This window comes from Actinosynnema sp. NPDC050436, assembly GCF_040655415.1.
Lineage (GTDB): Bacteria > Actinomycetota > Actinomycetes > Mycobacteriales > Pseudonocardiaceae > Actinosynnema.
This window is the reverse complement of record NZ_JBFAJV010000015.1, coordinates 1-183,204: the sequence shown is the minus strand read 5'-3', so window position 1 is coordinate 183,204 and position 183,204 is coordinate 1. Positions and strand designations below refer to the sequence as shown.

The following is a 183,204-nucleotide window of genomic DNA, read 5'->3' as shown; positions in this document are numbered from 1 at the left end:
AGGGTGGTTGTCTCCCGACCGGGCCACACGGGGATGACACGACGACCCACGCACTTCCGTCATCCTTGGCGGCTCGCCCGTCCGGCGAGGACTCTTTTGCTTTTTCGCTCAAGAGGCCCAGGGAATGGACCGCCCAGGAGGCGCCGACTCCAGCCACGACAGGAACCCGGTCAACGCGTCCGGCCCCATGGCGATCTCCACGACCTCGCCCTTGGCCCCCCGGCAGCGCAGCACCACGGCTCCGGTCGGCATCGCGTACGTCTCCGAGGCCGTCGGCTCGCGCCGGTCGTCGATCTCGAAGCCGTCGCGGTCGATCACGCGGTCCGGGCCCGTGCTCAGGCTCAGGACCCGCGTCCACACGAACGTGTCCCCCCGGTAGTACCCGACGCCGAGGTGCCATCCCCGACCACTCACGTCGAGCCTCGACCGAAGGGCCACGTGCACCCCTCCAGCGCGCAGCAGGCGGATCCTGCGCCACGCGAAGTACGCGAGGAGCACCACCGCCACGAACAGGACCACCCCGACCACTTCGGCGATCCCCACGGCGTTTGTCCGCTCGTCCGCGTCAGGCCGAATGCCCTGCGGCACGGAGCCGCGCGATGGCCCTGGCGCGCTCCACGTCGTCCGCGTTGTTCAGCGCCGACCGCGCCTCGTCCACGTCGATCTCGTTGGCCAGCTCGGCGGCCTCGGCGAGGATGCTCACGCCGTCGCCCGTCACCGACAGGAACCCGCCGTGCACGGCGGCGGTCACCAACTCGTTGTCCACCGTGCGGATCCGGACCACGCCGCCCTCGACCAACTGGCCCAGCACGGGCTCGTGGCCGGGCAGGATGCCGATCTCACCCTCGGTCGTCTGCGCGACCACCGAGGTGGCGGTGCCGGACCACAGGCGGCGTTCCACCGCGACGAGCTGGACGGTCATCTCGGCCACGCGCATCTCCCTTGTCTCACGGTGGAGTCCTGTGCAGTCTAAACGGTCGCCCTCGGGCAGCGCCGCCCCAGCCACCCTCAGCCGCAACCGGGCCGGGGTACCACCCGCCTGGCGGTCGCTCCAACGGTCGTCGCCACCCCCGCGCCGGTCGCGGCGACCACGACGAACCCAAACAAACCCAAGGATAGGCGACACCACCGGTGACACCGCCCCCACCCGGAAGTGGACACCTCTACTCCCGCTCACACCAGCCGGATCACGCACCTCCCACCACCCCGCACCAGCCCCGATCCCCCACAACCGTCCAGAGAGGACAACCCACCCGAGCCAGGTGGTCCGAGCCGCCCCGCAGGGACCAGACTGGTCGGGTGCCACCGCCCAAGTCCCTCCTCGGCCGGGCTTTCACGCTGCTCGCCGTGTTCACCGCCGACCGCCCGTCGGCCACGCTCTCCGAGCTGAGCCGCCACTCCGGCCTGCCGCTGAGCACCACGCACCGACTGGTCCGGGAGCTGGTCGCGTGGCGGGCGCTCGAACGGGACCAGGACGGCCGCTTCACCATCGGCCTGCGGCTGTGGGAGCTGGGCGTGCTCTCCCCCGGCGCGCTGGACCTGCGGGACCGCGCGCTGCCCTACCTCGAAGACCTCTTCGAGGTCACCCACCACAACGTGCAGCTCGCCATCCGCGACGACCTGGAGGTCGTCTACGTCGAGCGCCTGGCCGCCAAGGACGCGGTGAGCGTGCTGACCAGGATGGGTTCCCGGATGCCCCTGCACGCGACCGGCGTCGGCCTGGTGCTGCTCGCGCACGCGCCGCACGACGTCCAGGAGCGCGCGGTCGACGCGCCGCTCAAGCGGTACACCAAGCACACCATCGGCACGTCCAAGGCGCTGCGCGAGACCCTGGCCGCCGTCCGCCGCGACGGCTACGCGATCGCCGACCGCCAGATCGAGCCGATCACCTACTCCGTGGCGGCCCCGGTGCGCGGTCCGGACGGCGACGTCGTGGCGGCGGTCTCCGTGGTCGTCCCGGTGGAGACCCGGACCGACACCGTGCTACCCGCTGTACGGGCCTGTGGCCGCGCCATCTCCCGCTCCCTCGGCTGGCACCCCTGACCCCCCACCCCACCCCCACAACCCCCACACCCACAGCAAAAAGCCCGCTCGACCACAGAGGCCGAACGGGCTTATCGCAAACCGCAAACCAACCGGGAACTTACTTGCCGGCCAGCTTCTTGGCGTTGGCCTCGACGTCGTCGAGCCCGCCGCAGGAGAAGAACGCCTGCTCGGGGAAGTGGTCGAACTCGCCCTTGCACACGCGGTCGAACGCCTCGATCGTGTCCTTGATCGGCACGAACGAGCCCTTCTGGCCGGTGAACTTCTCCGCGACCAGGAAGTTCTGGCCGAGGAAGCGCTCCAGGCGACGGGCGCGGCCGACGAGGACCTTGTCCTCCTCGGACAGCTCGTCCATGCCGAGGATGGCGATGATGTCCTGCAGTTCCTTGTACTTCTGCAGGATCCGCTTGACCTCCTGCGCGACCCGGTAGTGCTCCTCGCCCACGATGGAGGGCTCCAGGATCCGGGACGACGAGGACAGCGGGTCCACCGCCGGGTAGATGCCCTTCTGGGAGATCGGACGGGAGAGTTCCGTCGTCGCGTCCAGGTGGGCGAACGTGGTCGCCGGGGCGGGGTCGGTGTAGTCGTCCGCCGGCACGTAGATGGCCTGCAGCGAGGTGATCGACTTGCCCCGGGTCGAGGTGATGCGCTCCTGGAGCTCACCCATCTCGTCGGCCAGCGTCGGCTGGTAGCCCACGGCCGACGGCATCCGGCCCAGCAGGGTGGACACCTCGGAGCCGGCCTGGGTGAACCGGAAGATGTTGTCGATGAACAGCAGCACGTCCTGGTTCTGGACGTCGCGGAAGTACTCCGCCATGGTCAGCGCCGACAGCGCGACGCGCATCCGCGTGCCGGGCGGCTCGTCCATCTGGCCGAAGACGAGCGCGGTGTCGCCGAGCACGCCCATCTCCTCCATCTCCAGGAGGAGGTCGGTGCCCTCACGGGTGCGCTCGCCGACGCCGGCGAACACCGACGTGCCGGAGAACTCGCGGGCGATACGGGTGATCATCTCCTGGATGAGCACCGTCTTGCCCACGCCCGCGCCGCCGAACAGGCCGATCTTGCCGCCCTTGACGTACGGGGTCAGCAGGTCGATGACCTTGATGCCCGTTTCCAGGATCTCGGTCTTGCCCTCCAGCTGGTCGAACGCGGGGGCCTTGCGGTGGATGCCCCACTGCTCGCCGTCGCGGCCGAGGCCGGGGACGTCCAGGCACTCGCCCAGCGCGTTGAACACGTGGCCCTTGACGACGTCGCCGACCGGCACGCTGATGGCGCGGCCCGTGTCGTTCACGGTCGCACCGCGCACGAGGCCGTCGGTCGGCTGCATCGAGATGGTGCGGACCAGGTTGTCGCCCAGGTGCTGGGCGACCTCCAGGGTCAGCGTCTTGGCCACCGCTTCGAAGGTGATCTCGACGTGCAGGGCGTTGAACAGCTCGGGCACCGCGTCGCGCGGGAACTCCACGTCGACGACGGCACCGATCACCCGGACCACACGGCCGGTGCGGGTGGTGGTGGCAGTAGCACTCATGTCACTCATCACTTCCTGCGCCCCCGGTAAGCGCGGAGGCGCCACCGACGATCTCGCTGATCTCCTGGGTGATCTGGGCCTGGCGGGCCGAGTTCGCCGCACGGCTGAGGTTGCGGACCAGCTCGGTCGCGTTGTCCGTCGCCGCCTTCATCGCGGTCCGCCGGGCCGCCGACTCCGAAGCCGCCGCGTCCAGCAGAGCCGAGAACAGCCGGGTCTTGACGTACTTGGGCAGCAGCGCGCCCAGCAGCGTCTCGGCGTTCGGCTCGAAGGAGTACACCGACTGGAGCTTCGGCTTGGACTCCTCGTACTCGATCTCCATCGGCGCGATGCGCTTCGCGGTCGGCTGCTGGCTCAGCATCGACTTGAACTCGGTGTAGACGACGTGGAGCTCGTCGACACCCTGGCCGCCGTTCTCGGTGCCCTCGAGGAAGGCCGGGACCAGCGTGTCACCCGCTTCCGCCGCGTTGACGTAGTGCGGGAGCTGCGAGAAGCCGCTCCACTCGCCGGCGATGTCCCGGCGGCGGAACCGGTAGTAGCTCGCGCCCTTGCGGCCGATGACGTAGAGCACCGGCTCCTTGCCCTCGGACCGCAGCAGCGCCAGCAGCTCCTCGGCCGCCTTGAGCACGTTGGCGTTGTAGCCGCCGCACATGCCCTTGTCGCTGGTGACGACCAGGACGCCGGCCCGCTTCGGGGTCTTGCGCTCGGTCAGCAGCGGGTGGTCGAGGTTGGCCGACGCGCTCGCCAGGGCGGAGAGCACACCGGTGATCTCCTCGGCGTACGGCTTCGACGCCGCGACGCGGGTCTGCGCCTTGGCGAGCCGCGAGGTGGCGATGAGCTCGTACGCCTTGGTGATCTTCTTGGTCGAGTTGACCGTGCGGATCCGTTGGCGCAGCTCTCGAATCTGTGCCGCCATGCCTACGTCACTTCTCGGTCGGAGCGGGTCGGTTGACCTTGACCGACTCGTGTCCGACCTTGTCGGCGTCCATCGCGTCCGCCGGTGCCTCGTTCACAACCGTGGCGCCGGTCGAAGCGGTGAACTGCTGCTTGAACGCGTTGACAGCGTCCACGATGCCCTTTTCGGTGTCTTCCGACAACTTCTTGGACTCGCGGATGCTGGACAGGATCACGTCGTGGCTGCGGCGCACGTGGTCGAGGAAGTCGGCCTCGAACCGGCGCACGTCACCGACCGGCACGGAGTCGTAGTGCCCGTTGGTGCCGAGGTAGATGGAGACGACCTGCTCCTCCATCGGGACCGGCGAGTACTGGGCCTGCTTGAGCAGCTCGACCAGCCGCGCGCCCCGGTCGAGCTGGGCCCGCGAGGCGGCGTCCAGGTCCGAGGCGAAGGCGGAGAACGCCTCCAGCTCGCGGAACTGGGACAGGTCGAGGCGCAGCGAGCCGGCGACCGTCTTCATCGCCTTGGTCTGCGCGGCACCACCGACGCGGGACACCGAGATGCCCACGTTGACGGCCGGGCGCACGCCGGCGTTGAACAGGTCCGACTCCAGGAAGCACTGGCCGTCGGTGATGGAGATGACGTTGGTCGGGATGTAGGCCGACACGTCGTTGGCCTTGGTCTCGATGATCGGCAGGCCGGTCATCGAGCCCGCGCCCATCTCGTCGGAGAGCTTGGCGCAGCGCTCCAGCAGGCGCGAGTGCAAGTAGAAGACGTCGCCCGGGTACGCCTCGCGGCCCGGCGGGCGGCGCAGCAGCAGCGAGATGGCGCGGTACGCCTCGGCCTGCTTGGTCAGGTCGTCGAAGATGATCAGGACGTGCTTGCCCTGGTACATCCAGTGCTGGCCGATGGCCGAGCCGGTGTACGGGGCGAGCCACTTGAAGCCGGCCGAGTCGGACGCGGGGGCGGCGACGATGGTGGTGTACTCCAGCGCGCCCGCCTCCTCCAGCGCGGTCTTGACGCCCGCGATGGTGGAGCCCTTCTGGCCGACGGCGACGTACACGCAGCGCACCTGCTGCTGCGGGTCGCCCGACTCCCACGCCTTCTTCTGGTTGATGATCGTGTCGATGCAGACCGCGGTCTTGCCGGTCTTGCGGTCGCCGATGATGAGCTGGCGCTGGCCGCGACCGATCGGGGTCATCGAGTCGATGGCCTTGATGCCGGTCTGCATCGGCTCGCCCACCGGCTGGCGCTGGAGCACGGACGCCGCCTGGAGCTCCAGGGCGCGGTTGTCGTCGGCCACGATGTCACCGAGGCCGTCGATCGGCTGGCCGAGCGGGTTCACCACGCGGCCGAGGAAGCCGTCGCCGACCGGCACGGAGAGCACCTGGCCGGTCCGCTTGACCTCCTGGCCCTCTTCGATCTTGTCGAAGTCACCGAGGATGACCGCGCCGATCTCGCGCACTTCCAGGTTCAGGGCCACGCCGAGCACGCCGCCGGGGAACTCCAGCAGCTCGTTGGTCATGGTGCCGGGCAGACCCTCGACGATGGCGATGCCGTCGTAGGTCTCCGCGACGACGCCGACCTCTTCCCGGCTGACTTCCGGGGAGTAGGTCGAGACGTACTTCTCGATCGCACTGCGGATCTCGTCCGACGAGATCGTCAGCTCCGCCATGTCGTTCCTGCTCTCACTTCGTTTATGAGGAAAGGGGCTTGTGGGCCGCGGTTCCGGGTGGTCAGCCGGCGAGGTCGCGGCGCAGTGCCGCCAGCCGACCGGCAACGCTTCCGTCGATGACCTCGTCACCGATCTTGATCAGCAGGCCGCCGCGCAGCGTGGGGTCGACCTCCACGTGCAGGGCGACCGGCCTGGAGTAGATCCGGGTCAGCGTCGCCTCGAGGCGGTCGAGCTGCGCCGCGTCCAGCTCCACGGCGGAGCGGATGTAGGCCACCGAGCGCTCCCGGCGCTTGGCCGCCAGCGACGCCAGGTCGGCCAGGCCGCCCACGACGCCCTGGCCCCGGGGCTCCCGGACGAGCTGCTCGACCAGGACCTTGGTCGTGTCGTCCACCTTGCCCGCGACGAGGCCGTCGACCAGCGCGACCTTGCCGTCGGCGTCGGCCGCCGGGTCGGTCAGCGCCAGCTCCAGCTCGTAGTTGCCGGCGATGATCCGCCCGAGGCGGAACAGCTCGTCCTCGACCGCGTCGAGCTTGCCGTCCCGCTCGGCCCGCACCAGCAGCGTGGTGCGGGCCAGTGACTCGACGCCGTCGACCAGCTCGCGCGGGCTGGACCAGCGGGCGGTGACGACCGTGGCCAGGACCTGGAGCGCGTCGCCGGAGACCTTGTCGCCGAGCAGGCCCCGCAGGAGCTGCTCGCGGCTCGCGGGCTCGGCCGACGACTCGGCCAGGGCCCGGCGCAGCGAGGGCTGCGCGGACAGCAGGCCGACGACCGCGAACAGCTCCGCACCCACCTTGCCCAGGGCGGCGCTGTCTGCGGCACCGTCGACGATCTCCAGCAGCCGCAGCTCGGCGGCGGCCAGCGCGTCACGGCTGGCGGCGTGCAGCGTCATCGGCGTTCCCTCACTTGGCGGCCGGAGCCGACGTGTTGTCCAGCTCGGAGAGGAACCGGTCGACGGTGCCCCGGCGGCGCACCTCGTCCTCCAGCGACTCGCCGACCACCCGGTCGGCCAGGTCGATGGCGAGCTTGCCGAGTTCGCCGCGCAGCTCCGCGACGATCTGGGCGCGCTGGGTCTCCAGCTGGGTCTGGCCCTGCGCGACGATCCGCGAGGACTCCTCCTGCGCCTTGGCCCGCAGCTCGCTGATGATCTGCTCGCCCTCGATGCGGGCGTCGTCACGGATGCGAGCGGCTTCGGCCCGCGCGTCGGCGAGCTGGGCCTTGTACTCCTCGAGCTTCTGCTGGGCTTCCGCCTGCGCCTGCTCGGCCTTCTCGATGCCGCCCTCGATCTTGGCGGCACGTTCCGCGTACAACGTCTCGAAGCGCGGCGACACGAACTTCTTGATGACGAAGAAGAGCAGCAGGAACGCGATCAGGCCGATGATGATCTCGGACGTGTGCGGGACGACGGGGTTGATGTCCTCGCCCCCCGCCGCCAGGATGAGGGTCTTCATCACAACTCCTAATGCGCGGTGAGGACGATCAGGCGTTGCTGGCGAGGAAGTACACGACGAAGCCGAGCAGCGCGAGGACCTCGACGATGGCGAAGGTCGTCCAGGCGAGGCTCAGCAGCACGCCGCGGGCCTCGGGCTGGCGGGCGGTGCCGTTGATGACCGAGGAGAAGATCAGACCAACGCCGATGCCGGGGCCGATGGCCGCGAGGCCGTAGCCGATCGCGGCGAGACCCGCGTTGTTGACGGTCTTGACGGCATCCTGAGCAAGAACGATAGCGCTCACTTGTGCTGTTCCCTTTCACTTCGGTCCGCGAAGGCTCGCGGATCGGAGGCTTGTTTTCTCAGTGCTCTTCCGCCAGCGCCGCGCCGATGTAGTTGGCGGACAACAGGGCGAAGATGTAGGCCTGGAGGACCATGATCAGCGCTTCGAGGAACGTCAGCGCGATGGCGAAGAGGAAGGCGATCGGCGCGACCACGACCGTGACCCCGCCGTTCAGCAGCAGGAACTCACCGGCGAGGGTGAACACCAGCAGCAGGAGGTGACCCGCGAACATCGCCGCGAAGACTCGGATGGCGAGCGTCAGCGGGTTCAGCAGGAACTTCTGGAAGAACTCGATCGGGATCAGCAGGATGAGCACGAACCACGGCGCACCGGGCGGCATGGTCGAGTGCTTCAGGTAACCGACGAAACCGTGGCGCTTGAAACCGACGTAGTGGTACACCGGGTAGATGACCAGGACCGAGACGGCGAGCGGGAAGCCGATGTGCGACATCGTCGGGAACTGGATGAACGGGATGAGCCCGTACAGGTTGTTCACCAGGACGAAGGTGAAGACCGTGAGGATCAGCGGGACGAACGGCTTGAAGTCCTTGCCGCCGATCTGCTCACGGGCGATGGAGTTGCGACCGATGTCGTAGACCGACTCGGCGGCGAACTGGAACTTGCCGGGAACGAGCTTCAGGTTGCGGGTCGCGACGATGAAGAACGTCCCGATGATGATGACCGACAGCACCAGCAGGACCATGGGCTTGTCGACCGACCCGAAGATCGCCGGGGGGAAGAAGTCCTTCACACCGGGCGCGACGAACTCGCCACCCGAGGCCAGCACCAACGAGGTCACTGTGTTCCTTCCGGTTCTCCCGGCCGGCGTTCACTCCGCCGGGGGAATCGTCACGATCGGGACAAACGTACCTTACGCACCGCACGCGCCCGCGAGAGGCACCCCTACCGACCTGGGGCGTCCCGTCCTCGCGCACCGTACCAGCCGGTAGATCAGGTGGTGCCGGGGGTGGGGATGATCACCTGACTGCGACTGCGCTTGGAAGCGCGGACCTCCATGAAGGTCGCCACGACGATGGTCGCGGCCATGGTCAGCGCGAGCGCGTTCACGTGCAGCACCGGGAACTTCTGGAGCAGCACCATCACCACCACGAGCAGGACCAGCTTGCCCAGGAAGCCGCCGAACGCGGCGATCATGATGAACTGCACGGGCAGCGCCGCGGTCTTGTGCATCAACCCGAGCGTGATCAGCGAGCACGCGATGGCCAGCGCGCCGCCGATGAGCGCCGCGACCAGGCCGGGGACGCCGGCCAGCACGGTCCAGACCACCGCCCCGACGGCGACGGTCGCCAGGGCCGCCCAGATGAGGCCCCGGAACATCTCGCCCGCGAGCCGCTGGACGACTTTCTCGTGAGTCCACTCCTGGCTCATGTCACCCCTCCCCACTGGTCGCAACCGAGTGTAAGTGGGGCTCGGGTGACACCTCTCGCTCGGGGTGCGGAAAGCGTTACTACGCCGTGGCCAGGACCGCCACCCGGCGGCGCGACGGCCGCCGTTCAGATCACCGAGCGTGACCGCCCGGTGGCCGCCGGCGCACCCCGCGCTCCGGCGTCCGGCGGTGCCGGAGGGGCGTCCGGCGGCAGCGGCGGCACCCGGCCGGAGTCATTTCCGCTCCACGCCGGAGCCGGCGCGACCACCCCGGGCGCCACCGGCCGGTCCCGGACCACCGCCCGGCGGCGGTCGGGTGCGGCGGTCAGGTGCGGCGCATCTCGCGCAGCCTCGGCACGGCCGAGACCAGCAGCGCGAGCAGCAGGCCGGCCGCCAGGCACCACATCACGACGGTCGCGTCGAACAGGGTCAGCGACACCGTGCCGAACGCCAGCACGCCGGCCCACAGGTAGATCAGCAGCACCGCGCGGCGCTGGGAGTGGCCGATCTCCAGCAGCCGGTGGTGCAGGTGCATCTTGTCGGCGGAGAACGGGCTCTCGCCGCGCCGGGTGCGGCGCACCACCGCCATCAGCAGGTCCAGCACCGGCACGAACAGCACCGCCGCGACCACCAGCAGCGGGGACAGCAGGCCGAGCAGGTCGATGGTCTCGATGGACTGGAACGAGCCGTAGTTGAGCTTGCCGGACGCGGAGGTGACGGCGGCGGCGAGCATCAGGCCGATCAGCATCGACCCGGAGTCGCCCATGAAGATCCGGGCCGGGTTGAAGTTGTGCGGCAGGAAGCCCAGGCACGCGCCGGCCAGCGTGGCGGCGATCAGCGCGGGCGGGTAGGAACCGACGTCGCCGCCGTTCTTGGCCAGCACGCCGATGCAGAACGCGCAGGTGGCCGCGGCGGCGATCAGGCCGATGCCGGCGGCCAGCCCGTCCAGGCCGTCCACGAAGTTCATCGCGTTGACCATCGTCACGGCGAGCAGCACGGTGAGCAGCGCGCCCTGGTTCTGGTCGAGCACGAGCAGCGAACCGCGCCCGTCCCCGTCGCCCCAGGGCACCCAGAACACCAGCCACTGCAAGCCGAACAGCACGAGGATGCCCGCCGAGGTCACCTGGCCGGCGAGTTTCGTCAGCGAGTCCAGCTCGAACCGGTCGTCCAGCACGCCGACCAGGACGATCACGCCGCCGCCGGCGATGACGGCCCACGGGTCGTAGGAGAAGTCGAACGCCGCGCGCAGCACGGGGAGCTGGTGCGCGAGCCCCATGCCGCCCAGGACGCCGCCGTACATGGCGAGGCCGCCCATCCTCGGCATGGGCTTGACGTGCACGTCGCGCTGGCGCGGGTAGGCGACCGCGCCGATCCGGAACGCGAGCGCCCGGACCAGGCCGACGAGCAGGAAGGTGACCACGGCGGCGGTCAGCGCGACGAGCAGGTACTCCCGGACCGGGAGGACGGAAGAGGTGTCGGGCAACGGGCCCACTGGTGCTAGCCCCTCGGGGATGGGGTTTCGGACACTGCGGGTGCCACGCTACTCCGATCGGCAAGATCCACTAGCCGGCGACCTCGACTTCGATGCCGAGCACCTCGCGCACGTCGGCCAGCGGCACCGCGCCCTCGCGCAGCACGAGCGGGTCGGGTCCGGTCAGGTCGACGATGGTGGACGCCACGTTCTCCGTGCACGGCCCGCCGTCGAGGTAGACGCCGACGTCCTCGCCGAGCTGGTCCCACGCCTCCTGCGCGGTGCCGGCGGGCGGGAACCCGGACTTGTTGGCGCTGGAGACGGCCATCGGGCCGACGTCGCGCAGCAGTTCGAGGGCGACCGGGTGCAGCGGCATCCGCAGCATCACCGTGCCCCGGGTGTGCCCGAGGTCCCAGGCCAGCGACGGCGCGTGCTGGAGGACCAGGGACAGGCCGCCGGGCCAGAACGCCTCGATCAGCGCGCGGGCCTGGCGCGGCACGGACAGCACGAGGCCGTCGATCGTGGTCCACGAGCCGACCAGCACGGGCACCGGCATGTCGGGGCCGCGCCCCTTGGCCTCGAGCAGGTAGCGGACGGCCTTCGCGTCGAACGCGTCGCAGCCGATCCCGTAGACGGTGTCGGTGGGCAGGACCACCAGGCGCCCGGACCGCACCGCGCCGGCGGCGGCGGCGAGACCGGCGGTCCGGTCGGCGGGGACGGCGCAGTCGTAGAGCGTGCTCACGCAGTGATCCTGGCACAACCGGTCGGACCGGAGCGGCGGAGGTCACAGCCGATCACCCGTCCCCGACTCCTTGTCCGGCGAACCGACCTGTAACTAAGGTTAGCCTCACCTAACTCAGGAGGTTCGGGAATGACAAGACCCAGGGTTTTCGGCGCCTGCCTCGCGGCGGGCGTCGCGGCGGCGCTGTGCGCGCTGCCCGCCCAGGCCCAGGCCGCCGGGCAGACCGTCGAGGACGCCACCTTCGTGTGGGGCCTCAACGGCTACGCGCAGGTCGGCATCTTCGGTCCGTGGAGTTACAAGGACCTCACCGGCAACGTCACCCAGCTCGTCGGCTCGGTCTCCGGCGGCTCCCAGGCCGAGTACGCCGTCACGCCCAAGCCGGGTACGTCCATGCCGGTGTCCTCGCCGCAGAAGACCCCGAACGCGGTGAAGTTCACCGCCGGCACCGGCACCGTCGACCCGGCCACCGGCGCGGGCAGCCTGTCGTGGACCGGCAGCTACACGGTCAACGCCTACCCCCCGCAGTTCAACGCGCCCAACGAGATCTACGAGGACCCGCAGCTCACCGTGCACGCCGACGGCTCGGGCTCGCTCTCCGTCGAGTTCCGCCTCGGCGCGGGCGTCGACATGGGCGGCAACCCCACCGCGCCGCAGGACTTCGGCCGGCTCACCCTGCTCACCTTCGACGCGGGCTCGGTCGCGGGGCTCTCCGCCTCCGGTTACCGGGTCACCCCGGACTACCAGGGCGTCGAGGTCGACTTCGCGGACGGCGGCGCGCAGACCCGCGCGTGCGGCACGGACGGCGGCGCGACCGGCTGGTGGGGCTCCTGGCCCGCCGAGTTCGTCAAGGCGGTCCCCGCGTCGGTCCGGCCGCACTTCTACTCCACCGGCTGCGGGGGCAACCAGGACTACAAGCCGCCGCTGCCGTTCGACGTCGGCTACACGGCGTCCACCGCGCCGTCCGGGACCTCCCAGGAGGTCGAGGTGACCGTGCCGGAGGCCCCGCAGCAGCCCGGCGAGTTCGTGTGGACCGTCGACGGCGGCAACACCCTGGTCGACCTGGGCACCGCGACCAAGGCCGGCGACCACTACCGGGCCACCGGCTCGATCAACCCGGTGCGGGTGACCGACACCCGGCTGGGCGCACCGGCCTGGTCGGTCTCCGCGCAGGTGAGCGACTTCACCGCCGGGGCCACGTCGTTCGCGGGCAAGAACCTGGGCTGGACGCCGGCGGTCACCGAGAACACCGGTGGCGCGGTCGCGGGCGCGGCCGTGGCGTCCGGGTTCGACCGGGGCCCCGGCCTGTCCGCGCCGGCCACGCTCGGCAGCGCCGCCTCGGGCCACGCGTCCGGCTCGGCGAAGCTGGGCGCGGAGCTGGAGCTGAAGGTGCCGTCGAGCGTCGGGGCGGGCAGGTACTCCGCCACCCTCACCCTGACCGCGCTGAGCTGACCTGACCACCGAGGGGCGCCGTCCACCGGGCGGCGCCCCCTTCCCAGGTCGGAGGCGACCATGCTCCGGGTACTGACCGCGCTCGTGACCGGTGCGCTGGTGGTGCTGCTCTTGGCGGCACCCCCGGCGTCCGGGCAGGACGACATCACGTGGGGGGTGCGGCCCGCCGACAACGCCCTCGGCGCGGGGCGCGCGAACTTCGGGTACACCGCCGTGCCGGGCGCGGCGATCTCCGACGAGCTGCTGGTGACCAACCACGAGACCCGGTCGCTGACGTTCCGGGTGTACGCGGCGGACGCGTTCACCACCTCGTCCGGGCAGCTCGACCTGCTGCCCGCCGGGAAGCCGTCGGCCCACGTGGGGACGTGGGTGCGGTTCGCCGCCGAGGAGGTGACCGTCCCGGCCGGCCAGGCGCTGGCCGTGCCGTTCACGCTGTCCGTCCCGGCCGGCACCACGCCCGGCGACCACAGCGGCGGCGTGGTGACGTCGTTGGCGGTCGCGGACAACGGCGTCGGCATCACCGTGGACCGGCGGCTGGGCGCGCGGATGCACGTCCGGGTCGGCGGCGACCTCGTGCCCCGCTTGGAGGTCCGGGACCTGCGGGTGTCGTTCGACGGGTCGGCGAACCCCTTCGCGCGCGGGGTAGCGAAGGTCTCGTACACCGTGGCGAACGTCGGCAACACCCGGCTGACCGCCGGGCAGCGCGTGCGGGTGGAGGGCCTGTTCGGCTGGTTCGGGCAGGACGCCGAGGTGGCCGCGCTGCCCGAGCTGCTGCCCGGGGAGGGCGCGACGCGCGAGGTCTCGGTGCCGTCCTGGCCCGCCGGGCGCGTGTCGGCGACGGTCGAGGTGACCGGTGCCGTGCCCGGCGGTGCCGGGGTGGACCCGGTGGCGGACTCGGACTGGGACCTGGCCGTGCCGTGGGCGGCGGTGATCGCCGCACTGGTGGTGCTGTGCCTGGCGCTGGCCCTGCGCGCCCGGACGAGGTCCCGCAAGGCGGCCGAGGAGGAGCGCATCGCCGCCGCCGTCGCCGAGGCCCTCAAGCGCTCCGAGTAGCGGGCACCGGTCCCCCGGTCCGGGGCGCTCCCGTGCGGGGCGCTCCGGACCGGGGTGTTTGCGGTTCGGGTGCTCCGGGCTGAGGCGTTTCGGGTTCGGGTGCTCCGGGCTGGGGTGCCTGGGGGAGAGGGGGTGCCGCACTCGCCGGGAGTGGTCACCGGCAAGCGCGGCCGGAGTGCGTGGCACGGGTCAGGTGCGGCGGGGGCGGTGGACCGCGAGGAGCACGGCCGTTCCCGCCAGCAGCACCGAGATCCCGAGCCACAGCACGTGTTCGACGTCGGCCCCGGTGTTCGCCAGGGGCCGGTACTGGAGCGGGGGCACCAGCGCGTTCGCCCGGACCGCCGGCGGCGGGGTGCCGGCGGGCGCGGGCGGCGGGGGTTCGGGCAGGTCCGCGCAGTCGGCCGCAGCCGTGAGCGCGACCTGGTCGAGCTCGGCACCGGCCTGGTAGAAGCCGGCGAACGCCTCCGCGCTGGTCAACGACGCGGGCACGGCCGACCAGGTGAGGCTGCCCGGCGCGGGCGTCGTGGTGCCGGCGGTCGGGCGCAGCGTGGCCAGGTCGACGTCCGGGAGGTTCTTCGACCCGGTCGGCGCACCCGGCTGGGCCTTCAGCTCGACGTCGGCGCGCAGCGTCGCCGTGTCGCCGTCGCGGCGCACCTCCGGGTCGCCGAGCACCAGCGTGAAGAAGTGCGCGGGGTAGGAGAACGCGACCTTCCCCCGGTAGTGCAGGGTGAAGTCGGTCGGGCTCCGGTACTCGGCGCGACCGAGCGCGAACCGGTAGGCACCGGTGGGGATGCCCGCCGGGTTCGGCACGCCGTCGCGCACCACCTCGTCCACGGCGGTGACCACCGCGCCGTCGGACGCGGTGATGGCGTTGCCGGCGGTGGTGCCCACGTACTGGCGGAAGCTCTTCTTGAAGCCCCACAGCAGATCGCCCCGGGTCGCGGTCTCCGAGGTGAGTTCGCACGACGCAGACCCGGTCGTGGTCGGCTGGGCGGCTTGCTCCTGCGCCGTGGTCGCCTGCGCCGCGCTCTGTCGCGCGGTGCCGGGTCGTGCGGTCGTCGTTTGTGCGGTGGTTGTTTGTGCGGTGGTTGTTTGTGCGGTGGTTGTTTGTGCGGTGGTTGTTTGTGCGGTGGTTGTTTGTGCGGTGGTTGTTTGTGCGGTGGTCGTCTGCTGCGCCCATGCGGGCGGGGTGACCGCCGCCAGGAGCGCGCCTGCCGCTGCCACACCTGCGAGCCTCATGCCGTCCTCCTCCGCTTCAGCAGCACCACGACCGCACCCACGACGACCAGCCCGGCCGCGATCCCGCCCACCAGGGTCCAGTCCGGCCCACCCGGTTCGGGTTGCGCGCCCGCCGCCACCGCCGTCGTCGCCACGACGGGCGGGTCGACGGTCAGGTCCACGCCGCCGCCGGCACCGGAGGTCGTCCCGGTGAACGCCAACCGGTGCACCCCGGCGAGCACCGACGACGGGATCGAGGCGGTGTAGGCGACGGCCCCGGCCTGGTCGGCGGTCACCGGCGGCAGGAAGACCGACCCCAGGGCCACCTGCACCTGCTCGCCGGCCGCGAACCCGGAGCCGGTCACCGCCGTGCTCTCCCCCGCCGGCAGCGCCGTGCGCGCCGCGTTCACCACGGCCGGCGCGGCGGCCGGCCGCACCGGGGCGTCCACGGTGGTCCCGGCGGTCGGCGGGGCCTGGGTCGGCTGCTGTGGCTGCCCCTGCTGCTGTCCCTGCGGCACGGCGAAGCGGACGGGGGTGAACGTCTCGTTGTTCGGGTTCACCACGCCGTGCGCGCCGATGGTGATCACGCCGCACTGCGCGGTGGTGCAGTCGACCTGGGTGGTGTTCCCGGAGCGGTCCACCGCCGCGAACCTCGCGCCGGGGATGACCAGCCGGGCGCTCCACGAGCCGTCCGGGGCGATGGTGCCGCCGTTGGCGCTGCTCGCGGTGTCGCTGCCGGGGAACGCCACGAAGCGCTGGAAACCGTTGTTGTCCTTGGCTTCGCTGTCCTGCACGTAGCGGTAGTCCGCGCCGACCTGTCCGCCCCGGCTCGGCTGCCAGGTGCCCCCGACCCAGCCGAAGAGGACGTAGATCCCGCCGTGCGCGTTGGGCACCGACTGGAACCCGGTGCCGCGCAGGTCGACGGCCGTGGCGTACTCGGGGTCGGCGGTGGCGACGGACAGCTCCACCCGGCCCGCCGCCGACGCCGGCGCGGGCAGCGCCACCAAGGCCGCCACCGCCAACCCGACCGCGCCCACCCCGCCGACCGCCCTGCGGGCCGCCACTCGGGACCCCGGTGCGGGTCCGTCGGGCGATTCCGCTCCGGACATCTCTCCGGACATCTCTCCGGCCACAGCGGGCATCACAGACCTCCTTGTCGGACCGGCAGCACGACCGGCCGTCCGGTGCGGGGATGGGGGAACACCTCGACCTCGTGCCGGTAGACCCGGGTCAGCAGCTCGGCCGTGCACACGTCGTCGGGCGGCCCGGCGGCGACCAGCCGCCCGTCCGCCAGCACCGCGACCCGGTCGGCGTGCGCGGCGGCCAGGCCCAGGTCGTGCAGCACGACCAGGACCGCCACGCCCGCCCCGGCGCGGTCCCGGGCCAGGGCCATGATCTGTTCCTGGTGGCGCACGTCCAACGCGGCCGTGGGCTCGTCGAGCATCAGCACGGGCGTGCGCTGCGCCAGCACGCGGGCGAGCGCGGTCCGCGCCTGCTCACCGCCGGACAGCTCGGAGTACGGCCGGTCCGCCAGCGCGGTCACCTCGGCGCGGTCCAACGCCTCGGCGACGGCCTCGTCGTCCTCGTCCTCGGCGGGCGTGCCGGTCCACGGCGCGCGGCCCATGGTGACGATCTCCCGCACGGTGAACGGGAAAGCGACCGGGTTGCGCTGCGGCAGCACGGCCCGCAGGCGGGCGAGCGCGAGCGGGCGCACGTCGCCGACCGGGCGCCCGTCCACCCGCACCACGCCCGCCGCGACGGCCCGGTCCCCCGCCAGCGCGGCGAGCAGCGTCGACTTGCCGGCCCCGTTCGGGCCGACCAGCGCGAGCACCTCGCCCGCCCGGACGTCCAGGCTCACGCCGTCGAGCAGCCGCCGGCCGCGCACCGCGACGACGACGTCGGCGGCCTCCACGGGGGTCAGGCCCATCCGCCCTCCCGGCTCCGGGTCCGGCGCAGCAGCCAGAAGAAGAACGGGCCGCCGACCAGCGCGGTCACCATGCCGATCGGCAGGTCGGCCTGCGGCACGAGGGTGCGGGCGACCAGGTCGGCGAGCGAGAGCAGGACCGCGCCGCCCAGCGCCGAAGCCGGGATCAGCACCCGGTGCGCGGGGCCGACCAGCATCCTCACCAGGTGCGGCACGACCAGCCCGACGAACCCGATGATCCCGGTGTAGGAGACGGCGGCCGAGACGCCGACCGCGACCAGGCACACCACGCCCATCCGCAGCCGCTCCACGTCCACGCCGAGGTGCCGGGCCTGCCGGTCGCCCAGCGCCAGCAGGTCCAGCCGCCGCGCCAGCAGCACCGCCGCGACCACCGCCGCACCCGCGAGCGGCGCGACCAGCCCCACGTACGGCCAGCGGCTGCCGGCGAGCGAACCCAACTGCCAGAACACGATCTGCTCGCGCGCGGCCTGGTCGCCCAGGAACATCAGCAGGGCGATGGCCGCGCCCGCGACGGCGTTGACGGCGACGCCGGTCAGGATCATCGACACCACGCCGGCCCGGCCGTTCGCACGGGCCAGGGCGTAGACGGAGAACGTGGTGAGCAGCCCGGTCAGGAAGGCCGCGCCGGGCGTGGTGAACGCGCCCAGGAACGTCCACCCGAACACGATGGACGCGCACGCGCCGACCGCCGCACCGGCCGAGACGCCGACCACGCCGGGTTCGGCGAGCGGGTTGCCGAACGAACCCTGCATGAGCGCGCCGCACACCCCGAGCACGCCGCCGACCAGCACGGTCATCACCACGCGCGGGAAGCGGATCGCCCACAGCGCGCCCTCGGCGTACCGGTCGGCGGGCGGCACGCCCACGTCGAGGCCGACGCGGTGCGCGATGGACCCGACGACCTCGCCGATCGGCACGCCGTACTGGCCGGCTGCTGCGGATACCAGCGCCACCACGACGAACCCCACCACGAGGACGACGAACAGCACCACGACCCGCGTGCGCCCGGTCGACCGGGTTGGCTGTCCTGAACAGACCGACTTGGCCGGTCGAATCGGTTGAGTGGTGGGTGTTGTGGGAGGTGAGTCTGGTGTGGACGGTGGTGTGGCGGGCGCCGCTGCGGGCGACGGGTCCGTCATGGCGCGTAGAGCGCGCGGGCCAGGCCGTCGAGGACGGCCGAGGTCAGCGGGCCGAAGCCGAGGATCTGGTAGTCGCTCATGTCGACGAACCGCCGGCGCTGGCCGGCCGGGGTCTGGGCGATGCCGGGCACGGTCAGCGCGCCCTCCACGCCGCCGACCGACTCCAGGCCCTTGGTCATCAGCAGGATCACGTCGGGTTTGGCGCGGGCCAGCGCCTCGGGGTTGATCGGGCGCATCCCCTCCAGCCCGACCTCCGTCGCCACGTCCACCGCGCCGAGGGCGGTGATCAGCGAGTCGGCGCCGGACCCCCGGCCGAACAGGTAGTAGACGCCCGCTGTGCCGCGCAGGTAGAGGAACACCACGCGCAGCTTGCGCTCCGGCTCGGCCGGGGCCAGGCGGGCGATCGCGGCCGTGGTGCGCTCGACCTCGGCGGCCATCCTGGCCGCCAGCTCGTCACCGGCTCCGGGCACGCCCAGCGCCCGCGCCACGGAGCGGACGATCGTCGCGTTGGTGTCCATGCCCCGCTTGTGGGTGACCACGACGACCGGGACACCCATGTCGCGCAACTGGAGGATCACGTCCCAAGGCCCGAGCGTGGTGTCGGTGAGCACGACGGTGGGCCGCAGCCCGACGATCCCCTCCGCGTTGAGCTGGTGCCCGTTCACGGTGACCAGCGGCAGCCGGCGCGCGGCCGGGAACCCGGTCGAGGTGTCCCGGCCGACGACCCGGTCGCCCAGGCCCAGGCCGAACACGGTCGCGGCGAGCGTGCCGGACACGTCCAGGGCGAGGATGCGGGACGCGTCGGTGACGGTGACCGAGGTGCCCTGGTCGTCGGTCACGGTGGCCGGCAGCTCGGGCTCGGTGCCCCGCCGGACCGGCTCGACGTCGGCCTGCTCCACCAGGGCGGTCGACGGCCCGGTGTGCGACCGGGGGTCGGCGAGCGGGGTGAGCTCGCCCAGCGGCACGCGGTCGCCCGCCGAGTCCTGCACCGCACCGGGCGGCGGCACGGTGCCGCACCCGGTCAGCGATCCCACCAGCGCCCCGGTCAGCGCCACGGCCAGTGCCGCGACCCGCAGCGCCGGTACGCGACGCCGACGCCCAGCCACCTTCGCCACCGCGTCCTCCCACCCTCGACTTAGGTGAGGCTAACCTACTTTCAGGCGGTGGACGCAAGCCTCGATCTTCAGATCACACCCGGGCTGCCGGGTGGAGCGAGGCGAGGCGGGGCGGGGAGGGCGGGGCGGACGAGCCGGGCGCGGGAGGGTCAGGTGCGGCGGGCCGTGGCGAAGCGGGGGCGGCCGGCCAGGTCGGCGTGGTCCCGGACGTCGGTCAGCACGCGGCGGGCGGACAGCAGCGCGGGCACGGCCTCGCCGTGCGTGTCGTCGTGCTCGATCGCCACGTGCCCACCCGGCTTGAGCAGGCGGGCCGACAGCGCGACGACGTGCCGGATCACGTCCAGGCCGTCCGCGCCGGAGAACACGGCGTCGTGCGGGTCGTGGTCGGCCACCTCGGGCGGCACGGCGGTCCCCTCGGGGACGTAGGGCGGGTTGCACACCACCAGGTCGACCGCCCCCTCCAGGTCGGTCAGCACGCCCGGTGCGGTGACGTCGCCGGAGTGCAGGCGGATCGGCGTGTCGCCCGCCTCGACCCGGAGGTCGGCGTTGCGCCGCGCCCAGGCCAGGGCGACCGGGTCGCGCTCCACGGCGTGCACGGTCGCGCCCGGCAGGCGGTGCGCCACGGCGAGCGCGAGCGCGCCCGACCCCGTGCACAGATCGACCACCAGGGGGGCACCGGCCACTGTGGACAGCGCCCATTCGAGCAGCAGCTCGGTCTCCGGGCGCGGGATGAACACGCCGGGGCCGACGTCCAGGTCGAGCCCGCCCAGGTGCGCCCAGCCGGTGATGTGCTGCAACGGGGTGCGCGTGACGCGCTCGCGCACCAGCCGGTGCAGCGCGTCGACCACGGGCGGGTCGACCAGCGGGATGAGCGGCAGCCGCGAGCGCTCGACGCCCAGCACGTGCGCGGCCAGCAGCTCCGCGTCCGCGCGCGGGCTGCCGACGCCCGCTGCGGCCAACATGCGTTCGGCGTCGAGCACGGCCAGCCGCAGCGGGTGTCGGGTCATGGGCAGAGCGTAGAGCGCTAGAAGTTGATCATGTGCCCGGCCAGGCCGTGCACGGCCTCCTTGACGGCCTCGCCGAGGGTCGGGTGCGCGTGCACGTTGCGCGCCACCTCGTGCACGGTGAGGTCCCACTGCTGCGCCAGGGTCAGCTCGGGCAGCAGCTCGGTCACGTCCGGCCCGATCAGGTGACCGCCGAGCAGCTCGCCGTACTTGGCGTCGCTGATCAGCTTCACGAAACCGGCCGAGTCGCCGATGCCGTGCGCCTTGCCGTTGGCGGTGAACGGGAACTTGGCGACCTTGACGTCGAAGCCCTTCTCCCGGGCCTGCGCCTCGGTGTAGCCGAAGCTGGCGATCTGCGGCTGGCAGTAGGTGGCGCGCGGGATCATGACGAAGTCCAGCTCCTGGGTCTCCGCGCCGGCGATGGTCTCCGCCGCGATGATGCCCATGGACTCGGCGGCGTGCGCGAGCATCAGCTTCGCGGTGACGTCACCGATCGCGTAGATGTTCGGCACGTTCGTGCGACCGCGCCCGTCCACGGCGATCGCTCCGCGCTCGGTGAGCTGCACACCGGTGTTCTCCAGGCCGTAGCCCTCGGTGCGCGGCTGGAAACCGATGGCCTGCATGACCTTGTCGGCTTCCAGGACCTCTTCCTCGCCGTCCTTGGACACCGTGACGCGGACCTTCGAGCCCGTGTCGTCGATGGACTCGACGCGGGTGCCGGTGCGGACGTCGATGCCGAGCCGCTTGTACCGCTTGGCCAGCTCGGTGGACACCTCCACGTCCTCCAGCGGCACGACCCGGTCGAGGAACTCCACGATCGTGACCTTGACGCCGTAGTTGTGCAGCACGTAAGCGAACTCGACGCCGATCGCGCCCGCACCGGCGATGACGATGCTCTCCGGCAGGTCGGAGGTGAGGATCTGCTCCTCGTAGGTGACCACGCGCTCGGAGAGGGACGTGTTCGGCAGCAGCCGGGTGGTCGCGCCGGCGGCGATGACGGCGTGCTCGAAGGTGATCGTCTCATCACCCACCCGGATGGTGTTGGCGTCGACGAACGTGCCCCGGCCGTCGTACTCGGTGATGCCGTTCTTCTTCATCAGGAAGTGCACGCCCTTGACGCGCCCGTCCGCGACCTTCCGGCTGCGGTCGAAGGCGGCGGTGTAGTCGAACTCCACCGTGCCGTCGACCCGGATGCCGTAGGTCTTCTGCTCGTGCTTGAACAGGTGCGCCAGCTCGGCGTTGCGCAGCAGCGCCTTCGACGGGATGCAGCCCACGTTCAGGCAGACCCCGCCCCAGTAACGCTCCTCGACGACCGCGGTCTTGAGCCCGAGCTGGGCCGCGCGGATCGCGGCGACGTACCCGCCTGGCCCCGCACCGAGGACCACGACGTCAAAGTGTGCGCTCATGCACGACACATTAGGTGCCCAGTTGGTCCGACAAGAACTCGATGGTCCGACTCCACGCGTCGGTGCGCGCGGCGGCGGTGGCGGCCGGGGTGCCGCCGTGGTCGAACCGGACGCCCGGACCGGGCAGCACGGTGTGCGCGGCGGGCCGGTGCGGCGGGCCGGCGATCAGGTGCCCTGCCTCCGGGTACACGACGTGCTCGTGCCGGAACGGGTGGCGGTGGGCGGTCAGCCGGCGCTCCGCGACCTCGCTCAGCGCGGCGCTCGGCCAGCTCCCGTCACGACCGGATGAGAGGAGCAACACACCGCCGGCGATCCGCTCCACCGGGATCTCGGCGGTCTCCGGGATGCCGTCGGACAGGTCGAACGCGGCGGCGAGCGTGACCGGCTCGCCCTCGACCACCTGGCGGCGCAGCTCCTCGGGGACGTAGTAGGGCAGGTAGGGCAGCGGGCGGCCCTTCCACGTCCAGGAGGCGGCCTCGTGGTCGAGCTTCTGCAGCAGCCGGCCGCCCGGACCGATGCACTGGGTCATCACGCCCGATCCCACGACGCTGACCACGGCGGCGACCTCGGGGTAGGTGGCGGCGGCGAGCAGCGCCAGCTCACCGCCCCGCGAGCCGCCCACGATCCCGACCTTGCCGGATCCGGCCCTGGCCGTGAGGAAGGCGAGCGCGTCGCCGACGTGCTCGACGGGGAGGTGGACGAGGTCGTCGGGGACGTTGCGCGCGCCGAAGTAGGCCAGGGCGAGGGTGGTGAAGCCGTGGCCCGCGAGCAGGGCCGCGTCCACCTCGTGCCGGCCGCCCTCGGAGCCGCCGAGGACGATGACTGCGGGGCGCGGGGTGGTGGTGGTGGTGGGAGCTGGTTCGAAGAGGACGGCGGAGAGGGTGTCCAGTTCGGTGCGGGTGACGTGGTCGGGGACGCGCAGCCGTTCGACCTCGACGGGCGTTGCGTCGCCGGCCTCGATGCGGGTCGGGTGCGGTTCACCCGGGCAGGGGGTCATCGACCAGAACAGGCCCATCGGGTCGACGGTGCGGTAGCCGCCCTTGAGCGGGGCGTGCCGGGTGAGGTCGACCACGCCGCGCTCGTCGGAGCGGAAGACCGCCTCGGACTCGTGGTCACCGGTGGACACCCGGACGGTGACCTCGGTGTCCGGGGCGAGACCCGTGACGCGGATGTCGAGCGGGTGGTCCAGGGGGGCACGCCGGGGACTCGCCAGGATCTCCGCCATCGTGCCCTCCCGTCACCCGCCGGCGAGCCGTTCCGCGCGGTCGGCCGACGCCAGCGCGTCCAGCACCGCGTCCAGGTCGCCGTCCAGCACCTGGTCCAGGTTATGCGCTTTGTAGCCGACGCGGTGGTCGGAGATTCGGGATTCCGGGAAGTTGTAGGTGCGCACCCGCTCCGAGCGGTCCACCGTGCGGATCTGGGTGCGGCGGGCGTCGGACGCCTCCTGCTGCGCCTTCTCCTCGGCCAGCACCTGGAGCCTGGCTTGCAGGACCTGCATCGCGCGGGCCTTGTTCTGCAGCTGGCTGCGCTCGTTCTGGCAGGACACGACGATGCCGGTCGGCAGGTGCGTGATGCGGACGGCGGAGTCGGTGGTGTTGACGCTCTGGCCGCCCTTGCCCGACGAGCGGAACACGTCCACCCGGAGGTCGTTCTCGTCGATCTCGATCTCGACGTCCTCGGTCTCGGGGAAGACCAGGACGCCGGCCGCGCTGGTGTGGATGCGGCCCTGGCTCTCGGTCACCGGGACGCGCTGCACCCGGTGCACGCCGCCCTCGTACTTCAGCCGCGACCACACGCCGTCCGGGGTGTCGGCCCTGGCCTTGATCGCCACCGTGACGTCCTTGAAACCGCCCAGGTCGGAGTCGGTGCCGTCGAGCACCTCGGCCTTCCAGCCCTGGCGCTCGGCGTAGCGGAGGTACATGCGCAGCAGGTCGCCCGCGAACAGCGCGGACTCCTCGCCGCCCTCGCCGGACTTGATCTCCAGGACGACGTCCGCGCCGTCGTGCGGGTCGCGCGGCAGGAGCAGCTCGGTGAGCTTCTCCTCGATCTTGGGGATGCGCCGGGTCAGCTCGTCCACCTCGTCGGCGAACCCGGGGTCCTCGGCGGCCAGCTCCCGGGCGGCCTCCAGGTCGTTGCGGGCCTGGTCCAGCTCGTGGGCCGCGCGGACGATGGGGGTCAGCTCGGCGTAGCGCTTGCCGAGTTTGCGCGCGCCTGCCTGGTCGGCGTGGACCGAGGGGTCGGCGAGCTTGGCTTCCAGCTCGGCGTGCTCGGCCAGCAGGGCTTCCAGGGTCACGGTTCGGCGCTCCGGTCTCGGGGTGGTGCTCCGCGAGTGTTCTGTGTGTGAGTGGGTTGCAGAGGGGGTGGAGAGACGGCAACGGCGTCCACCCGGAGGACCGGGTGGACGCCGTTGGTGCGGCTACTTGCCCTTGCGCTTGCCGTAGCGGGCCTCGAAGCGCGCGACCCGGCCACCGGTGTCGAGGATCTTCTGCTTGCCGGTGTAGAACGGGTGGCAGTTCGAGCAGACCTCGACGTGGATGGAACCGGAGGACTTGGTGCTGCGGGTGGTGAAGGTGTTCCCACAACCGCAGGTGACCTCGGTCGTCACGTACTCGGGGTGAATGCCGGTCTTCAACGTCTTGTCCCTCTCTTCGGTGGCCGCCGGGTCCTCGGTGGTCATGAGCACCACGAGAGGTGAACCGGAGCCGGACTCGACCTGACAGTCTGCCAGATGCGGTCGACAGCTCTGTCAACGCCCGCTGCTTCGGGGATGTTCCCGTGCCTGGTGGGACGGGGTGGGCCGGGGGGCTGGAAGACCGTTGGCCGTGCGGGGTTGACCATTGGGCGCTGTAGGTAACCGCTGGGCTACTCAAGGCATCACGAAAGTGGTGGCGGGCGTGAAACTTGGCGGGTGCTGTGCGCTTCCGGACGTCCGCTGCGGGTGGGCACGTGGCTGGCGGTGCCGTTCCTGTTCGGCAGTGCTGTGCTGGGCCTCACGGGGTTCGCCGGGTTGTTCGTCGCTGCGCCTCGGGAGATCGCGCTGACCAGCCCGTTGTTCGGCGCCTCGGTCGCGGTGGGGGTGGCGGTCAGCGGGACGGTGACGTGGCGGACCCGCCGGCAGAAGCGCTGGCTGAGGTGGGGCTACCCGGCCGGGCTGCTCGCGGCGGGGGTCGCGGTCGACGGCGTTCACCTGCCGGTGGCGGGGGTGGTGGCGGTGGGAGTGCCGGTGGTGGCGCTGCTGGTCGCTCTGTGCGTGGTGGAGCGGCGGAGGACTGCGGCGGAGTCCGCTGGGGAGCGATTCCTGAAGGAAAGAGTCCTCGCCGGACGGGCGAGCCGCCAAGGATGACACGACTTGGTGGGTGGAGTGTGCGCGAAAGGCCCGCCGGACTAGTCCGGCGGGCCTTTCTTGGACTGGCTCAGTCGTTGTCTGCGCCTGGCGTCGTCTTGGCCACCTGCATCAGGAACTCGATGTTGGTGCGGCTCTTCCTGAGGCGGTCCAGCAGGAGGTCGATGGCCTGCTGGCTGTCCAAGGCGTGCAGGACTCGGCGGAGCTTGTGCATGACCGCCAGCTCGTCCGGCGACAGGAGCAGGTCTTCCTTGCGCGTGCCGGACGAGTCCACGTCCACGGCGGGGAAGGTGCGCTTGTCGGCGATCTTGCGGTCCAGCTTCAGTTCCGCGTTGCCGGTGCCCTTGAACTCCTCGAAGATCACGCTGTCGCCCGCCGAGCCCGTTTCGACCAGGGCCGTGGCGATCACCGTGAGGCTGCCGCCGCCCTCGATGTTGCGGGCCGCGCCGAGGAAGCGCTTCGGCGGGTACAGGGCCGTCGAGTCGACACCACCGGACAGGATCCGGCCGCTGGCGGGGGCCGCCAGGTTGTAGGCGCGGCCCAGGCGGGTGATCGAGTCGAGCAGCACGACCACGTCGTGACCCATCTCGACCAGGCGCTTCGCCCGCTCGATGGCCAGTTCGGAGATCGTCGTGTGGTCCGACGGCGGCCGGTCGAAGGTCGAGGCGATGACCTCGCCCTTCACCGAGCGCTGCATGTCGGTGACCTCTTCGGGGCGCTCGTCCACCAGGACCACCATCAGGTGGCACTCCGGGTTGTTCTTCGTGATCGCGTTGGCGATCGACTGGAGGACGGACGTCTTGCCGGCCTTCGGCGGGGACACGACGAGCGCGCGCTGGCCCTTGCCGATCGGCATCACCAGGTCGATGACGCGGGTCGTCAGGATGTGCGGCTCGGTCTCCAGGCGGAGGCGCTCGTTCGGGTAGAGCGGCGTCAGCTTGGTGAAGTCGGGGCGGTTCTTCGACTCCTCCGGGTCCAACCCGTTGATCTTGTCCACGCGGACGAGCGGGTTGAACTTCTGGCGCTGCTGCTCGCCCTCGCGCGGCTGGCGGACGGCGCCGATCAGGGCGTCGCCCCTGCGCAGGCCGTACTTGCGGACCAGCGACAACGACACGTAGACGTCGTTCGGGCCGGCCAGGTAGCCGGACGTGCGGACGAACGCGTAGTTCTCCAGCACGTCGAGGATGCCCGCCACGGGCAGCAGGACGTCGTCCTCGCGCACCTCGGTGTCGGTGCCCGGACCCGCGCCGTCGCCACGGCCGCCGCGCCGGCGGCGGTCGCGGAAGCGGCGGCCCCGGCGACCGCCTTCCTCGTCGTCGCCGTCGTCCGGCACGTTCTGGACGTTCTGGCGGTCGCCCCGGTCGCGGTCCCGGTCGCGGTTGCGGCCGTCGCGGTCGCCACGGCCGTCGCGGCCGTCACGGTCGCGGTTGCGGCGGTCGCCGCGCTCGCTGCGGTCGCCCCGGTCGTTGCGCTCACTGCGGTCGCCCCGCTCACTGCGGTCGTTGCGGTCCTGGCGCTGTTCGCGCTGGTCACCGCCACGGTCCTGCTGGGCGCGCTCGGGCTGCTGGGACGGGGTGTCGGTGGTCGGCGCGGCACCGGACGCGTCCGGGCTGCCCGACGGGCGGTTCGCGGAGCGGCGGCGGCGGTTGCCCCGGCGGCTGCCCTCGTCGTCGGACTGCGCGGGGCGCTCCGCCACGTCGAGCTGCTGCTGCGTCGGCTTCTCCACCGGCTTGTCGGCCACGGCCACGGGCGCGGGCTGGTCGGCAGCGGGCTTCTCGGCGGCTGCGGGTGCCGCCTTCTTCTCGGCCTTCGGCGGCGTCGCGGCACTGCCCCGACCGGAGGTGCCGCCCTGACGCTCCTTGATGGCCGCGATGAGGTCGCCCTTGCGGAGACCGGCGGTGCCGGTGATGCCGAGCTGACCTGCGAGTTCACGAAGTTCGGCGAGCACCATGCCGGAGAGGCCCGCGCGCTTGCGCGGCGGGGCGCTGCCGTTCGAAGGGGTTGACAGAGCGTTCTCCTCGGCTCCGGAACTGGCAGCGGCGTTGGGAGCAGCAGGAGCTTCGCTGCTCAGCACATCAGTGTTGCTCACACATGTCCTTCCTGACCGGACCGCGCCTCCTACGCGGCCCAGCGGACCTGCCGTCCGACGGAATGCGGACAGGCAGTTCGCCTGCGTCTCGGAGGGCTCCGCCCGCGCGAAAACGCGCACAGTTGCGGAGTCCACCGGCACGAGACGTTCTCGGTCACACGGCGAGCGGGTGCCTTCCAGCGCCAACCCCGTCCATACGGCACAGGGCCAAGTCACTGGAGGAATGCGATCCGGAGCGAGTGTCCGGGCACCACACCGGCGCCCGTGCGCGCGGTGACTGATGGCCCCGAGGGTAGACGCCGGTTCGGCCAGGTGCAACAACCGGCCCCCGGCGCGTCGCATCACTCAACCGAGTGGCGCAACGCGCACTCCCGCGACGTCGACCGGGACGTGGTGCGGTGTGAAACCGCTCACGTCGACCGCGTCGGGGAGCTTGCCGTCCTCGGGCAGCGCCAGCACGGTCGGCCCGGCACCTGAGACCGCCGCCGCGACTCCGGCTTCCCGAAGCGCCCTGACCAGCGCGTACGTCGCCGGCCAGGCGGACTCCCGGTACGGCTCGTGCAGCCGGTCGTCCAGCGCGGTCAGCAGCAGAGAGGGGTCCGAGGTGAGCGCGTGCACGGCCAGCGCGGACCGGCCGGCGGCGAACGCGGCGTCGGCGTGCGGCACCGTCGCCGGCAGCAGGCCCCGGGTGGTGTGCGTGGCCGACTCCTGCTCGGGCACCAGCACCACGGGCGCGAGCGCGGGGTGCGGGTCCAGGCGCACCGCCCGGTAGCGGTCGCCCTCGGACCAGGCGACGGCCACGCCGCCGAACATCGCGGCGGCGGCGTTGTCGGCGTGGCCCTCGAACTCGGCGGCGAGTTGCAACGCGGTCGTGTCCACCTCGTGCCCGGCCAGCGCGTACCCGGCGGCGACGCCCGCGACCACGGCGGCCGAGGACGAGCCGAGGCCGCGCGCGTGCGGGACGGCGTTGCGGCAGCGCAGCACCAGGCCCGCCGGAGCCAGGCCGAGGTGCTCGCAGGCCCGCCGGAAGGCGCGGACCACCAGGTGGGTCTCGTCACCGGGCACGGTGGCGGCACCCTGGCCGGTCGCCTCGACCACCAGGCCCGACCCGGTGACCTCGAACTCGACCTCGTCGTGCAGGCCCAGGGCCAGGCCGAGGGCGTCGAAGCCGGAGCCGAGGTTCGCGGTGGACGCCGGGACGGTGACCCGGACGCCGGTCATGCCAGTTCCAGCGCGCTGGCGACCGCGCCGGGGTCGACCGGGACCGGCTCGACCTCGCCGACGCCGAGCAGCGCCGTGCCGGGGTCCTTCAGGCCGTGACCGGTGACCGTGCAGACGACCAGGGAGCCCCGGGGCAGGCGGCCGTCGGCGGCGGTGGCCAGCAGGCCCGCGACGCTGGTGGCGGAGGCGGGCTCGACGAAGATGCCGTCCCGGCTCGCCAGCGCGCGGTACGCCTCCAGGATCTTCTCGTCGGTGACCGCCTCGAACAGGCCGCCGGACTGCTCCTTCGCGGTGACCGCGCCGGTCCAGGACGCCGGGCTGCCCACCCGGATCGCGGTGGCGATGGTCTCCGGGTTCGCCACCGGCTCGCCGAGCACGAGCGGCGCGGCCCCGGCCGCCTGGAAGCCGAACATGCGCGGCGTCGAGCCGACCACGCCGTCCGCCGCGTAGTCGGAGTAGCCGCGCCAGTACGCGGTGATGTTGCCGGCGTTGCCGACCGGCAGGCAGTGCACGTCCGGCGCGCGGCCGAGCACGTCGCAGATCTCCCACGCGGCGGTCTTCTGGCCGACCAGCCGGACCGGGTTGACCGAGTTCACCAGGGTGATCGGGTACTCGGCGGAGGTCTTGGCGGCCAGTTCCAGGCAGTCGTCGAAGTTGCCGTCGATCTGGAGGATGCGCGCGCCGTGCGAGACGGCCTGGGCGAGCTTGCCCAGGGCGATCTTGCCGCGCGGCACCAGCACGGCGGCGGTGAGCCCGGCCTTGGCCGCGTAGGCGGCGGCGGAGGCCGAGGTGTTGCCGGTCGACGCGCAGATGACGGCCTTGATGCCGCTGGCCAGGGCGTGGGTCATCGCCACGGTCATGCCCCGGTCCTTGAACGAGCCGGTCGGGTTCGCGCCCTCGACCTTCACGTAGACCTGGCAGCCGGTCACGTCCGACAGGTGGTCCGAGGCCACCAGGGGCGTGCCGCCCTCGTGCAGGGTGACGACCTTCGCCCCGTCGGGGAGCTGGATCCGGTCCGCGTAGGCGTGGATGATGCCGGGCCACCCCGGTCGCACGCCTGCCTGGATCGTCATGACTCCTCGCCTTCCACCCGCATCACGCTGACCACGTCCCGAACCACGGGCAGCCCGCCGATCTTGTCCACGGTCGACCGCAGTGCCGCGTCCGTCGCGGCGTGGGTGACGATCACCAGGCTGGCGTCGTCGACCCGTCCCTCCTGCCGGACCGCCGCGATGCTCACGTCGTGTTCCGCGAACACCGCCGCGACCTGCGACAGCACACCCGGCTTGTCGGCCACGTCGAGGCTGATGTGGTACTTCGTGGACGCCTGGCCCATCGGCCGCACGGGCAGGCCCGCGTACGCCGACTCGCGCGGCCCGCGCCCGCTGACCACCTTGTTCCGGGCCACGGCGACGAGGTCGCCGAGCACGGCGCTGGCCGTGGGCGCACCGCCCGCGCCCTTGCCGTAGAACATCATCTCCCCCGCCGCGTCGGCTTCCACGAACACCGCGTTGAAGGCGCCGTTCACCCCCGCGAGCGGGTGCGACCTGGGGATCATCGCCGGGTGCACGCGGACCGAGATGCTGTCCGCACCGTCCTCGGTGACCCGCTCGCAGATGGCGAGCAGCTTCACGGTCCGGCCGAGGCCCTTGGCGGCGGCGATGTCGGCGGCGCTGACCCCGGCGATGCCCTCGCGGTGCACGTCGGCGGCCGTGACCCGGCTGTGGAAGGCCAGCGACGCGAGGATGGCGGCCTTCGACGCGGCGTCGAACCCGTCCACGTCGGCGGTCGGGTCGGCCTCCGCGTACCCCAGTCGGGTGGCCTCCTCCAGCGTCTCGGCGTAACCCGCGCCGGTGGAGTCCATCCCCGAGAGGATGAAGTTGGTGGTGCCGTTGACGATGCCCATCACGCGCGTGATGCGGTCGCCGGCCAGGGATTCGCGCAGCGGGCGCAGCAGCGGGATCGCGCCCGCCACCGCCGCCTCGAAGTACAGGTCCGCGCCGGAGGCGTCGGCGGCCTCGAACAGCTCGCCGGAGTGCTCGGCCAGCAGCGCCTTGTTGGCGGTCACCACGGACTTGCCCGCCTTGAGCGCCTTGAGCAGCCACGTCCGCGCGGGCTCGATCCCGCCCACGACCTCGACCACCACGTCGACGTCGGACCCGACGAGCGCGTCGACGTCGGTGGTGAGCAGTTCGGCGGGCACCTCGCGGTGCTTGTTCGGCTTGCGCACCGCGATGCCGGCCAGCTCCACGGGGGCACCGACGCGCGCGGTCAGGTCCGCCGCCTGGTCGGTCAGCAGCCGGACCACCTCGGTGCCGACCGTGCCGCAGCCGAGCAGCGCGACTTTGATCGGTTTACGGCCAGGCACGTCATACCTCCAGGCGGAACAGGTCTTCCTCGGTCTCCCGGCGCAGCAGCAGCCGGGACTGGCCCTCCGCGACCGCGGCGAGCGCGGGGCGGGGCAGCCGGTTGTAGCCGCTGGCCATGGAGTAGCAGTAGGCACCGGTCGCGGCGACCGCGATCAGGTCGCCGGGCGCGAGGTCGTCGGGCAGCCAGCAGTCGCGCACGACCACGTCGCCGGACTCGCAGTGCTTGCCGACGACCCGGCACAGCACGGCCTTCGCGCCGTCCTCGGCCTTGCGGGACACCAGCTTGCAGTCGTACACGGCGTCGTACAGGGCGGTGCGGATGTTGTCGCTCATGCCGCCGTCGACGCTGACGTACCGGCGGGTCGCGCCGGCGTCGAGCTGGACGTCCTTGATGGTGCCGACCTCGTAGACGGTGACCGTGCCGGGGCCGACGATCGCCCGGCCGGGCTCGACCGCGACGGCGGGCGCGGCCAGGCCGGCGTGCTCGGACTCCTTGGACACGATGTTGTGCAGCTGCCGGGCCAGCTCGGCGGGCGGCGGCGGGTCGTCGTCCGGGGTGTAGGCGATGCCGAGGCCGCCGCCGAGGTCGACGGTGGTGACGTGCTCCAGCACCTGGTCGCCGTGCTCGTCGCGCAGCTCGGCGAGCAGGCCGATCACCCGGCGGGCGGCCACCTCGAAGCCGCTGGCGTCGAAGATCTGCGAGCCGATGTGGCTGTGCAGGCCGATCAGGTGCAGGCCCTCGGCCTTGAGCACCCGGCGGGCGGCCTCGGCGGCGTCGCCGGAGGACAGCGAGAAGCCGAACTTCTGGTCCTCGTGGGCGGTGGCGATGAACTCGTGGGTGTGCGCCTCGACGCCGACCGTGACCCGGATCATCACCGGCTGCACGACCCCGCGCTCGCGGGCGACCTGGTCCAGCCGGGCGATCTCGTGGAACGAGTCGAGCACCACCGCGCCGACGCCCGCCTCGACCGCCGTGACCAGCTCGGTGATCGACTTGTTGTTGCCGTGCAGGGCGATCCGCTCCGGCGGGAACTCGGCGCGCAGCGCGATGGCCAGCTCGCCGCCGCTGGCCACGTCGATGCTCAGCCCCTCCTCGGCGACCCACCGGGCCACCGCGACGGACAGGAACGCCTTGGACGCGTAGTGCACGCGCGTCGGGTCGCCGAACGCCTCGGCGTGGTCGCGGCAGCGGGACCGGAAGTCGGCCTCGTCCATCACGAACAGCGGGGTGCCGTACTGCTCGGCCAGCGCCCGCACGTCCACGCCGCCCAGCTCGACCGCGCCGGCGTCGGTGCGGGCGGCGTTGCGCGGCCACACGGCCGGGTGCAGCCGGTCGAGCTCGTCCGGCGTGGCCGGGCGGTTGCCGGCGGTGGTGGACGGGGCCAGGACGTCGGCGTGCCGGGGACCGGCCGGGTGCGCGCGCATCACATCCGCTCCGGGGCGGTCACGCCCAGCAGCTGGAGGCCGTTGCCGAACACCTGGCGGGTGGCGGCGCACAACTGGACGCGGGCGCGGTGCAACTCGGTCGTCTCCTCATCGCCCCGGGGCAGCACCCGGCAGGCCTCGTAGAACCGGTGGTAGGTGCCGGCCAGGTCCTCCAGGTACCGGGCGACGCGGTGCGGCTCGCGCAGCTCGGCGGACGTGGCCACGACCCGGGGGAACTCGCCCACGGTGCGGATGAGGTCGCCCTCGCGCTCGTGGTCGAGCAGCTCGAACGCGTCGCCGGGCGTGACGCCCAGGTCGGCGGCGTTGCGCAGCACGGAGGACAGCCGGGCGTGCGCGTACTGGACGTAGAAGACCGGGTTGTCGTTGCTGCGCTTGCGCAGCAGGTCGAGGTCGATGTCCAGGGACGAGTCGGCCGACGAGCGGGTCATCGCGTACCGGGCGGCGTCCACGCCGACCGCGTCCACCAGGTCCTGCATGGTGATCACGGTGCCGGCGCGCTTGCTCATCCGGACCGGTTTGCCGTCGCTGACCAGGTTGACGAGCTGGCCGATCAGCACCTCGACGGTCCCCGGGTCGTCGCCGACGGCCGCCGCGGCGGCCTTGAGCCGGCCGACGTAGCCGTGGTGGTCCGCGCCCAGCATGTAGATGCACAGGTCGAACCCGCGCGAGCGCTTGTCCAGGAAGTACGCGATGTCGCCCGCGATGTAGGCCGGGTCGCCGTCGCTCTTGATGACCACCCGGTCCTTGTCGTCGCCGTACTCGGTGGACCGCAGCCACCAGGCGCCGTCCTCGAAGAACAGCCCGCCGGACGCCTTGAGCTGCTCGATGGCCTTGGCGACCGCGCCCGACTCGTGCAGCAAGTTCTCGTGGAAGTACACGTCGAAGTCGGTGCCGAAGTCGTGCAGGTCGCGCTTGATCTCCTCGAACATGAGGTTGACGCCGATGCGGCGGAACACCTCGTGGCTGTCGTCGGCGGACAGCGCGCCGGGCTCCTGCTTGAGCACCTCGGCCGCGATGTCGGTGATGTAGCCGCCCGCGTAGCCGTCCTCGGGCGCGGGCTCGCCCTTCGCGGCGGCGATCAGGGACCGGACGAACCGGTCGATCTGCGCGCCCGCGTCGTTGAAGTAGTACTCGCGGGTCACGTCGCCGCCACCGGCCGCGAGCACCCGGCCGAGCGCGTCGCCGACCGCCGCCCAGCGGGTGCCGCCGAGGTGGATCGGGCCGGTCGGGTTCGCCGAGACGAACTCCAGGTTGATCTTGACGCCCGCCAGCCGGTCGCCGTGGCCGTAGGCCGCGCCCCGGGCCAGCACCTCGCGGACGATGTCGCCCTGCGCGTCGGCGGCGAGCCGCAGGTTGAGGAAGCCGGGGCCGGCCACGTCGACCGAGGCGATGGCGTCGGTGCCGGTCAGCGCGTCGGCCAGCCAGCCGGCCAGGTCGCGCGGGACGACGCCGAGCTTCTTGGCGACCTGGAGCGCGAGGTTGGTGGCGTAGTCGCCGTGCTCGGGGTTGCGGGGTCGCTCGATGGTCACCGTCGCGGGCAGGGCGGCGGGGTCGAGGCCGCGGGTGGACAGCACGTCCACGGCCGTCGCACGGACCAGGTCAGCGAGCACAGCGGGAGTCACCCGTTAAGTCTAGGGAAGCGTTCCCCCTGGTCTCGCGCGGGATGGGCGTCCCGAGGCGTGGGAGGCCCGCCACCTGCAACTGTTAACGACCACCCGGGGTGACCGGCAGTTGACGGCGACCAGACACCCGTTCCCTACACTGGCCCGCGGCATGGGCGTATGACGACTGACCTGAGGCGGACATGACCAGCGGCAAGAAGACTAAGGCCACGCGGTCCAGCGTGGCGGCGGCGCGGTCCTCGGTGGTGGCGAAGAAGCCGAAGCCGTGGGGCACCATCATCGCGGTGATCGCCGTATTGGCGCTGGCGGGAACGGTGTTCGGGTACGCGTACTCCCAGATCTCGGCCAAGAACGAGCAGGAGGCCGCGCTCGCCAAGTGGAACCCGTCCGAGGAGAACAAGGACCCCTCGGACCAGATCCAGGGCGTGATCAAGAAGGACTACAAGGCCGGCAAGCACGTCCAGCCGACCCAGCGGGTGGCCTACGACCAGTCCCCGCCCTTCGGCGGTCCGCACGACGGCGCGTGGGCGAACTGCACCGGCATCGTCTACGCCAAGCCCGTGCGCACCGAGAACATGGTGCACTCGTTGGAGCACGGCGCGGTCTGGATCGCCTACAACCCGGACCAGGTCAGCGGTGACGCGCTGGCCAAGCTGCAGAAGAAGGCCGAGGGCCAGCAGTACACGATGATCTCGCCGTACCCGGGCCTCGACAAGCCGGTGTCGCTCCAGGCGTGGGGCCACCAGCTCAAGGTGGAGAGCGCGGACGACGAGCGCGTCGACCAGTTCATCCAGTCGCTGCGGCGCAACCAGTACACCTACCCGGAGATCGGCGCGGCCTGCGACTCGACCACGTTCGACGTCGACAACCCGCCGCCGTTCGTCGCCGAGAAGCCGGGCGCGGACGCGGTCCCGATGGACGGCGGCACCGAGGACCAGGCCGAGACCGGCGGCACGTCGGGCGCGGCCACCCCGCCGACCACCCAGCCGAGCAGCTGACCTTGACCTCCGAGGAGACCGGGCAGCAGGAGCGCGGCAGCACCACCGCCACCAGGGCCGTCGTGGTCGCGGTGGCCGTGGTGGCGGTCCTGCTGCTCGGTGCGGCGGTCGGGCTGCTGATCCAGCTGCCCGGCTCCGACTCGGCGAGCACGCCGGGCAGGGACTCGGTGGACGTCGGCTTCACCCAGGACATGGCGGTGCACCACCTCCAGGGCATCACCATGGCCAACACCGCGCGCGACAAGACGACGGACCCGGCAATCCGGCAGCTCGCGTTCGACATCGAGTCGACGCAGCTCGAACAGGTCGGCCGGATGAAGGGCTGGCTCTCCCTGTGGGGGGCGCCGGAGCAGTCGGCCGACGACACCCACATGGAGTGGATGGAGTCGTCCTCGCACGACCACTCGTCGTCCTCGGGAACGGGCCGGACCGGCCTGATGCCGGGGATGGCCACCTCGGAGGAGCTGGCGAGGCTGCGCTCGCTGTCGGGCACCGACTTCGACGTGTACTTCCTCCAGCTCATGCTCCGGCACCACCAGGGCGGTGCGCCGATGGCCCAGTACGCGGCCACGCACGCCGGCGTCCCGGTGGTCCGCACGCTCGCCGACAACATGCTCAAGTCGCAGTCGAGCGAGGGCGAGTACATGAAGCAGCTGATCACCGAGCGCGGCGCGGCCCCGCTGCCGTAGACCGGCTCGCGGGGCGCGGTCCGCTCAGCGGCGCGGCACCGGGGTCATGTGCAGGCCGACCGGGTACGCGGCGGTGGTGAACTTGGTCCGGGCCCGCGTCCCGGGCACCTGGACCAGCCGCCAGCGAGCCGCCACGGTGGCCAGCGCGATGACGATCTCGGTCTGCGCGAACACGTTGCCGATGCACTGGCGGGCGCCGCCGCCGAACGGGACGAACGCGCCCCGGGGCAGGGTGGCGACCCGGTTGCCGGCCCACCGGTCGGGGTCGAAGCGCTCCGGGTCCGGGTAGACGGCCGGGTCGTGGTGCACGACGTGCGGGCTGAGGATGACCTCCGCGCCGGTCGGCAGCAGGGTGCCGCCGAGGTCGACCGGCTCGACCGCCTTGCGCATCAAGATCCAGATCGGGTACTTCCGCAGCACCTCGTTGACCACCTGGTACAGGTAGCCGAGCCGGGGCAGGTCGGAGAACGCGACGGGCCGGCCGGCGAGCACCTCGTCCACCTGCGCGTGCACCCGGCGCTCGACCTCGGGGTTGCGGGCGAGTTCGTGGAACAGCCAGCCGAGCGCGACGGCCGAGGTCTCGATGCCCGCCGTGAGCAGGGTGATCACCTCGTCGAAGACCTGCTGGTCGCTCATCTCCTCGCCGGTGTCCTCGTCGTGCGCGAGCAGCAGCGTGGACAGCAGGTCGCCGTGGTCGACGCCCTCGGCCCGCCAGCTCGCGATGACCTCCAGGACGATGGCCCGCATCCGCTCGGTGGCCTGGTCGAACTTCCGGTTGACCGGGATGGGCAGCTTGGACACGAACGCCGGGGACAGGGCGCGCACGGCGCCGTTCTGGATCACGTCGAACACCGAGCGGCGGATCTCGGCGATGGCCCGCTGCCCGATCTCGGTGGAGAACAGCGTCTCGCCGACGACCGTGACCGCGAGCGCCTGCATGTCGTCCTCGACGACGCGGGGTTCACCGGGCCGCCAGCGGTCGACCAGGTCGGTCGCGGCGCGCACCATCGCCTCGGCGTAGTGGGCGATGCGCTCGCGGCTGAACGCGGGCTGCATCATCCGCCGCTGCCTGCGGTGGAAGCCGCCGTCGGAGAGCGCCAGGCCGTTGCCCATGTACGGGCGGAACCTCTCGAAGAGCAGGCCCTTGCGGAAGCGCGCGCCGTCGGTGACCAGGACCTGGTGGGTGAAGCGGGGGCTGGTCACGAAATAGGTGGGAATCGGGCCGAGGTCGACCTCGACTATCTCACCCCGGTCGCGCAGCGCGGCGGTGAATTCGGCACGCCCGCGAAGCAGTGACACAGTGTGACCAAGTAGGGGCAGCCGACCGGGTGCAACCGGGACAGACATTGTCACCCCTCGGTGGAAGGCGGGTAATGGCCGCTCACTTTAAGAGGCATTTGGCCCAGTTGGGGAGTACCCATTCGGGTGACGAGGGGTCACGCTGATGACGCAACGACCAGCGCGGAGAACATGGCTAAAATCGGGTGCTCACGAATGGCGAAGAAGGTGTTCGCGGTGGTCCGATCGGACTGGGTTCCGCACAGCGTCGACGTTTCCGTGCCGAGCATCGCGCGTGCTTACGACTTCATGCTGGGCGGTGCGCACAACTTCGCCGTCGACCGCGAGATCGCCCTGAAGATCGACCGGATGATGCCCGGCCTCCGGGCGGGCGCGCGGGTCAACCGGGCGTTCCTCGGCCGCGCCGTGCGGTTCATGGCGGCCCGGGGCATCCGGCAGTTCCTGGACATCGGGTCCGGCATCCCCACCGTGTCGAACGTGCACGAGGTCGCCCAGGCGGTGGACCCGGCGTGCCGGGTGGTCTACGTCGACCGCGACCCGATCGCGGTGGCGCACAGCGAGCTGATGCTGACCGGCAACGACCGGGCGGCGATCGTCCGGGCGGACATGCGCGACGTGGAGGGCGTGCTGGGCAGCCCGCAGGTCGCCGAGCTGCTGGACCTCACCGAGCCGGTCGGCCTGCTGATGATGCTGATGCTGCACTGGATCCCGGACGAGTGGGGGCCGGGCGAGCTGGTGGCCCGGTACCGGGACGCGCTGGCGCCCGGCAGCTACCTGGCGGCCAGCCACGTCAGCGCCGACCACGTCGGCCGGCCCATGCACACCGCCGCCGAGATGATCAGGGACAGCGGCAGCCGGGACCGGATGACGGTCCGGGACCACACCGGGATCCTCGCCCTGTTCGACGGCTTCGAGCTGGTCGAACCGGGGCTGGTGGGGTGCGCGGAGTGGCGGCCGGAGGGCCCCGGCGACATCTCCGACGAGCCGGACATGAACATGCTGCTCTACGCGGGCGTGGGTCGGGTCAACCCCCGACGTCCAGGATGACCGGATCGACATCCGCAAACCCGAAAATTGCGGAAAAGTAATTGACGGACTGTTACTCGAACAAGGTTCACGAATCGAACGAGTGACATTTGTTCACTCCTATGGTCGAGCGTGCGTGGACCCGAAGTAGGTAAACTGCCGCGCAACCCGGAATCGAAACAGGGCACGGGAATGCCTAACGCAGACCGCAGGCCGGACGGCACGCCGTCCGCACCGGCCCCCGAACGGGGGCGGGATCTGCTCGCGCGCAAGTGGGCCTACCTGCTCAGCGGCGCGGTGGTGGTGGCGCACACCAAGGAGCAGCTCGACGCCGAGCTGCGCGCGAAGCTGGACGAGATCTGCACCGCGCTGCACGCCGAGCCGTTAGCCGCCGAACACCTCGAACGACTCGGCGAGCAGCTCGTCGCCATGGGCTACGTCGACGAGGCCGGCCTGCGCCGGACCACCGACGTGCTCGGGCGCGGCCTGTTCGGGCTCGCCGAGTTCCAACCCCCGGCCGACCACGCCGAGCGCGTCGCCGTCGGGCTCGGCGCGCTGGCCGCCGGGTTCCTCGCCGCGAACCGCCGAGCGGTCTTCGAGCAGCAGGAAAGCATGCAGCTCACCCTGCTCAAGGCCGTCCGCGACGCCCAGTGGCGGCTCCAGGAGAGCGAAGCGCGCTTCGACGAGGTGGTCACCTCCTCCACCAGCGGCGTGCTGATCGTGGACCTGGCGGGCCACGTCGTGCGGGCCAACGCGGCGATCACCGCGATCCTCGGCCACTCCGCCGCCGAGCTGACCGAGCGGACCCTGTTCGACCTGGTGCACCCGGACTCGGTGTTCGCGCTGCGCGAGGCGATGGCGCTGCTGCTCGCCGGCGGCCACGACCGCGTCCGGCAGTCGCACCGGCTGGTGCGCAGCGACGGCGAGGTCGCCCGGATCACGCTGACCACCTCGCTGCTGCGCGACGCCGACGAGGAGCCGGCCCAGTTCGTGACGGTGGTCGAGGACGGCACCGAGCTGATGCTGCTGCAGGGCGAGCTGAACCGCCAGGCGCTGCACGACGTGCTGACCGGGCTGCCCAACCGGCAGTACTTCAGCACCTACCTGGAGAGCGCGCTGCGGCGGGCCGACCCGGTGCACGGCGTCACGCTGTTCCACCTCGACGTGGACGCCTACGGCATGGTCTGCAACAGCCTCGGCAGCCGGGCGGGCGAGCGGCTGCTCGTGCACGTCGCGCAGCGGCTCAAGGCGGTGCTGGCCGACGAGCGGGCGATGGTGGCCCGGTTCGACGGCGACGAGTTCGGCGTCCTGGTGGAGAACACCGCGCAGACCCCGGACATCACCCACATCGTGTCGGCGATCAACGAGGAGCTGGCCGAGCCGGTGTTCGTGGACGGGCACGGCCTGGCCGTGTCGGTGAGCACCGGCGTGGTGCGGCGGCCGGCCCGCGACGTGGAGCCCGCCGAGCTGCTGCGGGCCGCCGACCAGGCGCTGCGCCGGGCCAAGGCCGGGCGGCGCGGCCAGTGGGAGCTGTTCCACCGCGACCAGGACGCGGAGGACCGGCGCAGCCAGGCGCTGGCGGTGGGAATGCCCGGCGCGTGGGAGCAGGGCGAGGTCGACGTGCGCTACCGGCCGGTGGTCGGGCTGGCCGGCGGGGTCGCGGGCGTGGAGGCGCTGCTGCGCTGGGACCGCGAACCGCCGCTGGCGCACGACGCGTGCCTGGAGCTGGCCGAGCAGACCGGCTTGGTGCTGCCGCTGGGCGAGTGGCTGCTGCGGGTGGCGGGCGGCCAGGCGCGGTGGTGGCGGCAGCGCGACGGCGGGGGTGCCCCGCTCGTGGTCGGGCTGACGGCGGTGCAGTCCGGGGACGCGGACCTGGTGTCGCGGGTGGTGCGGGTGCTGGAGGAGACCGGGCTGCCGGCGGACCGGCTGGTGCTCGGGGTGCCGGTGGGCGTGCTGCCGGTCGCGGAGGCGGTGGACAACCTCACCGTCCTGGCGGACATGGGCGTCGGCACGGCACTGCACGACTGCCGGCTGGGCCTGGACGAGTTGGCGGCACTGGACGTGCTGCCGCTGCGGGGCGTCCGGGTGGCGGCCCGGCTGGTCGACCACCGCGCGGAGTACGTGCCGGCGCTGGTGTCGGCGGTCCGGGCGTCGGGGGTGACCGTGACGGTGGACGGCGTGCGCAGCGAGGCGCAGGCGTCGTGGTGGCGGTCGGCCGGCGCGGACGCGGGCTCGGGCGACTACTTCGGCGTGCCGTGCACGGCGGCGGACGTCGTGGCGCACTTTCGCTGACCGGCTCTCGACCGGGCGCACACCGCGCTGAACGCGCACGTCCGGACAATTACCGGAATGAGAATTTTCGGCCGTGATCGTTGCCACCGCGCTCCTGTCGCACGGCTGCGACCAGCGTCGAAGCCCTGGTAGCGGTCCCAGGACCGCTACCACCACCGGTCAGTACCGTAACGCTCACAAAGCGTGATGATGTTGTGCAAAATACGCCTCAAAAGGGTTACCGGCTCTGGCATTAAGCGTGGTGACCGATCACAGTGGGTCGGTAGCAGGGGTCCTCCGCCCCCTCCGCACCCCCGACGATCGGCAACCTCCGTGAACCACGACTCGATGCAGCACTTCTCCTCCGGCGCGTGGACGCTGGTGCTCGCCTACGCGGTGTCCGTCATCGGCTCGCTGATCGGCCTGTCCTGCATGGCGCGGGCCCGGCGCGAGCCCGCGCGCGGCGCGAAGGTCCTGTGGACCGTGCTCGGCGCCTTCGCCATCGGCGGCATCGCCATCTGGCTGATGCACTTCATCGCCATGCTGGGCTTCGACATCCCGGGCGCGACGATCAAGTACTCCGCGCCGCTGACCGCGCTGTCCGCGCTGGTCGCCGTGGTCGTGGTGGGCATCGGCCTGTCCATGGTCACCCTGGTCAAGTTCACCAGGATGCGGCTGGTCCTGGCCGGCGTGCTCGCGGGCGTCGGCGTCGCCGGGATGCACTACCTGGGCATGTCCGCGATCCGCTTCAAGGGCGAGATCGGCTACGAGCAGTCGCTCGTGGTGCTGTCGGTGGTGATCGCCGTCGCGGCGGCCACCGCCGCGTTCTGGTTCACCCTGGTGGTGAAGACGACGACGGCGAGCGTGGTGGCCGGGCTCGTCATGGGCGTGGCGGTGACCGGGATGCACTTCACCGGCATGGCGGCCGTGCACGTGGTCTCGGACGCGAAGCTCCCCGCGCCGCAGGGCACCGGCGTGTTCGACCTGGTGTTCCCGGTGTTCGTCATCAGCGGCCTGGTCGTGGGCGCGCTGCTGTGGATGCTGTTCACCTCGGCGAGTTCCCTGAACGAGCCGGAAACCGCGCACTGACACCGGGGACGCGTCCAGCGTCCTCAGTGGACAGAACTCCGCAGCGGTCCCGCGCGACCACCTCCCGTGGTCGCGCGGGCCGGTCAGGCGGACAGCAGCGCCCAGCCCACGTCGACCGCGAACACCACCGCCGCGACCGCGAGCACCCACGGCGCGGCCCGCCGCCACCGCGCGGTCCGCCGGGCGGCGCGCACCGGTCCACCGGCCGCGAGCCGGCAGGCCAGCAGGAAGACGCCCAGGCCGACCGCCAGCACCGCGCAGAGCGCGGCCGGCACCAACCCGGTCCCCACGTCGACCATCACGGTGCCCATATTGCCAACCTGTGGCGATTGCGGCCCGACCGCCAACGGAGATCACACCCGGACGTCCGCTCCGGCGGACCACCTCCCGGTGGGACGGCCGCGTTGGCGGCGTCCACTGTGGTGCGGGCGGACGGCGGACGAGTCCTCATGGGACGCGCTGTCCGGAACCGGAAGCCGGTCCGGACGAGGACCGCTCACCTGTGACCGTGCGTGCACACCTCGGGGTGCGCAATGCCGGGTCGAACCGGACAAAACCTCGACGGAATACGCCCGACCACCCGGAGAACCGACCAAAATGGTCACCCGGACTCACCGGTACCGGCACTGACCAGGGCCTTAACAATTGCCGGAAAACCCCGCGCACCCCGACCGACCGGGGGTATTCCACGCCGAACGGAGCCCAGCCGCGCGACCAGTCGGCTGGATTGCGGCAGCCACCCCACGGAATCCCGACTCGCCCGTTCGGTTCATTCGAGACAGTAGCCCACCACGACTTATGCGGGTCGGATACCAGGTCCGACCTGCGGTCCTGTACACCTTCTGGGGGTGTCCCACCCCTGGAACCTGCGCTACCTTCAGCTTTGCCGCACCGGTTTCACCTGAGGCGCAATTAATCTATCTGGGCACCCGGTCAGAAGGCTTGAAAATTCACTCTGCGGTCGGTCGGACGGCTCTGCCCCGCGCTTCGGCAGATGAACATCAAAGCTGGATGATCAGGGGTGAAAAAGTGGTCGAGAAATGGTCGGAACCGGCCGGGACCGCCCCGGCCGAGTCCTGGCAGGCCGTCGGGCGGGACGGTGCCGGGGAGGTGCCGGGCGGGCTCATGGTGCGCAAGTACGGCGGCTCGTCGCTGGCCACCCCGGAGCAGGTCCGGGAGGTGGCGCGCTCGCTGGCCGCGCTCACCGCCCGGGGCGCGCGGGTGGTCGTGGTCGTGTCCGCCCGGGGCGACACCACCGACGAGCTGGTCGCGCTCGCGGGCGAGTTCGCCGACCAGCCCGGGGCGCGGGAGCTGGACCAGCTCATGGCGACCGGTGAGCAGGCGTCGGCCGCCCTGCTCGCGCTGGCCCTCGGCCAGTGCGGGGTCGCCGCCGGGTCGCTGACCGGCGACCAGGCCGGGATCGTGGTGGGCGGGCGGCCCGGGGCGGGCGTGATCGAACACGTCGACGCCCGGCGCGTGCGCGAGCGGCTGGAGCGCTGGCAGGTCGTGGTCGTCGCCGGGTTCCAGGGCCGCGACCGCGACGGCGAGCTGCTCACGCTCGGCCGTGGCGGGTCGGACACCACGGCGGTCGCCCTGGCCGCCGCGCTGGGCAGCGCGGACTGCGAGATCTGCACCGACGTGCCCGGAGTGCACACCGCCGACCCGAGGGTGGTCCCCGGCAGCGCCCGGCTGGACGCCGTGCCCTACGACGCGATGGCCGAGCTGGCCGGGCGCGGCGCGAAGGTGCTGCACCCGAGGTCGGTCGCGCTCGCGCAGCGGCACCTGGTCCGGGTGCGGGTGGTGCACTCGGCGTGGCCCGTGCCGGGCACGACGGTCGCCGCCGAACCGCTGGAGGCGGGCCACCGGGTGGTCGGGATCGCGCACGAGCGCGACGTCCGGCTGGTGGCGCTGGGCCTCGCCGGCGCGGGGGCCGACCGGTGCGCGCCCGCGCTGGCCCGGCTGGTCGGGCACGGCCTGCACCCGGACGTGCTGACCTGGGAGGACGGCCGGGAGGTGCGGTTCACCGTGCGCGGCGGCGACGACCGGCTGGACGACCTGGTCGAGGAGGTCGCCCGCGAGCTGGGCGGGCCGTGGTCGGTGCGGGCCGGCCTGGGCGCGGTGTCCGTCGTCGGCGTCGGCCTGGTCGACCACCCCGGCTACCTGGCCGGGGTGCTGCGCGCGGTGGGTGAGCTGGGCGTCCCGGTGCCCGCGCTGTCCACCTCGCCGTCCCGGTTGACGGTCGTGCTGCCCGGGGACCTGGTCGACCGGGCGGTGCGCCGCCTGCACGACGTGTTCGGGCTCGGCGAGCCCGTCGGGGCCGCGCGGTGAGCCCCCGGGACGCACCCGTCGGCGTCCTCGCGGACGGCCGGGTCCTCACCTGCGGCGGCTTCGGCCAGGAGGCCCGCTGGCGTCCGGGCGAACGGCTGGAGGAGGTGTTCGAGCGGCACTGCGACGCGATGGGCACCGCGCTCGCGGTGGACGCGGCGGACCTGCGGCTGACCTTCGGCGAGCTGGACGGCGCGGCCAACCGGCTGGCCCGGCACCTGCGCGCCGGGGGCGTCGAGCCGGGTGACCGGGTCGGCCTGCTGTTCGACGACCCGGCGCACACCTACGCCGCCGTGCTGGCCGTGCTCAAGGCGGGCGCGGTCTACGTCCCGCTGGACCCGGCCTTCCCGGACGACCGGCTGGCCTACATCGCACGGGACGCGGGCATCCGCCGGGTGCTGACCACGGCGGCGCTGCGCCACCGGGTTTCGGTCGGCGCGGTCTGCGCGGACGAGGCGGACCCGGGCCTGCCGGCGCACCGGCTGACCGCCGACGAGCGGGGCGTGCCGCCGGACGACCTGTGCTACGTCGTCTACACCTCCGGCTCGACCGGCCGGCCCAAGGGCGTGACCGTGGAGCACGCCGCCATCTGCAACTTCGTCCGGGTCGCCGCCGAGGTCTACGGCATCGAGCCCGGCGACCGGGTGTACCAGGGCATGACGATCGCCTTCGACTTCTCGGTCGAGGAGGTGTGGGTGCCGCTGCTGTCGGGCGCGACGCTCGTGCCCCGCCCGCCGGGCGCGGCGCTGGTCGGCCACGAGCTGCGGGAGTTCCTGCTGGACCGGGGCGTCACCGCGCTGTGCTGCGTGCCGACGCTGCTCGCCACGGTCGACGGCGACCTGCCGGACCTGCGGTTCCTGCTGGTGTCGGGCGAGGCGTGCCCGGAGGACCTGGTCGCCCGCTGGCACCGGCCCGGCCGGCGGTTCCTCAACGTGTACGGGCCGACCGAGGCGACGGTGACCGCGACGTGGGCCGTGGTGCGGCCGGACCGCCCGGTGACCATCGGGGTGCCGCTGCCGACGTACTCGGTGGTGGTGCTCGACCCGGACGGGCCGCGCGCGCTGGAGCGCGGCGAGGCGGGCGAACTGGGCATCGCCGGGATCGGGCTGGCCACCGGCTACCTCGGCCGGCCGGACCTGACCGCGCGCGCGTTCGTCCCGGACTTCCTGGGGCTGCCGAACAACCCGTCCGGCCGGATCTACCGGACCGGCGACCTGGCCCGGATCGACGAGGCGGGCGAGGTCGAGTACCTGGGCCGGATCGACACGCAGGTCAAGGTCCGGGGCTACCGGGTGGAGCCGACCGAGGTCGAGTCCGTGCTGCTGCGGGTGCCCGGGGTGGCCCAGGCGGTGGTCGAGCCGCACCGGCCCGACCCGGCGACCTGCGAGCTGGTCGGCTACTACAGCCTGCGCCGGGGCGCGACCGACCCCGGGCCCGAGGGGATCTACCGGGTGCTGCGCGAGCGCCTGCCCGCCTACATGGTGCCCGCGTACCTGGAGCGGCTCGACCTGGTGCCGATGACCCCGCAGGGCAAGGCGGACCGGCGGAACCTGCCGCCGCCGACGACCCGGCGCGGCCTGACCGGCGGGCGTCCGCACGTGCCGCCCGCCGACGACACCGAACGGCTGCTGGCCCGCGCCCTGGCGGAGACCGCCCGGGTGGACGAGGTGTCGGTGGACAGCGACTTCTTCACCGAGCTGGGCGCGGACTCGTTGCTGCTGGCCAGGTTCTGCGCGAAGGTGCGGCAGAGCACCGACCTGCCGCCGATCCCGATGCGGGACGTGTACCGGCACCCGACGGTGCGCGCGCTCGCGGCGTCGCTGTCCGGCGGCTCGACATCGCTCACCGTGCCTCCGGCGCAGACCTGCAGCACTTGGCGGTACCTCTCGTGCGGGTTCGCCCAGGTGCTGGTGTTCCTCGGCTACGCCTGCGGCGCCGGCGCGCTGCTGGAGACCGGCTTCGGCCGGATCGCCGCGGCGGACGGGCCGGTCGAGCTGTACCTGCGCGCGGTCGAGCTGGCCTCGCTGGGGTTCGCCTTCCTCGCCCTGGTGCCGATCGCGGCGAAGTGGCTGCTGATCGGGCGGTGGAAGGAGCGGGAGATCCCGTTGTGGGGCTGGGCGTACCTGCGCTTCTGGACGGTGAAGGCGCTGATCCGGTTCAGCCCGGCGGCGCTGCTGGCCGGCTCCCCGCTGTACGTGCTCTACCTGCGGGCGCTGGGGGCGAAGATCGGCCGGGGCGCGCTGTTCCTGACCCGCAACCCGCCCGTCTGCACCGACCTGCTCACCGTCGGCGCGGGTGCCGTGGTGCGCAAGGACTCCTGGCTCAACGGCTACCAGGTGCGCGGCGGGCGGCTGCGGACCGGGCGCGTCGAGCTGGGCCGGCGGGCGTTCGTCGGCGAGATGTCGGTGCTCGACGTCGACACCGCCGTCGGCGACGACGCCCAGCTCGGTCACGCGTCGTCGTTGCACGGCGGGCAACGCGTCCCGGACGGCGAGTCGTGGCACGGGACACCCGCGCGCAAGTCCACTGTGGACTACCGCGCGCTGGGCACCACCCGGCTGCCGCGCGGGCGGCGGGCGTTGTACGGCCTCGCCCAGCTCCTGGTGCTGCTGCTGGTCCCGCTGCCCGCGTCGCTGCTCGTCACCGACCTGGTGATCGCCATGGTGTACGAGGGTGCGCCGGACTTCACCAGTTGGGCGTTCTACCGGGGGCAGCTCGCCGACTCGGCGCTGCTGTACTTCGGCGGCCTGCTGGTCACCCTCGTGGTGGTGCTGACCGTGCCCAGGCTGCTGGCCCCGTTCGTCCGGCCGGGGAGGGCCCACCCCCTCTACGGGCTGCGCTTCTCGCTGCACCAGGCCGTTTCCCGGCTGACCAACGTCCGGACGTTCAACTACCTGTTCGGCGACAGCTCGGCGATCGTGCACTACCTGCGCGCGCTGGGCTACCGGCTCGGCACCGTGGAGCAGACCGGGTCGAACTTCGGCGTGGACGTCAAGCACGAGTCGCCCGGCCTGTGCGAGGTCGGCACCGGGACCATGGTCTCGGACGGGCTCTCCCTGCTCAACGCCGACTTCTCCGGCACGTCGTTCCGGGTGCGGAGGGTGGTGGTCGCGCCGAGGGCGTTCCTGGGCAACGCCATCGCCTACCCGCCGGAGGCCCGGGTGGGCGAGAACTGCCTGCTGGCGACGAAGGTCCTGGTGCCGCTGGACGGTCCGGTGCGGACGAACACCGGGCTGCTGGGCTCGCCCGCGTTCGAGATCCCGCGCACCGTCAAGCGGGACGCCGAGATCGACGTCCTGGGCGGTCGGCGGCGGCACCTGGGCGCGAAGAACCGGCACAACACCGCGACCGCCCTGCTCTACCTGCTGGTGCACTGGCTCCAGGTGCTGGGGCTGGTGCTGGTCGGCGTGGCCACCGGCAGCCTGCACGACACCTACGGCTGGGCCGCGACCGCGGCGAACCTCGTGCTGTCCGTGCTGTTCTCGGCGCTGTTCATGGTGTTCGTCGAACGGGCCTCGCAAGGCTTCCGACGCCTGCAGCCGAGGTTCTGCTCGATCTACGACCCGGTCTTCTGGCGGCACGAGCGGTTCTGGAAGCTCAGCCCGGGGCGCTACCTGATGCTGTTCGACGGCACCCCGGTGAAGAACGTGCTGTGGCGCCTGCTGGGCGTGCGGATCGGCCGGCGGGTGTTCGACGACGGCTGCTCGATCCCGGAGAAGTCGCTGATCACCATCGGCGACGACTGCACGCTCAACGCCGGCAGCGTGATCCAGGCGCACTCGCTGGAGGACGGCGCGTTCAAGTCCGACCGCGTCGCGATCGGCGCGGGCGCGACCCTGTGCACCGGCGCGTTCGTCCACTACGGGACGACGGTCGGCGAGCACGCCCTGTTGGAGCCGGACTCCTTCCTGATGAAGGGGTCCGACGTCCCCACCCGGTCGCGGTGGCGGGGCAACCCCGCCGTCGAGCTGACCGAAGAGAGCGCGGCACCACCCGCGCGGAGGCAACCATGACGCAGACCACCGAACACTACCCGCTGGTCGCCACCGACCTGCCCGGCCCGAGGTCGGCCGAGTACCTGGACCACCAGGGGCGGTGGGAGTCCAACGCCCGCAGCTACCCGCGCCGCCTGCCGATCGCGCTGGCCGAGGGCTTCGGCAGCTACGTGCGCGACGTGGACGGCAACGTGTTCATCGACTTCCTGTGCGGCGCGGGCGTGCTCTCCCTGGGGCACAACCACCCCGAGGTCGCGGCGGCGGCGGCCGGCCGGCTGTCGGTGCTCACCCACGCGCTGGACTTCCCCACCCCGGCCAAGCGCGAGTTCCTCGACGCCCAGCTGTCCATGCTGTCGCCCGACCTGCGGTCCCGGATGAAGGTCCACTTCTGCGGGCCGACCGGCGCGAACGCCGTGGACGCGGCGCTCAAGCTGTGCAAGACCGCCACCGGCCGCAGCGAGGTCGTGTCGTTCCAGGGCGGCTTCCACGGCTCCAGCCACGCGGCGATGGCGCTGACCGGCCTGGTGTCGCAGAAGGAACCGGTCGCCGGCGGGATGCCCGGCGTGCACTTCTTCCCGTACTCGCACTGCTCCCGGTGCCCGCTCGAACTGCGGCCGGACACCTGCCGGACCAACTGCGCGGCCCTACTGGAACACGCGCTGGAGGACCCCAACGGCGGCATCCCGAAGCCGGCGGCCGTGGTGCTCGAACTGGTGCAGGGCGAGGGCGGGGTGATCCCGGCGCGACCGGACTTCGTCCGCCGGATCAGGGCGCTGACCAGGGCGCTGGACATCCCGCTCGTGGTGGACGAGGTGCAGACCGGCTGCGGCCGGACCGGCACCTGGTTCGCGTTCGAGCAGTACGACGTCGAGCCCGACGTGATCATCGCGTCGAAGGCGCTGAGCGGCATCGGGCTGCCGGTGGCGCTGATCCTCTACGACAAGCGCCTGGACACGTGGGCACCCGGCGCGCACACCGGCACGTTCCGGGGCAACCAGGCGGCGTTCGCGGCGGGCGTGGAGACCATCCGGATCTTCGAGCGCGACGGCGTCCTGGCCAACGTCCGCGAGCGCGGCGCCCAGTTGCGCGCCCGCCTGGGCGAGCTGGCCGACAACCCGTGGGTGCACGAGGTGCGGGGCCTGGGCCTGATGTGGGGCGTCGAGCTGGCCGACCCGACCACCGGTGCCCCGGCGGCCGAACGGGCGGCGGCCGTCCAGTCGTACGCGCTGCGCCGGGGCCTGATCGTCGAGTTGGGCGGCCGGGACGACAGCGTGATCCGCCTGATGCCCCCGTTGAACGTGACGGCGGAGGTCGTCGACGTGGCGGCCGGGATCGTCCTGGAGGCGGTCCGCAGCTACTGCTCCTGAACCCCACCACGAGGCGGCCGGCTCCCGATACGGTCGGGGCCGGCCGCTGCCGTGCGTCGAGCGCCGGCCGGGGAGATCGGGGCTGGGCATGGGCAGCGGGCGGGTCGCGGCGGGTCTGGTGGGCCTGCTGCTGGCGGGCACGGCGGCGGCGGTACTGGTCGTCGCCAACGGTTCGGAGGGCCGGGAGGTCCACGGCGACTTCGCCTGCGCGCCGGGGTCGCTGCCCGGCGCGCGGGTCGTGGCGGAGGCCACCGTGGACGCCGCGCGGCGCGACTTCCCCCGGGTCGCCGGCCGGGTGGAGATCAGCCTGCCCGCGACCGACCCGCTGGTGCCGGCCCTGCTCGCGCCGGTCGGGGACTCGGCGTACCGGGGAGCGCTGCGCTGCCTGCTCGGCCGGGGCCGCGAGGAGGACCGCCCCGCCGAGATCCGGGCGGCCCCGGCGTCGGTGACCGTGGAGGGCGACCGGGTGAAGGTCGTGGACGACGTGCACGCGGACGTCGTCGGCACGCCCGACCTCGCGGTGGGCGTCTTCCGGGTGAGCGCGCCCGCACCGGACCGGTGGCAGGTCACCCTCCAGCCGCCGCCCGCGCTGTCCGCCGCGACGTGGACCCGGGTCTCGGTGCGCACGCCCGCCGACTGGTCGAGCACGCCGGAGCAGCCGCCCGCCGCGCACACCGCCGTGGAGACCGCCTGGACCCCCGACCGCGCCGGTCCCCTGGCCGTCACGCTCGTGCCGGACGGCCGCGTGCTGCTCGGCGCGACCTCCGTGACCCACCCCTGGTACGCCCTCGCGCTGGCCTTGTCGTGGCTGTCGCAGGTCGTCGTGGCGGTGGGGTTGGTGCTGTGGGTGCGGCGGTCGCCGGTGCCGGCCGGGGCGCGCGCCGAAGCGCTGAGGTCGGTCGTCCCGGTCGCGGTGGTCGCGGTCGCGGTGGCGGTCGCGGACGTGGCGACGCAGGTGTTCCTGGGCGCTCCGGGGACCGACGCCGACTGGCGGCTGGTCGGGTGGGTGGAGGGCCTGGCCGTGTTGGCGCTGTTCGGGTTCTGCGCGGTGCGCCGGCGGGTGCGCCCGCGTCCGCTGCCGGCGTTGCTCCTCACCGCCGTGGTCGTCGCGGCGCTGCCGATCGTCTGGACCTACCAGGGGTGGCCGTCGTCAGTCCCGGTGAATCCCCTGTCCGTCACGGTGAAAGCGGCGTTCGTGCTGCTGCTCGGCACGGTCGTCGCGGCCGGGGCGGCCCAGGCGTTCGGGACCGCGCGACACCTCCGGTCGTCCTACCGGATCGGCCCGTGGGCCTGGGTCGGCGCGGCGGTCGTGGCGGTCCTGCTGGTGGTGGACCGGGTGTTCGCCGACGTCGTGACCACCGGCCGGGTCCGGTGGCTGTCGCCCTTCCCGGTCGACGCCGCCTCGGTGTGCTGCACCTTCGACCGGTTCCCCGCGCAACTGGCCGAAGACGTGTCCGGCCTGCTGCTGCTGATCCCCGTGGTGGCGTTGTGGGCGTTGGCGAAGCAGCACGTCGCGCAGAACGAGCACGTGGACGTGCGGTGGCTCAAGACCACCGCGGGCGTGCTGTTCTTCGTCGGCGTGCTGGACTGGGGCGTCCAACTGCGGGGCTGGACGGTCCCGGTGTGGGCGGTGGTCGGGGTCGTCGTGCTGCTGGTGTTCCGGCGGCTGCGCTCGCCGTTGGACCGCGTGGTGTCCGCCACCGGGGCGACGGTCCGGGACACCGTCGCCCGGTCGGGCCTGGACGTGCTGCGCGGCCACGTCGCCGAAGCCCTCACCACGGAGGGCGCGGGTCGTCGGGGGAAACGCTTGCGCGGCAAGGGTTCCGACGCCCTGGCGGGTCTCACGCCGGCAGAGGTGCTGCTCGCCGCCGGGCCGGGCGCGACGCCCGTGGCGAACGCCCGGCACGCGATCCGCTACGCCCTGCTCCTCGGGCTGCCGGTGAACCTCCTGCTCAACGGCGGGGAGTGGGTCGGCGGGCTGTCCACCGCGCAGCGGCCGTCCTCGTACCTGTTCGACGCGGCGCTCCTCGCCTGCTGGCTGGTGGTCCGGTGGCTGGTCACCGGCGCGGTGGTCGGCCTGCTGTGGCAGCACCTGCCCGGCCGGAGCGGTCCGGTCCGGGTGCTGCCCGTGGTCGCGCTGTTCGTCGGGACGAGGCTGGTCTCCGACGGCCTGCTCCGGCTCGCCGACGCGCAGGCCCGCGAAGCGCCGCTGGTGGGCGCGGCCCTGTACGCCGTGGTGCTGGTGGCCGTCGGGTGGCTGATGGACCGGCGCACGCTGAAGGCGCTGCGCTCGGCCGAACCGCTGCCGTAGCCGTCGTCCCTCAGGCGCGACGGCGCGGTTCGAGGCCGTCCAACACGCGGTCGAGGCCGTAGGCGAAGTTCTGCTCGCGCAGCTCGGCCGGGTCGACGTCGTCACCGACCACGTACTGCTCCCGCAGGTTCGGGTAGTCCTCGACAGCGCGGACGACCGCCGGGCCCAGCCTGCGCTGCCACTCCTGCTCGCTCTGGCCGCTGCGGGCCAGCATGGTCAGCCAGGCGGCCTCGCTGACGCCGACGCCGATCACGTAGGAGAGCACGGTGCTGATCGCCGGGCCCGCCTCCTCGACCGGGAAGCCCGAGTCGCGCAGCATCGCCACCATGCCCTCGTTGAGCCGCATCACGTTGGGGCCCAGGTAGGACAGCCCGACCTGGCCGATCACCGACGCGACCCACGGGTGGCGCAGGATCATCTCGCGCACGCTGCGGGCGCAGTCGGTGACCGACGCCCGCCAGTCCTCGCCCACCTCCTCGACCCGGATCTCCCCGTACACCTCGTCGACGACCAGTTCGACCAGCTCGTCGCGGTTGGCGACGTGCCGGTAGAGGGAGGTGGCGGCGGCGTCCAGGCGGGTGCCGAGGCGGCGCATGGTCAGCGCGTCGACGCCTTCCGCGTCCAGCAGCGCGACCGCCTCCGCGACGATCTGCGACCGGTTGAGCGAGGGCTGGTCGCGGGACCGGCGCTGCCTGGTCCACACCGAGGGGAGGTCGTCGGTCGCCATGCGCCCACCCTAGCGGACGCCATACGCACTTGCGTACAGCGTTCCGTCATGCGTACGTTGTTCGCATAGCCGGAACAACGTACGCAACCCTTGGGGGAAGATCATGACCGACCACCGCCACCCGCGCCGGTGGCTCATCCTGGTCGTGCTGTGCCTGAGCACGATGGTGCTGGTCGTCGACAACATGGTGCTCACGGTCGCGGTCCCGCCGCTGACCTCGGACCTCGGGGCGAGCGCCCAGGACGTCCAGTGGGTGCTGGACAGCTACATGCTGGTGTTCGCGGGCCTGCTGCTCACCTCGGGCAGCCTCGCCGACCGGTTCGGCAGGCGGAAGGTGATGGTGGTCGGCCTGGTCCTGTTCGGGGCGGCGTCGCTGTTCGCCACCTTCGTGAGCAGCCCCGGCGAACTGGTCGCCGCCCGCGTGGTGATGGGCGTCGGCGGCGCGCTGGTCATGCCCAGCACGCTGTCCATCCTGATCACCGTCTTCGACGAGCACGAGCGCCGCAAGGCGATGGCCGCGTGGAGCGCGGTGGCGGTGCTCGGCATGGTCGGCGGCCCGGTGCTCGGCGGCGCGCTGATCGCCTCGTTCTCGTGGACCGCCGTGTTCCTGATCAACGTCCCGGTCGCCGCGGTCGCCGTCGTCGCCGCCCTGGTGCTGATGCCCGAGTCGCGCGGCCCGTGGCAGAAGCCGGACCCGCTCGGCGCGGTCCTGTCCGCGATCGGCATGACCTCGCTGGTGTGGATGATCATCGAGCTGCCCCAGCACGGCCTCCTGCACCCGAACGCGCTCGGCGCGCTCGCGGTGGCCGTCGTGTCCCTGGGCGGCTTCGTGTGGTGGGAGCTGCGCACCGACTCCCCCATGGTGCCGCTGGGCCTGTTCCGCGACCGCGACTTCAGCGGCGGCAGCCTGTCGCTCACCCTGGTCCAGATCGGCAACGGCGGGCTGCTGCTGGTGCTGACCCAGTACCTCCAGTTCGTGCTGGGCTACACCCCCACCGAAGCCGGGCTGGCGTTCCTCCCGATGGCCGTCGCGTCGCTGGTGTTCAACTCGCTGGGCGCGGCGCTGGGCTCCCGCGTGGGCAACCGGACGCTGACCGTCGTCGGCATGGTCGCCATGGCCGGGGGCTTCCTGCTGCTGTCCGACCTGGGCACGACCGCCGGCGTGCCGGTGCTGGTCACCGCCCTCGCCCTGCTCGGCGCGGGCGGCGGCCTGGCGATGCCGGCCGCCATCGCGGCGCTGATGGGCGCGGTGCCGCCGGAGCAGGCGGGCGTGGGCTCGGCGCTCAACGACACCATCCAGCAGATGGGCGCGGCGCTCGGCGTGGCCGTCCTGGGCAGCCTGGTAGCGGCGAACTACACCAGCGCCATGCCCGCCACGGCACCGGACGCGGCACGCAGGTCGATCGGCGAGGCGCTGTCCTCCGGCACGCCCGGCCTCATCGACTCCGCCCGCACCGCCTTCTCCGACGCGATGTCCACCGCGTTCGTGGTCGGCGCGGTCGGCGTGCTGGCCGCCGCGACCGTGGCGCTGTTCGTGATGCGCAACCGCGAACCCGCCCCCGAGCCGGTCGCCGCCTGACCTCCACGAACGCCCGGGAGCGCCCGGCGAAGGGGGACTTCGCCGGGCGCTGCGGGCATCAGACGGTCAGCGTCCAGGAGTCGATCTTCCCGGTGTCGTTGACCTCGACGTCCTGCACGCGCAGGCGCCACGTGCCGTTGCGCGCCTCGCCGGACAGGTTGACGGTGTAGGTGCGGTTGATGTTGTCGGCGCTGCCGCCGGCCCGGTTGTGCAGCACGTAGACGCTGCCGTCCGGCGCGACCAGGGACACGACCAGGTCACCGACGTAGGTGTGCGCGATGGTCACCGCGACGGTGGAGGTGGCCGACGCGGTGCCCGAGCAGCCGGACACGGTGACGGAGCTCTGCGCGGTCTGGAGGTCGCGGATCGCGTAGTCGGTGCCGTTGGTGACCGGCGCGCAGCCGCCACCGCTCGTGGACACGGTGATGGTGAAGCTCGCCGACCCCTTCTTGCCCGCCTTGTCGGTCGCGGTCACCGTCACGTTCGCGGTGCCGGCGGCGCTGGGCGTGCCGGAGATGCGGCCGGTGGCCGAGTCGACCGACAGGCCGGCCGGGAGCCCCGTGGCGCTCCAGGTGTACGGCGAGGTGCCGCCCGTGGCGCTGTTGTCGAGGCTGAACGCCTGCCCCACGGTGGCGGTCCGGTTGCCGGGGTTGGCGACCGCGACGTCACCGGGCTGCGGGTTGCCGTTGAGGAAACCGGTGTACAGCAGCACGTTCGGCGAGCCGGTGCGGATGTCGGTCAGCTTGCCGGTCGTGCCGTTGTCGACCAGCGCGGCGCGCACCTGCGCCGGCGTGGCCCCGGTGTTCTGCGCCAGGTACACCGCCGCCGCGCCCGCGACGTGCGGGGAGGCCATCGACGTGCCGGACATCGTGGCACTGCCGGTGTTGCTGCTGTACGAGGCGGAGACGATGTTGTCGCCCGGGGCCCAGATGTCCAGGCACGAGCCCCAGTTGCTGTCGCTGCGACGGGCGTCGGTCTTGGTGCTGTTGCCGACCGTGATCGCGGCGCCGAGCCGCTGCGGGCTGTAGTAGCAGGCGTCGTCGGTCGAGTTGCCGGCCGCCTGCACCCACTGCACGCCGCTGTCGATCACCGCCTTCACGGCGTTGTCGATGGTCTGGTTGGTGCACCGCTGGCGGCAGCCGATGCTGTAGTTGACGACGGCGGGCTTGACGGCGTTGTTCTTCACCCAGTTCATGCCGGCGATCAGGTCGTCGTCGGTGGCGCTGCCGGAGCAGTCCAGGACGCGCACCGCCACGATGGTCGCCTTCTTCGCCACGCCGTAGGTCGTGCCCGCCGCGGTGCCGGCGACGTGCGTGCCGTGCCCGTGGCAGTCCTGCGGGGAGGTGTCGTTGTCGACCGCGTCAAAGCCCGCGGCGATGCGCCCGGCGAAATCCGTGTGGTTGGCGTTGATGCCGGAGTCCATCACGTAGACCCGGGCGCCCTGCCCGGGGTTGCCCGGGTAGGTGTAGGCGTTGTTCAGCGGCAGGTCCCGCTGGTCGACGCGGTCGTCGCCCCAGTTCGGCGGGTTGTTCTGGGTGTCGGCGACGACCATGCGGGTGACCTGCTGGACGTAGCTCACCTTGGGGTCGCGGGCGACGCGCGCCGCTTCGCCGGCGGACATGGCGGCGGAGTAGCCGTCGAGCACGGAGCCGTAGGTGTGCCGGATCGCGCCGCCGTACTGGCGGGCCATGGCCGAGGCCGCCGCGCCCACCGACTGCGCGCCCTGCCCCTGGTCCTTGAACACGACGATGTAGCGGCCGGGCACGGCGTCCGCCGAGTCGGCGTTGACGATGGCGACCGGGGGCTGCGCGGCCGGGGCGGACGCGGCCGGTGTCGCGAAGTACGCGACCATTCCCGAGGCGGCGATCGTGCAGGCGACCGCCTTCAACGTTGTTTTTCTCATGGGTTGCCGAAATCCTCACTTCGCAGGGTGATCGAAGCCGATGCGCCACAGCGCCGACTTCAGACAAACCGTACGATCAGTTTCAGCGACGATCCACGACGTGGTGTCCAATACTCGCAATAAACGGTGAACCCGCAGGTGGACCGCTACCTAGGGAAGACGATCGAGGGCCGGTACCTAGTGTTCCCGCCCAACCTACCCATAGCTACGGAAAATATCTCCCGGCAATTCTTTGCCACTTTGTGTGACAGTGCCCGCGAGACCGCCCCCACTCGACCGGGGGATGCGGATCTCGGTCGGCGGGATGAGCGGGCGTCATCCCGCCGACCGACGCCCGCCCACTCCCGGCCCGGCCATGATCGCCCCCACCGACACGAGGGGACGACATGAGAAGAGCACTGGCCGCAGCCGCCGCGCTGGGCCTGGCCGCCGCGGTGGCGGTACCCGCGTCCGCCGGGGCGGCACCCGCACCGGCCTGGCAGCCGTGCGGCGACCACGGCGCCGAGTGCGCCACCGTCCCGGTGCCGCTGGACTGGGCCAGGCCCGGCGGCGACCGGATCTCGTTGGCCGTTGCCCGGTTGTCCGCCGCCGACCCCGCGCGGCGGATCGGCGTCCTGTTCGTCAACCCGGGCGGTCCGGGCGGCCCCGCCGTGCCGCTCGTGCGCGACGAGCCGACCGAGGTGTTCCCGGCGAACCTCCGCGACCGCTTCGACATCGTCGGCGTCGACCCCAGGGGCGTCGGCGAGAGCCGTCCGGCGCTCACCTGCCCCGACACCGCCGTACGACGCGAAGATCTCCCACCACCCGCAGACCCCGGAGCAGTTCCGCGCGCTGCTGGCCTACAACCGCGAGGTGGCGGAGTCGTGCCGCCGGGCGACCGGGCCGCTGGTCGACCACGTGGACACCATCAGCGCCGCCAAGGACTTCGACGTGGTCCGCGTGGCGCTGCGCGCGGACAAGGTGAGCTGGCTGGGGATGTCGTACGGCACCCTGCTCGGTGCGACCTACGCGCAACTGTTCCCGTCACGGGTGCGTTCCGCCGTCCTGGACGGGGCGATCGACCACACGATCGGCGCACGCCGGATGGCGACCGACGAGGCACGCTCCACCGAGGACGTGTTCCACGAGTTCGCGCGGTGGTGCAGCGGGACCACGTCGTGCGCGCTGAACGGCCGGGACGTCACGGCCGAGTACCAGGCCCTGCTCGCCCGAGCGGACCGGCACGGCGTCCCGGCGGAGGGCGTCCCCGGTGGCATCACGGCGGAACAGCTCGGTTACGGCGTCTACTCGGCGTTGTACCTGACGGAATCGTGGCCCAGGCTCTCGGAGATCCTGCGGGACGTGATGGTTCCGGACGCCGACGCGTCACTGTTCACGCGCGTGGGATCGGACGCCGCCTACCGCGTGATCGGGTGCCACGACTTCCCCAGCGACGTCAGGACGTTCGAGGATTTCTCGGCACGCCAACGGGAAGCGCGACGGCTGGCCCCGGTCACCCGGGGGTACATCGAGGCGTGGGACCTCCAGGCGGGGTGCGCGGGCCGGCCGATCCGCGCGGCGAACCCGTGGTCCCGGCTGGAGGTTCGCGGTGCGCGCAACGTCCTCGTGGTGAGCGGCGAGCACGACCCGGCCACGCCGAGGGTGTGGGGCGACGGCCTGGTCCGCCAGATCCGGGGCGCGGAGCACCTGGTGTGGTCGGGCGTCGGCCACACCGGCTACTTCAACGACCCGGCCACGCGGGATCGTGAGGTGGACCACTTGCTCAACGCCTCCTGAGACCGGGCTCGCGTCCCGGTGCCGGGCGGCACCGGGACGCGAGCCCGGTTCTCCGGGTGGCACGGGAGTTCGGCCGGGCACTTCCGCGCACGCGATCAGCTCGACCGATTGGCCTACACCGCTCAGCGCTCGCCCAGGGCCGCTTGGCGCAGCGGAGCGCCGGGGGAGCGATTCGGGGTCGGCGGTCCGCCATGCTCGACAACGCCGTTTCGAGCCCTGCTTGAAGGAAGAGCTGTTGAGCGTAGAGGTGGAAGAACACCCGGTGCCGGATCTCCTGGCACCGCAACGGGGCGACTGCGGGCGCGCACCCGTCCGGCACGGCCTGCTGCTGCACCGCCTGCCGACGTCGGGACGTCCCCCGGCCAGGCCCCGACCGCCCGCGCGGGACCACGCGCCGCGATCGCGCCGCCCCAGCGCGGTGGCCCAGCGCCGCCGGAACAAGGTGCTGCTCGGCCTGGCCCTGCTGGGCACGGTGCCGATCGTGCCCCTGCTCGGCCGCTGGTCGGTGGTCTCGCTGACCGCCATCACCGGCTGCCTGGTGGTCACCTACCTGGACGCCCCACCCCGCCCGTGACCCGCGCCGGTTCCCCGGTCGCGGGGACCGACCACACCGCGAGGACGGCCGCCACCGCGCCCGCCGCCCCGAGCAGGGCGAACACCACCGGGTACCCGCCGACCCGATCGGCCACCGCCGTCGCCACCCACGGCGCGACAGCCGTGGCGACGGTGAGCGGCGCCTGGAGCAGACCGCTCAACCGCCCGTAGTGCCGCGTCCCCCAGCGGTCGCTGACCGCCGTCGCCTGCAACAACGTGAACACCCCACGGACCGCCCCCGACAGGACGGCGATCACGACCAACGCGACCGCCGGCCCCGGGACCAGTCCTAAGAGGACGGTAGTGGTCGCGGCACCGACCAGGATGCCGACGGTCCGCCCCCGCGCGGAAGTGCGGTCCACCAACCGCCCGAACCCCAAGCGCGCCAGCACCTGTCCGATCCCCGCGAGCCCGATCGCCCACGCTGCGACGGACGTCGACAACCCGCGCTCGGCGAACAGCGGCACGATGGCGATCACCACCGCGTACACGGCGAACGCACCCAACGTCATGGCGACCACCAGCACCACGAACGCCCGGCTCCGCGCCACGGAGGTGGGGTGCCTCACATCGTGCCCACCGTGCGGGGTCCACGGCAGCCGCAACCCGAGGAAGTGCGCCGGAATGGTCACCACCCCCAGCACGACCGCCAGGACGAGGTAGGTCCGCCGCCACCCGACCTGCCCGACCAGCGCGGCCGTCAACGGCGCGAACACCGTACTGGCCAACCCGCCCGCCAACGTCAAGACCGTGAGAGCGAAAACCCGCCGCTCCCCGTACCACCGCGTCAACGCCGCGAAAGCGGGTTGGTAGAGCACTGCGGCCATGGCCACCCCGACGGAGGTCCAGGCCAGGAAGAACCACCACAGCGAGGTGGCGGAAGCCACCCCCAACAACGACAGGACCGCCAGCGCCGACCCCCAGGTCATCACCACCCGAGGCCCGGCCCGGTCCAACACCCGCCCGACGACGACCCCGACCACCGCCATGGCGAGCTGCGCCACCGAGAAAGCCCCGATCACCCCGGCCTGCGACCACCCGGTCTCCGCCGAGACGTCCGGCGCGAGCACCGGCAGGGCGTAGAACAGCACCCCCCACCCGACCACCTGCGAAAGGCACAACACGACCAGAACCCGCCGCTCCCCCACGCCAGCCCCCCGACCGTTCCGGCAGCGCCGGCCGACAGCCGGACCCCACCCAGGTCTAGGACATCCGGCGCGGTACGGCAACACCCACCCGCATCGCGGTGTCGACGCTGGTCGTTCTCAGCGGTTGGCGTTCCGCCCGCGTCGGCTGCCTTCGTAGGCACTCTCGCGGAGGCGGCTCAGGAAGGCCGGTGCGACGTCCAAGCCCGGCGGGGTGTTGAGCACCGGGTCGAACGAGATCCCTTCGGGTGGGGCGATCGCCCGGTGCACCGACAGGCGCGCTATGTCGCGCCAGCCGGTTCCCGCCGAACTCGCGCTCAGCGTGAAGGCGAGCGGTCGGGTGCGCAGCAGGTCCACCAAGTCGCGCAGGGACCCGGCGACCACCGGGGCGTCGGGCTCCGCGACCGCGCTCAGCCAGCGGAGTCGGCCGCGCCACCAGTACGGCATGATGCTGCCGTAGCGGGGGGCCGCCCAGTGACGCGCCGGCAGCGGCAGCGCCCGGGTCACCCTGTTCCCGCCGGAGCTGGACAGGGCGAGGTCCCACGGGCCGTCGAACCCCTCCCCGCGCGGTACCCGGACCGCCAGCCCCAGGACGTCCGGCAGGGCTCCCGCCGTCCCGACACCCTTGGACATCCTGCCGGTGACCGGCGTCGCGTCCGCGAGCAGGGGGAATCCGCCCTCCGGCAGCCCCGTGACCGTCCCCTCGAACCAGACGCCGCACGGGTGGAAGGCGCGGGCACCTCGCGCGCGGGCCAGCGCGCGGAACGCGTCGAACAGTCCCATGACGCAGTGGTAGCCCTCCTGAACGAGCTGAAACCGGAGGCCGGCGGACGGCTGCCGACCCCGTCACCCGACCGGTGCGGGGATTCGCGGTCCTGCCGGTGTCAGGGGGCTTCGTGCGGGAACACACCCCCTATGACCGAGGAATCACCGGAGGAGCTGCCCACCATCGGTGGCCTGGCGGAACTGGCGGAGCTGCTGGAGAGCGCGCCGCAGGACGAGCTGTACGTCCGCTGGTCGAGGGGTCCGGGGGTGGACCTGGGCGCGAGCGCGCGGAGCCGGGACGAGCTGACCGGGGTTCGCCTGCCGGGGCTGTCGGCCAACCCCCTGCGGATCGAGCCGTGGTGGGACGACCGGCCGGTGGAGCTGTGGCTGGCCCGCCGGCTCTACGACTACCGGCACCTGGGCGACCACCGGCGGCCCGGCGTGCGGCCGTGGGTGCTGAGCGGCCACGAGCTGGGGCGCGGCCCCGACAACGAGCCGCTGGTGGCGTGCGACCGGCCCGTCGCCTGGGTCGCGGACGAGGTGCTGCGGGAGGCGGAGCGGATCGTCGAGGAGCAGGGCAGCGCCGGCTGGGGCCCGTTGGACCGCAGCCGGCACCCCTGATCCGCAGCACCCTCGACCCCGCAGCACCCCTGACCCGTGCCGCTCCGGGCCGGAGGGGTGCGTCACCGGGCGACCACGCGGATCGACTCCAGCTCCGCGTCGGCGGGGTCGGGCAGCACCATGCCGGCTGCCAGCCCGCTGCGGACGTAGTCGAGCACCTCGCGGGTGATGACCTCGCCGGGCAGCACGGCCGGTGCGCCCGGCGGGTACGGCGTGATCATCTCGGCGGCGACCCGGCCGACCGCCCGGTGCGCGTCCACCTGCTCCACCGTGGCGAAGAACGCGTCACGCGGCAGCATCGCGGTTTCGAGTTGCAGTTCCTGCGGCGACGGGAGGTCCACCGGCTTCGGCGTCGGCAGCGACCCGGCCTCGCGGGTCAGGGCGCGCAGCGCGTCCACCAGCGCGGTCGCGCTGTGCCGGTCGTCGGCGTGCGTGAAGTGGGCAACGAGCCGGCGGTGGTCGGACAGGCCCACGGTGACCTGCCGGTGCTCGCGCAACCAGTCGGTGGCCTGGTAGCCGCTGATGTCCAACCCGGACACGTCCACCACGATCTTGAGCGGGTCGAACGAGTCGGCGAGCGACGGGCCGGTGAACTCCGCCTCGCCCATCACCCGCAGGCCGGGCAGTTCGTCGATGGTCGCGCGGGTGCTGTGCGCGAGGTCCAGCGCGGTGGTCAGCAGCGCCTTGCCGTGCTGGACCATCTGCCGCCGCCAACCGTCCAGGGTGGCGTACACCAGTGACGTCGCGCTGGTCGTGCCGAGGAGGTCCTCGCGCGCCTTGAGCACGTTCGGGTCGACCCGGTCGCCCTGGAGGTGGAACACCGAACTCTGCTCCACGGCGGATCCGGACTTGTGGACGCTGGTCACGCACAGGTCGGCGTCGGCGTCCATGGCCCACGGCGGCAGGTCGGGGTGAAACGGCAGGTGGGCACCCCACGCCTCGTCCACGATGAGCGGTTTGCCGAACTCGTGGCACACCGCCGCCACTGCCCGGATGTCACCGCACGTGCCGTAGTCGGTGGGGGTGACCAGCAGCATCCCCCGGGCCTCCGGCTCGGCCCGGAACAGCTCCCGCACCTGGTCGGGGCCGGGCGGGTGGGCGAGGTGCCGCTCGGCGTCCCAGTGCGGCGAGATCCACACCGGCGAGACGCCGCTGAGGATCAGCGCCGAGATCACCGACTTGTGCGCGTGGCGGGGCACGATCAGCTTCTCGTGCGGACCGGCCACGGCCAGCATGGCGCTCTTCACCGACAGCGAGCTGCCGCAGGTCGAGAAGAACGCGTGGTCGGCGTTCACCGCGTCGGCCATCAGCTCCTGCGCCCGCTCCAGCACCCGACCGGTGGTGCGCCGGTCGTCCAGGCCGTTGGGCGTGATCACGTCCGCCGCGAAGACGTCCGCGCCGACGACGTCCAGCACCCTGGGGTCGACCCCCCGGCCCTGCCGGTGACCGGGCGGGTTGAACGGCACGTAACCGCGCTCGCGGAACTGCTGCAACGCATCGAGCACCGGGGTCTCGCTGTGGTCCATGGTCGGGGAGTAACCAGAGACACCGCCGCGCAACCTGATGAACCCGTTCGAGTGTCATCTGGGGTGGACGAGACCACCCGCACACCAGGCCCGGCACCGTCCACGTCGGTCTCCGGACCCAGGTGAACCGACCTGTAGCGCGCGGAGGACCGGCAAAACGCCCTCGAACCGGTGATGCAAGGGGCGCGACGGGTGAGCTGCGTATGCATGGGACAGCCGTGCGCCCATCCACGACGTCACGACCTGGATGCATCGGAACATCCGCGTGGGGGCCTCGTCCTCCACCTCCCGGAGGTATGTCGTGAGCACCACTGAAGAGCAGGCCGTCGAAGCCATCGAGTCCGGTCCCCCGATCATCCTGGCCCCCGGCCCACGCACGACCAACCGCACCCCGCCCGCACCCGACGACGTCTAGGACCTCCCCTACGGCACCGCCTGGGTCTACTACGGCGAGGGCAACGGCCAACTCACCCGCCCGGTCCTGATCGCGGACGGCTTCAGCGCCGGCCCCAGCGACCTCGCCCTCACCTGGGAACTCCTGGAGCACGGCCCGTTCCCGCTGCTGAGCGAGTTCCGCCGCCGGGGCCGCGACCTCGTCCTGATCGGCTACCACGAGCGCAGCGCGTCGATCCTGCAGAACGCCGAAGCGGCGATGGCCGCCGTCATCGAGGCGATCGACCGCCGCGTCGGCGACCACCCGCTGACCGTCGGCGGCTTCAGCATGGGGGCCTGGTCACCCGCTACGCCCTCGCCAAGCTGGAGACCGACGGCATCGAGCACCAAGCGCAGCTCTACTTCTCCTACGACAGCCCCCACAACGGCGCCTGCATCCCCATCGCGTTGGAGGAGGTCGGCAACTGGCCCCAGGCGAGGGAAACCCGGCTGATCGCCCTCGCCAACGGCCCGGAGACCGGAGCGGGCAACGGCATCCACCCCGGGGTCGACGCCCTCACCGGCCGGGGAGCCACCGTCGCCGGCACGGTGCTGCGCACCCAGTCCGAAGGCGAGGACCAGGTCGTCGCAAACCTGAGGGTCCTCACCACCCCGACCCGCGAGGTCCACACGAACGGACTGCCCGACATCGACGGGGCACCCGGCGGCACCCTCGACGGCTTCGGCATCCTCGCCGACCGGCTGAACAAGCTGAAGCTGCTGGGATCCGGGGTCGACAACCCCGTTCGCGGCCACTGCTTCGTCCCGGCCGTGAGCGCCGTCGCGCTGCGGGAGCCGGACACCCACGACAACCTCTACACCCCGATCGGCGAGGAGGAGCTGGAGGAGACGCCCTTCCACGCCGTGAAGCTGTCCTCGCAGAGCGACACGCACACCCTGGTCACCGAGGAACTCGCCACCTGGTTCCTGGACCAACTGCCCTGAGCCCCCCGTCCCGCCGTCGGACCAGGTCGAAGTCAGTGACCTCGGTCCGGCGCGGGCGACCGGGCGGGCGGACGGAATCCAGGAAGAACCGGGACGAGCGTCAGCTCAAGCAGCGCGACCGGGGCACGACCCGCCCAACCCCAGCCCGCCCGAGCTGACGGCCCTGCTGCACCGCCACATGCGGGCCTACGGCACCGCCCCGGACGGCAGGCTGTTCCGCAGCGAGCGCAACGACGAGCTGCCCAAGCCGACGATCCTGCGCGCCTGGCACAAGGCGAGGGAGAGAGCGCTGCCGCCCGAGCCGGCGGCAACCGACCTGGCCGCCTCGCCCTACGACCTGCGCCACGCAGGCATCTCGCCGTGGCTCAGCTTCGGCGTGCCGCCGAAGCAGGTCGCCGAGAGGGCCGGACACGGTCTGGAGGTGCTGTTCCGGATCTACGCCCACGTGCTCAGCGGCTCCAACGACGCTATCCGTGCGCTGGTCGAGAAGGGGCTTCAAGGCGATTCGAGCGACACAGAGTGACTCCCTTCCTGCGTCCACGCACCCCTCTCAGCGGTGAGCCGCGCGCCGGTCATGCACAGTTCTACCGACTCGCTCCTTCAGTGCCCGAGCCTCGGCAGTGGACCAGGGACACTCACCGCACCTGCCGATGTGGGTTGATCCAACTCCTGGAGATGAGCATTCGACACTGATCGGCAACGTGTGATGACTCGATCTTGCCATGACTGTTCACGCCTACGTCCGCCGACGTCGGCAATTCATCACCGCAGGTCAAGGGCGCGGACCAAACTCATTCGGAAGTGTACAGAGCCTATCACTTCGTGCTTGCCGCGACAGAAGCACTGCTCCCCGTACGGGTTCTCTTATGTTCCCATCGAAGTCACCGCCGATCTTTGCCTGGACGTCTGCCAGATTCTTCACGTACGGTCGCCACTGGGCGTGGAATTATCACGCTTGTAGGTTTTTGATCGAATGAGCGAGGAGACAAAGGTGAAGTTCAAAGGGTTGACCGTGGCATTCGTCACCATGGCTGCACTCGGCACTTCCTTCGCCAGCGCCCAGGCCACCGTTGCAAGCGGCCACGCTGTCGACGTTCAGGTGGCACCGAAGCCCAACTGCGCAAAGAACCATGTCTGCTTCTGGACCAAAACGAAGTTCAACGGCACCAAGACCTCCGAAGAGGCCGACAGCGAGTGCACCACTCTGACCGAGACGGCACGATCGGCGCAGAATGCGTTGAAGGAAGGGACGTTGTACCTGTTCAGCGACACCAAGTGCAAGAACCTGCGTGAAACCCTCGACGAGGGTCAATCGGACGACGACACCGGAACGGTGAACTCCTGGAGGACGGACATCAGCCTTCCCAACCCTGGACTCACCCGGTAGAACCGACTCTTGCCCCGCGCCTGCCGTTCAGGGATGAGATGACCAAGTAAGTGCTGCAGACATCTCGAATCCATGTGACACGGGCACCGGCAGGACCGGCTGCCTCCAGGCGGAGATCCATACTGAAGTTCTGCCCGACGTCCAGGTCGTCCAGTGAACTTCACACTGGACGACCTGGTGCGTGTCGGTGGATGAACACCGACTCAGCATTCATCAGCAGTGTCCCATTCGTGATCGCTTCAGTGACGTGACTGAGGTCACTGCCAATGGGCCCTGATTGCCCTCTTGATCAAGTTCGAGGGAATCTCGTCGGCACACCATCGGCACAGACACCCGTAAACGGCCGGTTTTGGCCGGACACAGCCGGACAAACGCAGAAGGCCCGTGACCATGTCTGCTGGTCACGGGCCTTCTACCTGGGGTGCCCCCGGCAGGATTCGAACCTGCGCACCCGCCTCCGGAGGGCGGTGCTCTATCCCCTGAGCTACGGGGGCCGCAGCTACGGGCAGAAGCTTAGCAGGGCTGTCGGGATGGCTTCACACCCCCTACCCTCCGAGGGGTGGGAGCTGCTCGGGAACGGTTGGTTCAGGGGGTTGACCTGCGGATTCGCGTGGTCGAGGAGGGGGTCGAAGAAGGACCGGTCGTCGTCCTCGTGCACGGGTTCCCCGACACGCTGCGGGTGTGGCACGGCGTTGCCGCGCGGTTGGGGCGGCGGTTCCGGGTGGTTCGGGTGGACCTGCCGGGAGCCGGCGGGTCGGAGCGGCCGGCGGATCGGAGCGGGTTCCTCATCGAGCGGGTCGTGCGGGAGTTGGTGGTCGTCGTCCGCGAGATCGGGCAGCCGGTCCACCTCGTCGGGCACGACTGGGGGTCGGTGATCGGGTGGTCCGCCGTCGCGGCGGAGCCCTCCGCGTTCCTGTCCTTCACCTCGCTCTCCGGGCCGGACCTGGGGCACGTCCGGGACTGGGTGGCCCGGCACCGGTGGCGCCCCCTGGCCGTGCTGAACCTCGTCCGCAAGTCCTGGTACATCGGCGGGTTCCTGCTCCCCCGCGTGCCCGAGCTGCTGTGGCGCGTCCCCGGTGTGCGGCGGCGGATGGGGGCCGGGCGGCGGGAGCTGGTCAACGGGCTGGAGCTGTACCGCGCCAACATCGGACGTGGCGCCGTGCCCCGGAAGGTCTCCGTGCCGGTGCACCAGATCGCGCTGGCGCACGACCCGTACGTGTCGCGCCGGCACCTGGAGGCCGCCGAACCGTGGGTGGCGGACCTGAAGCGCACCACGCTGTTCACCGGGCACTGGGCGCCCCGCACCCACCCGGGCCAGGTGGCCCGGGTGGTCGAGGACTTCATCGACGGGCGGGAACGGCGGCGGGTGGTCGTCGTCACGGGGGCGGGTGGCGGGATCGGGCGGGCGACGGCGTTGCGGTTCGCGCGCGGGGGTGCGCTGGTCGTCGCCTTGGACGTCGACCTCGCGGCTGCCCGGCGCACCGCCGAGGAGGCGGGCGGGCACGCCTACGAGCTGGACGTCGCCGACAGCACCGCGACGAGGAACGTCGCGCGGACGGTGGTCGAGCGGCACGGGGTGCCGGACGTGGTGGTGGCGAACGCGGGCGTCGGGCTGGCGGGCGCGTTCCTGGACACCTCCGAGGAGGACTGGCGGAAGGTCGTGGACGTCAACCTCTGGGGCGTCGTGCACACGCTGCGCGCCTTCACCCCGTACCTGGTCGAGCGCGCGCAGGGCGGCCACCTCGTGGTCACGTCCTCGGCGGCCGGGTACTTCCCCACCCCGGCGCTGCCCGCGTACTCGGCGACCAAGGCCGCCGTGCTGATGCTGGCGCAGTGCCTGGTGGCCGAGCTGGAGCCGCACGGGATCGGGGTCAGCGCGATCTGCCCCGGCGTGGTCGACACCGGCATCGCGGGGTCCACCCGGTTCGCGGGCGCGGACCCCGAGGAGCAGGCGGCCCGGCAGCGGCGGGCCGCGCGGGCCTACCGGCTGCGGAACTTCGGGCCCGACAAGGTCGCCGAGCAGGTGGTCCACGCCGTGGAACGCAACCTCGCGGTGGTCCCGGTGACGCCCGAGGCGAAGTTCGCGCACGTCGCGGGCCGCATCTCACCCAGGGTGGCACGCCTGCTGGGACGGGCGGTCAAACCCACCTGATCTACCGGTTGCACCCATGCGCATGTGACTATATGTTTCAACCATGGGTCACGGACACGGCCACGGAGTGTCATCGGGGAGCGCGAAGCACCTCGGTCGCCTGTGGGTCGCCTTCGCCATCGGGGCGGCCTTCATGGTCGTCGAGTTCGTCGTGGGCTTCACGACGCGATCGCTCGCGCTCATCTCCGACGCCGCTCACATGCTCACCGACGTCCTGGGCATCGGGATGGCCCTCACCGCCATCGTCCTGGCTCGCCGCGCGTCCTTCAAGGGAAGTCGCACGTTCGGGCTCTACCGGGCCGAGGTGCTGGCGGCCCTGGCGAACGCGGTGCTGCTGTTCGGCGTGGCCGGGTACGTCGTGGTGGAGGCCGTCGGCCGCTTCGGGGACCCGCCGGAGGTGCCGGGCCTGCCGGTGGTGCTGGCGGCGGCGGCCGGGCTGGTCGCCAACGTCGTCTCGTTCTTCATGCTCCGCGAGGGCGCGAAGGACAGCATCAACGTGCGCGGCGCGTACCTGGAGGTGCTGGCCGACCTCATCGGCTCGGTCGGCGTGCTGGTCAGCGGCGCGGTGACGCTGCTGTTCGGCTGGCGCTACGCCGACCCGGTGATGGGTGTCGCCATCGGCCTGTTCGTGCTCCCCCGCACCTGGAAGCTCGCGGCGGGCGCGCTGCGCATCCTCTTCCAGCACGCCCCGGAGCGCCTGGACGTCGAGGCGATGCAGGCCGAGCTGAGCCGGCTGCCGGGCGTCGAGGAGGCGCACGACCTGCACGTCTGGACGCTCACCTCGGGCATGGAGGTCGCGTCGGCGCACCTCACCACGTGCGCGGACGCCGACCCGGCGCGGGTGCTCGAAGCGGCGCAGACGCTGCTCGCCGAGCAGTACCACATCGAGCACGCCACGCTTCAGGTCGAGCCGGGCGCGTCCGCCGAGCGCTGCCGCGAGATCTCCTGGTGATACCGGGCGGCGTGGCCGGTCGGGGTCTCGCCGAACATCGCGGTGAAGTCGCGGACGAAGTGCGCCTGGTCGGCGTACCCGAGGTCGGCGGCGAGCGCGGCCCAGTCGACCCGCGCGCCGGCGGCCATCCGCTGGGTCACCTCGTGCAGCCGGTAGCGCCGGATCACCCACTTGGGCCCGATGCCGACGTGCTCGGCGAACAGCCGCTGCAACTGCCGGGGGCTGCGCCCGGTCTCCTCGGCCAGTTGGGACACCCTGGTGATGCCGGGCCGGGCGACGATCCGGTCGACCAGCTCCGACGCCAGCTCGGCCGCCGGGTCGGGGTCGGGCAGGCACGCCCGCAGCATCTCCTCCACGGCGGGCACGCCCGGTTCCGGGACGTCCGGGAACACCGAAGGCACGGTCCGGTCCGTGATCGTGCGCACGGGTGCGCCGAGGAACGCGCGGAAGCGGCCGGGCCGGAACGCCACGCCGAACACGTGCCCCTCGCCGTCGAGCTCCTGGAAGACGTGCCCGCTGGACACGCCGGTCACCAGGGCCCGCCCGCCCCGGAAGGTCAGGTGCACGTTCGGGTAGGGCACGATCAGCTGCCGGTACGGCCGGTCGTAGGACCAGTGCACGACCCAGTACCGCGCGACGAACGGCGCGAGGTCCGGCGAGGGCAGCGGGAACTCGTGCCGCTGGTGCCGGCGCCAGTCCAGCTCACGCTCGTCCCGCACGTCGACCAGGGTATGTCGCGTTTGTTCAATACACCGCCGGGGCCCGGCTCGTAGCGTGCCGCGCATGAACACCGAACGGCTGGTGGCACGCGCTGCGGCACCCCTCCTGGAGATCATCGACGACATCACGCCCGACCGGCTCGACGCGCCGACGCCGTGCGCCGAGTACGACGTCCGCCGGCTCGTCGGGCACCTGCTGTTCTGGGGCCCGTCCCTGGAAGCCGCCGCGCGCAAGGAGGTCGTCACGCCGGAGGGCGGGGAGGCCGACGTCGACCTGACCGACTGGCAGCCCCGGCTGCGGGCCCAGTTGGAGCGCACGGCGGCGGCGTGGGGTGCGCCCGGGGCGTGGCAGGGGACGACGCGGCTGGGCTCGCCCGACGAGATGCCGGCGGCGGTGATCGGCGGGATGACCGTGGGCGAGGTCGTGGTGCACGGGTGGGACCTGGCCACCGCCGTGGGCCGCACCCCGACCTGGGACGACGAGGTGCTCTCGTTCGTGCACGCGGACCTGGTCGGCAGCGCGCCGATCGCCCGGGACATGGGGCTGTTCGGCCCCGAGGTGCCGGTACCGGCCGACGCCCCGCTGCTGGACCGGCTGCTGGGGCTGACCGGCCGCAAGCCCTAGAACTCCGCGCACTGGCCGACCTTCGGCCCGTGCACGTCGTTCGCCCACCCGTTGTCCACCGGTGGCGGGTCGCTGGTCACGCAGGACAGCGGCCCGCGCACGGTGTTCGCGGCGACGGTCGTGCCGCCCCTGTTGGCCGCCAGGGTCACCGGGCCGTCCACGGTGGTGTGCTCCAGGGCGACTTCGCCGGTCGTGCCGGTGATCGTGACGAGGCCGCCGACCGCGCTGTCCACCACCACGACGGCCGCCGCTCCGGTGGCCGACAGCGGGCCCTGGAGGGTGCCTCCGTAGACGTGCAGGGACGCGCCCGCCTCCACCACGACGGGACCGGCGACCGTGCCGCCGTCCACGCAGGTGGTCCCGCGCACCCGCAACGGTCCCCGGTGCTCGTCGGTGATGGTCGTCGTGCACGTCGCGGGCGGTGCGGCCAGCAGTTCGACCTCGGCGAGCGTCACCACCGCCGGGAACTCCAGGCGGTAGTGCCGGTAGTGGCCCGGCTCGGCGATCTTGAACGCCCGGGTCTGCTGCCGGTGCGGGAAGGTCACGTCGTGCCGTTCGTCCACTGTGGACCACGACGATCCGTCGTACGAGCCCTTGAGCACCCACGAGGACGGGTCGCCCGTGCCCTTGCCCGACGTCAGCGTGTAGAACGCGGCCTTCTCCTTCACGTCCGGGCGGTCGACCCGGAGCCACGACACGCTCGCCGACGTCCGGGACGTGTCGTCCACCAGCGGTCCCGCCGCCGATGACCCGGTCACCACCGACGACGACGTGACGTCGCGCACCGGCCGGGGCGGCTCGGTGCCGGTGGTGGGTGACGGTGGCACGGCGTCCGCCCCAGTGGCCCACCTCGACGGCCCGGGGCCCATCTCGAAGTCGAGCGTCCCGCCGTGCGCGATCTCGGCGTGCGGCAGGTACGCCTTGTCCCACACCTTCCCGTTGACCTTCAGCGATTGCACGTAGACGTTGCGCGCACTGTTCCCGGGGGCGTTGACGACCAGCTTGCGGCCGTTCTCCAGGTTCACCGTGGCCTTGGTGAACAGCGGTGAGCCGATGGCGTACCGCGCGTCACCCATCTGCAACGGGTAGAACCCGAGGGCGCTGAACAGGTACCACGCCGACTGCTCGCCGTTGTCCTCGTCGCCGGGGTAGCCCTGGCCGATCTCGCTGCCCACGTAGAGGCGGGACAGGATCTCGCGGACCTTCTCCTGCGCCTTCCACGGCTGCCCGGCGTAGTCGTACATGTAGGCGATGTGGTGCGAGACCTGGTTGCTGTGCCCGAGCTGCCCCATCCGCACGTCCCGCGCCTCGGTCATCTCGTGGATGACGCCGCCGTACGAGCCGGGGAACTTCGCGGTCTCGGGCAGCGCGAAGAAGGCGTCGAGCTTCCCGGCGAGCGCCTCCCGGCCGCCGTGCAGGTTGGCCAGGCCCTGGCCGTCGTGCGGCACGGAGAACGCCATGTTCCAGCCGTCGGTCTCGGTGTAGTCGTAGCCCCAGACGCGCGGGTCGTAGTCGGCGGTCGGCACGCGCCAGGTCCCGTCCGGCTTGCGGCCCTGGAAGAACCCCGTGCTCGCGTCGAGCACGTGCACGTAGTTCTGCGCCCGGCCGGCGAAGTACTCGTGCTGCTCAAGGTACTCCGGGTCACCGGTCCGCTCGTGCAGCGCCTTGGCCATCGTGGCGATGCCGTGGTCGTTCACGTACCCCTCGATCGCCCACGACATGCCCTCGTCGGTCGCGGTCGACGTGTAGCCGGTGAACACCGAGGTCTCCAGGCCCTTGCGGCCGACGCCGGCGCTCGGTGGCGCGACGGTCGCGTTCTTCACCGCCGCGTCGAAGGCCGCCTTCGCGTCGAAGTTCGCCACGCCCTTGACGAACGCGTCCGCGAAGGCCACGTCCGAGCTGGTGCCGGTCATCAGGTTGGCGTAGCCGGGCGAGGACCAGCGGGAGATCCAACCGCCGTCCCGGTACTGCTGGACGAACCCGTCCGCCAGCTCCCCGGCCTTCGTGGGGGTGAAGAAGCTGTACGCGGGCCAGGTGGTGCGGTAGGTGTCCCAGAACCCGTTGTTCACGAAGATCTTGCCGGGCACGACCTTCGCTCCGGTCCGGGTCGGCGTGGACGGCCCTGCCGGCTGCACGGGCGAGGCGTACCGGTAGTCCGGTGCGTCCGCCGTGCCGGTGTTCTCGTAGCCGGAGTTCGGGTACAGGTAGAGGCGGTAGAGGTTGGAGTAGACGGTGGTGAGCTGGTCCTCGGTCGCGCCTTCGACCTCGACGACCCGCAGGACGTCGTCCCACGCCCGCTGCGCGCGGTCCCGGACCGTGTCGAAGGTGTCCGAAGTGGACACTTCGAGTTCGAGGTTGCGCCGCGCCTGGTCGACGCCCAGCAGCGAGGTGGCGATCCGCAGGGTGACCACCTTGTCGGCGGACGTGTCGAACCGGAGGTAGCCCGCGACGGCGTCACGGCCCGCGCCGGTCAGCCTGCCGCCCGCCATTACCGGCCGGTCCACCACGCCGTAGACGAACATCCGGGTCGCGCCGGCCGACAGGCCGCTCTTGACGTCGGAGAACCCGCTGACCACGCCGGTCGCCGGGTCCAGCACCAGGCCGCCGCTGTTGTTGACGTTGTCGAACACCAGGTTCGACGTGTCGTCGGTGAAGGTGAAGCGGAACACGGCGGCGTGGTCGGTGGGCGCGATCTCCGCGCGCATCCCGTTCTCGAACTGCACGCCGTAGTAGTGGGCCCGCGCGATCTCGTTCTCGTGGCGGAAGGGCAGCGCGCGCCGGGCGCGGTCGGCCGTGGGCGTGCCGGTCGTCGGCATGACCTGGAACGTCTGCCGGTCCCCCATCCACGGGCTGGGCTCGTGGCTCGCGGTGAACGCCTGGAGGGTCGGCACGTTGTCCCGGTTGTTGGCCTTCGCGTACTCGTAGAGCCAACTGGTGGATCCGGCGTTGGTCATCGGCGACCAGAAGGTGAACCCGTGCGGCACGGCGGTGGCCGGGAAGGTGTTGCCCCGCGAGAAGCTGCCGCTGGAGTTGGTGCCCCGGGTGGTCAGCACGCGGTCGGTCGGCCGCACGCGCTCGACCGCCTCGGGCGCGGCCTTCACCGCGATGTCGTCGATCCAGCCGTTGAACGACGCGGGCCCGGACGGGTTGTCGTAGGCCACCAGCACCCGCTTGACGACCTTGCCGGCGGCCACCGCGCCGATCACCGACGCGACCCGGTTCCACTGGTTGGTGTACAGCGACTTCGCCGCGCCCTGGCCGCGCGGCGACAGCTCGAACCCGTGCTGGTCGACGGCTCCCAGGTCGCTGAGGTACGTGCCGTCGGCGAACGCGAGGTCGACCGCGACGAACGTGCTCGGGTAGCTCAGGTCGTCGGTGACGAATGAGGGGAACACCAGGTAGGACAGCTCGGTCGTGGCGGTCACCGGGATGTCGACCTCGAACACCTTGTTGTACGAGTAGCCGCGCCCGGTGGCGACGTGCGTTCCCCGGTACCGCAGCGCTTTGAGGCCGGTGAACCCCGCGCCCGCCTTCGCGTTGTACCCGCCGGTGGCCCCCTTGCCCGCCGTCGTGCGCATGGTGCGCGCGGGCGGGGTCGAGGAGCCGTCGGAGAACTGCACCTCGGCCAGTTGCAGGAGGTCCACGCCACCCGCGTTCGCGGAGATGTCGACCTGGTAGTACCGGAACGCCGTGGTGTTCGCGGTTTCGTAGAGCTTGGTCCGGTGCCGCGACTCGAACACCTCGCCGGAGCGCGTGTCGAGGGTGGTCCACGCGGTGCCGTCCGTTGAGCCGCGCAGCACCCAGTCCCTCGGGTCGCGCTCGGGGGCGTCGTCGGCCGAGGTCAGCGCGTACCGGCGGACGGCGACCGGCTCGGCGAAGGTGAACCGCACCCAGCCCGTCGGCGTGAAGGTCAGCCACTTGGATCCCGGGCTGCCGTCGACCAGGTTCTCCTTCACCTCGCCCGCAGCGGTGTTCTCCGCGTTGGCGGCGACGTCCGCGACCAGGTCGGTGACGTCGCCGGGCAGGCCGGTCGAGTCCGAGCCGTCGACGCCGTGCGCCCGGGGCTTCCCGCTCGGGTCGACCTCGACGGCGCTGGTCCACGTCGGCCGGGGTTGCCCGTCCTCGAACGAGGTGGCGAACAGCGTCCCGCCCACGGCGGCCTCCCCTGGTGCGGCGGCGGCAAACGACCAGCCTCCCACGCCCGCCGCGACCACCGCAGCGGTCAACGGGATGACCAGGGATGACCGCAGGAAGCCCATCGCGCACGCCCCTCGCCTCGGCCGGCCGGCTCACCGCCAGCGAAACCGCCGGCTGACATCGTTGTCAAGACCGGTCGGGCGACTTGTCCGCAAGCCTGTCCGCTCGGTGCGCCACCCGATCTAGACTCACCCGATGGTCCGGAAGTCGCCCCAGGTGGGCACCCCTGCGGGGATGCGCGTGCTGAACCAACGCGCCGTGCTCGACCGGCTGCGCCGGGGCGGGCCCGCCACCCGGCCGCAGATCGCCAAGGACACCGGACTGTCCAAGCCGACGGTGGGCCAGGCGCTGCTCGACCTGGAGCAGCACGGGCTGGTGCGCCCGATCGGCCGCACCACGTCCGGGCCGGGCCGGTCGGCGATGGTCTACGAGCCGAACCCGGCGGCGGGCCACGTGCTGGGCATCGACATCGGCCGGCAGCGCATCCGGGTCGCGGTGGCGGACCTGGCCGGGGCGGTGATCGCGCGGGTGGACGAGCGCAACCGCTGCCGGTCGGCGGGTTCGCTGGTGCGCACGGTCCGCGAACTGGCCGAGCGGACGGTGTCCGACGCCGGCCTGTCCATGGCCGACCTGGTGGTGAAGGTGGTCGGCACGCCCGGCGTCCCCGACCCGCGCGGGCGGGCGCTGGCCCACGCGCCGAACCTGCCCGGCTGGGAGCGCCGGGGCCTGCTGGACGACCTGGAGGCCGAGCTGGGCCCCGACCTGCTGGTGGAGAACGACGCCAACCTGGCGGCGGTCGGCGAGCGGGCGTACGGCGCGGCGCGCGACGTCGACGTGTTCGTGTGCGTCATGGTTGGCACGGGCATCGGCATGGGGATCGTGGTGGACGGCCGGTTGTTCCGGGGCGCGCACGGGGCGGCGGGCGAGATCGGCTACCTGCCGTGGGCCGCACCGTCCGAAGTGGACGACCACGGTCGGGGCCGGCTGGAAGCGGCGGCGGCGGCGGAGTCCGTGGTGGCGATGGCGAAGCTGCACGGCATCACCTCGGCGAGGTCGGCGCGCGACGTGTTCGTGCTCGCCAAGACCGGGGACGAGCGGGCGCTGCGGGTGGTGCGCGACGAGGCCGAGCGGCTGGCGTTCGTGGTGGCGTCGGTGGCGGCCGTGATCGACCCGGAGCTGGTCGTGCTGGGCGGCGGCATCGGCGGGAACACCGAGCTGCTGCGGGAGCCGATGGCGGCGGCACTGGCCCGGATGACCCCGCTCGCGCCCCGGATCGCGGCCGGCGAGCTGGGGGACGGCGCGGTGCTCAGCGGCGCGATCGCCATGGGCCTGCGGTCGGCCCGCGACCTCGTCTTCGACCGCCGCAGCCCGGTCACTCTCTGACGGTAGTCGAGTGGTTCTCACCTGGTAATTCACTCAAACGTACTAGGTGCGAACCGGCGTTGATTGGCATAGCGTTACCGCACCTCCTCCTGGAGGGTGTGTGTCCTTCCGTAGTTGCCAGGGGAGTCGGGAGGGGAGTACGGGGGACGTGGTCCCCTTCCGGCCGTACACGGGGCAGGTGCCGCGCCCGTAACACACCTGCCCCGTGTAGCAACTGCCCCGGCGGACGCGCCCGGCGCGCGACCTCCCGCCGCTCCGCCCGCTGCCGGCTTCGCCGTCGATCCGAGCGCGCTCATCGGGACCGGTCGAGCACCTGGTTGCCGGCGACCCGAACGCCCCCGACGAGCGCGGCACACTCTGCGTAGACCTCCCCGGCGGCGGCCGTCTCGATAGGAGGGACGGCGGCCACCCGGCGTAGCGCTCCGGGTGGTCAGCCCCAGATCGACGCAGCCCACTCCGGGTGGTCGATGAACGGGTTCCGGTTGTGCTGGAAGCTGTCGAAGATCACCTGGTTGCGGCGCTTCTCGAACGCGTCCGGCGGGTCCTGCGCGTGCCACTGCAGCAGTACCGACAACCGGCCCATGTAAGGCGCGGAACCGTTGCCGACGTTGTTGTTCAGCTCCAAGTTGACGTAGCCGTCGCCGCCCTCGTAGCGCACAGCCATGTAGAACAGCATCCGCGCCACGTCGCCCTTGACCGCGTTGCGCGGCTCCCACGAGTCGGAGTCGGTGAGGTTGCCGGGCGCCTCGGCCGCCGGCGAGCCGCCGAGGTCGAAGTCCTTGTTGCCCCGGTCGGCGTTGACCGACACGTCCTCGGGGCGCAGGTGGTGCAGGTCGGTGCCGGGCCCGGTGGTCGTGCCGAAGTCGCCGTGCGACTTGGCCCAGACGTGCTCGCGGTTCCAGTCGTTGCCGTTGCCGCCGTTGGTGGACTTGCTCTGCGAGCGCCCGCTGTAGAGCAGGACGACGTTCGCGGGGTTGGCCGGGTCCTCGTCGGTGGCCTTGAGGGCGTTCCAGACCTGGTCGTAGGAGAGCTTGTCGTTGGTCCGGATGATCTGGTTCAGCGCGGTCTTCAGCGCGGGCCCGGTCTTGCCGGCAGCCGCCCGGTAGTAGTCGTCACCGGGGGCTCCGGTGGTCGGGGCGGTGGTGGTCGTGCCGGTGGGGCCGGTGCCGGCCGGCGCGAACGCCGTGGGCGAGGTGAGGCCGGGGTGCGCGAAGTAGGCCGAGAGCCGCCCGGTCACGTCGATCCGCGAGCCGAGCAGGCCGGGGTTGGTGCGCAGGCCCCACGCGGCCCGGAACGACGAGGTGACCTGCACGTAGAGCAGCCGCGCGGGGTCGGTCTGCCCCGGCGCGTCGGCCAGGGCCAGGGCGTGGTCGGACGGGAAGCCCGAGGTGACCACGGTGGAGGTCGCGGTCGGCTGGCCGACGACGTACCCCCGCACGGTGGCGGACGCGCCGGCCTGCTGCCCGACCGCCTGGGCGACCGTGATCGGCGCGGCACCGACGGCGGTGGGGATCAGCAGGGTGGCGGTGAGGGTGGCGGTGACGGCCGTGGCGGCGACCACGCCGGCCACGCGCCAGGAGAACGTGCGCACGGTGGGTGTCCTCTCCCCGAATGCGGCGCGCCGCAGGGTGACAGCGCGCGCCAGAGGGCCTGACAGTGCGTGGTCAGCGGTGCCGACCACTCCGGCAGGATCGCACGAAAGTGGCCACGATCGAGTGAATCGGCACCGACGTCGAGATGGCCGCTCGGTGCGCCCGGCCACCGCGCGGGGGACACCGGACCCCGACACCGCGCCGAACGCTGCACCGGGCACCGCGTCCGGGCACGGGGCACGTCCGAGCCGGCGGGCCCCGCGCGGGTTCGGGAGCGCGCAGCGGACGGCGCGGGGTCGGCCGCCGGCGACCGGGCCGGCGGGCGGCGGCTAGTGTCCCGGAGGACATGCCGTGGGAGGGCTCGGTTCGATGATCGACTCGTTGGCCGTGGGGCTGACCGTGCTGGCGCTCGTCGCCGCCGCCTGGTCGCTGCTGCTCGCGGTGCTGGACAAGCCGTTGACGCTGGAGACCAAGCTCACGCTGGGCGTCGCCGGGCTCGTGGTGCTGCTCGAACTCGGGCTGCTGGTGCAGGCCGTGGTCGGGATCGTGCGGCTGGTCGGGCTGGACCGGGAGATCTCCGGGGCCACGTTCGTCGGCTACCTGCTCGGGCCGGTGCTGGTGCTGCCGCTGGCCGGCTTCTGGTCGATCGCGGAGCGGTCCCGGTGGGGCGCGGCGGTGCTGGTCGTCGGCTGCCTGAGCGTGCCGGTGATGATCGTGCGGCTGCACCAGGTCTGGCAGGGCCATGCCTGACGCCGCGCCCAACGCGACCCGGTCCGGTCCGGGCCGGCTGCTGATCGCCGTCTACGGGATCTTCGCGCTCGCCGCGACGGCGCGCTCCGGCGTGCAGATCGCCACGCGCTTCGGCGACGCACCCGTCGCCTACCTGCTGTCGGCGCTGGCCGCCGTGGTCTACCTGCTGGCGACCGTGACGCTGGCGGTCGGCAGCCGGGGGTCGCGCAGGGTGGCGTTCGGGTCGTGCGCGGTGGAGTTGGGCGGGGTGCTGGTGGTGGGCGCGGTGAGCCTGCTCGTGCCGTCGTGGTTCCCGGAGGCCACGGTGTGGTCGGGCTTCGGCGTCGGCTACGGCTTCGTCCCGCTCGTGCTGCCGGTGCTGGGCCTGCTCTGGCTGCGCCGCACCCGCCCCGCCGCGCAGCCCGCCTGACCTCAGCCCGGGATCGGGAGCAGCCGGTAGGAGAGCGCGGAGGTGCTGGGCACCTCGTCGTAAACGTAGGTGGGGTGGGTGGCGCAGGTCGCGTCCGAGTAGAGCGCCGGCGCGGTGCCGTCGCCGTAGCCCCGGGCCGCCGAGCGCGCCGGGCTGAAGCCCAGGCTGCTCACCCGGTGGCAGCCGTAGTCGGCCGGCAGCACGGCTTTCGTCCCGCCGAAGCCCTCCCCGGAGAACAGGCAGTAGCCGTCCTCCTGGCAGTGCGGGCCGACCGCCGCGCCGGCCGGTGCCGCGCCGAGCAGGCCGCTCGCGAGCACGACCGCGCCGATGACCGCTGTCCGCTTCATGGTGTCCCCCCGGAGTCGACTGCTCCCACCATGCCGGCCGGCGCGCGGGGCCGGGAGGTCATTCGGCCAGGGATTCCAGGACGGTCCGGAGGGTCGCCGCCAACCGCTCGCGCTCGGCCGGGTCGAGGGCGGCCAGCAGGCGCTGCTCGGTGGCCAGGTGGTCGGGCAGGGTGCGGTCGACCAGCGCCAGGCCCTCGTCGGTCAGCGCCACCACGACGCCCCGGCCGTCGACCGGGCTCGGCAGCCGGGTCACCAGGCCGCGCGCTTCGAGGCGGTCGAGGCGCTGGGTGACCGCGCCGGAGGTGATCATGGACGACCGCATCAGCTCGGTCGGGGTGAGCCGGTGCGGCGGGTCGCTGCGGCGCAGGGTGGCCAGGACGTCGAAGGACGGCCGGTCCAGGCCGTGCCGGGCGAAGGTGGCGCGCAGCTCGGCGTCGACCAGTCGGGTGAGCCGGGACAGCCGGCCGATCACCGCCATGGGCGACACGTCGAGGTCGGGGCGCTGCGTGTGCCACTGGCGCAGCACCAGGTCAACGTGGTCTCCCATGCGAACTACCTTAGCGGTGAGGCAAATCACCGACCAACTAGCTTAGCGATGAGCTAATTTGACTTAGTGCTAAGCAATCGGCTCGTCACCGCGCTCGGTCCGGCCATCTGGGGCACCACCTACTACGTCACCACCGAGTACCTGCCGCCGGACCGCCCGCTGCTGGCGAGCCTGCTGCGGTCGCTGCCCGCCGGGCTGCTGCTCGTGGCCGTCGTCCGGCGGCTGCCCACCGGCGACTGGTGGTGGCGGTCGCTCGTGCTGGGCGCGCTGAACATCGGCGCGTTCCTGCCGCTGCTGTTCCTGGCCGCCTACCGGCTGCCCGGCGGGGTGGCCGCCACCGTCGGCGCGGTCCAGCCGCTGGTCGTGGCCGGGCTCGCGGCGGGCTTCCTCGGCCGGCGGGTCACCCTGCGGGTCGGGTTGGCCGCCGTCGCCGGGATCTTCGGCGTGAGCCTGCTCGTGCTGCGGGCGAACGCCCAGCTCGACGCGCTGGGCATCGCGGCGGCGCTGGGCGGCGCGGTGGTGATGGCGGTCGGGACCGTGCTGGGCAAGCGGTGGGTGTCCCCCGCGCCGCTGCTGGCCACCACCGGGTGGCAGCTCGTCGCGGGCGGGCTGCTCCTGCTGCCGCTCACCTTCGCCGTCGAGGGCCCGCCGCCCGAGCTGTCCGCGCGCAACCTGGCCGGGTACGCGTACCTGGCCCTCGTCGGCGCGGCGCTGTCCTACAGCCTGTGGTTCCGGGGCGTGAAGCTGCTCGCGGCCACCGAGGTGACGTTCCTCGGCCTGCTCAGCCCGGTGGTCGCCACGGCGGTCGGGTGGTCGGTGCTCGGCCAGGACCTGACGGTGGCGCAGCTCTGCGGTGCCGTGATCGTGCTCGCCGCGCTCGTCGCGGCACAGACCAGGGGGAGGAAGAACGATGAGGATCACCGTGTTCGGGGCGGCCGGTGGCGTCGGCAGCCGGGTGGTGGCCGAGGCGTCGCGGCGCGGCCATGACGTCGTCGCGGTCTCGCGGAAGGCGCGCGCCGGGTTCCAGGTCGGCGACGCGCGGGTGCCTGCGGACGTGACCCGGCTCGGCACCGGGCAGGACGTCGTGATCAGCGCGACCCGGCCGGTCGACGGGCAGGAGCGCGAGCTGGCCGTCGCGGCGAAGGCGCTGCTGGAGGGCGTCCGGCCGACCGGGGCGCGGCTGCTGCTGGTCGGCGGGGCGAGCAGCCTCGTGCGGCCGGACGGCGTGCTGGTGCAGGACGCGCCGGACTTCCCGGCGTCCCTGCGGCCGATCGCCCTGGCCTGCACCGCCCAGCTCGACGCGGTCCGCGAGGAGGTCGCCGTGGACTGGGCGTACCTGAGCCCGCCGGTCGTGCTCGAACCGGGCACCCGGACCGGCGCGTACCGACTCGGCCGCGACGACCTCGTGGTGGACGGAGATGGCAACTCCTCGGTGTCGCTGGAAGACCTGGCGGTGGCGCTGCTGGACGAGGTCGAGCGCCCCCGGCACCACCGGGTCCGCTTCACCGTCGGCTACTGACCGCCGGGCGCGGCACACTGGGGGCAACACAGGTCCTGCGGGCGGACACGAACAGGCATGAGGACCGAAGACGACCGCGCGCTGTGGGCCCGCGCGGCGGAGGGCAGCGGTGCCGCGTTCGGCGAGCTGTTCGACCGGCACGCCAAGGCGGTGTACAACCACTGCTTCCGGCTCACGGCGTCGTGGTCCTCCGCCGAGGACCACCTCCAGGCCACGTTCCTGCTGGCGTGGCGCAAGCGGGCCGGGTTCCGGCTGGAACGCGAGTCGGCGCTGCCGTGGCTGCTCACCGTGGCCACCAACGTGGTGCGCACCGAGCGGCGCTCGTTCGCCCGCCGGCTGCGGCTGCTCGACCGGGTGCCGGCCGAACCCCCCGTCCCCGACCACGCCGACCAGGTCGCCGGCCGGGTCGACGACCAGCGGCGGATGGCCGCGCTGCTGGCGGCCGTCGGGCGCCTGCCGCGCGGTGAGCGGGAAGCCCTGGCGCTGTGCGTCTGGTCGGGCGTCTCCTACCCCGACGCCGCCGCCGTGCTGGGCATCGCGGAAGGCAGCGTGCGGGCCCGGGTCAGCCGGGCCAGGTCCCGACTGGCGGCGCTGCTCGGCACGCGCTCCGAGGCCGTCCCGTTCACCCCCATCGTCGTGGAGGACCGATGAACACCGCACCGCCCGCCGCCCGCGACCTCCCGCCCGGCCGGCACGCCGCGATCCGGGCCGAGGTCGAGCGCGCCACCACCGCACGCCGACCGTTCCGGCACGCGCCGGTGGTGACCGCCGCCGCCGTGGTGGCCCTGGCCGTCGTGCTGCCGCTCGCGCCGTGGCCGGGGCGCGACGCCGTCGACCCGGCGGCCGGTGCGCCGACGGCCTCGCTGGCCGACCTGGCGCCACACCGCGTCAAGGAGGTCGAGGCCGGCTGCGCGGAGTCCGCCATGACGAGCCGGTCGGCCAAGCTCTACCAGTACCGGGAGGACGTGGCCGGCAAGTACGCGATCCTCTACACCTCTGACGCCGCCGGGTCCGACACCTTCGGCTACCTGCTGCCGTGCGCGGTGGACGACCGGTTCGCGCCGTTCAACAGCGCCAAGCTCACCATGACGGCCCTCGGCTGGCTGCCCGGCCACTTCTCGCTGGACCACACCGAGGGTCGCGGCGGCGCGGACTCGCCGGGCGGGGAGGGGTCGCCGGCCTGGCGGGTGGCGGTGGGCCGGGTCGACGCCGAGGTGGCCAGGGTGACCTACACCTACGAGGGCACGACGGTCGAGGCGACCGTCACCGACGGCACCTACCTGGCGCGCATCGTCTACCCGGACGGGCACCTCCCCTACAGCGGCCCGGCCGGCGAAGTCCGCGCGTACGACCGGAACGGCCGGTTCCTCGGCACCAGCGCGGACCTCGGCCGGCAGTGCTACCTCCGGCCCGACGGCGCGGTCGTGTACGGCGGCCAGTTCTCGTCGGACCGGGCGACGTGCGTGCCCGCCACGCCGTGGCCGTAGGTCACGCAGCCGTGGGTCACGCCGGGGGCCGCCCGCCGATCCCGCGATAGGGCAGGGTCTGGCTGTAGACGATGTTCGTGGTGGTGCTGCCGAACGCCGTCAGCTCGCCGATCAGGTCCTCCAGGTGCGCCATCGACCCGGCGGCGACCTTGAGCGTGTAGCAGTCCTCGCCCGTGGTGCGCAGGCACTCCAGGAACTCCGGCCGTTCGGCGAGCAACGCGCGCAGCGGCTCGTGCCGGTTGCCGGGGTACTTGAGGCGCACCACGGCGAGCACGCCGTACCCGACCTTGTCGAGGTCGACGGTGGCGCTGTAGCCGGTGATGATCCCGGTCTGCTCCAAGCGCTTGACGCGTTCCGCCGTGGCCGACGCGCCGAGGTTGACCCGGCGGCCCAGCTCGGTCAGCGCGACCCGGCCGTCCCGTTGCAGCTCCGCCAGGATCGCCCAGTCCGTCGCGTCGAGGGTCTCGGCCATCCGGCCAATCTACCGTGGAATCCACGGCGTGGACGGTCCTATGCCGTGGCGAAGCCCTTCAGAGTTCGGCGGGCACGACCTAGCCTTTCCAGGGTGTTGATCGGTGTGAACGTCCCCAACTTCGGCCCCGGCACGACGCCGGCGGTGCTGCGCGACTGGGCGCGGACCGTGGAGGGGCTCGGGTTCGACCTGCTCATGGTCTCCGACCACGTGGCCGTCACGCCCGACGTCGCGGAGCAGTACCCCGCCCCGTTCTACGAGCCGTTCACCGCGCTGTCGTGGCTGGCCGGCGTGACCGAGCGCATCTCGTTGGGCACCACCGTGCTCATCGCGCCGTACCGGCACCCCCTGCTGGTCGCGCGGATGGCCGCGAACCTGCACCAGCTCAGTGGCGGGCGGTTCGTCCTCGGCGTCGGCGTCGGGTGGGCGCGGCAGGAGTTCGAGGCGCTCGGCGTGCCGTTCCGGCAGCGCGGCAAGCTCACCGACGACCTGGTGGTCGCCGTCCGGCGGGCGTGGCGCGACGAGGCCGACTACGGGACCGGGCGCATCCCGATCTGGGTCGGCGGGCACAGCGACGGAGCGCTGCGGCGGGCGGTGCGGCACGGCGACGCGTGGCACGGCCTGCGGTTGACGCACGCCGCGTGGCGCGAGGCGGTGGCCCGGCTGGGGGAGATCGCCGACGAGGAGGGACGGCCGGTGCCCGAGCTGGCCCCGCGCATCCTGCTGCGGATCACCGACCGGCCGCTGGCCGAGCGGCGGATGGGCGAGGGCGACGTGGGACAGGTCGTCGGCGACCTGGCGCTGCTGGCGGAGCAGGGCGCGCGGGCGGTCGTGCTGGACCCGTTCGTCGGCGACCCGGCCGAGACGCTGGACCCCGGAGTGGCGTGGCACGCGCTCGCCACCGTGCGAAAGGAATTCCGGTGAACGAAGAGCACCTGCGCCGCGCGATCGCCCTGGCCGCCGAGGCCCGCGCGGGCGGCAACCCGCCGTTCGGGTCGCTGCTGGTCGGCCCGGACGGGACGGTGCTGGCCGAGGAGCGCAACAGCAGCCTCACGGACCGGGACATCACCGCCCACCCGGAGTTGAAGCTGGCCCGCTGGGCTGCCCGCGAGCTGTCGCCCGAGGTCGCCGCCGGCACCACCATGTACACGAGCTGCGAGCCGTGCGGGATGTGCGCGGGGGCGCTCGCGCGCTCCGGGCTCGGGCACGTCGTGTTCGCGCTGTCCGCCGAGCAGCTCGACGGCCTGCGGACCGGCGGCGGGTTCCCGGCCGTGCCGACCGAAGGGCCCGCGCTCCACTCCGAAGCCAGTGCGCCTTTGATCGGCTACTACCCCTAGTACGATGTGCCGAAAGGCACGGAGTTCGCACCGGTATTCCACTCGGACGATCTCTGCGGAATCGAACACCTATTCGGATCGCGTTCGGGTAACTTCCGGATGACGGTCGGACCAATTACCGCACTGCCGGGCACGAGTCTCCTACCCGGCCGCCGGACCTCGGTGTACGACCTATTCGCCCGAACGACCGGAACCCGCCGTTCGGCGTCGCCCGATAGGCGGAATCACGATTTGCCAACGGGTGACAATTCGCCGAATACCGCAATCAAGCGGAGGTGCCGGAGAGGGAGGCTGCCACCATATCCCCCGTCGTGAGGGGGAGAGGCGGGGATAACGGGTGTCGACGGGGATGGTGTGCACGTTCGCCGAACTCGACGCGCTCGGCGAAGCGCTGCGCGTCGACGTGCGGGTGTTCCCGTTCGACATCGGCCACCACGGCTCGACCCGCGAGGAACGGGTCGCCGTGGTCGCCCGCGCGCACCGGGACCTGACCGACCGGGGGCTGGTCCGGGCGGGCGGGTTCGCGCCCGACCTGGTGGAGTCGCTGCGCCTGCTCGCCGGCGGCCGGGTGGCCGTGGCCCTGGTGGGCACCTCGGGCGGGGAGCGCCCGGTGGCCCTGGCGGCGGCGGACGACCGGGCCGGCGTGCTCGCGGTGGGCGGCGACGCGACCGTGACCTTCCACCGCCGGCACCCGGACGACGTGGTGCCCGCCCTGGTCGACCTGCTGCCTGCGGTCCGGCCGGGCCCCGGCGCGTCGGTGACCGTGGTGGACGCCCCGGCACCCGCCCGCGCCCCGGACGAGGACTTCTCCGAGTTCCGCTTCACCGCCGCACCGGGGCCGGCCGCCCCGTCGGCGCGGGCGGCGGTCGAGGACATCCTGCGCCGCCCCAGGGTCGGCGCGGGCCACTTCACCGTGACGGCGGGCGGGGCGCACCGGGGCTCGCTCACCTACCTCGACACCGACGTCGGCCGCTACGCGGTGATCCCCGGCGTCGACCGGGACGGCGCTCTCTCGGCCACCTACACGCCCGCCGACCGGGCCGCGCTGGCCCGGCACCTGTCCCGGCTGGCCACGACCGGACCCGGAGCAGCCCGGGAAGGGAGTCCCCCATGGCGGTAGGCGGCATCTCCGAGGGCCTGGCCGGCATGTCCCACGCCGTCCAGGGCTTCCGCGCGGCGACGGCGGCGGGGTTCGCCATCAGCGCCCAGGGCGGCAGAGCGCTGCTGGACGCGATCGAAGCGATGCAGGCGGAACTCTCGGTGGCTCTCAGCGACGCCTCGCTCCTGGCTCAGGAGCCGCCCCTCGGCACAACCCCGGCGGCCAGGGTCTACCGGCCGTTCCTCGCCTCCATCGCCGGCGACCCCGCACAGGGGTTCTACCCGGCGCTCCAGCGGCTGTCGCAGGACCTCACCCAGTTGGCGGCCGACGTCCGGCAGTCAATGGACCTCTACGAGACGACCGAAGACGACAACACCTACGACCTGAAATCCGCCGGCGGCTCCGTCAACAGCGCCTGACCGACCGGGAGCACCCGTGAACCCTCGACTCCGCCTGGCCTGCCTGGTGGTCCCGCTGCTCGCACTCGGCGCGTGCAGCGAACCGACCCACGGCTTCGCCAGAGGCGCGTCGACCACGTCTGCGAAACCCACGCGACCGTCCACCGGCCCGACCGGCACCACCACGCCGGGCAACGCGGACACGAGCACGACGCTGGAGCGGACCGACCCGTGCTCCTACCTCACCCGCCAGGAGGCGGAGGGCGCGCTCGGCCGGCTGCTCAAGGACCCCGAGAACAGGAAGGTCGCCTCGGCCGTCACCTGCCGATATTCACCGTCGTACGGCGTAGTCGTCGTGGCGGTGCGGACCAACGTGGGAATCGCGGGTGTGCAGCCCAACGGCGGCGAGATCAAGGAGGCATCTGTCAGCGGCCGTCCCGCCAAGGAGTTGCTCGACTCGACCGGCAGCTGCGGGATTTACATGGGGGTGACTGAAACCTCGCGGGTGGATGTCGTCGTCACCACGGTGGGCAGCGACAAACCGCCGTGCCCCATCGCGGTCCAGGTCGCCGGGCTGGTCGAACCGAGATTGCCGTAGCGACGGGCCTGAGGGGGCGACGGGATGGAGCAGGGGGCCTCACGACGTGAGCCGGACCCGTACGAGGACTACGGGCTGCACCGGCACACGTCGGCCAAGACCGACCAGGAGCTGCTCGACCAGGTGGCTCGCGACCAGGGGCTGGACGGGCCGCTCGCCCGCCTGCTCACCGAGCTGCTGCACGCGGGCGAGGTGGACGACGTGCTCGACCACCAGGCCCTCCGGCTGGGTGAGGGCGTGCCCACCAGGTCCGCGCCACCGGACCCCGGCGCCTACTACCCGGGCATCCCCCACCAGGAGCTGTACGAGAGCGTGCACACCGAGGTGGACCCCGGGCGGGTGGGCGAGATGGGGAGCGCCTGGACCACCCTCGGCAACGCGCTGACCGGCTTCACCGAGTCCATCGCCAAGGCGATCGCGGACAGCGAGGAGGACTGGGTGGGCACCTCGGGCGACGGGGCCCGGCAGGCGCTGGCCGACCTGGGCAACCGCGCCGGGAGGACGGGCGTCTCGGCGCAGCTCGCGGGCACCCTGTTCGCCCAGCAGTCGCGGGCGCTGTCCGACGCGCGGAACAGCGTGCCGCCGCCGCCCTCGCCCGCGTTCTCCGTGCAGGAGGCCAACGACCGGCTGCTGCGGATCACCGATCCGCTGGAGGTCGTCCGGCAGGCGGCGGCCGACCGGGCGGCGTTCGAGCAGCAGCAGGAGGACCACCGGGAAGCGGCGCGGGTCGTGCAGACCTACGACCGGACGGTGGCGCAGACGGCGGCGGCGCAGCCCGCGTTCGCCCCGCCCCCGGCCGTGCCGGAGGAGGCCCGGACCGACGGGGAGACCCCGGTCGGCACGCGCGGGACGTCGTCCCGCCGGGTGGCGGCGGTCCCCGAGGTCCCCGGGACGTCCGACACCACCGGGACCTCCGGCACCACGGCACCGGTCGCCCGGACCGGACCGCCCGGCGCGGAGCCGCCCGGTGTCGGCGGGGTGACGCAGCCCGGCGGTACCGGCCACGGCGCGGACGTCACCCCGGGCAGGCAGCCCGCCGGCGGCGTGCCGGGGGTGGGTGCGGTCGGCGGTTTGCCCGGGGTCGGTCCGGCCGCCGGCCGGGCCGGGGCGGCGTCTGCGCGCACGACCTCGTTGCCCGGCGGTGCGGCGGCGGCTCGCGGTGGCCGTGCCGGCGGCGTGCCGGGGGTCGGCGGTGGTGGCAGGCCGGGATTCGGCGGGGGTGCGCCCGGAGCAGGCGGACAGGGGCCCGGTGGGCACGGTCCGGGTGGGCACGGTCCGGGCCAACACGGCGTCGGGCACGGCGGCTCGTCCGGTGTCGCGCCGCCCGGCGGTCAGCAGCCCGCTGCCGCGCGGGGTGGCGCGGCGACCGGGCGCGGGGCCGGCGGACCGGTCGGCGCGGGCGGTGTGGGCGGCGTCGGCGGGCCGCAGCGGGAGGAGGACGTCGAGCACCACAGGCCGTCCTACCTGGTCGAGCCCGACCCCGACGGCGTGTTCGGCGACCCCACGGCGAGCGCGCCCCCGGTGATCGGCGACTGGGACCACTGACCACCCCCGCACCCACGGCCCGAGCCGCCCACGACCGCTACGGCCGGGTCAGGCCCAGGTGGTCGCGGAGGGTCGGGCCGGTGTAGTCGGTCCGGTAGACGCCGCGCTCCTGCAACAGCGGCACGACCGTGTCGGCGAAGACGTCGAACCCGCCCGGGGTCACGTGCGGCACCAGGATGAAGCCGTCGCTCGCGTCCGCCTGCACCAGCTCGTCGATGCGACCGGCCACGGTGGCGGGCGACCCGATGAACGTCTGCCGCGCGGTCCGCTCGATCACCAGGTCCCGGATGGACAGCTTCTTCGCCGCCGCCAGCTCGCGCCACTCCCGGGCCGTGGCGGCGGGATCGCGGTGGCTGCGCACGCTCGCCCGGCCGCGCGCGACGGTGTGCTCCCCCGCCACCGGGTCGACCTCCGGCAGCGGGCCGTCCGGGTCGTAGGCCGACAGGTCGCGGTTCCACACCTGCTCCAGGAACTTGATCGCGGTCTGCCCGCTCACCTGCTGCCGGCGCACCTCGTGCGCGAGTTCCTGGGCCTCGGCGTCGGTGTCGGCCAGCACGAACGTCGCGGCGGGCAGCACCTTGAGCTGGTCGGGCGTGCGGCCGTACCGCTCCAGCCGGCCCTTCACGTCGGCGTAGAACGCCTTGCCCTCCGCCAGCGTCGCGTGCCGGCTGAAGATCGCGTCCGCCTTGGCGGCGGCGAACTCGCGGCCCTCGTCGGAGTCGCCCGCCTGGAGGATCACCGGCCTGCCCTGCGGCGACCGGGGCAGGTCGAACCGGCCGGAGATGTCGAAGAAGTCGTCCCGGTGCGCGAAGTCACCGCCCTGCTGCCACGAGTCGAACAGCACGGTGGCCGCGTCGAGGAACTGCTTCGCCCGCGCGTAGCGCCGGTCCTCGGGCAGGTAGCCGCCGCGCCGGAAGTTCTCGCCGGTGAACGCGTCCCACGAGGTGACCACGTTCCACGCGGCCCGCCCGCCGGACAGGTGGTCCAGCGAGGTGAACTGCCGCGCGACCTCGAACGGCTCGTTGAACGTCGAGTTGATGGTGCCCGCCAGGCCCAGGTGCGTGGTCACCGCCGCCAGACCCGCCAGCACGGTGAACGTGTCCGGCCGGCCCACCACGTCGAGGTCGTGGATGAGCCCGTTCTGCTCGCGCAGCCGCAATCCCTCGGCCAGGAAGAAGAAGTCGAACTTGGCCCGCTCGGCGGTCCGCGCGAAGTGCGCGAAGGAGGAGAACTCGATGTGGCTGCCGGCCTGCGGGTCGCTCCACACCGTCGTGTTGTTCACGCCGGGGAAGTGCGCGGCGAGGTGGATCTGCTTCATCTCGTCCTCTCAGGCGGCGTAGCGGTTGGCGGGCCGGGGGAGTCCGAGGTGGCCGCGCAGCGTGGTCGCCTCGTAGGCGGTGCGGAAGGCACCGCGCCGCTGGAGCTCCGGCACCAGGTCGGACGTGATCGCCACCAGGTCGTCCGGGAGCTGGGCGGGCCGCAGCCGGAAGCCGTGCGCGCCGGCGTCGCGCCACTCCAGCAGCAGGTCGGCGAGCCGGGTGGCGTCGCCCGCGAACACGACCGCGTCGGAGTCGAGCCCGCCGGCGTCCTCGGCCCGCGCCTTGCGGTCGGTGTCGGAGAACACGACCACGTCCACGAAGTGCCGCAGCCCGCGCACTTCCGCGACGATCGCGCGCAATTCGTCGGTGCTGCGCGGAGTGGTGAACACCAGGTCCGCCGAGCGCCGCGCCAGCTCGTGGATGCGGGAGGCGTGGGACAGCACCGCGACCGGCGGCTGCCCCTGCGGCGGGCGCGGCGTGATGGACGGTCCCTTGACGTCGAACCACTTCCCGCTGAAGTCCGCGTAGTGCAGCTTGTCCCGGTCGATGAACCGGCCGGTGGCGGCGTCGCGGATCTCCGCGTCGTCCTCCCAGCTGTCCCACAGCCGCCGCAGCACCTCGACGTAGTCGGCGGTCTCGTCGAGCACGTCGGCCAGCAGCGCGTCGTCCAGCACGTCCGGGAAGACCCGCCGGCCGACGTGCCGGGCGTGGTCGGGGGCGAAGCTCCCGCGCACCCGGACCCCGGCCCGCCCGGTGCTCACGTAGTCCAGGGTGGCGATCGCCTTGGACAGGTGGAACGGCTCGGTCAGCGTGGAGACCACCGTGGGCACCAACCCGATGTGCGTGGTCAGCGGCGCGACGCGGGAGGCGACCAGCACCGAGTCCAGCCGCCCGACCGGTCCGAGGTCGTCCTCGAAGGTGACGAGGTCCAGCAGGCCGCGCTCGGCCTCCCGCACCAGGTCCACCCAGTACCCCGGGGTGAACCGCGCGGGGTCGCCCGGCGCGGTGGGGTGCCACCCCGGTGCTTCCAGCGCCACCGCCAGGTGCAGACCAGCTCCCATGTCCCGGCTCCCTTCGCCCTCTCCCGGATTCTGCGGCAGCTCCGGGAGCCGGCGGAGGGGCGACCACCCTGTGGGAGGTTCGGGATCACCGGCCCCGGGCGGGAATATCGAGCGCGAACCGCCGATCACCGCCGGCGTCGGACGTGGCGAGGTCGGCCAGCACCCGGCCGACGGCCGGCACGAACTTGAAGCCGTGGCCGGAGAACCCGGCGGCCACCACGAGAGGCCCGTGCCGGTCGAGCACGAAGTCCGCGTCGGGGGTGGAGGTGTAGGTGCAGCTGATCGGGGCGAAGTCGTCCGGGTCCACGCCCGGCAGCCACTCCCGGGCGTAGCGCCGCAGCGCGGCCAGCCGGCCGGGTTCGGGGCGGAAGTCGCGCGCGTCCGGGTCCACCACCGGGCCGCCGCCGTGCGCGCCGACCTTGATCCCCTCGCCCGGTGTCGCCAGCCCGTACACCGCGCCGGGGCGGCGGTGGATGAACGCGGGCCAGTCCGTGCCGTCGACCGGCGCGAAGTGGGCGGGCTGCTCCTGGGTGACGGTCAGCGGCGGCAGCGGGACCAGCCCGCCGAGCAGCTTCGCCGACCACGCGCCGACCGCCACCACGACCCGCCGGGCCCGGAAGGTCTCCCGCTCGGTGACGACCTCCACCCGGTCGCCGACGCGCAGCTCCCGCACGGGGGTCCCGTACCGGACCTCGCCGCCGAGCGCGGTCGTCAGGTCCTGCAGCAGCCCGACCGCGCGGTCGGCGTGCAGCCGGCCGGAGCGGGGGTGGAAGAAGACGTCGCCGTCGAACCGGAGCCCCGGCCACCGCTCGCGGGCCGCGCCCGCCGTCAGCACCTCACCGGGCGCCCCGGCTGCGGCCATCGCCTCGGGCAGCCCGGCGGTGTCGCCGTGGTCGACGCCGCCGGTCTCGGTGAGCAGCCCGCCGCCGAGGTCCCGCCACAGCGCGAGGGCCTCGGCCGCGAACCGGACGTACACCGGGTCCGGGTAGACGAGCCGGAAGATCCGGGACGCGCCGTGCGACGCGCCGAACGCGTGCCCGCGCGCGAACCGCTCCAGCAGCACCACCTCCACGCCCCGGGAGGCGAGCTGCCACGCCACCGCCGACCCCATCGCCCCGCCACCGACCACCACGACGTCCGCTTCGCCCACACCCACGAGCGTCGCCGGGCGGCCCGGCGCTGTCCAGACCTCCCACCCGCCGGGCGGCCGACCGGCCGGACAGGCCCGTGACCTGCACGAACAAAAAACTTCGAAAAGTTTCGCCGGTCGTGTCGATCCGGCGGGGGTCCCGATCGTCGCGTAGGCAAGACCACCGAGAAGGGACCCGGACATGACCACCACCGCCCCGGCCACCGCCACCACGTCCGCCCGCACGACCCGGCGCAACGACCTGATGCTCGCCGCGTTCCGCGTGGTGTTCTCGTTCCTGTTCGCCTGCCACGGCCTCCAGGGCTTCGGGTTCCTCGGCGGCGTGGACGGGCAGGGCACGGCGGTCCCGGTCGGGTCGTTCCCCGGCTGGTGGGGCAGCCTCATCGAGCTGGTCGGCTCGGTGCTGGTGGCCGTCGGGATCGCCACCCGGACCGCCGCCGTCCTGTGCTCCGGCGCGATGGCCTTCGCCTACTTCGTCGTGCACCAGCCGACCGGCCTGCTGCCCCTGCACAACATGGGCGAACTCGCCGCCGTCTACTGCTGGGCGTTCCTGCTGATCGCGGTCGTCGGGCCCGGCTCCTACACCCTGGGTCGCGCGTTCCGCCGCTGACGTTCCGCACCACCGGCCACAATGGAAGACAACCACTCCGAAAGGGACTACCGAGATGCGTTTCATGGTGATCGTCAAGGCCACGAAGGACAGCGAAGCCGGCGCGATGCCCAGTGACGAGGAGCTGCGCGCGATGGGCGAGTTCAACGAGGAACTGGTCAACGCGGGCGTGCTGCTGGCGGGCGAGGGCCTGCACCCCAGCTCGAAGGGCGCGCGGGTGTTCTTCGACGGCGACCAGCGCTCCGTCGTGGACGGTCCGTTCACCGAGACCAAGGAGCTGATCGCGGGCTTCTGGCTGCTGGAGCTGAAGTCGCTGGAGGAAGCGGTGGAGTGGGTGAAGCGGGTGCCGAACCCGACCGGCGAGCAGTCGCAGATCGAGATCCGCCAGGTGTTCTCGCCCGAGGACTTCGCCGACGCCTCCCCCGAGGTGCTCGCGCACGAGGAGGAGCTGCGGGCCCGGACGGCCGCGCAGCGCGAGGCGTAGGCCCCACCCCCCTTGCCGACGCGCGTCGGGAGCTGGTCTGATCTCCGATCGTGACAGCTCCCGATGCGCGTCGTGCTGTCGAGGCGGTCTGGCGGATCGAGTCGGCACGGTTGATCGCGGGCCTCGCCCGGCTGGTCCGAGACGTGGGCCTGGCCGAGGAACTCGCCCAGGACGCCCTGGTCAGCGCTCTGGAGCAGTGGCCGGAGACCGGCGTCCCGCGCAACCCCGGCGCGTGGCTGATGACCGCCGCGAAGAACCGGGCGGTCGACCGCATCCGGCGCGAGCAGAACTACCGGCGCAAGCTGGCGGAGATCGGCCGGGACCAGGGGGCCGACCACGTCCCGGACGCGGGCGACGGCGTCGGGGACATCAACGACGACCTGCTGCGGCTGGTCTTCACCGCGTGCCACCCGGTGCTGTCCACGGAGGCCCGGGTCGCGCTGACCCTGCGGATGCTCGGCGGCCTGACCACCGACGAGATCGCCCGCGCGTTCCTGGTCGCCGAGCCGACCGTGGCGCAGCGGATCGTGCGCGCCAAGAAGACCCTGGCCAAGGCGGGCGTGCCGTTCGAGGTGCCCGCCGAGGACGAGCGGGACGCCCGCCTGTCCAGCGTCCTGGGCGTCATCTACCTGATCTTCAACGAGGGCTACTCCGCGACGGCGGGCGACGACTGGATGCGGCCCGCCCTGTGCGCGGACGCGCTGCGCCTGGCCCGCGTGCTGGCCCGCCTGATGCCCCGCGAACCCGAGGTGCACGGCCTGGTCGCGCTGCTGGAGATCCAGGCGTCCCGCTCCCGGGCCCGCACCGGCCCCCGGGGCGAACCGGTGCTGCTGATGGAGCAGAACCGGGCGCTGTGGGACCAGCTGCTCATCCGGCGCGGCCTGGCCGCCCTGGAGAAGTCGGGGCGCGGGCCGTACTCGATCCAGGCCCGGATCGCCGCCTGCCACGCCCGCGCGCGCACGCCCGAGGACACCGACTGGACCCTGATCGCGGGCCTGTACGAGGCGTTGGCGCTGGTCGCGCCGTCACCGGTGGTGGCGCTCAACCACGCGGTGGCGATCAGCATGGCGTTCGGGCCGCAGACGGCGCTGGAGCTGGTGGACGAGCTGGTGGACGAGCCGGCGCTCAAGGGCTACCACCTGCTGCCGAGCGTGCGCGGCGACCTGCTGGTGAAGGTGGGGCGGCCGGCGGAGGCGCGGGTGGAGTTCGAGCGGGCGGCGGCGATGACCCGCAACGAGCGCGAGCGCACGCTGCTGCTCGACCGCGCGGCGGCCTGCGGTTGAATCGGGGCGTGGACCTCCGCTACCGCCCCATGACCTCCGAGGACGCCCTCGACCTGGACGACACGTTCACCACCGACGAGGTGTTCGAGGTGACGACCCGACCGCTCGGGTTCGCGCTCACCCCCGTCCCGGTGTCGCCGCCGCTGACCAAGGTGTTCCCGCCGGACGAGGACGAGCTGCCGCGCGACGGTTTCGTCGCGGTGGACTCGGCCGTGCGGGGGTTCGTCTCGGTCGAGCTGGCCGAGTGGCACGCGCGGCTGGTGCTCCGGCAGCTCACCGTCGACCCGGCGCACCGGGGACGCGGGGTGGGCCGGGCGCTGGTGGACCTGGCGCTGGGCTGGGGCCGCGAGCGCGGGGCGCGGACGGCGTGGCTGGAGACGTCGAGCGTGAACGTGCCGGCGGTGCGGGCGTACCAGCGCATGGGGTTCGCGCTGTGCGGCCTGGACGTGACGCTGTACCGGGGGACGCCGTCCGAGGGCGAGGTCGCGCTCTACCTGGCGCGCGAGCTGTAGCCCTACGGCCGGTCGCCCTGCACGCGGCCCGCCGGGTCGTCCACCGGGCGGTTCCACTCGATGTGGTGCCGGTAGAACGAGTACGAGTCCGCCGTGCGGTTTGCGCCCAATCCGGCGCTGATCTCCACCAGCGCTTCCACCCTCGCCCGGCGCACCCGCTCGTAGACCTCGAACGCGGCCTGCGGCCCGGGGAGGTCGCGCAGGCACATCGCCAGGACGACGGCGTCCTCCAACGCCATCGACGCACCTTGACCGGCTGCCGGGGACGCGGCGTGCGCCGCGTCCCCCACCAGCACCAGCCGCCCGTCGTGCCACACCGGGGTGGACGGCACGTCGTAGGCGTTCCCGCCCCGGATCTCGCCGCTCGCGCGCACGATCGCCGCAGCGGGCGTGTCGTCGTCGGCGAACGCCGCCGACGCCTGCTCCGCCCACTCCCCGGGCGACCCGCCGCGCAGCTCGTCCCCCGGCACCCGGGCGAACCACCAGGTCCGGCCGTCCGGCGCGGTCGCGTGGCCGAAGAACGCCCGGCTGCCGGTGATCATGTGGTACCGGCCGGGCGCGGTGGTCGGCGCGAGGCCCTCGGTGTAGCCGTAGAAGACGTTCAGGCCCGTGTAGCGCGGTTCCGGCGCGGTCGGGTCCAGGATGCGGCGGGTCACCGAGCGCAGCCCGTCCGCGCCGACCAGCACGTCGCCCTCCGCCCGGCTGCCGTCCTCGAACGTCGCCCGCACCCCGTCCGCCGTGTGCTCCGCCCGGACCAGCCGCTTGCCGTGCCGGATCTGCACGCCCCGGCGCGCGGCCTCGTCGTGCAGCGCGCGGTAGAGGGTCGAACGGCGCAGCGTGCGCGGGCCGGTGACGTCGGTGTGCCAGCGGGCTTCACTGACCAAATGCCCGGTGCCGGTGTAGAGGTCGAGGCCGTCCGCCGCGAAGGACCGGTCCACGACGCACTGTTCCGCGCCGATCGCCCGCAGCGCGTCGAGGCCGTTGTGCATGATGGTGAGGAAAGCTCCGATGTCGTCCGCGCCGGTCGGGTACGCCTCGTGCACCACCGCCTCGATCCCGGCTTCGCGCAGTGCCATGGCGGTCACGGGCCCGGCTACGCCACCGCCGACGATCAGCGCTCTGGTCATGCCGTTCACGCTAGCGCGACACTGCGCTGCGCAGCCGTGCCCGACCTCGCCGGCTCCGGGTAGCGCGCCGGGGTGCACGGGAAAATCGGGTGGTGGTCGGGCCGGTCGGGGTTAGCCTGCGTCATGCCCTTCGGTTGACGCCCGCTGCCGCCCCCGGCCCGGCCACCGGCCCGACTGTTCGTCGGGTGGGCGCTGCTGGCCGACGTCGTGCCCCTCTACCCGATGTACGCGCTGCTGTTCGCGGACAACGGGATGTCGGACGGGCAGATCTCCGCGCTGTTCGCCCTCTGGTCCGGGGTGGCGGTGGTCGCGGAGATCCCCTTCGGTGCGCTGGCCGACCGGTTCTCCCGCCGCTGGTCGCTCGTCGCGGCGGGCGTGGCGCAGGCGTGCGGGTACGCGCTGTGGACGGCCGTGCCCGGCTTCTGGTCCTACGCGGCGGGTTTCGTGCTGTGGGGCCTGGGCGGCGCGCTCGTGTCGGGCGCGGTGGAGGCCCTGCTGCACGACGCCCTGGGCGCGGTCGGCGCGGCCGACCACTTCGGCGTGGTGCTGGGCCGGGTGACGGCGGTGGGCCTGCTGGCCCAGATCCCGGCCGCCCTGGCGGCGACCGCGCTGTTCACCACCGGCGGGTACGCGCTGGTGGGCTGGGCCAGCGTGGCGACCTGCCTCGGCGCCGCCCTGGTGGCGACCCGGCTGCCCGAGGGCTCGCGCGGGGAACCGGAGAGCTACCTGGCGACCCTGCGCGCGGGCCTGGCCGAGACCGCCGCCGTGCCCGCCGTGCGCCGGGCGGTGGCGGTGGTGGCGCTGCTGCTGGGCGTGGACGCCCTGGAGGAGTACTTCCCGCTGCTGGCGCGGGACTGGTCCGTGCCGGCGGCGCTGGTCCCGGTGGCCGTGCTGGCGATCCCGCTGGCGGGCGCGGCCGGCGCGGCGGCGGACGCGTCCCGCGTGCCGCTGTGGGTGCCGACGTCGCTGTCGGCGCTGCTGCTGGCGGCAGCCGGGTGGCTGCACCACCCGGCGGGCCTGGCCCTGGTGGCGGTGGCGTACGGCCTGTACCGGTCGGTGCTGGTGGTGGCGGAGACCCGCTTGCAGGAACGGATCACGGGTCCCGCGCGGGCGACCGTCACGTCGGTGGCCGGCCTGGGCAGCGAGGTCGCGTCGTACGGCGTGTACGCGGCGTGGGTGGTGGGCGGTGTTCCCCTGGTGTCGCTGGGGATCCTGGCCGTCGCCCTGCTGCTCCCCCGGGCCCTGCGCCCCGCTCCGGCGACGACGTGAAGCGCCGGGTCAGCGTTCCACCAGCCGCCGGACCTCGTCGTAGCCCGGCACCTCGCCCACGGGCACGCCGTCGCGGACGGCCCGCGCGGTTGCGACGGTTGTCCGCAGCGCAGCCCGGAACAGCAGCGACCCGGTGCTGATCCGGCGCACGCCCAGCTCCGCCAGCTCGCGGACGTCCCGCTGCGCCGGCACGTTGAGCGGCACCGGCACCGCCGCGACCACCTCCGCGATGTCACCGGGGTCGACCAGGCCCGGCACGAAGATCCCGTCGGCCCCCGCGTCCACGTGCCGGAGCGCCCGCCGCACCGTGCTGCCCCGGTCCACCGACAGCCAGTGCGTGTCCACCCGGGCGTTGACGAACAGGTGCGGTGCGGTCTCCTTGAAGGCGCGCACGGACTCGGCGTGCTCCGCCGGGTCGGCCAACCCGGTCCCGCGCCCGTCCTCGATGTTCACGCCCGCCACGCCGAGGTCGGCCAGTTCCGCCGCCAGCCCCCGCACGTCGCCGAACCCGGCTTCGACGTCGACCGTCACCAGGGTCGGCAGGCGCACCAGCTTGCGCACCAGCGCCAGCGTCTCCTCGCGCGCGGCACCGGCCGCGTCCGGGAGCCCGTTGACCGCCGCGACGCCCAGGCTCGTCGTGCCGATCGCCGTGAACCCGGCGTCCACCAGCGCCGCGCCGGACGCGAAGTCCCACGCGTTGGGCAGCACGAGCGGTTCCGGCCCGTCGTGCAGCCGGTGGAAGCTCCCTCCGGCCGGCGCCGTCGCGTGCTCGCGGGCCGGGCAGCCGTGCCGGCCCGCCCCGAACGGCACCTCGGCCAGGTCCACCACGACCTCCCGGCCGTCCGGTGCGATCCGCCGCGTGACCGGCACCGGCGGTTGCGCGCCCGCGATCAGCGCGTCCACCGCCGGACCGGCCTGCACCAGCAGCCCGATCAGGGCGGCGGTCCCCTCGTCCCACGTGCCGCCGCACGCGCCGACCAGCCGCGCCACCGCGTGTTCCGCCTCCGCCGTCACCGTGGTGTGCGGCTGGTAGGAACGCGCCACGACGGCGACGTCCGGCACGACCGTGCGCGGCAACCCCAAGGCGGAGGCCAACTTCGCCACCGGGTGGCCGGGCGTGCGCAGCGCAGCGGCGTCCACAGTGGACAAAAGGGTGACGGCGAGCGCCCGCCGCCGCGCGTGGTCCGCGCCCTCGCTGAACCGGGCCACGTGGGCGCGCAGCCACGCCACCCCGCGCTCGGCGTGCGGGACGGACGGGACGGCGAAGGCGGGGTCGAGCAGCACGTGGTGTTCCATGCCGGCCACGGTAGGGGCGGGACGCTTCGGCGCGCGCCGAAGCGTCGGGCGCGCACAATGGCCCCATGGCTGCCGACGAACTGGCAAACCTGGCCGCGCTGCTGGCAGACCGCACCCGCGCGCACTTCCTGCTGTCGCTGCTGGACGGTCGCGCCTGGACCTCGGGCGAGCTGGCGCGGGCCGCCGGCGTCTCGCCGCCCACCGCGAGCGAGCACCTGACCCGCCTGGTGCGGGCGGGCCTGCTCGTGGAGCGCCGCCAGGGCCGCCACCGCTACCTCCAGCTCGCGGGCCCCCGCGAGGCCGACCTGCTGGAGCACCTGCTGACCTACGTCGGCCCGACCGCTCCCGGCCGGACGCTGCGGGCCGCGACCGCCTCCGCCGCGCTGGCCCGGGGGCGCACCTGCTACGACCACCTGGCCGGGCGCCTGGGCGTGGCGATCACCGACGCCATGGTCGGCCGACGCCTGCTGGACGACTCCTGCGCCCTGACCCCGGCGGGCGCGGAGTGGCTGGGCGGGCTCGGCGCGGACTTCTCCGGCACCCGCCGCCCGGTCGCGCGGGCGTGCCTGGACTGGACCGAGCGGCGGTCGCACCTGGCGGGCGCGGCCGGCGCGCACCTCTGCGCCCACCTCCACGAACGGGGCTGGGTCCGCCGGTCCGGCACCGGCCGGGCGGTGGTGGTCACCGGGCCGGGCCGCGCCGCCCTCGGCCGGCTGCTGGGCCTCTCAGCGCTGTAGCCACCCGGGCAGCCACGACGGGTCGCCCGCCGGCACCACGTCCACGACCAGGCAGGTGATGTTGTCCGGCCCGCCGCCCGCGTTGGCCGCGTCGATGAGCGCCCGCACGGTCGCGTCCCCGTCCGGGTCGGCGGCGAGCAGCTCGCCGATCGTGCCCGGCGCCACCACGTCGGACAGCCCGTCCGAGCAGATCAGGTACCGGTCGCCCGCCTGCACCTCGTGGAAGAACAGGTCGGCGTCGTGCGAGCTGCCCGCCTGCAGCGCCCGCATCAGCATGGACCGGCCGGGGTGCTCGGCGGCCTGCTCGGCGGCCATCCGCCCGTCGTCGACCAGCGCCTGCACCATGGTGTGGTCGCGGGTGAGCTGGGTCAGCTCGCCGTCGCGGACCAGGTAGCACCGGGAGTCCCCGATGTGCCCGACCGCGAACCGCTCGCCGTCCCACAGCAGCGCGGTGAGCGTGGTGCCCATCCCGCGCATGTCGAAGTTCTCCTCGGCCAGGTCGGTCAGCCGGACCGCGATCTCCCGGGCGGCACCGGCCAGCGCGGACAGCGGGTCGTCGGCGTCGACGTCCAGCTCGGCCAGCACCGCCACCGCGATGGAGCTGGCCACCTCCCCGTACGCGTGACCGCCCATGCCGTCGGCTACTGCGTACAGGCGCTCGTTGAAGTACACCGAGTCCTCGTTCGCCTCACGGCGCAGGCCGGGGTCCGTCCCGACGGCGTGGCGGAGCGCATACATGCCGGATAGTGAATCACCCGCACGTGTGCCCTTGAGCAGCACTGTCCGAAAAAGGTCAGCGGGGACGCCCGTAGAACCCGCTCAGGACGAGCATCGCCGCCCCCGCCGCCACCACGTCGTCGGCCAGCGGGGTGATGCCGACGTCGACCGGCAGCCACGCCGCCGTGGGCAGCTCGGCCCGCACGCCGGCCAGGTACGCCCCCGGCGCGGCGAGCACCGCCCGGCCCGCCAGCACGACGTGGTCCACGTCCAGCAGCCGCACCAGGTCGGCCACCGCCGAGCCGACCACGGCGGTCGCGGTGGCCAGGTCGCCGGACCGCGCGGCGAGGTTGTGCACGGCCTCGACGCAGCCGGTCCGCCCGCACGCGCAGCGCGGGCCGTCGAGCCGGGCGGTGGTGTGCCCGAACTCGCCGGCGTTGGTCCGCGCGCCCCGGTGCACCCGCCCGTCCAGCAGCAGCCCGACGCCGATGCCGGTGCCGACGAGCACCAGGACGGCGTCGCGCAGCTCCTCGCCGCGCCGCCACGACTCGGCCACGATCGCCGCGTTGGTGTCCTTGTCGACCACGACCGGCAGGCCGAGGCGCTGCTCGGCCAGCTCCGCCAGCGGCACGTGGTGCCACCGGGGCAGGGCCGTCGCGTCGTGCACGACGCCGGACCGGTGGTCCAGCGGCCCGACGAACCCGATGCCCACGCCGAGCAGCCGCTCGCCGCGCAGCGGGTCGACCAGCCGGGCCAGCTCGCCGACGAAGGCGTCCGGGTCGAAGTCGGGCGGCAGCGGCGCGTCCGACCGGTCCAGCACGTCGCCCGCCAGGTCGGTGAGCACGACCCGCAGCTCGTCCCGCTCGACCTGCGCGCCGATCGCGAGCCTGCTGTCCGCGACCAGCCTGAGCAGGGTGCGCGGCTTGCCCACGCCGACGTTGCGGGTGCCGGACTCGACCAGCAGGCCGTCCGCGATCAGCCGGCCGACGACCTTGGACACCGCCTGCGGCGTCAGCCCGCTGCGCTCCGCGAGGTCGACCCTGGTGACGGCGCCGGAGCGGGCCAGGCCCAGCACCACCGCGTCGTTGTAGCCCCGCAGGAAGCGCAAGTTCGGCACGCCCGGATGATCGCACGACCCGGGACCGGGGACGGGCGATCCGTCGACACGCGGGTCCCGGCACAGCGGGGAAACACCGAAGCAGGACAGCCGCGCGTCGGCGCGGGCGCGGTGCCCGGTCCGAGCGGTGGGCGGGGCGCGTTCTACCGTCTGCTGGTCGAGGCGGCACCCCGTCCGCCCGGACCGGAGAGGTGGCCCTGTGAGCGGTGCGACGAGCCTGCTGGACGAACTGGCCGAGCAGGAGGCCCGACTGGTCTTCCGCTCGTTCACCAACGAGGACGCCCTGGCGCTGGGCCTGTTCCTGGTCGACGCGGCCCGCGCGCAGGGCCTGCCGATCGCGGTGTCCGTGCGGCGCGGGCAGCAGCGCCTGTTCCACGTCGCGCTGGCCGGCACCTCCGCCGACAACGACGAGTGGCTGGACCGCAAGAGCCGGGTGGTGGACCGCTACGGCCGCAGCTCGTTCCGGGTCGGCGAGACGTTCCGGGCGCGCGGGCGCACGTTCGAGGCCGACTCCCGGCTGGACCTGGACCGGTACGCGGCGCACGGCGGCGCGTTCCCGGTGCTGGTCGAGGGGGTCGGGATGGTCGGCACGGTCGGCGTCTCCGGCCTGGCCCAGGCCGACGACCACGCGTTCGTCGTGGCGCAGCTCGACCTGTTCCTCGCCCGCTGAGCCGGGCTGCTCCGCCACCACGGGCGGGGGGCCGTTCTCCCGAACGACCCCCTCCCCGGCAGCGATCACCACGCGGCGATCATCGCGTGACGATCAGCAGAACACCTCGTCGAGCACCTTGTCCCAGCCCCGCCCGGCACCGGGTTCGGGCGAGTGCGTGAAGGACGCCTGCACCCTGGTCCGGGTGTCCTTCGTGGTGCCCATGAAGCTGGAGTAGCCCGGGATGCCGCCGGTGTGGCCGTACACGGTCACACCGCACGGGAGCGGGATCTGCTCCAGCCCCAGGCCGTAGCCCTCGGTGAAGGGCAGCGCCCTGGTCAGCTCGGCCTGCTGGGCGGGCTTGAGCAGCCGCCCGTCCAGCAGGGCGTCCACGAACCGGTCGAGGTCGGCGGTGCTGGAGATGATCTCGCCGGCCCCGTAGGCGACCGACGGGTTCAGCTCGGTGACGTCCACGACCCGGCCGTCCACGGTGTAGTAGCCGTGCGCGTGCGGGCCGGGAATGTGCCGGCGGTGGCCCGGCACGGACGTGTCGTGCAGCCCGAGCGGGCGCAGGACGCGGTGCGACACCGCCGCGTCATAGGGCTTCCCGGTGATCTTCTCGATCAGCAGGGCGGCCACGACGTAGTTCGAGTTCGAGTAGCTGAACGCGGTGCCGGGCGGGAATTCCAACGGCTTGGACGTCGCTATCGACAGGATTTCCTGCGGCGTCCAGTCCTTGTAGCGGATCGTCTCGAACCCGTCCGGACCCAGTGGCAGCGCGGCCGTGTAGTTGAACAGCCCGCTCGTGTGCTGTAAGAGCATCCTTACGGTGATCTTGTCGCCATCCGGCAGCAGGCCCGGCAGGTACCGGCCGATCGGCTCGTCCAGCCCGATCCGCCCCTCCCCCACCAGTTGCAGCACGACGGTCGAGACGAATGTCTTCGTGATGCTGCCGGCCCGGAACCTCCCGTCGGTCGGCACCGGCTTCGCGGTGCCCCACTCCGCCACGCCGGCGCGCGCGGTGAACCGGTCGCGCCCGTCCACGACCCGGATCTGGACCCCCGCCACGCCGCCCCCGGTGGCCATCTCGTCGAGCGCGCGCTGCACGACCTGCCGGTCGATCCGCGTGCCGGAAGGGGCGGGTTGCGCGACTGCGGTGCCCCCGGTGCCCAGTACCGCGAGCCACGCGACGGCGACTGCGGCGATTCCCCTCTTGCTCATCGAGCTTCCTCCCGATCGATGTCCGAGCAACCGAGTCTGGCCAGGCCGGGGCCGGCCGGCGACCACCCGGAGGAGGAACCGGGAACCGCCTCCGGACGGACGCCGGCTACGACTCGGGTGTGGTGCGCACCCCTAGTGGTCACCTCTCCGTGGAAACGCTTCCACGGCCCGAACCACTAGTCCGTTCGAGTGACACAGTGGTCTAGACCTTGACCGTCAAGTGGTCTGAACCACATGTTCTTCTCAACCCTGCACTCCTTTCCCTGACGAGGAGCACGATGTCCAAGATCCGATGGCATCTCACAGCGCTGTTGGTGGCTGTCGCCACGATGGTCCTCGGTCTGGTCCTGGTCCCGGCCGCCAGCGGCGCGGGCGGCCTGTCCGCGGCCTTCACCAAGGGCTCGGACTGGGGGTCCGGCTACGAGGGCAAGTACACGATCCGCAACGCGAGCTCGGCCCCCATCTCCAGCTGGACCGTCGAGTTCGACCTGCCCGCCGGCCACAAGGTCGGCTCCCTGTGGGACGCCGGCTACACCACGAGCGGCCAGCACGTGACGGTCAAGAACACGTGGAACGGCAACATCGGTGTGGGCGCCTCGGTGAGCTTCGGCTTCAACATCGTCTACTCGGGCGCGTTCTCGGGCCCGGCGAACTGCAAGCTGAACGGCGCGTCCTGTGACGCCGGCGGCGGCACGACGACGACCACCACGACCACCACCACCACGACGACGACGGGCCCGACCACGTCGACGTCGACCTCCACGACGACCACCACCCCCACCACGACCACCACCACGACGCCGCCCCCCGGTTACAAGAACCTGGGCTACTTCGTGCAGTGGGGCGTCTACGGTCGCAACTACCACGTCAAGAACATCCACACCTCCGGCTCGGCCTCGAAGCTGACGCACATCAACTACGCGTTCGGCAACGTGACCGGCGGCCGGTGCACCGCGAACGACGACACCTACGCCGACTACGACAAGTTCTACGGCGCGGACACCAGCGTCGACGGCACGTCGGACTCGTGGGACGCGGGCGCCCTGCGCGGCAACTTCAACCAGCTGCGCAAGCTGAAGAAGATGTACCCGCACATCAAGATCCTGTGGTCGTTCGGCGGCTGGACCTGGTCCGGCGGCTTCGGCCAGGCCGCGCAGAACCCGACCGCGTTCGCCGAGTCCTGCTACAAGCTGGTCGAGGACCCGCGCTGGGCGGACGTGTTCGACGGCATCGACATCGACTGGGAGTACCCGAACGCCTGTGGCCTGTCCTGCGACAGCAGCGGCTTCGCGGCCTTCAAGAACGTCTCGCAGGCCCTCCGGGCGCGCTTCGGCTCCAGCAACCTGGTGACCGCCGCCATCACGGCCGACGCCAGCAACGGCGGCAAGCTCGACCTCGCCGACTACGGCGGCGCGGCGCAGTACCTCGACTGGTACAACGTCATGACCTACGACTTCTTCGGTGCCTGGGCGGCGCAGGGTCCGACGGCCCCGCACTCCCCGCTGACCTCCTACGCGGGCATCCCGCAGCAGGGCTTCACCACCGACGAGGCCATCCAGAAGCTGAAGAGCAAGGGCGTCCCGGCGTCCAAGCTGCTGCTCGGCATCGGCTTCTACGGCCGTGGCTGGACCGGCGTGACCCAGGCCGCCCCGGGCGGCACGGCGACCGACGGCGCCCCCGGCACGTACGAGAAGGGCATCGAGGACTACAAGGTCCTCAAGACCAAGTGCCCCTCGAACGGCACGGTGGCGGGGACCGCGTACGCCCACTGCGGCAACCAGTGGTGGAGCTACGACACCCCGGCCACGATCAACGGCAAGATGCAGTGGACCAAGCAGCAGGGCCTCGGCGGCGCGTTCTTCTGGTCGCTCGACGGTGACACCACCAACGGCGAGCTGGCCGCGGCGATGGGCAACGGCCTGAAGTAGGGCCCTGTCCGACGGCAGCACCGCTACTGAACGGGCCCCTGCGGGCGTCTCCCCCGCAGGGGCCCGTTCGCGTGCGCGGGCAGCAGGTCCACCGCGAACGCGGCGACCAGGAAGCACAGCGCGAACACCAGCGGCGCGAAGAACGTGGGCAGCCAGACGTAGCCGGACAGCGAGACGAGCAGCGTCACGCCGATCGCCGCGCCGGCGGCGAGCGCCGGCCGGCGCGCGCCGTAGCGGCGCAGCACCCACCACGACAGCACGCCGCTCCCGGCCACCCACAGCGCGGTGAAGCCGACGGCGACGGCGGGGAACACCGGGCGGTCGTCCAGCCCCCAGGCGAGCACGGCGAGGACGAACAGCCAACCCATCCCGAGCACCAGGCCGAGGGCCGGTGCGAGCAAGTAGCGACTGTCATTGCGCTTCATCGACCGATGGTGGCGCACGCCCGCCCCGCGCACACCGGCATCACCACCCGGACCACTCGATCGTCAGCACCCGTTCCGGCCCGGACGTGGAACGGCCCCGCAGGCGTCGTGCGCCTGCGGGGCCGCTCGTCGGCTCGTCCGACGTCCGTGGGACCGGATCAGGTGGTCAGGCTCCACGAGTCGATGTAGCCGGTGTCGGACGAGTAGACGTCCTGCACCTGGAGCTTCCACGCGCCGTTGCGCACCTCGGAGGAGGCGTTCACGGTGTAGGTGGTGTCGATGTTGTCGCCCGAGTCGTTGTTCGACGGCTTCAACCGGTAGGCCGTGCCGTCCGGCGCGACCAGGTCGAGCACCAGGTCACCCCGGTAGGTGTGCTTGATGTGCACCTCGACCTGCGTGGTGGTCGAGGCGTTGCCGGTGCAGCCCGAGACGGTGACGGAGCTGGACACGGCCGCGCCGGCGTCCGGGATGTTGACGTCGCCGTCGTTGGTCGCCTTCGCGCACGGGCCGGGCGGGTTGCCGGCGCCGCCGTACGGGTTGGCCGCCTTCTTCGCCGAGTACATCAGCATCGGCTTGACCTTCGGCCAGAACGTGGACGCCTGGCAGGAGTACGCCGGGAAGAAGCCGCTGCACGAACCGGAACCCGGCCCGATCTCCCACACGAACGACGCGACGCCCAGGTCGTCGTACACCCAGTCGTCGGTCGCGCCGGCGGCGTTGTAGAGCACCTCCCCGGGCTGGCCGTACTGCCACCCGCCCGCGATGGACGCCATCTCCCGCGCCATCGTGCGCAGCGGCGCGTCGTTGCCGGTCTTGTACTGCGTCGTCCAGCCCCACGGGAACAGCACGAGGTTGGAGTAGCTGTGCATGGAGATCACGACACCGGTGGTGTCGGCCGGCGCGGCGTCGGTGTTGCCGGTGCCGCGGCGGTCCTTGTACAGGTTGCGCCACAGCGCCTGGAGCGACCGCGTCTCGACCTCGGAGTTCGCCGACGGGCCCTTGTAGGTCTCGGCGCACGGCTGCGAGGACGTGCCCTCGCCGCCCCAGTGCGAGTTGGTGTTGCGGTTGAGGTCGATGCCGACGTGCGAGCCGGACGTGCCCGAGCAGTTGGAGCCGTTCGTGGTGTTGGCGTTCTTGCGCTGGTAGCGCGGCGAGTTGCCGCCCTGCTGCACGATGTTGACGCCGTCCGGGTTGGCGATCGGCACGACCCACACCTCGGTGGAGTCGAGCAGCGCGGTGACCTCGGCGTCGGTGCCGTAGCCCTGGGTGAGGTGGTCGATCCACCGGTACGCGACGTCGCCCGTGGTCAGCTCGCGGGCGTGCAGCTGGCCCATCACGAAGAACCGGGGCTTGGGCGCGCTCGTGCTCAGCGCGCAGTCGCCGGCGTTCTTCTTGGTGATGCAGATGGCCCGCAGGTCGTAGCCGCCCGCGCCCTGCGTCTTCTTCCACGAGTCGCCGTAGTCGACGGTCTGCGTGAGGTTCGGGTACTGCGAGGCGACCGCGTCGAGGTGCGCGAACTGGGCGTTCACCGTGCGGTAGCCGCCGTAGTAGGTCTCCTCCAGCGCGCCGGCGTCGAGCTGCTGCGACTTGCGCGCCGGCGGCGTCCACTGCGGGGCGGGCAGCACCTCGTCGACGGAGCTGGTGAAGCCCTCGCCGGTCAGCTTCTGGCCGGTGGCCTGGTCGCCGAGGACGAACAGGTACTCGCCGTCGCGCTGCTCCAGCACGTCGAAGCCGCGCGAGAGCAGGTTCTGCGCGGCCTTGCCCAGCGGGGCGTGCACCTTGTAGACGTACGTCGGACCGGCCTGGGCTGCGGCGACCTCGGGTGCAGGGCCCGCAGTGCCGGGTACGCCGCCGTTGATCACGGCGGCGGCTGTGACACCGGCTATGGCCAGCGTCACCAGTGAACGTCTTGTCGACTTCACGGTGGTTCTCCTCCTATGCAGGGTTGAGCAGGAGAATGGGCCAAAACCGGTGCCGTGCACACCCTCCGACCGGCCATACCTCACGCTTATGGGCGCAGGTTGCACCGCACGGCCCTGATCCGGGTGCCAGGTCGTTGCACCGATCATCCGTACGGAACCGATGCGGAGGGCGGAACCGGCGAAATTCGTCGCAGAGCGTGCACGACGACCGCCCGTGTGCCGCGTGAACTCCTTTCGGTGAGACTTCCGGGTGAAGATCGTGGTTCGCGCTGGGGTCGGGCTTGACCCCGCCCCTGGGGCACGCCCGAAGGTCGTCCCCGTGGAGGAGGAGCGGATGGCACGGCTGCTCGGGACCGGCGAGTTCGCGCGCAGGTCGCGGCTCTCGCTCAAGGCGCTGAGGCTCTACGAGCGCCAGGGGCTCGTGGTGCCGGCGGAGGTCGACCCGTCCAACGGCTACCGCCGGTACCGGGAGGACCAGTTGGCGCACGCCCGCCTGGTGCTGCTGCTGCGCCGGCTCGACATGCCGTTGGCCGAGGTCGCCCGCGTCGTCGCCGCGCCCGTCGAGGAGCGAGCCGCGCTGCTCGACGGGTACTGGGACGAGGTCGAGCGCCGGGTGGCCGTGCAGCGGCACCTCGCCGCCTACCTCCACGTGCTGATGTCCGCAGGAGAGGGGTTGTCGGAGATGTTCCAGGTAGAGCAGCGGGACGTGCCGGAGCAGGTCGTGCTGACCGAGCAGCGGCACGTGCTCCAGCCCGCGCTGACGGGGTGGATCCAGGAGGGCATGGACCGGTTGCTGGGTGCCACGGCCCAGTTCGGCGGCCTGTCGGCGGCCGGGCTGGTGATCTACCACGGCGAGGTCACCGAGGACAGCGACGGCCCGGTGGAGATCGCCCTGCCGATCGCCGCACCCACCCCGCCCCCGGGCGTGGCCGCGCGGGTCGAACCGGCCCACCGCGAGGCGTACGTGCGCCTGAAGAAGCGCGAGGTGGTGTACCCGGAGATCCTGGGCGCGTACGAGGCCGTCGCGGCGTGGATCAAGCAGAACGGGCTGGAGGAGGCGGGAGCACCGCGCGAGGTCTACTTCGCGGACTGGTCGACGACGGGGCCGGAGGACGACGTCTGCGACATCGCGTTCCCGGTGAAGTAGCGGATCGGGGCGCGGTGCCCGCGGCTAGCGCTTGAGCAGGGCGAGCAACGCGCCGAAGGACCGGGCGGACACGACCACCAGACCACCCGCCCGGTTCTTCGTGTCCCGCACAGCGCAGCGACCTGCGGCCACGGCCACCTCCACGCACGTCCCGTTGTCCTCGGTGTGGCTGGAGGTCTTGAAGTTGGCGCTGGAGAAGTCGGGAGTCATGACGGGGACCGCCTTTCCGACTCAGGCGTACTCCCGAGCCACACGTCGAACTGAGCCTTGCAGCTACACCTTCAGCCGAGCGAGCAACGCACCAAACGACCGAGCGGGCACGACCACCAGACCACCCGCCCGGTTCTTCGTGTCCCGCACAGCGCAGCGACCTGAGGCCACGGCCACCTCCACGCACGTCCCGTTGTTCTCGGTAAAGGTCGACGTCTTGAACCGAGCGGCCGAGAAGTCCGGGGCCATGGTGGGACCGCCTTTCCGCCTCAGGGGTACTCCGGAGCCACACGCTGGACTGAGTTCGCGGCTACACCTTCAGCCGAGCGAGCAACGCGCCGAACGACCGTGCAGGCACGACCACCAGACCACCCGCCCGGTTCTTGCTGTCCCGCAGCGCGAAGAACCCCGGGACCACTGCCACCTCAACACACGTCCCGCTGCCGTCGGTGTGGCTGGAGGTCTTGAACTTGGCGCTGGAGAAGTCGGGAGTCATGACAGGGACCGCCTTTCCGGCTCAGGCGTACTCCCGAGCCACACGCCGGACCGAGCCTCGCAGCTACACCTTCAACCGAGCGAGCAACGCACCAAACGACCGAGCGGACACGACCACCAGACCACCCGCCCGGTTCTTCGTGTCACGCACCGCGAAGAACCCCGGGACCACTGCCACCTCGACACACGTGCCGTTGTCCTGCGTGTAGCCGGAGGTCTTGAAGCGGCCAGTCGTGAAGTCCGGCGCCATGGCGGACCACCCTTCAGGTCAGGCGTACTGCTGGGCAACGACCTTGATGAACCGTCTCGATTGTTCCAGCCCGAGGGCGTCGGCTGTAAGGCTGCTCCACAGATTTCCGTACGCCGCGACCTCGGTGTGCCCGTCCAGGTAGTCGGCGTCGTGCAGGTTCTCGACGTAGACCATGTCCAGCGGCGGCGCGGAGGCCGGTGCCGGGATGCGCAGAAGGGTGAACGCGAACGCGTTGCCTACACCCATCGAGTCGAACGGCAGGATCTGGAGCCGGACGTTCGACCGCCTGCTCACCGAATCGAGGTGGAGCATCTGCTCGTGCATCACCGCGTTGCCGCCGAAGACCCTCCGCAGGCAACTCTCGCTCACCACGAAGCCCACCTCCGCCGGATGCCGGCGGAACATCACTTCCTGCCGCTCCAGACGGGTTGTCACGATGTCGTCCACCGAAGCGGGCTCGGTCCTGGGGCTGCGATCGAGCATGGCCCGCATGTAAGCCTCGGTCTGCAACAGGCCGGGAACCAACTCCGAGCCGTAGTGGCGGATCAGGTTCGAGTCGACTTCGAAGTCGTAGTAGGGCCGCTGCTCCATCGGCACGGTCGCCCGGTGTCCCAGCCACCGGCCGCGCTGGCTGCGGGTTCGGGCGAGTTCGACTATTTCGGCCTTCTGCTCCTCGGTGTGGACGTCGTAGCGGTCCAGCAGCATCTTCGCGTCGCCGGGCGTCAGGCCCTCCCGCCCGCGCTCCATCTTCGTGACGCGGGTCGTGTCGCGCCCGAGGAGCTTCGCCACCTCTTTCGGCTCGACCCCCGCTTTGAGCCGGGCCTCGCGCATGTAGATCGACAAGAACTTCAGCCGGACCGTGGGGGTCAAGGCCATTCGCGTCATCCGATCGAGTCAATTGCTGTACAGCAGTTGCAAAACAAGGCTGCCGACGACCAGGCTAGCAACCGCCCGGCCCACTCCCGGTCGACCGGATCCCGCACCACCCGAAAGGGGACAGCCATGTCCGAGACTTCGAACCACGACCAGTGCCACCCGCCGCGTGAGTGGCTGGTGCGCTGTTCCGACGACGCCCACCGGCCCGCCGTCTGCTCGATCGCCGTCACCGACGGCACCGTGGAGCTGTGGCTCGCCGAGCACGCCATGATCAGCCTGGACGGGTCCGAGATCGCGCGGTTCCAGGTCGCGTTCGCCGACGCCGCCGCCTTGGCTCGTGGGGACCTCGCCCGTCAGGGCTGACGCAGGCGGTGGTCCAGTGCGGTGTGGCGGCGGCCCGCTCCCACCGTGCGGACGGCCTGGCCGATCGCCTTGCGGGAGCCCACCAGCACCACCAGCTTCTTCGCCCGCGTCACCGCCGTGTACAGCAGGTTCCGCTGCAACATCATCCACGCCGAAGTCGTGATTGGAATGACCACGCACGGGTACTCACTGCCCTGTGAGCGATGAATCGTCATGGCGTAGGCATGGGTCAGTTCGTCCAGTTCGCCGAACTCATAGTCCACGTCCTCGTCCTCGTCCGTCTTCACGGTCAACTTCTGCTCCACCGCGTCGATGGCTGTGACCACGCCCAATGTCCCGTTGAAGACGCCGTTGGACCCCTTGTCGTAGTTGTTCCGGATCTGCGTCACCTTGTCCCCGACGCGGAACACCCGGCCGCCGAACCGCCGTTCCGGCAGGTCCTTCACCGCCGGGGTCAGCGCTTCCTGGAGCACCGCGTTCAGCGCGCCCGCCCCGGCCGGTCCCCGGTGCATCGGGGCCAGCACCTGGATGTCCTTGCGCGGGTCGAGGCCGAACTTGCGCGGGATGCGCCGGGCGACGACGTCGACGGTGAGCGCCGCCGCGTCCTCCGCCTCCTCCGCCGGGAACAGGAAGAAGTCCTCCAGGCCCTGCACGAGCGGGTGGTCGCCGGCGTTGATCCGGTGCGCGTTGGTCACCACGCCGGACTGCTGCGCCTGCCGGAAGACGTGCGTCAGCCGGACGTTGGGCACCGGGCTGTCCACGGCCAGCACGTCCCGCAGCACCTCACCTGCGCCGACCGACGGCAACTGGTCGACGTCGCCGACCAGCAGCAGGTGCGCCCCCGGCGGCACGGCCTTGACCAGCTTGTTGGCCAGCAGCAGGTCCAGCATCGACGCCTCGTCCACGACGACCAGGTCGGCGTCCAGCGGCCGGTCGCGGTCGAACGCGGCGTCGCCGCCGGGCTTGAGCTCCAGCAACCGGTGCACGGTCCGCGCCTCGTGGCCGGTCAGCTCGGCGAGCCTCTTCGCGGCCCGGCCGGTCGGCGCGGCGAGCACGACCTTGGCGCGCTTGGCCACCGCCAGCCGCACGATCGACCGCACGGTGAAGCTCTTGCCGCACCCCGGTCCGCCGGTCAGCACGGCGACCTTGCGGGTCAGCGCCAGCTTGACCGCGTCGCGCTGCTTGTCCTCCAGCGACGCGCCCAGCCACGCGAACGCCCGGTCCCAGTCGACGCCGTCGAACGCGGGCATCCGGTCCTCGCCGGTCCGCAGCAGCCGCAGCAGCTGTCCCGCCAGTGAGATCTCCGCGCGGTGGAACGGGATGAGGTAGACGGCCGGTTCGCCGTCCGGCATCACCTCCCGCACCACGCCCTCCTCCGCCACCAGCTCGGCCAGGCAGTCGATGACCAGCCCGGCGTCCACCTGGAGGATCTTGATCGCCTCGCCGATGAGCTGGTTCTCCGGCAGGAAGCAGTCACCGCCGCCGGTCGCCTCGGACAGCGCGAACTGGAGGCCCGCCTTGACCCGCTGCGGGCTGTCGTGGGGGATGCCGACCGCCTTGGCGATGGTGTCTGCGGTGCGGAAGCCGATCCCCCAGACGTCCGTGGCCAGCCGGTACGGCTCGGTGCGCACGACCTCGACCGACTTCTCCTGGTACTGCTTGAAGATCCGTACCGCCAGCGACGTCGAGACGCCGACGCCCTGGAGGAAGACCATGACCTCCTTGATGGCCTTCTGCTCCTCCCACGCGGCGGCGATGAGCTTGGTCCGCTTGGGTCCGAGCTTCGGCACCTCGACCAACCGCTCGGGGCTCTGCTCGATGACGTCGAGCGCGTCGACGCCGAAGTGCGTGACGATCCGGTCGGCGAGCACCGGCCCGATCCCCTTGATCAAACCCGACCCGAGGTAGCGGCGGATGCCCTGGATGGTCGCGGGCAGCACGGTCGTGTAGTCGTCCACGTGGAACTGCTTGCCGTACTGGGGGTGCGACCCCCACCGACCGCGCATCCGGATCGACTCGCCGGGCTGCGCGCCCAGCAGCGCGCCGACCACGGTGACCAGGTCCCCGCCGCGCCCGGTGTCGACGCGGGCGACGGTGTAGCCGGTCTCCTCGTTGGCGAACGTGATCCGCTCCAGCACCGCTTCCAGGACCGCGTCCGACACCCCGCCACCCTAGCCCCCGGGTCCGCGCCGCGCGGGCGGCGCTGCGCCGGGGAGCGCCGGGGTTGCCTCCACGGGACGTTCACAACTCTCACCGCTCCTCTCCACCCCGCGCACCTAGAGTCCAGGGCATGACTCGCCGGGTTCTGGTGGTCGAGGACGACCTGACCATCGCTTCTTCCGTCGCCGCGCGGCTGCGCGCCGAGGGCTTCGACGTCGACCTGGCGCACGACGGGCCGTCCGCCGTCGCCCAGGCCGGTGACGTCGACCTGGTCGTGCTGGACGTGATGCTGCCCGGGTTCGACGGGCTGGAGGTGTGCCGCCGCATCCAGGCCGAGCGGCCGGTGCCGGTGCTCATGCTGACCGCGCGCGGTGACGAGACCGACCTGCTGGTGGGGCTGGCGGTGGGCGCGGACGACTACCTGACCAAGCCGTTCTCCATCCGGGAGCTGGCCGCGCGGGTGCACGCCCTGCTGCGCCGGGTGGAGCGCTCGGCCGCGCCGCCGAACCGGATCTCGGTGGCCGACGTGGAGATCGACCTGGCGGAGCGGCGGGTGTCGCGGGCCGGCGAGGAGGCCCACCTGACGCCGACGGAGTTCGAGCTGCTGGTGCACCTGGCCGAACGGCCGCGCGCGGTGCAGTCGCGGGAACGGCTGCTCGGCGCGGTGTGGGGGTGGCCGGACGGCACCGGGACGCGGACCGTCGACAGCCACATCAAGGCGTTGCGGCGCAAGCTCGGCACGGACCTGATCCGGACCGTGCACGGTGTCGGCTACGCGCTGGAGGTGCCCCGGTGAGCGCACGGCCCGCCGCGCTGCCGACGGGTGCCCAGGTGGGTGCGCGGGCGGCTGCCGCCGCTGTGCTGGAGTTCCTGCCGCGCCCGCTGGACCCGGTCCGCTCGATCAAGGTCAAGCTCGGCATCCTGCTGGTGTCGTCGGGCGCGGTGGGCCTGTCCTACTTCTGGTGGCAGATGAAGTGGCTGCCGGTCGTGACCACGATCGGCGCGCTGACCGCCGCCCTGTGCACGTCGCAGGTGCTGGCGCACGGCATGACCCGGCCGCTGCGCGAGATGACCGCCGCCGCCCGCGCGATGCGGCGCGGGGACTACAGCCGGCGCGTGCGGGCCACCGCGCGCGACGAGGTGGGCGAGCTGGCCGGGGCGTTCAACCAGATGGCGGCCGACCTGGCCGCCGCCGACCGGCAGCGGCGGGAGCTGATCGCCAACGTGTCGCACGAGCTGCGCACGCCGATCACCGCGTTGCAGAACGTGCTGGAGAACGTGGTCGACGGGGTGGTCCCGCCGGACTCGGCGACCATGCGCACCGCGCTGGCGCAGACCGAGCGCCTGGGCCGGCTGGTGACCGAGCTGCTGGACCTGTCCCGGATCGACGCCGGGGCGCACCGCCTGGAGCTGGCCGAGTTCCCGGTGGGACCGCTGCTGGACGAGGTGGTGGCGGAGGCTTCGGTGACCGACCGGGGGGTTCGGTTCACCGTGGACGTCCAGCCGCCGACCGCGACCGCCACCGCCGACCGGGCCCGGCTGCACCAGGTCGTGGTCAACCTGCTGGACAACGCCGCGCGGCACGGCCCGGCGGGCGGCGAGGTGCGGCTGACCGCGCGGGTCGGCACGAACCTGGTGCTGGAGGTCTCCGACGACGGTCCGGGCATCCCGCCGGAGGACCGCGAGCGGGTGTTCGAGCGGTTCACCCGTGGTGAGCGGGCGGGCGGCGGCGGCACCGGCCTGGGGCTGAACATCGCCCGCTGGATCATCGACCTGCACGGCGGCACGATCGCCGTGGTCGACGGCGGTCCGGGCTGCCGCATCCGGGCGACGGTGCCGGTGGTGCCGCGCGCTGCGGTCGCCCCGGATCCCGCCTAACGCTCTCCAGAGGCCGGCGGTGGCGTGTGGGCGGCGATGTGGTCGGCGGCCAGCCGCGCGATCTCGCGGGGGTGCGTGAGGGGTGCCCAGTGGCCGGCGTCGAGGGTGCGGCGGCGCAGGTCCGGGGCCCAGCGGTGCACGTCCTGGAGCACGCCGGCGGTCACGTAGGTGTCCCGGAGCAGGTGGACGAGCTGCACGGGGACGTCGGTGCGGCGGACGCGCGGTGACCGGAGGCGCGGGATGAAGTTGGCCCTGTACAGCGACATCCCGCGCACGCCGTCCTCCACGACCGACTCCGACGCGTGCGCCCGCGCGCCTTCGAGGCGGCGCAGCACCTGCCCCCAGCGCGGGCCGACCAGCGTGCGCCACACCAGCGGCGCGACCAGCGGGAGGTGGAACGCGGCGACGTACCAGGAGTGCAGCAGTTGCCGGGCGTGCGCGGCGGTCGGCCGGGTCCGCAGCCAGTGGCCGACGTGGTCCAGGCAGGGGCCGGAGATCGAGGTGTAGGAGGCGATCCGCGCGCCCGGCGCGGTCACCGCCTCCCACGCCTGGATCGAGCCCCAGTCGTGCGCGACGACGTGCACCGGCTCGTCCGGGCTGACCGCACCGGCCACTGCGGACAGGTCGCGGGCCAGCACCGGCAGCCGGTACGCGGCGAGCCCGCGCGGCTTGTCCGACGCGCCGGCGCCGCGCACGTCGTAGGTGACGACGTGGAAGTCCTCGGCCAGGACGTCCACGACCCCGTCCCACACGCGGTGCGTGTCCGGGTAGCCGTGCACCAGCACCACGGTGGGCGCGGACCGGTCACCCCGCTCGTGCACGGACAGCCGCACGCCTTCGGACTCCACGAACACGGTTCCTCCACCAGGGCCGGAAGCGGCCGGTCACCCCTTGTGAACTGGCCGAATGTTGACTACTGGGAAGTAGCTCTCAGAAGTTGCGCGACGGTAGCAACACGGCCCGGTGGGCACAACGCGTCGGGTTCGCGCGCTCGGACGCCCGGCGGCGGGGGTTCGGAGCGCCGACGTGACGAATGTCCTCGCGGCGAATGGGTGATCCACCCGTTGGGTAGGGCAGGAGGACGTGCCTACGAGGAGGAGGAGTCTGTGCTCGTCGCTGTGCTCGCGTTCGCCGGCCCCGTCCTGGTCGCCCTGGTGGCCGTGACGCTCGTGCACCGGGTGGTGCGCCGGATCGGGCGGCGGTCGGCCCTGTTCGCCGGGCTGGCCCGGCGCGCGCACAAGCCGGCCCTCGTCGTGGCGGTGCTGGTGGCGGTGCAGTTCGCGCTGGGGGTGGTGGCCCGGGGCGAGTGGCGGCCGGTGGCGCTGCACGCCGTCGGGGTGGCGCTGATCCTCGCCGGGGCGTGGCTGCTGGGCGCGCTGCTGGTGGTGGTCGAGGACGCCACGCTGGCCCGCATCCGGGTGGACGTGTCCGACAACCGGCACGCGCGGCGCGTGCACACGCAGATCACGCTGGTGCGGCGGGTCACCGTGGTGGTCGTCGGGGTGCTGGCCGCCGCCGGGGTGCTGATGACCTTCCCCGCCGCGCGGGCGGCCGGGACGAGCCTGCTGGCGTCGGCCGGCGTGATCGGCGCCATCGCGGCGCTGGCCGCGCAGTCGTTGCTGGGCAACGTGTTCGCCGGGGTGCAGATCGCCTTCTCCGACGCGCTGCGGCTGGACGACGTGGTGGTGGTCGAGGAGCAGTGGGGACGGGTCGAGGACATCACCCTGACCTACGTGGTGGTGCACCTGTGGGACGACCGGCGGCTGATCCTGCCCACCGCGTACTTCCTCAAGACGCCCTTCGAGAACTGGACGCGGACGCAGTCGGCGCTGCTCGGCACGGTGGAGCTGGACCTGGACTGGACCGTGCCGGTGGAGGACCTGCGGCAGGAGCTGCGGCACGCCGTGGAGGGCGTCGACCTGTGGGACGGCCGGGTGTGCGTGGCGCAGGTGACCGGCGCGGTGGGGTCGTTCGTGCGGGTGCGCGCGCTGGTCAGCGCCGTCGACGCGGGCCGGCTGTGGGACCTGCGCTGCCTGGTGCGGGAGCACCTGGTGGCGTGGCTGCGGACCTGCCACCCGGAGGCGCTGCCGCAGGTGCGGGTCCGCGACCTGCCGCCGCACCGCAGCACCCGCGACAGCCCGCTGTCCGGTTCGGACAACCGGGTGTTCGGCGAGAGCGCGGACGGCCAGGAGCGGGTGCAGGCGTTCAGCGGCCCGGAGGCAACCAACCGGCCGGGTTGATCCGTCCTCGGGTCAGGACGGTTCGGGAGGGGTGGGCGATGAAGCGACTGGCAGTGGGCCTGGTGTGCCTGGTGGTGACGGGGTGCGCGGCTCCGGCCGCCGACCACGGTCGGGCGTCGGCACCGACGACCGGCGGCACGACCGCCGCCACCACACCCGCTCCCACGACTACGACGCACGCGGAGGTGCCCGTGCCCGCCAAGCTCAGCCCGCACGGCAAGGACGTGCTGGCCAAGGCCCGCCAGAACGGCGTGGCGTCCGTGGTGCTGGTGATCTCCACCGAGGCGGGGGCCACCGAGCGGACGGCGACGGCGCTGCGCGAGCTGGGCGCGACCGTCGAGGCGACCGACGCGTCGATCGGCTACCTGCGGGCGTCCGTGCCGGTCGCCGACGTGGACCGGGTGACGGCCGTGGACGGCGTGCGCCAGGTGGACGTGGACGAGCCGATCGGCCAACCCGACCCGACGCCCTGAGCCGCCCGGCAGCCCGGCGAAAGGAGCAGGGCCGCCCCCGGCGAACCGGGGACGGCCCTGCACTCGGTCCGGAAGATCAGACCACGTTCTGCACGATCACCGCGCTGCGGCCGACGACCGCGCCCTCGCTGGTCTGCACGGTCAGCTCACCGCGCAGCACGCGGCCCGCGCCGGCCTGACCGGTGGCGGTCACGACGCCGGGAACGGTCCACGTCGCGCCGGCCGTGCGGTCGGCGTCGGTGTCCGTCACGGCCACGGTGCCGAGACCGGCCACCGCGTACACGTCGATGTAGTCGTACTCCGTCGTGCCCGACGGCACCGCGTACCCGTCGACCTGGATGCGCCACGCGCCCGCAGCCGGGTTCGTGACCGTGAACGACTCCTCGGAGTCACCGTCCGCCGTCTGCCCGAACAGCACGCACGTGCCGGTCGTGCAGTTGTAGACGAACAGGTCGAGGTCGGCCGAGATGTCGCTCGGCTTGCCGATGGTCGCCCGCAGCGACGACGAACCCGCCGGGACGGTCACGTCGTAGGTCTGCGAGACGCCCTCCGCGATGGACGGGCGGGCGATCTTCGCGCTGGACAGCGCGCCGCCGACGAGCCGGCCGTTGAACGCCGCCAGGCTGTTCGTGACCGAGTAGCTGCGGTCGATGCCCACGCCGGTCTGCGCCGAGGCGATGGTGTCGGGGTCGGGGCTGACCGAGGTGCCCAGCACCGACGCCGTCACGGTGTACGGCGCGTTGTCCGCGTCGGAGGTCCGCCGCGACTCGACCACGATCTCCCACACGCCCGGGAGCGGGTTGGCGACCGTGCGGCTGGTGGGCGTGCCACCGGCGCAGCCACCGCCCGCGTCGGGGTTGTAGCAGTTGGTCGACGTGGTGGTGTCCGCCGGCACGCCGTACGGGTCGAAGCGCAGGAAGCGGAGCTGGCCCTTGCCGGCCTCGGCGCCGCCGCCGGCCAGGTCGACCTTCAGCGCGCTGGTGCCGACCGGCACCTTCACGAAGATGCTCTGCGACTGGTTGCGCGGGATGGTGGTCGTCTTCGACACCGCGAACTTCTTCGCGGCGACGAACTCGTCCGCCGCGAACACCGTGTTCAGCGTGAACACGTCGACGCCCCGGGTGCCCGGGTTGTCCAGCTTGAGCACGGCCGAGTGCACGCCCGCCTTGGTCGGCTTGACCTTGACGTCGAACGTGACCGGCTTGTTCAGCGGCAGGCTGACCAGGGACTTGGACGAGAACGTGCCGTCGTTGCCCTGCCAGGTGGCGAGGAACTGCTGGTTGCGGTCCGGGCCCGTGGTGCGGGTCAGGGTGTACGTGCGCACGTACTCCTTGCCGATGGTGACGCCCTCGCGGTCGTGGATGCCCACGCCCGTGTTCGGGGTCTGCAGCAGCGCCGACAGCGCCGTGTTGACCGTGACCGAGGTGGTCACGTTCTGCACGTTCGGGTGGGCGTTGAGCTGCTGCCACGACTTCTGCACGTCGAACAGGCCGGAACCCTGCTCGTACGCCTTGAGCGAGGAGACCCACTTGGCGCCGGACTGGATGGCGTTGCGCAGCTCCAGCACGGTCGGCCGCTCGCCGGCGTGCTCCGCCTTGAACGCGCTGACCAGCAGCGCGGCGGCACCGGTCGCCTGCGGCGAGGCCATCGACGTGCCGTTGAACATCGCGTAGCCGGGCGGCAGCTCGTAGGTGCCGGCCACCGGGCCGGGCACCTGCCACTGCGGCACGGTGGAGATCGCCGAGCCGGGCGCGACGATGTTGGGCTTGAAGCCGCCGTCCTCGCGCGGGCCGCGCGAGGAGAAGCCGTGCAGGTTCTCCTTCTGCGCGGTGACCGAGCCGTAGTTCGACAGCCAGGTGTCCCTGGTGATGTACGAGCCGACGCTGATCGCGTCCGTCGTCACCGAGGGGTCGCCGACGGTGTTCGCGCCCGCGCCGCTGTTGCCCGCCGAGATGAAGATCTGCATGTTGTACTCGGCGATGGTGCGGTTGTAGAGCTCCGAGCGCGCGTTGTTGCCGTCGTTGAGCGCCGGCAGGCCGCCGATCGAGATGTTGACGACGTCGGCGCCGTTGCGGGCCGCGTAGAGCACGCCGTCGATCAGGCCGGACGAGGTGCACGACGGGGTCGACAGGCAGACCTTGACCGCCATCAGCTTCGCGCCGGGGGCCGCGCCGGTGGCCTTGCCGCCGAACAGCTTGTTGGCGGCGGTGATGCCCGCGACGTGCGTGCCGTGCGCGGCGGCCGAGATGCCGATGTTGACGTACGCCTGGCCGGCGTTGTCGTAGATCGAGCGGTCGGTCTGCACCACGAACGCGACGGTGTCCAGCACCGGGGTGCCGGGGTTGTCGGTGCCGAAGTGGCCGACGTCCTTCTTGTACTTGTAGTCGATCATGGCGCGCTCGTCGGTGAAGTCGCCGTCACCGTCGACGTCCACCCGGACTTCCTTGGTGGTGATGTCCTGGAGCACGCCGAACGCGTCCACGCGGTCGCCGTCGCGGTTGATGTCGCCGCCGGTCTCGCTGGCCGCCAGGCCCAGGTCGCCCGCCGTCTCGCGGAACAGGCCGAAGCTGTACGGGCCGCCGGTCGCGGGGGCCTTGTAGGTGGCGCCGCCGTTGGTGAACGTGCCGGTGTAGCGGCCGGCGACCTGGATCCAGGTGCCGTCGCCGGAGTTCGTGGCGTTGGCGTTGTACCAGTCGACGATCTTGCGCTCACCGGTGGTCGTGGTGGCCAGCGCCGGGTGGTCCAGGTCGATGCCGCTGTCCAGGATGGCGATGGTCGTGCCGCGACCGTCCCAGGTGCGGTGCTCGTCGGTGAACTGCGCCGCCTTGGTGTCCTGGATCGGCATGTACGGGTTCTTCTTGGGCGTCTTCGCGCCCGGCGCGTTCTGCGGCAGCGGCGTCGTGGCGCCGTCCGGGCGCGGGTCGTCCAGCGCCACCAGGCCGTCGACGTCGATCGCGTTGACGGAGGCCAGCTTGGCGGCCTTCTCGGCGTTGCCGCGCGGCACGGAGACCTTGAGGTACTCGACGTCCCGCTCGGTGGACTCGACCACGCCGCCGAGGGCCTTGAGGTCGTCCGCTGCGGAGTCCAGCTTGCCCGGCTCGGCCGCGACCAGCAGGGTCACGTTCTCCTGGCCGGCCTTCTCGGCCTCGGCCAACTGCTCGCGGTCCTGCTTGTCCAGGCCCTTGTCGGTGGACGCGGGCGCGGTCGGCGCTTCCTGCGCGACGGCCGGAGCGGCGGCGAAGCCGAACCCAGTCGTGCCCAGTACGGCGGCCAGCAGGGCCGCACTGGTGCGGTGTCTCCACCGACTTCCTGAGTTGATCACGGCGCAAACCCTTCGTGGGGAAAGATTGGCGCAAGCACATCTCCCCAGGTCTTCCGCGACAATAGGACGAACAGCCCAATAGATATGTCCACATTGGACTGAACGGGGTATTGCGCGACCGTGCGCGAAGTGCCGCGCCGGTTGCGGGCCGGGGCGACCCCTCCAGTCAAGAGCCGACCGGCCGGAATGTCAAACACTGTCAACGGTGAAACCCTGGACGCGGTCTTGAAGGGGTAACAAATCGCACATCAACACGATGACGAGCACACTGGCACACCGTGGACGCGGAACCGATCGACCGGATCGCCGACGAGCTGTACGCGCTCTCGCCGGCGCGGTTCGTCGCGGCCCGGGACGCCCACGCGCGGGCCGCCCTGGAGCACGGCGACAAGGCGTTGGCCAAGGAGGTCGCGGCGCTGCGCAAGCCGACCGCCTCGGCGTGGGCGCTCAACCGGCTGGCCCGGTCCGGGGCCGCCGAGCTGGCCGAGGCGGTCGCTCTGGGTGATCAGCTCCGGGCCGCCCAGGAGGAGCTGCGGGGCGGCGCGCTGCGCGAGCTGGGTGCCCGGCGCAAGGTCGTGCTCACCGCCCTCGTGCGGCGGACCGAGGAGCTGGCGCGCGACGCCGGGGCACCGCTGGGGCCCGACGCCGTGCAGCAGGTGCGGTCCACGCTGACCGCCGCCCTGGCGGACGCCGTGCTGGCCGCGCGCATCCGGGCCGGGCGCCTGGTCAAGCCCGTCGACCAGTCCGGCTTCGGCCCCCTGGCCGAGGCGGGCACGCCGGTCCGGGACGACCTCGCACCCCGCCGTGAGCAGCGGCGGGAGCGGAAGCTGGCGGAGGCGCGCGACGACATCGAGCACGCGCGCTCGGAGGTCGGGTCGGCGGACGCGGCGGTCGACGAGGCCGAGGCGGCGCTGGTCGAGCGGGAGGACCACGCGGCGGCCCTGCGGACCGAGCTGCGCCGCGCGCAGCAGGCGGAGCAGGAGGCCGCCACGCGGGTCGAGCGGGCCAAGCGGAAGGCGACTGCGGCACGTGACCGGCTGGCCTCCGCCGAACGGAGGATGACCGAGCTTCGCGGCGACTCTGTGTAGTGACGCTGGACACCCCGGGAACACGTGTGCTATATCGCCCGTTGTACGGGAGGTCGGCGCGCGGATGCCGCCCGGACGTCAGGACCCACCGCCGTCCGCTCCCCCACGGGCGCGGCGGGTCCTCTCCCCGAGACGATCCCGGAGCGCCCGCGCGACCCGGCCGCCGTCGGCCGGGCGGAACCCCCTCACCGAACGGCCGGCGGCCCTGACCGGATCGCCCGTGCGCGCGCAGCGGACACCGCCGCGCCCGCACGGGCGTCCGGCACATTTCCCGGGCGGCAGCCCTTTCCGGATCTCCTGCAAATTTGCAGGAGATCCGCGCATTCGGCCGCACTCCGCCAATCGGGTCGGCAAATGGACCGGTGACGCCGCCGCGTGTTCTTCCTCCCGGAACGAGCGCCCCTCGAACTCCACACCACCCGGACCGGCGGCGCGTGAACAACTCGGAAGCACCGGCACCGCCCGCACGAGCGCCGCCGGGGGCGCACACGGGCGGGCGAGCCTCGTCCGGCCGGCGACCGGGATCTAGACTCGCCCGATGGCACAGGACGCGGATGTCATCGTCGTCGGTGGCGGCCTCGCGGGGCTCGTCGCAACCGCCGAGCTCGCCGACGCGGGCCGCCGGGTCATCCTGCTCGACCAGGAGCCGGAGGCGTCCCTGGGCGGCCAGGCGTTCTGGTCCTTCGGCGGGTTGTTCCTGGTCGGCACGCCCGAGCAGCGGCGGCTGCTGGTCAAGGACTCCGCCGACCTGGCGATGCAGGACTGGCTGGGCTCCGCCGCGTTCGACCGCGACAGCGACCACTGGCCGCGCAAGTGGGCCGAGGCGTACGTGCACTTCGCCGCCGGCGAGAAGCGGCGGTGGCTGCACGGCATGGGCGTGCGCTGGTTCCCGTTCGTGCAGTGGGCGGAACGCGGCGGGTACCTCGCCGACGGGCACGGCAACTCGGTGCCCCGCTTCCACGTCACCTGGGGCACCGGCCCGGCCCTCGTGGAACCGTTCGAGCGCCGCGTGCGCGCCGCCGTCGCCCGGGGGCTGGTGCGACTGGCGTTCCGGCACCGCGTCACGGAGCTGACCACCACCGGCGGCGTCGTGGACGGCGTGCGCGGCGAGGTGCTGGAGCCGAGCGCGGCCCGGCGCGGCGAGCCCAGCTCGCGGGTCGTGGCCGGCGGGTTCGAGCTGCGCGCGCAGGCCGTCGTCGTCACCTCCGGCGGCATCGGCGGCAACCACGAGGTGGTGCGCCGCAACTGGCCCGCCCGGCTCGGCACGCCGCCCGAGCACCTGCTCTCCGGCGTGCCCGACCACGTGGACGGTCGGATGCTCCAGGTCGTGCAGGGCGCCGGCGGCGGGATCGTCAACGAGGACCGCATGTGGCACTACCCCGAGGGCATCGCCAACTACGCGCCGATCTGGAGCAGGCACGGCATCCGCATCCTGCCCGGCCCGTCGTCGCTGTGGCTGGACGCGACCGGCGTGCGGCTGCCGATCCCGCTGTTCCCGGGCTTCGACGCGCTGGGCTCGCTGGAGCACGTCGTGAAGAGCGGCCACGGGTACTCGTGGTTCGTGCTCAACCAGCGGATCATCGGCAAGGAGTTCGCCCTGTCCGGCTCCGAGCAGAACCCGGACCTGACCGGCAAGGACGTCCTCCAGGTGCTCAAGCGGGCGCTGCCCGGCGCGGTCGCGCCCGTCGAGGAGTTCGCCAAGCGGTCCAGCGAGTTCATCTCGGCGCGCAGCGTCGCGGAACTGGCGGCGGGCATGAACGGGCTGGCCGGCAACGACCTGATCGACGCCACCGCGCTGCACCGGGTGATCGTGGAGCGCGACCGGCAGGTCGTCTCGGGGCTGGGCAAGGACTCGCAGGTGAACGCGGCCCGCTCGGCCCGCAGGTTCCTCACCGACAAGCTCATCCGGGTGGCCCCGCCGCACCGGCTGCTGGACCCGGGGGCGGGGCCGCTGATCGCGGTCCGGCTGTCGGTGCTGACCCGCAAGACGTTGGGCGGCCTGCACACCGACCTGTCCGGCCGGGTGCTCAAGGACGACGGCACCGTGCTGCCCGGGGTGTACGCGGCGGGCGAGGCGGCGGGCTTCGGCGGCGGCGGCGTGCACGGCTACCGCGCCCTGGAAGGCACCTTCCTCGGCGGCTGCCTGTTCTCCGGCCGGGTGGCCGGCCGCGCCGCCGCCGACGCCGTCCGCTGACCCGGCGGCCGGTGCGGCGGGTTCAGCCGGCGGCGGTGTTGGGGTCCAGCTTGCGGGCCACGTCGTCGGCGTCGGCCAGCCGCAGGTCGCGGTACAGGTTCAGGGCCGCGAGCCAGTGCGGCACGGCCGCCTCCACGCCCTCCGACTGCTCCAGCACGTCGCCGATCTCCCGGTGGCACAGCGCCTCCTGGTACCGGTCGCCCAGCCGCTCGGCCAGCGCCAGCCCGGCCCGGTAGGACTCCAGCGCCTCGTCCAGCCGACCGAGCTGCAACGACGCCGTCCCCACCGTGTGCAGGGTCGCCGTGTGCGCCTTGGACGGCGCCACCGACGTGAACAGGCTCAGCGCCTCGGCCGCGTGCTTCAACGCCTCCTCGGGCTGGTGCTTGCGCAGCAGCACGTTCGCCAGGTTGTTGCGCACGCTGGCCTGGGAACGCTCGTCACCCACCTCGCGCGCGATCTCCAGCGCCTCCAGGAGGGTCGCCTGCGCCCGGTCCAGCCGGTCGTCCGCCATCAGGCAGTAGCCGAGGTTGGCCAGCGCCGCCACGACCAGGTGCCGGTCGTCGCCCGCCAGCTCCGCCGCGCGGGTGCAGGTCTCGACGGCCTCCTCGATCCGCCCCAGCTCGGCCAGCGTGGAGCCCAGGCGCAGCAGGAAGGTGGCCTCGGCGTGCGCGTCGCCGAGGTCGTGCGCCGCCACCGCCCCGATCCGGCACAGCGCCAGCCGGTCCAGCCGGTTGCCGCGCCGGAAGTGGAACGCGTCCAGGCACAGCGCGAGCTGCCAGGTGCGCTCGCGCTGCCCGCTGTTGAGCGCGACGTCCAGCGCCAGCCCCAGGTTCGCCTCCTCCCGCGTGAACCAGTCCAGCGCGGCGGCGTGCGAGGGCAGCTCCGGGAAGCTCGCGGGCAGGTGCTCGCGCGAGCGGAACGGCCGGACGTGGTCCGACAGGTGCGCCCGCGCGGCGTCCGCGACGTGCAGGTAGTAGTCCAGCAGGCGCGAGGTCGACACGGCTTTGTCCACATCGGACTCGCCGGCCGCCAGGTGGTGGGTGAACAGCCGCACCAGGTCGTGCCGCGAGTACCGGTCGGGGGTGGACTCGTGCAGCAGGTTCGCGTAGGCGAGCGTCCGCAGGTGGGTGCGCGCGCTGACCGCGTTGATGTCCAGCAGCGCGGCGGCCGTGTAGCTGTCCAGGTCGGTGCCCGGGTGCAGCCCCAGCCTGCGCAGCAGCCGGGCCGCGCCCTCGGGCAGCTCCCGGTAGCTCACCGCGAGCGCCGCGTGCACGCCCCGCCCCGCCTCCGGCAGCTCCAGCGCGGACAGCCGGTGCTGCTCGTCGCGCAGCTCGTCGACCAGCGACTGGACCGTCCAGCGCGGTCGGGACGCCAGTCGCGCGCCCGCGATCCGCAGCGCCAGCGGCAGCCGGTCGCACAGCTCGACCAGCTCCGCCACGGCGTCGGGCTCCTGCTCGATCCGGTGCCGGCCCAGCACGGCGGCGAGCAGGCACTCCGCGCCCTCGGCCGGCAGGGTCTGGACGTGCAGCGCCGACGCGCCCTCGGTCACCACGAGGTCGTCCAGCCGGTGCCGGCTGGTCACCAGCACCTGGCAGCCGGCGGAGCCGGGCAGCAGCGGCCGGACCTGCTCGGCCGAGCGGGCGTTGTCCAGGAACACCAGCACCCGCCGCCCGGCCAGCAGCGACCGGAACTGGGCGGCCTGCGCCTCCAGGTCGGCCGCGATCTGCGAGTCGGCCAGGCCCAGCGACCGCAGGAAGCCGACCAGCGCGGTGCGCGGGTCCAGCGGCTCGGTCTCGTCGAACCCCCGCAGGTTGACGAAGAGCTGGCCGTCCGGGAACTGCGCGGCCACCCGGTGCGCCCAGCGCAGCGCCAGCGCGGTCTTGCCGACGCCCGCCGGGCCCACCAGGAGGCCGATCGCCGAGTCGCCGGCCAGGTTCAGCGCGAGGTCCGACAGCTCCGGTTCGCGGCCCACGAAACCCCGGTGCTCACGGGGCAGCTGCGCGGGGACGGGCCCGCGCTCGACGGGTGTCGGCGCGGTGTCGCCGGCCAGCACGGCCTGGTAGGCGTCCCGCAGCTCCGGGCCGGGGTCGACGCCCAGCTCCTCGGCCAGCCGCTCCCGCGCGCGGTGGAACAGCTCCAGCGCCTCGGCCTGCCGCCCGGTCCGGTGCAGCGCGAGCACCAGCCGGGCCACCAGCGGTTCGCGCAGCGGGTGCTCGGCCACCGCGTCGCGCAGGCCGGGCACCGCCTCCGAGGCCCGGTCGAGCCGGAACAGCCGGGTGGCCAGCTCCTGCACGGCGACCAGCCGCAGCTCGTCCAGCTTCGCGGTGACCGCCTCGCGCACCCCGGCGCCCGGCACGTCCGCCAGCAGCGGCCCGCGCCACAGCGCCAGGGCCTCGGTCAGCAGGCCCACCGCGCGCTCGTCGGGTGCGTCGCGCGCGGCGGCGACCAGGTCCTCGAAGCGGAACACGTCGACCGCGTCCCGCTCGGCGGTCAGCACGTAGCCGGGCGCGCGGGTGATCAGCACCACGCCGCCGACCAGCACCTTGCGCAGCTGGGCGATGTGTCCCTGGAGGGCGGCTTTGGCCTGCGGCGGGGGTGAGCCGTCCCACACGAGCCAGAGCAGGCGGTCGCCCGACACCACCCGGTTGAGTTCCAGCGCCAGTGCGGCCAGGACCGCCCGGCGCTTCGCCGCGCCCAGTCGCACGGCACTGCCACCTGCGGAAACGAGCTCAACAGGGCCGAGCAGGTTCACCCGCATCCTTGAAACCTTTCAGCGTTGTCGCCCTGTGGTCGCCGAGTTTCGCACAGTGCCCGACCTCGCCGAATCCGCCGACGCGGCGGCGTTGGCCGCGCGTTGGGCGGGCGTTGGAGGAGAGGGTGACCCTGGGTCCGGTCCAGCAGGCTGCCTCCGCGAGGGATTCCGATGTACATCGCCGAACCAGGGAATGAAGAGGCCGAGGGGCGTCGGGTCCCCCAGGTCGCGGGCCAGGTCCCGACGCTCGACGGTCAGGTCCTCGCGCTGCGGGAGTCCGTGAACTCCGGGCGGGTGCTGCTCGACCCCGCGACCGGCGAGGAGATGCGCAAGATGCTCCTGGAGCAGATCGACCAGGTCGACTCGTGGCTGGAGCGCGCGGGCAGGCTCGCCCGCCCGGCGCCGCTGGGCGCGAACCCGGTCGGCGACCGGATGGCCGCCAAGTTCGAGGGCCGCGCCGAGGGCGACGAGCTGTCCTTCCTGTCGGTGATGACCGCCTACCGCGAGGTCCTCCAGCAGACGCACGACTCGGTGCGCAGCGCGATCCGCAACTTCCTGGCGGTCGACGAGGAGCACCGCGCCGAACTGACCCGCCTGAGCGGCAACTGAGAGGGCGAGCGATGGCTGACCAGAGGATCGACCTCGTCCTGACCGACACCCAGAACTGGGCGTCGCGGTCGCACCAGGAGCTCTACGAGGCGGTGCACACCAACAACGACCCCGGCCAGACCGGCGAGATCGGCGCGGAGTGGGGCCAGTTCGGCACCGAGCTGACCGAGTCCGCGCGGGTGATCACCGAGCGCGTGGCGGCCACCGAGACGGGCTGGACGGGCGAGGCCGCCGACGGCGCGCGCGCCGCCGTGAAGCTGCTCGCCGACTGGGTGACCCAGACCGCCGCGACCGCCGTCGAGGTGGGCAAGCGGGTCGAGGACCAGAGCCACATCATGGAGAACGCGCGGGCCTCCATGCCCGAGCCGATCGCGTTCAGCTGGGACCAGGCGACCGGCGCGTTCACCGCCGGCGGCATCCAGGGCTTCCTCAGCTCGGCGACCGACGTGCAGGCGGCCAACGACCAGGCCCGCGCCGCGCACGAGCAGGCCGTGGCCGTGATGACCACGATGGAGGACGAGTCCCGCGCGGTGGACCGGACCACCCCGGTGTTCACCGCGCCGTTCAACCCGGTGACCGGTCGCGTCGAGGAGCCCCCGCAGCTCCTGCAGGCCGTCACGGCGGGTGCGCCGACGCTCGGCGACGCGCAGGTCGCGGCCGTGCCCGCCGGCACGACGCAGACGTCCGCCGCCACCGCGCCCGCGCAGGCGGTCCCGGCCGGCTACACCCCGCCCGGCGGCGGGAGCGGCGGCTACGGCGGTGGTGGTGGCGGCACCGTGCCCCAGGTGCCCGCTGCCGCCTACCGCCCGGAGGGCACGACGGCCGCCGCAGCGGCGGCGCAGGTGCCGGTGGCGAACAAGTACACCCCGCCCGCCCACACCCCGCCGCCCGGTGGCGGCTACCAACCGCCCGGTGGCGGGTACGTCCCGCCGGGCTACCAGCCGCCCGGCGGCGGCACCGGCAAGCAGCAGCCCCCGCCGTACCGGCCCGCTCCCCCCGGCACCGTGGTACCCAAGCCGCAGAGCGGGTTCGGGCCGGGCGGCAGCAAGTTCCCGCCCTACATCCCGGCCGGCACGCCCGGCACCCCGCCGGTCCCCGGCAGCGGTCCGGTCCCCGGCGGCGGTGGCGGTGCGGGCGGCGGTGGCGGTGCCGGCGGCGGCGCACCCCGCTTCGGCGGCGGTGGCGCGGGCGGTTTCGGCGGCTTCGGCCCGACCGGTGCCGGCGGCGGTGGCGCGGGCCAGCTCGCGGCCGGCGGCGCGGCGGGCGTGGGCACCCCGGCGGCGGGTCCGCGCGGCCCGGTGCCCGGCGGCTTCGGGCCCGGCGCGGGCGGTGCGGCCGGCTCGCCGATGGGCGGCGCGGGCGCCCCGATGGGCGGCGGCGGTGCCGGCGGCCAGGGCGGCGAGGACAAGGAGCACCGGTCGGCGGCCTACATCCGGGGCGAGGACATCTTCGAGGTGCCCGGCGAGAACCTGCCCCCGTCGGTGATCGGCGGCGCGAAGCCCAGGAAGAAGGGCGGCGACCAGTGATCGAACCGCAGTTCCTGCTCACCCCGCGCGAACTGGACGTGCTGTGGCACGACCTGGGGCTGGGCCGGCTGCCGTACCCGCTGGACGTGCCCAGCGTCGGGGCGACCGGCGAGGAGCGCGCCCTGCTGCGGGCGCGGGTGCTGGCCGAGTACGGCGAGCCCGACCCGCGCCTGGTGGACCTGCTGCGCGTGCTCGCCGACCACCAGGTCGCGGTGGACGCGGTGGCGCACGTCGATCGCCCGGTGCGCGCGGTCGCCGCGTCGACCGGCCGGCACGCGGTGCTGGCGGTCGTGGACAGCGGCAAGATCGGCGTGCTGGAGATCCGGCCCACGGCACTGGCGCGGTCCATCGTCGAGGTGCTGCCGCACGGGTCGGCCGGGCCGGGCAGCGCGCTGTCGGTGCGGCTGGAGACGCTGGACGAGGCCATCGCGCTGCAACGGGCGTCGGAGGCCGACGAGGACGACGACGACCCGTGGGGCGGCGGCGGGCTGGACGAGCGCGACGCGCTCCAGCGGGCCGGCCTGTCCCGCGAGGACGCCTCGGTGATCAGCGAACTGGCCGCGAACCGGGTGGCCGGCGGCCAGTTCGGCGTCACCACCGGCGGCGGCTTCCGCGCCACCCGCGCGGGCGTGCTGATCACCTGGTTCGACACCAGGCAGGGCCGGTACCTGATGGTCCGCGAGAACGGCTGGCTCAGCCTCGCCCCGACCGACAACGACCGCATCGCCACCCGGATCGCCTCGGTCCTGTCGTCAGTCGCCTGACGACTCCTCGGGCTGCCTGCCGACCGACGACGGACGGCAGGCAGCAGAGGAGCACTCCGCCCCGGCAGCGGCAGCCCGGCAGCGGCAGCCCGACGGCGGCCGGCAGCGGCGGCCCCGCGGCTCGGCAGCGGCAGCCCAGCACCGGCCGGCAGCGGCAGCCCGGCAGCGGCAGCGACCCGGGTGGCCCGGCGACGGCAGCCGAAACACCGGCCGGCGGCCGGGGAGGCGTGCCGGCGGGCGGGGGCGGTCGTCGTGCCGGGCGTGCGGTTGCGGCCGGTGGCCGTGCGGTGGTCGTCGCGCCGGGCGGCGGTCCCCGGAATCCCGTTCCCCGGGGCGGTTTACCGCACCGCGCGGGGTGTCCCGCCCGTTGGACGACCTTGAGGGCCGCCGACGACGTTGGAATGCTCGGGTGCATGACCCAGCCACTCGTCGTCGGCGCGCTGGTCGGCAACCCGCGCCCGGCCTCCCGAACGTTGAACGCGGCGCTGGCCCTGCGCGAGGCCGTCGTCCGGGCCCTCACCGGGCAGGGCCGGGAGGTCGCCCCCGGCGGTCCGCTGGTGGACGCGGCCGAGCTCGCGCCCGAGGTGTTCCGGCCGGGTGCCACGGCCGTGCGGGAGGCGTTGGCGAGCCTCGCCGGCGCCGACGTCCTCGTCGTCGCCTCGCCGACCTACAAGGCCACCTACACCGGCCTGCTCAAGGCGGTGCTCGACCAGGCGCCCGGTGACTGGCTGCGCGGCCGGACCGCCGTGCCGCTGCTGGTCGCGGCGGCCGACAAGCACGCCCTGGCGGTGGAACTGCACCTCAAGCCGCTGCTCGCGGAACTCGGCGCGGCCGTGCCGGGGCGCGGTCTGTTCGTCGCCGAGGCGGACCTCGTGGCCGACCAGGAGCAGTTGATCACCGCGCTGGGCGGGCAGCTCGGCGACGCGGGCTGGTTCGCCGCGCCGGTGGGGGCGGGGCGATGACCGACGTCGGCACCGACCTGCGCGCCGCGCTGCGCGACTTCCCGCAGGGCGTGGGCATCGTCACCGCGAGCGGCCCGGACGGGCCGGTGGGCGTCACGGTCAGCTCGTTCACCTCGGCCAGCCTGCACCCGCCGCTGGTCGTGGTGTGGATCGGCGAGGGCGCGTCGGCGTGGCCGGTGCTGCGCACCGCGCCGCTGTTCGCCGTGCACCTGCTGCACGCCGGCCAGACGGGCCTGTCCGACCTGTTCGCCAAGACCGGCGCGGACCGCTGGGGCCACCCGGACACCCGGTGGCGGTCCGATGTGGACGGTGTGCCGCACCTGCTGGACGCACCGGTCCGGCTGCGCTGCCGGACGGCCCGCCGGATCGCCGTGGGCGACCACGTGGCGCTGGTCGGCGAGCCGCTGGAGATCCAGCACAGCTCGGGGAACCCGCCGCTGGTCCGGTTCCAGGGGCGGTACACGTCCGTCGCGTAGGGTCCGGCCCCTCTCCGGCGGCCGGTGCGACCACCCGGTGCACGGCCACGTGGAGGTGCTGGGCTGCCAGAACACGGCCGTGAACCTGGCGGACGGCCCGAACTCGATGGTGCTGCACCCGCCGGCCACCGGGATGACGCAGGAGAACTCCATCCCGGCGGGCCGCAGCACGGACGTGCCGGCCCGGATGGTGGCGGCGTCCGACCCGACCCGGATCGCCGAGGCGCTGCACCGGGTGCCGGAGCACAAGCGCCCGGTGCTCCGCCCGGAGCTGTTCGCCTTCTACGCGGAGCACTTCCCGCAGCACACCATCGCGCTGTGCTGCTTCGACAACGCCGAGGCGCGGCGGGCCAGGCCGCTGCTGCTGTGGTACCACCCGAACGACCCGGACCTGGTCGTGCTGCCGGCGCTGGACTGCCACACCGGGGGCGTGCCGGACCGGGACGCCGAGGTGGGGACCGACCACTGCGTGCTGCTCGGCTCCACCGGGGGCAACCCCGTCGCCTACGACCCGGACATGCGGCACAAGCTGCGCGCGTTCCTGCCGGACGCCGTGGTGGGCACGTGGGTCGGCGAGCCGCTGCCCAACGGCGACTTCGCCATCGCGCGGACCGACCTGGCGGCCCTGGGCGGGTCGGCAGACCTCCGCGCGAAGCTCCGGCGGGTCCGGCCGTAGCGCTACAGGTCTCCGTCGGTCACCAGGAACAGGGAGCAGCCCTCGGGCGTGCCCGCCACCCAGCCGGCCAGCCGGTCGAGGTGCTCGGCCAGCTCCTCCCGGACGTCCTCGGGGTCGTCCACCGGGTCGCCGTCGTCGTCGACGAACGCGTCGTCGTCCAGCCCGGCCAGCATCTCCGACCACCGGGGTTCGCCGGAGGCCGTCTGCCGGCCGAACTCGGCGGCGACCGCGGCCGGTGCACCGGGCGCGAGTTCCGTCACGACGGGCCAGTGCGCGCGGGGCCGGGTGCCGCGCGGCCACGGCCAGGCGACGTCGGCGACGCCCCACGACGCGGCGAGCGCGCCCAGGCCCAGCTCCTCCAGGACCGGCTCCCAGTCCAGGAACATCGTGTCCTGCAACCAGATCACGCCCGGGTCGCCGGCGGGTGCGCCGACCGACGCGAGCACCGGGACCAGCAGGCGGGCGAGGTCGTCGGCGTGCTCCTCGGCCGGTCGGCCGGCGAGCACGTCCCGGGCGAGCCCGGCGGTGGTCAGGCCCGATCCGCTGCGGCGGAGGTGGTGGTCGAGGTCGGCGACGGCGTCGCGGGCGGCGTCCCCGAGCACCTCGGCCGGGTCCTGCCCGGAGCCGACCAGCCCCCACAGGCGGTCCGGGGAGCAGGTGAACCCGTGCACGCGCCGTTCCGACATCGTCCGCCTCCCGTGCCCGTCCGCCGGCTCGCCCCGGTCGACCGGCCAGAGGATACCGAGCGCGCGGTGCCGGGTGGCGCGACCGGCGGTCCGAACAGGACCGCCCGGTCAGCCGCAGCGCCCGTAGGCGGTGGCCTCGTCCACCTCCGCCGCCGCCAGGAAGCGCAGCAGAGCGCGCGCGACCTCGTCGTTCTGCCGGAACGCGGGTGCGTTGGTCTGCGGCCGGGAGAAGGCGGCGTAAGCCTTGTTGGTCGTGTACGGCCCGACGGCGAAGCGCCGCGCGTGCGGCACGCCCGAGGCGTCCAGCACCCGGCTGTCGGCCGCGTCGACCTCCACCAGCCCCCGGGCGTCGCGCACGTCCCCCGCCGCCACCAGCGAGCGCAGCAGCGGGTCGGCGGTGCGCTCCAGCACGTGCACGGGCAGGCGGGCCTCGATCAACCCGCGCCCGCGCACGACGTGACCGGGGATGGCGGCGCTGCCGGCCAGGAACACCCCGTCCACCGCCTCGACCCACACGTCGGGGCCCAGGAACGACACCACGCCCGCCCGGGACAGCGCGAGCAGCTCCTCCAGCCGGTCCGGCGGCGGACCGCTGGCCAGGTAGCTGAAGAAGCCGTGCCACCAGCCGTCCTCGCCGACCAGCCGACCGGACGCGGCGAGCACCGCCACCTGCCCGTAGACGCCCAGCAGGGCCAGGAACGCGCCCAGGTCGGCGCTGTGCTCGCTCGACGAGCGCCGCGCCACGTCCGCCGCCACGTACGACCGCACGTGCTCCTGGAACTCCTCCGAGGTGGCGAAGGTCAGGCCGGCCAGGGGCCGGTCCAGCCGTTCGAAGTCCACCCGGTCGGACTCGCGCGGCACGGCGGCGCGCTCCAGCTCCCGCATGTCCGCGCTGTACCAGTCCAACTCGGCGAACCGCGCGCGGAACTCGTGCCACGGCAGCGCGACCCGCGAGGGGTGCCCGGTGAACAGCTCGCGGTAGTGGCCGTGGGCGACCTCCTTGGCCATCAGCGGCCAGGCGTCGCGCCGGAAGTCGACCTCGCCGCCGGCGGCGAGCAGCTCGGCCGCGACGAAGAACTGCGGCGGGCCGGGCGGCTCGCCCACCAGCCGGTACCCGGTCTTGGAGTGGTAGGGCACGCCGCGCCGCGAGCCGACGTGCAGCCGGGGTTCCCGCCCGGACGGCAGGTAGTCCAGCCGGTCACCCACCCGGACGAACCGGCCGCCGCGCCCCTCGGCCAGCAGCACGGCCAGGTCCACGAAGGCCAGCCCCAGGCCGCGCACGACGACGTCCGCGCCGGCGGGCACCGCCGACAGGTCCGCGTCGGCGGTGTAGTCCGGCGGCAGGTGGACCAGGCCGTGCTCGGCCGCGTAGTCCGCCGCCTTCAGGTGCTCGGGTGACGGCTCGGCGTCCAGGTGGCCCAGCGCGAGCACCACGACGTCGGCCACCAGCGGCTCCGGGCGGTCGGCCAGCCACACCCGCTGCCGCACCTGCGGCGACCCGGTGAGCCGGACCGCCTTCGTCGGGTGGACGTGCACCGAGCTGCCGGGCGGCAGCGCGGCGACCGCCTCGCGGTGGAACCACTTCAGGTACGCGCTCTGGACCCGTCTGCTCGGGAACGAGGTGGGTTCCATCACCGCCAGCTCGGCCCGCACCTCCGGGTCGAGGTCCACAGCGGACACCTCGGTCGCCCACTCGGCGAGCGACGGCCCCGGCCGCACCGGGCCCTGGCAGACCACGGACGAGTCGGTGAACACCGTGACGTCCTCGGCCATCGAGTTCATCCGCAGCAGCGGCGACTGCTCGTGCCGCCACACCCGCCCGGAACCGGCCGCGAACGGGTCGACCAGGTGCACCTCCACCGGCCCGCCGAGCAGTTCCGGCGCGTTCGCGGCGATCCGCTCGACCAGGCCGGACGCCCTCGGCCCGGCGCCCACCACGACCACGACGCTCATCGCACCCGGGCCAGGAACTCGCGGGTGCGGTCGTGCCGGGGGTGGTCCAGCACGACGTCGGGCGGCCCGGCCTCGACCACCAGGCCCTCGTCCAGGAACACCACGGTGTCCGCGACGGACCGGGCGAACCCGATCTCGTGGGTGACCACGACCATCGTCATCCCGTCGGCCGCGAGGTCGCGCATGACCTCCAGCACCTCCCCGACCAGTTCGGGGTCCAGCGCCGAGGTGGGCTCGTCGAACAGCATCACCTCGGGCCGCATCGCCAGCGCGCGGGCGATGGCCACGCGCTGCTGCTGCCCGCCGGAGAGCCGGCGCGGGTAGGCGTCTTCTCGGCCGGCCAGCCCGACGCGGGCGATGAGCGCACGCGCCTGCTCCTCGGCTTCGGCGCGCGGCACGCCCAGCACGCCGACCGGTGCCTCCACGACGTTGCGCAGGACCGTCAGGTGGCCGAACAGGTGGAAGCCCTGGAACACCATGCCGATGGACGCCCGCTGGGCGGCGACGGCGCGCTCCTTCAGCTCGTGCAGCTTCCCCCCGTGCCGCCGGTACCCGACGAGTTCGCCGCCGACCTCGACCTCACCCCGGTCGGGCTTCTCCAGGTGGTTGAGGCAGCGCAGCAGCGTGCTCTTGCCGGATCCGGACGGCCCGATCACGCACGTCACCGAGCCGCGCGCGACCGACAGGTCGACGCCGCGCAGGACGGGCGTGCCGTTGAAGCTCTTGTGCAGCCCGGTGACTCGAACGGCGGCGGTCACGACAGCCTCCCCGCGCCCCGCGCGTAGTACCGCTCGACGTAGTGCTGGCCGACGCCGAGCAGGCTGGTGACGAGGACGTACCAGATCGTGGCGACCAGCAGCAGCGGGATGATCAGGTAGTTGCGGTTGTAGATGAGCTGGACGGAGTAGAGGAGGTCCTGCACGGCCAGGACGCTGACGATCGACGTCCCCTTCAGCGTGCCGATGAGCATGTTCCCGGCGGCCGGGATGATGGCCCGCATCGCCTGCGGCAGCACGATCCGGCGCAGCACCCGGCCGCGCCGCATCCCCAGTGCCAGGGCCGCTTCGACCTGACCGGCGTCCACCGACAGGATGCCGCCGCGCACCACCTCGGCGGCGTAGGCGGCCTCGTGCAGCACCAGCCCGGTGATCACGGCGGTGACCGGCCCGATCAGCGGCGTCGCGCCGGACAGCGCCGGGTACAGCGCCCCGATGTTGAACCAGAACAGCAACTGCACCAGCAGCGGCACCGACCGGAACAGCCAGACGTAGCCCCAGCTCACACCCACCAGCACCGGGTTGCCCGACAACCGCATCACGGCCAGCACGCCGCCGAGGGCGAAGCCCAGCACGACGGTCAGCGCGGTCAGCCACAGCGTCAGGCCCAGCCCGCGCAGCACCGCCTCGGTGGTGAAGTACTCGACCACCACGCCCCACTGGAACTGCTCGTTGGTCACCACCGACCAGAGCAGCACCAGCAGGGCGGACGAGACCAGCGCCGCCGACGCCCAGCGCCAGGGGCGGCGCAACGGCACGATCTCGGCGGCTTCGCGGACCTGTGTCGGCGACACGACGGTCGAAGCGCTCACGACGTCTCCAGAGCACGAGGGAATACGACAATGCCTGCCGCGTCCCTCAACGCCGCCGTTCGATCGTAGGCGTGCGACCGCGCGGCGAGTCAAGGCATTCCGTCATCTGGACCGCACCGGTGCCGCCGTTGACGACCGCGCCCGCCGCTGCTGGACTGGTGTCGTGCATTCCGTGCCGCTGGTCATCCGCGGCCACATCGACTTCGGTCGGGTGTGGTCGTCCTCCTGTTCGGGCTGACCGGCCCGCCGACCCCCGCGCGTCTCCCTCAACGTCGTTGGCGCGTCGGCGTTCTCCCGCCCGCGTCCGGGCGCTTCCGGCGCAATCCGATCCGTACGACGACTTCCCCGGGCTTCGGCTCCCCCACTCCGGCGCGTTTTCCCGTCCTGGCGGGAAAACCTCGGTGGGCGAGCACGTCCGGGCGAGAACCACCATGGGGAAGGTACTCGACGTGCCTGTTGAGTTTCTGGGGATAGGCGGCACCAACGACGGGTCGGAGACGCACCCGCGCAGCGGTGCCTCCTTCGACAAGGAGTACGCGCTGCGGCTGGCCCGCGCGCACGAGGAACACGGCTGGGACCGGGTGCTGTTCGCCTACGGCTCCGGCTCGCCCGAACCCGCGCAGGTCGCCGCGTACGTGGCGACCAAGCTCGACAAGGTGCAGATCCTGTTGGCGCACCGGCCGAACGTCTCCTACCCGACGTTCGCCGCGAAGACGTTCGCCACGCTCGACCAGATCAGCGACGGCCGGTTGACGGTGCACTTCATCACCGGCGGCACCGACCACGAGCAGCAGCGCGAGGGCGACTACCTGACCAAGGACCAGCGCTACTCCCGCACCCGCGAGTACATCGGCATCGTGAAGAAGGCGTGGACGTCCCGCGAGCCGTTCGACCACGAGGGCGAGCACTACCGGTTCGCCGACTTCGTCAGCGACGTGTTCCCGGTGCAGCAGCCACGCCCGGACGTCTCGTTCGGCGGTTCCTCGCCGGCGGCGTACGCGGCGGGCGGCGCGGAGGCGGACATCTTCTGCCTGTGGGGCGAGCCGCTGGCCGACACCGCCGCGCAGATCCAGGCCGTGAAGCAGGCCGCGCAGGACGCCGGGCGCACCGACGTGCCGCGCTTCCAGGTCGCGTTCCGGCCGATCCTCGGCGCGACCGAGGAACTGGCCTGGGAGAAGGCGCACCGCACGGTCGAGGCGATCGGGCGGCGCACGGCGGGCGGGAAGTCGTTGACCCGCAGGCACTCCCTGACCAGCCCGGAGAACACCGGCTCGCAGCGGCTGCTGGAGATCGCCAGGCGCGGCGAGCGGTTCGACCGGGCGCTGTGGACGCCCACGGCGGCGGCGACCGGTGGCGCGGGCAACTCCAACGCCCTGGTCGGCACGCCGGAGACGGTCGCCCGCGCGCTGCTGGACTACTACGACCTCGGCGTGGACATCCTGTCGGCACGCGGCTACGACATGGTGGACGACACCATCGACTTCGGCCGGTACGTGATCCCGATCGTCCGCGAGGAGGTCGCCAAGCGCGACCGGGAACGCGCCGCCCGGCTCGTGGAGCCCCGGCGGGAGTCCCTCGCGGTGGACGGATGACCGTCGACACCGTCGAGGCCCGCCGGGTGCGCTGGGAGGACCCGGAGACCGCGCCGCTGCGCGAGGAGCTGGCCCGGGAGTACGTGACCCGGTACGGCGAGGGCGCGCGGGAGGAGCTGACCCGGTACGACCCGGCGCTGTTCACCCCGCCGGACGGGGTGCTCCTGCTGCTGTTCGAGGGCGGCGCGGCCGTCGCGGGCGGCGCGTTCATGCGCCACGACGAGCGCACCGCCGAGTTCAAGCGGATCTGGACGCACTCCGACCACCGGCGGCGCGGCCTGGGCCGGCGGGTGGTCGCCGAGCTGGAGCGCGCGGCGGCGCGGTCCGGCTACCGCCGGGTCTACCTGACCACCGGCCCGCGCCAGCCGGAGGCCGTCGGCCTCTACCTGGCCACCGGTTACACGGCCCTGTTCGACGTGGGGGCGGACCCGCTCACCACGGGGCACCTGCCCTTCGAGAAGCACCTGCCTGGGGACGACTAAATGCGCACGAGACACCTGCTGACGCTGTTGAGCCTGCTCGCCCTGGTGGTGACGGGGTGCTCGTCCGCCGGCGCGGCGGACCCGGCGGGCCGGGGCGTGCAGCCCGACGCCGACGTGCTGTCCGGGGTCGTCGAGGACGACGCGATCGCCGCCCTGCTGCCGGCCGACGTGCGGGCGGCGGGCGTGGTCAAGTTCGGGACGTCGGTGGGCGGCCAGCCGCCGTCGTCGTTCTACGCCGAGGACAACCGGACGCTGCTGGGCCAGGACGTCGACCTGGCCGAGGCGGTCGGCAAGGTGCTCGGGCTGCGCATCGACCGCGAGGTGGCCGCGTTCGAGGTGATCCTGCCCGCGCTGGGCAGCGGCAAGTACCAGGTCGGCACGGGCAACTTCGGCGTCACCGAGGCGCGCAAGAAGACCATCGACTTCGTCACCTACATCAACGACGGCCAGGGTTTCGCGGTGCGCGCGGACGACACCCGGTTGACAAAAGTGGAAAACCTTTCGCAATTGTGCGGGTTGAAGATCGGCACCGGTGCCGGCACCACGTTCGAAGCGACCCTGGAGAAGGAGAAGCACATCTGCCCGGACGCCGGGAAACCCGCTTACGAGGTGCTCAGCTTCGCCGAGAACGCGGCAGTTTACCTGGGTCTCCAGCAACGGCACATCGACGTCGTGATGAGCACGATCAACGGTTTGCGGCACGCCGCCGCGAACCAGCCCAACCTGCGGTTCCTCAACGAGTTCAAGCGGCTGGACGTGGGCTTCGCGTTCCAGAAGGGCTCACCGCTCGCGCCGGCGTTCCAGGCAGCGGTGAACAAGCTCGTCCAAGACGGCACCTACCTGCGGATCCTGGAGAAGTGGGGCACCAAGGACTCGGCCATCCCGGAGTCCCTGATCAGCCCGCCGGAACACGCGTAGGGTGCCCGCGTCGGGCGAACCGGGACACTTCGCCGGTCCCGGTCCGCCCACCCGGCAGTGCGGTTACCAGCCGGTAGGCTGATCATCTTGCGCCGGTCCGGTGGAATACCAGTAAGCTCGATGGCGACCTACACACCGTCAATGCATCCATTCGAGTGACAACGGATGGCACATGCGCACGTCGGAATGGCCCCGCAGAGCTGAATGACGATGGCCGAACAGGCAGGTGCCGCGACCGGCGGCGAACCCGGGGCGTTCCAGCACGCCCGGGAGGAGTTCGCCCGGCGCTGGGCGTCCGCCCTCGGCGACACCGCCCCGCCCGGGCAGCCGGGCCTGGTGGAGCGGCTCGCCGAGCACAGCGGCCAGCTGCACGCGGCCGTGCTCCACGAGCCGTACCCGGCGACCACCGCGCACGAGGTCGGCCGCGCCCTGGTCGAGCACGACCTCACCTCCGCCACCGCGCTGGAGCGCTCACTCGCGTTCCTCGGCGAGCACCTGATCACCCACTTCGGCCTGCCCGCCGAGCGCACCACCCGGCTGATGGCCGTGATCGGCGGGGTCGCCGCCGGCTACAGCGACGCGCTGCGCGAGCGCACCCTGGAGCAGCAGGACCCCGGCCGCACGGCGGCGCTGCGCACCCTGCGGGAGGCCGAGGCAGCGCTGCGGGTCAGCGAGGCCAAGTTCCACGCCGTGTTCCGCACCTCCGCCGTGGCGATCGCGCTGACCGGCATGGACAGCGCGATCCTGGACTTCAACGACGCCCTGCTGGCGCTGCTCGACTACACCTCCGAGGAGCTGGTCGGCACCTGCGCGCGCGACCTCGTGCACCCCGAGGACCGGGCGTCGGTGACCGGCATCACCGGCGCGCTGGCGTCCGGGGCGCGCGAGAACGTCCGGGCCGAGCTGCGGCTCGTGCGCAGCGACGGCGAGACCATCCCGGTGCTGATCGCGGTCGCGCTGGTGCGCGACGACGCCGGCGTGCCCGCCTACCACGTGACCATGATCGAGAGCCTGGACGAGCTGCGCGCGCTGCAGACCCAGCTGGTCCGGCAGAGCCTCAACGACGTGCAGACCGGGTTGGCCAACCGGGCGCAGTTCCTCGGCTGGCTGGAGGGCGCGGTCGGCGCCAAGGGCCCGGACTCGCTGGCGCTCGTGGTGTTCGACGTGGACGGGTTCCGGGTGGTCAACGACGCGTTCGGGCACGAGGTCGGCAACCGCGTCCTCGACCAGGTCGCCGGGCACCTGCGGGCGGTGTTCGCCGACGTCGGGCAGCTCGCCCGGACCGGGCCGGACGAGTTCGGCGTGCTGATCCGCAACCCGGCGGACACGCCGGCGGTCATCGCGCTCGCGGAGGACGCCGTCGACCTGCTGGCCGAGCCGCTGTGGGTGGACGACCACGGCATCGGCGTGACGGCCAGCGTCGGCATCGTGGTGGTCGAGCCCGCGCGCGGCGCGGACGCCGCCGAGCTGCTGCGCTGCGCGGACGTGACGCTGCGGTGGGCCAAGGACGACGGCACGGCCCAGTGGGCGCTCTACGACCCGGAGCGCGACCGCCGCAACCGGTCGCGGCTGGTGCTGGCGGCGTCCATCTCGGGAGGGTTGGAGCAGGGCGACTTCCGGGTCGACTACGAGCCGGTGTACGCGCTGGCGGACCGGTCGCTGATCGCCGTCGAGGCCCGGCTCGGCTGGGACCACCCCGAGCAGGGCCTGCTCGACCCGCCCGCGCTGGCGTCGCTGGCCGCGTGCGCGCCCGGGATGGCGGTGCGGCTGAGCCGGTGGGCGGTGGAGCACGCGTGCGGGCAGGCCGGCGCGTGGTACGCCGAGTTCGGGCCCGCCACCCCGGTGCTGGTCATGGACCTGACCGCGCGGCAGTGCCAGGAGCCCGAACTCGTCGCCGAGGTGCTCCGCGTGCTGCGCGCCGGGGGTCTCCCCGCCGCCGGGCTGCGGTTCGAGCTGGACGAGCGGCTGCCCGCGCTGATCACCGACGACCAGGCCGAGGAGCTGGGCATCCTCGCCGAGCACGGCGTCCGGTTCGTGCTGGCCCAGACCGGCGGCAACCTCCCGGTCGACAAGCTGCGGCGGGTCCCGCTGCACGGCGTGAAGTTCCAGGGGTCGGCCGTGCACGGGCTGGCCGAGGGCGCGGACCGGATCGACGAGAGCGCCGCCGTGGCGTCGCTGGGCTGGGCCCGGGGTCTGGGCATCCCGCTGTACGCGGCGGGCGTCGGCACGGAGTTCGAGGCGCGTCGGCTGGCCAGGCTCGGCGTGACCGGGGCGCAGGGCCCGCTGTTCGGCACGTCACCCCTCACCTCGGACGAGGTCCGCGCACTTCTTGGCGAGTCCTAGGCGGACGCTCAGGTTGCTCATAGCCCGCGGCGCTTTCCTGGGTGCATGACACAGGACTTCCCCGCCGTGAGCGGATCGCTGAACGAGAACCCGCACGACCCCGGCTTCGGCGCCCCCTACGCGCCGGTCGGCGTCCAGGGCCCGACCGGTGCCTTCGGCTCGTGGAACGGCGTCGACCCCCGGGGTGTCGGTCCCCAGGGCTTCGGCGTCGGGCCGCAGCCGGCCCCTCCGCAGCCCCCGAAGCCGTTCTGGCGGCGGACCGGCACGGCGGTGACGTCGGCGGCGCTGATCGCCGCCCTGTTCGGCGGGGTGACCGGCGGTGTCGTCGGCGCGATGAACGCACCCGGCGCGGTGGCCGGCACCTCCGGCTCGTCCGTGGCGCTGCAAACGTCGGAGAAGTCCTCTTCGGACGTCAGTGCAGTGGCGGCGAAGGTGCTGCCGAGCGTGGTCCAGGTGAACGTGGCGACGGCACAGGGCCAGGGCATCGGTTCCGGCGTGGTGCTGTCGGCGGACGGGCGCATCCTGACCAACAACCACGTCGTGTCGGGGGCACAGCAGGTGTCGGTGACGTTGAACGACGGTCGGACCGTGGACGCGAAGGTGCTCGGCACCGACCCGACGAGCGACCTGGCGGTCGTGCAGGCGCAGGGCGTGAGCGGGTTGGCGCCGGCGTCGTTCGCCGACTCGGACCAGGTGAAGATCGGCGACCAGGTCGTGGCGATCGGCTCGCCGGAGGGCCTCCAGGGCACGGTGACGTCCGGGATCGTCAGCGCCCTCGACCGGAAGGTCACGGTGCCGGGCGAGACGCGGCGCTCGGCGTCGGTGAGCTACCAGGCGATCCAGACCGACGCGTCGATCAACCCGGGCAACTCGGGCGGCCCGCTGATCAACGCGGCCGGCGAGGTGGTCGGCATCAACTCGGCCATCTACTCCCCGGCGTCGGACAGCGGCGCGGCGGGCAGCGTCGGCATCGGCTTCGCCATCCCGTCCAACCAGGCCAAGCAGATCGCCGACCAGCTCACCTGACGTTCCGACGTGGTCACCGGGAGCCCGGATCGGCGAGGGCGGCGGTGAACTGGGCCACGCAAGCGGCGGCCACGTCCCGGGTCATGGTGAGGTCGAACGTGCCCGGGTCGCCGTCGAACACGACGTACAGCTCCCGGTCGTCCAGGTCGGTGCGGGTGCGGACGGTGGTGCCCTCGGCGATGACGACCGAGGCGAGCACCGAGACGGCGGGCGTTTCGACTCCCACGACAGAACCTCCACTAAGCTGGATGGAGCAAGCAAGGTGCGGCCAGGCTATGGGACCACGTGTAGCTTGCGCAGCTACACGGATGAGTGATCCCCGAAGGAGCAGCGGAAGTGGGCCAGGCCGTGCAGACCATGCCGCGCCGTCTTCTCGGCGGCGAACTGAAGCGGTTGCGCCGGGCTGCGGGCAAATCGCTTGACGACTCAGCACGAGTCATCGACAAGGATCGCAGCCGCCTGATCAAAGTCGAGGACGGCCGGTCCACGTTGAAGGCGGATGACCTGGAGTCACTGCTCTCGTTCTACGAGGTGGCCGAGCGGGACCGCAAGAAGGTTCTCGCCATGGGCGTGGAAGCCCGTCAGCGCCAGTCGAAGCGGGCCTACGTCGACCTACTGCCCGGCGCTCTCAGCCGCATCGCCGACCTCGAATCGGCGGCGAGCAGCATCGCCTACTACGACCGCGCCGTCATCCCGGGCCTGCTCCAACTCCCCGAGTACACCGAAGCCCAGATGGTTTCCGGTGACGGCATTTGGTGGGAGGCGTCCTACCGAGAGCGGTCTAACCGCACCGCGTTCCGCCTCGAACGGCAGAAGCTGTTGGCTGAGAAGGAGTTCGACTTCTACTTCACCGAAGACGCGCTGAACATCGCGGTCGGCGGTCGGGATGTCATGCGGCGGCAGGTCGACCACCTGCTGGCCGCGAGCGACCGACCGAACGTCTCGCTTCGCCTGCTCGATGCCACCGACCCGCGCAACCCGTGCCAGCAGGGTGCGCTGGTCCTGCTGGAGTTCGACCTCGGCACCCCTCGCGTCGGTCTCCTCCCGGTGGCCTACGGGCCGTCCACCTACTTGGACGAGCCGGCCGACACCGAGGCGATCGCGCGGTGCTTCCAGCGGCTTTCGGCGCTGGCCTACTCTGAGGAAGAATCGCGTTCGCGGTTGGAGGCGGCCTTGGAGGCGATGTGACCGACACCGGTTGGTTCAAGAGCAGCTACAGCACCGCAGGCAACGACAACTGCGTCGAGGTGCGGTTGACCCGCGACCACGTCGGCGTCCGGGACTCGAAGAACCCGCACGGCGACGCCCTGCGGGTTCCCCTCGGCACGTGGGACCGGTTGCTCGACCGGCTCAGCTGAACCAGTCCGGGCGCAGGGGCATCCCGGACGACGTCCCGTCCAGCTTCACGCCCAGCACCTGGTGCAGTTGGATGTTGTTGCGCTCGAACCCCAGCCTCGACGCCGCCAGGTACAGCCGCCACACCCGCGCGCGGCCCGCGCCGACCTCGGCCACCGCGTCGTCCCAGTTCGCGTCCAGGTTGCGGCCCCACGCGGCCAGCGTCAGGGCGTAGTGCTCCCGGATGTTCTCCTCGTGCCGCACCTCGAAGCCCGTGTCGTGCATAAGCGACACGAGGTGGCCCGGTCCGACCAGTTCGCCGTCCGGGAACACGTACCGGTTGATGAAGTCGCCCGTCCGCGCGCGCTGGCGGTTGTCCGGTCGGGTGATGCAGTGGTTGAGCATCCGGCCGCCGGGGCGCAGCTTGCGGTACAGGGTGCGGAAGTAGGCGGGCAGCTTGGCCTTGCCGATGTGCTCGGTCAGGCCGATCGAGCTGATCGCGTCGAACCCGCCCTCCCGCACGTCGCGGTAGTCCAGGTAGCGCACCTCGGCCAGCTCCGCGAGCCCCGCCTCGACGATGGCCTTCTGCGCCCACTCCGCCTGGTTGCGCGACAGGGTGACGCCCAGCGCCTTCACGCCGTACTCGCGCGCGGCGTGCATCACCATCCCGCCCCACCCGCACCCGACGTCGAGCAGCCGCATCCCGGGCTTCAGCCCGAGCTTGCGCGCCACCAGGTCGTGCTTGGCGAACTGCGCCTGCTCCAGGGTGGACCCCGCAGTCGGGTACACCGCGCAGGTGTAGGCCATGGACGGCCCGAGCACCCACTCGTAGAACGCGTTCGACACGTCGTAGTGGTGCGCGATGGCCTCCCGGTCCCGGGCCTTGGAGTGGCGCAGGCCGTGCAGCCTGCGCTCCTGCGGCGGGATCTCGACCCGCCCGCCGAGCCGCTGCCTGCCCAGCGTCCCGAGCAGCTCGATCCGCTGCAACCACGGCACTTCCCGCAGCGACAGCTCGGACAGGTGCGCCAACGCGCCGTACACGTCCCCGATGATCTCCAGGTTCCCGGTCACGTACGCCCGCGCCAGACCCAGCTCACCGGGTGCGGACGCCAGGTAGGACAGCGCTTCCGGCGATCTCACCTCGATGCGCACGTCCGCGTCGGCCGAACCCGCCCGGCTGCCGTCGTATGCGCTGAACCCGACGGACGCGTCGCCGCCGACCGCCCGCTGGAACACCTCGGCCAACCGCATGGACCCTCCATTCACCTGCGGAGTACACACTTGGCGTAGAGGTCGGGGAGCCGGGCGTCGGCGTCGTACCGCTTCTTCAGGCCGCGGTAGGTCTCGCCGTTGTAGTTCGCCCAGAACTCCTCTTCCCCGTAGTAGGAGTCCGAGTACAGCGACTTGTGCCCGCCGAGCCCGGTCACCTTCTCCTCGATCAGCCGGTTGCGGCTGCCCATCTGCTCGTCGGGCCGCAAATCCACTGTGGACCAGAAGCCGACGTTGACGTAGAGCACGTCCGGGTCCATCGGGTACAGCGGCCAGCCCGCGCGGTCGCGCAGCCGGACCGGGCACAGCCAGACCGGCTCGATGCCGATCTCGCGGTGGAAGAACTCCAGGAACTCGGCGAGCCGGGACACCGGGATCTCGACGTCCTGGATCACCGGTTCCTGCACGGCCCTGCTCAGCTTGGCGCTGAAGCCGCGCTTGCGGTCCCACGCCACGATCCGCCGGTAGACGTCGGAGCGCAGGTACCGCTTGGGCACCAGCCCGCGCACGAGGGGGTGCTGCACGCCGAACGCCCGCGAGCACCAGAACCAGTCGGTGTCCCAGCGCCACAGGTAGTCGCGCGCTGTGAGGTAGTCCGTCCGCTTCGCCTGGATCGACCGGTAGTAGATGCGGCGCCCGGTGTAGTCCGACCGGTGCGGGGCCTCGTCCACCCAGTTCGCCAGCGTCAGGTACTGCTCGTGGTCGGAGAACACCGTGCCGTCGATGAAGTCGACCGGTTCGTCCTGGTAGGAGCGCTCCGCGCAGACCGCTTCGACGACCTCGGCGAGTTCCCGCGCCGACCCGAACGGCACGTGCCGCAGCCGCGCGAACGGCTGGACCGGCTCCAGCTCGATCTCCAGCCGCAGGGCGTAGCCGAGCGTGCCGTAGGAGTTGGGGAAGCCCCGGAACAGGTCGTCGGACGGTCCGACGACGACCACCTCGCCGTCGCCGGTCAGCACTTCCAGCTCGCGCACCGACTCGTGCGGCAGCCCGTTGCGGAAGGAGCTGGACTCGATGCCCAGGCCGGCCACCGCCCCGCCGAGCGTGATCGTCTTGAGCTGGGGCACCACCAGCGGCATCAAGCCGTGCGGGAGGGTGGCGTCCACCAGGTTCTCGTAGGTGGTCATGCCCTGCACCTGGGCGGTCCGCGCGGACGCGTCGACCGAGAGCACGCGGTCGAAGCGGGCCACGTCGAGGCCGCCGGGTTGGTCGGCGCGGAACCGGAACAGGTTCGACGTCGGCTTGGCGAGCCGGACGGGCCTGCCCGCCGGGATCGCCGCGTACTGGCCGCGCAGCGCGGCCACCGCCTGGCTGTGATCGCTCACGAGACGACGTTAGGCCGACGGACCGGTGTCAGCACCCCCAAATCCGGCCGGCGGCGAAGTTACCGCCCGGTAGTACCCTGGCGGCATGACGCGCGCCACGCACCGGGTGGTCAACCAGGTCCCGCCGCTGGAGGGCCACGACGTGGCCGAGGACCCCGCGCTGCTCGACGGGCTGCACCGGGGCGGGGCGGGCTGGGCCGAGGCCGGGCTGCGCGAGCTGGGGCAGCGGGCCGGGTCCGCGCACGTCCAACTGCTGGGACGGCAGGCGAACGACCACCCGCCGGTCCTGCGCACGCACGACCGCTACGGCCACCGGGTCGACGAGGTGGAGTTCCACCCGGCCTGGCACGAGCTGATGGCCACCGCCGTCGGGCACGGCCTGCACGCCGCGCCGTGGCGGGACGACCGGCCGGGCGCGCACGTGGCCCGCGCGGCGAAGTTCTACGTGTGGAGCCAGGCCGAGGCCGGCCACGGCTGCCCGATCTCGATGACCTACGCCGCCGTGCCCGCCCTGCGCGCGACGCCCGAGCTGGCCGACCGGTTCGAACCGCTGCTCGCGTCGACCACCTACGACTTCGGCCTGCGCCCGCCGGAGGAGAAGTCGGGGTTGATCGCCGGCATGTCGATGACCGAGAAGCAGGGCGGCTCGGACGTCCGCGCGAACACCACGACCGCGACGGCGGCCGGCGACCACCACGTGCTGACCGGGCACAAGTGGTTCACCTCCGCGCCCATGTCCGACCTGTTCCTCACCCTCGCGCAGACCACGCAGGGCCTGACCTGCTTCCTGCTGCCCCGCGTGCTGCCGGACGGGACGCGCAACGCGATCTCCCTCCAGCGGCTCAAGGACAAGCTGGGCAACAGGTCCAACGCGTCCGCCGAGCTGGAGTACGACGGCGCGGTCGGTTGGCTGGTCGGCGAGCCCGGCCGGGGCGTGCGGACGATCATCGAGATGGTCAACGCGACCAGGCTGGACTGCGTGCTGGGCAGCGCGGCGGGGATGCGCCACGGGCTGACCCAGGCGACCCACCACGCCGCGCACCGGTCGGCGTTCGGGCGGGCGCTGGTCGACCAGCCGGCGATGCGCAACGTGCTGGCGGACCTGGCCGTGGAGTCCGAGGCGGCGACGACGGTCGCGCTGTGGCTGGCCGGGACGCGCAGCAGGCTCGGCCTGGCGGTCACCAAGTACTGGGTGTGCAAGCGCGGCCCGGCGCACGCCGCCGAGGCGCTGGAGTGCCTGGGCGGCAACGGGTACGTCGAGGAGTCCGGGATGCCCCGGCTGTTCCGCGAGTCGCCGCTGATGTCGGTCTGGGAGGGTTCGGGCAACGTGGCCGCGCTGGACGCGCTGCGCGCGCTGGCCCGCGAACCGGAGGCGGTCGCCGGGTTCTTCGCCGAGCTGGACGCGGCAGGTGGTGCCGATCGGCGGCTGGACGCGGCGGTCGCGGCGCTGAAGGCTGAGGTGGCGGACACCGACGACCTGGAGACCCGGGCGCGCAGGCTGGTGGAGCGGATGGCGTTGGCGTTGCAGGGCAGCCTGCTGGTCCGGTACGGGCACCCGGCGGTGGCGGACGCGTTCTGCGCGTCCCGGCTGGCCGGGGACTGGGGCGTGGCGTTCGGCACGCTGCCGCGCGGCGCGGACTTCGGGGCGATCATCGGACGGGGGTTGCCCGAGCTGTGAGCTCGGTGCGGGTGGAGCGGTCCGGCCCGGTCTGCACGGTGCTGCTGAACCGGCCGGCGGTGCGCAACGCGGTCGACGGGCCGACCGCGCACACGTTGACCGAGGTGTTCCGCGAGTTCGACGAGGACGAGTCGCTGTCGGTGGCCGTGCTGCACGGCGAGGGCGGCACGTTCTGCTCGGGCGCGGACCTCAAGGCGGTGGGCACGCCGCGCGGCAACGACCCGCTGTCGCCCGCCGGGCCGGTGGGCCCGACCAGGCTGCGCCTGTCCAAGCCGGTGATCGCGGCGGTCTCCGGGCACGCCGTGGCGGGCGGGCTGGAGCTGGCGCTGTGGTGCGACCTGCGCGTGGTGGACGAGGACGCGGTGTTCGGCGTGTTCTGCCGCCGCTGGGGCGTGCCGCTCATCGACGGCGGCACGGTCCGCCTGCCGCGCCTCATCGGGCAGTCGCGGGCGATGGACCTGGTGCTGACCGGCCGGCCGGTGGACGCGGCGGAGGCGCTGGCGATCGGCCTGGCGAACCGGGTGGTGCCGACCGGCACGTCCCGCGCGGCGGCCGAGGAGCTGGCGCGCGAGCTGGCCGCGTTCCCGCAGACGTGCCTGCGGCAGGACCGGCTGTCGGTGCTGGAGCAGGACGGGCTGGACGAGGACGCGGCGCTGGCCGTCGAGCGGGAGCACGGGCTGGTCTCGCTGCGCGAGGTCGAAGCGGGCCTGGCCCGCTACCTGGCGGGCGAGGGCAGGCACGGCGGATTCCGCCGATGAGGTTTTCGGCGAAAGGCGTCGGCCGCCATTCCGGACCCTGGACCGCTCAACGGCGATCTCGCGCACCCGGTGCGGTGGAATTCCACGCGGGACGGTGATCCTCGCGCGCCACAATGCGCGCGAGGACCACCTCGGAATGGGTCTGGGTGCGGTTCCGCGCGGGGATCAGAACGCGACGAGCACGGGGAACGCCCGGTCGGCGAGCACGCCCGCCCAGTCGTAGGTGTGGATGAACAGCCCGTTGGTCGTGGTCACCCGGCCGATCCGGTTCGCGCTGAGGATCTGTGCGGTCAGCGAACCGTTGTCCACCACGGCCTGGACCAACTGCGGGGTGGCGCTCGCGCGCGGCCCGCCGGCCAACGCGGCCTGGCCCCGCGCCCACTCGCCCAGCGGCGGCCGGCTTCGGCCGTGGGCCTGGACGACCTGCGGTGCGCCGGGACCCGCCGACGCGATCGGCACGGCACCGGAGACGAGCAGTGCCGGGATGACGAGCGCCGGGAGCACGCGGAACCTCGTCCTGGACGGTCGGGACATTCGTCGATCCTCCCCGAATCGAACGGCCCCGGCTTTCACCGGGTGTCCCAGCGTCCCGCGTGCGTCGCTTTTCACACACGAATGCAATCGGTCGCAGCTTTCCACAGTTTATTCACGCGATTGCCCTAAGCCGCACCGACCGCTCCCGCGATCTGCGGCCACGGGCCGGCAGCACGGCAGGACGAGGCAGGCGGAATCGGCACCGGGCGGGGCCGTGTGGCGGGGCGGGCCGGCGCAGCGCGAGGAGGGACGGGCCGGCGTGGGCGAGGCGCAGGGGTGTGGCCGCGGGGCGGGTGGACGCCTTCGCGCGTCGGTCGGGCTGCCGGCGGCCCGGGGTGGCGGTCTCGCGCCGTCCCGGGCCGTCGAGCCAGTGCGGGCCGGCTAGTGCAGGCCCAGTTCGCGGGCGATCAGCATCTTCTGCACCTCGCTGGTCCCCTCGCCGATCTCCAGGATCTTCGCGTCGCGGTAGAACCGGCCGACCGGGTACTCGTTCATGAAGCCGTAGCCGCCGAAGATCTGGGTGGCCTCGCGGGCGTTGTCCATCGCCGCTTCGGACGACACCAGCTTGGCGATGGCCGCCTCCCGCTTGAACGGCTCGCCGCGCAGCATCTTCGCCGCCGCCTGGTAGTACGCCAGGCGGGCGGTGTGCGTGCGGGCCTCCATCTCGGCGATCTTGAACTGGATCGCCTGGTACTGGCCGATCTTGCGGCCGAACGCCTCGCGCTCGTGGACGTAGCGCAGGCTCTCGTCCACGCAGCCCTGCGCCAGGCCGACGCTGAGCGCCGCGATGGCGACCCGGCCCTCGTCCAGCGTCTGGAGGAACTGGGCGTAGCCCCGGCCCCGCTCGCCGACCAGGTTGGCGGCCGGCACGCGGCAGTCCTGGAAGGACAGCTCGCGGGTGTCGGAGGCGTTCCAGCCGACCTTCGAGTACTTGCGCGACACGGTGAACCCGGGCGTGCCGGAGGGCACCAGGATCGCCGAGATCTCCGGCCGGCCGTTCTCCCGGCGGCCGGTCACGGCGGCGACCGTCACCAGGCCGGTGATGTCGGTGCCCGAGTTGGTGATGAACGCCTTGGTGCCGTTGAGCACCCACTCGTCGCCGTCGAGCTTGGCGGTGGTGCGCAGCGCGCCCGCGTCCGAGCCGCCGCCCGGCTCGGTGAGGCCGAACGCGCCGAGCTGCTCGCCCGCGCACAGGGCGGGCAGCCAGCGGGCCTTCTGCTCGGCGTCGCCGAAGCGGTACAGCGGCATCGCGCCCAGCGACACGCCCGCCTCCAGCGTGATGGCGACCGAGGAGTCGACCCGGGCCAGCTCCTCCAGCGCCAGGCACAGCGCGAAGTAGTCGCCGCCCATGCCGCCGTGCTCCTCCGGGAACGGCAGGCCGAACAGGCCCATCCGCCCCATCTTGGCGACGATCTCGTACGGGAACTCCTCGCGCTCGTAGAACCCGCCGATCACCGGGGCCACCTCGTCGCGCGCGAACTCCTCGACGGTCTTGCGCAGTGCCTCGTACTCCTCGTCAAGGCGGAAGTCCAACATCGCTCACTCCTGGTGCGGCACGACGACGGCTAGGGGCTGGCCCAGCGCGACCTGGTGGCCGGGCCGGACGGTCACTTCGGCGAGCACGCCGTCCGCCGGGGCGGTGACGGTGTGCTCCATCTTCATCGCCTCGACCACGAACAGCGCCTGGCCGGCGGTGACGTGGTCGCCGGGCGCGGCGCGCACGACGAGGACGGTGCCGGGCATGGGGCTGGTGACCGGCCCGGCGCTGCCGGCCGCCTCCTGGGCGGACAGCCGGGACCGCCCGGTCTCGGTCAGCGCCCAGCTCCGGCCGTCCGCCCCCAGCCACAGCACGTCGCCGGACCGGGCCACCGCGTACCGGCGGGTGCCGACGACGAGCTGCCCGTCCTCGACGGAAGCCTTGAGCCGCACGGGTTCCCCGTCGCCCACGACGACCTCGTCGCCGCGCACGCGCACGTCCACGTCGCCGAACCGGCGGGTGGTCCAGGCGTGCTCGCCGACCCGCCAGCCGCCCCGCCGGTCCCACGGGTCGTCGCCGCGCGGCGCGAGCTCCCGCTCCAGCGCGGCGGCGGCGTACACCTCGGCCGGGACCTCGTCGCGGGTCAGGGCGTCGAGCTTGCGCTCGACCAGGCCGGTGTCGAGCCGGCCGGCCCGGACGTCCTCGTCCTGGAGCAGCGCCCGCAGGAACGGGATGTTCGTGGTGACGCCGAGGACCACCGTCCGCCCCAGCGCGGAGTCCAGGCGCCGCAGCGCCTCCGCCCGGGTGTCGCCGTGCGCGATGACCTTGGCCAGCATCGGGTCGTAGTCGCTGCCCACGACCAGGCCGACCCGCAGCGCCGAGTCGACCCGGACGTCGGCCGGCTCGTGCAGCGCGAGGACCGTGCCACCGGTCGGCAGGAACCCGCGCGCCGGGTCCTCCGCGTAGACCCTGGCCTCGACGGCGAACCGGGTCGGCGGGACGTCCCCGATGCCCAGCGGCTCGCCGGCCGCGACCCGGAGCTGCCACTCGACCAGGTCGACGCCCGTGGCCAGCTCGGTCACCGGGTGCTCGACCTGGAGCCGGGTGTTCATCTCCATGAAGAAGTAGTCGCCGGTCGTGCCGTCGACGATGAACTCGACGGTGCCCGCGCCGACGTAGCCGACCGACTTCGCCGCGTCCACCGCCGCCCGGCCCATGGCCTCGCGGACCTCGGGGGTGAGCAGCGGCGACGGGGCCTCCTCGATGATCTTCTGGTGCCGCCGCTGGAGGCTGCACTCCCGCTCGCCGAGGTGCACGACGCCGCCGTGCGCGTCGGCCAGCACCTGGATCTCGATGTGCCGGGGGTTGGTGACGAACCGCTCGATGAGCAACGTGTCGTCGCCGAACGAGCCGCGCGCCTCGCGCCGGGCCGACTCGATCGCGTCGCGCAGCGCGGACTGCTCGCGCACCAGGCGCATCCCCTTGCCGCCGCCGCCGGCGGACGGCTTGAGCAGCACCGGGAACCCGATCTCGCCGGCCGCGTCGACCAGGTCGTCGTCGCTCATGCCGGCCTCGGTGCGGCCCGGCACGACCGGCACGCCGGCCGCGCGGACGGTGAGCTTGGCGCGGATCTTGTCGCCCATCGCGTCGATCGCCTCGGCGGGCGGGCCGATGAACACCAGCCCGGCCTTCTCGCAGGCGCGGGCGAAGTCGGTGTTCTCGGCCAGGAACCCGTAGCCGGGGTGGACCGCCTGCGCGCCGGTCTCCCGCGCCGCGTCGACGATCCGCTCCGCGCACAGGTAGCTCTCGCGCGCCGCCGCCGGGCCGATGCGCACCGCGACGTCGGCCAGCCGCACGTGCAGCGCGTCGGCGTCGGCGTCGCTGTAGACGGCGACGGACCTGATCCCGAAGCGCCGCAGGGCGCGGATCACGCGGACCGCGATCTCGCCTCGGTTGGCCACCAGGACGCTGTCGAACATGCCCATCACATCCGGAAAACGCCGTAGCCGACAGGATCCAGCGGCGCGTTGGCCGCCGCGGACAGCGCGAGCCCGAGCACCGTGCGGGTGTCCTTCGGGTCGATCACGCCGTCGTCCCACAGCCGTGCCGTGGAGTAGTAGGGGTTGCCCTGGTCCTCGTACTGCTGCCGGATCGGGGCCTTGAACGCCTCTTCGTCCTCGGCCGACCACGCGTCGCCGAGCTGGTCGCGCCGCACGGTCGCCAGCACGGACGCGGCCTGCTCGCCGCCCATCACCGAGATGCGGGCGTTGGGCCACATCCACAGGAACCGGGGCGAGTACGCCCGGCCGCACATCGAGTAGTTGCCCGCGCCGAACGAGCCGCCGATCACCACGGTGAACTTCGGCACCCGGGCGCAGGCCACGGCGGTCACCATCTTGGCGCCGTGCTTGGCGATGCCGCCCGCCTCGTACTCGCGGCCGACCATGAACCCGCTGATGTTCTGGAGGAACACCAGGGGCACCGAGCGCTGGTCGCAGAGCTGGACGAAGTGCGCGCCCTTCTGGGCCGACTCCCCGAACAGGATGCCGTTGTTGGCGACGATCCCGACCGGGTGGCCGTGGATGCGGGCGAACCCGGTGACCAGCGTGCTGCCGTACTCCTTCTTGAACTCGTGGAACCGGCTGCCGTCCACCACCCGCGCGATCACCTCGCGCACGTCGTAGGGCGTGCGGCTGTCGGTGGGCACGACGCCGTACAGCTCCTCCGGGTCCACCGCCGGCTCGACGCCGGGCTCCACCCGCCACGGCCGGTCCGCGCGGGGGCCCAGGGTGCTGACGATGGAACGGACGATCGCCAGCGCGTGCGCGTCGTCGTCGGCGAGGTGGTCGGTCACGCCGGACGTGCGCGAGTGCAGCTCGCCGCCGCCCAGCTCCTCGGCCGTGACGACCTCGCCGGTCGCGGCCTTCACCAGCGGCGGGCCGCCGAGGAAGATCGTGCCCTGGCCGCGCACGATCACCGCCTCGTCGCTCATCGCCGGGACGTACGCGCCGCCCGCCGTGCACGAGCCGAGCACGGCGGCGACCTGCGGGATGCCCCGGCCGGACAGGGTGGCCTGGTTGTAGAAGATCCGGCCGAAGTGCTCGCGGTCGGGGAACACCTCGTCCTGGCGGGGCAGGAACGCGCCGCCGGAGTCCACCAGGTAGACGCACGGCAGGTGGTTCTGGAGGGCGACCTCCTGCGCGCGCAGGTGCTTCTTGACCGTCATCGGGTAGTACGTGCCGCCCTTGACGGTGGCGTCGTTGGCCACCACCACGCACTCGCGGCCCGACACCCGGCCGACGCCGGTGATCATCCCGGCGGCCGGGGCGTCGCCGCCGTACATGCCGTCGGCGGCCAGCGGCGAGAGCTCCAGGAACGGCGAGCCGGGGTCGAGCAGGGCGTCCACCCGGTCGCGGGGCAGCAGCTTGCCGCGCTCGACGTGCCGGGCGCGGGACTTCTCCGGACCGCCCCTGGCGGCTTCGGCGAGCTTCGCGCGCAGGTCGTGGACGAGGGCGGTGTGCTCGTCGGTGTAGCGCCGGAAGTCCTCGCCGGTCTTGTCGGCGGCGCTGCGCAGCACGGGCGCGTCCATGGGCTCCTCGCGGTTAGCAGTCGTTAACCTGAGGAGATGTTAGCGCCTGTTAACCCCGGCGTCCACCGACCCCGGGCACGGCGAAGGGGGCCGCCGGGGCGACCCCCTTCGGTGCGGAGGCGGACGTCAGCCGGTCACGGCGGTGAGCTGCGGCAGGTAGCCGAGGCGCTGGCCGTTGCGGTTCGGGTGGTAGGACTCGACGGTCGGCCAGGACAGGCTGTTGAGCCACCAGTCCGAGGAGCAGATCTCGTGGCCGGCGAACGCGCCGCGCAGGTCGCGGAACGTGAACGACTTCGCGGCGGCCCGGCCGGAGATGACCGAGGCCAGCGTGTCGGCGGCCGAGTTGATCGCCGCGCGCTTGGTGTCGCTCAGGCCCACCGAGCACGACCCGGGCACCTTGTAGAGCCTCGGGTAGCCGAGCACGACGACCTTGGCCGACGGCGCCCGGTTGCGGATCTGCGCGTAGACGTTGTCCAGCAGGCCGGGCAGCGTGCCGGTGGCGTACGCCTTGGCCTGGTCGACGCGGCTGGTGCAGGACTGGTCGGAGCCGAACGTGCAGGTGGTGATGACGTCGGTGAAGCCGGCGTCGTTGCCGCCGATCGAGATGGTGGCCAGGGTGGTGCTCGCGCTCAGGGCGCTCACCTGGTTGGCGAGCACGTCGCCGGTCTTGGCCCCGGAGCAGGCGACGAACTTGAAGCTCGCCGGGGCGTGCGAGGCGGCCCACAGCGCCGGGTAGGCGTACTGGCTGCGCTTGCACGAGCCGCTGTCGCCGTAATAGGTGCCGGTGCCCGTGCCGGACGAGTAGGAATCGCCGAGGGCGACGTAATTCGCCCCCGCTTGGGCTTGGGCGGGCACCGCGACGACCAGCAGCGCCGAGGCGACGGCGATCGCCGCGCTGAGCAGGGTTCGGATGGGGCGCATCGAGAGCCTCCGGGTGGAAACACGCACGGTGGGAGAGCACGCAGGGTTGTGATGTGGAGCACAACAAGTGTTACCAGCAGGTAGGGCTATATAAGAAGACTGCGTCAACAGTTAACTCCGACGTCGAGGGCCAGGCGGTGATCGTCCGCCAACCGATCGGTTAACGCTCGTTTACGCGCGGAGGTCGGCCCGTTTAGGATGAGTCGGTGTCAGTCGATGGAGTGAAGCAATCGCGCCGGGACCAGATCCTGGGCGCAGCCGCCGAGCTGTTCGCCCGACACGGCTTCCACGGCGTGGGCATCGACGACATCGGCGCGGCCGTGGGCATCTCCGGCCCCGCGCTCTACCGGCACTTCCGCAGCAAGGACGCCATGCTCGGGGAGATGCTGACGTCGATCTCCGAACGCCTGCTGGAGGGCGGCCAGACCCGCGTGTCCGCCTCGCCGGACCCGGTCGCGGCGCTGCACGCGCTGGTCCGCTGGCACGTCGACTTCGCGCTGGACGACCCCGCGCTGATCACCGTGCAGATGCGCAACCTGGCCAACCTGACCGACCCGGACCGCCGCCGCGTGCGGGCGCTGCAACGCCGGTACGTCGAGGTGTGGGTGACGACCCTGCGGGAGACCGTGCCGGTGGACGAGCCGACCGCGCGGGCCGCAGCGCACGCCGTGTTCGGCCTGATCAACTCCACCCCGCACAGCTCCCACCTCGACCGCGACCAGATGGCGGCCCTGCTGACCCGGATGGCCCTGGCCTCGCTCACCACCGCCGGCGTCCTCGCCACCGCCTGACCGCCGCCCGCCGCGCGGGGACTGGCCCCGGCACAACCACCCGATCGGGCGGTATGGACGACCGCGGCGGATCGGCGGCGGCACGCCTGGCGCTCCGGCGGGGCGTGGTCCGGGCGGATCGGCGATCACCGGCCGGGGGACAGCCGGTGCGCCGAATCCCCGTCCACGACCAGGGGGAACGCGTTCCAAACCCCCTTTCGCCCCGGGGGTGGACCCCCGTGCGGGGGGTGGGGCTGATCGGTTGGCGCGCTGTGTAGCCGATCCGTAACCTCAACCGCCGATGAGCGACGCCACAGTGGACAGCAGCAGGAACGGGTGGCCCGGCTTCCGGCTGGTGACCCGGCTTCCCGCCTGGTTCCGGGTCCTGCTGGTGGTGTTGGCGGTGTTCGTCTGCGGGGTGGTCGCGTCGCGCCCCGCCGGGGCCGACGACGACGCACCGCTCACCGGGGACGTGGCCGTCGCCGCCCGCGCGGTCGAGGCGATGGCGGCGCCGAGGGCGGGCTCCTCGCCGTTGACCGCCTTCCCCACCGACTTCCGCGAGGTCACCGGCCGGGTGCCGGCCGTCGTCGTCGCGCCGGACGGCACGACCCGCGCGGTCGACCCGACCGGTGGGTGCTCCGGGCCCGCCGGCGACACCGAGTGGGACTTCGGCACCGCCTGCCGGGCGCACGACCTCGGCTACGACCTCCTGCGCTACGCGGAGCGCAAGGACCGGCCGCTGCCGGCGGGGGCGCGCAAGGCGCTCGACGCCCGGCTGACCGCCGACATGCACGCCCAGTGCGACCTGAACCCGCGCGACAGCGGCGCGCGCTGCCACGCCGTGGCGCGGCTCTACGCCGCCGGCCTGGAGTTCAACTCGTGGCGGCAGCGCTGGGGGCCGCCGGGCAACGAACCCGTCCTGGCCTGGGGCTTCGGCTGCGCCGTGGTGGTCTTCCTGATCATCGCGCGGCTGCCCCGCCGGCGGGCCGCGACACCCGGGCCGCTCCCGGCGGACACCGGCCGCGAGGACCGGTTCGCGGCCTTCCTGCGGCTGGCCAGCCTGGGCCTGGTGGTGGTCGGGCAGTCGGTGCTGACCGTGCTGCACTGGGCCGGCGTGAGCCCCAACTGGCTCTGGCTGCTCACCTGGGCCTTGCAGACCGTCCCGCTGTTCTACTTCGCCGGCGGGCACGCGAACCTGCTCGCCTGGCGGGCCGTGCAGCTCTCCGGCGGCGGCTACGGGCGGTACCTGGCGAGCCGGATCACCTGGCTGCTGCGGCCGGTGATGGCGTTCGTGCTCGCCTGGCTGGTGCTGCCGCTGCCGCTGGAGCTGCTGGACGTGCCCAAGTCGCGCGTTGAGGTGTTCGGCAGGCTGATCGCGCACCCGCTGTGGTTCCTCGGCCTGTACCTGGTGGCGGTGGCGGCCACGCCGGTCATGGCCTGGCTGCACCGGCACTACCGCCTGGTCACGCCGGTCGCGCTGATCGGCCTGATGATCGTGGTGGACGCGCTGCGGATCGGCCTGTCCTGGCGCACCGGCGGCCACCTGAACCTGGTGCTGGGCGCGCTGCTGCTCCAGCAGCTCGGCTTCTACTACGCGGACGGCAGCCTGCCCCGGGTGTCCCGCCGGGTGCTCGGCGCGCTGGCACCCGCCACCGTGCCGGTGCTACTGGCGCTCATCACCTTCGGCGGCTACCCGAGCACCATGATGACCGTGCCGGGCGAGCCGGGCTCCAACCTCAGCCCGCCGACGATCTGCCTGCTGGTGCTCGGGCTCGGGCAGATCTGCGCCGTGCTGCTGGTGCGCGACCGGGTCTCGGCGTGGCTCGCGGGCAGCCGGCCGTGGCGGGTCGTCGAGCAGGTGCGCCGCGCCCCGATGACCGCCTACCTCGGCTACCTGACCGCGCTGGCCGCCGTGCTCGGGCTGCTCGGGCTGCTGGACGCGCCGGACGCGTTCGGCTGGGTGGTCGCCCGGCCGCGCTGGCCCGCCGTCCTGGTGCTCCTGCTGCTGCCGGTCGTGTTGGCCTTCCACCGCTTCGAGCGCACCGGGGCGCTGATCGCGTGCCACACCCGGGAGACCCACCGGGCCCGGGTCGCCGCGACGCTCGGCGTCGGCTACGGGGTGCTGGGCGTGCTCGGGTTCGTCGTCACGGGGTTCGTCGGGACGGGGTCCTCCCTGGGCCTGTTCCAGGTCGACCCGCTGCAGAACCTGATCCACCTGCTGCTCGGCTGGTACCTGCTGCACACCGTCCGCGCGGGCACCTGCCACGGCCGGCGGCCCTGGCTGCTCACCGCGCTGGCCTGCGTCCCGGCGCTGCTGGCGCTGGAACCGACGGCGGCCGGCGTGGCCCTGCACGGTGCCACGATCGCCGTCGCCCTGCTGGCGGCGATACCCAAGCAGGACCAGGGTCACGGCGGCGAACACGGGCAGCCAGGTGAGGCGCTCCAGGAGCCACAGGCCGTCGTCGGGCACGGTGTGCAGCCCGGGTAGCGGGCCGAACGCCGCGCCGACCAGCGTGACGACCAGCAGCGCGCTCTGGTGCGCGAGGAACAGCGGCAGCGCGCGGGCGTTGAGCCAGGACGCCCGGCACCTCGGCCGGACCAGCAGCACGAGCCCGACCTGCGCCAGCGCCAGCGCCAGGGCGACCGGTGACGGCGGGAACAGGTTCGACTCGGCCGCACCGGGCACGCCCACGGCGCTCGCGGGGTGGCCGGCGTGCAGCAGCAGCCCGAACGCCGCGGCGGACGGCACGAACAGCGCCGCACCCCACGAGCGCCGCTGCCCGTGGCGGGCCACCAGGATCCCGACCTGCCAGGGCGCCCACCAGACGGCCAGCGCGTTGACCCAGCCGACGTCCAGCGCCACCAGGCAGACCGGGAGGACCAGGCCCCACCCGCCGAGCCGGCGCAGCAGCGGCGTGGCGGCCAGCAGGACCGCGTGCACGACGAGGAACCACAGCGGTGTCACGACCAGGAACGCCACGGTGAGCACGGTCTGCTGCGGCAGCCCGCGCGCGGACATCCCGAACAGCACCACCGCCCACACCCCGAGCAGCACGCACACCGGCCGCACCACCCGGCGCACCCGCTGCCGCCACGGCGTCGCGGACCGCTCCGCCGCGAACCCGCCGGCGAAGAAGAACAGCCCCAGCGCCTGCAACGCCCAGCTCACCCAGGACAGCCCGGGGAGCCACCGCAGCGGGCTGTCCACCACCAGCCCGGGGCCGGTCTGCACCACCGCCGTGACCAGCCAGTGCCCCAGCACCACGCCGCAGGTCGCCCACGCCCGCGCGGCGTCGACCACCGGGTCGCGGGTCACGGCCGCTCACCCGCCGACAGCCGGGCCATGACCCGCAGCGACTCGGTGCCGGCGTCGAAGTACTGGTCGTGCCGGCGGGCCGAGCCGGCGTCGAACACGGTCGCCCCGAATTCGGGGGACGTCGGGTCGACGCCGTGCCCCAGGTCCCCCAGCCGCACCTTCGGCACCCACCGCGTCCAGTCGTCGGCACCGCGCGACGCCCACACCCTGGCCCGCAACCGCGCCGCGGACGGCACCCGGACGCCGGGGCTGCCCACGAACACCACGTCCGCCACGGTGACGTCGGACAGCGCGCACACGACGGAGCCGTAACTGTGGCACAGCAGGTGCACCTGCCCCGGCAGCCCGCGCACGTACCGCGCGAGCGACTCCGCGCCGGCGCGCGCCAGCCGGCCGCCGGCCGCGTCCACGCCGACCCCGGACGGCGTCCGGTAGCCCAGCCACGCCACCACGGCGACGTCGGGACGCCCGACCGCGTCGTGCACGGACCGGGCCATCCGACCCACCGTGCGGTCGAACCGCGCACCGTCCACATCGGACCCCGGCACGACGACCGCGACGTGCCGCGCGTGCGCCAGGTCCCCGAACACCTCGACCTGCTCGACCGGCTCCGGCGCACCGCCGGGCGTGACGAGCACCAGCAACGCGGCCAGCGCCGCGACCGTCTTCCCCATGGCGGCAACACTGGAGGGGTGACGCCGCCCGGTTCGTCGGCCCGGGGTCGCCGTTCCCGGCCGCTACCCCGGTACGACGAGCCCGGACTCGTAGGCCGCGATGACCGCCTGCGCCCGGTCCCGCACCCCGAGCTTCATCAGCACCCGGCTCACGTGCGTCTTCACCGTCTGCTCGGCCAGCACCAGGTGCGCCGCGATCTCGGCGTTGGACAACCCGGTCGCCACCAGCCGCAGCACCTCGGTCTCCCGCCCGGTCAGCGCCGCCAGCGGCGCGGGCTTGACCACCGCCGTCGGCCGCGCCCGCACGAAGTCCTCGATCAGCCGCTTGGTCACCGAGGGCGCGAGCAGCGCGTCACCGCGCGCCACCACCCGCACCGCGTCCAGCAGCTCGCGGGCGGGGGCATGCTTGAGCAGGAAGCCCGACGCCCCGGCGCGCAGCGCCTCGTAGACGTAGTCGTCCAGGTCGAAGGTCGTCAGCACCAGGACCCGCACCGGGTCGTCGGCCAGCAGCCGGGTGGCGGCCAGCCCGTCCATCTCCGGCATCCGGACGTCCATCAGCACCACGTCGGGCCGCAGCCGGCGCACCCCGGCCACCGCCGCGACCCCGTCGCCGGCGGCACCCACCACGGTGATGTCCTCCTGCGCGTCCAGCAGCGCCGAGAACCCCTCGCGGACCATCTCCTGGTCGTCCGCCACCAGAACCTTGATCAACGCTCCCCCAACGGGATCCGGGCGCGCACCGCGAACCCCCCGTCCTCTGTGGACGCGGCGTCCAGCGTCCCACCGTGCACCGCGACGCGCTCACCCATGCCGACCAGCCCGTGCCCGCCGCCCCCGCCCTTCGAGGGGCCGCCGGCGGTGTTGCGCACCTCGACCTCCAGCGCACCGCCGACGACCGCCACGACGACCGAGACGGCCGACCCGGGCGCGTGCCGGGCCGCGTTGGTCGACGCCTCCTGCACGATCCGGTAGGCGGTCAGGCCGATCGCGGACGACACGGGCTCGTCGGTCACCGACGCCTGCGGCACCAGCTCGCGGATGTCGGCCAGGCCCGGCTGCGGCGCGTGCTCCGCCCGCTGGTCGGCGGCCCGCAGCACGCCCAGCAGCCCCTGCATGTCGGAGATGGCGGCCCGCGCGGCGTCACCCAGCTCGGCGAACTCGCGCAGCCCCTCCTCGGGCAGCCCGGCGATCCGGTAGGGCGCGGTCTCGCACCGCACCACCACCAGCGACATGTGGTGCGCGACCACGTCGTGCATCTCCCGCGCGATCCGGGCCCGCTCGACCAGGGCGGCCTTCTCGTCGCGCTCCTCGTGGAACCGGCGCTCGGCCCGGCCGCGCGACCCGAACGCGTACCCGAGCAGCAGCAGGACGAGCAGCAGGGCGGCGGTGGGCAGCGCGTAGTCCAGGTCGCTCGCCGCCGCGAGCACGTACACGACCAGGGTCGTCAACACCCCGACCCACACCGCCACCCGCCCCGTGCAGAGCAGGCCGACCACGACGACCACGGGCGTGTACCACCACCACTGCCACCCGTTCAGGACGCCGGGGTCGTGCTCGAACAGCAGCCGCATCGCGACCAGGCCCACGGTGGCCAGCCGCCACGCCGCCAGGACCGAGAACTGCATCAGCGCGTAGGTGCCGGCCGTGATGAAGAACAGCAGCGGCCACCAGCCGTCCGCCGACTCGACCTGGACGTACCCGGCGGACAGGCCGATGGCGAGGACCAGCCCGTAGAGCAGCACGGCGGCCCGGCCGAACCTCCGGAAGCGGGACTCGCCGAAGATCCGCGTGCGGTCGGGGAGCAGCACGACCTGGAGCAGGGAACGGATCACACGCCGATGCTAAATGCCCACGTCCAGCGGCACATGCCGCCACGGTCCCCCCTACCGGGGTAGCACTCCCCGCAACGCGGGGCAAGGCGTTGCGACACCCGATCACCACCGGGTAGGCAGTACGACAGAGCTGTGCGCCCCTACTCCGTGATGGAAGATGGCTGAATGCACCCGCAGCAGGATCCGGATCGCTGGGCACGGCTCACCGCCGTCGCCGGTGAGGCCCTGGCCGCCGCCAAGGTCGGGGAGGACGCTGTCGCGGTCGACCTGGTCACCGGCTACCTCAGCGGGTCCCCCGAGGGCAACGAGGAGATCCGGGAGCTGGTGCTGCTGCTGTTCTCCGAGTGCAGCGACATGGTGTCCGCGCTCGGGTCCGGCGGCGCGACCCCGGTGAAGATGCAGGTCTTCGACGAGGACGGCCAGGAGGTCCCGATCGACGACGCCGACCCGCCGGTCCGCACCGCGATCCGGACGCTGCTGGCCGAGGTGCACGGCGACCAGGAGGCGGCGGCCGAGCAGATCGAGATCGCGCTGGCCAACGGTCAGCCGCAGGAGCTGGCGACGGTCGTGCTCCAGGCGCTGCGCTGGACGGTGAAGCTCGCCCTGGAGTGCGAGGTGCGGGATCTCTCGGTAGCACCCTGGATCGAGGCAGCACTGGACGAGTAAAGACCATTGACAACGCCTATGGTCTAGACCAGTCTCCCCGGTGGGCGCGATTACCCTGCCAATCCGCCGAGGAGTTGCTATGAAACGACGAGTGGGCGCGCTGCTGGCGGCAAGCGCCCTGACCATCGGATCGCTCGCGCTGTCCGTCCCGGCTGCCTCGGCCGCGGCCGGGCTCACCGCGGCGTTCAGCAAGCCCCAGGACTGGGGCAGCGGGTTCGAGGGCAAGTTCACCATCGCCAACGGCGGCCCCGGTGCCGTCACCACCTGGAAGGTCGAGTTCGACCTGCCGGCGGGCACGGCGGTGGGCTCGTACTGGGATGCCCTGATCACCAAGACCGGCAACCACTACGTGGCCACGAACCGGGAGTACAACGGCGGGATCGCCGCCGGCGCGAACCGCACGTTCGGCTTCGTCGGCACCGGTACCGGCGTGCCGGCCAACTGCACCGTCAACGGCGCCCCCTGCACCGGTGGCGGCCAGGACGACCCGACCCCGCCCACCGCGCCGACCAACCTCGCGGTCGGCACCACCACCAAGAACTCGGTGTCCCTGACCTGGACGGCCGCCACGGACAACGTCGGCGTCACGGCGTACGACGTCTACCAGGGCGGCTCGGTGGCCACCACGGTCCCCGGCACCAGCGCGACCGTGTCGGGCCTGACCCCGGCCACCGCGTACCAGTTCACCGTCAAGGCCCGGGACGCGGCGGGCAACACCTCGCCCGCGTCCAACCAGGTCACCGGCACCACCCAGCCGGGCGGCCCGGACCCGGTCGGCGGGCGCGGGGCCCCGTACCTGTTCCTGGGCTGGGGCAACCCGCCCGCACCCGCGACGGTCATGAACGCGACCGGCGTCAAGTGGTTCACCATGGCCTTCGTCCTGGCCCAGAACGGCTGCAACCCGAGCTGGGACGGCCAGCGCCCGCTGACCGGCGGCATCGACCAGACCGCGATCAACCAGATCCGCGCGGCCGGCGGTGACGTCGTGCCGAGCTTCGGCGGCTGGAGCGGCAACAAGCTGGGCCCGAACTGCTCCACGGCGCAAGCGCTTGCGGGTGCCTACCAGAAGGTGATCGACGCCTACAAGCTCAAGGCGATCGACATCGACATCGAGAACACCGACGAGTTCGAGAACCACACCGTCCAGGACCGGATCCTGGAGGCCCTCAAGATCGTCAAGCAGAACAACCCGGGCATCCAGACCATCGTCACCATCCCGACGACCAAGACCGGCCCGAACTCGCACGGCAACCGCCTCATCGAGCGCAGCAAGGCCATCGGCTCGAACATCGACGTGTACACCCTGATGCCGTTCGACTTCGGCAGCACGGACATCAAGACGGACACGATCAACGCCACGACGGCCCTCAAGGACAAGCTGAAGGCGGTCTTCGGGTGGACGGACGCGGTCGCGTTCAACCACTCGGGCATCTCCGGCATGAACGGCCTGTCCGACCAGCGCGAGACCACGACCACCGCCACCTGGACCCAGCTGCGCGACTGGTCGAAGGCCAACGGCCTGGGCCGGTTCTCGTTCTGGGCGGTCAACCGCGACCGGGGCGGCTGCGACGGCCAGGTGTCGAGCAACTGCTCCGGCGTTCCCCAGCCCGACTGGGAGTTCACCCGGATCACCGCCGGTTTCTGAAGCGCACCACCCTCCCGCGCTGAAGGAACACCGCTGAAGACGGGCCCGCAGGCAGCACGCCTGCGGGCCCGTCGTCGTCGGAGGTCCCTCACACCCGTTCGACGCCGCCGGCCACGGCCGGCTCCAGCAGCTCGTGCACCAGCCCGGCGACCTGCGGCACCTCCAGCAGGAACCCGTCGTGCCCGGCACCGGAGCGGACCACCCGCAGCGGCACGCCCAGCCCGGCGGCGATCTCCTCCTGCTGGGCCACCGGGTAGAGCCGGTCGGAGTCGATGCCCGCCACCACCGCCCGCGCGGTGACCCGGCCCAGCGCGGCCCGCACCCCGCCGCGCCCGGCCCCGACGTCGTGGCCGTTCATCGCCTCGGTCAGCCGGACGTACGACCAGGGGTCGAACCGCCGGGTCAGCTTCTCCGCGTGGTGGTCGAGGTAGGACTCCACCGCGTACCGGCCGTCCTCCTGCACCCCGCGCCCGAACCGGGCCTCCAGCTCCTGCGCGCTGCGGTAGCTCAGGTGGGCGATCCGCCGGGCGATGCCCATGCCCGGCACGGGGTCCGCGCGGATCGCCTGCAACTGCGGCGCGGCCAGCGCGATGTGCTCCGCCGTCGACGCCGCCGGCGCGGCCAGCACCAGCAGCGAGCGGACCCGCGGGGGTTCCGACACGGCCCACTCCAGGGCCCGCATCCCGCCCATGGACCCGCCGATCACGGCGGCCCACGAGGACACCCCGAGCGCGTCGGCCAGCACCACCTCGGCGGCGACCTGGTCGCGCACCGAGATCCGGGGGAAGCGGGCACCCCACGCCGCGCCGTCGGGCGCGGGCGAGAGCGGACCGGTGGTCCCCTGGCACCCGCCCAGCACGTTGGGCGCGACGACGAACCACCGCGCCGGGTCCAGCGCGCGGCCGGGCCCGATCAGGCCGTCCCACCACCCGTCGGTGGGGTGGCCCGGCTCCGCGACGCCGGCGGCGTGGCTGTCACCGGTCAGCGCGTGCAGCACCAGCACGGCGTTGGACCGGGTCTCGTCCAGCGACCCCCACGTCTCGTAGGCGATCCGCACCGGCTGCCCGAGGTCGGGCAGCACGCCGGCGGGCAGCGCGGCCTCGACCCACCGCCGCCGCCCGTTCGGGTCCCCCTCCCGCCACCCGCCGGCGGCGGGAGGGGTCTGACCGGCAGTGGACCCGAACGTCACGGCGAGCCCGCCCCGGACACCGGTCCGGAGCTCACCGCGCGGCCTTGGCGGCCCGGAAGCCGGCTTCCAGGTCGGCCTTGAGGTCCTCCACCCCCTCGATGCCCACCGACAGCCGGACCAGGCCGGGCGTGACGCCGGCGACGAGCTGCTCCTCGGCGGTGAGCTGGCTGTGCGTGGTGGAGGCGGGGTGCACGATCAGCGACCGCACGTCGCCGATGTTCACCAGCTGCGAGAACAGCTCGACCCCGTCCACGAACGCGCGCCCGGCGTCGACCCCGCCCCGGAGCTCGAACGACACGACCGCGCCCGCGCCCAGCGGGAGGTACTTGCGCGCCAGCCCGTGCCACGGGGAGGACTCCAGGCCCGCGTAGTGGACCTTCGCCACCTCGTCGCGGGACTCCAGCCAGGTGGCCAGCGCGAGCGCGTTGGCCACGTGCTTGTCGATCCGCAGCGACAGCGTCTCGATCCCCTGGAGGATCAGGAAGCTGGTCAGCGGGGCGATCGCCGCGCCGGTGTCCCGCAGGCCCTGCACCCGCAGCTTCGCGGCGAACGCCCCGTGCCCCAGCGCGGGCCAGTAGCGCAGCCCGTGGTAGCTGGGGTCCGGCTCGGTGAAGTCCGGGAACCTCTCGGCGTCGCCGAAGTCGAACCGGCCGCCGTCGACCACCACGCCCGCGATCGCGGTGCCGTGGCCGCCCAGGTACTTGGTGGCCGAGTGCACGACGATGTCCGCACCGTGCTCCAGCGGCCGGAGCAGGTACGGCGTCGGCACCGTGTTGTCCACGACCAGCGGCACGCCGGCGGCGTGCGCGACCTCGGCCACGGCCTCGACGTCGAGCACGTTGCTGCGCGGGTTGGCCAGCGACTCGGCGAAGAACAGCTTGGTGTTGGGCCGCACCGCCGCGCGCCACGCGTCCAGGTCGTCCGGGTCGTCCACGAAGGACACCTCGACGCCGAGCTTGGGCAGCGTGTAGTGGAACAGGTTGTAGGTGCCACCGTAGAGCGACGCGCTCGACACCAGGTGGTCGCCCGCGCGGGCGAGGTTGAGGATGGTGGCGACCTCGGCGGCCTGGCCGGACGCGAAGGCCACCGCGCCGACACCGCCCTCCAGCGCCGCGATCCGCTGCTCCAGCACGTCCTGGGTGGGGTTGTTGATCCGGGTGTAGATGTTGCCCGGCTCCGCGAGGCTGAACAGCGCCGCGCCGTGCGCGGTGTCGCGGAAGACGTACGAGGTGGTCTGGTAGATCGGCGTGGCCCGAGCACCGGTGGCCGGGTCGGGTGACGCTCCGGAGTGGACCTGCTTGGTTTCGAACGACCAGGACATGCCGGTGCTCCTGTCAGGGGGCTGGGAGGGTTTTTCGGGCACGACGAAGGGGGACGACGCGCAGAGGGGTCGATCAGCCGAGGCGACAGGCCATGCTGGTGACGCGCACGCAGTCGACGTGCCGCCGCGCCACCAGGAGACTCATGCCGCTGAAGGTAGCGCTGAGTGACGAGCGTGGACAGGGCGTCCACGTCGTGGGAAGCCTAGGGTTCGCCCATGCGCACCGCACTGATCGGCTACGGGCTCGGCGGAGCCGCCTTCCACGCACCGTTCATCGCCGCGACACCGGGTCTGACCTTGTCGGCGGTGGTGACGCGGGACGAGTCGCGCCGGGCGGAGGTGCTCCGCAGGTACCCCGGGACCGCGCTCCTGGACACCCCGGACGACGTCTGGCGGCGGGCCGGCGAGTTCGACCTGGCCGTGGTGACCACACCCAACCGGTACCACGCCTCGCACGCGCGTTCGGCCCTGGAGCACGGCCTGGACGTGGTGGTGGACAAGCCCTTCGCCGGCAGCGCCGCCGAGGCGCGGGCGCTGGCCGACCTGGCGGGGTCCCTCGGCCGGCGGCTGGTCCCGTTCCACAACCGCCGCTGGGACGGCGACTTCCGCACGGTCCGCGCGCTGCTGGCCGACCGCGCCCTGGGCCGCGTGCACCGGTTCGAGTCCCGGTTCGAGCGGTGGCGGCCGGGGGTGAAGGAGTCGTGGAAGGAGTCCGGCGACCCGGCGGACCTGGGCAGCGTCGTCTACGACCTGGGCACCCACCTGGTCGACCAGGCGGTGGTCCTGTTCGGCCGGCCCCGGACGGTCTACGCCGAGGTGCGCACGCTGCGCGAGCACGCGCGGGCGCACGACGACGCGTTCCTGGCCCTGACCCACGACGGCGGCGTGGTCTCCCACCTCTGGATGTCCGCGCTCGCAGAGGACCAGGGGCCGAGGTTCCGGGTGCTGGGCGACGAGGCGGCGTACGTCAAGCACGGCATGGACCCGCAGGAGGAGCTGCTCAAGGCGGGCACGGCTCCCGGCGGGCCGTCGTGGGGCGTGGAGACCCCGGAGTCCTTCGGCACGGTCTCCGGCGAGCCGGTGCCCACCGAGCCCGGTGCGTACCAGTCCTTCTACGAGGCGGTCGCCGCAGGTGGGACGCCCGTCGCGGCGCAGGACGCGGTGACCGGGCTGGAGGTCGTGGAGGCGGCGTTCGAGTCGGCCGCCACGCACCGGACCATCTCTCTTGCCAACTAAATCTCTCTCTAGCTAAGATTCCTTCCATGCGAGGGGACAAGAAGGTTCAGGTGCTGGTGGTGGGGGCGGGACTGGGTGGCTTGACGGCCACGCTCTTCCTGGCGCGGGAGGGGATCGAGGTGCTGGGCGTCGCCAAGCACACGAGCACCTCGCCCCACCCCCGGGCAACCGGTCAGACCAACCGGACCATGGAGATCTACCGCCGGGGCGGCGTCGCCGACGAGGTGCTGCGCGGCAGCGAAGGGATGTCCTCCGGGATCGTCATCAAGGTGGCGGAGAGCCTGCGGGGACGGGTGTTCCACACGATCGTGCACGAGGACGACGAGATCGACGCGGGCCTCAGCCCGGAGCCGTTCGGCATGAGCAGCCAGGACCAGGTGGAACCGGTCCTGCTCGCCAAGGCCCGCGAGCACGGCGCGGAGGTCCGGTTCGGCACCGAGCTGACCTCCTTCACCCAGGACGGCGACGGCGTCACCGCCCACCTGCTCGACCGGGCGTCCGGCGAGGCGTACGCGGTGCGCGCCGACTACCTGGTGGCCGCCGACGGCCACCGCTCGCCGGTCCGGGAGGCCCTCGGCATCCCGCGCCGGGGGCGGGGCCCGCTCAGTCACCACGTCGGCGTGGTGTTCGACGCCGACCTGTCCGAGCACCTGGCCGCCGACAAGGGCACCCTCTTCTACCTGCGGAACCCGGCCTTCACCGGTGCGTTCGTCGGCACGAACACCGCGCGCCGCAACGTGTTCACCGTCGAGTACGCGCCGGACCGGGGCGAGTCCCCGGCCGACTTCCCGCCCGAGCGCTGCGTCGAACTGCTCCGGACCGCCACCGACGTGCCCGACCTCGACCCCGAGATCGTCGCCGTCGCCGCGTGGGAGATGGCGGCGTGGTTGGCGGACTCGTTCCGCGCCGGCCGGGTGTTCCTGGTCGGCGACGCGGCCAAGGTCACCCCGCCGACCGGCGGCCTGGGCGGCAACACCGCCGTCGGCGACGGCTACGACATCGCGTGGAAGCTCGCAGCCGTGCTCAAGGGCGAAGCCGGCCCCGGCCTGCTGGACAGCTACGAGGCCGAGCGCCGGCCGTACGCCCGGCGGGTGGTCGACGCGTCGTTCCACAACTACGTGCAACGGCTCGCGCCGCACCTGGCCGGCCCCGACGTGCCCGAGGCCGTCGACCCGCTGAGCCTGGTCCTCGGCGTCCGCTGCACCTCGGGCGCGGTGGTCGACGACGGCACCCCGCGCGGACCGGACGACGAACTGGAGGACCCGACGGAGCCCAGCGGCCGGCCGGGCTTCCGCGCCCCGCACGTGCCGGTGCGGCACGATGGCGCGACCACGTCGACCATCTCCCTGTTCACCGGCTGGACGCTGGTCACGCTCGACCCGGCGGCGTGGGAGGGCGCCCCGGTGCGGGTGCCGGCGCTGACCGACCCGACCGGCGGGCTGGCGAGCCGCTACGGCATCGGCGAGCGGGGCGCGAGCCTGGTCCGCCCGGACGGCGTGGTCGCCTGGCGCACCGCCGAGCTCCCGGCCGACCCGGCGGGCACCGTCAAGGCCGTGCTGGACCGGGTCCTGTCGCGCTGACCGGGCCGGGGCCCTCCGGCACCCGCCGGAGGGTCTCCCCGACCGCCACCAGCGACAGCACGCTGATGGCCGCGCCCAGCACCAGGTACAGCGACACCGGCCAGGACGACCGGGTCGGCGTCTGCTCCAGCAGCCACACCGCGACCAGCGGCGACAGGCCGCCGCCGAGCACCGCGCCCACCTGGTAGCTCAACGACACCCCGCTGTAGCGGACCCGGGTCCCGAACAGCTCCGCGTAGTAGGCGGGCATCGGCCCGAACACCGCCGCCGACCCGGTGAACCCGATCACCAGCGCCACCACCACCAGCGCCGGCGAGCGCGTCTCCAGCAGCCAGAACAGCGGGAACGCGAACACGCCGAGGAACACCGCGCCGCCGAGCATCACCGGCAGCCGCCCGACCCGGTCCGACAGCCGCGCGAACACCAGGATGGCCACCGCCTGCGCCGCCGCCCCGATCAGCCCGGCGTTGAGCAGGGTGGACCTGGGCATCGCCAACTGCTTGGTGCCGTAGGAGACCACGAACGTGGCCAGCACGAAGATGAACATGTTGAACCCGAGGTTCACGCCCGCGCCGAGCAGCACCCGCCGCCACGAGTCGCGCAGCACCGCCACCACGGGCAGCCGCTCGGTGCCCTGCGTCGCCCGCGCCTCGCGGAACGCCGGGCTCTCCTCCACCGAGAGCCGCACGTACAGCCCGACCCCGACCAGCACCAGGCTGAACAGGAACGGCACCCGCCAGCCCCAGGTGAGGAACTGGTCGCCGGAGATCGCGGTGGAGGCGGCGAGCACCCCGTTGGCCAGCAGCATTCCCAGCGGGGAGCCGAGGAACGTCCAACTGCCGTACCACCCGGTCCGGTCGGGCGGTGCGTGCTCGACGGCCATCAGCGTCGCGCCGCCCTGCTCGCCGCCGAGGAAGAAGCCCTGCACGACCCGCAACGACACCAGCAGGACCGGCGCGGCGAGGCCGATCGACTCGTAGGTCGGCAGCAGCCCGATGAGCGCCGTGGACACCCCGGTCGCGGTGAGCGTGAGCACGAGCATCGAGCGCCGCCCGATCCGGTCGCCGTAGTGGCCGATCACCACGCCGCCCAGCGGCCTGGCGAGGAAGCCCGCGCCGAACGTGGCGAAGGCCAGCAGCGTGCCGACCCACGGGTCGAAGGACGGGAAGAACAGCTTGTCGAAGACGAGCGCGGAAGCGGTGCCGTAGAGCAGGAAGTCGTATAACTCGACCGCGTTGCCCGCCGAACTGGCGAACGCCACCCTGCGCACCCCGGAATTGCCCATCGGCCCACCCTGGTCCTCCGGTGGCCGGGGCGGGACACGCCGTGACCCAGGTCACAGTGGAGAGCCGAAGTCGCCGCACGGTCCACCCACCCCCGCCGTTCGTGAAGAAACCACACGATGTGGTGACTTGGCTGGAGGGCGCGGTGCGCGGCGGTCCACTGTGGGGGCATGGCACCGCTCCCCCTCCTCGCGGCGTTCGCCGCGCTGATCCCCACCGTCGCCGCCCCGGAGGCGACGCTCGTGCTGAGCCGGACTCACCAGGGCACGACCCAGGTCACCCAGCTCACCTGCGCGCCCGCCGGCGGCGGCCACCCCCGGGCGGCCGTCGTGTGCGAGGCGCTCGGCCCCGTCGGCGGCCAGGTCTCCGACCTGGCGGACGGCAACGCCGTCTGCACGCTCCAGTACGACCCGGTGACGGTCACCGCAGCCGGCGTGTGGCGCGGCGAACCGCGCGAGTTCACCGCCGAGTACGCCAACCCGTGCCTGCTGCACGCCGACACCGGCCCGGTGTTCTCCTTCTAGCGCACCCCCGGCCCGGTCGCCCCGGCGACGTTCCGCGCACCGCGTCCCGCCCGCCCCGACCCGGGGTACCGGCTCCGGGTCGGCACTCTCAGGGAGGCGGATCTATCCTCCGCGCGACCGGAGGGGGAGACGTGGAATACGTCGAGATGGTGCTCTACCCGATCGTCGTGCCGGCGACGTTCCTGGCGCTGATCATGGGGATCGCGCTGGCCGCGCGGCGCATCCTCGGGCTGCGGGTGGGGCTGGTCCGCACCGCGTTGGCGTGCATGGTGGGCCTGTCGGTGACCTCCGGCCTGCTCTCCGGGGTGTCCACCGAAGAGGACACCCTCACCGCGCTCAGCACCATCCAGATCGGCATCGCGCTGCTGGCCGTCATCTCGATCCTGGTGCTGGCCGAGATCGTCGTGCCGACCGGCTCGATCCCGCCGGTCACCGAGTGGTGGCGGCTGCTGCGCAACCGGGTCGCGCGGGCCCGGCGGTACTCCCGGATCAGCGCCATCGCGTTCCGCCACGGGCTCGGCCCGTACCTGCGCGGGCGCGAGCGGACCGACACCCACCTGGCCCGGTCCCTGCGGCTGGCGCTGGAGGAGGGCGGCGTCACCTTCGTCAAGCTCGGCCAGGTGCTGTCCACCCGGCCCGACCTGCTGCCGCCGGACGTGGTCGACGAGCTGACCCTGTTGCAGGACAAGGTCCCCGCCGCGCCGTGGGCCTCCGTGCGCGAGGTGCTGGTCACCGAGCTGGGGCCGCCCGAGGAGGTGTTCGCCGAGTTCGACGAGGCCCCGATCGCGGCGGCGTCCGTGGCGCAGGTGCACCGCGCGCGGCTGAAGTCCGGCGAGGAGGTCGTGGTCAAGGTGCAGCGGCCGGGCGTGCGGCGGGTGGCCGAGGGCGACCTCGACATCGTGGGCCGGCTGGCCGCGACGCTGCACGACCGCACCCGCTGGGGCAAGGCGATCGGCGTGCGGGACCTGGCGGCCGGGTTCTCCGCCGCGCTGCGCGAGGAATTCGACTTCCGGGTCGAGGCGCGCAACCTCGCGGCCGTCCGCGCCGCGTCCGCCGACACCGACGTCGTGCTGCCGCAGGTGCACGAGGCGCTGTGCACGTCGCGGGTCCTGGTGATGGAGCGCCTGGACGGCAGCCCGATCCGGTCCGCCGCGCTGGAGTCCGCAGACCGGGGCGGGCTGGCCCGGTCGCTGCTCGACGTGCTGCTGCGCCAGGTGATGCTCAACGGCGTCTTCCACGCCGACCCGCACCCCGGCAACATCATGCTGCTGCGCGACGGCCGGCTGGGGATGCTCGACTTCGGCTCGGTGGGCCGGATCGACGCCCAGCTCCGCTCCGCGCTGGGCAAGCTGCTGCTGGCCGTCGACCGGGGCGACCCGGCGGGCCTGCGCGACGCGCTGCTGGAGCTGGTGACCCGGCCCGACGAGATCGACGAGCAGCAGCTCGAACGGGCGCTGGGCCAGTTCATGGCCCGGCACCTGGGCGCCGGGATGCGGCCGGACGCCCAGATGTTCGGCGACCTGTTCACCCTCGTGCACCGCTACGGCCTGAGCATCCCGCCGGAGATCGCCGCCGTGTTCCGCGCGCTGGCCACCGTGGAGGGCACCCTCGGCGCGCTCTCACCCGGGTTCAACCTCGTGGTCGAGTCGCGGGCGTTCGCGGAGAAGCAGTTCAGCGAGCGCCTGACGCCGGAGTCGTTGCGGCGCACGGTGACCGAGGAGCTGTACTCGATGCTGCCGATGGTCAAGCGGCTGCCGCGCCGGCTGGAGCGCATCTCCGCCGCGCTGGAGCAGGGCAGGCTGGGCATGACCATGCGGCTGTTCGCCGACGAGCGGGACCGGCACTTCGTCGTCACCCTGCTGCACCAGGTCATGCTGACCGTCCTCGGCGCGACCGCCGGCGTGATGGCGGTGCTCCTGCTGGGCGCGGACGGCGGCCCGCTGGTCGCCCCGCAGATCACGCTCTACCAGGTGTTCGGCTACAACCTGCTGGTGATCAGCATCCTGCTCGGGCTGCGCGTGGTCGTCACCGTCTTCCGCCCGCGCGACGGCGGCTAGCGCCCGGCCCGCGCCGGGCACCGTAGGCTGGCCGCATGAGCATCCACGACATCGCCGTGCACACCCTGGACGGCACGCCGAGCAGCCTGGGTTCGTTGCGCGGCAAGGCTGTGCTGGTGGTGAACGTGGCGTCGAAGTGCGGCCTGACGCCGCAGTACACCGGGTTGGAGCAGCTCCAGGCCCGGTACGCGGCGCGGGGTTTCTCGGTGGTCGGCTTCCCGTGCAATCAGTTCGCGGGCCAGGAGCCCGGCACGTCCGAGGAGATCGCGGAGTTCTGCTCGGCCACCTACGGCGTCACGTTCCCGCTGTTCGAGAAGATCGACGTGAACGGCGAGGGCCGGCACCCGCTGTACGCGGAGCTGACCGCGCACCCGGACGCGGACGGCGAGGCGGGCGACGTGCAGTGGAACTTCGAGAAGTTCCTGGTCTCCCCCGACGGCGAGGTGCTGGCCCGCTTCCGACCGCGCACCGAGCCCGGGGACGAGCAGGTCGTGAAGGCGATCGAGGCCGCGCTCCCGTAGGCCCGCCGTCCGGGACCGACGCCCGGTCTCGTGCTGCCCGGCGGGTGACGTCGGGCGGGTGGTGCGGGACGACACCAGGCCCCCGGACCGGTCACCGCAGGGGTTCCGGGCGCGGCCGGCGCGCTGGGGACGCGTTCCCCGAGGGGACCGCCGGCACCGACCTCGACCTGGTGCTGCGCGCCCGCTCGGTGGGGTCCGTCGTGGTCGCCGGCGTGGCGACCAGCGCGGTGGTGGCGGCGACCTGCTACGACGCGGCGGACCGGGGCTACCGGGTGACCCGTCCCGGGACCAGCCCCGCGTTCGGTGAGGCAGCCGCCGTGGTCTCCCGGCACGGGCCGGGAGACCACGGGGGTCAGCACTCGATGACGTTCACCGCCAGACCGCCCCGCGCGGTCTCCTTGTACTTCACCTTCATGTCCTTGCCGGTCTCGCGCATGGTCTTGATGACCTTGTCCAGCGACACGAAGTGCGACCCGTCGCCGCGCAACGCCATGCGCGCGGCGGTGATCGCCTTGATCGACGCCAGCGCGTTGCGCTCGATGCACGGGATCTGCACGAGCCCGCCGATCGGGTCGCAGGTCAGGCCGAGGTTGTGCTCCATGGCGATCTCGGCGGCGTTCTCCACCTGCTCCGGCGTCCCGCCGAGCACCTCGGCCAGGCCGCCGGCCGCCATCGAGCACGCCGAGCCGACCTCGCCCTGGCAGCCGACCTCGGCACCGGAGATCGACGCGTTCTCCTTGAACAGCACGCCCACCGCGCCCGCCGTGAGCAGGAACCGCACCACGCCGTCGTCGGACGCGCCCGGCACGAACCGCGTGTAGTAGTGCAGCACCGCCGGCACGATGCCCGCCGCGCCGTTGGTCGGCGCGGTCACCACCCGACCGCCGGCCGCGTTCTCCTCGTTCACCGCCAGGGCGAACAGGGTCACCCAGTCCATCACCCGCAACGGGTCGGTGGTGAAGTGCTCGGCCGCGAGCCGCTGCCGCATCTCGGCGGCCCGCCGCCGCACCTTCAGCCCGCCCGGCAGCACGCCGTCCTCGGTGCAGCCGCGCTCCACGCACTCCTGCATCACGTGCCAGATGTGCAGCAGGCCCTGGCGCACGTCGTGCTCGGAGCGCCAGGACAGCTCGTTGGCGAGCATGACCTCGCTGATGGTCAGCCCGGTCTCGCGGGTGCGCGCCAGCAGCTCGTCGCCGCTGAGGAACGGGTGCGCGATGGGGGTGGCGTCGGCCTTGATCCGGTCGGTGCCGCTCGCCGTCTCGTCCACCACGAACCCGCCGCCGACCGAGTAGTACACGGCCTCGTCCAGCACCTCTTCGCCGGAATAGGCGGTGAAGCTCATCCCGTTCGGGTGCAGCGGGAGGGACTTCCGGCGGTGCATCACCAGGTCGGCGTCCTCGGTGAACGGGATGTCCCGCACACCGCCCAGCAGCAGCCTGCCGGTGGCCCGGATCTCCTGCACCCGCACGTCGGCCGCCGTGGGGTCGACGTCCTCCGGCTTGTGCCCCTCCAAGCCCAGGAGCACGGCCTTGGGGCTGCCGTGGCCGTGCCCGGTCGCACCCAGCGAGCCGAACAGCTCGACGTGCACGCGGTCCACCGAGTGCGCCCGGTGCCCGAGCCGCGCGACGAACATGGTCGCCGCGCGCATGGGGCCGACGGTGTGCGAGCTCGACGGCCCGATGCCGACGGAGAACAGGTCGAAGACGCTGATCGCCACGGCGCTCAGTCCCCGGTGAGTTCCGCGTACTTCGCGGCGGTCAGCAGGCCCGTCGCGTCCTCGACGGCGACCTTGAACAGCCAGCCCGCGCCGTACGGGTCGTTGTTGATCAGCGACGGGTCGTCGGCCACCTCGGTGTTGACCTCCACGACCTCGCCGCTGACCGGCGCGTACAGGTCGCTCACCGACTTGGTCGACTCCAGCTCGCCGCACACGTCGCCGGACTTGACGCGCTCGCCCACGGTCGGCAGCTGGACGAACACGATGTCGCCGAGCGACTCCGCCGCGTAGGAGGTGATGCCGATCGCCACGGGGTCCTGGGTACCCGGGGTCCAGTCGACCCACTCGTGCTCGGGCGTGTACAGCAGGTTGTCCGGAAAAGTCACGTCAGCTCCTCGGTCCGCGCGGCCAGGTCCCCTCTCTGTCCTGGGACCTGAGAGCTTCGCCGCAGCGCTGCGGCTTGCACCGTGGGTGCGCGCGTGAGCACGCTTTCCAGAGTCGCCTCGCCCGAGCGGTTCTCGTTGCCTGAGAGTGTGCGGGGTGCTTGCTCCTTCGGCGCTCCAGACGTGCTGGAGGCTCTCCCGCTCGGGTTCCGGTGTCGCCTGCGACACCCCGGCCGATGTTCAGTTGGTCGGACGCGAGCACGCTAAGTCGTCGGCGACTCGGGTGTCAACGCGCGTCCAGAGACTTCACGCCACCTCCGCCGTTGTCCGACCGGCACAACGCGGCAGGTGCGCGTTCGTGCCAACGGCACGATGACAGCCGGATGGCGGTACCGGACCTTTGGCATTAACAACGCCCCGAAGGAGCCCTCCGTGCGGATCTCAGTACCCCGCGAGATCAAGAACCACGAATACCGCGTCGCGCTGACCCCCGCAGGCGCCCACGAGCTGACGGTGCGCGGCCACGACGTGTTCGTCGAGGCGGGCGCGGGCCTGGGCTCGGCCATCACCGACGAGGAGTACCTCGCGGCGGGTGCGAAGGTGCTGGCCACCGCCGAGGACGTGTGGGCCGAGGGCGACCTGGTGCTCAAGGTCAAGGAGCCGATCGCGCGGGAGTACCCCCTGCTGCGCAAGGGCCAGACCCTGTTCACGTACCTGCACCTCGCGGCCGACCAGCCGCTGACGCAGGCGCTGCTGGACTCCGGCACCACCGCGATCGCCTACGAGACGGTGCAGACCGCGAACGGCGCGCTGCCGCTGCTGGCCCCGATGTCCGAGGTGGCGGGCAGGCTCGCGCCCCAGGTCGGCGCGTTCTCGCTGATGAAGCCGTCCGGCGGCCGGGGCGTGCTGCCCGGCGGCGTGCCCGGCGTGCACCCGGCGCGGGTCGTCGTGATCGGCGGCGGCGTGGCGGGCCTGAACGCGGCCACCATCGCCGTGGGCCTGGGCGCGGACGTCGAGATCCTGGACACCAACGTCGACCGGCTGCGCCACATCGACGCCCTGTACCAGGGCCGGCTGCGCACGGTCACGTCGAACCGCTACTCGGTCGAGCAGGCCGTGCGGGAGGCCGACCTGGTCATCGGCGCGGTGCTGGTGCCGGGCGCGAAGGCCCCGAAGCTGGTCTCCAACGAGCTGGTGGCGCAGATGAAGCCGGGCTCCGTGCTCGTCGACATCGCCATCGACCAGGGCGGCTGCTTCGCCGACTCGCGGCCGACCACGCACGCCGAGCCGACCTACCAGGTGCACGACTCGGTGTTCTACTGCGTGGCCAACATGCCCGGTGCCGTGCCGCGCACGTCCACCTACGCGCTGACCAACGTGACGCTGCCGTACGCGGTCGCGCTGGCCGACAAGGGCTGGGAGGCGGCGCTGCGCGCGGACCAGGCGCTGGCGCTGGGCCTCAACGCGCACGACGGCCTGCTGACCTACCAGCCGGTCGCGGAGGCGCACGGCCTCACCCACACCCCGCTCGAAGTCTGAGCACCCGCGAAGGAGGGGCGTCCACCACGACGGTGGGCGCCCCTTCTCGCACGTGGAGGGCATGAAAAGGCGGCCCGCTCAACCAGCCTGGGGGTCACTGGGAGCGGGCCGCGCCACCAATGCTAGCGGGCGGCGGGCGGTCGTGCCCAGCCGCCCCGCCCATCTGACGCCCAGATCTTTACCAGGAGGAGCACAGCCCGTGTCCACCCTCAAGCAAACGAGTGAATTCGCCGCGTAACGGGTAAGTCACGACGCCCGGTCGGCCGATGAGGTACAGCGAGGTGCCCGTGCGCTGACGCGGCGGGCTCGCCCCTCCGCGGTGTGCCCACCGCGCCGCCGCCGACCTCCGATCGGAGCGCACATGGCCGAACCACAGGGCTGGATCGACTGCCACGACCCCTTCGGGCGGGACCGCTCGATGACCGTGCTGGTGGAGGACGACCGGGTGCTGCTGGTCGCCCCACCCGGCGAGTCCGCTGTGATGTCGGTCACCCAGACCCGCCGGCTGCACCGCCTGCTGGCCCAGGCCGCGGACAGGATGTGACGGTGGACGAGACACTGCGCGCCGCCGTCCTGCACCGGCTGACCCAGTTGGAGGAGGTCGCCGAGCGGGGTGCCGCCGAGGCGCTCGTGCCGCTGGCCCGCGCGGAGATCAACCGGCTGGCCGACACCTGGCGGCTGCTGCTCACCGTGCACCAACCCGATCCCGACGGCCGCTGCCGCGCCTGCCCCGGCGTGCTGCGGCACAAGAAGTGGCCGTGCCAGGTGTGGACCATGGCCCACCAGCACCTCATCGGCGAGGGCCTCCCGCACCGCGAGCGGCGGCGTCCCCTGCGCGGGCCGTTCGGCCGGGTGCGCGACGCCGAGCACCCCGCCGAGCACCCCGCCGAGGCCACGACCGAGATACCCGCCGTGGTGTCGAAACCGCGACACGCCCTTCCCGACTGACCTTCCTAGGGCAGGATGGCGTCCCGAAGAGCATTCGGGAGGGACGCGTGCACGACGGCAGTGGCCGCATCGTGGTGCAGAACTTGACCAAGCAGTTCGGTCCGGTGGCAGCGGTGCAGAATCTCAGCTTCACGGTGGAACCGGGGTCGGTGACCGGCTTCCTGGGCCCCAACGGGGCGGGCAAGACGACGACGCTGCGCATGGTGCTCGGCCTGGTGACGCCCACGGCGGGCATCGGCCTGATCAACGGTCGGCCGTTCCACCAGCTCGGCAACCCGGCCCGGGTGGTCGGCGCGGTGCTGGAGGCGCAGGGCTTCCACCCCAAGCGCTCGGCGCGCAACCACCTGCGGGTGTACGCGGCGGCGATCGGCGTGCCGGACTCGCGGGCCGACCAGGTGCTGCAACTGGTCGGGCTGGGCGCGGCGGGCGACCGCAACGCGGGCGGCTTCTCGCTGGGCATGAAGCAGCGACTGGCGCTGGCCACCGCGCTGCTGGGCGACCCGCAGGTGCTGGTGCTGGACGAGCCGTCCAACGGCCTGGACCCGGAGGGCATCGCCTGGCTGCGGACCTTCCTCCAGTCCTACGCGCGCAGCGGGCGCACGGTGCTGATCTCCAGCCACCTGCTGGCCGAGGTGGAGCAGACCGTGGACCAGGTGGTGATCATCTCGCGCGGCCAGACCATGTACTACGGGCCGCTGGACAACCTGCGCGAGCAGCAGCAGTCCCGTGTCCTGGTGCAGCCGTCGGACACCGCCGCGCTGGTCGCGGCGCTGCACGAGGAGGGCGTCACGGCGATCGAGCAGCTGCCCGACGGGCGGATCGCCATCGCGGGCGTGGACGCCAGGCAGGTCGCCGACACGGCGCTCAAGGCGGGCGTGTCGATCTACGGCATCCAGGAGGAGAAGGCCGACCTGGAACGGCTGTTCTTCCAGCTCACCAGCGGCCAGTACACCGCGTCCGGCCCGAACCAGTACGCCCAGCAGCCCCCGCAGGGCAGCGGCTACTACGCGCCGCCGCCGGGCTACCAGCAGCCTCCCCAGCAGTACCAGCAGCAGTACCAGCCGCCCGGCTACCAGCAGCAGCCCGGCTACCAGGACCCGCAGTCGGGGTACCAGCCGCAGCCCGGCTACCGGCAACCCGGGTACCAGGACCCGCCGTCGGGGTACCAGCAACCACCCGGCCACCAGCCGGGCCGGCAGGACCCGCCGTCCGGCTACCAGCCGGGCCAGGGGCAGAGCGGTCTCGGGGGCGGTGCGTGATGCTGGCGAACCTGGTCAAGGCGGAGTTCCGCAAGACGACCACCACCGGTCTGTGGTGGGGCCTGATGATCCCGACCGTGCTGATCGCCCTGGGCTGGGCGCTGGGCACCGGGTACGTCGGCAAGTCCATCATGGACACGGTCAACGGCCGCGACGCCGAGCAGCTCACCGACCTGCTGGGCATCGACCCGTCGCAGTGGAAGGTGTCGCTGTTCGGGATGGCCCGCAGCATCAACATCGCCACCGTCTTCCCGATGATCTTCGGCGGCCTGGCGATCTCCAACGAGATCAACCGCAAGACCATCACCACGACGTTCCTGACCGCGCCGAACCGGGTGTCCGCGCTGGGCGCGAAGCTCGTCGTCTACCTGGTGTGGGGCGCGATCTACGGCCTGGCGATCGTCACGTCGGTGTCCATCGGCATCGCGCTGACCTCGGACGCGAACGCGCTGCCGGACGCGGCGGGCTGGCTGGCCATGGCGGGCGTCGGCGTGCTGGCGTCGGTGCTGATGACGATGTTCGGCGTGGGCGTCGGCGCGCTGATGACCAGCCCGGTCGGCACCACGGTGGTGCTGGTGCTCTACATGCTGATCCTGGAGAACGGGATCCAGCTCGTGGTCAGCACCCAGGGCATCCCGGAGCTGGTCGGGTTCCTGCCCAACGGCTCGGTGAACGGCCTGACCGGCTCGGTGGCGTCGTCGCTGTTCCTGTCCACGGCCGGCGTGGTGCCCGACGAGCTGGAGTCGGTGCTGCGGGCGGTGTCCGGTGCGCTCGGGGCGTTCGACTGGTGGCTGAGCGGGTTGATCTTCCTGGCCTGGACGGCGCTGTTCTTCCTGGGCGGCTGGGCCGTCACCCAGCGCAAGGACATCACCTGATCAAGTGAAGCTGCTGGGCTGAGGGACCGTCTCCTGAGATCGGGAGGCGGTTCTCTCATTTCCAGAGGCCCGAACCTGTCGGTGCCCCGACCTACTGTGGATCCCGTGACGCAACCCCGGGGCTGGATCCGCCGACTCGCCACCGCGTGCTGGGAGCACCGCTCGCTGGTGGTGTGGTCGGTGCTGGCCGCCGTCGTCGGCGTCGGGCTCCAGGCGGTGTCGCCGCTGCTGGTCAAGTCCGCCGTGGACGACGCGGTGGCCGGCCGGACCGACCGGCTGGCAGGGCTGGCCGCCGTGCTGGTGGGCCTGGAGCTGCTCACCTTCGGCACCGCGTTCGTCCGGCGGTTCCTGGGCGGGCGGCTGGCCGTCGACGTGCAGCACGACCTGCGCCAGGCGGTGTTCCGCGCGGTGCAGCGGCTCGACGGCCCCCGGCAGGACGCGCTGCGCACCGGCCAGGTGGTGTCCCGCTCGATCACCGACCTCCAGCTCGTGAACAGCCTGCTGTCGATGACCCCGCTGGCGTTCGGCACGGTGGTGTTCGCGCTGGCCGCGCTGGTGGCGATGTTCTGGCTGTCGCCGCTGCTGACGGTGATCGCGCTGGTCGTGGTGCCGGCCGTGGCGCTGGTCGCCGCGCGCGCCCGGCTGACCCTGTTCCCGGCGACGTGGTCGGCGCAGCAGCGGGCGGCGGACGTGGCGCAGCACGTCGAGGAGACGGTGACCGGCGTCCGGGTGGTGAAGGGCTTCGGCCAGGAGGCGCGCGAGGTCGCCCGGCTGGAGTCGCGGGCGAAGGTGCTGTTCGCGGAGCGGATGCGGGCCGCCCGGCTGACCTCGCGGCCGAGCGCGACGCTGACCGCGCTGCCCTACGTCGGCCAGGTGGCCGTGCTGGCGTTGGGCGGCTGGCTCGCGCTGCGCGGCGAGGTCTCGCTGGGCACGTTCCTGGCGTTCGCCACTTACGTGGCCAACCTGGTCGGCCCGACCAGGCTGCTGTCCAGCCTGGTGGTGACCGCGCAGCTCGCCCGCGCGGGCGTGGAGCGGGTCTACGAGCTGGTCGACTCCCAGCCGGACGTGGTGGACGGCGCGGCGGACGTGCCGGCCGGGCCGGTGGCGGTGGAGCTGGACCAGGTGACCTTCGGCTACGCCCGCAGCGAACCGGTGCTCTCCGACGTGTCGCTGAAGGTCGCGCCCGGCGAGACGTTGGCGGTCGTGGGCACCGCCGGGTCCGGCAAGTCGACGGTGTCGCTGCTGCTGCCCCGGTTCTACGACGTGCACGCGGGCGCGATCCGGGTGGGCGGCGTGGACGTCCGGGAGCTGCGGCTGGAGTCGCTGCGGCGGACCGTCGGGGTGGTGTTCGAGGAGGCGTTCCTGTTCTCGGACACGATCCGGGCGAACATCGCCTACGGCTCGCCGGACGCGTCCGACGAGCAGGTCGAGGCGGCGGCTCGGGCGGCCGAGGCGCACGGGTTCATCGCCGACCTGCCGCACGGGTACGACACCGTGGTCGGCGAGCGCGGCCTGACCCTGTCCGGCGGGCAGCGGCAGCGGGTGGCGCTGGCCCGCGCGCTGCTGTCGGACCCGCGCGTGCTGGTGCTGGACGACGCGACCTCGGCGGTCGACCCGGTGACCGAGGCCGCGATCCACCGGACGCTGGCCGAGGTGACCGCGACCCGCACGACGATCCTCGTCGCGCACCGCCGCTCGTCGCTCGCCCTGGCCGACCGGATCGCCGTGCTGGACGCGGGCGCGGTGGTGGACGAGGGCACGCACGAGGAGCTGACCGGGCGCTGCCCGCTGTACCGGGAGCTGCTGGCCGGTCCGGGCGAGGCGATCGAGCAGGTCGACCCGAGGGCGGGCACCGTGCTGGAGCCCGGCCCGGACGGCGTGACCGCCGACCTGTGGCCGGAGTCCGACGAGGACGAGCTGGCGGTCCGCGCGCGCAACCGCGCGGTCGCCGCGCCCGGTGGCGGTGGCGGCGGGCCGCGCGGCCGGGGCGGCACGTCGGCGCTGCTCGGCGGCACCCCGCCCACCCCGGAGCTGATGGCCCGCGTGCACGCCCTGCCCCCGGCCGTCGAGGAGCCGCACCTGCCCGACGAGGACCCGCGCGCGCCCGACCCGGGCTTCCGGCTGCGCCGCCTGCTGCGCCCGGTGCGCTGGGCGATGCTCGGCGTCGGCGGCCTGCTCCTGGTGGACGCGGCGCTCGCGGTCGTGCTGCCGAACCTGGTCCGGCTGGGCGTGGACGGCGGCGTGGTCGGCGGCGAGGCGAACCGGCTGTGGCTCGCGGCCGGGCTCGGCCTGGCCCTGGTGGTGCTGGGCTGGCTGTCGGCGGCGGCCGGGACGGTGGTGACGTCGCGGGTCGGCGAGCGGCTGCTGTACCTGCTGCGCGTGCGCAGCTACGCCCACCTGCAACGCCTCGGGCTCGACTACTACGAGCGCGAGATGGCGGGCCGCATCATGACCCGGATGACGACGGACGTGGACGCGCTGTCCAGCTTCCTGCAGACGGGCCTGACGACGTTCGCCATCAGCGTGCTGACCGTCGCCGGGATCGCCGTCGCCCTGGTCGTGACGGACCCGTCGCTGGCACTGGTCGCGCTGGCCGTGCTGCCGGTCCTGCTGGTGGCGACGGTGGTCTTCCAGCGCGTGTCGTCCAAGGCGTACGCGGAGGCGCGGGAGCGGGTGAGCGCGGTCAACGCCGACCTCCAGGAGAACGTGTCGGGCCTGCGCGTGTCGCAGGCGTACAGCCGGGAGGAGCGGTCGGCCGAGGCGTTCGCCCGGCGCAGCGACGCCTACCGCCGCTCGCGGATCCGGGCGCAGCGCTACATCGCGACGTACTTCCCGTTCCTGGCGCTGCTGTCGGGCGTGGCCCAGGCGGCGATCCTGGCGGTCGGCGCGTACCGGGTGGCGGAGGGCACCCTGTCCCCCGGCGTGCTGCTGGCGTTCGTGCTGTACCTGGGGCTGTTCTTCGCGCCGCTCTACCAGCTCTCCGGCGTGTTCGACGGCTACCAGCAGGCCAGGGTGGGCCTGGCCAGGATCGGCGACCTGCTGCGCACCCCGACCAGCGTGCCGCCGGCCGACCACCCGGTGCCGGTCCGGTCCCTGCGCGGGGAGGTGGTGCTGGAGGACGTCGGCTTCACCTACCCGGGCACCACCCGGCCGGCGCTGGCGGGCGTGTCGCTGCGCGTCGCACCGGGCGAGACGGTCGCGCTGGTGGGCGAGACGGGTGCGGGCAAGTCGACCCTGGTGAAGCTGGTGGCCAGGTTCTACGACGTCACCGAGGGGCGGGTGCTGGTGGACGGCGTGGACCTGAGGGCGTACGACCTGGCGGCGTTCCGGCAGCGCCTGGGCGTGGTCCCGCAGGAGGCGCACCTGTTCGGCGGCGACGTGGCCGAGAACGTCGCCTACGGCCGGCCGGGCGCGTCGAGGGCCGAGGTCGAGCAGGCCGTCCGGGCGGTCGGTGCCCTGCCCGCCGTCGCCGCCCTCCCGGCGGCGTTCCACCAGCAGGTCGGCGAGCGCGGCCAGTCCCTGTCCGCCGGCCAGCGCCAACTGGTGGCACTGGCCCGCGCCGAGCTGGTCCAGCCCGACGTGCTGCTGCTGGACGAGGCGACGGCGGCCCTGGACCCGTCGACCGAGTCGGCGGTCCTGGCCGCCGGCGACCACCTGGCAGGTTCCCGCACGACGTTCGTGGTGGCCCACCGCCTGGCCACCGCCGCCCGGGCGGACCGCATCGTGGTCCTGTCCGCCGGCCGCATCGCCGAGCAGGGCACCCACGCCGAACTCCTGGCCGCAGGCGGCCACTACGCCCGCCTGTGGTCCCACAGCACGGCGACCCACCCGCCGGCTCCCACCGACCAGGCCGGAGGCGACCCCACCACGCCCTGAACCCCGCCCCTCCCCCGCTCCCACCCGCCGGCCGCGCCGGCCGATGGCCGACGACCAAGGACCGGCCCCGACCCGATCCACGACCACCGCCGCCCGCCCGCTCGCACTGCCCCAGGCCGCCGGCACTGCCGGCCCCTGTGCTGCGTCGCTCGTCGCATCCGACCGGGCCGGACCACGTCGGGCCGGACCACGTCAGGCCTGGTCGGGCCGGGCCGGGCCGGGCCGATCCGAGCCAGGCCGGACCGCGCCGAGCCGGACCGGACCGGACCGCGCCGAGCCGGACCGGACCGCGCCGAGCCGAGCCGGACCGCGCCGCGCCGGACCGGACCGCGCCGCGCCGGGCCGGACCGCGCCGGGCCGCGCCGAGCCGGGCCGGGCCGCGCCGAGCCGGGCCGGGCCGCGCCGAG

General features: G+C 72.8%; 162 protein-coding genes, 1 tRNA gene, 5 pseudogenes and 1 riboswitch. Of the genes and pseudogenes, 83 read left to right on the top strand and 85 right to left on the bottom strand.

The genetic code is table 11. The features are described from left to right. Positions 1 to 108 precede the first annotated feature (108 nt). Together AB0I60_RS30315 and AB0I60_RS30310 are read right to left on the bottom strand one after the other, a co-directional pair. Positions 109 to 543, bottom strand: a complete 435-nt coding sequence (locus AB0I60_RS30315; protein WP_360735681.1) for a DUF2550 domain-containing protein — start codon at positions 541 to 543, stop codon at positions 109 to 111. A gap of 22 nt (positions 544 to 565) precedes the next feature. Beyond that, positions 566 to 931 (bottom strand): F0F1 ATP synthase subunit epsilon, encoded by a 366-nt coding sequence (locus AB0I60_RS30310; protein WP_360735679.1) that lies wholly within the window; start codon positions 929 to 931, stop codon positions 566 to 568. 368 nt (positions 932 to 1,299) lie between these two features. Here AB0I60_RS30310 and AB0I60_RS30305 point away from each other — a divergent pair, with 368 nt between their 5' ends. Next, positions 1,300 to 2,043 (top strand): IclR family transcriptional regulator, encoded by a 744-nt coding sequence (locus AB0I60_RS30305; protein WP_360735677.1) that lies wholly within the window; start codon positions 1,300 to 1,302, stop codon positions 2,041 to 2,043. A gap of 100 nt (positions 2,044 to 2,143) precedes the next feature. Here AB0I60_RS30305 and atpD read toward each other — a convergent pair whose 3' ends face one another. From atpD to AB0I60_RS30255, 10 genes are all read right to left on the bottom strand, one after another. Next, complete coding sequence (gene atpD, locus AB0I60_RS30300) at positions 2,144 to 3,580, bottom strand: F0F1 ATP synthase subunit beta (protein WP_360735675.1); 1,437 nt, start codon at positions 3,578 to 3,580, stop codon at positions 2,144 to 2,146. After that, positions 3,573 to 4,484, bottom strand: a complete 912-nt coding sequence (locus AB0I60_RS30295; RefSeq protein WP_360735673.1) for a F0F1 ATP synthase subunit gamma — start codon at positions 4,482 to 4,484, stop codon at positions 3,573 to 3,575. The genes atpD and AB0I60_RS30295 overlap by 8 nt, the downstream gene beginning before the upstream one ends. 7 nt (positions 4,485 to 4,491) lie before the next feature. Beyond that, a complete protein-coding gene (atpA, locus tag AB0I60_RS30290; protein ID WP_360735671.1) occupies positions 4,492 to 6,138 on the bottom strand; it encodes a F0F1 ATP synthase subunit alpha in 1,647 nt (548 codons plus the stop codon). Positions 6,139 to 6,199: 61 nt separating this feature from the next. Next, on the bottom strand, positions 6,200 to 7,027 hold the full coding sequence (locus AB0I60_RS30285) for a F0F1 ATP synthase subunit delta (protein ID WP_360735669.1): 828 nt from the start codon (positions 7,025 to 7,027) through the stop codon (positions 6,200 to 6,202). Between the two features lie 10 nt (positions 7,028 to 7,037). Further along, a complete protein-coding gene (locus tag AB0I60_RS30280; RefSeq protein ID WP_360735667.1) occupies positions 7,038 to 7,586 on the bottom strand; it encodes a F0F1 ATP synthase subunit B in 549 nt (182 codons plus the stop codon). Between the two features lie 28 nt (positions 7,587 to 7,614). Then, entirely contained in the window at positions 7,615 to 7,869 is a 255-nt protein-coding gene (locus AB0I60_RS30275) for a hypothetical protein (protein ID WP_015104697.1), read from the bottom strand. A 58-nt stretch (positions 7,870 to 7,927) separates the two neighbouring features. Beyond that, positions 7,928 to 8,707 carry a F0F1 ATP synthase subunit A gene (gene atpB, locus AB0I60_RS30270; RefSeq protein WP_360735664.1) on the bottom strand — a complete coding sequence of 260 codons (780 nt, stop codon included), beginning with the start codon at positions 8,705 to 8,707 and terminating at the stop codon, positions 7,928 to 7,930. Between the two features lie 152 nt (positions 8,708 to 8,859). Next, positions 8,860 to 9,297: a hypothetical protein gene (locus AB0I60_RS30265; protein ID WP_360735662.1), complete on the bottom strand. Its 438-nt coding sequence runs from the start codon at positions 9,295 to 9,297 to the stop codon at positions 8,860 to 8,862. 322 nt (positions 9,298 to 9,619) lie between these two features. Beyond that, positions 9,620 to 10,786 carry an MraY family glycosyltransferase gene (locus tag AB0I60_RS30260; RefSeq protein WP_360735660.1) on the bottom strand — a complete coding sequence of 389 codons (1,167 nt, stop codon included), beginning with the start codon at positions 10,784 to 10,786 and terminating at the stop codon, positions 9,620 to 9,622. Between the two features lie 70 nt (positions 10,787 to 10,856). After that, positions 10,857 to 11,507, bottom strand: a complete 651-nt coding sequence (locus AB0I60_RS30255; RefSeq protein WP_360735658.1) for an L-threonylcarbamoyladenylate synthase — start codon at positions 11,505 to 11,507, stop codon at positions 10,857 to 10,859. Between the two features lie 129 nt (positions 11,508 to 11,636). On the opposite strand from AB0I60_RS30255, the gene AB0I60_RS30250 reads away from it, so the two are divergent. Together AB0I60_RS30250 and AB0I60_RS30245 are read left to right on the top strand one after the other, a co-directional pair. Beyond that, positions 11,637 to 12,956, top strand: a complete 1,320-nt coding sequence (locus AB0I60_RS30250; protein ID WP_360735656.1) for a hypothetical protein — start codon at positions 11,637 to 11,639, stop codon at positions 12,954 to 12,956. Positions 12,957 to 13,016: 60 nt separating this feature from the next. After that, positions 13,017 to 14,009, top strand: coding sequence for a DUF916 domain-containing protein (locus tag AB0I60_RS30245; protein WP_360735654.1), 993 nt, complete (start codon positions 13,017 to 13,019; stop codon positions 14,007 to 14,009). Positions 14,010 to 14,198: 189 nt separating this feature from the next. Here AB0I60_RS30245 and AB0I60_RS30240 read toward each other — a convergent pair whose 3' ends face one another. The 10 genes from AB0I60_RS30240 to rpmE all read right to left on the bottom strand — a co-directional run bounded on the left by AB0I60_RS30240 (position 14,199) and on the right by rpmE (position 24,468). Then, entirely contained in the window at positions 14,199 to 15,248 is a 1,050-nt protein-coding gene (locus tag AB0I60_RS30240) for an HtaA domain-containing protein (protein ID WP_360735652.1), read from the bottom strand. Next, the gene (locus tag AB0I60_RS30235; RefSeq protein WP_360735650.1) at positions 15,245 to 16,291 is read right to left on the bottom strand and encodes a hypothetical protein; all 1,047 of its coding nucleotides are present in this window, start codon (positions 16,289 to 16,291) and stop codon (positions 15,245 to 15,247) included. The genes AB0I60_RS30240 and AB0I60_RS30235 overlap by 4 nt, the downstream gene beginning before the upstream one ends. A 77-nt stretch (positions 16,292 to 16,368) precedes the next feature. After that, the gene (locus tag AB0I60_RS30230) at positions 16,369 to 17,154 is read right to left on the bottom strand and encodes a heme ABC transporter ATP-binding protein (protein WP_360735648.1); all 786 of its coding nucleotides are present in this window, start codon (positions 17,152 to 17,154) and stop codon (positions 16,369 to 16,371) included. Continuing rightward, positions 17,145 to 18,161 carry an iron ABC transporter permease gene (locus AB0I60_RS30225; RefSeq protein WP_360735646.1) on the bottom strand — a complete coding sequence of 339 codons (1,017 nt, stop codon included), beginning with the start codon at positions 18,159 to 18,161 and terminating at the stop codon, positions 17,145 to 17,147. Before AB0I60_RS30225 ends, AB0I60_RS30230 begins: the two co-directional genes overlap by 10 nt. Before the next feature lie 146 nt (positions 18,162 to 18,307). Beyond that, complete coding sequence (locus AB0I60_RS30220; protein ID WP_360735644.1) at positions 18,308 to 19,426, bottom strand: ABC transporter substrate-binding protein; 1,119 nt, start codon at positions 19,424 to 19,426, stop codon at positions 18,308 to 18,310. Positions 19,427 to 19,575: 149 nt separating this feature from the next. Further along, positions 19,576 to 20,433: a peptide chain release factor N(5)-glutamine methyltransferase gene (gene prmC, locus AB0I60_RS30215; RefSeq protein WP_360735642.1), complete on the bottom strand. Its 858-nt coding sequence runs from the start codon at positions 20,431 to 20,433 to the stop codon at positions 19,576 to 19,578. A gap of 17 nt (positions 20,434 to 20,450) precedes the next feature. Continuing rightward, positions 20,451 to 21,836, bottom strand: a complete 1,386-nt coding sequence (lpdA, locus tag AB0I60_RS30210; protein WP_360735640.1) for a dihydrolipoyl dehydrogenase — start codon at positions 21,834 to 21,836, stop codon at positions 20,451 to 20,453. A 10-nt stretch (positions 21,837 to 21,846) separates the two neighbouring features. Then, positions 21,847 to 23,061, bottom strand: coding sequence for an acyl-CoA thioester hydrolase/BAAT C-terminal domain-containing protein (locus tag AB0I60_RS30205; protein ID WP_360735638.1), 1,215 nt, complete (start codon positions 23,059 to 23,061; stop codon positions 21,847 to 21,849). A gap of 12 nt (positions 23,062 to 23,073) precedes the next feature. Further along, positions 23,074 to 24,129 (bottom strand): peptide chain release factor 1, encoded by a 1,056-nt coding sequence (gene prfA / locus AB0I60_RS30200; RefSeq protein ID WP_360735636.1) that lies wholly within the window; start codon positions 24,127 to 24,129, stop codon positions 23,074 to 23,076. Between the two features lie 123 nt (positions 24,130 to 24,252). Further along, the gene (rpmE, locus tag AB0I60_RS30195) at positions 24,253 to 24,468 is read right to left on the bottom strand and encodes a 50S ribosomal protein L31 (protein ID WP_360735689.1); all 216 of its coding nucleotides are present in this window, start codon (positions 24,466 to 24,468) and stop codon (positions 24,253 to 24,255) included. A gap of 276 nt (positions 24,469 to 24,744) precedes the next feature. Between rpmE and AB0I60_RS30190 the strand changes: the two genes are divergently transcribed. Then, positions 24,745 to 25,179 carry a hypothetical protein gene (locus AB0I60_RS30190; protein ID WP_360735634.1) on the top strand — a complete coding sequence of 145 codons (435 nt, stop codon included), beginning with the start codon at positions 24,745 to 24,747 and terminating at the stop codon, positions 25,177 to 25,179. Positions 25,180 to 25,249: 70 nt separating this feature from the next. On the opposite strand, the gene rho is transcribed toward AB0I60_RS30190, so the two are convergent. The 6 genes from rho to argS all read right to left on the bottom strand — a co-directional run bounded on the left by rho (position 25,250) and on the right by argS (position 33,926). After that, the gene (rho, locus tag AB0I60_RS30185) at positions 25,250 to 27,268 is read right to left on the bottom strand and encodes a transcription termination factor Rho (protein ID WP_360735632.1); all 2,019 of its coding nucleotides are present in this window, start codon (positions 27,266 to 27,268) and stop codon (positions 25,250 to 25,252) included. Between the two features lie 345 nt (positions 27,269 to 27,613). Beyond that, positions 27,614 to 28,489, bottom strand: coding sequence for a homoserine kinase (thrB, locus tag AB0I60_RS30180; protein ID WP_360735630.1), 876 nt, complete (start codon positions 28,487 to 28,489; stop codon positions 27,614 to 27,616). Continuing rightward, positions 28,486 to 29,562 (bottom strand): threonine synthase, encoded by a 1,077-nt coding sequence (gene thrC / locus AB0I60_RS30175; RefSeq protein WP_360735628.1) that lies wholly within the window; start codon positions 29,560 to 29,562, stop codon positions 28,486 to 28,488. Before thrC ends, thrB begins: the two co-directional genes overlap by 4 nt. Beyond that, entirely contained in the window at positions 29,559 to 30,857 is a 1,299-nt protein-coding gene (locus AB0I60_RS30170; RefSeq protein ID WP_360735626.1) for a homoserine dehydrogenase, read from the bottom strand. Before AB0I60_RS30170 ends, thrC begins: the two co-directional genes overlap by 4 nt. Position 30,858: 1 nt before the next feature. Beyond that, complete coding sequence (gene lysA, locus AB0I60_RS30165; protein ID WP_360735624.1) at positions 30,859 to 32,283, bottom strand: diaminopimelate decarboxylase; 1,425 nt, start codon at positions 32,281 to 32,283, stop codon at positions 30,859 to 30,861. Further along, a complete protein-coding gene (gene argS, locus AB0I60_RS30160) occupies positions 32,283 to 33,926 on the bottom strand; it encodes an arginine--tRNA ligase (RefSeq protein ID WP_360735622.1) in 1,644 nt (547 codons plus the stop codon). Before argS ends, lysA begins: the two co-directional genes overlap by 1 nt. A gap of 182 nt (positions 33,927 to 34,108) precedes the next feature. Here argS and AB0I60_RS30155 point away from each other — a divergent pair, with 182 nt between their 5' ends. After that, positions 34,109 to 34,924 (top strand): DUF3105 domain-containing protein, encoded by an 816-nt coding sequence (locus AB0I60_RS30155; RefSeq protein WP_360735620.1) that lies wholly within the window; start codon positions 34,109 to 34,111, stop codon positions 34,922 to 34,924. A gap of 2 nt (positions 34,925 to 34,926) precedes the next feature. Continuing rightward, positions 34,927 to 35,613 (top strand): DUF305 domain-containing protein, encoded by a 687-nt coding sequence (locus AB0I60_RS30150; protein ID WP_360735618.1) that lies wholly within the window; start codon positions 34,927 to 34,929, stop codon positions 35,611 to 35,613. A gap of 24 nt (positions 35,614 to 35,637) precedes the next feature. On the opposite strand, the gene AB0I60_RS30145 is transcribed toward AB0I60_RS30150, so the two are convergent. Further along, entirely contained in the window at positions 35,638 to 36,960 is a 1,323-nt protein-coding gene (locus AB0I60_RS30145; protein ID WP_360735616.1) for a cytochrome P450, read from the bottom strand. Between the two features lie 147 nt (positions 36,961 to 37,107). On the opposite strand from AB0I60_RS30145, the gene AB0I60_RS30140 reads away from it, so the two are divergent. The 3 genes from AB0I60_RS30140 (at position 37,108) to AB0I60_RS30130 (ending at position 41,298) form a co-directional block, all read left to right on the top strand. Further along, positions 37,108 to 37,959, top strand: coding sequence for an SAM-dependent methyltransferase (locus AB0I60_RS30140; protein WP_360735614.1), 852 nt, complete (start codon positions 37,108 to 37,110; stop codon positions 37,957 to 37,959). Positions 37,960 to 38,130: 171 nt separating this feature from the next. Next, positions 38,131 to 40,230: a diguanylate cyclase gene (locus AB0I60_RS30135; RefSeq protein ID WP_360735612.1), complete on the top strand. Its 2,100-nt coding sequence runs from the start codon at positions 38,131 to 38,133 to the stop codon at positions 40,228 to 40,230. Positions 40,231 to 40,542: 312 nt separating this feature from the next. Continuing rightward, the gene (locus AB0I60_RS30130) at positions 40,543 to 41,298 is read left to right on the top strand and encodes an MHYT domain-containing protein (RefSeq protein WP_360735610.1); all 756 of its coding nucleotides are present in this window, start codon (positions 40,543 to 40,545) and stop codon (positions 41,296 to 41,298) included. Positions 41,299 to 41,381: 83 nt separating this feature from the next. Here the strand turns inward: AB0I60_RS30130 and AB0I60_RS30125 are convergent, their stop codons facing one another. Next, a complete protein-coding gene (locus AB0I60_RS30125; RefSeq protein WP_360735608.1) occupies positions 41,382 to 41,609 on the bottom strand; it encodes a hypothetical protein in 228 nt (75 codons plus the stop codon). A 700-nt stretch (positions 41,610 to 42,309) separates the two neighbouring features. Here AB0I60_RS30125 and AB0I60_RS30120 point away from each other — a divergent pair. From AB0I60_RS30120 to AB0I60_RS30105, 4 genes are all read left to right on the top strand, one after another. Further along, the gene (locus AB0I60_RS30120; RefSeq protein ID WP_360735606.1) at positions 42,310 to 43,626 is read left to right on the top strand and encodes an aspartate kinase; all 1,317 of its coding nucleotides are present in this window, start codon (positions 42,310 to 42,312) and stop codon (positions 43,624 to 43,626) included. Continuing rightward, a complete protein-coding gene (locus AB0I60_RS30115) occupies positions 43,623 to 47,636 on the top strand; it encodes a Pls/PosA family non-ribosomal peptide synthetase (protein ID WP_360735604.1) in 4,014 nt (1,337 codons plus the stop codon). The genes AB0I60_RS30120 and AB0I60_RS30115 overlap by 4 nt, the downstream gene beginning before the upstream one ends. Next, positions 47,633 to 48,985 carry a diaminobutyrate--2-oxoglutarate transaminase family protein gene (locus tag AB0I60_RS30110; RefSeq protein ID WP_360735602.1) on the top strand — a complete coding sequence of 451 codons (1,353 nt, stop codon included), beginning with the start codon at positions 47,633 to 47,635 and terminating at the stop codon, positions 48,983 to 48,985. The genes AB0I60_RS30115 and AB0I60_RS30110 overlap by 4 nt, the downstream gene beginning before the upstream one ends. 88 nt (positions 48,986 to 49,073) lie before the next feature. Beyond that, entirely contained in the window at positions 49,074 to 51,296 is a 2,223-nt protein-coding gene (locus AB0I60_RS30105) for a DUF6185 family protein (RefSeq protein WP_360735600.1), read from the top strand. 10 nt (positions 51,297 to 51,306) lie between these two features. On the opposite strand, the gene AB0I60_RS30100 is transcribed toward AB0I60_RS30105, so the two are convergent. Continuing rightward, entirely contained in the window at positions 51,307 to 52,023 is a 717-nt protein-coding gene (locus tag AB0I60_RS30100) for a TetR/AcrR family transcriptional regulator (RefSeq protein ID WP_360735598.1), read from the bottom strand. Positions 52,024 to 52,126: 103 nt separating this feature from the next. Here AB0I60_RS30100 and AB0I60_RS30095 point away from each other — a divergent pair, with 103 nt between their 5' ends. Further along, on the top strand, positions 52,127 to 53,602 hold the full coding sequence (locus AB0I60_RS30095; RefSeq protein WP_360735596.1) for an MFS transporter: 1,476 nt from the start codon (positions 52,127 to 52,129) through the stop codon (positions 53,600 to 53,602). A 58-nt stretch (positions 53,603 to 53,660) separates the two neighbouring features. Here AB0I60_RS30095 and AB0I60_RS30090 read toward each other — a convergent pair whose 3' ends face one another. Then, a complete protein-coding gene (locus AB0I60_RS30090) occupies positions 53,661 to 55,505 on the bottom strand; it encodes a S8 family serine peptidase (protein WP_360735593.1) in 1,845 nt (614 codons plus the stop codon). Between the two features lie 852 nt (positions 55,506 to 56,357). Here AB0I60_RS30090 and AB0I60_RS30085 point away from each other — a divergent pair. Both AB0I60_RS30085 and AB0I60_RS30080 read left to right on the top strand, forming a co-directional pair. Next, a complete protein-coding gene (locus AB0I60_RS30085) occupies positions 56,358 to 57,281 on the top strand; it encodes an alpha/beta fold hydrolase (protein WP_360735591.1) in 924 nt (307 codons plus the stop codon). Between the two features lie 235 nt (positions 57,282 to 57,516). Next, complete coding sequence (locus AB0I60_RS30080) at positions 57,517 to 57,855, top strand: hypothetical protein (protein ID WP_360735589.1); 339 nt, start codon at positions 57,517 to 57,519, stop codon at positions 57,853 to 57,855. On the opposite strand, the gene AB0I60_RS30075 is transcribed toward AB0I60_RS30080, so the two are convergent. Both AB0I60_RS30075 and AB0I60_RS30070 read right to left on the bottom strand, forming a co-directional pair. Next, positions 57,824 to 58,981 (bottom strand): MFS transporter, encoded by a 1,158-nt coding sequence (locus AB0I60_RS30075; RefSeq protein ID WP_360735587.1) that lies wholly within the window; start codon positions 58,979 to 58,981, stop codon positions 57,824 to 57,826. The two genes, AB0I60_RS30080 and AB0I60_RS30075, sit on opposite strands and share 32 nt — an antisense overlap. A gap of 159 nt (positions 58,982 to 59,140) precedes the next feature. Beyond that, positions 59,141 to 59,803, bottom strand: a complete 663-nt coding sequence (locus AB0I60_RS30070) for a hypothetical protein (protein WP_360735585.1) — start codon at positions 59,801 to 59,803, stop codon at positions 59,141 to 59,143. A gap of 132 nt (positions 59,804 to 59,935) precedes the next feature. On the opposite strand from AB0I60_RS30070, the gene AB0I60_RS30065 reads away from it, so the two are divergent. Continuing rightward, positions 59,936 to 60,406: a DUF6098 family protein gene (locus tag AB0I60_RS30065; protein ID WP_360735583.1), complete on the top strand. Its 471-nt coding sequence runs from the start codon at positions 59,936 to 59,938 to the stop codon at positions 60,404 to 60,406. 62 nt (positions 60,407 to 60,468) lie between these two features. On the opposite strand, the gene AB0I60_RS30060 is transcribed toward AB0I60_RS30065, so the two are convergent. Together AB0I60_RS30060 and AB0I60_RS30055 are read right to left on the bottom strand one after the other, a co-directional pair. Then, a complete protein-coding gene (locus tag AB0I60_RS30060; RefSeq protein ID WP_360735581.1) occupies positions 60,469 to 61,932 on the bottom strand; it encodes an ornithine decarboxylase in 1,464 nt (487 codons plus the stop codon). Positions 61,933 to 62,538: 606 nt separating this feature from the next. Then, positions 62,539 to 62,712 carry a hypothetical protein gene (locus AB0I60_RS30055; protein WP_360735579.1) on the bottom strand — a complete coding sequence of 58 codons (174 nt, stop codon included), beginning with the start codon at positions 62,710 to 62,712 and terminating at the stop codon, positions 62,539 to 62,541. 60 nt (positions 62,713 to 62,772) lie between these two features. On the opposite strand from AB0I60_RS30055, the gene AB0I60_RS30050 reads away from it, so the two are divergent. From AB0I60_RS30050 to AB0I60_RS30040, 3 genes are all read left to right on the top strand, one after another. Beyond that, the gene (locus AB0I60_RS30050; protein ID WP_360735577.1) at positions 62,773 to 63,309 is read left to right on the top strand and encodes a hypothetical protein; all 537 of its coding nucleotides are present in this window, start codon (positions 62,773 to 62,775) and stop codon (positions 63,307 to 63,309) included. Between the two features lie 178 nt (positions 63,310 to 63,487). Continuing rightward, on the top strand, positions 63,488 to 63,832 hold the full coding sequence (locus tag AB0I60_RS30045) for a hypothetical protein (protein WP_360735575.1): 345 nt from the start codon (positions 63,488 to 63,490) through the stop codon (positions 63,830 to 63,832). Between the two features lie 468 nt (positions 63,833 to 64,300). Then, positions 64,301 to 64,696 carry a peptidase inhibitor family I36 protein gene (locus tag AB0I60_RS30040; RefSeq protein WP_360735573.1) on the top strand — a complete coding sequence of 132 codons (396 nt, stop codon included), beginning with the start codon at positions 64,301 to 64,303 and terminating at the stop codon, positions 64,694 to 64,696. A 422-nt stretch (positions 64,697 to 65,118) separates the two neighbouring features. On the opposite strand, the gene AB0I60_RS30035 is transcribed toward AB0I60_RS30040, so the two are convergent. Beyond that, positions 65,119 to 65,190 (bottom strand) — tRNA-Arg (locus AB0I60_RS30035). Between the two features lie 65 nt (positions 65,191 to 65,255). On the opposite strand from AB0I60_RS30035, the gene AB0I60_RS30030 reads away from it, so the two are divergent. Continuing rightward, complete coding sequence (locus AB0I60_RS30030; protein ID WP_360735570.1) at positions 65,256 to 66,848, top strand: SDR family NAD(P)-dependent oxidoreductase; 1,593 nt, start codon at positions 65,256 to 65,258, stop codon at positions 66,846 to 66,848. A 43-nt stretch (positions 66,849 to 66,891) separates the two neighbouring features. Further along, complete coding sequence (locus tag AB0I60_RS30025) at positions 66,892 to 67,800, top strand: cation diffusion facilitator family transporter (RefSeq protein WP_360735568.1); 909 nt, start codon at positions 66,892 to 66,894, stop codon at positions 67,798 to 67,800. Here AB0I60_RS30025 and AB0I60_RS30020 read toward each other — a convergent pair. Further along, the gene (locus AB0I60_RS30020; protein WP_360735566.1) at positions 67,749 to 68,519 is read right to left on the bottom strand and encodes a helix-turn-helix domain-containing protein; all 771 of its coding nucleotides are present in this window, start codon (positions 68,517 to 68,519) and stop codon (positions 67,749 to 67,751) included. The two genes, AB0I60_RS30025 and AB0I60_RS30020, sit on opposite strands and share 52 nt — an antisense overlap. A gap of 64 nt (positions 68,520 to 68,583) precedes the next feature. On the opposite strand from AB0I60_RS30020, the gene AB0I60_RS30015 reads away from it, so the two are divergent. Continuing rightward, positions 68,584 to 69,144 (top strand): TIGR03086 family metal-binding protein, encoded by a 561-nt coding sequence (locus tag AB0I60_RS30015; RefSeq protein WP_360735564.1) that lies wholly within the window; start codon positions 68,584 to 68,586, stop codon positions 69,142 to 69,144. Here the strand turns inward: AB0I60_RS30015 and AB0I60_RS30010 are convergent. Further along, on the bottom strand, positions 69,141 to 73,403 hold the full coding sequence (locus AB0I60_RS30010) for a GH92 family glycosyl hydrolase (protein ID WP_360735562.1): 4,263 nt from the start codon (positions 73,401 to 73,403) through the stop codon (positions 69,141 to 69,143). The two genes, AB0I60_RS30015 and AB0I60_RS30010, sit on opposite strands and share 4 nt — an antisense overlap. Before the next feature lie 133 nt (positions 73,404 to 73,536). Between AB0I60_RS30010 and AB0I60_RS30005 the strand changes: the two genes are divergently transcribed. Continuing rightward, positions 73,537 to 74,724 carry an ROK family protein gene (locus AB0I60_RS30005; protein ID WP_360735560.1) on the top strand — a complete coding sequence of 396 codons (1,188 nt, stop codon included), beginning with the start codon at positions 73,537 to 73,539 and terminating at the stop codon, positions 74,722 to 74,724. Between the two features lie 430 nt (positions 74,725 to 75,154). Here AB0I60_RS30005 and AB0I60_RS30000 read toward each other — a convergent pair. After that, a pseudogene (locus tag AB0I60_RS30000) lies at positions 75,155 to 75,841 on the bottom strand (endonuclease); the annotation flags it as partial. Positions 75,842 to 75,913: 72 nt separating this feature from the next. Next, a pseudogene (locus AB0I60_RS29995) lies at positions 75,914 to 76,285 on the bottom strand (DUF6359 domain-containing protein); the annotation flags it as partial. Positions 76,286 to 76,685: 400 nt separating this feature from the next. Here AB0I60_RS29995 and AB0I60_RS29990 point away from each other — a divergent pair. Together AB0I60_RS29990 and AB0I60_RS29985 are read left to right on the top strand one after the other, a co-directional pair. Next, a complete protein-coding gene (locus tag AB0I60_RS29990) occupies positions 76,686 to 77,066 on the top strand; it encodes a hypothetical protein (protein WP_360735558.1) in 381 nt (126 codons plus the stop codon). Next, a complete protein-coding gene (locus AB0I60_RS29985) occupies positions 77,059 to 77,475 on the top strand; it encodes a hypothetical protein (protein ID WP_360735556.1) in 417 nt (138 codons plus the stop codon). Before AB0I60_RS29990 ends, AB0I60_RS29985 begins: the two co-directional genes overlap by 8 nt. A 2-nt stretch (positions 77,476 to 77,477) precedes the next feature. Here the strand turns inward: AB0I60_RS29985 and AB0I60_RS29980 are convergent, their stop codons facing one another. Both AB0I60_RS29980 and AB0I60_RS29975 read right to left on the bottom strand, forming a co-directional pair. Continuing rightward, a complete protein-coding gene (locus tag AB0I60_RS29980) occupies positions 77,478 to 77,822 on the bottom strand; it encodes a hypothetical protein (protein ID WP_360735554.1) in 345 nt (114 codons plus the stop codon). A 58-nt stretch (positions 77,823 to 77,880) separates the two neighbouring features. Continuing rightward, entirely contained in the window at positions 77,881 to 78,369 is a 489-nt protein-coding gene (locus AB0I60_RS29975; protein ID WP_360735552.1) for a MarR family transcriptional regulator, read from the bottom strand. A gap of 66 nt (positions 78,370 to 78,435) precedes the next feature. Between AB0I60_RS29975 and AB0I60_RS29970 the strand changes: the two genes are divergently transcribed. From AB0I60_RS29970 to AB0I60_RS29955, 4 genes are read left to right on the top strand one after another with little or no spacing between them, the layout of a single operon-like run. Further along, on the top strand, positions 78,436 to 79,356 hold the full coding sequence (locus AB0I60_RS29970; protein WP_360735550.1) for an EamA family transporter: 921 nt from the start codon (positions 78,436 to 78,438) through the stop codon (positions 79,354 to 79,356). Further along, positions 79,280 to 79,888: an NAD(P)H-binding protein gene (locus AB0I60_RS29965; RefSeq protein WP_360735548.1), complete on the top strand. Its 609-nt coding sequence runs from the start codon at positions 79,280 to 79,282 to the stop codon at positions 79,886 to 79,888. The genes AB0I60_RS29970 and AB0I60_RS29965 overlap by 77 nt, the downstream gene beginning before the upstream one ends. A 57-nt stretch (positions 79,889 to 79,945) precedes the next feature. Beyond that, on the top strand, positions 79,946 to 80,539 hold the full coding sequence (locus AB0I60_RS29960; RefSeq protein WP_360735546.1) for an RNA polymerase sigma factor: 594 nt from the start codon (positions 79,946 to 79,948) through the stop codon (positions 80,537 to 80,539). Then, positions 80,536 to 81,375, top strand: coding sequence for a hypothetical protein (locus tag AB0I60_RS29955; RefSeq protein ID WP_360735544.1), 840 nt, complete (start codon positions 80,536 to 80,538; stop codon positions 81,373 to 81,375). Before AB0I60_RS29960 ends, AB0I60_RS29955 begins: the two co-directional genes overlap by 4 nt. A 16-nt stretch (positions 81,376 to 81,391) precedes the next feature. Here the strand turns inward: AB0I60_RS29955 and AB0I60_RS29950 are convergent, their stop codons facing one another. Then, a complete protein-coding gene (locus AB0I60_RS29950) occupies positions 81,392 to 81,847 on the bottom strand; it encodes an Lrp/AsnC family transcriptional regulator (RefSeq protein WP_360735542.1) in 456 nt (151 codons plus the stop codon). Positions 81,848 to 81,940: 93 nt separating this feature from the next. Between AB0I60_RS29950 and AB0I60_RS29945 the strand changes: the two genes are divergently transcribed. The 6 genes from AB0I60_RS29945 (at position 81,941) to AB0I60_RS29920 (ending at position 86,824) form a co-directional block, all read left to right on the top strand. Next, positions 81,941 to 82,771, top strand: a complete 831-nt coding sequence (locus AB0I60_RS29945) for an LLM class flavin-dependent oxidoreductase (protein ID WP_360735541.1) — start codon at positions 81,941 to 81,943, stop codon at positions 82,769 to 82,771. After that, entirely contained in the window at positions 82,762 to 83,184 is a 423-nt protein-coding gene (locus AB0I60_RS29940) for a nucleoside deaminase (RefSeq protein WP_360735687.1), read from the top strand. The genes AB0I60_RS29945 and AB0I60_RS29940 overlap by 10 nt, the downstream gene beginning before the upstream one ends. A gap of 337 nt (positions 83,185 to 83,521) precedes the next feature. Beyond that, positions 83,522 to 84,304 carry an ESX secretion-associated protein EspG gene (locus AB0I60_RS29935; protein WP_360735540.1) on the top strand — a complete coding sequence of 261 codons (783 nt, stop codon included), beginning with the start codon at positions 83,522 to 83,524 and terminating at the stop codon, positions 84,302 to 84,304. Then, positions 84,295 to 84,702 (top strand): hypothetical protein, encoded by a 408-nt coding sequence (locus tag AB0I60_RS29930; RefSeq protein WP_360735538.1) that lies wholly within the window; start codon positions 84,295 to 84,297, stop codon positions 84,700 to 84,702. The genes AB0I60_RS29935 and AB0I60_RS29930 overlap by 10 nt, the downstream gene beginning before the upstream one ends. 16 nt (positions 84,703 to 84,718) lie before the next feature. Then, on the top strand, positions 84,719 to 85,279 hold the full coding sequence (locus tag AB0I60_RS29925; protein WP_360735536.1) for a DUF3558 domain-containing protein: 561 nt from the start codon (positions 84,719 to 84,721) through the stop codon (positions 85,277 to 85,279). Positions 85,280 to 85,303: 24 nt separating this feature from the next. Beyond that, positions 85,304 to 86,824, top strand: coding sequence for a hypothetical protein (locus tag AB0I60_RS29920; protein WP_360735534.1), 1,521 nt, complete (start codon positions 85,304 to 85,306; stop codon positions 86,822 to 86,824). Positions 86,825 to 86,861: 37 nt separating this feature from the next. Here the strand turns inward: AB0I60_RS29920 and AB0I60_RS29915 are convergent, their stop codons facing one another. From AB0I60_RS29915 to AB0I60_RS29905, 3 genes are all read right to left on the bottom strand, one after another. Beyond that, positions 86,862 to 88,142 (bottom strand): NtaA/DmoA family FMN-dependent monooxygenase, encoded by a 1,281-nt coding sequence (locus AB0I60_RS29915; protein ID WP_360735532.1) that lies wholly within the window; start codon positions 88,140 to 88,142, stop codon positions 86,862 to 86,864. A 9-nt stretch (positions 88,143 to 88,151) separates the two neighbouring features. Then, positions 88,152 to 89,204 carry an LLM class flavin-dependent oxidoreductase gene (locus tag AB0I60_RS29910; RefSeq protein WP_360735530.1) on the bottom strand — a complete coding sequence of 351 codons (1,053 nt, stop codon included), beginning with the start codon at positions 89,202 to 89,204 and terminating at the stop codon, positions 88,152 to 88,154. Between the two features lie 85 nt (positions 89,205 to 89,289). Further along, complete coding sequence (locus AB0I60_RS29905) at positions 89,290 to 90,354, bottom strand: FAD-dependent oxidoreductase (RefSeq protein WP_360735528.1); 1,065 nt, start codon at positions 90,352 to 90,354, stop codon at positions 89,290 to 89,292. Between the two features lie 181 nt (positions 90,355 to 90,535). Between AB0I60_RS29905 and AB0I60_RS29900 the strand changes: the two genes are divergently transcribed. The 4 genes from AB0I60_RS29900 to AB0I60_RS29885 are packed head-to-tail and all read left to right on the top strand — an operon-like array spanning position 90,536 to position 93,243. Continuing rightward, positions 90,536 to 90,964 (top strand): DoxX family protein, encoded by a 429-nt coding sequence (locus AB0I60_RS29900; RefSeq protein ID WP_360735526.1) that lies wholly within the window; start codon positions 90,536 to 90,538, stop codon positions 90,962 to 90,964. A gap of 55 nt (positions 90,965 to 91,019) precedes the next feature. Next, entirely contained in the window at positions 91,020 to 91,448 is a 429-nt protein-coding gene (locus AB0I60_RS29895; RefSeq protein WP_360735524.1) for a YciI family protein, read from the top strand. A gap of 50 nt (positions 91,449 to 91,498) precedes the next feature. Then, a complete protein-coding gene (locus AB0I60_RS29890; RefSeq protein WP_360735522.1) occupies positions 91,499 to 92,731 on the top strand; it encodes an RNA polymerase sigma factor in 1,233 nt (410 codons plus the stop codon). Positions 92,732 to 92,739: 8 nt separating this feature from the next. Then, the gene (locus AB0I60_RS29885; protein WP_360735520.1) at positions 92,740 to 93,243 is read left to right on the top strand and encodes a GNAT family N-acetyltransferase; all 504 of its coding nucleotides are present in this window, start codon (positions 92,740 to 92,742) and stop codon (positions 93,241 to 93,243) included. 2 nt (positions 93,244 to 93,245) lie between these two features. Here AB0I60_RS29885 and AB0I60_RS29880 read toward each other — a convergent pair whose 3' ends face one another. Then, entirely contained in the window at positions 93,246 to 94,370 is a 1,125-nt protein-coding gene (locus AB0I60_RS29880; protein WP_360735518.1) for an FAD-dependent monooxygenase, read from the bottom strand. Positions 94,371 to 94,577: 207 nt separating this feature from the next. On the opposite strand from AB0I60_RS29880, the gene AB0I60_RS29875 reads away from it, so the two are divergent. Further along, positions 94,578 to 95,639: an MFS transporter gene (locus AB0I60_RS29875; protein WP_360735516.1), complete on the top strand. Its 1,062-nt coding sequence runs from the start codon at positions 94,578 to 94,580 to the stop codon at positions 95,637 to 95,639. Positions 95,640 to 95,648: 9 nt separating this feature from the next. On the opposite strand, the gene AB0I60_RS29870 is transcribed toward AB0I60_RS29875, so the two are convergent. Next, on the bottom strand, positions 95,649 to 96,935 hold the full coding sequence (locus AB0I60_RS29870) for an isocitrate lyase/phosphoenolpyruvate mutase family protein (RefSeq protein ID WP_360735514.1): 1,287 nt from the start codon (positions 96,933 to 96,935) through the stop codon (positions 95,649 to 95,651). Positions 96,936 to 97,000: 65 nt separating this feature from the next. Here AB0I60_RS29870 and AB0I60_RS29865 point away from each other — a divergent pair, with 65 nt between their 5' ends. Then, positions 97,001 to 97,672 carry a winged helix-turn-helix domain-containing protein gene (locus AB0I60_RS29865; protein WP_360735512.1) on the top strand — a complete coding sequence of 224 codons (672 nt, stop codon included), beginning with the start codon at positions 97,001 to 97,003 and terminating at the stop codon, positions 97,670 to 97,672. Here the strand turns inward: AB0I60_RS29865 and AB0I60_RS29860 are convergent. After that, positions 97,661 to 98,410: a protein phosphatase 2C domain-containing protein gene (locus tag AB0I60_RS29860; protein ID WP_360735510.1), complete on the bottom strand. Its 750-nt coding sequence runs from the start codon at positions 98,408 to 98,410 to the stop codon at positions 97,661 to 97,663. The two genes, AB0I60_RS29865 and AB0I60_RS29860, sit on opposite strands and share 12 nt — an antisense overlap. Before the next feature lie 55 nt (positions 98,411 to 98,465). Next, on the bottom strand, positions 98,466 to 99,506 hold the full coding sequence (locus AB0I60_RS29855; protein ID WP_360735508.1) for an ROK family protein: 1,041 nt from the start codon (positions 99,504 to 99,506) through the stop codon (positions 98,466 to 98,468). Positions 99,507 to 99,705: 199 nt separating this feature from the next. On the opposite strand from AB0I60_RS29855, the gene AB0I60_RS29850 reads away from it, so the two are divergent. Next, the gene (locus tag AB0I60_RS29850; RefSeq protein ID WP_360735506.1) at positions 99,706 to 100,176 is read left to right on the top strand and encodes a heme-degrading domain-containing protein; all 471 of its coding nucleotides are present in this window, start codon (positions 99,706 to 99,708) and stop codon (positions 100,174 to 100,176) included. A 93-nt stretch (positions 100,177 to 100,269) separates the two neighbouring features. Here AB0I60_RS29850 and AB0I60_RS29845 read toward each other — a convergent pair whose 3' ends face one another. Next, entirely contained in the window at positions 100,270 to 101,376 is a 1,107-nt protein-coding gene (locus AB0I60_RS29845) for a serine hydrolase domain-containing protein (protein WP_360735504.1), read from the bottom strand. Positions 101,377 to 101,654: 278 nt separating this feature from the next. Here AB0I60_RS29845 and AB0I60_RS29840 point away from each other — a divergent pair, with 278 nt between their 5' ends. Continuing rightward, positions 101,655 to 103,304 carry a glycosyl hydrolase family 18 protein gene (locus AB0I60_RS29840; protein ID WP_360735502.1) on the top strand — a complete coding sequence of 550 codons (1,650 nt, stop codon included), beginning with the start codon at positions 101,655 to 101,657 and terminating at the stop codon, positions 103,302 to 103,304. A gap of 23 nt (positions 103,305 to 103,327) precedes the next feature. Here AB0I60_RS29840 and AB0I60_RS29835 read toward each other — a convergent pair whose 3' ends face one another. Next, positions 103,328 to 103,729, bottom strand: coding sequence for a hypothetical protein (locus AB0I60_RS29835; protein WP_360735500.1), 402 nt, complete (start codon positions 103,727 to 103,729; stop codon positions 103,328 to 103,330). Positions 103,730 to 103,887: 158 nt separating this feature from the next. Continuing rightward, on the bottom strand, positions 103,888 to 105,651 hold the full coding sequence (locus tag AB0I60_RS29830) for a M14 family zinc carboxypeptidase (RefSeq protein ID WP_360735498.1): 1,764 nt from the start codon (positions 105,649 to 105,651) through the stop codon (positions 103,888 to 103,890). A gap of 334 nt (positions 105,652 to 105,985) precedes the next feature. On the opposite strand from AB0I60_RS29830, the gene AB0I60_RS29825 reads away from it, so the two are divergent. Continuing rightward, complete coding sequence (locus AB0I60_RS29825; protein ID WP_360735496.1) at positions 105,986 to 106,798, top strand: MerR family transcriptional regulator; 813 nt, start codon at positions 105,986 to 105,988, stop codon at positions 106,796 to 106,798. A gap of 24 nt (positions 106,799 to 106,822) precedes the next feature. On the opposite strand, the gene AB0I60_RS29820 is transcribed toward AB0I60_RS29825, so the two are convergent. From AB0I60_RS29820 to AB0I60_RS29800, 5 genes are all read right to left on the bottom strand, one after another. After that, on the bottom strand, positions 106,823 to 107,008 hold the full coding sequence (locus AB0I60_RS29820) for a DUF397 domain-containing protein (RefSeq protein WP_360735494.1): 186 nt from the start codon (positions 107,006 to 107,008) through the stop codon (positions 106,823 to 106,825). A 63-nt stretch (positions 107,009 to 107,071) separates the two neighbouring features. After that, the gene (locus tag AB0I60_RS29815) at positions 107,072 to 107,257 is read right to left on the bottom strand and encodes a DUF397 domain-containing protein (protein ID WP_360735492.1); all 186 of its coding nucleotides are present in this window, start codon (positions 107,255 to 107,257) and stop codon (positions 107,072 to 107,074) included. Between the two features lie 61 nt (positions 107,258 to 107,318). Next, complete coding sequence (locus AB0I60_RS29810) at positions 107,319 to 107,504, bottom strand: DUF397 domain-containing protein (protein WP_360735490.1); 186 nt, start codon at positions 107,502 to 107,504, stop codon at positions 107,319 to 107,321. Positions 107,505 to 107,567: 63 nt separating this feature from the next. Next, positions 107,568 to 107,753, bottom strand: coding sequence for a DUF397 domain-containing protein (locus tag AB0I60_RS29805; RefSeq protein ID WP_360735488.1), 186 nt, complete (start codon positions 107,751 to 107,753; stop codon positions 107,568 to 107,570). Between the two features lie 18 nt (positions 107,754 to 107,771). Beyond that, entirely contained in the window at positions 107,772 to 108,629 is an 858-nt protein-coding gene (locus tag AB0I60_RS29800; RefSeq protein ID WP_360735486.1) for a helix-turn-helix transcriptional regulator, read from the bottom strand. 126 nt (positions 108,630 to 108,755) lie between these two features. Between AB0I60_RS29800 and AB0I60_RS29795 the strand changes: the two genes are divergently transcribed. After that, complete coding sequence (locus tag AB0I60_RS29795) at positions 108,756 to 108,992, top strand: hypothetical protein (RefSeq protein WP_360735484.1); 237 nt, start codon at positions 108,756 to 108,758, stop codon at positions 108,990 to 108,992. Here the strand turns inward: AB0I60_RS29795 and AB0I60_RS29790 are convergent. Continuing rightward, a complete protein-coding gene (locus tag AB0I60_RS29790) occupies positions 108,983 to 111,154 on the bottom strand; it encodes an ATP-dependent RecD-like DNA helicase (RefSeq protein ID WP_360735482.1) in 2,172 nt (723 codons plus the stop codon). The genes AB0I60_RS29795 and AB0I60_RS29790 overlap by 10 nt on opposite strands. A 128-nt stretch (positions 111,155 to 111,282) precedes the next feature. On the opposite strand from AB0I60_RS29790, the gene AB0I60_RS29785 reads away from it, so the two are divergent. Further along, the gene (locus tag AB0I60_RS29785) at positions 111,283 to 111,948 is read left to right on the top strand and encodes a response regulator transcription factor (RefSeq protein WP_360735480.1); all 666 of its coding nucleotides are present in this window, start codon (positions 111,283 to 111,285) and stop codon (positions 111,946 to 111,948) included. Positions 111,949 to 112,013: 65 nt separating this feature from the next. Beyond that, entirely contained in the window at positions 112,014 to 113,030 is a 1,017-nt protein-coding gene (locus AB0I60_RS29780; protein WP_360735685.1) for a HAMP domain-containing sensor histidine kinase, read from the top strand. Here AB0I60_RS29780 and AB0I60_RS29775 read toward each other — a convergent pair. Beyond that, positions 113,027 to 113,884, bottom strand: coding sequence for an alpha/beta fold hydrolase (locus AB0I60_RS29775; RefSeq protein ID WP_360735478.1), 858 nt, complete (start codon positions 113,882 to 113,884; stop codon positions 113,027 to 113,029). The two genes, AB0I60_RS29780 and AB0I60_RS29775, sit on opposite strands and share 4 nt — an antisense overlap. A 252-nt stretch (positions 113,885 to 114,136) precedes the next feature. Here AB0I60_RS29775 and AB0I60_RS29770 point away from each other — a divergent pair, with 252 nt between their 5' ends. Beyond that, positions 114,137 to 115,270, top strand: a complete 1,134-nt coding sequence (locus tag AB0I60_RS29770; protein ID WP_360735475.1) for a mechanosensitive ion channel domain-containing protein — start codon at positions 114,137 to 114,139, stop codon at positions 115,268 to 115,270. A gap of 38 nt (positions 115,271 to 115,308) precedes the next feature. Next, positions 115,309 to 115,743 (top strand): hypothetical protein, encoded by a 435-nt coding sequence (locus AB0I60_RS29765; RefSeq protein ID WP_360735473.1) that lies wholly within the window; start codon positions 115,309 to 115,311, stop codon positions 115,741 to 115,743. 76 nt (positions 115,744 to 115,819) lie between these two features. Here AB0I60_RS29765 and AB0I60_RS29760 read toward each other — a convergent pair whose 3' ends face one another. Beyond that, the gene (locus AB0I60_RS29760) at positions 115,820 to 119,065 is read right to left on the bottom strand and encodes a S8 family serine peptidase (RefSeq protein WP_360735471.1); all 3,246 of its coding nucleotides are present in this window, start codon (positions 119,063 to 119,065) and stop codon (positions 115,820 to 115,822) included. Positions 119,066 to 119,343: 278 nt separating this feature from the next. Between AB0I60_RS29760 and AB0I60_RS29755 the strand changes: the two genes are divergently transcribed. Next, positions 119,344 to 120,153 carry a hypothetical protein gene (locus AB0I60_RS29755; RefSeq protein WP_360735469.1) on the top strand — a complete coding sequence of 270 codons (810 nt, stop codon included), beginning with the start codon at positions 119,344 to 119,346 and terminating at the stop codon, positions 120,151 to 120,153. Positions 120,154 to 120,691: 538 nt separating this feature from the next. Then, positions 120,692 to 122,347, top strand: coding sequence for an FAD-binding dehydrogenase (locus AB0I60_RS29750; protein ID WP_360735467.1), 1,656 nt, complete (start codon positions 120,692 to 120,694; stop codon positions 122,345 to 122,347). A gap of 22 nt (positions 122,348 to 122,369) precedes the next feature. On the opposite strand, the gene AB0I60_RS29745 is transcribed toward AB0I60_RS29750, so the two are convergent. After that, positions 122,370 to 125,051 carry a BTAD domain-containing putative transcriptional regulator gene (locus tag AB0I60_RS29745; RefSeq protein ID WP_360735465.1) on the bottom strand — a complete coding sequence of 894 codons (2,682 nt, stop codon included), beginning with the start codon at positions 125,049 to 125,051 and terminating at the stop codon, positions 122,370 to 122,372. 219 nt (positions 125,052 to 125,270) lie between these two features. On the opposite strand from AB0I60_RS29745, the gene AB0I60_RS29740 reads away from it, so the two are divergent. The 6 genes from AB0I60_RS29740 (at position 125,271) to AB0I60_RS29715 (ending at position 130,112) form a co-directional block, all read left to right on the top strand. Continuing rightward, on the top strand, positions 125,271 to 125,708 hold the full coding sequence (locus AB0I60_RS29740; RefSeq protein WP_360735463.1) for a hypothetical protein: 438 nt from the start codon (positions 125,271 to 125,273) through the stop codon (positions 125,706 to 125,708). An 11-nt stretch (positions 125,709 to 125,719) separates the two neighbouring features. Then, the gene (locus AB0I60_RS29735) at positions 125,720 to 127,234 is read left to right on the top strand and encodes a PPE domain-containing protein (protein WP_360735461.1); all 1,515 of its coding nucleotides are present in this window, start codon (positions 125,720 to 125,722) and stop codon (positions 127,232 to 127,234) included. Continuing rightward, a complete protein-coding gene (locus AB0I60_RS29730) occupies positions 127,231 to 127,998 on the top strand; it encodes an ESX secretion-associated protein EspG (RefSeq protein ID WP_360735459.1) in 768 nt (255 codons plus the stop codon). Before AB0I60_RS29735 ends, AB0I60_RS29730 begins: the two co-directional genes overlap by 4 nt. 413 nt (positions 127,999 to 128,411) lie before the next feature. Beyond that, the gene (locus AB0I60_RS29725) at positions 128,412 to 128,960 is read left to right on the top strand and encodes an NAD(P)H-dependent oxidoreductase (RefSeq protein ID WP_360735457.1); all 549 of its coding nucleotides are present in this window, start codon (positions 128,412 to 128,414) and stop codon (positions 128,958 to 128,960) included. Further along, the gene (locus AB0I60_RS29720; RefSeq protein WP_360735455.1) at positions 128,957 to 129,436 is read left to right on the top strand and encodes a flavin reductase family protein; all 480 of its coding nucleotides are present in this window, start codon (positions 128,957 to 128,959) and stop codon (positions 129,434 to 129,436) included. Before AB0I60_RS29725 ends, AB0I60_RS29720 begins: the two co-directional genes overlap by 4 nt. Positions 129,437 to 129,473: 37 nt before the next feature. Continuing rightward, on the top strand, positions 129,474 to 130,112 hold the full coding sequence (locus AB0I60_RS29715; protein WP_360735453.1) for a hypothetical protein: 639 nt from the start codon (positions 129,474 to 129,476) through the stop codon (positions 130,110 to 130,112). A gap of 2 nt (positions 130,113 to 130,114) precedes the next feature. Here the strand turns inward: AB0I60_RS29715 and AB0I60_RS29710 are convergent, their stop codons facing one another. The 4 genes from AB0I60_RS29710 to AB0I60_RS29695 form a co-directional block, all read right to left on the bottom strand. Beyond that, positions 130,115 to 130,798: a hypothetical protein gene (locus AB0I60_RS29710; protein WP_360735451.1), complete on the bottom strand. Its 684-nt coding sequence runs from the start codon at positions 130,796 to 130,798 to the stop codon at positions 130,115 to 130,117. 108 nt (positions 130,799 to 130,906) lie between these two features. After that, the gene (locus AB0I60_RS29705; protein ID WP_360735449.1) at positions 130,907 to 132,751 is read right to left on the bottom strand and encodes an FAD/NAD(P)-binding protein; all 1,845 of its coding nucleotides are present in this window, start codon (positions 132,749 to 132,751) and stop codon (positions 130,907 to 130,909) included. After that, entirely contained in the window at positions 132,748 to 133,509 is a 762-nt protein-coding gene (locus AB0I60_RS29700; protein WP_360735447.1) for an amino acid ABC transporter ATP-binding protein, read from the bottom strand. The genes AB0I60_RS29705 and AB0I60_RS29700 overlap by 4 nt, the downstream gene beginning before the upstream one ends. Further along, complete coding sequence (locus AB0I60_RS29695; protein WP_360735445.1) at positions 133,506 to 134,339, bottom strand: amino acid ABC transporter permease; 834 nt, start codon at positions 134,337 to 134,339, stop codon at positions 133,506 to 133,508. The genes AB0I60_RS29700 and AB0I60_RS29695 overlap by 4 nt, the downstream gene beginning before the upstream one ends. Positions 134,340 to 134,788: 449 nt before the next feature. Here AB0I60_RS29695 and AB0I60_RS29690 point away from each other — a divergent pair, with 449 nt between their 5' ends. The 5 genes from AB0I60_RS29690 to AB0I60_RS29670 all read left to right on the top strand — a co-directional run bounded on the left by AB0I60_RS29690 (position 134,789) and on the right by AB0I60_RS29670 (position 140,700). Next, positions 134,789 to 135,931, top strand: a complete 1,143-nt coding sequence (locus AB0I60_RS29690; protein ID WP_360735443.1) for an LLM class flavin-dependent oxidoreductase — start codon at positions 134,789 to 134,791, stop codon at positions 135,929 to 135,931. After that, on the top strand, positions 135,928 to 136,413 hold the full coding sequence (locus AB0I60_RS29685; RefSeq protein WP_360735441.1) for a GNAT family N-acetyltransferase: 486 nt from the start codon (positions 135,928 to 135,930) through the stop codon (positions 136,411 to 136,413). Before AB0I60_RS29690 ends, AB0I60_RS29685 begins: the two co-directional genes overlap by 4 nt. Further along, complete coding sequence (locus AB0I60_RS29680; protein ID WP_360735439.1) at positions 136,414 to 137,331, top strand: ABC transporter substrate-binding protein; 918 nt, start codon at positions 136,414 to 136,416, stop codon at positions 137,329 to 137,331. A 210-nt stretch (positions 137,332 to 137,541) separates the two neighbouring features. Next, positions 137,542 to 139,674, top strand: coding sequence for an EAL domain-containing protein (locus tag AB0I60_RS29675; protein WP_360735437.1), 2,133 nt, complete (start codon positions 137,542 to 137,544; stop codon positions 139,672 to 139,674). Positions 139,675 to 139,719: 45 nt separating this feature from the next. Then, the gene (locus AB0I60_RS29670; protein ID WP_360735435.1) at positions 139,720 to 140,700 is read left to right on the top strand and encodes a trypsin-like peptidase domain-containing protein; all 981 of its coding nucleotides are present in this window, start codon (positions 139,720 to 139,722) and stop codon (positions 140,698 to 140,700) included. A 13-nt stretch (positions 140,701 to 140,713) separates the two neighbouring features. Here AB0I60_RS29670 and AB0I60_RS29665 read toward each other — a convergent pair whose 3' ends face one another. After that, on the bottom strand, positions 140,714 to 140,926 hold the full coding sequence (locus tag AB0I60_RS29665) for a hypothetical protein (protein WP_360735433.1): 213 nt from the start codon (positions 140,924 to 140,926) through the stop codon (positions 140,714 to 140,716). 110 nt (positions 140,927 to 141,036) lie between these two features. On the opposite strand from AB0I60_RS29665, the gene AB0I60_RS29660 reads away from it, so the two are divergent. Both AB0I60_RS29660 and AB0I60_RS29655 read left to right on the top strand, forming a co-directional pair. Next, positions 141,037 to 141,888 carry a Scr1 family TA system antitoxin-like transcriptional regulator gene (locus tag AB0I60_RS29660; protein ID WP_360735431.1) on the top strand — a complete coding sequence of 284 codons (852 nt, stop codon included), beginning with the start codon at positions 141,037 to 141,039 and terminating at the stop codon, positions 141,886 to 141,888. Then, positions 141,885 to 142,058, top strand: coding sequence for a DUF397 domain-containing protein (locus AB0I60_RS29655; protein ID WP_360735429.1), 174 nt, complete (start codon positions 141,885 to 141,887; stop codon positions 142,056 to 142,058). The genes AB0I60_RS29660 and AB0I60_RS29655 overlap by 4 nt, the downstream gene beginning before the upstream one ends. Here AB0I60_RS29655 and AB0I60_RS29650 read toward each other — a convergent pair. Both AB0I60_RS29650 and AB0I60_RS29645 read right to left on the bottom strand, forming a co-directional pair. Beyond that, positions 142,051 to 143,286 carry a cyclopropane-fatty-acyl-phospholipid synthase family protein gene (locus AB0I60_RS29650; RefSeq protein ID WP_360735427.1) on the bottom strand — a complete coding sequence of 412 codons (1,236 nt, stop codon included), beginning with the start codon at positions 143,284 to 143,286 and terminating at the stop codon, positions 142,051 to 142,053. The two genes, AB0I60_RS29655 and AB0I60_RS29650, sit on opposite strands and share 8 nt — an antisense overlap. Positions 143,287 to 143,297: 11 nt before the next feature. Then, positions 143,298 to 144,629: an FAD-binding oxidoreductase gene (locus AB0I60_RS29645; RefSeq protein ID WP_360735425.1), complete on the bottom strand. Its 1,332-nt coding sequence runs from the start codon at positions 144,627 to 144,629 to the stop codon at positions 143,298 to 143,300. An 85-nt stretch (positions 144,630 to 144,714) separates the two neighbouring features. Here AB0I60_RS29645 and AB0I60_RS29640 point away from each other — a divergent pair, with 85 nt between their 5' ends. Then, positions 144,715 to 146,307 carry an acyl-CoA dehydrogenase family protein gene (locus AB0I60_RS29640; RefSeq protein ID WP_360735423.1) on the top strand — a complete coding sequence of 531 codons (1,593 nt, stop codon included), beginning with the start codon at positions 144,715 to 144,717 and terminating at the stop codon, positions 146,305 to 146,307. Continuing rightward, a complete protein-coding gene (locus AB0I60_RS29635) occupies positions 146,304 to 147,065 on the top strand; it encodes a crotonase/enoyl-CoA hydratase family protein (protein WP_360735421.1) in 762 nt (253 codons plus the stop codon). The genes AB0I60_RS29640 and AB0I60_RS29635 overlap by 4 nt, the downstream gene beginning before the upstream one ends. Before the next feature lie 165 nt (positions 147,066 to 147,230). Here the strand turns inward: AB0I60_RS29635 and AB0I60_RS29630 are convergent, their stop codons facing one another. From AB0I60_RS29630 to AB0I60_RS29610, 5 genes are all read right to left on the bottom strand, one after another. Continuing rightward, a complete protein-coding gene (locus AB0I60_RS29630; RefSeq protein ID WP_360735419.1) occupies positions 147,231 to 147,599 on the bottom strand; it encodes a hypothetical protein in 369 nt (122 codons plus the stop codon). 381 nt (positions 147,600 to 147,980) lie between these two features. Then, positions 147,981 to 149,135, bottom strand: a complete 1,155-nt coding sequence (locus AB0I60_RS29625; protein ID WP_360735417.1) for an acyl-CoA dehydrogenase family protein — start codon at positions 149,133 to 149,135, stop codon at positions 147,981 to 147,983. Positions 149,136 to 149,138: 3 nt separating this feature from the next. Beyond that, positions 149,139 to 151,055, bottom strand: a complete 1,917-nt coding sequence (locus AB0I60_RS29620) for an acetyl/propionyl/methylcrotonyl-CoA carboxylase subunit alpha (RefSeq protein ID WP_360735415.1) — start codon at positions 151,053 to 151,055, stop codon at positions 149,139 to 149,141. A 5-nt stretch (positions 151,056 to 151,060) separates the two neighbouring features. After that, on the bottom strand, positions 151,061 to 152,665 hold the full coding sequence (locus AB0I60_RS29615) for a carboxyl transferase domain-containing protein (protein WP_360735413.1): 1,605 nt from the start codon (positions 152,663 to 152,665) through the stop codon (positions 151,061 to 151,063). A 126-nt stretch (positions 152,666 to 152,791) separates the two neighbouring features. Continuing rightward, complete coding sequence (locus AB0I60_RS29610) at positions 152,792 to 153,586, bottom strand: SGNH/GDSL hydrolase family protein (protein WP_360735411.1); 795 nt, start codon at positions 153,584 to 153,586, stop codon at positions 152,792 to 152,794. A gap of 206 nt (positions 153,587 to 153,792) precedes the next feature. Between AB0I60_RS29610 and AB0I60_RS29605 the strand changes: the two genes are divergently transcribed. After that, positions 153,793 to 154,377: a TetR/AcrR family transcriptional regulator gene (locus AB0I60_RS29605; RefSeq protein ID WP_360735409.1), complete on the top strand. Its 585-nt coding sequence runs from the start codon at positions 153,793 to 153,795 to the stop codon at positions 154,375 to 154,377. A 280-nt stretch (positions 154,378 to 154,657) separates the two neighbouring features. Next, complete coding sequence (locus tag AB0I60_RS29600) at positions 154,658 to 156,844, top strand: phospholipase A2 (RefSeq protein WP_360735407.1); 2,187 nt, start codon at positions 154,658 to 154,660, stop codon at positions 156,842 to 156,844. Here AB0I60_RS29600 and AB0I60_RS29595 read toward each other — a convergent pair. The 4 genes and pseudogenes from AB0I60_RS29595 to AB0I60_RS29580 all read right to left on the bottom strand — a co-directional run. Continuing rightward, positions 156,815 to 157,618 (bottom strand): annotated as a pseudogene (locus AB0I60_RS29595) (acyltransferase family protein); the annotation flags it as partial. The gene AB0I60_RS29600 and the pseudogene AB0I60_RS29595 overlap by 30 nt on opposite strands. Before the next feature lie 50 nt (positions 157,619 to 157,668). Further along, positions 157,669 to 158,346 (bottom strand): alpha/beta hydrolase, encoded by a 678-nt coding sequence (locus tag AB0I60_RS29590; RefSeq protein ID WP_360735403.1) that lies wholly within the window; start codon positions 158,344 to 158,346, stop codon positions 157,669 to 157,671. Between the two features lie 63 nt (positions 158,347 to 158,409). Next, positions 158,410 to 159,057 carry a response regulator transcription factor gene (locus AB0I60_RS29585; RefSeq protein WP_360735401.1) on the bottom strand — a complete coding sequence of 216 codons (648 nt, stop codon included), beginning with the start codon at positions 159,055 to 159,057 and terminating at the stop codon, positions 158,410 to 158,412. Further along, a complete protein-coding gene (locus tag AB0I60_RS29580; RefSeq protein WP_360735399.1) occupies positions 159,054 to 160,178 on the bottom strand; it encodes a histidine kinase in 1,125 nt (374 codons plus the stop codon). The genes AB0I60_RS29585 and AB0I60_RS29580 overlap by 4 nt, the downstream gene beginning before the upstream one ends. 165 nt (positions 160,179 to 160,343) lie before the next feature. Here AB0I60_RS29580 and AB0I60_RS29575 point away from each other — a divergent pair, with 165 nt between their 5' ends. Together AB0I60_RS29575 and AB0I60_RS29570 are read left to right on the top strand one after the other, a co-directional pair. Beyond that, positions 160,344 to 160,844 carry a hypothetical protein gene (locus AB0I60_RS29575; RefSeq protein ID WP_360735397.1) on the top strand — a complete coding sequence of 167 codons (501 nt, stop codon included), beginning with the start codon at positions 160,344 to 160,346 and terminating at the stop codon, positions 160,842 to 160,844. A gap of 79 nt (positions 160,845 to 160,923) precedes the next feature. Further along, on the top strand, positions 160,924 to 162,489 hold the full coding sequence (locus AB0I60_RS29570) for a cellulose binding domain-containing protein (RefSeq protein ID WP_360735395.1): 1,566 nt from the start codon (positions 160,924 to 160,926) through the stop codon (positions 162,487 to 162,489). Between the two features lie 88 nt (positions 162,490 to 162,577). On the opposite strand, the gene AB0I60_RS29565 is transcribed toward AB0I60_RS29570, so the two are convergent. Together AB0I60_RS29565 and AB0I60_RS29560 are read right to left on the bottom strand one after the other, a co-directional pair. After that, complete coding sequence (locus tag AB0I60_RS29565; protein ID WP_360735393.1) at positions 162,578 to 163,678, bottom strand: homoserine O-acetyltransferase; 1,101 nt, start codon at positions 163,676 to 163,678, stop codon at positions 162,578 to 162,580. Positions 163,679 to 163,709: 31 nt separating this feature from the next. Then, on the bottom strand, positions 163,710 to 165,041 hold the full coding sequence (locus AB0I60_RS29560; RefSeq protein WP_360735391.1) for a bifunctional o-acetylhomoserine/o-acetylserine sulfhydrylase: 1,332 nt from the start codon (positions 165,039 to 165,041) through the stop codon (positions 163,710 to 163,712). A gap of 174 nt (positions 165,042 to 165,215) precedes the next feature. Between AB0I60_RS29560 and AB0I60_RS29555 the strand changes: the two genes are divergently transcribed. Together AB0I60_RS29555 and rdmE are read left to right on the top strand one after the other, a co-directional pair. Then, positions 165,216 to 166,235, top strand: a complete 1,020-nt coding sequence (locus AB0I60_RS29555; protein ID WP_360735389.1) for a Gfo/Idh/MocA family oxidoreductase — start codon at positions 165,216 to 165,218, stop codon at positions 166,233 to 166,235. A 26-nt stretch (positions 166,236 to 166,261) separates the two neighbouring features. Beyond that, the gene (gene rdmE, locus AB0I60_RS29550) at positions 166,262 to 167,815 is read left to right on the top strand and encodes an aklavinone 12-hydroxylase RdmE (protein WP_360735387.1); all 1,554 of its coding nucleotides are present in this window, start codon (positions 166,262 to 166,264) and stop codon (positions 167,813 to 167,815) included. On the opposite strand, the gene AB0I60_RS29545 is transcribed toward rdmE, so the two are convergent. Then, the gene (locus AB0I60_RS29545) at positions 167,781 to 169,100 is read right to left on the bottom strand and encodes an MFS transporter (protein WP_360735385.1); all 1,320 of its coding nucleotides are present in this window, start codon (positions 169,098 to 169,100) and stop codon (positions 167,781 to 167,783) included. The genes rdmE and AB0I60_RS29545 overlap by 35 nt on opposite strands. 168 nt (positions 169,101 to 169,268) lie before the next feature. Between AB0I60_RS29545 and AB0I60_RS29540 the strand changes: the two genes are divergently transcribed. From AB0I60_RS29540 to AB0I60_RS29525, 4 genes and pseudogenes are all read left to right on the top strand, one after another. Continuing rightward, a complete protein-coding gene (locus AB0I60_RS29540) occupies positions 169,269 to 169,622 on the top strand; it encodes an SSI family serine proteinase inhibitor (RefSeq protein WP_360735383.1) in 354 nt (117 codons plus the stop codon). 146 nt (positions 169,623 to 169,768) lie between these two features. Next, entirely contained in the window at positions 169,769 to 171,679 is a 1,911-nt protein-coding gene (locus AB0I60_RS29535) for an AarF/UbiB family protein (protein ID WP_360735683.1), read from the top strand. 35 nt (positions 171,680 to 171,714) lie between these two features. Further along, positions 171,715 to 172,200 (top strand): glutathione peroxidase, encoded by a 486-nt coding sequence (locus AB0I60_RS29530; RefSeq protein ID WP_360735381.1) that lies wholly within the window; start codon positions 171,715 to 171,717, stop codon positions 172,198 to 172,200. Then, positions 172,083 to 172,478 (top strand): annotated as a pseudogene (locus tag AB0I60_RS29525) (isochorismatase family protein); the annotation flags it as partial. The gene AB0I60_RS29530 and the pseudogene AB0I60_RS29525, both read left to right, overlap by 118 nt. A gap of 74 nt (positions 172,479 to 172,552) precedes the next feature. Here AB0I60_RS29525 and AB0I60_RS29520 read toward each other — a convergent pair. Continuing rightward, positions 172,553 to 173,917 (bottom strand): L-serine ammonia-lyase, encoded by a 1,365-nt coding sequence (locus AB0I60_RS29520; protein ID WP_360735379.1) that lies wholly within the window; start codon positions 173,915 to 173,917, stop codon positions 172,553 to 172,555. 5 nt (positions 173,918 to 173,922) lie between these two features. Further along, entirely contained in the window at positions 173,923 to 174,303 is a 381-nt protein-coding gene (gcvH, locus tag AB0I60_RS29515; protein WP_360735377.1) for a glycine cleavage system protein GcvH, read from the bottom strand. A gap of 116 nt (positions 174,304 to 174,419) precedes the next feature. Continuing rightward, positions 174,420 to 174,511, bottom strand: a riboswitch (glycine riboswitch). A gap of 221 nt (positions 174,512 to 174,732) precedes the next feature. Here gcvH and ald point away from each other — a divergent pair. The 6 genes from ald (at position 174,733) to AB0I60_RS29485 (ending at position 182,797) form a co-directional block, all read left to right on the top strand. After that, the gene (gene ald, locus AB0I60_RS29510) at positions 174,733 to 175,839 is read left to right on the top strand and encodes an alanine dehydrogenase (RefSeq protein WP_360735375.1); all 1,107 of its coding nucleotides are present in this window, start codon (positions 174,733 to 174,735) and stop codon (positions 175,837 to 175,839) included. Between the two features lie 361 nt (positions 175,840 to 176,200). After that, entirely contained in the window at positions 176,201 to 176,383 is a 183-nt protein-coding gene (locus tag AB0I60_RS29505) for a hypothetical protein (RefSeq protein WP_360735373.1), read from the top strand. Between the two features lie 2 nt (positions 176,384 to 176,385). Further along, positions 176,386 to 176,787: a hypothetical protein gene (locus AB0I60_RS29500; protein ID WP_360735371.1), complete on the top strand. Its 402-nt coding sequence runs from the start codon at positions 176,386 to 176,388 to the stop codon at positions 176,785 to 176,787. Positions 176,788 to 176,834: 47 nt separating this feature from the next. Next, positions 176,835 to 178,046 (top strand): ABC transporter ATP-binding protein, encoded by a 1,212-nt coding sequence (locus AB0I60_RS29495; RefSeq protein ID WP_360735369.1) that lies wholly within the window; start codon positions 176,835 to 176,837, stop codon positions 178,044 to 178,046. Next, complete coding sequence (locus tag AB0I60_RS29490) at positions 178,046 to 178,921, top strand: hypothetical protein (protein ID WP_360735367.1); 876 nt, start codon at positions 178,046 to 178,048, stop codon at positions 178,919 to 178,921. Before AB0I60_RS29495 ends, AB0I60_RS29490 begins: the two co-directional genes overlap by 1 nt. 96 nt (positions 178,922 to 179,017) lie before the next feature. After that, positions 179,018 to 182,797: an ABC transporter ATP-binding protein gene (locus AB0I60_RS29485; protein WP_360735365.1), complete on the top strand. Its 3,780-nt coding sequence runs from the start codon at positions 179,018 to 179,020 to the stop codon at positions 182,795 to 182,797. Between the two features lie 192 nt (positions 182,798 to 182,989). Here AB0I60_RS29485 and AB0I60_RS29480 read toward each other — a convergent pair. Further along, positions 182,990 to 183,204, bottom strand: a pseudogene (locus AB0I60_RS29480) (hypothetical protein); the annotation flags it as partial.

Excerpts from the sequence above, each read along its gene's own strand:
- atpD (WP_360735675.1), bottom strand. The coding sequence starts at position 3,580 with ATGAGTGACATGAGTGCTACTGCCACCACCACCCGCACCGGCCGTGTG.
- AB0I60_RS30295 (WP_360735673.1), bottom strand. The coding sequence starts at position 4,484 with ATGGCGGCACAGATTCGAGAGCTGCGCCAACGGATCCGCACGGTCAAC.
- atpA (WP_360735671.1), bottom strand. The coding sequence starts at position 6,138 with ATGGCGGAGCTGACGATCTCGTCGGACGAGATCCGCAGTGCGATCGAG.
- AB0I60_RS30285 (WP_360735669.1), bottom strand. The coding sequence starts at position 7,027 with ATGACGCTGCACGCCGCCAGCCGTGACGCGCTGGCCGCCGCCGAGCTG.
- AB0I60_RS30280 (WP_360735667.1), bottom strand. The coding sequence starts at position 7,586 with ATGAAGACCCTCATCCTGGCGGCGGGGGGCGAGGACATCAACCCCGTC.
- AB0I60_RS30265 (WP_360735662.1), bottom strand. The coding sequence starts at position 9,297 with ATGAGCCAGGAGTGGACTCACGAGAAAGTCGTCCAGCGGCTCGCGGGC.
- AB0I60_RS30250 (WP_360735656.1), top strand. The coding sequence starts at position 11,637 with ATGACAAGACCCAGGGTTTTCGGCGCCTGCCTCGCGGCGGGCGTCGCG.
- AB0I60_RS30245 (WP_360735654.1), top strand. The coding sequence starts at position 13,017 with ATGCTCCGGGTACTGACCGCGCTCGTGACCGGTGCGCTGGTGGTGCTG.
- AB0I60_RS30240 (WP_360735652.1), bottom strand. The coding sequence starts at position 15,248 with ATGAGGCTCGCAGGTGTGGCAGCGGCAGGCGCGCTCCTGGCGGCGGTC.
- AB0I60_RS30230 (WP_360735648.1), bottom strand. The coding sequence starts at position 17,154 with ATGGGCCTGACCCCCGTGGAGGCCGCCGACGTCGTCGTCGCGGTGCGC.
- prmC (WP_360735642.1), bottom strand. The coding sequence starts at position 20,433 with ATGACCCGACACCCGCTGCGGCTGGCCGTGCTCGACGCCGAACGCATG.
- lpdA (WP_360735640.1), bottom strand. The coding sequence starts at position 21,836 with ATGAGCGCACACTTTGACGTCGTGGTCCTCGGTGCGGGGCCAGGCGGG.
- AB0I60_RS30205 (WP_360735638.1), bottom strand. The coding sequence starts at position 23,061 with ATGGCGGAGATCCTGGCGAGTCCCCGGCGTGCCCCCCTGGACCACCCG.
- thrB (WP_360735630.1), bottom strand. The coding sequence starts at position 28,489 with ATGACCGGCGTCCGGGTCACCGTCCCGGCGTCCACCGCGAACCTCGGC.
- thrC (WP_360735628.1), bottom strand. The coding sequence starts at position 29,562 with ATGACGATCCAGGCAGGCGTGCGACCGGGGTGGCCCGGCATCATCCAC.
- lysA (WP_360735624.1), bottom strand. The coding sequence starts at position 32,283 with ATGCGCGCGCACCCGGCCGGTCCCCGGCACGCCGACGTCCTGGCCCCG.
- AB0I60_RS30155 (WP_360735620.1), top strand. The coding sequence starts at position 34,109 with ATGACCAGCGGCAAGAAGACTAAGGCCACGCGGTCCAGCGTGGCGGCG.
- AB0I60_RS30145 (WP_360735616.1), bottom strand. The coding sequence starts at position 36,960 with ATGTCTGTCCCGGTTGCACCCGGTCGGCTGCCCCTACTTGGTCACACT.
- AB0I60_RS30140 (WP_360735614.1), top strand. The coding sequence starts at position 37,108 with ATGGCGAAGAAGGTGTTCGCGGTGGTCCGATCGGACTGGGTTCCGCAC.
- AB0I60_RS30135 (WP_360735612.1), top strand. The coding sequence starts at position 38,131 with ATGCCTAACGCAGACCGCAGGCCGGACGGCACGCCGTCCGCACCGGCC.
- AB0I60_RS30125 (WP_360735608.1), bottom strand. The coding sequence starts at position 41,609 with ATGGGCACCGTGATGGTCGACGTGGGGACCGGGTTGGTGCCGGCCGCG.
- AB0I60_RS30120 (WP_360735606.1), top strand. The coding sequence starts at position 42,310 with ATGATCAGGGGTGAAAAAGTGGTCGAGAAATGGTCGGAACCGGCCGGG.
- AB0I60_RS30110 (WP_360735602.1), top strand. The coding sequence starts at position 47,633 with ATGACGCAGACCACCGAACACTACCCGCTGGTCGCCACCGACCTGCCC.
- AB0I60_RS30105 (WP_360735600.1), top strand. The coding sequence starts at position 49,074 with ATGGGCAGCGGGCGGGTCGCGGCGGGTCTGGTGGGCCTGCTGCTGGCG.
- AB0I60_RS30100 (WP_360735598.1), bottom strand. The coding sequence starts at position 52,023 with ATGGCGACCGACGACCTCCCCTCGGTGTGGACCAGGCAGCGCCGGTCC.
- AB0I60_RS30095 (WP_360735596.1), top strand. The coding sequence starts at position 52,127 with ATGACCGACCACCGCCACCCGCGCCGGTGGCTCATCCTGGTCGTGCTG.
- AB0I60_RS30090 (WP_360735593.1), bottom strand. The coding sequence starts at position 55,505 with ATGAGAAAAACAACGTTGAAGGCGGTCGCCTGCACGATCGCCGCCTCG.
- AB0I60_RS30070 (WP_360735585.1), bottom strand. The coding sequence starts at position 59,803 with ATGGGACTGTTCGACGCGTTCCGCGCGCTGGCCCGCGCGCGAGGTGCC.
- AB0I60_RS30065 (WP_360735583.1), top strand. The coding sequence starts at position 59,936 with ATGACCGAGGAATCACCGGAGGAGCTGCCCACCATCGGTGGCCTGGCG.
- AB0I60_RS30060 (WP_360735581.1), bottom strand. The coding sequence starts at position 61,932 with ATGGACCACAGCGAGACCCCGGTGCTCGATGCGTTGCAGCAGTTCCGC.
- AB0I60_RS30045 (WP_360735575.1), top strand. The coding sequence starts at position 63,488 with ATGCGGGCCTACGGCACCGCCCCGGACGGCAGGCTGTTCCGCAGCGAG.
- AB0I60_RS30025 (WP_360735568.1), top strand. The coding sequence starts at position 66,892 with ATGGGTCACGGACACGGCCACGGAGTGTCATCGGGGAGCGCGAAGCAC.
- AB0I60_RS30015 (WP_360735564.1), top strand. The coding sequence starts at position 68,584 with ATGAACACCGAACGGCTGGTGGCACGCGCTGCGGCACCCCTCCTGGAG.
- AB0I60_RS30010 (WP_360735562.1), bottom strand. The coding sequence starts at position 73,403 with ATGGGCTTCCTGCGGTCATCCCTGGTCATCCCGTTGACCGCTGCGGTG.
- AB0I60_RS30005 (WP_360735560.1), top strand. The coding sequence starts at position 73,537 with ATGGTCCGGAAGTCGCCCCAGGTGGGCACCCCTGCGGGGATGCGCGTG.
- AB0I60_RS29990 (WP_360735558.1), top strand. The coding sequence starts at position 76,686 with ATGATCGACTCGTTGGCCGTGGGGCTGACCGTGCTGGCGCTCGTCGCC.
- AB0I60_RS29985 (WP_360735556.1), top strand. The coding sequence starts at position 77,059 with ATGCCTGACGCCGCGCCCAACGCGACCCGGTCCGGTCCGGGCCGGCTG.
- AB0I60_RS29980 (WP_360735554.1), bottom strand. The coding sequence starts at position 77,822 with ATGAAGCGGACAGCGGTCATCGGCGCGGTCGTGCTCGCGAGCGGCCTG.
- AB0I60_RS29975 (WP_360735552.1), bottom strand. The coding sequence starts at position 78,369 with ATGGGAGACCACGTTGACCTGGTGCTGCGCCAGTGGCACACGCAGCGC.
- AB0I60_RS29965 (WP_360735548.1), top strand. The coding sequence starts at position 79,280 with ATGAGGATCACCGTGTTCGGGGCGGCCGGTGGCGTCGGCAGCCGGGTG.
- AB0I60_RS29960 (WP_360735546.1), top strand. The coding sequence starts at position 79,946 with ATGAGGACCGAAGACGACCGCGCGCTGTGGGCCCGCGCGGCGGAGGGC.
- AB0I60_RS29955 (WP_360735544.1), top strand. The coding sequence starts at position 80,536 with ATGAACACCGCACCGCCCGCCGCCCGCGACCTCCCGCCCGGCCGGCAC.
- AB0I60_RS29950 (WP_360735542.1), bottom strand. The coding sequence starts at position 81,847 with ATGGCCGAGACCCTCGACGCGACGGACTGGGCGATCCTGGCGGAGCTG.
- AB0I60_RS29930 (WP_360735538.1), top strand. The coding sequence starts at position 84,295 with ATGGCGGTAGGCGGCATCTCCGAGGGCCTGGCCGGCATGTCCCACGCC.
- AB0I60_RS29920 (WP_360735534.1), top strand. The coding sequence starts at position 85,304 with ATGGAGCAGGGGGCCTCACGACGTGAGCCGGACCCGTACGAGGACTAC.
- AB0I60_RS29915 (WP_360735532.1), bottom strand. The coding sequence starts at position 88,142 with ATGAAGCAGATCCACCTCGCCGCGCACTTCCCCGGCGTGAACAACACG.
- AB0I60_RS29910 (WP_360735530.1), bottom strand. The coding sequence starts at position 89,204 with ATGGGAGCTGGTCTGCACCTGGCGGTGGCGCTGGAAGCACCGGGGTGG.
- AB0I60_RS29900 (WP_360735526.1), top strand. The coding sequence starts at position 90,536 with ATGACCACCACCGCCCCGGCCACCGCCACCACGTCCGCCCGCACGACC.
- AB0I60_RS29895 (WP_360735524.1), top strand. The coding sequence starts at position 91,020 with ATGCGTTTCATGGTGATCGTCAAGGCCACGAAGGACAGCGAAGCCGGC.
- AB0I60_RS29880 (WP_360735518.1), bottom strand. The coding sequence starts at position 94,370 with ATGACCAGAGCGCTGATCGTCGGCGGTGGCGTAGCCGGGCCCGTGACC.
- AB0I60_RS29870 (WP_360735514.1), bottom strand. The coding sequence starts at position 96,935 with ATGGAACACCACGTGCTGCTCGACCCCGCCTTCGCCGTCCCGTCCGTC.
- AB0I60_RS29865 (WP_360735512.1), top strand. The coding sequence starts at position 97,001 with ATGGCTGCCGACGAACTGGCAAACCTGGCCGCGCTGCTGGCAGACCGC.
- AB0I60_RS29860 (WP_360735510.1), bottom strand. The coding sequence starts at position 98,410 with ATGTATGCGCTCCGCCACGCCGTCGGGACGGACCCCGGCCTGCGCCGT.
- AB0I60_RS29845 (WP_360735504.1), bottom strand. The coding sequence starts at position 101,376 with ATGAGCAAGAGGGGAATCGCCGCAGTCGCCGTCGCGTGGCTCGCGGTA.
- AB0I60_RS29840 (WP_360735502.1), top strand. The coding sequence starts at position 101,655 with ATGTCCAAGATCCGATGGCATCTCACAGCGCTGTTGGTGGCTGTCGCC.
- AB0I60_RS29835 (WP_360735500.1), bottom strand. The coding sequence starts at position 103,729 with ATGAAGCGCAATGACAGTCGCTACTTGCTCGCACCGGCCCTCGGCCTG.
- AB0I60_RS29825 (WP_360735496.1), top strand. The coding sequence starts at position 105,986 with ATGGCACGGCTGCTCGGGACCGGCGAGTTCGCGCGCAGGTCGCGGCTC.
- AB0I60_RS29820 (WP_360735494.1), bottom strand. The coding sequence starts at position 107,008 with ATGACTCCCGACTTCTCCAGCGCCAACTTCAAGACCTCCAGCCACACC.
- AB0I60_RS29815 (WP_360735492.1), bottom strand. The coding sequence starts at position 107,257 with ATGGCCCCGGACTTCTCGGCCGCTCGGTTCAAGACGTCGACCTTTACC.
- AB0I60_RS29810 (WP_360735490.1), bottom strand. The coding sequence starts at position 107,504 with ATGACTCCCGACTTCTCCAGCGCCAAGTTCAAGACCTCCAGCCACACC.
- AB0I60_RS29805 (WP_360735488.1), bottom strand. The coding sequence starts at position 107,753 with ATGGCGCCGGACTTCACGACTGGCCGCTTCAAGACCTCCGGCTACACG.
- AB0I60_RS29800 (WP_360735486.1), bottom strand. The coding sequence starts at position 108,629 with ATGGCCTTGACCCCCACGGTCCGGCTGAAGTTCTTGTCGATCTACATG.
- AB0I60_RS29795 (WP_360735484.1), top strand. The coding sequence starts at position 108,756 with ATGTCCGAGACTTCGAACCACGACCAGTGCCACCCGCCGCGTGAGTGG.
- AB0I60_RS29785 (WP_360735480.1), top strand. The coding sequence starts at position 111,283 with ATGACTCGCCGGGTTCTGGTGGTCGAGGACGACCTGACCATCGCTTCT.
- AB0I60_RS29765 (WP_360735473.1), top strand. The coding sequence starts at position 115,309 with ATGAAGCGACTGGCAGTGGGCCTGGTGTGCCTGGTGGTGACGGGGTGC.
- AB0I60_RS29750 (WP_360735467.1), top strand. The coding sequence starts at position 120,692 with ATGGCACAGGACGCGGATGTCATCGTCGTCGGTGGCGGCCTCGCGGGG.
- AB0I60_RS29740 (WP_360735463.1), top strand. The coding sequence starts at position 125,271 with ATGTACATCGCCGAACCAGGGAATGAAGAGGCCGAGGGGCGTCGGGTC.
- AB0I60_RS29735 (WP_360735461.1), top strand. The coding sequence starts at position 125,720 with ATGGCTGACCAGAGGATCGACCTCGTCCTGACCGACACCCAGAACTGG.
- AB0I60_RS29725 (WP_360735457.1), top strand. The coding sequence starts at position 128,412 with ATGACCCAGCCACTCGTCGTCGGCGCGCTGGTCGGCAACCCGCGCCCG.
- AB0I60_RS29720 (WP_360735455.1), top strand. The coding sequence starts at position 128,957 with ATGACCGACGTCGGCACCGACCTGCGCGCCGCGCTGCGCGACTTCCCG.
- AB0I60_RS29710 (WP_360735451.1), bottom strand. The coding sequence starts at position 130,798 with ATGTCGGAACGGCGCGTGCACGGGTTCACCTGCTCCCCGGACCGCCTG.
- AB0I60_RS29705 (WP_360735449.1), bottom strand. The coding sequence starts at position 132,751 with ATGAGCGTCGTGGTCGTGGTGGGCGCCGGGCCGAGGGCGTCCGGCCTG.
- AB0I60_RS29685 (WP_360735441.1), top strand. The coding sequence starts at position 135,928 with ATGACCGTCGACACCGTCGAGGCCCGCCGGGTGCGCTGGGAGGACCCG.
- AB0I60_RS29680 (WP_360735439.1), top strand. The coding sequence starts at position 136,414 with ATGCGCACGAGACACCTGCTGACGCTGTTGAGCCTGCTCGCCCTGGTG.
- AB0I60_RS29675 (WP_360735437.1), top strand. The coding sequence starts at position 137,542 with ATGGCCGAACAGGCAGGTGCCGCGACCGGCGGCGAACCCGGGGCGTTC.
- AB0I60_RS29670 (WP_360735435.1), top strand. The coding sequence starts at position 139,720 with ATGACACAGGACTTCCCCGCCGTGAGCGGATCGCTGAACGAGAACCCG.
- AB0I60_RS29650 (WP_360735427.1), bottom strand. The coding sequence starts at position 143,286 with ATGCGGTTGGCCGAGGTGTTCCAGCGGGCGGTCGGCGGCGACGCGTCC.
- AB0I60_RS29640 (WP_360735423.1), top strand. The coding sequence starts at position 144,715 with ATGACGCGCGCCACGCACCGGGTGGTCAACCAGGTCCCGCCGCTGGAG.
- AB0I60_RS29630 (WP_360735419.1), bottom strand. The coding sequence starts at position 147,599 with ATGTCCCGACCGTCCAGGACGAGGTTCCGCGTGCTCCCGGCGCTCGTC.
- AB0I60_RS29625 (WP_360735417.1), bottom strand. The coding sequence starts at position 149,135 with ATGTTGGACTTCCGCCTTGACGAGGAGTACGAGGCACTGCGCAAGACC.
- AB0I60_RS29620 (WP_360735415.1), bottom strand. The coding sequence starts at position 151,055 with ATGTTCGACAGCGTCCTGGTGGCCAACCGAGGCGAGATCGCGGTCCGC.
- AB0I60_RS29615 (WP_360735413.1), bottom strand. The coding sequence starts at position 152,665 with ATGGACGCGCCCGTGCTGCGCAGCGCCGCCGACAAGACCGGCGAGGAC.
- AB0I60_RS29610 (WP_360735411.1), bottom strand. The coding sequence starts at position 153,586 with ATGCGCCCCATCCGAACCCTGCTCAGCGCGGCGATCGCCGTCGCCTCG.
- AB0I60_RS29600 (WP_360735407.1), top strand. The coding sequence starts at position 154,658 with ATGAGCGACGCCACAGTGGACAGCAGCAGGAACGGGTGGCCCGGCTTC.
- AB0I60_RS29590 (WP_360735403.1), bottom strand. The coding sequence starts at position 158,346 with ATGGGGAAGACGGTCGCGGCGCTGGCCGCGTTGCTGGTGCTCGTCACG.
- AB0I60_RS29575 (WP_360735397.1), top strand. The coding sequence starts at position 160,344 with ATGCACCCGCAGCAGGATCCGGATCGCTGGGCACGGCTCACCGCCGTC.
- AB0I60_RS29570 (WP_360735395.1), top strand. The coding sequence starts at position 160,924 with ATGAAACGACGAGTGGGCGCGCTGCTGGCGGCAAGCGCCCTGACCATC.
- AB0I60_RS29555 (WP_360735389.1), top strand. The coding sequence starts at position 165,216 with ATGCGCACCGCACTGATCGGCTACGGGCTCGGCGGAGCCGCCTTCCAC.
- rdmE (WP_360735387.1), top strand. The coding sequence starts at position 166,262 with ATGCGAGGGGACAAGAAGGTTCAGGTGCTGGTGGTGGGGGCGGGACTG.
- AB0I60_RS29545 (WP_360735385.1), bottom strand. The coding sequence starts at position 169,100 with ATGGGCAATTCCGGGGTGCGCAGGGTGGCGTTCGCCAGTTCGGCGGGC.
- AB0I60_RS29540 (WP_360735383.1), top strand. The coding sequence starts at position 169,269 with ATGGCACCGCTCCCCCTCCTCGCGGCGTTCGCCGCGCTGATCCCCACC.
- AB0I60_RS29535 (WP_360735683.1), top strand. The coding sequence starts at position 169,769 with ATGGTGCTCTACCCGATCGTCGTGCCGGCGACGTTCCTGGCGCTGATC.
- AB0I60_RS29530 (WP_360735381.1), top strand. The coding sequence starts at position 171,715 with ATGAGCATCCACGACATCGCCGTGCACACCCTGGACGGCACGCCGAGC.
- AB0I60_RS29505 (WP_360735373.1), top strand. The coding sequence starts at position 176,201 with ATGGCCGAACCACAGGGCTGGATCGACTGCCACGACCCCTTCGGGCGG.
- AB0I60_RS29490 (WP_360735367.1), top strand. The coding sequence starts at position 178,046 with ATGCTGGCGAACCTGGTCAAGGCGGAGTTCCGCAAGACGACCACCACC.